We start from the raw sequence: 230686 nt of genomic DNA on the forward strand, positions 1-230686 counted from the left end.
GTGGTATGTATATCCCTTACTGGACATATGATTGCGAGACCGACAGTAACTATACAGGACAAAGAGGTGATTACTACTATGTAACGGAAACTGTCATGGTAAATGAGAATGGCAAAATGGTTGAGAAACGACAGCAGGTACGTAAAATCCGGTGGAGCTATGCATCTGGGCAGGTTCATAATTCTTTTGATGATGTACTTGTAGAAGGTACTACTTCGTTACCAGAAGATTATCTTCGGGCACTTGAACCCTGGGCATTGGATCAACTGGTTCCGTTTGATGAACGTTTTTTGAGTGGATTCCGGACAGAAACATACCATGTAGATGTAAAACAAGGATTTGAGGAAGCCAAGCAGATTATGGATGGACCTATCCGTGCTACAGTATGTCAGGATATTGGGGGTGATGAACAACAAATTACATCACTAAGTCCTAAATACAAACAAATTACGTTCAAACATGTTTTATTGCCTATCTGGTTAAGTGCCTATCGATACAACGGCAAAGTGTACCGATTCATGATCAATGGCAGTACAGGTGAGGTACAAGGCGAACGTCCTTACAGTGCCTGGAAAATATTCCTTGCCATTGTATTTGGCCTGGCAATTATCATTCTATTGGTTGTATTGTTTGGAGGAAAACAACAGTAATTTTTTCAAACATTATTATATATGTCCCCTCAGGTCTGCATAAAAGTCTGAGGGGATACTCCTCATTACCACCTATCTATTTAATTGAATAAATTTTTCATGAGATCTAAATCGTTTTTTTATCTATCCTCCCTCCTTAGCATTTTTCTTTGCATATCCTGTCATCAGAAAAGTGATGAGGAATTACTCCGGTTAGAACGCACTAAACTGAAAGAGAAACTAGAAAGCCAATCTGTATTATTCTACAAACTTTTTAAGATAGTTCTTCGTACTCAAACAGCCGAGAACGCTAAACAAATCCCTGGCTCAGAACATTTACAGAAAATCAATTCACGTATTATTCAAGCAATTGATACTACCAAAAGTGATACTACCTATATCTCACTGGAAGATATGGTACTGGCCTACAAAGAATATAATGACTTAAAAGATTTTGCTCTTACTACAGATGAAGATATGTATCCTACATTACTGGAAACATTCTTCAAAATGCATACAGGTGAAACACCTGCTTTGAGCCATACCAATATATCATACGCAGAACTTTTCGGGTGGGACAATAATATGGAACATACTTTTTTAAGTACAACCAATACGTCTGCACGTCGCACAGAACTTGCCTTGTATGAAGGTTCACGGGTAGATACAGAGCATGAAAAGGATATGGAAAGACGTTGTCTATACAAAATGCAGAAAGGCCTTTTGTTTATAACCGAAGATTTTCCGTATCTCAGCGAACACGAATTAACCAGTAATCATGAATGGCTGGAGAAAGATGGCCAATCCTATCAATATAGCTTCTTTCAGAATCTGATACCTACCGGAACAAATAAAGATACGTATCACTACGCACATGGGATTAATCTGATATGTCGAGGACTAAGTAGAATCAAAATGGATCGTGAGGATAAAAAAAAACTGGCATTACAAGACTTTGAAGCATTTTTATCTGATGCTAATGCTATTGGACTAAATGATGAACTGGTTTGGCTGGTTGCCACCTATGTAGCACTGGAAAGAGAAGACAATCAAACTGCACTTGCTAACCTTAAGAAACTGGAGAAGAGTACTATCTTCAGCAATGAGGATAAGGCCATCCTTCATTCAGGGATTGAGTACCTGGAAGCCAAAGAAGACAACAAAGCATCGAACCTCATTACAGATAAAGTCTTTATGGGAAAAATAGCCATACAATACTTTATTACCCAAATGAAGAAAGTTGACTGGAAGAAATACACAGGCGCCCGTCCAGAAGTAGCTACCTTGATGCGATACAATGAACAGATACAACAGCAACTGGAGAAGGTAAAGACTACAGCAACACTGGATAACCTTAAAAAAGAAGGAGGAGGACTATTAGACAAGGCCAAAAAGGTTATCCAGTAATCTATCACCATTTCTTAATGGACTGGGCTTCTTTCAAAAGCGTTTGTTTGGCATTTTCAGGAGTAATCTCCTGAAAATTGCCTTTCCCTAATGAAGCCAATCGTTGTAACTGCTCAATCACGTGTTCATTTTTGGTTTGTCCAAATAAGAATACAGTCAAGACAATTCCTCTATTCAGATTTTCCTGAATAATAGCTTCGGTAGCCTTATCCAAACCAAATTCACCATCCGAAGCCAGAATAATCCGGTTATTACCATTTTTGATAAAGTATTCATTAGCCAGTTGATAGGCTAGACTTACTCCTCGGCGAATATTGGTCCCACCCTCTGACTTCAGTTTATCCAGTTTTGACTCAATCTTTTTACGTTCAGTAGCTGAAACTGTATTTAACTCAATTCGGGCATCACCTGAATAGCTTACAATAGCTACTTTATCCTCTGGCCGGGTAAGGGTTAATAAATAGGAAAATGCTTCTTTTAATAAAGGCAGTTTTTCGTGACTATTCATAGAACCAGAGACATCCAGTAAAAATACCAGATGGTTGTCGGCGTATCCTTCCAATGTCTCATCAGCTGTTTTTTTATCTGGTTCTGGTTTTATAGATATGGCAGGTTTATCGTCCAGTTTATTGGTTTTGGGATAAAAAACTTTGTATTGATGAGGTTCCTCTACCTGATGTAACAACACTGTTGTGGAAACATCCAGTTTAATAGATTTATTCTGGATATAATAATCAGGAATTTCAGCTTCTTTCTGTACACCTTTTCCATCAGCAAGTTCGATAAAATCATTGTAAGAACGAATAAGCCCTAAACCATAACGATTGTATTTGTTAATGATATCATTATTGTAGTAATAATAGGCCTTCGAATAGGGTTTGTAGTTATTCTCCCGCCATTCGCTGGTCAAAAAACTATGACAACGAGACACAATAGCCTCCAGATTTCTTACCACTCTCTCATAACGCCAGTAGGGATCTAATCCATTACTTGACCCAAAACGATATAATCCCTGCAGATTTTCATCCTGATGAGTTTTGTAGTTCTCAATAAGTGTTTCCAGTTCCTGTACATAGAATGATATCTTGCTGGTTTCTTCATTATCCAGATCATCCAGAATAAGCTTGCACCAATGGATAGCAGGCTGAAACTTATCGGCCATTGCGACAATTCTATGATTGGTATTGGTAGGTTTATAGTGTGTAAGATATACTTGCTGCACAGTAGCATACAAATTGTCCTTTGCCTGATCGTACTGATTAAATAACTTCTCCAATAACCCCAACTGCCGATAAGCCCAGACAATATTTGTTCTCTGTAAATAAACCTTTTCCTGGACAAAATGCCAGATCGAATCCCGACTAAGCTGAATACGGTCAATTGTTTCTTTCAGCACCAATAATCTTTGATTCAGCACTCTGCGATCCGTTTCAGATAAAGCAGAATGACCCGTCATACATTTTTGATAGATCTCGGCAGGAATCACTTCATAGGAGGAAGACTTATTCCAGTGATCCTCATTCTGAAACGAAAGAAATTTGGATTTCTCTTCGCTATAATAGTTTAGCTGCAGATTAAAATTCATTAGCTCCTCATAAATAGGCCAAAGAGCATGAATCGTCTCATTAGTATATTGTACATAGCCATTTAAAGCATCTACAGCCTGATTACGGGATGATATTTTGGATTGGGCCTGTGACATAAAATGAGTCAATAAAAAGAACAATACCAGAATAATGTGTTTTGTGATTGTCTGCTTTATAGCAAACCTATTTTCGAAATGATATTTCATTATAACTGATCAACTTTCAACAGAAAGTCTTCTATTTTTCTGATTGGTGTCCAGGAAAACAAAAGGTGAACACAGTCTTTCCAGAAAGAAGCCTTACAGGTAACTACTAGTGTTTCACTACTACAATCAACCAGCAATAAATAGGCAGGGCCACTCACACCTAATGACTTACCTGTAGATTCACATGAGCTAATAGCCTTATGTGCACCCTACCCCATTTTTGTCGGTTGTCGGTAGTGGCTCTCCAGGTAGAAGATGGCTGGGTTGATGCCAAAGGTATGTTTCTGGGAGCTGCGTATGTAGTAGGACCTATGTATAAACTAGTAGGTAAAAAAGATCTGGGCACTATAGAGTTTCCTCCTATTGAGACGTCTTTACTCTCAGGAGACATTGCATTTCGTCAACATAGTGTGGACATACCAACGGACCTAACTGGCCAACATTCGTTTCTTTTGCAGAACGCTACCTAAAAGCCAATAGTAAACTGAAACAAAAATAACGTCTCTTATTTAGGGGAGGCAGTTTTTATCTGTTTCCCTTTTGTATTCTCCTGTTGAGAAGCTTTTATAAATTGTGCTACCTCCAAAAATGGAGCTACCCAAATCTGTGACTGATTTTGCTGAAGAAAGAGTACTAATTTCCGATGAGCTTCAAGGGATACATTGAGACTATGTTCTCCTCCTACTCCATGAAATAAGAATACCAATAACGTCTTGGTTTCCATTGCTTTCTTTACAAGAGCAATTAATTCTTCACCTGATTGCCCATTGATGCCTATAGCTCCTACATTTGAAAGATTAATTTGTCCAAGAGATAAGAACTCAGTTGTTACTCCTCGAGCTGCTACAAAATCATCTTTCATCTGATCCAGATACGCTACATCGCCAATCTTGGTATCACCACATGGATAAGCAAATGTCCGTTGTGTTTTCCCATCCAAAGTTTGCAATAAAACATTCATCATTCGGATTTCATCTACCATACGTTTAACAGAATAAGCGCCCATATTCGATTCAGGTTTTACCCACTCTCTTCCAGGTATTTGTCCAATACAAGGATGAAACAATGTATGATTAGCCATTTCATGTCCAGTGGCAGCCGCTTTACGCCAATCTGCGATTCGTTGTCGAAAACCAGAAAAATAGCCGGATAAATAAAATGTACCTTTCAATTTTGCAGAGTCCAAAGCAGGAATTACGTTATCGAGATGAACATTCAATGCATCATCATAAGTAAGTACAACAGCACATGATTTTCCATTCCACATAGCTTTTTGCTGTGCAGCAACTAGCATTCCTTGTAGAGTAAAAAAGCAGAGAAAGGCAATTCTTTTCATACAAAACAGATGGCAGAGTTTCCTGGGTAAGAATTAGTATAACAGTAAAGACGTATTATTTGAAAGAAAAATACAAATAAAGTATTTATAAACAAACAAAGCCCTTCATACAGGGCTTCGTTGAGGTATTTTATTTAAAAAAATATCAGGCTGTCACCAAAATTTCTTCCAGTGACTCGTAGTTAGCCTTGATGATTGTATCAATATGGTCATTTGTTAATGCAGTTGACACAAACAAGCTCTCAAACTGAGATGGAGCCAGATACACACCACGCTTTAACATAGCCTGGAAGTATTTGGCAAATAGTTGCAGGTCAGACTGCTTAGCAGATTCAAAATCATATACAGGTTTATCTGTGAAGAAAACCGTAAACATAGATCCTACATGATTAATTGTGTAATTAACCCCTAACTTTTGCATATTGGATTGCATTCCTACCACAATCTTATTTCCGATTTCTTCCAGACGTGTATATACTTCCGGATGGTTGTTCAGATAGTGTAACATTGCCAGTCCGGCAGACATGGCAACCGGATTTCCAGATAAGGTACCTGCCTGATATACAGGGCCAGCAGGAGACACGAAATCCATAATTTCCCGACGTCCACCATACGCACCAACAGGCATTCCACCTCCAATAATCTTACCCATGGTAATCAAATCAGCCTGAACATTAAATCTTTCTTGTACTCCGCCCTTTGCTAGTCGAAATCCTGTCATGACCTCGTCAAAAATCAACACAATCCCTTCCCGTGTACAAATCTGACGCAAACCTTCTAAAAATCCTTTATTAGGCAATACAAGACCCATATTTCCAGCCACAGGTTCTACAATGATAGCAGCTATGTTTTGTTTATTCTCTGTAACAAGTCTCTCTACTGATTCAAGATCATTGAAAGGGGCAGTCAATGTATCATTGGCGATTCCTTGTGTTACACCAGGGCTATCCGGCACACCCATTGTGGCAGCCCCACTACCGGCAGCAATCAGAAAGCTATCGCCATGTCCATGATAACAGCCCTCAAACTTGATCATTTTATCACGACCGGTATAGCCTCTGGCTAATCGAATAGCAGACATAGTTGCTTCTGTGCCAGAGTTCACCATCCGAACCTTCTCCAGGGTAGGCACCATAGAGATAATCAGTTCTGCCATCTCCACTTCTTTTCGGGTAGGAGCACCAAACGATAGTGAATTTTGTACAGCATCCGCAACTGCTTTCTGAATAATTTCATGGGCATGTCCCAGTACCATAGGTCCCCATGAGTTAATCAGTTCAATGTATGCATTATCATCTTCATCATATAGATAAGCGCCTTTAGCAGATTTAATAAAAAGAGGATTACCTCCCACTGCCCGAAATGCCCGCACTGGAGAGTTAACTCCTCCAGGAATAACCTTCTTGGCATGTTCAAATAGCTGTTGGCTCTGAGATATATTCATATATAAAAGCTGTTAATCGTTGTAATTACAAATTGTGATAAATTTCTGCACAAATATCTGACACAATCCCCAATAAATCACCTTTTTTGTAACAATTAACAGTATAGTTCTCTCAACGATCCTCCACAGAAACACAACTATTCCCGCTCTACTCAAGTCCTGTTTTATCAGGGTTCCAGAAAGGTTTTGCTTTTATTTGTTCAGAATTCCAATTTAACTCTTTTTTGAAATATTGATTTAACTGCACACAGCTTCGACTATCACCACCCACATAGACCATACTGGAACCTGAGATCTGTCTGGCAGTAGCATCAATGGATTGTACTAGTCTCTGTCCAGGGTTTGCAGCTAATTGTAGAAATTGAAATGGTTTTGAGCCATCAATATCTGGGAAAATATCTTTTTCATTTTCAGCATACACAAAGCCATAAATCTTTTTGGAAACAGACAGATTTCTATAGATTTCATACAAATGTCCCAAAGCAGAAGTATCACCCACCAATACGTATGAGTCGGCAGACTGATCTACAATAAACTTACCTTTGTGCCATCCAAAGTAAATAGTATCTCCAACAGCACAATCCTGAGCCCATTTACTCCCAGGTCCGTTTGAATGTGTACAGACCGCGATATCTATCGTCTCAGCTCTGCGATCAAAATACCAGACAGAGTAGCTTCTGATTTTATCTTTTAGATTCACAGACATACCCATACCACAAAAAATTCGCAGAAAATATCCTGGTACATATTCTGTTGATTTCAAACCACTACTATGAATACGGATATGAAAAGTATTGTCAGCTATTTTTGACTTGTGTACAATAACAGCTTTGTTTAAAAGTTTACTTGCCAGATTATCAATAAGACCCATCTTATTTAGTTTTGTAATGGTAATATAAAAGTGTACTACTTCTCGACTAATGTATAGCTGGTAATTATACAGACGAACAGACATCACTTTTACTTTACGCTATAAAAAGAAAAGTGAGCCTTGTGTAAGGCTCACTTTCGAAAATAAGATATTCTCTATCACATAAATACTAATTGCAATCACCCTCTGGTGTACAGGAAGGTCCTTCAATTACTTCAATAGGTGCAGGATGTATATTTCTCCACTCTGTAAAGGATTTTCCCAACACATCTGAAAACACATCTGAAGGTTGTGCACCAGAAACAGCATATTTGCGATTGAAGACAAAGAATGGTACACCTCTCACACCAATAGTTTGTGCCTCCCGAATATCCTTCTCCACCTCATACCCAAAATCATCACTAGCTAGCACTTGCCGGATATCGTTTTCCTGCAATCCAATCTCTTGTCCTAACAACACCAGTGTCTCGTGATCGCTAAAATCTTTCCCTTCTGTAAAATAAGCTTTAAATAAACGTTCTTCAGCTTCATCTCCAAGATTATGTTTTTTTGCCAGTTGTATCATTCGATGGGCATCAAATGAATTGGCAACAACAGCATTATCAAAGTTATAGGTAAGACCTGCTTCTTTTGCCATCTGCGTTACCTGCCGATGCATTTGTACAGACTGCTCATAAGAAATACCTTTACGTTCTGATAAGTATTCATATAAATTTTTGCCATGTCCTGCTTCAATAGAAGGATCTAGCTGAAAGCTATGCCACTCCACTTCAACCGCTCCAGCGTCAGAAAACTGTTGTAGCGCCTTTTCAAACTTTCTTTTACCTATATAACAAAATGGACACATAATATCTGACCATATCTCTACTTTCATTTTCTCAGTGGTATTCATCTGCATTTTTATTTAAGAATAATGATTGATACATAAATAAACAGTATATAGAGTGTAATATGTTCCCTGAAGTACTTATTAATCCCCACTACTTGCCCTACCGACAATTAAACTCAGAAAATTATTTAGAATATCTACTGTAACATGCAACCATTCCAATAGGTAATGTGTCATGCTTTTGGAATTAAAAATATGTTTATGAAAATGATTTTAGTGATTGTGGGTGCAATAATATTATTTAGCCAATGTATGAGGGATGGGCTTACACCAAAATCAGTGTCTCTTAATCAGGCAACTATTTTACAAGCCAAACAATCTGCCATTCTACGGACAAATATTGCTGCATCCAATGGACTGAATATTCGTGTAGATTCGATTCAGGATAGTCGCTGTCCCAAGGAAGTAGCGTGTATATGGGCAGGAAATGCACAAGTATTTTTTACAACAAGTAAAGGACAGGCAGTCAAATCTGGCACTTTGTGTATTGGTGCTTGTGGTCAGCTTAAAACAGCTGACACTACTCAGATTGAATTATCTGGTATGCATTATGATATAATTCTTCAGCGTGTAGATCCATATCCCACTCAAACAGAGAATCAACCTGCGAAAACGGCTAGGCTGTTTGTCAGAGCTCGTTAATAAACAAAAGAGGCTTGTTTGACAACAAGCCTCTTTTGTTTATTCTAAAGGATTAGTAAGTATAAGACTCCCGCTTTCAAATTTTGTAATAGGTATATATTGATTATCGTTTGCATTCCGATAATCATAGCCTGCAAAGATGGCCCCCTTTATAGGTGCTTTACTTTTCAGTCCATTATGAAAGTTAGTACCAAACTCTTTTAATATTCTCCCAAAATAAAGCATCATATCATATCCCTGATAGGCATATACGGAAGGAATAAGATTTCTGGCCTGAATGTATGCCTGCTTAAAAGCTATTGCAGCCTCACTACGGTAGTCCAGATACTCTGGATTAATAAAATGAAACTGTAACCGTTCAAATTGATCATAACTAAGCATTGAATAGGACAACCAGTTTGACTGGGTAATGACAGGAATTTTTGTTTCTTTTTTTTCCAGCGAACTAACCAGGTTAATTGCAACATTCTGATCAGAAGAGGTAATAAAAATATGTCCGGGATCTGTAGCCCCTTCAAGAGCCAGAATCATTTTAGGTATATCAGCAGCAGAACCTATTTTACGAAAAGTAGATATTTTCCCACCACTTTCTGTAAACTTCTGTCTATATACATGAGCTAACAATGAATCGCGGGAAGTATTGCCATAAAATATAACAGCTGTAGGAGTAGTAAACTGCTTTCTGGCAAATTGAGCTGCATGTCTAGCCTGACTTTCTACAGAAGCCTGATATAGATAAGCAGCAGATGTATTCTGAACAATCTGACTGTTTGTTGTAATAGGGTTGATCTGTCCTATCTTAGTTTGGTTTGCAAAAGAGACAGCAACTTTGATAGCAGCTCCATTAATAGGTCCTATAATCAGATCATTGGACTGAAATTCAGACTGATTAGCAAGAGTTAACATTTTATCACCATCTGCCCCAACATCATAGGCAAACAAGTTTATCTGGATATCTTCTTTAGCCAGTTGCTGTTGAGCTAGCCGGATACCATTATACATATCTACAGCTATCGGACTCACACGACCATTTTTTTCTACAAGCAGTTTATTGTAGTCAAATGGCAGAATAACAGCCACATTATATGCCTGCTTAATCTCAACCTGTTTGGCAGGTAGATTACTGACTTTTTTTAGATTAAATTGTGAATCCAGCTTTTTAGCTAATGCTTTTTCTTCTTCATTTGTACTAAGCCATAATTTATCTGTCAGCACTTCAGCGATGATACGATCATTTGAGTTCTTCTGTTGAAGGTCTTTTAGTACTGATATATTCTTTTCGCTTTGTAAGTAATATCGTTTCAGACTTTCTGCATCTTTTTTTACTCCATCGTTTTTAATCTTATTGGTATTGACAAGAGCCATACCATAGTCTTTTTTGATAAAAAAGATATTTGCCAATAAATAGCTTGCCTGATCCATATCAGGCCATGAAGGATACTTTTGCTGCAACTGCTCCAGAGTCAAACGCGCTTCATCTGCTTTGTTCGCTTTAAATGATGCCAGCGCACTGAAATAATGTGCATAGGCTGTAAATGGATTGTCAGGTAGTTCACGCATCAGAGGACGAAAAATCTCCTGTGACAGATCATATTTCCCTTGTTTAATCAACTCCTTGCCAGATTCATACTTACGACGGTAGTCGGCTACCGCTTGTGCCTTAACTGTTGAAGCAGTAATCAGACATACAAAGAAGAATATAAAGAAATGAAAACAAATAGCTTGTGAATGTGTGATAGATCGCATTATAAGTTTGTTTAAACAAAAGGACAGCCCCTATTAAACGAAAAAACTTCCTGAAAGTTGGCTTTCAGGAAGTAAATATACAAGACGAAGTCTGTTTACAAAAAGTGTTTTCAGAGTTAATAAGACACCTTATTTTTTGGTTTTCTTTTTAGCATCTGTATTAGGTCCCTTTTTTGAATCAGCATCCTTGCGGACTTCTTCTGCTTTACGCATAGCTTCCTCTAAACGCGCCTGAAAACCTGTCTTCTTCTTATCTTTATTTTTAATGCGGTTCTCTTCCAGCTTTCTGCGGATTTCTCCTTCATCCACGAACTTACGGATGGTAAGCTGTTGGGCAATTGTAACTAGGTTAGAAATCAAGTAATAGAAGTTCAGACCTGCTGGTGAGGAATTCAATACAAACATAATTACTACAGGCATCACATACTGAACAGTTTTATATGGTCCAGGCATTGCAGCAGAAGAAGTCATCTGGCTATTGTAATAGGTAAATGCCAGAGAAGATGCTGTCATCATTACTGCAAACAAACTTATATGTGAATAGGCAGTAAACGGTATATTGAACGGAAGTTGAATAATAGAATCGTATGTTGACAGGTCATTTGCCCACAAAAATGCCTTTTGACGAAACTCAATCAGATTCGGAAACAAACTAAACAAGGCAAACAAAATAGGCATCTGTAATAATACAGGCACACAACCACTCAATGGATTTACACCTACCTGATTGTATAACTTCATTTGTTCTTGCTGCACCTTCTGCATATCGTCTCCATGCTTGGCTTTTATTTCCTCGATCTCTGGTTGCAACACACGCGTTTTTGCAATAGACATATAGGAACGATATACCAATGGGAATAAGATTGTTTTCACAACCAGTACCAATGCAATAATCAATAATCCATAATTAGTGATAAAGCTTTCCAGAAGATGAAAAACAGGTAAAATCACAAAACGGCTTACGATTCGTATTACAGGCCAGCCCAGATAAACATTTTCGCGGAAACCGTCTGTTACATTCTTGACAATTTCATAGTCATTAGGGCCAAAATAGTAATCAAAGTGACCTTTTCCACTTTTAAGATCAGCCAGTGAAAGTTGCAGATTACTTTCTAATACTTTGATATTATCATTGGAGACAACTGTGGGCACAGAACTTTTTAACTGTCCAGATGAAAAAGGAGTCCCTCTGGCAATCAATGCCGTAAGAAAGAATCGTTGTTTTAGCGAAACCCAGCGAATAGGTTCTTCAACAGCTTTTTCATCCACACTGACAGAGTTGTCACCGATATCGTTAAACTCTTCTTCTACAGTATAATAATTAATAGCAGAGGCCATCTGGCTTGTCTGAGTATCTTTTTCAAACTTCTTCAAATGTTCCAGCCACACCAATTGTACAGGCGCATTTTTTAAAACGCCATCTAATCCATTTACTTTCAGATCATATCCAATCTGGTATCCAGAACCTCTGATTGTGTAAATCTGCTCAACATATTGATTATCGGCTAAAGCTAAACGGAAAGAAACACGTATGGAATCTCCATCCTGTTTTACTACACCGCCAGCATCTGTAGAAGTAAAGTATAGATCTGAAAGATTGATATCCCCAGTCTTTCCAGGTAAACGCAATGCCCGTGAGCTTGACTTTTCATCAATCAGAACCAGAGGTTTCTGATCATATGTCTTATAGTTCTTTAATAAAACCTCTTTTATTTTACCGCCCTTGGTATTGAGGGTAATTTTTACATCTTTATTTTCAACAACGATATCTTTTGCTTCTCCAAAACCTGCAGCTGCAAAATCTCCATACAGTCTTTTAGCTGTAGCTGAATCTGTTATAGTTTCAGAAACAGAAGGTGCAACTTTGGGGGCAGGAGTAGCCTGCGTAGTTTTGGGCGGCTCCGGTCGCGGCTGCTGCGATTCATATATGGTATACCCTATTAAAAGCAGGAAAATCAGCAGAAATCCGATCAGATTATTACGATCCATCAAAAAGCGATTAAATAATTATGGTTAAGGATTAAATCATTCACTGATGCATAAATTATTTGTACATCAGCTTATTAGTAAGAGGTTAAAACATAACAATATGGAAAAGACGAAAAGAGTCCTTTCCATATTGTAGCGTTTATCCTATTAATTGGCTGCAAGTTACAACTTTATCTCACTACTAAGCGCTTAGCACTAGCATATTCTACAGCAGCCTTCACAAAATGAACAAATAATGGCTGAGGATTCATTACTGTACTTTTCAATTCAGGGTGAAACTGTACACCCACAAACCAAGGATGATCTTTGATTTCAACAATTTCAACTAATCCTGTATCCGGATTAATACCAGTAGCTGTCATGCCAGCCTTCTCATAAGCTTCCAGGTATTGGTTATTGAATTCATACCGGTGACGGTGGCGTTCTGAGATCTTACTCTTACCATATACTTGCGCAGCACGTGAACCTTTCTTCAGATCACATGGATAAGCACCGAGTCTCATGGTACCACCTTTAATAGTGACCTTTTTCTGATCCTCCATCATATTGATCACCGGATGTGAAGTATTCTGGTTCCATTCAGTTGAGGCTGCTCCATCCAGCTTCAGGACATTACGGGCAAACTCTACAACTGCACACTGCATACCCAGACAGATTCCAAAGAATGGAACCTGGTTTTCCCGAACATAGCGAATAGCGGCTATTTTTCCTTCGATACCTCTTTCACCAAATCCAGGGGCTACCAATACCCCATCCAAATCCTCAAATAAGTTTTCTACGTTTTCCGGCAACAGTGTTTCTGAATGTATCCACCGGATATTTACTTTGCATTCATTTTGAGCTCCGGCATGAATGAAGGCTTCTGCAATGGATTTATAGGCATCACGCAGTTCTACATATTTTCCAACCAAGCCTATGGTTACTTCTTCTGATGGATTTTTGAGACGCCCCAAAAACTCTTTCCAGCCTTCCATATCAGGCTCTTTATCATGTGAAAGCTTCAACTTTACCAACACTCTTTCATCCAGTTTCTCCTTTTTCATCATTAGCGGCACATCATAAATAGTATCCGCATCCTGAGCTTCAATTACCGAATTAATATGCACATTACAGAATAACGCTATTTTTTTACGGATATCCTGAGGAATAGGGTGTTCTGAACGACAAACCAATATGTCTGGCTGCACACCAGTTTCCAATAGGTCTTTTACTGAATGTTGAGTAGGCTTTGTTTTTAATTCACCTGCAGATTTCAGATAAGGAATCAACGTTAAGTGAATAACAATCGCATTATTTGGACCCACATCCCACTTGAACTGACGTACTGCTTCAATGAATGGCAATGATTCAATATCACCCACACAACCACCTATTTCAGTAATAACAATGTCATATTCTCCAGTATCACCTAATGCCCGGATACTCCGTTTGATCTCATCTGTAATATGAGGAATAACCTGAACAGTCTTTCCAAGGTATGCACCTTGCCGTTCTTTAGTGATTACACTATTATAGATGCGTCCGGTAGTAACGTTATTGGCCTGAGATGTAGGAGTATTCAAAAAACGTTCGTAATGCCCCAAATCCAAATCTGTTTCTGCCCCATCATCTGTGACATAACATTCCCCATGTTCATAGGGGTTTAATGTGCCTGGATCAATATTAAGATAAGGATCGAATTTTTGAATGGTTACCGAGAAACCTCTGGCTTGCAGAAGCTTAGCCAATGATGATGCAATAATTCCTTTGCCTAAAGAAGATGTTACGCCTCCCGTAACGAAAATGTATTTTGCAGATGCCATAAGTTGTTATTCTCTGAAAGACTTATGGGATACAAAGGTAGGGAAAATTTTTGGGAGTTAAACAGATAAAAATAACGAACTCTCAAAAAGTGAAAGATTTACCAAACTTTATCAGAATAATCATAAAAGAAGCTGGTAAAAGCCGATTACTACATATATTCTTGAAATGAACTACCTATACATACGATAAATATATCCCACAAGACAGAATATATCTTTTAAATAAAAAGCAGACAGAGGGAATAAGCAACAAAAAATAATATTTGTCCATACAAAGCATTTATTTTGCACTTCTAAAAAATACTGCTTACAAAACCTTTATGACAGATAGTATTCAGCGTGCCTACGAAATTTTAAAAACAGGTGGAGTTGTTCTTTCTCCTACTGATACAGTATGGAGTATTCTTTGTGATGCCCGTAATGACGCGGCTGTTAAACGAGTCCATGAATTAAAAAAGAGAGAAACACCTAAACCTCTGGTGGCTATGATTTCACAGATAGGCTGGCTCCCTGAATATATGAATAAAGTACCAGATATAGCCTGGGATCTGGTTGAATTTTCAGAACGTCCGTTAACTGTAGTTTACTCCAATGGAAAAAATGTATCTTCAGATGTGTTGGCATCAGATCGGAGTATCGCTATTCGCTTAGTCAAAGACAATGACTTTCTTGGAAAGCTTATCGGAAAATTTAACCGTGCCATTGTTGCAACTTCGGCAAACCGCCCTAATCAGTTTATTCCCAGAACTCTAGATGATGTAGATCCTGAAATTGTCAAAGGTGTAGACTATGTTGTTCCAATGGAACAAAGCACTAAAAATGATTATCAGTTAGCTAATATACTCCGGCTGGAAGTAAATGGTGAAATTAAGTTTATCCGGAAATAATAAGGGTTCAGGTATGATACCTGAACCCTTATTATTACTTTCCACTTATTTTTATTGAATTCATAACCTCTTTCGCAATAGGTTGCCAGTGTTCTCTTACCTGCACAGGGCAATTAAAGGCCATAACATTCACCTTATTACGAATTGTTGTGTACACAATATAAGAATATTGGCGTGTAATCCCCTTATTAGCTGAATTAGGATCTTCATCACGCAATTCTGCGGTGTATTCTAAAACGATGAAGTCCCTTTCATTAATCTGGACAACTCCTTCCTGAATAAAATCGACTTTAGTAAAGTTAGACCGGATTCCCGATTTAAAAAAGTCTTTCAGCATTGCCAGATCCTGTTGCCTTCCAGGTGTAGTTGTTTGATTAAAAGAGAAATCAGCTACCCGGTCAGCACTTGAAAAACTAGCAGTTGGCTTTCTTGATACAAAATATTTGGCTGCTATTTCATCATCTGTCATTGGATGAAAATCTTCAGGCAGCGAAACCGTAATTTGGTCAGTTAACTTTGTCTTCTTTAATTTAGGAATACCCTGAAAGCCTACTCCCCAAACTGTTAAAACGAATAAAAAAATCTTAAGTTGAAATCCCATAGCATTTTAAAATAGTAATGAACACAAAATAAGTGCAAAATCTGATCCCATATCAGTTTTTAAGTTCTAATTGGGAAATGTTTTTTTAAAACCTGAACCATCCTCAAAACTCATAAGGTTAATCAATGATTTTGCCATAGTTGAAGGTTTCATAAACAAATTTTGCAAATCTAAAAAACGCTTTCTACTTTTGTAACCCTGCAAGTCAATTACCCTCAACAAGTAATTGGTTTATACAGAAGACGGGAGAGAATAGGCTCGAAGAACGTCTGGCAACCTACCCACAATGGCAAGGTGCTAAATCCTACCTAAGCTGATTAGGAAATATAAATCAAAAAATCATGCTTCTTAAAAGATTATTTTCACGCCATTTGTGCATGACTGTGTTATCGCAACATTGTCTTCCAGTATCTTTTCGTGTATTGAGTTTCTTTCCTTTCCGAATGCGCTACAGTTTGCTTTCAATGCAAAAAAGCAACGAAATCGTATTACTCTACTAGTTTCATATACTTTAAGGAGATTTATTTTGGAATTGCTTTTAAAAAAGCCTTATTTACAAGAATCCAAATTTCAATCTTATTTAAAAACCTCAAACACACCTAGTTATGTCTCAATTACGTTTCGAAACCTTACAACTGCATGCCGGTCAGGAAGTTGATCCAACTACACAATCACGTGCAGTACCTCTTTACCAAACCACTTCTTACCAATTCAAAGATTCAACCCATGGTGCAAATCTGTTTGCCTTAAAAGAGTTTGGCAACATTTATACACGCATCATGAACCCTACACAGGATGTTTTTGAGAAGCGAATTGCAGCATTAGAGGGCGGAGTGGCAGCATTGGCTGTAGCGTCAGGACATGCAGCGCAATTTATTGCATTAAATAACATTCTCAATGTTGGCGACAACTTTGTCACTTCTCCATTTTTGTATGGAGGAAGCTGGAATCAATTTAAAGTTTCTTTTAAAAGGCTTGGCGTAGAAGCTCGCTTTGCGAAAGACAATGAACCAGCCAGCTTCGAACAATTAATCGATGAAAAAACTAAGGCTATTTATCTGGAAACGATTGGAAATCCTGGTTTGAATGTAGCAGACTTCGATGCCATTGCAGCCTTAGCCAAAAAGTATGATCTACCTGTAATTGTTGACAATACATTTGGTATTGGCGGTTATCTTTTCCGTCCATTGGAACATGGAGCCCATGTTGTTGTAGAATCAGCGACCAAATGGATTGGAGGACACGGTACCAGTATTGGCGGGGTAATTATTGATGGAGGTAATTACAATTGGGGTAATGGAAAATATCCGCAGTTTACAGAACCATCAGAAGGTTATCATGGATTAAAGTTCTGGGATATTTTCGGAGAAGGTAATCCTATTGGACTTCCTAATATCGCCTTCATTATCCGTTGCCGGGTAGAAGGTTTACGGGATTGGGGTCCGGCCATTAGTCCGTTTAACTCATTCTTATTCCTGCAAGGATTAGAAACTCTTTCTTTACGTGCAGATCGTCATGTGGAGAATGCACTGAAACTGGCTCAATGGCTGGAAGCACATGATCAGGTAGAAAGTGTAAACTATCCTGGTCTGCCAAGCAGCCCACATTATACACTGGCTCAGAAATATCTGAAACGTGGAGCAGGAGCCATTCTGACGTTCAACATCAAAGGAGGCAAAGATGAAGCTGAGAAGTTTGTTAACAGCTTAAAGCTAACTAGCCATTTGGCCAATGTAGGAGATGCCAAGACGCTTATTATCCATCCAGCCTCAACTACTCATTCTCAATTGAATGAAACAGAACAACGCAGTGCTGGTGTAGAGCCTACATTACTGCGGGTGTCAGTAGGCTTGGAACATATTGAAGATATTAAAGCCGATTTTGAACAGGCATTTGTTAAAATTCACGAAGATAGCGCAGTATTAAATTAATATAAAAGGGTTTCATGGCTAAAATAACTAGCCATGAAACCAATCTTTTCATCCCTAATTATGAATTGAATTTGAATCTTTTACAATTCAGTTACGAACAAGAATTTACATTAGAGTCTGGAGAAACTTTAGCACGGTTCAATCTGGTGTATGGAACATCCGGCACACTAAATGAAACAAAAGATAATGTAGTCTGGGTTTGTCATGCATTGACAGGAAATGCAAGTGCAGATGACTGGTGGTCAGGAATGATTGGAGAAGGTAAATTCTACAATCCTGATGAGCATTTTATTATATGTGCTAACATCCTTGGTTCACATTATGGATCAACAGGGCCATTTTCATGGAATAACAAAACCGATGATCGGTACTATCACGACTTTCCGTTTGTGACTATCCGGGATATGGTCAATGCCATGGAACTACTTCGTATTCACTTAGGCATTACAAAGATCCACACCTGTATTGGCGGCTCACTTGGTGGGCAACAAGCTATGGAATGGGCAATTCTGCAGCCTACTCTCATTGACAACCTGATTCTGATAGCCACCAATGCCTACCATTCGGCATGGGGAATAGCTTTCAATGAGTCACAACGTATGGCAATCGAAACAGATCCAACCTGGAAAGAAAAACGTCCAGATGCAGGTATCCAGGGAATGAAAACAGCCAGATCTATTGCCTTACTGTCTTATCGCCATTACGAAACATACACTCAGAAACAAACGTCACCTGATAAAAACAAACAGGATGATTTTCCTGCATCGTCTTATCAACGATACCAGGGTGAGAAATTGGCAAAACGATTTAATGCATTCAGCTATTGGGTATTGTCCAAAGCAATGGATTCACACAATGTAGGTCGTGGACGTGGAGGAGTAGAAGCTGCACTACGGGTGATCCGATCCAAAACACTTGTCATAGGTATATCTACAGATATTTTATTTCCTGTATCAGAACAGAAATACCTGGCACAGACTATACCGAATGCACAATACACAGAGATAGACTCCATTTATGGACATGATGGTTTTTTAGTAGAGTTTGAGATTTTGAGTCAGATACTAAAAAAATTTTATATCTCCTCTGACATTCCGAAAGATATACCAGTAGAAAAAGAGTGAGATTTTTATTCATATAGACATATAAGTAAGACGTTACATGAGCAAGAAATTACGCATCGGTTTATTTGGCTTTGGCGTGGTAGGCCAAGGCCTTTACGACATTTTTACACATACAACAGATTTTAATGCCGAGATTGTCAAAATCTGTGTAAAAAACCCTCACAAATCCCGTCCATTACCCGCAGATCGATTTACATTCGATCCGGATGATATCCTGGGCGACCCAACTATCAATCTGGTTGTTGAAATGATCAATAACACAGAAGATGCGTATATCATTGCCAAAACAGCCCTTCAGAATGGAAAAACCGTTGTTTCTGCCAGCAAAAAAATGATTGCAGAAAATCTGGAAGAACTGGTTGCCTTACAAAATCAATACAACACACCAATTCTTTACGAAGCAGCAGTGTGTGGTAGTATTCCTATTATTCGAAACCTGGAAGAGTATTATGATAACGAGCTCCTCTACTCTGTAAGTGGTATTGTCAACGGTACTTCCAATTATATTCTCTCAAAAATATTTCAGGAAAATTTGAGTTACGAAACAGCCCTTCGTCAGGCTCAGGAAGCAGGTTTTGCAGAAACTGACCCTACTGCAGATGTAGGTGGTTTCGATGCACTGAATAAACTTTGTCTGCTGGTTACACACTCCTATGGAATTTTTGTAAAACCAGAAGAACTATTTAACTATGGCATACAATCATTGTCTAAACATGACATTCAGTTTGCAAAAGAAAAGGGATTAAAAATCAAGCTGGTAGCTCAGACCCGCAAATTGACAGATGATACCATTACTGCATTTGTTATGCCTCAATTCATTGCACCTAATGATTATCTGTACAATGTAGAAAATGAATACAATGGTGTAGCTGTAGAAGCTGCATTTGCAGACAAACAATTTTTTATGGGCAAAGGAGCTGGAGGGCATCCTACAGGTTCCGCTGTTCTTTCTGATATTTCAGCCTGTCGCTATGATTATCAGTATGAGTACAAGAAACATCAACATACCCGGATACATTATACCAATGATGTTATCCTGGAAGTATATGTGCGTTACTATCAGGAGGCTGTGCTGGATGTTATTCCTTTTTTACAAATTCATGAAAAATACAGCAGTCATAATTTCCATTATATCATTGGTGACATTAATCTTTCTGACCTTATACTAATTAAGAGCGACTTAGCTACTCAAGATCTGTTTATTGCTAATACGGGCAAAAAAACAACAGCTTCCAAGCCTTTGACAGCTCCAATATTTGTCAGTGACCAAAAATATATTTAGAAATCCACCCTATCAGAAAAAACTCTCAACTTTTTTATAAATAGTTGAGAGTTTTTTGTTTACAAAGACTTCCATTCCTTCATTAAAGACAAAGAAATTACCAATTCTGAGCTTTCACTTTTCAGTGTTCTTCGGCATACCCCACATTTGCCTAACCACTTCTATTAGTAAACAGGATTTATAAAATATCTCTTCATGTTTTTACAGGTAAACCTGGTTAAGGTTGTCCTATACATAGACAAATAAGAGGCTAAATAAGCTATGCAGGAAAGTTACGAACTATGGCCTTCGCATCATATATAAGAGAGAATCCTTTCATAAAAGCATTTGCCAAGACATACACCCAAAGTATGGCAACTATATTTATGTTGCATAGGGTCTTTCCGGTCATATACCCACGTCTTACTCCAAACGAGGATCTTAAAATCTCACCTGACTATCTTATTCAAGTAATAGAGCTTCTGTCAAAAAGGGGATATACATTCATTTCAGTAGATGAGTTATATGAAGCATTAACTTCTTCACGAAAATATAAGAAGCTTATTGTATTTACATTAGACGATGGATATAAGGACAATCTTACTCATGCCCTTCCTGTTTTCGAGTCCTTTAACATACCGTTTATCGTGTATATTACCAATTGCTTTCCTGATCAAACAGCAAACTTATGGTGGTATACTCTGGAAGAAATTGTACAGACTAATACATCTGTTCATCTATCCAATGATTTACAGTTTGCCTGCTACACTCCGGAAGAGAAATGGGAGACGTTTACAAAGATTCGGGAGCTTATTCTGGAGAATAAAATAGATTGCAAAAAATTAGATCCATTCTCCCAATTCACCTCTACACAAACACTGTGTATGAATTGGGAAGAAGTACAACAATTGGGTAAGCATCCTTTGGTTACCATTGGTGCACATACTCTCAACCATCCTGTATTAAAAAATCTTTCTCTGACAGAGGCTACCTATGAGATATCTGCATCCAGAGATGCACTGGAAGGAGCAATACATAAAAAGATAGATCATTTTGCTTATCCATTTGGGGAATTTCAGCAAGCAGGTCACAGAGAATTCAGTTTAGTACAGGAACTTGGTTTTAAGACAGCAGTTACCACCCGATCCGGTCACATATTTCCTCAACACCAATATCATCTTACAGCCTTGCCACGCATCTATTTGTATGAAAATGGCTTAAAGCTAGATGAGCTTATGTTCAACAATGTATTCTGGTCTAATAAATTTAAACAAGTTGTTACGATATGAATATCCTGCATGTTTCCTATTCTGACTATGAAGGTGGAGCTGATAAAGCGGCATTGAGAATATGTAAAGCCCAACGTAGCATTGGTATAAATGCACAGATGCTGGTTATCAAGAAAGTAACGGACCTTCCTTTCGTTCATTCAGCTATACCTAAATGGAGGCTGGCAGAGTTTAAGATCAAAGACAGATTAGCCCAAACATTGTTAAGAATGCAGCCTGGCACTAATCCCATGCTGCACTCACTTAATTTGTTCCCTGGTTTTATTCACCACACCATTAATAAATCCAAGGCCGATATTGTGAATCTGCACTGGATTGCCAAAGAGATGATTAGTGTCTCAGAAATTGGTAAAATTCAAAAGCCTATTGTCTGGACACTTCACGATTCCTGGGCATTTTGTGGAACGGAACACCATCCTAATGGATTAGAAGATAATGAATTTGCCAAAGGATATGCAAACACCAACTATTTTCTGGATTTCAACAGATGGAACCTGGCTCGCAAGCTACAAGCCTGGAAAAAAATTCATTTCCAAATTGTTACTCCCAGTCAATGGGAAGCTTCTCTGGCTCATAGAAGTAGTATTTTCAGCAAGGAAAACATCGAAGTTATAGCCAACCCATTAAACACAGATGTATTTCATCCTTTCAACTCATTGGAAGCCCGCCTCTCTCTTGGTATTCCGTTAACTAAAAAAGTCATTCTTTTTGGTTCTTTACGTTCCGTAGAAGATAGAAATAAAGGCTATGATCTTTTACAGGAAGCATTTGCTATTTTTAAAGAGAAGTATGGAGTTCATAATTGTCTGGCAGTTATTTTTGGTATGAATGAAGATGAAGAAACGATCCATCTTGATTGTCCAAGACAATATGTGGGTAGGATAACTTCTGAACAACAGATGGCATTACTATATTCCGCTGCCGATGTTATGGTAGTTCCGTCCAGAATGGAGAATCTGCCACAAACAGCTACAGAACCTATTGCATGTGGCACTCCTGTAGTTGGTTTTCAGGTAGGAGGTATGCCAGATATTATTTCACATAAAACAAATGGATATCTGGCACAACCCTACAAGTCTGAAGATCTGGCAGATGGTATAAACTGGGTACTCTCTAATTCTCTCGCCTATAATCTATCTGAAAATGCACGTAAAATTGCATTACAATCTCTTTCTGAAACCAGGATAGCGTCTCAATATGAAGAGATCTATCGAAAGATTATGGTTTCCAGCACACAATTCTCAGAACGAATATTTGTGTAGCAACTTTATATTCTATCACAGGTAATTGATTAATCTCCTCCCCAGCGTTTTCTGAATCGATCTTTTAACTGTTCTCTCTCTTCGTCACTCATGTTCATCCACTTTTCGCGAAGATGAGGAGGTCCACCTTTAGGGCCAAAGTGAAATCCGCCAAATAGAATACGACAGAGAATCAGTAATCCCATAGCTTGCCAGTAGGTAATAGTATGTACTTGAAGTATTTCAGGAAGAATGGCATTCCATAAAGACATAACCACCCAACTGATAACAAAGATAAATACCGGAATAAGCAAAAATAGAAATTTCTTCTTTCCCCCTCTGAATTGGCTCTTTTGCATAGTATTAATATAATTAGTAATTCAAAAATTCGCTGTATAACATTTCTAACTTCTTACGCAGATGTTTTACTGCATATCCTTTACGGGAAATGATCGTCTTTAAATTCTCGCCTGTCTTATCTGCAATCTCCTGCAGAGTCATATCTTCCAGTTCATTCCACACAAAAACCTGACGTTGTTTTTCAGGCAGTTCCTCCAAAGAAACAAATAATTCTTTCCAGAAAGCATCCCGAATGTATTCTGTTTCCGGATTTGTATCATTGGCAAGCAAAATCTCCATAATAGAAAAATTGCCTTCTTCATCCTCATACCCCATATCTTCCAATGCATCGGGAGTTTTTTTACGGTGTTTATCGATGATTTTATTTCTGGCAACCTGAAACAGCCATCCGCTCATATGTTCAATTTCATCAATATTTACTGCATTACTAAGCTGATACCAAACATCCTGCAAAATATCCTCAGCATCCTCATCAGACTTTACCTTTCCTCGAATAAAGCCAAAAAGACGCTTACTATAGTCTTTAACAGTCTGGACTATTTTTTGTCTGGGTTTATCAACCATTGGTATGCTTAGGATATCTTCCATTTGTAGAGGAAGACGCAGATCACAACTGGATTACTTTAACAAAGTATACATTTTTTTTCTCGTGAAATTTTGCATTTTATTGGCAAAAGAAAAATAGTATCTTTTCAAATTATAACCATACTCTCCATGGCACAAGCACACTTTCAATCTATTAATCCATATACACAGACCATAATTGCAGAATATCCCATTCAGGATAAACATGCTCTTGACAAAAAAATCAGCCAGGCTGAACTAACGTATAAAAGCTGGAGAAAAAGCACGTTTGCTCAACGTAGTGAATTATTACTTAAAGTAGCCGAGATTCTAAAAAGAGATACAGAAAAATATGCCCGGATTATTACAGACGAAATGGGGAAACATATACGAGAAGCCCGTGCAGAAGTACTAAAATGTGCTACTGCCTGTAGTTATTATGCACAGGAAGCCGAAACGCTGCTGGCTGACCAAATAGTGAATACACCATTCAAAAGTAAAGTTGTATTCGACTCTATTGGCTGTGTCTTTACCATTATGCCCTGGAACTTTCCATTCTGGCAGGTATTCCGGCAAGCTACAGCCTCATTATCTGCAGGCAATGTACTTATGCTTAAACATGCCCCTAATGTAAGTGGATGTTCTCTGGCTATGGAATCAATATTTTTGGAAGCAGGATTTCCTGAAGGAGCTTTTCAGTCGTTGATCATGAGTGTAGAAGATATTGAATATGTGGTTCAGCATCCTATTGTTCAGGCTATCACTCTTACAGGAAGTGAACGTGCAGGTGTAAGTGTAGGAGCCCTGGCAGGCAAACATATCAAAAAGAGTGTTCTGGAATTAGGTGGGTCTGATCCAGTATTGGTGTTGGATGATGCAGATCTGAACAAAGCAGCCCAAATCGCTGTTCAATCCCGAATGCAGAATGCAGGGCAAAGCTGTATTGCAGCCAAACGATTTTTAGTGACACCTAAAACTGCGGAACTATTCACAGGCAAAGTGTATGATCTTATTCAAAACATCAAGCAGGGAAATCCACTGGACGATTCGATTCAAATGGGTCCTATGGCCCGCCTTGATCTGGCAGAAGGTCTGGAAAAGCAGCTGAAAGATTCTATGGAAAGTGGAGCTATACTACAACTGGGCGGGCATCGTAATGGAGCTAACTTCTCTCCCACTCTGCTTACAGAAACAGACACACAAATGCCCGTTTTCCAGGAAGAAACATTCGGACCACTGGCATCTGTTTTTATAGCCAAAGATGAGACACATATGATTGAACTTGCCAACCAGAGCCGATATGGTTTGGGGGCTACTCTATTTTCGGAAGATCGCGAACGGGCAGAACGTATCGCACGAGAAATAGAGTCTGGTAGCGTATTTATTAATAGCCTGGTTCGTTCCGATGCTCAATTGCCATTTGGTGGAGTTAAGAAATCGGGATATGGCAGAGAGTTAGCGGGCTTTGGGATTCGGGAACTTGTCAATGTTAAAACACTGGTAATAGAGTAATACCTGTGGACAATGTAAGTAGTATTACCGGATGTAGCTCAGGCGGATACATTGTAGAAGAATTGTTAGTCAGAGATTGATATCCTGGAAAAGGTGCTTATAGCATTAACAATTGAAAAATAGTTTCTACCTTTGCGGCTCAATTGAGAATACGATCTCCCAAAGTAAATCTCCTATTCAGAATCTGATCTTTCACTCATTTATCCTTCATACATGCAACTTATCGATGGAAAAAAGATTGGCGAAGAAATTCGTCAGGAAATTGCAGCAGAAGTACTCAAAATAAAAGCCCAAAACGGAAAAATCCCTTATCTGGTAGCAGTTTTGGTAGGTAATGATGGTGGTAGCGAAACCTATGTAAGTCACAAAGTAAAAGCTTGTGAAGAAGTAGGCTTCCGGTCAGCAGTATATCGCTATCCGGAAACTATTTCAGAAGATGAACTTCTGAATGTAGTAGAGTCAATTAACAATGACCCTGAAGTAGATGGATTGATTGTGCAATTACCTCTTCCCAAACATATCTCAGCAGATAAGGTTACTGAAAAGATATTACCAGAAAAAGATGTAGACGGTTTTCACCCAGCCAATATTGGTAGAATGGTAAAAGGATGGGATTGTTATTTACCTGCAACACCTAATGGCATTGTGGAACTGATCCGTCGTAGTGGCATCCAGACAGCAGGTAAACATTGTGTAGTCATTGGTCGTAGTCAGATCGTAGGTCTTCCTATGAGCATTTTGATGCAACGTAGTCAGGAACCAGGCAACTGTACAGTAACAATCTGCCATAGCCGGACTCAAAATATGACAGAAATCACACGTCAGGCCGATATTCTGATTGCAGCGATTGGTAAGCCAGGATTTGTGACCGCCGATATGGTGAAAGAAGGAGCTGTTGTTATTGATGTGGGAACTACACGTGTACCTGATGCAACGAAAAAATCAGGATTTGCTCTAAAGGGTGATGTAAAGTTTGATGAAGTTGCGCCAAAATGCAGCTACATTACGCCAGTTCCAGGAGGTGTAGGCCCTATGACTATTGTCAGCCTGTTACAAAACACACTAAAAGCATCAAAAAAAGAAATCTATAAATAATACTGATAGCCTCCTGCTTAGCTTATCAAAGATACAAAGTAGGAGGCATTCTTTACATAATGCTTATCCGGCACTAAAACTGTGAAAGAATTGTTCAACATAAAGAATTCCGACTTTACATTACTGGTATGATCACTCCTTCTCCCCTATCTATCTCCTTGCAATCTGACATCCAAGAATCAAAGCTACCCTTGATGGAAGCATTTTATACTATTCAGGGAGAAGGATTTCATCAGGGAAGAGCGGCCTATTTTATCCGATTGGGAGGTTGTGATGTGGGTTGTGTATGGTGTGATGTCAAAGAAAGCTGGGATGCGTCTCTACATCCACAAATTTCTATTGAAGAAATTGTATCCCAAGCACTTACGTTTCCAGGTAGATTAACCGTTATCACAGGAGGCGAACCTTTGATGTACAATCTGGATCATCTTACAGAATCTCTTAGAAAAGCAGGCTTTCAAACCAATATTGAAACTTCTGGTGCTTATCCCGTATCCGGGCATTGGGATTGGATTTGTTTTTCGCCCAAAAAGTTCAAACCTGCTCACCCTAGTATCTTTACCAAAGCTCATGAATTAAAAGTCATTGTGTATAACAAGTCCGACTTTAAATTTGCAGAAGAATATGCCTCTAAGGTAAATTCTTCTTGTCAGCTTTTTTTGCAACCTGAATGGAGCAAGTCTGCTCAGATGCTACCTCTTATCATTGAATATATCAAGACTAATCCTCAATGGCGTATTTCCTTACAAACACATAAGTATATGGATATACCTTAATACTATTTTACTTCTGAAATTAGTTATATCACTCTTCTATTCTCCCTCTCTAAAGAAACAGGTACAAAAGTTGCTTTAGTAGACACCAAATTGCTTACATAAACATGCTGATTCTTACTAACCTAAGAAAAGTTTGTAAATTAATTTGTGTAAATAGCATCTCTGTTGTAGTATTTCCGTTGAATACTATTTACTATATTCTTATTCTGAAATTTGCGTTTATTTAGTGTCTACGTTATTCAGATCTGTTAATCCATTTATCCGCTATGAAAGTACCTCACTGGAGAATTATCTTACCTTTACTCGTCTTCATACAGATTTTATTTTCACATACATCTGCCCAAACCGTTAACCCAAAAGCCAGGCTTTTGTATGAACAATCTCAACAATATATACTGGAAAGAAAGTTTGATCAGGCTGTATCTGTACTGGAAAAAGCCATTGAGCGTGAGCCTAATTATCCGGAAGCTCATTTTCGTTTGGGTAATGTTTATGAACTAAAATCGCAGGTGGAAGCAACAGAAAACTATGCAGATCTGAGTCGTCAACATTATGAAAAAGCCATAGAACTAAAACCAGGTAATCCCTCTTTTATGAGTGCCTATAGTATATTGGGAGATTACTATTTACGCAAAGCAGATTATACCAAAGCCAAGGACTATTACCAGAAGTTTCTGGATCTAAAACCACCAAAGCAGTTTCAGGTAACTATGGCTATGCAGCAAATTGCGAATTGTAACTTTGCAGCAGAAGCCATGCAACATCCATTGGCATACAAAGCTAATGCGATGACCAAAGAGCTAAATAAGTTTGCACTCCAATACTTTCCTGTACTTACCGCTGATCAACAAACGGTATTTTTTACAGCGCGCAAGGGATTGGATGCCCGAAGTGACGAAAATATTTATGTAGCCTACAGAAAAGGAAATGAATGGACCGAGCCAGCTCCTCTGTCAGATCGGATCAATACAGTAGAAAATGAGGGGACATGTACTATTTCTGCGGATGGTCGCACACTGGTATTTACCAATTGCGATGGGAGACAAAGCTTTGGGAGCTGTGATTTGTATGTGTCTTATAAAATTGGTAACGAATGGACTGAACCTCTTAACCTAGGTAACAAAGTCAATTCACCCTTCTGGGAATCACAACCTTCACTCTCCGCAGATGGACGTACACTTTATTTTACATCTGACCGGCGTGGAGGATATGGTAAACGCGATATATGGGTAAGTAAACTTGGAGATGATGGGTTGTGGGGAGTGGCAAGTAATCTGGGAACCAATATCAATACGCCGGATGATGATCTCTCGCCTTTTATCCACGTAAATGCCAAAACGTTGTTTTTCTCATCCAAAGGCCATATTGGAATGGGTGGCTTTGATTTATTTTCGTCTGAACTGGAAGGAGGAAAATGGTCGTTTGCCAAAAACCTGGGCTATCCTATCAATAACCAGGATGACCAGGTATCTCTGTTTGTTTCAGCAGATGGAAAGAAAGGATATTTTGCTCATGAAGAACGACAAGGACGTAAGTATATCAGCAGCCAGCTTTACGAGTTTGACTTTCCGGAAGAAATTGCAGTAAAGCATAAGAGTAACTATCTGAAAGGCATCGTATACGATGCCAAAACAAAAAAAAGTCTGGAAGCTAAAATAGAACTTTTTAACCTGAATGATGGAGCATTGGAAGCAGTCATGAAATCAGATCGTAAAGAAGGATCTTATCTGACAGTACTTACAGAAGGAGCCTCATATGGATTGTATGTAGATAAAGAGGGTTATCTGTTTAAAAGTTTGTATTTCGATTATTCCGGAACTAAAAACAACGAACCGGTTGTCCTGGATATCTATCTGCAACCTATTGAAAAAGGAGCCAAAGATATTTTGAATAATCTTTTCTTTGAGACAGGCAAATGGGAGCTCGAAGGTAAGTCCAAAACGGAGTTGGATAAACTGATGGCTCTGATGAAAAATACAAAAGGATTGCGTATAGAAATATCAGGACATACAGATGATGTAGGTAAGGACAGTGATAATCTGGAACTCTCTCTGAAACGGGCCAAAAGTGTGTATGATTACCTGATCAATGCAGGAGTTGAGAAAAATCGACTTACCTATGTAGGATATGGAGAAACACAGTTTGCAGTCCCCAATAACTCGGAAAAAAACCGGCAACTAAATCGAAGAATCGAATTTAAGGTATTATAAAGAAAAGCCCCACTACAATTCAGTGGGGCTTTTTTATGTCAGGAATGTTTGGCAACGGGTGTGTCAACTTCTCCTTTTGTTATCGGATAATGTTTCATAACTTTGGTTACACCTCTAGTAATCTGTTTTTCCAGCCGTTTGGGGCTGTCAATCACTCCAGAAGCAGATCCTCGCCAGATCAATTCCTTCGTAGATGCCTCTATTACGTCTACAATCAAAGTTCCCTCTGTATAATTATATGATCTAAAATTGGAATTCCAGGCATAAGGCCAGTTTCCATGGCCCCAGGGATAATACCACCATCCCATACGATAACCACCCGGATACAACATAGGACTGCCATAATTATATGCCATATGCTTCTTCTCTGTATAGGTATGAAAAGAGATTAGTAAACCCGGGCTTTGATCCGGATTTACCCGCATCAGGCCTCGTTTTACCAGTTCAAGCTCCACATGTTCTTTTATATTCCGGTTAATAAGCTTACTGGTATACAATGGGTTGCTACCCACCTGAATGTCTTCTTTCATCCAGGCAAACGTTTTGAACTTTGAGAAGTCTACGTTTTTATCATAATCTGTAGCTACTTGTCCCAAGCTACAGGTAGTTGCCCATACAATACAAAGTGTATAGACCACTGACTTTATTATTGTTCTCATAGTTAAAGGATTGTGTATGAGAGTTAGATTTGTTTTTTTACAAAAGATTTTATCCGTTCAGCCTCCCTATGTGTAGCAGATATTACTGTATCTCTGGCTAACACCTGAGAGCTTTTCAGGAAAGCGTAACCCTCTTTCAGTAAACACTCGCCTTCCTTCTTTACCTCAGCGTCTTCTGAAATTAGCTTATAGTTGATGTTGTGAAGAGTCTTCCGTAAATGAAGATTGGTCTTAGCGTCTAATGCGGGCATTTGCTCCCACATTTCTATTTCATCATGTACCACCATCCACTCAGCGGCATGATACTTATTGGCAAAGACATCTTCATTTAATGTTCCTTTTCGGGCAGCAGCAGCCATTTGCAGAAGGTCTACAATTGCACTATCCAGCTTGTTACGAATCTCACTACCTTTACCTGAATCTTCTTTTTGAAGAGAAGTGACACCCTCACGGATATAAATAGACGCCTCCAGATTTTTGTGCGTTTTTAACAACTGTAGCGCCTTGCAAAATTGTACATCAGACCGATTGTCCAATATCTTATCTTCTGCAATCCCCACATAAGAGGTATCATACATGATATCAGAAACAGACTGTGAAGATACTTTATAGTCACGCCTTTTCCCTTGACATGACCACAGTAATGCAACTATCATCAAGCTTAGGAGCACAGCAGCAGGTATCATTCTACACAACATTTTCATATACAATACAGCGTTTATGAAGGTCTTTCTTCAGGAAGACTCTTTATGAATCTATGAACAGGTATGATCTGGATAGCACTATATTTCAGGCATGTTCTTTCAGAAACTTTCCTTCCAGATCAAAAAACAACGTGCGTTTATATTTCCCATTCTCAATCACTACTTTGTAATAATCAGGCTTTTTCGAAGAATGAATCATTTCTTTTTCACTAACAATCTTCCATCCTTTATAGTCTTTCTCCAGGGTATTTGTAATAACAGCAGGTAATTCTCCATTTTTCGTCTTTTCACTGAAGTAAAGTAATCTACCATCTTTACTATAAATGGAGTGTGTTACTGTGTGATTGCTTCTGGTATCAACCTGATAATAATCTGCAGATTGGCCAGCCCTGTAATCGGATGATCGTGTATCTACTACTTTCCAGTTTTTGGTATAGGTATCCAAAGGCTGTAATGTATTCTTTGTGATAACCTCATTGGGAAAGTCTTTCAAAAAAGCGTTAATTTCATCTGTTGGTGTTTCTCCGGAAGGGACTTTTTTTATTGTAATAGTTTCAGTGGTCAAAGAAACCTGAGCCTGCAAACTCACCCATGAGATTGCCAAAAGGATACTTGCAAATACTATCGTTTTCATCTTTGTAAAGGTTTGTAGTAATAATAGATAAATAGGAAAACTCATATTCAACAATAGCTGAAGTGATAGGAATCGTCTATTTTCCAACAACTTTCTATTGTTGAGAAACCCGAGACATTACAAAAAATACGAGTAGATTTGGGCTATCTTATTCAATAATTACAAAGGTGAAGTATCTTAGAAGGAGGTATAAACACATTTTTTGCCATCTTCGACAAACTTAGTCAGATGTACCGGAGGAGCAATGTCATGTGCGACAGCATAATCAGATTGCCAGTTAATTTGTACAATTCCTGAACCCTTTATAGAAGGGCTGGTACGCTGAGCAAATCCATTCATGTCATCATATACCCATAAATGCAACTTACTGTTAGTTGTACTATCATCTGAGAATACATATTCAAATTCCAGATATCCAGTCATATTCTGTTTCCGTATAGCAGCAGGCAGGTCTGTAACAGAAGTTGTTGCCTTATGTACAAGGAAAAGTTCTATTTCGTAAGGATTATCAAAATTCTCTACACTGGCTTGCAAAAACAGTGGATAATAATCTCCTTTCAGAAATCGTATTTGTTCATCATCATACAGATTAACATCAGCTTCTCCATTTTTACCTGTATAAGCCTTTTCTATCCCAGCCAGCTCTACTCCTTCTATAGGTTTATGATTAAAAGAATCCAGTACTTTTATATGCAAGGTTTGAGCATTTGACACCACTCCCTGTGACAATGCCAGAATCGAACTGACTATAACCAAAAGTCTCATACGTTCTTCCTTTATGTTACACAACAAAAGTAGAGGTAGCATATTAGAACCATCTTAAAACAAAATTAAATGTGTATTAAAAATGGCATTTCGTCTGTTCATAGAAGGACTTTCCTAAAAAATCACTAAACTCGCTTCCTAAAAATGTATTGTTATGGGATATACTATATCTATTTATAGACGAGAAGTAAAATCGAAACAACTGGCATACGAAGGAGAAGATTTCTTTGAGAATACAAACAACTTGCTTCCCTTCACATCTGATCAAAAAGAAACACTCGAAAAACGCCTGTTGAACTACGGGTATTTGCTACAAAATGAAAATGCTACAGGCAAACAATTTGAACATAAAAAGCTAAAAGGTGTTTTGGCTTTACTCACAGATCATGCACTCTACTTCGAAGCCGGTTTTACGGAACAAGGTGTATTTGAAATATCTATGACAGCCTCTGAGTTTACAGACACAGATGAGTTTGTCAAATATGATCCGCAAAATGAGGGGTGGGAAGAGTTTTAACCTGCTGGCTAGATTTGCAACAAATACTTTGAAAAATACTTCACAGGTACAAATTACTATTTCTACAAGAAATCTAAAGGAGATGATCAAGAACCAGTATTTTGTAAAACTGACCGGAGTTCCAGTCATTAACAAGGATGAACTAAATTCTGGTCAACAAAAAAGTTGACCATTATTCGAATAACTTTGAGAAATGATCGGTATTCTGGTCAAACACAAAAGTGATTCAAACTCTGGTCATTTTATAAATTGGTAATCACATGTCTCTCATTATTTTTTCTATCCGTTTGAACTATATTCGAATAGCTGAGAGAATGTATACTTACTCATTCTCATTAATTATCGACATCCCGTATTAAGGGTCTTCCATCGGCAATACGTTTTTCATAAGAAACATGGAATCTGCTCAGATCTGGTTTATATTTTCTCTTCCTTTTTAATTCATACTGATAGATTGTTTGCCCCAACTGGTAGAGAAACGGATGAGCAATTGTATCATATTCATATTTATTGTCATTCAATATCCCATCACTATTTACATATAAAGTAGCTGTCAGCATATACTCCACCTTATTTTTAAAATCTGCCACATAAGAAACATCCGTCATAAACCCATACGCCCACCCTACTTTATTAAAGACCCTCACCCCTTCTGGTAGTTGGTGATGCAGGCTATCCTGAAAAAAGAATTTAACATATGTATCATAATATTGTGAAGAATCATAGTTGGGATAGTTGGTCTCGCCCGGAAATTGAGACAAATATTGATATACAAAGGAATAATCCTCTTCTGTCAATTGGAACTTCTGTCTGGCCTTTACTGAAGTAGGAAACATAACAGATTGCAATATCTGCTGCAATGATTGCAAGGGTAGTTTATTTCGCATAGTAAAGTCAAAAGGCTCCTGTACCAGACTATCTTTGCTATCATAATATCCTTTACCAAGTTTTTCCACTCGCCGAAAGTCAAAAGCATCCCGGTTATAAGCAGCAGGCTGGCTATAAACCATTTCGCCCTTTTCAGTAATAAAACGAACTGGATTTGTATGTCGGTTTTCCTCTGGTGTCATTCGAACAAATCGATGCGTAATACGAGTATCCGGATAACCTTTGGCATGTAAAGACCGATTGATAGTTTCCTGTCCGACAAATTCATACATACGACTATAGGCATCATTATCACTTACCAGAAAGGCCTTTTTTATAAAATGAGCAATAGATGGATAACCGTTAAGAGAAGTAGGGTCTTTCCATTCTCTGGACTGATTACTATAGGCACTGTCGAACTGCATGGCAGTATTTTTTGTAACTCCAGCAACATTCAACTGGTTTATTTTTTCCAGTGATAGCAAAGCAAGAGGCAATTTGACTGTAGAAGCAGGATTAAAATAGAGTGTGCTATCTACCTGATACCTATAGTGTGTAAAGGAGGGAGCATTGTGTTTATCCCGATCTATACGGGTATAGATAATCTGCAACCGATACTCCTGAGGATGTTGAATAACTTGCTGAAAAATAGCATCTGTATTTTTAGTAAATAGCTTTTTCAGAAAGTTGTCTGTTTGTACCTGCCCTAAACAAACTGAGGCAATCAAATAAAATGGAAAAGTTATAAGAAAGTGGTATGTATAGTTTTTCATGGTTACTAATATACAAAACCACATCCAAAAATAAATTAACCTTGTATGAACTTAGAAATCAGTCCGAATTTCCATTTCAGCTATTCATTTCCTTTATTCTGAATTATTTCGTTTTTTCTAAAACACTACTGACATACTGCTGTCACTCCCCTGTTGTTTCTTTGTAATACACTAAACAACAAGACCATGTTACAGACATCTATTGAATTAGCAGAATCTTCTCTTGTCTCTTTAAGCAGAGACTATGCAAATTATAATGCATGGGCTAACAAGCAATTGATCAACTGGCTACAAGCCAAGCCTGCACAATTAATGGAAGTAGAAGTAGCATCCAGTTTTCCGAGTGTACATTTAACAGTATGGCATATCCTGCAAACGCAACAATGGTGGTTAGGTAATCTGAAACGTAGTCCTCTCGGTAATACAAGAGACACAACTTTTGACGGTACTACTCAAGACATGATGCAGACTCTGCTACAACAGTCTGAAGAGTTCTGTGCTTTTGTAGAGAATATGACAGAAGAAGATTTGTATGAAATGTATCCCTTTAATATTCCGTATGTAGGAGATTTTTCCAGATCCGGCTTTGAGATTGTCCAACATTGTATGAATCATAGCACCTATCATAGAGGCCAGTTGGTTACGATAGGACGTGAACTAGGCTTCACAGATGCGCCAATGACCGATTATATGTTTTATCTCTTAATGGCCTGACTAATAAAGAAAACGGTACAAGACGTATCTGTCTTGTACCGTTTTTATATAACAAATCGATAATCGATTAGTTTGACGCATATACCTGTTGCAGGTATGCTTTTACAGAAGTAGGTTTATGGCCTATCAATCTCTCAAGAGTGGCATCTGTATCAGCAAACTCTCCCTGAGCAATACCTTGATTAAACCCTGTCAATAAACCCACTACCTCGCCGGGAACTCCTGCTTTTGTCAATTCAGCTGTAAATACTTCTGCAGTTGGAGCGACATAAGTGATCTTCTTGCCTGTGATCTCTGTAAGAATATCTGCTACATCCTGAAAGGATACAGCTTCGGTATTCACAGCTTCATACTCCTTGTTTTCGTGTCCTGAAGTTGTTAACACAGCAACAGCTAGTTCAGCAAAATCCTCTCTTGTTACAAATGAAGACTTTCCTTCTCCTGCAGGCTGGAATATTACTCCGGTTTCCAATACTTTGTCACCGATAAACATAGGAATGATATCTGTATACAAAGCATGTTTTAGTATAGTATATGGTACTCCTGACGACTTTAACAATTTCTCTGTATATAAATGCGACTTGGCAATAAAGGTAATAGGAGAAGTTTCTGTTTCATTTTTACGGGCAAAGCTGGTATAAATTACATGTCCTACGCCTGCCTCTTTTGCTGCATTTACTACACTCTCATGTTGTTTTTCTCTGTTAACTATATCGTTACTTGATACAAAATATAGCTTGTCAATCCCTTTGAATGCAGTTACCAGTGAAGCATACTCATTGAAGTCACCAATACGTGCTTCAATACCTTTAGCTGTAAACTCTTTCGCTTTCTCAGCATCTCTTACCAATACAACGATAGAAGATAGAGGTAATTTTTTTGCCAGTAATTCTACAACCAGTTTACCTAAATGTCCAGTTGCTCCGGTTATTAATAATTTGCTCATTGTCATGTTTATTAATTTGTTTCGAAATAGTTGCACACCAAAATACAGTAACTTACTTTTGGTAACTCAAAGGTATATAGGTACGTTACATCAAACAAGAAGGCACCTGATAGTTAGACACTTACCTCCAGGTAACGATTATTGTAAATGAATGAGTTATGGAAGAAAGAAATCTTGAAAAATTTTCAGATCTGATGAACTGTCCCGTGCGGCATGTATTGGATCGGTTTGGGGACAAATGGTCAGTACTGATTCTGATCATGTTAGATGAGAAAGGAACATTGCGATTCAATGCCTTACACCATACTATTCCTGACATATCACAGAAGATGCTTACTGTGACATTGCGTACATTAGAAGCAGATGGCCTGATAACTCGCAAGATCTATCCTGAGATTCCGCCACGGGTTGAGTACCAGTTAACAGAGATGGGTAGTAGCCTGATCCCCTACATAGATGGACTAGCTAAATGGGCACTACATAATATGCCTCATATTCTACGTTCAAGGGATCAATACAACAACAAAGTGACATTGAATTAGTAATCTTGCGTATTCTATCTAATGCAACACTACAGAGAAGCTACCCTTCAGGATGCTGAGTCTATTGCTATACTCCATGCTACTAGCTGGAGAAATACCTATAGAGGCATGTTTAGTGATTCCTTTTTGGATACAGAAGTGTGGAAAGATAGAAAGAATGTATGGGAACAAAGATTTTTCTCACCTATATCCAATCAAAAAGTTATTGTAGCAGAAGAAAACGGTTCTCTTAGCGGATTTGTGTGTGCTTTTGGAGATGAAGATTCAGTATGGGGTACATTAATAGACAACCTCCATGTGTCACGTCAGAAACAGGGGCAAGGCATTGGTGCCCAATTGCTAAAACAGATTGTATTCTGGATGCAACACTCACATCTATCAGACTCATTTTATCTCTGGGTTCTGAATGATAATCATCCAGCCAGAAGATTCTATGAAAAGCTGGGAGCCACCAATCAGGAAGCAGTGTTACATGACAATCCAGATGGTGGACAATCTTTAGCACTCCGTTATGCCTGGCCTGACTATCGAATATTGCTTAACAAAATTTCATAATATCTAAAGAGAAAGGAATGAGTCCATTCGTGTGAAGTAGTATGTTCCATTCCTTTCTCAATTTTGATCTTATTGAATTCTTCCAGTCAGAGCGGAATAAATCAACCATACCCCAAACCCTGTCAGACATAGCCCTACGATTCGGTTCATCCAGTCTAATGTATGACTACTGAGATAATTACTAATTCTTCGGGCAAAGTACACTTTAAGAAGATCGGAAGAAAAAAGGATGGAAATAATACCAGCCAGAAATATATAGGCTTCTGCCGGGCTTTTTTCAATTTTGGCAGAGGCGACCGAAGCCATGCCAATCCAGAATAAAACTACTGCTGGATTCAGAGAGTTAAGTAAAAATCCTTTGGAAATAAATCGGAACGTTCCCACTCGCTGTGGTTGATTTGTGCCATTATCGGCTACTTCGAGACGAGATTTTTTCATAAAAGTAGCAATCCCAAACCCTATTGCGATAAGTCCGCCAACAGCAGCAATATTGGATTCAAATTGTTTGACCAATTGTGAAAGTCCCAACTGACAGACAAAAGCATACATCAAATCACTGAGAGCAATTCCGGCAGCCATTAAGGCTCCGGATCGAAACCCTTTCTGAATACCTGTTTGTAACAAAGAAAAAAACACAGGTCCTAAACTAAATGTTACAGACAGAATAAGGCCATATTTCATGCCCGTTAACAACGCATAAATCATTCCGCAAATCTTTTAAAATCAAACAAGCATTTCCATTGTCCTCTCTTACTAATAACAATCAGTAACAGATCAATTATTGGCAAAATTCTTCACAAAGGCCTCCCACTCTGCATACTGTTGCCTTTTCATTACACGCGGAAACTTGGTTTGACCACCGATCTTCCCTTTATGCTCCATCCATTGATAAAAAACCTCTGTAGGTACAACATCCACATATACATCTTTTAGTGCAGCAGCACGTTCTACCCGATAATCATCATTTAGTATTTTCAGTTTTTCATCTATCTTCTCACGTAATAATCGCGGGTCTGCCTCGTCATCCGTTCCTATAAACCAGTGATGTGCAAATAAAGTACCATGTGGTATACCTACAACTGTAAACTCACGAATATCTATTCCCTGTTCTTCAGCTACTTGCTGCACTGCCTTATTCATATTATCTACAGATAGATGCTCTCCACACAAACTCAGAAAATGTTTTGTCCGGCCAGTAATCACAATCTCACAAGCCTTCTTGTCTATAAACTTTATCACATCACCAATCAGATAACGCCACGCCCCAGCACAGGTCGACAGTAACAATGCATATTCCTTGCCCTCCTCTATCTGATCAATCATTAGTGTTTCCGGATTATCGACCATTTCTCCGTCCGGTCCAAAATTTTGTTCGTTGAATGGAACAAACTCATAAAACATTCCATTATTCAACACCATACGCATTGAATTACGCCCTGGTAACTGGTAAGCTATGAATCCCTCAGAAGCCAGATATGTTTCAATATAGATCAGAGGATGTGCCAGCAATTTTTCAAATCCTTTGCGATAGGGCTCAAAAGATACCCCACCATGTGTATACACAGCTAGATTAGGCCATATATCATGGATAGTTTTTAACTGATAGCGATCAATGATCTTCTCCATCAGAATCTGTATCCAGGCAGGTACACCTGCTATAAAGCCAATATTCCATTTAGGCGCCTGTTCTACAATCTCCTCCAGCTTTGTATTCCAATCTGCAATACTGGCAATTTCAAAACCAGGTTTGTAAAAATGTTGAAACCAGAAAGGTATTCTGCTGGCATTAATCCCACTCAAATCTCCTTCGAAATAGGTTCCATTGTAGTTGAGGTGAGTGCTACCTCCCAAAGCCAGCATACCCGTTTGAAACAGCTTGCCAGGAAGATCCGGATAGTCAGCAAGGGAAAGAATTTCACGGACACTGGTTTTGTGAATGGCCTTAATCATGGCCTTTGTAACCGGAATATGTTTGGAGGAGGATTCTGAGGTTCCGGAACTCAAAGCAAAATATTTTATTTTTCCAGGCCAGCATATATTCTTCTTACCTTGAAGGGTTTTATGCCACCACTGCTGAAATATCTTATTGTATGTAAAAACGGGTACGTTTTCCTTGTATTTCTTATAGAAGGCATGAGGGTCACGGTTATATGTAATCTCATGCAGAATCTCTTCAAAACCATATGTTTTCCCAAAAGCAGTCTTTTTTGCTTTATCCAATAACGCAGCCAACTCGTCCCGTTGCAATTCATAAGGCCTAACACGTTCCTGTTCAATCATTTTACGAAGTTTAATACCTCGCTTTAGTAAAGTCCCAATTATTGCCATGTGTGTTTTCCGTTAATTGAAATACTAATTATAATTCTGGCGTGCTAAAAATTATATCTTCTCACTAAAAACCTTGTAGTTTTGCAGTTATTATACCTGACATCTACTACACAACCATCTGTAAATGGCGAACAAAGTTAAACCGAAATCAACTGAAGTCAATACAAGTGTAATGCCTCCAACAGAAAACTGGCACCAAAACACTTAGTAAATACCTGTTCCCCAATAAACTAAATATCTATACCTGATAAATATCAGCAAAGTTTATTGGGCAAATCTATTTAATCGTTTTAATCATTCCTTTGGTTATGTCTATTCACGAAAATATCGCAGCTATTGAGAAACAACTCCAGCACACACACTGTCAACTGATTGCAGTGACCAAGACTAAACCTGTTGAAATGCTAAAAGAAGCATATGATGCAGGCTGCAAACAATTTGGCGAAAACAAGGTGCAGGAAATGCAGGAGAAACAACCTCTTTTACCTTCTGATATTCAATGGCATCTGATTGGACACCTTCAGACTAATAAAGTCAAATATATTGCGCCGTTTGTAGCACTCATACATTCTGTGGATAGCCTGAAGCTTCTGGAAGAAATAGATAAGCAGGCAGCCAAAAACAACCGTACAATTAAGTGTTTGTTACAACTATTTATAGCACAGGAAGAAACGAAATTCGGGCTTTCCTTTGAGGAAGCAGAAGAGCTGATCTCATCTGCAGCTATCGAAAATCTCAAACACATACAGATTGTAGGTCTGATGGGAATGGCAACATTTACGGAAGACCAGAATCAGATTCGTAACGAGTTTCGTAGTTTAAAGCAGTTTTTTGAGAAATTAAAAAATACATCTCTGCCGTCAAATGTCCAAATGCAGGAACTTTCTATGGGTATGAGTGGCGATTACGAAATAGCGATAGAGGAAGGAAGCACATTAATCCGGGTAGGAAGTGCCATTTTTGGAAGCCGATAAAGCAAGCCGACGAAGGCCATTTATAATCAACTATTCAGATATAGAAGCCTTCGTTTCTCCTTTTATTTTTTCAGCTAAGTTTGGTAAAGTAATTTTGAAAGTTGTTCCCTGACTAATTTCAGACTCTATAGCTATAACACCATTCAGTTTCTCAACAGCTTCTTTGACAATATATAATCCTAAACCAGAACCTTTGGTAGCATGATTAGCCCGATAGAATCGGTCAAATATCTTCTCTAAATGCTCGGAACTAATACCTTGTCCATTGTCGATTATCTCTATTACAGCCTTTTCAGGAGTTACATTTCCTCTAATCCTAATAGAAGGAGAGGATTGATTCAAGTTATGATAACGAATTGCATTTGAGATAAGATTGCTAAAGATCATATTCAGTCGTTTCGTATCACTGTAAAATACACCTGTCTGATTGACTTCTACTATTTTCTCAATCTTTATTGCTTCTTCCAGATGACTGAGATCGGTTAGTATATCCTCAATAAGTTTCGGGAAACTAACTTCTTCCAGTTGTAGGTCTGTATTATTATTTCGTGCATAATCAATAATATCTTGAATCAGTAAATCCATTCGTCGCAGTGTCTTTTCCTGAAGATCTATATAGTGTGGCAATTGGCTATCCACTGTGCTTTTGTCTTTTCGTATCAAATCAATCAAGCCTAACACAGAAGCAATAGGAGAACGCAAGTCATGCGAAACTCTGTACACCATGCCATCCATTTCAGCATTTAACTTCTGCAACTGTTCATTGGTAGATTCTACCATTTTATTTTTCTCCTTCAACTGCAGGTTTCCTGTTTCCAATTGAATGTTAGCTTGTTCCAGATCAGAGAAAGCAATAGAATATTGGCGGGATAATGTCAATGCCTGTGAAAACACAAATACGACCAGTCCAATATAAAAGAAATGTCCCGTCTGTATAATAAAGCTAGTATACAATATGTCATTTACTATCATCAGGAACAATACGACAAAGCCAAACAGGAAGTATGTGCTTCCTACCCGCTGATTTTTCCAGGCTTTGAAATAAACTGTAGCACCATATATAGCAATGAGAAAAATATATATCTGGAAAGGACGAACTCCATAACTAAATATATCGGGAGGAAACAAAAGAGTTAATCCGGCAAAAAGAAAACCAATCCAAACCACCCACCGGGTAACTACTCCCGAAACCTCTTTAGGAAACAGATAATGGGAATATAAAACAAATACCAAAGGAGAAAGATAAAGTGACAAAAACTCAAGATGAATAAGAGTATTCCAGCTTATATGAGCCCAGACATTAATTCCATATTCTCCTGTGGTTAGTATACGTATAGATAGAAGATTACAAACAATAAAAAAATAAAGGGGAGAAGGATTGCGACGTAAAAATATATAAAGAAACAAATGATAGAGACCGATTAACAAAAAGCTCCCAACCACGAAGTAATCCAAAGTCAGATTCTGTACACGTAAATGTTGAATATCCTTTGCCGGCCCAAGCTTAATTACATTCCAGAGCCCTCCCTTTCTATAATGGAAGTTCGATACAGGCACCAGAATTTCCAATGTATCACCTGTGGGCATAAAGGTTGCTTCAAATGGAGCAAATTCAGGAGTCATCTCAGCAAAAGACCGTCCTACTTGCCCCTCCTCTCCTACTTTTTGTCCATCCACATACATTTCCATCGCAGTAGAAGCAGTAAGTACTTTTAGGGCCAATAACTGTTTTTTATCAGGTAGGATAATTTTGAGCCGATACGTACAGTACCCATGCCCTTTTTTCCATTCACTACCAGCCACATTTGAATTCCAAACACCGGGGACAGATATATATGAAGTTACAGGTAGCTTGCGTGTATAAAAAGCCTCAGGGCTATACAGTCCATTCCAATACCACTCCCATTCTCCACTTAACTCAGTGATACCATTCTCTTGCCAGTCCCACTTACTTAAATCTAATACGCCTTTTGTTGCCTGCGGATATGCATTGGCAAACACACTTCTGGCAGGGAATAATAGCACACATATTCCCCAGAAAAAATACAATATGTTATGATTATAGCTCTTTGTCACGTAAAATTTTCGATTTCCAGCAAAACTACGATAACCCAATAGTAACGGATTTGTTTAACAAGCCTATGCGTAAAGTCTATACAACTACAGAGATTGACTAATTAGTAAATAATTGTACTCTCAATTATTTATATAAAAATATATGCTTGCGCATAAAACAGTCAAGGCATTTTTATCTATTAATGCAAATAACACAACTCCGAAAGATAACGCTAGTTCCTTACTCTATTTATATACAACCCATCCTAATTAGTAACCAAAACACTTTTTAAAGAACCTGATTTCTCTTATTTGTCTGTATTTCTTTTCAAATACGTGTCTTTGAATTTACTATGATGTTTTTACCTTTGTGACACGATACGTACATATGGCAAGCTATGACGGCATTGCCGGTTTTATTCATTCTACACATACTATTTTGACAATGGAAAAAATTAAAGTAGCCAACCCCGTCGTTGAACTGGACGGCGACGAAATGACCCGTATTATCTGGAAATTCATCAAAGACAAACTTATTCTTCCTTATCTGGATGTAGATATTAAATACTATGACTTGGGCGTTGAATACCGTGATGAGACAAATGACCAGGTTACTGTTGATGCTGCTGAAGCAATTAAGAAATATGGAGTAGGTATTAAGTGTGCTACCATTACCCCTGACGAAGCTCGTGTACAAGAATTCAATCTGAAACAAATGTGGAAGTCTCCAAACGGTACGATCCGTAACATTCTGGATGGTACTGTTTTCCGTGAGCCAATCGTTTGTACCAATGTACCTCGTCTGGTTACTAACTGGGATTCTCCTATTGTAGTGGGTCGTCACGCATTTGGCGATCAATACCGTGCTACTGACTTTGTGGTTCCAGGAAAAGGGAAACTGACTATTAAGTTTGAAGGTGAAGATGGTAAAGTGATTGAACATACCGTGTATGACTTCAAAGGCAATGGGGTAGCGCTGGCAATGTACAACACAGATGAATCAATCCGTGGTTTTGCTCGTTCCTGCTTTAACATGGGCTTACAAAAAGGATGGCCAGTATATTTATCTACTAAAAATACCATCCTGAAAAAATATGATGGTCGTTTCAAAGATATCTTCCAAGAGATCTTCGATGCAGAATTTGCTGACAAATTCAAAGCAGCAGGTATCGTATACGAACACCGTCTGATCGATGACATGGTAGCGTCTGCACTGAAGTGGAATGGCAAGTTTGTATGGGCTTGTAAAAACTATGATGGAGACGTACAATCTGACTCAGTAGCACAAGGTTTCGGATCTCTGGGTATGATGACATCTGTACTGATCACTCCTGATGGAAAGATTATGGAAGCAGAAGCTGCTCACGGAACGGTAACCCGTCACTATCGTGAACATCAGAAAGGTAATCCAACTTCTACAAACCCAGTCGCTTCTATCTTTGCATGGACTCGTGGTCTGGCTTTCCGTGGTAAACTGGATGGCAACCAGGATCTGATTGACTTCTGTACTGCCCTGGAAGATGTATGCGTAGAAACCATAGAAAGTGGCAAAATGACCAAAGATCTTGCCATCTCTGTTTTTGGAAATAAAGTAAATCATGGTGAACACTATCTGTATACAGAAGAATTTCTGGATTTACTGGATAAAAACCTTCAGGCAAAACGCAAAAAATAAGCCATATAATTATTCTTACAAAGAAGTACTATCCAAAACCCTGGTAAATAACCTTTACCAGGGTTTTTCTTTTTTAGGAAATGTTTTCCTTTTGAACATATACATATTAATCTAAGATATTATCTTTCAACCGACTAACCCTTCATTCATTATCTATTAAAGTCTATGCGAAATAATTCTTTTGGTGCAGCTTATCTCTTTGCTGTTACTATTCTTGTGTTGATTGTCTTTGCGGTTCTTAAATATCTCCAGATTCAGGCGGGAACACTGGTCGACTGGGTAATTGGCATTGTAGCCTTCTGGTGGCTTACAGGTATTACAACCATTCCCTGGAATATGCACTTTGCCGCTAAAGAAGTATTGGTGGATGCTCAGACATCTTCTGATAAAGGTATTGAGGTAAAGGCAGCAGACATAAGTTATGCTCAGCGTCTCTCCAAACGCTTTTTATGGGCTGCCATCTTTCTTCATATTATATCTGCGGTAGTGCTTTATTTACTAGCCTATTATGGTGTCACGGTAGTAGGTTATATGGCCTCTCTGGCAGCATTAGGACTTACCTTTGTGCGGCCATTGTCTCGTTTATATGACTATGTAGTACATCGCCTGCAATCTATCCGCCATGAAATACGTTATCCGAGAGACGATGTATATGAGCTTAGTGCCAAATTAAACGAAGTAGCCAGCAAAGTAACTGTACTGGAGGAAATGTTAAATCTTTCACATAGAGAGTCTTGGGCCAGCAAACACCAGGCTGAACTTGCTTATCTGACAAACAAGCTCTCTGAACTTGATAAAGAAACAGATCGGATCAAACAACAGAATGCCCGTGAACATGAACAACTGGCACGTCGCTCAGAACAGGAAATTGCCAAGCTTTCAGAGGATGCACAGTTCCTGAATCAGGTTAGGGAATTAATCCGGTTTGTAAAGGGAGCATAATTACTATATAGTGTTGCGGCTATACCTTATACCCAGTCGCAACACTTACCTGTTTTATTTATTTTCCGGTTATCTTCCACCAATCATTTATCATTCCTTTTACATCTATCTGAGTATAAACAAATACCTCCCGCTGAGTATTTTCTGGTGGTGTTAATCGTTTTTCTTCTCTGGCCAGGTCAGGTCGGGCTACAGCTATCATTAGTGCCAGATCCCAGAAAATACGTTCTTTATCTCCAGGAGCATTGCTTAGCCAGCGAGTCACCAGGTAATCCCAGATTCCACCCTTTCCTGAAAGCCGCTTTGAGATTTCCTCTAATGTAAACTTAAAATCATACAGAATATTAATTGGCATCAGATGCAAGTCAACTCCTTCTGTATTGAACAAAAAGTTAATAGCATTCAAGTCATTCCGAACATTAAACTCGTCTTTGTTCCAGATTTTTTTCGTAGCATCATAATGTCCTCCCAGATTGTAACAGATTACTTTGGACATAATATCCGGAGCCAGTTTCAATGCGGATGCCACATTGGTGGCTGCACCCAGACTAATAATTATCAGTTTTTCACCTGCAGGCATTTGTCGGGCAGTATGTATCATCAACTGAGTTGCCGGAGAATTTCGCCCTTCGTATTCTCCCCAGGGTTGTCCCATAATCATTTCCGATCCCAGTGGAGCCGGAATATCTATACGGCTCATTAATCTGAGCAGGTCCTCGTTCAGCTTCTGACTTTCCTGAACTGTATTAGCAGGAGACAACTGATTATGCCACTGCGCAGAACATAATCCTTTGATTTGAAAACGTGGTTCCAGTAATGCCCTTACAATCGCATACAAATCGTCAATCTCATTGGCTGTATCGGCATCAATAATTACTGTGAGTTTCTTATCTGCTAAGGATCTGGACCAGGAAGTTGCAGTAGTACCTGCAATGAGGAAGGTAAGTAGCTGAGTAAAGGTGCGGCGTTTCATACAAAGGAATGTTTTATGTAGTACAGTTGTATAGTAATCAATGACGAAGATATTATTTTGGTTGGTTCGATGTAAAAATTGCCTGTTTCACTGTTATAAAAAAGTAAAACAACAGCAAAATATTTAGCTTTAGAACCATGAAAAATTATCACCTGCAAACAGGCGTCATACTTTCTATCTTTATCGCGGCCCTAACATCGGTTCCTCGTATTATACGTATTGATCTGGATAATTATGACCATGTTGTATGGAGTTTTTTTTACAACTTTGTTTATTGTCTGTTCTGCTGGGTAATCTTACAGTTTTGTATTCAGCGTGGTTCAATACAAAACTCTTTGTTCAGAGGATTCTTAGGACTTCTGGTCTGTATAGGCTACTCAGTGCTTTATCATTTTCTCTCTGAACTGTATTTTCCTTCCTATGTAGTGATTCCTATCTTGAAGGGATTAAACTTTTATCAGCGCTTATTTATGATTATGTTCAGAGGGGCTGTAGTAGGTGGATTTATTTATTTCGTTGTATATTATTTGAATCTGTTGTTAGAAACACAAAAAGCCAGAATAGAAAATGAACAATTAAAGCAAGAAAACCTGCAGGCCCGCCTGCATTCTTTGCGACAACAAATCAGTCCGCATTTCTTATTTAACTCACTTAACACACTTAAAACAATAGCTAGTGAAAACACTGTAAAAGAATATATACTTCAACTATCGTATGTGTACAGGTATTTACTAAATTATAATGAAAACAATCTGGCTACTATTCAGGATGAGCTAAGCTTTTTGCAATCTTACAGCTATATACTCAAAGAGCGATTTGAAGATGCGTTGCAGCTGGAAATCACGATTTCAGACCAGATAAAGGAAAAATGCATTCCTCCACTATCATTACAGATACTACTTGAGAATGCCATAAAACATAATATTGTGTCTTTATCTCGTCCTTTACAAATTCGAATCTACAATGAAGGAGAAGATAGCCTTGTTGTAGAGAACAACCTTCAACCTAAGTTATCTGTAGAAGAAAGTACTGGTATAGGTCTTCAGAATATCAGCGACCGTTATAAACTATTAGCCAATCAGTCTATTGAAATCATACGGGCACCTAACCAGTTTAGTATTAAAATCCCTGTTTTATCCTGTTAAATAGCACCCATCGCTAAATGCTAACGATACTGATTATTGAAGATGAGATAAAGGCAGCACGTGAACTTCAGAAACTTCTGGAGGAATTACAGCCTGGCTGCCATATAATAGCTATTCTTCAGTCAGTAGAGGAAGCTATCCACTGGTTAAAGAATAATTCTGTCCCGGATCTGATCTTTTCTGATATACAGCTCGCAGACGGCCTTTGTTTCGATATTTTTAAAACTGTCCGACTACATTCTCCTATCATTTTTTGTACAGCGTTTGATGAATATGCCATACGTGCCTTTGAAACCAATAGCATTGATTATCTGCTGAAGCCTATCGACAAAGTAAAACTTGGGAAAAGCCTTGACAAATATGACAGTCTAAAACAGATTTATCGTGGGAATAAAGAATATGAAGCCAAGTTGGAAGCCTTATTTTCCCAACTCAAGAAACCATATAAAACATCTCTTCTGGTTCACTTTAAAGAGAAAATCATTCCTTTAAAAACAGAAGAGATTGCCTTTTTTCATTATACCAATGGTATTGTACATGTTCTTACACAACGTAATCAGCAACATGTTATAAACTATACACTGGATGAACTGGAAGCGATGGTAGATCCGCAGATGTTCTATCGGGCCAACCGACAGTTTATCATAAACCGCAATGCAATCTCAAATGCAGAACACTACTTTGCCCGTAAGCTTACTGTTAAACTTCACATTCCAACTCCGGAACCTATTGTGATAAGTAAGGCCAAAGCTTCTGATTTCCTGCATTGGCTTGAACACTCATAAGCTGGCTCTATTCCACTATGTTCGGTCAGTAAAACAAAACATTGAGGCACTCTCTACTAGTAGGGTAAATGGGTAATTACTCATTCTTATTTATTTAGGTCATTCTCAGGCTTTCAAGTTCTGTAAATAAAGGAATAACTGTACCTAATTACTAGAGACATTTACTGTTAATGGTCTTGTAAGAATAATACTAATACTCCTCTTCCCAAAAGAGTTCATTTTTCTTCTGCCCGTTTGATAATTCATTTTGCCTGCTTTACTTATCTATTCCCCAATAAGGGTAACTCTTCCTTTACTTTTGAAGTGTAATCAAAATCAAAACATATGAAAGCAATACACTTCCTTTCTTTTCTTTTTTTATCACTATGTACAGTTCTGTCCAACACAGCTTCAGTCCAAACAGCAAACGGTGATGCTATCATTGGCATCTATCAAAATCAGGATGGAGACCGAAAAATGGAAATCTATAAACAAGACAATCAATATTTCGGAAAACTAATCTGGTTAAAAACACAGGATGGCAAAGCAAAGGCTGGTGATGTAGTACTGAAAAATCTAAGCTACTCATCCAATCAATGGAAAGGGAAAGTATATGCCCCTGCACGCAATACTGATTTTCCGGCAACAATAGTAATGCCGGATGCCAATACATTACAAATTACAGCAAAAGCAGGTTTTATGAGCCGTTCTAAGGATTGGAAACGGGTTACATCTACCAACTAAGCTTTTCAGGTATGTCAATTCGAATCTTATGTATAAGTGCATTCTGCTGGTGTATGGGCATACAAGCCCATACACAACACCTATCATTCTCCTCATTGAATGATGTATGGCAGTATGCAGAGAAAAACAACATTTCCATTGTTTCTGCTCAATCTTCACAAGCTATGGCAGACAAGACCATGAGACAGTCGTATGGAAATCTTTTCCCTACAATTACTGCCAACGGAAGCTTTACAGATAACATTCGCATTCAGCCCACATTGATTCCAGCGAATTTATTTAATCAGGAAGCTCCTGCCGGGACGTTTATAGAAGCGACTTTTGGCAGACGTTATATATACAATACCAATCTTACTGCTCAATTGAATATTTTAAACACAGAAGACTGGTTTGCCATAGCATCTGCAAAATATTCACACGAAGCAGCTCGACTTGCAGTAAATAAAACCATACGAGAGGTATATGAACAAACAGCTGGTGCATACTACAATTATTTACTGTTAGAGGAAGTGACCAGATTGTCTAAACAAAATATCCTAATTGCAGATACCATTCTGACTAATGCAAGTCAAAAATTTACAGAGGGACAAGTCAGCGAAGTTTCTGTAAATTCCGCACAGATTAATCATGAAAAGGCACAGAAAACCTGGCAAATAGCAGTACAGAACAGACAAATTGCACTCAACACCCTCAAATCTTTATTAGGATTATCTGTAAATGATTCATTGAGTTTGTCAGAGGTATTTTCCAGTTCCTTACCAGAACCACTTACAATACAAAGTTCCTATCATCCGGAAGTTGAGTTGGCTCGCTCTCAGGTTTTATTGGCAAAAACGACCTGGCAAGCAGCCAAGGCATCTTTTGCACCTAAGCTTTCTGTAGTATATCAATGGAATAACCAAATTTCAGGTGACAACTTCTGGCAGTTTACTAATACAAACTCATTGCCACAGGAATACTGGGGGCTACGATTAAGCATTCCCATTCTGGCGGGTGCATCCCGACTCTATCAGGTCCAGAAATCCCGGATTGATTGGCAATACAAAGAAAAATATTACGAAGACATTCGAAAGCAGGCAGATATTCAGGATGACAATCTACGTTTGTCATTTGCCAATGCCTATGATGCATTAAAGAAGTCTGAAACCATTCTGGAACTTTATCACCAAAATGATCAGCATGCCAACCGACAACTGGCAGAAGGCACTATATCTCTTGATGACCGTCTGCGAACTTTCTCTGACTATCTAGTGGGTCAGAATGAATACCTGGAGAGCCTTTCTGACTATCTGGTCCAATACTATCGTGTTCAGATCCGAAATAAGGCTTTATAGATAACTCTCACTGAGACTATTCACATGAAAAAATCTGCTTATATATATTATTTGACATATGTTTTGTTTGCCGTATCTATAGGACTATTAGGATGTTCTGGCAAACGTACTAAAGAATGGGTCAATCCTACTATCGCACCTATAACAGAAGCAGTTTTTGCTACTGGTTATGTAGAACCTGTAAATTTCTTTACCCTTACAGCTTTTAATGAAGGCTATCTGAGAAAAAGTCTGGTCAAGGAAGGCGATCTGGTTGAAACAAATCAGCTCTTGTTTATCCAGGATCAAAAAAACAATACCATTCAGGAGCAGGCTGCACGTAATAATCTGCAGATAGCCCGACAAAATGCGTCCACCAACTCTCCAGTAGTAAAGGAGTTAGAAGCACAGTTACACTCTGCAGAAGAAAAATTGGTATTAGACAAACTACAACTGGATCGCATGCAAAAGCTGGTGGCTACCAACTCTGTTGCACGAGTAGAACTGGACAAAGCGCAGGTAAATTATGAGGGATCTCTTCACGCTGTAGAATCACTCAAAGCCAGTATAGCGGCAACCCAAAACAATCTTGAGCAAGCACTGATTAATAGCCAAAGTCAATTTCAAACAGTTAGCTCAACCAACGATTACTCCAGATTGCTTTCACCTGCTCACTACAAAGTCTATGAAGTCTTTAAGAAAGAAGGAGAACTTGTTCGTAAGGGGGAATCCATTGCCACACTGGGCGATCCTCAACAGATGGTCGTAACCTTGAATGTTGATGAGAATAGTATCAATAAAGTTAAAGAAAACCAGATCGTACTGATTGAACTCAACACTGAGAAAGGAAAAACCTTAACAGGAAAAGTCTCAAAAGTATATCCCTATTTCAACGCTGAACTCCAATCCTATAAAGTAGAAGCATTATTTGATACTCTGCCAGCATCAATTATTGCAGGCACTTTACTTCAGGCCAATATCATTGTAGATAAGAAAGACAAAGCATTGCTCATTCCAAGAGCCTGTCTGAGTCCTAATGGACAAGTAATTAAAAAGACTGAAAACAACAATGATACTATCTCTATCCAAACAGGTATTGTTTCCACTGAATGGGTTGAAATCATCCAGGGTATTCAACCAACGGACCAAGTATTAAAAGCCTATTGACTATGAAAACCAGTATAAATACCCAAATCGCTTTTACATACTTGGTCAGTCGCAAAAAGCAGACAGCTGTTGCAGCTTTAGGGGTAACCTTTGGCATTTCAATGTTCATTTTCATGAACTCACTGATTAGCGGTACAAATGATTATTTCGAGAAGGTAACCCTTAGCTCAACACCTCATATCCGGCTGTATAATGAGAATCAGTTAAGCTCCGATAAAATGTTATATAAATATCTGGGTACCCAAAGCATCAATCTGATTAGTAACCCTAAACTGGTTGATGCTGACAATCGCATCTATAACCCTAATTCAGTTATCCATGCCCTTAAGCAACACAAACAGATTACAGCTATTTCTCCTCAAGTCATTACCAACGTTATCTGCTCTAATGCCAGTATACAACGGAATGGAAATGTATCGGGGGTTAATATATTGGAACAGGACAAGATGTTTGACATTACCTCTACTATGATTACTGGTACTGTTCAGGAACTCAGTAGCAATCCGGATGGGATTATTATTGGTCGTGGGATGGCCAAAGATCTGAACCTGAAAAAAGGAGATAACATCACCCTTACAGCCTCCAATGGAGCTGTGAAACGCCTGATGGTAACAGGAATCTTTCAGACAACCATAAAAACTGTTGACAATACCCGATGTTATACTAATGTATCTGTAGTACAGCAACTGTTACAAAAAGACAGAAGCTACATCACAGATGTATATATTAATATAAAGGATTATACCAGTGCTCCTGCCGTTGGTAAACAGCTGGAAGCTTTAACAGGATATGATGCAGAAGACTGGCAAAGTGCTAACGAACAATCCATTGCTGCTCGTCTGATCCGGGATGTCATTGCCAACTCTGTAGTAGCCACCATTCTTATTGTAGCGGGGTTTGGCATTTACAATATTCTGAATATGACTATTTATGAAAAGATTAAAGAGATAGCTATTCTGAAAGCAACAGGGTTTGCGGGTACGCATGTCATTGCCATATTTATTCAACAAGCATTATTCATAGGTATTATCGGTGGAAGTGTGGGTGTATTTCTGGGTTGGGCAATTTCACTGACTGCCTCTAAATTTTATATAGGAATGGGCAATGTATCCTATTTACCTATTGCCTTTCATCTCCGATACTACGTTCAGGGATTTTTATTTGGCATAGGGACAGCTTTTTTTGCCGGTTATATACCAGCTCGCAAAGCCTCACAAGTTGATCCTGTATCTATTATCCGCGGCTAACTTTCCACTACTCTCCTATTCCTATCTATTCTATGCAAAACTCTCAGCCAACTTATACGTCTGTTCCGCCATCAGGACAAACACACTTAGCGTTAAAAGCTGAATCCATTTCTAAATACTTTTATACACCTGAGAAGTTCCAAGTACTTCGTCAAGTAAGTTTTGAGGTATATACAGGTGAGTTTGTATCTATTATCGGAAAATCAGGTAGCGGTAAATCTACCTTGTTATATATACTCTCCACTATGGATACCGACTACGAAGGTCTGCTAACGTTAAACGGAGAAAAAGTAACAGGCAAATCACAAAACGCACTGGCAGCATTTCGGAATGAACATCTGGGATTTGTATTCCAGTTTCATTACCTGCTACCTGATTTTTCCTGCCTCAAAAATGTGATGATTCCGGCCTCTCGCCTTGGTAAATATTCAGAAGAAGAAATAGAACACAAAGCATACGAAAAACTGAAGATGCTGGGAGTGGCAGATCAGGCGTTAAAACCGGCCTCCCAAATATCTGGTGGACAGCAACAGCGGGTGGCTATTGCCAGGGCATTGATCAATGAGCCTACCATACTAATGGGGGATGAACCAACAGGCAACCTTGATAGCAGGAATACATCCATTGTATTTGATATGTTTATGCAGCTCAGCAAAGAATTTGGCAAAACCATCATCACAGTAACTCACGACAACGATTTTGCCAATAAGTCGGATCGGATCATTGAGATGATGGATGGGAAGATTATTCCCACACAACCTATTAAATAAATCTTATTACCCCTGATTGAAAACTATCACTACTTCTATGAAAGCAATTCTGGTAGTATTATTTCTGTTTATATCTTTATTAATTCAAGCTCAGGAACTGGAACTAGTGGATATACATTATTCCATTTCACCCATTCAAACAAATACTTCCCACGAATATATTCAACAAGGTAGTATCAAGTTGCGTTATCCAATTCTAGCAGGACAACGCAATCAGTTTCTTATAGGTCCAACGTATGATATCATGTGGATTGGGAATACAATTAATGATCATCAGGCCTTGCATGGATTATCTATGCAGGTAGCTTGGCAACGAAAAATACGATCAAACCTTTCGTTTTCCTGGTTATTTACACCAGGTATTTACTCTGACTTTAAGGATATCAGTGGAGAAGACTTTCGATTTAGCACTGCATTCCGAATGAAACATGCGATTTCCGAAAAAACAAGCGTAGGTTTCGGAATAGGATATGCCCGGCAATTTTTTGGGAATGTTCTTATGCCTTTTCTGGAAATTGATTGGAAAATTAATGATAGATGGAGCATATCAGGCTTATTCCCGATTAGACCTAAAATAGAATATCTTGTAACCAAAAGATTGACATTAGGCACCCAGATACAAGTCGATAATTCTTCCAGTCGCTTAAGCACTGAATACAATGAGAGCCAGATTGTACAGTTTAAACAATGGAATGCGCAGTTATATGCTGATTGGAAACTATACAAAAATCTGTATTTTTCCCTGATAGCTGGGTATGTTTTCCGGCGAAAAGTCCAGGTATTTACTAAGGATACAAAAGTTCCCTGGACGTTATTTACCATTCCTATCGGAGGCGAACGCACGGCCATACGTACTATTGCAGATAATGGGTATTTGCTTCAGGCAGGTTTATCAATCAAACTAAAACGCTGACAGAATGATTATCCGACATGTTTTGGCAGGGTAGTAGGGCATATTATTCATCTTTCTGAATATCCTTTTCTATTGCAATTTTGCATTCTATACAAATAGTATAATCAAGCAGCCGTTCTTAGTACGTAACATTTCTGTGGCTTTAGCTTCAGAAGCTCAAATCTTATAAAAAATCTTTTCAAAACCTTGTTAACCAGATAGGATAGAGTGCTATTAATAAATAGAATCTAATATCCTGAAAAGATGACCTGCCATCGACTTCTCCTGTTAGTACTGCTTCTCTTATGCCAATATAGTACGGTCCTTTCACAAAGTTTTTATGAAATTACCTGGACAAGTGATCAGGTCGCCTACAATGCATTGCTGGTATTCTATAGCAGTGACAACGCTTATATTCGGGTTCGCTACCAGGCGAATGAAGCATATAATGTTGCGGAATACCCCTGCAAAGGAGAATACCGATACACATCCACAGGCAGTCAGTATTATCTGATTAATGGTGAAAACGCCCGGATTGTATATACAACCAGCAAAACGAATCAGATAGGTTATACTGCTGATAACTTCTACTTTACGAATGTCAATGCAAAGGGAGAATTTGAAGACTTTTATACACTAGATGATGCACAACTACAAAAGCTTGCCACACAAGAACGTGTCAATCCAGCGAAATGTACCTGGAAGAAATTAGATCCTGCCTTGTTTACCTCTACATACTTATACAACTATTTCGACACATCTGAGCCTCAATACAAGCAATTCCTTGCTTTGGCACGTCACAAAACACCTATTGCAACTGTCAATTGCAAGTTGCATCTTATTATTGTTGCTAATACACTGGATAATAGTATTGGAAAAGGTTGCAGCGTAGATAAAGACAAGTTGGATAATGAATTCACAAATATTGCCAGCGCATTGGGTATGCCTATCCAGAAATACATTATCTATGGTCAGAACTTTAAGAAAGACAATGTAATGCAGACGCTCCAGCAGTTAAATCCATCCTCCAATGATGTAGTAATATTCTTCTATCGGGGACACGGATTCCGGTGGTCTAACCAACAAAGCGACTGGCCACTGATGTCTATGCGTTATTCTACACTCCAACCTTTTGAAAGTATTGCACTCGATGAAGTATATCAGACAATTGTATCCAAAGGAGCACGATTAAATCTGATATTGGGAGACCTATGTAATTCAGATGGTAGTAGTCTGCCTTCTAATCTAGCCTCCAATATGTTTCAGGCAGAGCCTCATCCCAATATTGAAAAGCTACATAGATTGTTTGTAAAGTCAAGAGGAAACCTACTGTCTGCAGCCGCACAGAAAGGTGAAGTATCCTGGACCAACAACTATGATGGAGGTTTTTATACATCCAGCTTCCTGGAATCGTTTTATGAAGGTATCAGTGAAATATCAGGTAATGCAGACTGGCAAAAAATAATAGATAGTACCATCAATAAGGCTCGTTACAAGTCATCCTATGGATGTACCTATAATGGAAAGGGTTGTTCTACCCAGAATGGAATCCGCTATGTTGCTATAAATTATATTCCATGATACGATCTTTGAGCTTTCTGTTCTTCACTTCTGTAGTGATCGTTTCATGCTCCCGGCCTGTCTATCAGGAGGAATTCTCAATTGTGAATAAAACAAATACTGTCACATTATTTGAGATAGACCCATTCCCTGTTGAACTGAACAAACAAAGTACTTCCGAAAGATATATTGAAAACTATAGAATAAAGGAGAGCATTGAAGTAGCAGATTCATCTCGACACACACTGCTTAAAGCAATGGTCGCACCGGACAACTACATACCCGACAACAGTCGTGGATGTGAGTTCTTCCCCAGGTTCGCCATTAAGTTTGGCGAAAAAATGGTCACTCTGATAAGTACCAAACCCTGTCCCAAAATTGAATATCACATAACAGGCAAAGATCAAATAAAGATAGTAGACCTTATTGAGAACAGTACTATTGAAAAGAGCCTCATCTACCATATAGGAAACTGAGGTCCCAAAAGAGGAATAAGTAAATTATTCTTTGGGTGTTATGGGTCGAATCACTTTACAGGGGTTGCCGGCAGCAAATACATCAGATGGAATATCTTTAGTTACTACGCTACCTGCACCGATAACTACCCGGTCTCCAATGGTGACACCAGGACAAATTACAGCGCTCCCTCCTACCCAAACATCTTCTCCAATGGTAATAGGTTTAGCATACTCTACTCCAGAAGACCTTTCTTTGTGATCAATAGGATGGGTTGCCGTATAGATCTGTACATTAGGTCCGAACATGGTTCTACTACCTATTTTCACATAGGTTACATCCAGTACCACACAGTTAAAATTGAAAAACACTTTCTCACCCACAATCATGTAACTACCGTAATCACAATAAAAAGGGGGCTGTAACCATAAGTCAGGCCCTGCGTTAGGAATCAACTCTTTTAAAATCCGCATTCTTTCTTCTGTCTGATCTTCCCGGCTATCGTTTAATTCCTTAATAAGTAATCTGGTTCGAAGACGCTCTTCGACTAATTCCTGGTCAAGCGGATTGTATAACTCTCCAGCGAGCATTTTCTCTTTCTCTGTTTTCATTGCAGATGAAGGAATTTAAAGGGTAATACAAAATGAAAGTTAAAAATCTGATCCGGTATCTATAAGAAGTTATACCAGATCAGGAAGTATTTACCTGAAAAATGTATTGTATTATCAGATCCCTGCCAGACCAATCTTTACAGTCTACACATTGGGATCAATCAGTAAGTAGGCAAATTCACATACCTCCAGTAACTCGGAAGAAGAGCGAGCCGAACGTGTTTTTTTCTTTAATCCTTCAATAGAATCCCGATGGCTCTGAGACATTTTCCACTTTAAAACTTTATCCAAGGCCAACAGAATATATTCCTTTACCTTTTCGAGTTGTACTTCGGCATCAGGCGAATTGGCAGGGCCCCGTTTGCCTTTTTCTTTATTGATAAGATTAGCCATTACACTGGCATAAGCCCCATTTTTAGTAGTTGGCTTTCCTCCATATACTTGTAGAAGAAAACTTTCATATATAGCGGCTAATGATAATGAATCAGACATACTAGTAAGTATTAAAACCTAAATTGCTATTGTTATACAACCACAAAGGTAGTTCAATTTACATTCTGCATTATCAGCTTATAACGACATATTTATTTGATTCGTTTAACTCCTCTTCTTTAGTGATAAAGTAATAACCGAAGCAGAGAGAGGAATGGCCTGATTGTAGTGAAGCACTTTGTTAATCCTATACCCATCCTGAAGGGCATTTTGTAATTCGATATGATATACTCCAATGTGTGCAGCCTGCCCGGCTACAAGATATTCAATTTTTATTTCGGAAGCCTGAATAGTAATAATTCGCTCAGTCATTTAGAAAAGATAGTGATAAAAAAATCATAGGTAAAAGTATGAATCTGAACAAAGACAGGCAAAGCTACTAAAGATGTTGTATTTTACTGTCTCAAAACACTATTTTCTGTAGTATGAATATAATTTTGAGAGCAGAAATGAAATAAATCAAAAAAGATTGATAGGTTAATTTTGCTAATATATTTTTTTCTTTACTTTTGCACTCCACTTGAGCCGAAGTGGCGGAATTGGTAGACGCACACGTTTCAGGGGCGTGCGAGGGTAACCTTGTACGAGTTCGACTCTCGTCTTCGGCACAAAAAGCACTGATTCTCTGCGGATTAGTGCTTTTTTTATAACATTTTCTTTTGTTCATTAAACTAGGTTCTTTCAGACAGATCAGTATACAGAGAGAGTAATATCCCTATTACGTGAACGGAAGTAGTAAGCCTACTTTAAGTCTAATTCCACAGTACAAAGATGAAAGTTTGCGGAAAATGCACCATTGAGTTGTCAGAATCTGAGGAAGGCCCATTCTGCGATCCATGTACATTCTCCTCGTGGTTTGAACAATTACCAATTGAGCTTCAAACACAAGTTGATTCAATGATCTTTGCCAACGATAATAAGCTACTTGCCATTAAATTGATGAAAGACTCTTTACAAATTGGGCTACATAATTCTGCCGACCTCCTTAGATGGAGATTTAACACATTGAAAGAATCAAGTAGAGACAAGTTTACTTGTAATCCTGCTACCTTTTGGGATGGATTCTATTCATTGTAATCTAACTATTCCTAGCAATTATCTATGTCAGAAATAAGAGTTTGCGAGAAATGCACCATTGAGTTGTCAGAATTTGAGGAAGGCTCATTATGCTATGCATGTAAATTTCCAACCTGGTTTGAGCAATTATCCAGTGAGCAACAAGCCGAAGTTGACTCACTAATCTTCACCAGACAGCTATTGAAAGCCGTTAGATTTCTAAAAGACACTTTACAAATTGGATTGCGCGATTCCGCATATCTTTTCGAGTGGAGAGTTTCAAAGTTGGCAGAATCAAGCAGAGACAAATTTAAAGTTGATTTGGATACCTACTTTAAGGGAACCTCATTTGATCCATACTTTGAGGGTTGATACTGTCCTCCAACAATCATCTATTCCAAAAGTGGAAGACGCTCCATTACACTAAACCTATAAACACCTCTAGTAAACAATTATCGAGTGCAATCAATAAAAAGCACTCGTGAGTAAACTATTTGTACTTAGAATGAAACACATAAAGAATATCCTCAAGTTTATTTTCTACATGTTCTTATGTCTGCTCATACCAGTTACATGTGCGAGGTTCTTCGGATTAGATAAAATAGATCACCGAGAAACACATAACCGAGAAACACATAACCGAGAAACACCAGTCCTTGCTATTATTAAAGATAGTGCCCGTGTAGTAGTTATAAGCAATAGAATTGCCATCAAAAAATTCCCACACCTGACCGAAGATAACATATGGATACAGCCTGGTGAAACCATTGAAGTGCAAGGCTATGATCCCGAATCGAAGTTCTATCCCATCCTCTACAGGGGACAACAACGATTTATATTTTATTCAATGCTACAACAGGCAGAAGCCAAGGCATTAAAGTAAGGTTTTACACTTTTCATACACCATAGATATACGCATTTATCTGAAAGCCTTTACTCAAAATGAAAACAGTATTACAAATCTTATTTTTCTTATCATTTTGTTGTTATGGCTTTTCTCAAGAAAATAAAGCTGCTTTTGATTGCTCTAAAATCGAAGTAATCAAAGATGCTTCTGGGGAAGCACTACATTGCACTCCCATTCAGGAACCCGTAGTATTTCATAAGCATATAAAAAAGGAAGAAACTCTTTATCGTTTGTATTTGAGAATGCACGACGTTGAAGAAGCATATACAGCTGGACAAACAGGGATAATTTTACTACTTACCCAGAATAAATCTATTGTAAAGTCTAATGTAGAAGTATTTATTAGTACTCCATCAGGTAAAACTTATTCAAACGCTTTAATAAGATTGAACGCTAGTGATATAGCAAAATTGAAAGCGAATGGTATAACAGGTTTTTCACTAACCCAATACGGATCTGTCATACCCATCAAAAAGGGATTAGACGGAACAAAATATATGGAAATGCTTAACTGTTTACTGAGCAAAAAATAACCAATACAGCATCAATCTTTAAGTAACATCTTTGTAATACTATTTAACTATACCACCGCACAAATCTATTTATGAAAACTTTTTACAAAGCTTGTTTTAAAGCTTTATTTCTGATTACTCTTTTCAGTATCATCTCCTGTAAAAAGGATGATCCAGAAGCGCACAAAGAACCAGATGTATATGTGGCAGGTGTAGAAGCCACAAATAAGGGAGGTTTTGCCAAATACTGGAAAAATGGAGTAGGTACATTTTTATCAGATACATCATCTCAAGACTATGGTTCTGAAGCCAATTCTATTTTTGTCTCTGGCAAAGATATTTATGTAGCCGGACGTAAATTTACTAAAGAGGGTAATATGGCTGTTTACTGGAAAAATGGACAGGAAGTTATTCTTTCTGAAAAAAATGCCATAGCCAGTTCTATCTATGTTTCTGGTAAGGATGTCTATGTAGCAGGGAATGAAAGTACTTTTCCTGTCTATTGGAAAAATGGCCAACGTATGACTTTATATAAAGATAAAGAGATTCAGGGGATTGCTAGTTCAATTTATGTTTCAGGCAATGATGTATATGTATCTGGAGTAGAATATACCTCATTGGGTGCTGTTCCAAAATATTGGAAGAATGGACAGGCTGTGACCTTACAGCGGGGACAAGAGAGCCGTTCCGGGGGACGGACTATATTTGTAGTAGGTAACGATGCCTATGTGGCAGGGTCTACAATAGAATACCAGGGCGAAACAAAGGCGCTTCGATACTGGAAAAATGGAGTTGCAACTGAACTAAATGACATTGGCTCTATGGATGAGACCAATTGTATATTTGTATCTAACAATGACGTTTATGTAGGTGGGTTTTATTATGATTTTAATAAATGGCGAGGGTTTGGTTGTTATTGGAAGAACGGAAATCGAATTGATGTTTCTGAGAATAAAACGTCAAATACAGTTACCTCTATTTTTGTCTATAAAGGAGAAGTATATACTTGTGGTATTATAATAGATGGTATTGAAAGAGCTGCTTACTGGAATAACAAGAAAGAAATTATTTTATCTTCTGTGCCTAAGAATTCTAGTGCTCGCTCCATTTTTGTAACTAATTAAACAAGTGTCCTTTAAATAAAGAAGCTACTTAATTGTCTTTTACATACCAATAAATACCATACAATTCTTATGAAAGTCAGAAACCGTAAATCAAAAAACAAACCCCAACCCATCACAGTAGAACGCAATCCAGACTCTGTATATGCTCACATCCGGAAAGCTCTTACTAATAGCTCATACCGAAGGGAAAAAGACAAGGTAGAAGAGTTTTCTCTTGATTGATATTCTCTTCATTGTAATTTATCAATGGCCACTGGGCTTATAGGAAGATAAATTCCCCAATAAATAAGCTTTAGCAAACTGTGGCTTAAACTTATAATTCACATTTGTAGTAGTGAAAGATGCAAAGTATTGATAACGGAAGAACCATTTTCCAGGAATCTTTTGGCAAAGTAGAAATTATCATTCCATACAAGAAAAACTGGTTTACCATACTATTCCTGATAGTCTGGCTGGGAATATGGGTAAGTGCAGAGCTTGCTGCAGTTGCATGGGTTATCAATGGTGAACGTGATCTGACACTAGTATTCAGTCTTTGCTGGCTAGCAGGGTGGACTATTGGGGGCTTATCTGCAATAAGAACACTGGTATGGATGGGTATAGGCAAAGAGATCATAACCTTAGAACAAGGAGTAATCACCATTCGTAGGAAAGGACTATTATTGGCTAAAGCTAAAGCTTATTATCTTAATGAAGCCAAACATTTCCAGGTTCTGCATCCTGATACAGAACCTGATAACAAATTGGGAAGGTTGCAAAATCCTTTTGAGGCATATAATGCAGGTATGATCCGCTTTGATTATGGAATGGAAACAGTCAAGTTTGCAGAGAATATTCATGAAGCAGAGGCAGAATATATTTTAGCCAAACTAAAAGACAAAAAACTGCTTACTGATAAAAACTTCACGTACGAATACTGAATCCAGGTAGCCTTTCTTTATAGGCTTATCTCATACAAGTTTTATTATGTCAGAAGTAAATAGCGAAAAAGAGAATGTAATGCGGTTGTTACTCTCCGGTCAGGAGAAGAATATTGAACTGGGATTGACACTAGTTGACTCGCTGCAAGTTGATCTTACAGATTTGAGGCAAGATATGGACATCTTGTTTGATTGGTATTCAATGTATAAGGACCTCTCTTTTAGTGAAAAAATACTGGCAACCGCCTCTATAACAGGAATAATAAGTCGTTCAATTGGTAAGCCTCCATCCCAAATTCAATACCTGGTAAATGCAGAATATATACACTTCATGGATGTTCAACTAAATCAATTCCCAAAAGAGATTAGTAGTATTTCTGCCCTGAAATCTTTAGAATTATGTAATGCCCAATTGATTTCAGTACCCCCAGAAATTGGAAACCTACCCAACCTCTATCACCTACGTTTACCATATAATTTATTGACAGAATTACCTGTAGAAATTGGTAAGCTCACAAAATTGATGACCTTAGATTTGGAACAGAATCAATTCACTGAAATATCAACTGCTATTAATAAGCTTTCAGAACTATTAACATTGAATTTATCCCGTAATCAATTGACAAGGTTGCCCATCGGGATTAGCAATCTTACTAAACTAAACGACTTATTTTTAGACAATAATCAATTCAGTGAGTTATCGTATGAAATCAGTAGTCTTTCTGAATTACGTTGCCTCAGTTTATCAGGAAATAGATTCACTATATTTCCTGTGGAGCTACTAAGTCTATCTCAACTAGAAGGTCTTAATATATCAAATAACCAGTTAACAGAATTTCCTATGCAAATATCAAGTCTTTCTAAACTCGAAAGACTTGATATCTCAAATAACCAGTTGACAAAACTACCTTGTGAAATTGGGAATCTTACCAGTCTGATACAATTACATTTAGTCAATACCCAATTGACGGAATTACCCGCTGAAATTGGCAATCTTTTTGACCTGAACTATCTATATTTAGACAATAACAAACTTCGCTCACTTCCACCTGAAATTGCCAAACTAAGTTGTTTGTCAACTTTATCATTAGAGAATAATCAAATCTCATTTAAAGAGAGAGATAATATCGAATCCTGGCTGCCTAACTGTGAGATTAAATTTTAGTAAAATACTATGTCAGAAGCTAATAGCGAAAGAGAGAATGTAATGCGGCTGCTACAATCCGGCCAAATAGAGAGTATTGAATTAGGATTACAAATCAGCAAGTCACTAAAGATTAATTTGAGCGATGTTAAACAGGATATGGAAATCTTGTTTAAGTGGATTGGGAAGTACAAGAATATTTCTTTTAAAGAAAAGCTTTTCAAGTCCCTTACAATCAAAAATATTGACGCCTCGAATAACAGATTAACGGATGTTCCATCTCAGATCAAGTACCTGACCAATTTGGAAACATTAAATTTGAATACCAATAGTATTGCATCCCTGCCTCAGGAACTATATACACTCACCAAACTGAATGATCTCAACTTAGGTAGTAATCATTTGACTTCCATTGATCCAGCAATTGGAAATCTGCATAACCTCATTCGTTTAACTCTTGAGGATAATTACTTAGAAATATTACCACCAGAGATTGGTAATTTGACACAACTTACTGAACTTTATCTCAGTACCAATAAATTCACTCATATCCCCCATCAAATCGGAAACCTCACTCAACTTGACTTCCTGGATCTGACTGTTAATGAGCTTCAATCAATACCTCCTGAAATTGGCAAACTGACCAACTTAGCTAATCTACATTTAGGAACTAATCAAATAAAATCTATACCTATAGAAATATTCAATCTGACTAATCTTATTGAATTTTCTATTGATCATAATCCAATAGGTGAACTACCTCCTGAGATCAGCAATCTGACCAAACTAATAGGTTTAGTTCTGCGAAATAGTGAGTTAACCTCACTTCCTTCACAAATTGGAAAAATGAAAAAACTTGGAGTTCTATCTTTAGAGAGCAATCAACTTACACACTTACCTTCAGAAATTAGCAATCTTACAAATCTTAGACACTTGTATATAAAGAATAACAGAATCATAGCTGAAGAAAGAAAGAAGATCAAATCCTGGTTACCCAATTGTGAGATTAATTTTGAGTAAACACCATGTCAGAAATAAATAGTGAAAAAGAGAATGTAATGCGGTTGTTACTCTCCGGTCAGTTGGAGAGCATCGAACTAGGATTAGCACTGGCAGATTCACTACAGATTGATATAACAGAGTTCAAAAACGATATTGACATTATCTTTGACTGGTTTAATATCGGAGATCGTTTTATTGACAAGTTTGACCCTACTATTTCCTGGGCGGATAGATATACCTCTAAAAGTGAGTTTCCTTTTCATAAGAAACTTAGGACAGTAACCCTAACAAAAGAAATTTACTTAAAAAAACGTAATCTAGCATCTATTCCTGCCCAAATTAAGTATCTGGTAAATCTGGAAGCGATGGACCTACATAACAATCAACTCACAGAACTACCTATTGAGATCACAACACTACACAATCTTAGAAAATTACGCCTATACAGGAATCATTTTTCAGTATTTCCTGCTGAAATCTGCAAAATGATTCAGCTTACTGAGTTAAATCTGGGGTATAACCAAATAGACTCAATACCAGCGGAAATTGCTAATATGACCAATTTGGTGTCTTTAGATCTCAATAATAACCAAATAAAGTCAATACCAACAGAGATTGCCAACCTCACTAGTTTGAAAGGCTTATATCTACGCAATAATAAGTTAACTAACTGGCCATCTCAGATCAATACAATGACTCTGCTTCAAGCAATAGATTTAAGTGAAAATCCACTACAAAGTATACCTGCTGAAATTGGAAATTTCACGGAGCTTGAAGTATTACAACTCACTTCTATCAATCTCACATCTTTACCTACTGAAATAGAAAAATTAACCAAACTTACTTATGTAGCATTGTCAAGAAATCAATTTCAATCATTGCCAACCGAACTTTTGGTATCGAATAAAGACATTCATCATCTGGATTTAAGTCATAACCAACTCAAATCTGTTCCAGATCACCTCTTTGACCTTACCAAACTGCAAACTCTCTATTTAAACGACAATCAACTGGAATCTATCTCCGAAAAAATTGGCAATCTGACCATGCTTGAAGAACTTCTCCTGAAGAATAACCAACTACAATCTTTACCCTCTCAAATAACTAGCTTGACCAAGTTAGAACTGCTTTCAGTAAATGGTAATCCCTTTTCTAAGGAAGAATATAAATGGATCAATGAGTGGGGTTCTAATAACATAGGAGATTTCTATTAAAGCAACAAAGTATGTCAGCAATAAAAAGCGAAAAAGAGAATGTAATGCGGCTGCTTTACTCCAGCCAAATGGAGAGTGTCGAATTAGGATTAGCACTGGCCGATTCACTACAGATTGATATAACAGAGTTCAAGAATGACATTGAACTGCTTTATAATTTGGTAGCAAAGGACGAAACAAATTTGGCCGGAAAACTATTAAAAATTAACACATTAACAAATCTTGACTTATCAGGTAAAAATCTAGGTACAATACCTAACCAACTTAAACATATTACAAATTTAGAGATAGTACAATTAGAGGGTAATAATATTCAAGTCCTTCCACCAAATCTAAGCAGTCTGCATAATATTGTATTTCTAGGTCTAGGAGAAAATAAACTTACTATTTTACCAGCAGAAATTGGAAGCTTAACTACACTTGGCGGTTTAAATCTCGAAAACAATCAGTTATCCACATTACCTCCAGAAATAGGTAATCTAACAGAGTTAAAACAATTAGATCTAAATAATAATGAAATTAAAACTCTCCCCCAGGAGATTCAACGACTTACCAAATTGTCTTATTTAGACCTATCACATAATAAGCTAGAAGACTTATCTACACCAGTTACAAACTTGAGATCTCTTACTTCTTTAGATTTAGAGTATAACTCATTAACTTTTTTACCTTCCTCCATAGAAAATTTATCTGAATTAAGGAAATTAAGTCTACACAATAACAAAATCACATACTTGTTACCTCAAATTGGAAAACTCACAGAACTTGAATTTCTCTCTTTAGATCACAATCATCTAGTTTCACTACCTGAAGAAATCAAAAACTGTAAGAAGTTACGTCAATTAAGGGTAAAATTTAATCCCTTGCCCATAGAAGAACAAGAGAAGATCCGCTCTTGGCTACCAAACTGCAGTATTTTATTTTAATAAAATATTCCAATCAAAAAGAGTAGATTTGCAGTATAAACTATACTACTGCCAGCTTAAAGAGTAAAGTAAAAGTAAAAATCCAAGTAGTTAAAGCAGATTATCTAATCCACCAACAAGTAGGCGAAAACAAAGGCGACATGCATCAAAACATTGACAATGAGCCTAAAAAAAAATGAAGATAGTTATATAAGGGCACATCTACCCATTTTGAAAAGGGGCGCAATAGTAGGTCTTATTCCTGGCAAAAACAAAGAGAAAATCATATATATCACTATTTTATTTGTTACTTCACTGAAACACAGAAAGAAACATTCCTACAGACTTTAGAAAAGAATAGTACTCCTTAAATCCCCCTTATTTCCATAATTATTGCATTTTTCAAACATTTGCGATAAGTTTGAATCCTGTTAAAAAAACAGGCACAAAAACGAACCACAAATATGACCCCGATTATGAGCCTAGACTTTTTCACGGAGGCTGTCTCGCTACGTTAAGCAACATCAAGGATGAAAGAGATTAAACTATACAAATCTCCTCTAAAAGTATTTAAGCTTGTTTTACCATGCTTAAGTATTGTTCTTTTTGGGATTTGCCTTATTACTTTTACGGATGGCCCTACTTGGCCAGGTTGGTTGTCTGTTTGTTTTTTCGGCATAGGGTGTTTGGCTGGATCATTTCATTTATTGGATAGAAGACCCCAAATCATTATTAATGCGGAAGGCATTTGTGACCAAACTAACAAAAAGGGCCTTATTAGCTGGATAAGAATTAAGGATGCATATCTAACCAATATTCAAGGTCAAACAAATATTCGTTTAGTATTGGATGAACCCTTTACCTATTCCCCCAGAACCGGGAAGCCGTATAAAGATTTGAAAAACAATACAAAAGAGATGGGTTTGCAAGAGTTACCTATTAGGCTAAGATTCATAAAAGTTGATGAATTAAGACTAATGGAGTTCATTGTTGCTATGGCAAAAGCAGAAAGTGGTAAAAGAGAAGAACTATTAAAGACGTTGCTTAACACGACTCACTAACGTCAACCGGTCTTGCCTCACCACACTGCTTAATTCAAATTTTAATATGGAACACTTGTTTGAAAAATTATCTGTTAAACAACAAGCAAAATTTGATTCAATGGTCTTCAATGGAAGAAGGTTAGAGGCTGTGAAAATAATAAAGAATTCTTTAGACATCATCCTACCTGACTCTACTGATGTACTTTACTGGAGATTTGATATACTTAAAGGATTCAGGAGAGAGGGCTTTAAAGAACGTTATTTTCTTACTACATTTGTGACAAGGACTCAGAAGTGGCGGAATTGGAAGACGCCCTCCTGGAGGAGGTGAGAGCAAAACAAACAGTCTCTCATGCAGGTTCAAGCCCTGCCTTCTGTACCTAACCGTATTATAAAAGCCCAACATAACAGTTGGGCTTTTTCGTTATAAACCAACATCAATCTGTATCTTTTTAAGCTTTTACGATTCTTCATATCTACCATGATGAAAACTACTTTAATATGTTCCTCCCCACTCTTATCGCTAAATGATATGATAGCTGGCCATAGGATTGTCCTTGAGGCTCCTATGATGTTCAAGTGGAAGGGTTTGTCATCATCGAGCCATCTATAATTATTTTGTGCTACTACTTTTTACAGCAAAGATCTGCAATATCGTGTCATGAAACATATTTTATTAACACTCCAAAGGTATAGTACAAATAAGCTAGCTTTAATTATAGTGCACGGCTAGGATCAATGCTATTTTACTCTTCCTTTTTATAGTAAATTTTAGGACAGACTTGATCAGTTTACTTTAGCATCCTGTTTTATCAACTTAGCCTATTCTTTTCTCGAAAAGAATAGAAATATTACAATTATCTCTTAAATTTGAACTTAGCCAACAATAGCTTGCCCTATTTCCCAATGCAGTATTTAGTTCATTACAAATACATGGTACTTTTCAAAGAAAAGGCCATATTGAAAATCAGGAGACATGAGAAGGTTCTATCTAGTGTTTTTGGCAAGCATACCCTTAATTACCTGTCTGGGACAAACACCTGCAATAGACAGTCTGATAAGGATTTTTCCAACTATCAAATCCCAGGAGTACAAAGAATATTTCAGTAACTTTGACAAGCAAGTATCTGAACTTCCATTAAACAAGGCGCTTTCTACTATTTCTTTAGTAAAGAAAACTCCTCCTCATAAGCAATCCCTTCTCCTGGAATACTTCTTTAATATCTCTTTATATCGTACCTACACAAAACATAAAAAATATATCCTCGCAGACAGTCTGCTTCAGCAAAATCTGATCTATACCCGACAACAAAATTTACCTATCTGGGAGGCAGAAACATTCTATGAGCTTGGATACCTTTATACAGAATTGTATAAATACCCGGAAGCAGTTCACTATTTAGAGCAATCTGTCAGGTTATTTCTGCAGGAAGGATGGCAACAGCGAGCATCCACCATACTCTATGACATGGGTTCTACCTGTTATAATTTAAATGAAACACAAGGCTGTGCTGATTATATTAAACGAGCTTTACAGATTGGAAAAGATTCGCTCTTCCATGTTTATCAAGCCAGTGGAAATAACACATTGGGGTTATTAAAATCCAGGGATAAACAATACAATGAAGCTATTTCTTTTTATAGAAAGGCATTAAAGATTGCAATGTACGCTAAAGATTCTGCCTGGATTGGTATAACACAAGGAAGCATAGGCCAATGTCTGGTAATCCTGAATAAACCCGATGAAGCCTTACCTTATTTGCAAAATGCATTGAGAATTAGTAAAAAATATGACGATCAACCCTCTACTACCCGATCGTATACTGAGTTGGGAAACACTTACAGAAAGAAACAGAATCTATTACTGGCCCGGTTTTACTATCATCAGGGAATAGAATTTGCAAAAAAAACAGGAAATAATCAGGTTTTGAGAGATCTGTATTATAATCTCGCTTATACTTATAAAGAAAATAATCAGCCAGATAGTGCCTTTATTTACCTTGAATTATATAACAGGATTAGCGAATGGGTGTCTCAACAAAACCAGCAAATCGAAATAGCAAAAGCTCAGTCATCCTTTGATCTGCAGAAGAAACAACAACAAGTAAATAAGCTTCTTGATACGCAACAACGCAACAAACAGATTACTATATTTATATTCATCGTATTGATTTTAGTGGTAATTATATTGATTACTCTTTTGCGGGTTAGGCAAAAGGTAAAAATCAACAAGCTGTTAACCTCACAGAAAGAAACGCTACAAGAGAAAACAAATCTTTTGGAAATACAACAACAACAAATTGAGCAACAACGCGATTTGTTGTCTTTACAAAATAAACAGTTACAGGAAAGTCAACAGATTATCTCTTGTCAGAACAAAGAGATTCAACAGAAGAATCAAAATCTGGAAGAACAAATCCGAATCCGGACTCAAAAACTACAAGAAAACAACCGACAACTTAAAGATTTTGCGTTTATCACTGCTCATAACCTACGCACACCTGTTGTCCAGATATTAGGACTAGGACAGTTACTCAGTATGCCCGACAATGAAACAGAAGAAGAAGAACTTTACTTAAATAAAATAATAGAAGTAACTGGTAAACTGGATCTGATTGTTAAAGAAATGAATGACATTCTCACCAATGAATTACCTGACAATTTAAAGGACTAGTCATACACAAAATTCACCTGATCATTGTAGCGGCGCTTTTTGTAATCCCACCATACTTTACACAAGTATATGTACTCAAGTTAAGTAAAAAGCTTGACATGGTTTAAAGACTCTATTCTTTAAGTCAAATCCACTATAAGATTACTTTCAAATAAAATATTTCAATCAAAAAGAATATATTTGCAGTATAAACTATACTATTACCAACCTAAAGAATAAAAATAAAAAAAGTAGAGTAAAAATAAACTGAAAGATAAACATCCAGTTCATAAGAGAATATTATTTGATACATCAGGAAGTAAGTACAAACTTAGTAGACAGGTATTAAATCACTGGTAATTAGCCTAAAAATTGGCTTATAAAAAACGCTCCACAATGAAAATTCCTTTAAAGATTCTATTTTGGGCTTTAGGCGTTTTTATTGGATTACTCATTTTAATACTACTTTATCTAGAGAAGTCTAATAAACCCCAAATAGTTATCAATACTCCCAATCAATCCAAATTCACCATTCAGGATAGTATACTATTTGATTTGAGTATTGATAAGATTGTAATAGATACAGTAAAGGCGCAATTTTGGCATAGATCAAAAGCCGAAATGGTTCCTGATACCTTGATTGGAAATAAGCTTACTGTTTACTTCAGTATTTCTAATCCTTATGATAAAGCATATGATGTTACAGTAGCTGAAGTATACGGAATAACCTCCTGCGCTATTAATGATTTTACTTCCGTTTATGGTGGGATACCTCACTATGATCGACTAGGCATACCTTACTTTCCTAGCTCAAAGGTTTTAGACTCTCAAGGAAAAGAATCATGGAAATGGAAATATTCTCAAGGACATCTGGTACCATTTGAAGCAAAACAAACCAGGAGCTTCCATTTTTCTTTTAAACCAATAGCCAGAGAAGTAGAAACTGTTGAAATCTATCAGATAGCAACTTGGAACATACGAAATGCAACAGGAACTACTAACTTCATATGGTTCACTATTGATATGAAAAAAGGTAAAGTAATAAAGAAATATCTGCTCGAGTATGATAGAAATGATGAAACAAAACCATGTCAATTAATTAATCAACCTTGATATCTTATTGGGGTGGATTCTCAAATAGTCTATTCCTTAATGACAGCACACCATCCTGCAATAATCATTTATGACAGAAATAAGAATTTGCAAAAAATGCGCCAGTATGTTGAGAGAGCATGAAGCTGACTCTTTGTGTGATACCTGCAAGTTTCCCTACTGGTTTAAGCAGTTGCCTACTGAGCTTCAAACACAAATTGACTCGATGATTTTTGCCAATGATAATAAGCTATTCGCCATTAAATTGATGAAGGATTATTTGAAAATCAGATTATATGATTCTAACGACCTGTTGAGATGGAGATTTGAGCTATTAAAAGAGTCCAGTATCGACAAGTTCACCTGTGATCCGGATACATTCTGGGATGGATTCTACACATTGTAAGCTACCTATTCCTAACAATCATCTATTCCAAAAGTGGAAGACGCTCCATTATACTCAACCTATAAACACCTCTATTAGAGTAAACCATTATCGAGAGCAATCAATAAAAAGCACTCGTGAGTAAACTATTTGTACTTAGAATGAAACACATAAAGAATATCCTCAAGTTTATTTTCTACATGTTCTTATGTCTGCTTATACCAGTTACATGTATGAGGTTCTTCGGACTAGATAAAATAGATCACAGAGAAACACATAACCGAGAAACACCAGTCCTTGCTATTATTAAAGATAGTGCCCGTGTAGTAGTTGTAAACAATAGAATTGCCATCAAAAAATTCCCGCACCTGACCGAAGATAACATATGGATACAGCCTGGTGAAACCATTGAAGTGCAAGGCTATGATCCCGAATCGAAGTTCTATCCCATCCTCTACAGGGGACAACAACGATTTATATTTTATTCAATGCTGCAACAAGCAGAAGCCAAGGCATTAAAGTAAGGCTTCACACCTTTTTATATAAGATACTATGACTTTTCACCCTCCCACCAAACCATTGGTTCTATACCTAGCCATTAGCTGCATTATCTTAAGCTTTACCTCCTTCAAATCCAAAACGGAGCCTGATGTGTATGTGGTTGGCAGAGAGGGAAGTAGTGCTGTGTATTGGAAAAACGGAATAAAAACAATCTTAGCAACAGTATCAGTTGATGCAATACCCACTAATATCTATGTTGCAGGAAAAGATGTTTATGTAACCGGAGCCACATGGAATATTACAGGTTACGGGACTGCAAAATATTGGAAAAATGGACAGGAAGTAGCTCTTTCTGATGGGCAAACGATGGCTATTGCTCGTGATATATTTGTCTCTGGAAAAGATGTCTATGTAGTTGGATCTGAGTGGAACGGAAACAATAACGTAGCTAAATATTGGAAGAATGGGAAAAGTATTAACCTTACAAACAGTATGGAAGATGCTTCAGGAATGTGTCTCTATGTAGAAGGAAAAGATATATATGCAGGAGGTCATGAAGCCAACACATTTAAAGAGAAGAAATCTGTAGCAATAGGTAAATATTGGAAAAATAGCAAAGCAACAAGTATCTCTACGAATGATACCTGTGAGTCTATGATCATTGATATTTATGTATCACATGGAGATATCTATACAACAGGTTATGCTACTCAAGGAAAGAAACAAGTGGCCAAATACTGGAAAAATGGACAGGCTGTTAATCTTACAGATGGCACTTATGACGCTATAGGGCTCTCAATACTGGTACACAACAAAGATGTCTATGTTTGTGGGCAAGAAAGTGGAATTGCTAAATACTGGAAAAATGGCAAACCCGTTACAATTACAGATGTTAAATCTTCCTCTAGCGCCTCCTCGCTATTTATTGAGGGAGAAGATGTATATGTAGCTGGAGTAGAATATAGTGGTCCTAAACAAGTAGCCAAATACTGGAAGAATGGAGTGGAAACACAACTCACTGATGAAAAATCGAATATTAGGGTGTCTTCAACCTTGATTGTCAAATAACGCACTTAAACAAGTATCCTCATAATAAAAAGCCCACTTGCTTGTCTTTGGCATACCAATAAATACCATACAACTCTTATGAAAGTCAAAAACCGTAAATCAAAAAACAAACTCCAACCCATTACTGTAGAACGCAATCCGGATTCTGTATATGCTCACATCCGGAAAGCTCTTACTAATAGCTCATACCGAAGGGAAAAAGACAAGGTAGAAGAGTTTTCTCTTGATTGATAAAGTGAAAGGCTACCTTATCCAGGTAGCCTTTCTTTATAGGTTTATCTCATACAAGTTTTATTATGTCAGAAGTAAAAAGCGAAAAAGAGAATGTAATGCGGCTGTTACTCTCCGGCCAGTTAGAGAATATTGAACTGGGCTTAACGCTGGCCGATTCTCTACAAGTTGATATAACAGAGTTCAAAAACGATATTGAGTTTTTGCACGAATGGTCATCAGATATATCCCTAAAAAGCAAAGACTTATCATTTCAGGAGAAAGCAGTAGAAATATACAGCAAAGATCTGGTATATCTCCCCCATAAAAACCTAACAACTATTCCATCTCAAATTCAGTATTTCAAAAACGTAACTAAGTTCGACTTATCAAATAACAACCTTACAAGACTATCATTTGAAATAACAATGTTGGCTAAACTGGAAATCATTTCTTTAGGCAACAATCAACTAGAATTATTTCCTGTAGAGATTACTAAACTTTCTAACCTACAATTACTGGTATTAACGAGAAATAAAATTAAGTCATTACCTTTTGAAATAACAAACTTAGAAAAATTAGAATCGTTAGTATTAATCAATAACCCTATCTCAGATTCCGAAATGGAGAAGATCAAATCCTGGTTACCTAACTGTGAGATTAAATTTTAGTAAGTACCATGTCAGAAGTAAAAAGCGAAAAAGAGAATGTAATGCGGTTGCTACAATCCGGCCAAATGGAGAGTATTGAATTAGGCTTAGCACTGGCTAATTCGCTACAGATTGATATAACAGAATTCAAGAATGATATTGAGATTGCATTTGGTTTAATTTCTGAAAGTCAAAATATTCCGATCAGTGAGAAAATATGGAAGATACAAGAAAGTAAGGAAGTAGATTTATCAAAACGAAACTTAACCGATCTTCCATCTCAGATCAAATATTTTACAGACCTTACTACATTATATATAGCGAACAATACATTAACTCGCTTTTCAACTGAAATTGGGTCTTTGGTCAAATTAGACTATCTGTATGCCCCAAACAATCAATTAAAGTCTCTTCCATTTGAAATCGAAAACCTTATAAACTTGAGTTATCTTAATGTAACAAATAATCAGCTCACATTCATTCCTGACCAGATTTCTAAATGTGTTAACTTGACAGAGCTAAAATTAGACAACAATCAATTATGCTCGCTTCCTGATAAATTGTCCCATTTATCTAAGCTAGAAATTCTATCTTTAGGCGAAAACCTATTTCATTTATTCCCACTAGAGATAGCTAAAATTACAGGCCTAGAAGTATTAAATTTCCAGAATAATCGTTTAACAACAATTCCTGAAGAACTTTATAACCTTACCCAATTACATACACTCTCCCTAGATGCCAATCAGCTTGCTTCCATTTCTGGAAAAATCAGCAAATTGACTCAATTAGTAAGATTAAGTCTAGATGAAAATCTGTTACGCTTTATTCCTGATGAAATTGGCGAGTTGAAACTACTTGAGGTATTATTCTTAGATTCAAATCAGCTTAGTTCTATTCCTGGTCAAATTGGTAATCTTCGTTATCTGGCACACCTTTATATTTCAGATAACCAATTACAAGAGCTTCCCATAGAGCTCTTCCAATGTACAGAATTATACAGGTTCCATATAAATAACAATCAACTGAGTTTCATCCAGCCTGAAATAGAAAATTTTGAAAAGTTGCAAGAGCTACAATTAGCAGGAAACAATCTTACTTCTCTCCCACCTGAAATTGCAAAGCTGACTAGGTTAAACCTATTATCATTGAAGAATAACCCAATCCCAGATTCGGAGAAAGAAAAGATTAAATCCTGGCTACCTAATTGTAAGATTATTTTTGAGTAAATACTATGTCAGAAGTAAAAAGCGAAAAAGAGAATGTAATGCGGTTGCTACAATCCGGCCAAATGGAGAGTATTGAATTAGGATTAGCACTGGCTGATTCACTACAGATTGATATAACAGAGTTCGCAAAGGAGATTGATGAAATATATGATTGGATTGCCAGGATTAATACATGGAATAGGACTCCACTCCCTACAATCGAAAAAATAGATAAGCTCTTATCTGAAATATTTCTATCTCATTCGGGTGAGCATGTTTTCACAAACTTTGTAAAAATATCTCATATGCCTAAAGGAATTAAGTATATGACCAATCTGACCTCTATAAATCTTTCCTATAACCAGATTGTGGAACTACCTGCTGAAATTGGCTTCCTTACCAATCTGCGAGAGTTATATCTGGATTATAATTTAATAGAAGCTCTTCCCGACACAATCGGAAATTGCTACAATCTGGACGAATTACATTTAGAAGGAAACCACTTGCATACATTACCTGTAACAGTTGGTAACCTGACTCAATTAGAAACTTTAAATCTTGGTAAAAATCAGCTGCAATCTATTCCAGCCACAATAGGAGATTGCATACAATTATTTCATCTAAATTTAGCAGACAACAAACTTAGTTCTTTGCCAATAGGAATTAACAAGTTAAAGAACTTGTATTATTTATCGGCAGAAGGAAATCCTCTGGGTTCTTTATCTCCAGAGATTGGGGAACTAACAGGACTTATGAAGTTATACTTAGCAGAGACACAACTAGATAAACTACCAGTAGAGTTTTTCAATTTGCGTGGTTTAGATGTTCTGGATCTTGGAGGTAATCAATTAACTTCATTATCTCCAGAAATTAGTAAGCTAGGCTATCTCACTTCATTAGGCTTAAGAAAGAATCCAATTTCAGACACCGAAAGAGAAAAGATCAAGTCTTGGCTACCCCATCGTGAGATTAATTTTTAGTAAATACCATGTCAGAAATAAATAGCGAAAAAGAGAATGTAATGAGACTGCGTCTTTCAGGACAGTAAGAAAGCATACAATTGGGATTAGTTATTGCAGAAGCTTTGCAACTTGATAGGGAGATTAAGCAAGATATTGATATAGCCTTAAATTGGTTCATACATCAAATGCAGTCTTCCATATAGAGAAAGCTACACGCTATACATAAAGTAAAAAATGTAAACTTGTCGGGTCAAAACTTGACATCTATACCTTCTCAGATTCAATACATGATAGATATGCAATCCCTGGATTTATCAGACAATTAACTAGCTCGACTACCTCCTAAAATCACGAATTGTGTTAACCTTACAATTTTGAATTTGATAGAAAATCCGATCTGCATTGCCGAATTGCGAAATTATATTTGAATAATACCTCCAGCAAAACAATGAATTTGTATAATACCTGTTAAGCCAAAAGAAAAGCCACCGGATTATGGTGGCTCAATATTTGGTTATAAAGTAAGTATTTATGCTGTATAATCGACATTGGGATTAAACTCACCTACACCTTTTGGATTTGCACCATATTCATTAGTACCATATGTACCATCGGCAAATAAAAGAAATAAGCCATAGAAAGGTATAAGTATGAAAAAACCTGAGTTGCCCAGATCGTGACATCTTTTAACAGATTGAGCAAGGAGTATCCAAATGGCAGGAATAAGCAGAATTAAAACTATTCCACCTACAGCTTCACTAAAACCTCCAATAAGTGCACAACCAAGCAAGAATAAAATTCGAGTAAGTCCATACTCAAGCCTTCTGATACGACCTTCAAATGAGAAAATATTTTGAAACATAGTGTTTGAGTTTATAGTAGTTTTGTAGAATTATCTGTATATACTATAAACGTTGTGACTGTAACACAGCCATTGAGGGCTCATTATGTAAGAAAAAATCTACCAATGAAGTTATCTCGTAATTTATTTTCCTTTGAAACATCTGCAATCCCACTTTTAATAGCTACGTCTGTTTATATTTTCCTATTGACTACCTATCATACCTCTACTCGAATAGATTCTTCTATGAATACTGTGGAGAAATAAGGTAGAATCTAATTTTGCTATTCAATATCTAATTCGTTAGATCAAAAGGAAACTTACAATGGAGAAATACAACAATCCACTTGTGACAGGTATTATTATTGTAGAGTGTACAAATATTGATCTTGAAGAACTACCTAATAGAATCCATCTATCTGCAAAACCTGGCTTATTTTGCACGAAATTATTCTAAAAACAAAAAAATTATTTCAATTAAAATCAAGCCATAAACAACAAACAAGTTACTAAATAAAGAACTCAGCATTTATTGTTTTTGTCCTATGTTTCATTCTAGTCATTTTATTATTTGTTATGGACTTTATTTCCAATACTCTGTATGCAGGCTTACGAACCGGAAATTTTGTTGAATCCGGTATTAGTGATAGTAACTTTAAACCCTATGCGAAAGTAATTTCCTCGAAACCAAGTCAGATAGAAACGCTACCTGATTATCAACTGGAAACTTATTCTGAGCATGAAGAGAAAAAACATATCTGGCGGAATAAACAGGAAATACAGGGAATACCTTTGAACAGGCAAATTCTGGAGTCAACAAATTTTAAGATTTTAAATGAGAACTATGTAAACAGCCTGAGGGAAGAGTGTCAGGGATTTGGTATTATCAGTGAAGTTTGGGACAAACTATCCACGTCTCAAAACAGCCTTGTCACAATTTTTAAAATAGAATTTACATTAGATGGGACACACTATCCATCAAGATATGTATCATTAAAAGAACCCGTCTCTGTAATGACTAATAACCGATACAAAGACCTGTTTGGTGGATGGGATGCACAAACATTTATGAATAACACATTTGATGTTGGAGAAATTCATGTGCTTCAAAACCTATATCTCCACTTAACAAAAGAAGAACTTGAGACACACAGGTTAGAAGAAGAAAATTTTTATCTTCAGCCTATATAAATAGGTTGGATAATGCATGATAATGAAAGTTGATGCCGCCATTCTATTAAAGAATAAAATATTAGTGGTGAAATTTATCACAACCTGAACAAAACCTGAATTTCACATCTGATAGATCATAACTAATCAGACCACATACCAAACATTGAATTCCTTCTGTTTTCCTGTCAGGAGCTACTATAAACTGATAAGATAGAGATGTTTGTTGGCATATCTTTTCATAAATGATCTTTTCTGTTTCCATGACTTCAGTTTGTTGAATAATTTTCCAAAACTGCTTGTGGCTTGTAAATACTGAACTGGTCAACTACAAATAGCACCCTTGCCAGAATAGGTAGACTAATCTGGCATTAGAGAAAATACCATTTGGTAGTTGGATCAATATAGTTGATAGCTAGCTGGAGGATCGGAATGGGACCGATTTGTGCAAGGTCATTCTACAATAATTGTACCTCACGAATCTGCAAGCTACTTCATACAAATGTAGATATAAAAGTATCTTGGTAATAGCCATTAGTATTAGTATCTGAAGCTGATTATAGTTCAGTAAGTAAAGTATAACCGTGTAGTTTTAATATAGGCAGCAGTAGAAAAATTTCCCCAAAATTTTATAAGACTAGTCTCATACTACTCAGATTGGCGTGTAGTAATAATTATACATGCAATACTTTTCTATCGGACTCGATTCATACCATACGTATCTCAAAATGAACCAGGTTTAACCTCATAAACCAGGCAACTTTGAGTCAATCTTCATGTGAAGGCAAACAAGCAATAAAGCTCAGGCATCGTTTTTGTATTTTTACTACTTATTAATTAAATGTTTGGAAAAAATTCTTTGTTACCCCAGGCAGGCATGTTACTCTGTAGCATGCCTGCCTTATTATTGAACTGTTATCTTAAAGTTCGCATCTGTTATATCTCTGTTAAGACTTATTTCCTGTGTTTCTCATTCCCCTCTCTTTGCTTAAATTTAAAACCTTATCTATCATCATATAAGCTGACGCAAACATACTGCCATGCAGTTTGTCTGCATTCCCTCACGATCACTTTGTAATTTTAGCGGCAGGCATGTTACCTTGTAACATGCCTGCTTTTATTTTGGTAAAAGGGTAGCAACTTTGTGTAAACTTTTGAATTTTACAATGGTTGAAAACAATTCACTAAACGTATATGTCAGAAGCAAGCAATGAAAGAACGAATGTGATGCGATTACTACAATCGGGACAACTGGAAAATATTGAACTAGGACTGACTCTAGCAGAATCGCTTCTAATTGATATTGAAGAATTTAAAAATGCCATTGAGCTTCTATTTGAGTGGCTTGCGCCAGAAAGAAGGTTTATGCCTCCAAGAGACTTCTCTTTCACAGAAAAACTTCACAAAGTTACTACCGCAACAGAAGTTTATCTGGACAAGTGTGACCTCACCTTTATTCCAGTGCAGATTAAGTATATGACAAAGCTGGAAACACTAAAAATATTTAACAACCACATTACTGCCTTACCTATTGAAATTACCTCATTAAAAAACCTTATTGAACTGTATCTGGATAATAATGAGTTAACCACCTTCCCTCCCGAAATCTGCAAGATGACTCAACTGATTGATATAAGTCTGAGCTATAACCAAATAGATTCACTTCCTATAGAAATTTCAAATCTAGCCAATTTAAGAAGATTACATTTAGAGAGTAACAAACTAACATCCTGGCCTTCACAAATCAATAATTTGATTCAATTGCAGGGATTAAACTTAGCAGCAAACCGATTGAGGTTTATTCCTCCTGAAATTGGAGAGTTGATTCAGTTGCAACACTTATCTCTTGATAATAACCGACTCAAATCCATCCCGTTGGAAATTGGAAACTGTATACAATTGGAATATTTGTCTTTATCTTCTAATCGTATTAGCGGCATACCATCCACGATTGGGAATCTTACAAACCTGGATAGTCTCAATATCAGTCGAAATCCATTAAAATCTCTTCCAAATGAGATTGGGGAGCTAAAAAATCTAAGTGCATTACAAATAGAGGAAACAAAACTACAACAACTCCCTGAAACAATTGGAAGCCTCTTAGAACTACAAGACCTAGGTATACAACTGGCCCAGTTAAAGACACTTCCTTCTGAAATAGGTAACCTCATGAATCTTAAACGATTGGATCTAAACTATAATCTTTTACAAGAATTGCCAGACGAAATCAGTAGACTGAAAAACCTGGAATTATTAAGTTTACTGGATAACCCTATCACAGATTCAGAGAAAGAAAAGATTAACTCATGGTTATCCGGTTGTGATATTAGATTTGAATAACGGCATTGAACAGATTATCATTCGTTTTATATTAATGAGATACACAATGAACAATTTGTTAAAGTTTCTCTCCCAAAATGGAGTATTTATAAGTTCAATTTTATACTTTTAATTCCGATCTGTCCCCAACCAGCAAATTACAATTCGTATTTATCCTCCTTCTAGTATACTTTTTTGGAGATAACATTTCATTCCATATTCACGTTAAAAAATACTCTTCACTGGTTCTTTCCTATTGTCTGCAATTAGTGATCTGATTTTTCATCTTTTACCTTTTCCCAAACACTTATATAAAAGCGTATATTCAACAGTTGATATGGCAAACAAGCTTTATTTTTTTCTCATTTACATGGGGATGATCATGTATAGTTGTACAGACAATACATCAACAAAACATACTACCACTGCAGAACCTAAACCAGATTTCGCTACTATACAATTGCCACAAACCTGGAAGCAGGTCCCTGATACGGGAATGGTAGCAGATTCTGCCCTGGTTAGTCATTTCCATTTGCAACCTGATACAGCTGGCTCAGATCCGGAATGGAAAATCATCGGCAAGATAGATAATCCAAAGTGGTATGGGTTATTATACACATATCACGATATTGATGCTTCAGAGCTACGTCTGGCTACTTATTCGCTTTCAGATAGTTTATTAAGTGATATTGCTCTGATTCAGGACAAGGTAGTAGGTATTCTCACAATGGGTACTTTTTCCGCCATTATAGATCAGAAATATGCCATTAGTATTAATGAACGAGTAAAAAGTATGGCATCTGAAACAGACTCAACTATTATTTCAGATGAACAAACTGAGAAAAAATTTCAGGTCGTAGACAATGGTTTGATAAAACTTATTACCAATACATCTGCGAATAACGTTACAGAAGCCGCCACGCATCCGGAAGAGGAACAAGAAGGGGCTTTTTATAAGGAATACCACTATGAGTCAACAGGCACGTCGGATGTATTTATTTACACAATTATGGGGCAGGAAAAAGAGAAACACTACTATTTTGAGAATAAGGAAGGAGCACAACGCAACCTTGATTTTATTGGAGCAACAAAAAACAAACCTGACAATTATGAATTCAAATTAGACGGAAAGAAAGTGTCTGCCCAATTTGAAGAATATACTCAGGATGGAGAACTTTCTATTCCTCAACGCATTGTGTTTGCTTATGCTTCAGGTCAAAAGCAAGTATTTACACTGACCCAATAGATTATTGGGTCAGTCAATCAATAATTTATATTTTACTCTCCCGTTCTGCATGATGTGTTTTTTCATGCTGTACTATACTTTTGTATTGCATCCGGTAAAGCTGAGCATAGTAGCCATCCAGCAACAACAATTCTTCATGCGTCCCCTGCTCTTTTATCTCACCTCTATCTAATACAATAATCTTATCGGCATTCTGAATGGTACTCAATCTGTGTGCAATTACAATAGAGGTACGACCCTGCATCAGTGTCTGAATGGCATCTCCTATCATCTCCTCAGTCTCACTATCTACAGAAGAGGTTGCTTCATCCAAAACAATAATTTTAGGATCATATACCAATGCTCTTACAAAAGAGATTAACTGACGCTGCCCTACAGAAAGAGTAGCACCTCGTTCCATTACATTATATTGATATCCTCCAGGTAGTTTCTCGATAAAAGAATGAGCACCCACCAGTTTTGCAGCATTCATAACCTGCTCCAACGAAATAGCAGGGTTTCCCAAGGTGATATTATTCAGAATGGAATCTGAAAATAAAAATACATCCTGAAGCACCACACTAATCTGACTGCGTAATGCATTTAATTCATATTCTTTAAGATCTATTTCATCTACCAGTATTCTGCCACTATTGATATCATAAAATCGGCTCAAAAGGTTAATTACTGATGATTTTCCAGCCCCAGTAGCACCTACCAATGCAACCGTTTGTCCTTTCTTTACCTCAAATGAAATACCTTTCAGCACATAATTCTCCTCATTGTAGGCAAACCAGACATTATCAAATGCTACATTTCCCTGAATGGAATCTGGAGTAATCTTACCCAGATTAGGAATGTATTCTTCGCTATCCAATAATTTCACAATACGCTCTGTACTCACAATACCCATCTGTAATGTATTGAATCGATCTGCGATCATACGTAAAGGGCGAAAAAACATTGAGATATACATGATGAAAGCAATCAATGTACCCAATGTTATATGTTCAGCCAACACACCTTTCGCACCATACCATACCAATAATCCGGTACAGCCGGCAGCAATTACCTCTGCAACAGGAAAATAAACAGAATAATACAATACCGATTTAAGGTTTGCCCGACGGTGCTCCCTGTTTATTTCTTCAAACTTCTTATACTCAGTTGCTTCGCTGTTAAAGATCTGCACAATACTCATCCCTGTAATATGTTCCTGAACAAATGAATTGAGATTGGCTACAGCTGTACGCACTTCATTAAACGATTCTTTGATTTTTTCCTTGAACACATAGGTTCCCAGAAACATAAAAGGCAATATAGACAAACTTACCAGAGTCAAACGCCATTCGGTATAAAACATAATAGCCAGAATACCCACTATCTGTAGTAAGTCTCCAGCAATAGCGGCAATACCCTCACTGAAAACATCTGCCAATGTTTCTATGTCAGATATAGTACGGGTTACCAATCTACCGATAGGTGTGTTATCGTAGAATTTAAGTCGTAGATCCAATAGATGCCGATATAACTTAATACGTATATCCCGGATAATATTCTGCCCCAGCCAACCCGAAAGATACGTATTACAATATTGAATAATGGCCTGGCTAAATAGTATAGCAACCATAATCAATACCATTTTAGTGAGTCCCTGATAATCCATTCGTAATATATAATGGTCTATTGTATATTGAATTAAAAGGGGCATGACAGGGCCTATAACAGCCAATAACATAATTAAAATAACCAGTATGACAAAGTATCCCATATATGGCTTCATAAAGCCATATAAACGACGCAGAATCACCATGTCAAAAATTTTACCGCTTTTCTCTTCTAGCTGCATTAGTAAAAAATATTAGTATTGATCAAACACATATGTTTACTCTAACCGATTAATCTATATTCTGTTTTTTTTCAATTCAAAAGGATACTCTACTCTTGTCAGAAAAAGGCCTTCTGGAGGAACCGCCCGCCCAGCCTTTTGACGATCCTGCCCTTGTATAACTTTTTCAAAATCATCTATGTTCATCTTTCCTTCACCCACTTCCAGCAATGTTCCAACAATAGCCCGAACCATACCTCTTAAAAAACGATTAGCAGATATATGAAATACCAGGCAATCATTTTCGTATATCCAGAATGCCTTTGTAATAGTACAGCGAAAGTTATTTACATCTGTCTTGACTTTACTGAAACATTCAAAATCTGTATAGTGCAGTAAAAGCTGTGCCGCTTCATTCATTTGGGCTATATCAGGAGTACCTCTGTAGCGGTAACACATTTTTGGTAGAAAAGGGTTCTTTTGGTGAGAAATCCTATATTCATAACTTCTACTAAAAGCATCAAAACGTGCATGGGCAGTTGGTTCAACCTGATAAATATCTATAACAGAGATATCAGCTGGTAGCAATGCATTCAAAGAATGAACAATAGAGCCTTTCAGAAGATCTGCTTTAGAGTCTATATGTACAAGTTGCTGTGTTGCATGCACACCTGCATCAGTTCGACCGCTTCCCAAGGTTTCTACAGGTTCCTTCAACAAAATACTTAAAGCTTTGTTTAACTCGGACTGTACCGTATTGGCATTTGCCTGTACCTGCCAGCCATGGTAATTTGTCCCATTATAAGCTACTTCCAGAAAATATCTTTTCACTCCGACTCTTAAAGTTTCAGTTTAAACAAACAACAAAACTACACACCAAATGGCTAATTGCGAAATCCACAAATTTGAAAGTAGAAATTTACTTATATACCTAAAAAATCTAAAACACAGGCTTTTTACTCATTTGTATATTTACTACATATATAATATATGATTTATGGGCGATCAAATGCATGTTTTGTCCGAAACTGAACAAAGTGGTCTCAAAATCGGACGTAATCAAAAAAAGCCACAAAATTCCCAACAGACAATACATTGAAAATCAATCAGATAAATCTTAAATTATTTTATGGCACGAATATAGAAACCTTTTTCATCAGAAGAAATTCAGAAAAACTTTCCAGGAAAAGACAAGTTAATTTATAAGCCACTCAACCTATATTTAGAGCCGTTTATATAAAAGACTTTCACATTCCTGTAAATCAAAAAAAATGATGCAACTTTTGTCTCGCTCATGCATCTTATAGTCATTAATACTTATTTTGCGAGCAATACATCACTTATTAGATAATAATAAGTGTGCACTACAACTATAACATTTATCTACAACTAACAATGAAAACTATGAAAACCTTTCTAAAAAGAGGAAAAGGTATCCTCGTTGGCTTAACGCTGACAACTGTAATTACAGTAAGTGGTTACGCTCAAACTATGGCAAGTGGAAATAAATCAGAAACACTTGTTGCACCCAAAGCACTTGAAGCTGTAGTGTATCAAATTCCAGAGACAACCAAATTCAAAGTACATTTCCTTAACAATTCTGGCAGAAAGGTCACTGTACAGCTACGTGATGCTCAAAATCAGTTGGTATATTCAGAAGTGGTTTCCGGAAAGAATTATATACGCAAGTTTGATCTGGATAACCTGAGTGACGGGGCTTACCGTTTTGAAATATCAAATGGCAATCAGTATATCGTAAAAGAGGTTGCTTTACAGACAGTTAGTGCACGTAGTGTACAGGTAGAATAATTTCCACAAAACTCTTCCAATGATTAATTGGAAGAGTTTTTTACTATATATAGATACTAATTTAAACGCATTGACAGTTATTCTTTATATAAGCAATCAACTGTATAAATAAAAATATGGGGAAGACTTTAGATCCTAACAAACTGAAAGCCAAAACCTAAAAGCAAATTATCCCAAAAACTTTTTTAATTCCAACTTTGCTTATGGAAAACTTAACTAAACTAGATAAGATTGACTACAGACTACTTAATCTATTACAAAACAACGCAAAAGTTACGAATGCCTATTTGTCTCAACAAATTGGATTATCACAGGCTGCTATCTTTGAAAGAGTAAAACGGTTGGAAAACGATGGCTATATTAAAAATTACTATGCACAAATTGATGGACCGAAAGCGGGTTTAGGAGCCACTTTTTTTGTGCAGATCTCTCTAACGAATAATAGTCGTAAGTCTATGGATTCGTTCTTACAGAAAATTGATGAATTGGATGAAGTAATAGAATGTCATAATATTACAGGATCCTCTAACTTCTTGTTAAAGATTGTAACGAAAGACTTACATTCATTCCAGGATCTGGTAATGGGAGAAATGAGCAAGCTGGAAGAAATTGGCAGCCTAGAATCTATGATTGTTCTTTCTGTGATGAAAGACAGCAAGACAGTCCCTATTCCTCTTAATTAACTTATAATTATACAATAGGTCTGGATTTTATATAACAAGTATAAAATCCAGACCTATTGTATTTATTTATCTGCATCTATCGACTTAGGAGCATTTCTATCTGCATAAAAATATCCCTCATCAAACGTTTTTCCTGAATATGCTTCTCCTTTCAGGATACTTATGACCATCCATACCACTAAAAAAGGAGATAGCAGATAGGCAGTCCCTATCACCCATGAAGGAATATCCATATATGGACTTACCGTATATAAAATAAGATATACAGTAACACACACTATCGAAAATTTGTAGTTCTGACGCATGGTCTTTTGATTATTTACTTAAGTTATTTACTTACACTTAACCAACTTCTCTATCTGCTCTTGTTGTAAATACTATTTAAAATATCTATGCCTGCCAGAGGTTGAGTAAATTTATAAATTCTTGTTGGATTAACTGTGTCTTGTCATTAGCGTACCACGCATGTACTTTCTCATACATTTGCTCCTGAGTCATAGTGTCTGGGTTATATTTAAAATCCATAACAAACTTTTGGACTTCTACCGGACGCGGTCCCCAAGTACCTAGCTCTTCCAGCGTATCTTTTTTCAAAGCAATAAGTTTAGGAATTGAACGACTTGTTCCGGTCAGATAAGCATCCATAATAAGGGGGTTTTGATCCCGAAGTACGATTCGTAAGGAAATATTGGGGTTTATGGAAGCCATCTTTGCAATAGCAGGAATATTTTGCGCAGCATCCCCACACCATGCTTCAGTTAAAACAACCCAGATCATAGGTGTTGTATAATTTTGCAACTTAGCTACAAGTTCAGGCTTTAAAACAATTGTCTTATCCCACTTACGCATCCGTTGTCGGTTTAATTCTGTATATTTTACCAATCCTTCTGATTGATTGGAACCAGTTGTTTTATGCTCCGATAACAATGTATCAATGAGATCTTTGTATTGTTCATACGACATGGCATGATCAATATCCTGTTGAAAAATCACCTGTTGCATATTTCTTGTTATAACTACATTGTCCCAATCAAACTTTTATTCTACTCACAAAAGTTCCATAATCCTATAAAGCAACATCAACAATGCTTCTTAAGAAAGAAGACCACTCAAACAGCATTATGCTACAGAAATCTGGAATAGTAATACATGAAGGGTGGAAAAAGGGGAACGTTTTTTGTCTGCCATAAATTCTTCCTCTATTTTTGTAAAATCGGGGTTACCAAATCCCCTCTATGCCATTAACCATTGAACTATGTCAGACGAAAATATAATTGCACGCATCCGGCAAGGTGATGAATCAAAATTGATGGCTATTTATCGAGCATACCGAAACGATTTCATTTTTTGGGCAATGCGCCATTTCTCCTGTAATGAAGAAATTGCCAAAGATGTTTTTCAGGTTGCGATAACTATCTTTTATGAGAACATTATGTCGGGCAAACTTTCCAAGCTGAGCAGCTCTGTTAAAACCTATCTTTTCGCTATTGGAAAAAACAAATTGCATGAGAATCAGGTAGCCAGAGAACGGGACTTGAAAATTCAGCAGTTTGAACAAGATAAAATAAAAGATGGTTTTCAGTTAGAGAATATGGAAGGCGAGACGTCAGAAGAGAAAGAAGGAATGTACAAAATGCTGGAAAAAGCTTTAGTAGAATTGGGAGAGCCGTGTCGTTCTGTATTGGAGATGTATTACTATCAGGATTTAAGTATTGAGGAGCTTGCCACTAAAATGGATTACAAAAGTACAGATTCTGCCAAGACACAAAAGTACAAGTGTTTAACCCGATTAAAGAAAATCTTTCAGGAGTCTGTTCCTGGCATTAAAAATACATAGGATCTCAGAATGCATACAAGTAACGCTTTACCTACTATATAGATTTAGAATACACCTCTTAAAGAAGTTATTTAAAATAAACTATTTTTCTCAGCTATCCGAGTAGTCCAAACATTTTGGAATAAAAATTGCAAACACTATACATTATGGAAAATACAGAATTAATCGAACGGTACTTTGAAGGCAAGCTAAGTCCTCACGAGAGAAAGGAATTCGAAACTCGGGTAGCTCAGGAAACTTCCTTTTCAGAAGAGGTTGCTTTACAAAGAACAATACGCGAAGGTTTACGAGCTGTAGGACGTGGACGAATGTTATCCAAACTGGAAGAAGTTGAAAGCAACATGTCAGCGTATCATCCTCCTACCCAAGTCATCCGATTTGATGAGCGTACACGTCAACGTTTTTACTGGGCAGCAGCAGCAGCTATTGTGTTATTAATACCTGTCTACCTGCTGTTAAAAGCTAATGTATCTCATGATGCACTTTTTGCACGTTATTTCACTCCATATGAAAATACGGCAACGCAATCTGCCAACCAAGACCCTTTAAACCATGCGCTACAGCTATATCGTGCCAAAAACTATGCGCAGGCATTAGGTATACTGGAAACATTAGAAGATAAAGGAAATGCATCTGACTCAGCCTTATTTTACAAAGCTAATGTACATATGCAGCTGGAACAGCCCGCCGAGGCCATTACAACTCTAAAACAGATCTCTTCTGCATCTACATTTTATGATGAAGCACAGTGGTATCTTGCATTAGCCTACTTCCAGAATAAGGAAACGAACAAAGCAAAGGAAATAGTAACAAGCATTACACAAACACCTGCACATCCTTATCATCAACAAGCGCAGGAGCTATACAAAGAGTTGAAATAATTTACTATAACAGGTTCCGGATCGATATACTCTCGTTTTATACCAATCCGGAACTTATCATAAAACTCCTATCTTCTTATTGACATTTCTGATTTGCTCAAGCGCTCCCATTAAAATCAAACGATCACCACTATGTAGCTGAGCAGTCGGAGCAGGATTAAGTATGTAATCTCCAGCTGTTGTTTTTACTCCCAATACGGTAGCACCTGTAGTACGCCAGGCATCCAACTCAACTAAACTGACATTTTTATCCACCATCAGTTCAGCAATCTGAAAGCTATCACTCATCTGCGTGCTTAGTAAATCGATAAATTCTTTCACATCTGGCATTAGGGTAAGCATAGCCATATGAGCCCCTCCTATTGTGTCAGGCATAATTACATTGTTAGCACCTGCAATCTTCAGTTTGCGAACACTCGTATAATCTGAAGCACGACTAATAATGGTAATCTTTTTATTAAGATCACGTGCGGTCAATACCACAAATACGTTATCTGCATCATTAGGCATAGCACAAATCAACGAACGGGCACGATCTATCCCAGCTTCCAGCAATATTTCATCTTTGGTAGCATCTGCTATCATTCTGTGTGTTAAAGGATAATCTGCATTCTCGAATTTCTCTGCATTCATCTCTATAACTACAAATGGAATTTTATTTCTGTATAAAACAGAAGCAGCCTCTCTTCCATTACGTCCAAATCCACAGACAATTACATGATCTTTAATTTCATTAATAGCTTCTTTCATTTTAAAGGCTTTGTAAGACTGAATAAACTCACCATCAAATACAAAACGACTCACTACTGTGATAAAATAGGTAAAAATGCTGATGTTAAACAATATCAGAAAAATAGTAAAGACCCTTCCTGTAGATGATAAGGGATGTACCTCTGTAAATCCAACTGTTGACACGGTAATAGATGTCATATAAAGAGCATCTAACCATGAATAATTTTCTATCACCACATATCCAACTACACCTGACAGTATAGACCCGGCAAAAAGCAGTAATGGAATATAAATCTTAGAGATAACGTACAAATAAGAACGCATGTAAATTGGGTAACAGAGTACAAGTCACAACTTACAAAATTTTGTAATCACTAATAGCTTATAAACTAAGAAGCAGCTTTACAAACACATCATTTGTAAAGCTGCTTCTTAGTTTATGAGTCTTATATTTTCTTAAAACTTAAGATTTACAGAAAGCAGGAAATTGGTCCCTGCTTGTGGATAATAATAATTTTCGGTAGTAAATTTACCTTCTGATATATAGCTGAATGTATATCCATTGGATTCATACAGGTAATTGAAAAGATTATTGGCCAAGAGATTGACACCAATTTCTTTTACAAACTTTGGCTTAATTGTATAGTTGACCCGAATATCATTTACAAAAAAGCTATTTAGTTTACGATTGTTATTTGAAGTATTATCCAGATACTGCTTTCCTACGTATTTCGACAACCAACTTACTTCCAAACCAGCCAGAGGTTTATAGGATAAAGTCCCAGCAGCAATAATATTTGGTGAGAATGAAATGTCTGTTTCTTTATACTCCTTTATCTCCTGTATCTGTGTATCGTAATTATCAATATACTCATGGTAGTTACGAATTTTGTTTTTACTAAACGTCGTATTAGCACCTAAAGTCCACTTTGACGAAAGTTTCACATTGCCTTCTACTTCTATACCCATACGATAACTTCGGGCAATATTGGTTCGGGTATATGCTCCTACATCGTTAATTTGCCCGGTAAGTACCAGCTGATTTTTATAATACATCAGGTAATAATTGACAGAGAGAAGATATCTTTTATTTTGTTTTCGAAATCCTACCTCCAGATTCCGTAAGCGTTCAAGCTTTGGTCGACTTTTAGACGTAGACTGGACAAAATCATCCCGGGTAGGTTCCCGATGTCCGATACTATAGGAAGCATAAGCACTGTTTTCGTCAGATGGATGATAGGTAATACCTATTTTGGGATTGAAGAAGCTATAAAAAGCAAATTGTTCTATATTACGTAAATTTTGATCAAGTCCAAGAAATGAGTAAGTGATATACCGATTTTGTAAATCCAGAAAGGCATTCAACTTGTCTGAGAAATCGTAATTCCCCTTTGCATAAAAATTGATATCTCCTTTACTGGCATCATCGTTATAATATCGTTGTCTGATTTCACTCGTACTGGCAAATCTTGCCCATATTACTTCACCATAATGTTTGCCTTTATAATTATTAGCTCCCCCACCTAAGGTTGCCGAGAATCGTTTTAATGAATTATAACTTACAGACCACACCAAACCATAAAAATCATTATCCAACCAACGTCGCCGAATTAAATCCGTTGCTGTAATTACAGAATCTCCAATAGTAATAGAAGGAAGATTATACGAACTCAAACTCTCACCTGGTTTATATTCTTCATAGTAGCCTTCTCCATGTGTATAATGTAGTGCCAGGTTAGCATTCCATTTACGATTAAACTCATGTGTCAGGAATAGCTGATAATGATCTTGTTGGTAATTATCGGTCTGATTATCATATGTATAAGCATTGTATGTACGATCCGTATTCAGAAGGTATTCTGGTACACCATTCCATGCCTGATAGGTCACTTCTTTACCAGAAAAGACATTAAACTTAATCATAGTGCTTCCTGCATAATACCCGCCAGATAAAAAGAACGATTTCAGATTGCTGGACGCTCTGTCTACATAGCCATCAGAACTAATTTTTGATAAGCGTCCATCAAAAGCCCATTTTCCATTTATCAAGCCTGTACCTACCCGGGCAGTATGTTTCCAGGTATTAAAAGATCCATAGGCATTGTTGATTTCGGCATAAGGTTTCTGGTTCAGTTGATTAGTCTGCACATTAACAGTTGCCCCAAAAGAAGCAGCACCATTTGTGGATGTACCAACACCCCGTTGAATCTGAATATTGTCAACAGACGACGCAAAATCGGGCATATTTACCCAATACACTCCATGTGATTCTGCATCATTCATAGGAATACCATTGACAGTGACATTAATACGTGTAGGATCACTTCCCCGAATGCGAATACCTGTATATCCTACACCTGCCCCTGCATCAGAACTAACAACAACAGAAGGTGTCTGGTTTAATAGAAATGGAAGGTCTTGTCCAAGATTCTGTTTGGCAAGCGTCTCTTTGTCGACAGAGGTAAAGGTAGTGCCTGATTTCTGCGAAGCTCTTGTTGCAGCTACTACAATTTCGTCTGCTACATATTCCATCTTTTTCAAATCGATATCTAGTGCCAGATCTGATGTTAAGTCGATTTCTCTGCTTAATTTTTCATATCCAATAAAACTGACGATTACCACATACTTTCCAGAAGGGAGATTCCGTAAATAATATCTGCCATCAGCCATTGAAAGAGACCCTTTAAAAGTATTTTGCAGACTTACTGTAGCTCCTGACAATGGTTGTCCTCCGGAGGTTATTCTACCAGAAATGGTGTATTGTGCCCACGACAAAGATGATAACATCATTGCCATGAAAAGAAGAGTAAATTTCTTCATGAATGATTTTTTGCAGAATAAAACATAAGGTATGCCAGGGGCTGACAAGCCTTCTTTTGTCTTTTCCTTCGCCGGTACTAACCGAATCAGGTTCAAGGGTATGATCTCAGCCCGTAATGTTAAGGCACCCCTAAGACCAATTATTTTCTTACATTATAATTGTATCCTCTTAGTATAATAAGTTCTCTAAAAGATAAAGAGAACACTGCAAAGATATAAAATTTATATATGTGTTTGACTAATCTAACAAAAAACTTACCTGTAGCCTAGTTGATGTTAGTGTACAGATTAATTCCAAACTATCTATAATACATATACAACAAACTGATAATCAAAATCATACAAAACACACAGATTTCAAAAAATGGGATAGAATTACTCTGCAAACCTTATTCTCTGGGTAGTAAACACTCCTCATTATGCTAATGCACAAACATTTATACTTAAAAACATAAAAATGATTTTCAAATACATAAATGAAAAATAGCAATAATTGTAACTCTAAAATTTGCACTATTTTCTATCACTTCTTCACAAATACAGCAACTACTAATTTTAACATCTCGTTGTCTTTTTTTATTCTATTCTTACCTCTATCTATATATCGTTTCTTTAAAAAGAATCTATTACATTGTTCATTATCTGCCCTCTATGATTATTAAATAGTCAATAAAGACATTATTTTTGTTTGATCATTTATAAATTAGTTATACTACATATAAAAATTCCTTCTTAAAGATCATGGAAAAGATATCTTATTACAAGGCTCCCCACGTAGAAGTGGTGTACAATCCAACACATCAAACTGTTGAGTATAAATGGATAGGTTTCGTTAACGATGCAAAAGCCAAAGAAGGTATGCAAAAAATAACAGAAGCGATCATTAAATACAAAGCGCCTTTTCTGATAGCTGATCTGATCGAGTTTAAAGGTGGTCTACCTGAAACAGCTCAGTATGTCAACGACATTTGGAGTGAAGATCTTAAGAAAGCTGGTTTACAGAAGATCGCATTAAACCTGCCTGAAAGCATCTTTGGAGAGATCACGAATAAGAAAGCATTGGGAGAAAAATTTGTTTCTCTACATACTGTAGAAAAATTCGCAGCATCTTTTGAGCAAGCATATCAATGGTTTAAAAGCAAATAAAAGAGAGAATCCCACTACACATAAACAGTGGGATTCTTTTTAACTTAGTTATTGAAATATTTGATAATCAACTGACATTTCTCACAGTCCTGAATGTCAGCAAATACAGGTGCGTCTTCAAACAAAAACTCTTTGTATTCAACAACATCAAGTGGTTGATAACCAAAGCGATTCACATACACATGTTGAGAGATTGGTCCTGTTGCTTCTCCAATTGCACCTTTAAAGTTTTTTGACTGTGCAAGCTTTTCAGCTTCCAGAGTAAGTTCATCAATAATTCCCTTTCCAGCAAACTCTTTCCGTACTCCACCCATAAACAAATGGTATAATTCTCCCTGCGCTACAACATTCTGGCTTTTAAATTTATTAGTCAGCTCTTCCAGTAGTCCAAAAATCGGGAAGAACTTTTCTGAGATTGTCTCAATCCCTTCTGGAAGTTCAGTAATAAAATCTTCACACACCAAACACCCAATAACTTCTCCAGATATACTATCCTTTGCCACAATAGACAAACCATCTGTTACAGCTTTATTTACAAATAACTTTGCAAAATGATCAAATTCCTTTTTGGAAATACCAAGTAATTTGGTCATAGGTTCACCATAAGTAAAAGTAGAAGAGATGCAGTCCACAGCCCCCTCCACATCATCTTTAGTGAGTACACTGTAAGTAATTGTTTCCTGTGCAGTTGCAGATGAATAAACAGCGTTTAGCATAAATTAAAAAAGGGTTTTGAGATGATAGGATGAATTATAACTAGGTTTAATTATTTTGCTTTTGCATGTATTTATACTCGATATTTACCCTCGCAGCAGTAGTATCTTCTGCTACTACTTGCCTTACCATTAATGTGTTATACACTTCCTTCGCTATCATCTGAATACGGGTAACTGTTTCAAGTATATCTTCTTCAGATGTACGAGGATTAATGGTACACATACGCATCACCAGCTTTCCATTAAGTCTTGTAGTTGGGGTTAAGGCAAACTTATCATCTGCAACAGCCAGAGCTATAGCCTCATTTAGTTCTTCAATCATTTTCTCATCAAGAGAAGCAGGGGCATATCGAAAAGTCACAATACCAAGCCTGGCATCACTCATAACCTGCCATCCGTCTCGTTCTTCCCATAAATTCTGAACATACTTCGCCAGTTTGATACCACGATCAATAGCAGAGCTAAAGTTTTCCAGACCAAATATTTTGATAGACATCCATAGTTTGAGTGCTCTGTCACATCGGGTAAGCTGAAGGCCTTTTCCATAAAAATTAACATCATTCATGGATTCTTCCAGATTTCGCATATAATCGGCAGTCATATCAAAAGTTTCTGCCAGCCATCTATCTTCTTTTACTAACAAACAACCCACTTCATAAGGCTGGAAAAACCATTTGTGAGGGTCTACAGTAAGTGAGTGAGCATACTGTATACCATTCAGCATTTCTTTTGCTTCTTTACTTAAAGAAGCTGCAGCGCCGTAGGCACCATCAACATGCAACCACATATCTTCCTGCTCACAGATAGCATATATTTCCATTAATGAATCTATTGCTCCGGTATTGGTTGTGCCAGCATTGGCAATGATACAGAATGGATGTAGTCCGGCTGCTTTATCTGTTTCTATCTGTTGTCTCAGATATTCTACATCCATACAATAATCCGCTCCAACCGGAATCTTTCGAATCTGATCAGCCGAAAATCCCAGGATATAGGCAGCCCGTTCATTAGACCAATGCGCCTGATTTGAGAAATATAGTACGGCATTCTCAATCTTATCATTCAGTTTAATTTTTCTGGCAACAGTAAGTCCACTAAGATTTGCGATAGATCCTCCTCCTACCATAATACCTCCTGCTCTCTCGGGAAAGCCAATTATCTCCTTAAGCCAATCAATTACAATGATTTCTATTTGAGTGGGCCCTGAAGACAGCATCCATGCCCCAGTGGTAATATTGAATCCTGTAGTCAACAAATCAGCCATAACACTTACAAAATTGCTGGGACCTGGTACCCATCCAAAAAGGCGTGGATGGTTCATATGCATAATATGGCTAAAAATATCCCATATCGCTTGTTCGAATACATCTTCCCACTTTGCTCCTTTTTGAGGTGCAGGTTCCCGCAATAAGGCCTCCATTTGCTGACGGCCTACCATGTTTACAACAGGTTTGTCTTTAAGAACTACAGAATGTTCGATAATGGTATCAATAACCTTATACCCAAATCTGCGCATCTCTTCCTGAGATAGCTGTAATTGTGCATAGTCAGATAATTGCAAACTGTTTTTAGACTCAAACATAATGTGGAGATAATCAGAAATAAGTAATGATTAATTGGGTTTATGATTAATTGGGTGTGGTTATAATCAAGGATATTAAGACTAACAGTGCATTAGAATCACTTTTCTAAAGATTATCTACTTAGCATAAACCGTTCTCATCCAATAGTATATGATACACAAATACTTAGGCGTTTATTAAAATACAATTAAAAAATAAAAACAATACAAAAACACTTTTATGTTTTGCTCTAACAATTGCATACCACAATATGTATATTTTTTTCATAATATACTAAAAAAGAATAGTATAAAATATATTTTTCATAAAAAAAGATACATATTTTTAATATATACATAAAAGTTATATTAAATTTACAAATAACGTATTCTTACTCACGTAGATAGCTAAGAGGCCTTATAAGAAAAAGACAATTATTAATATTAATTAGCGGATTTACTGTTGTAGGTTGGATAGGTCGTACTAAAATCTATAGCCAAAGGGAATTGTGTGCTAGCTGGAAGTTAAAAGGATTTGGATTGATGTATTTTGATTTGTTTTCAACAAATTAAGAGGTAAATAATAATTAATCGTTCAGATGATTATCAGATTTAGTGTAGATAATCTTTCAGCAAATAAATAAGTATCTGAACACTGTAATTTCCGAGGAGTGCACCCTATGTGCAAGTAGGATCTAGAAAACATTGAGATTTGATTCAAGAATAAACTATTCCATTTTTTCTAAAGTTACTCTTTTCTTACACAAATGCCAAAACTATACAGAGGGATTTATTACTATATACACATTTTACAGATATGTATCCATAATAACTATCTTTGTTTAAAAGATATCTGTTTCATTTTCACATAGTTTGTACTGCATTTATCTGAAAGGAAGAACTTGCTTGCTTTCAGATTTATTCTACTGAATCAAATTTATTGTGGATTTAATACAACAATCTCCTGAAACTTTATAGATGCAATACCTTGAGGATTATGAGTCGCAAGGTACTACATTTACTTTATCTATAGTTAACTTACAGAATTTATCCATTTTGTAGCCAATTCCATACTGGTAAAATGTTTTACCAATTCATTCTCTTCTACCTTTTCTCTTGTTTGAGTTGAGAAATTTTTTACTGACATCTGAGCAAATGCGTTCTCAGACAATACAAAGGCCATTTTTTTTAACCCATTCTGTATTAACTCAGGCATAACAGAGGCAGCATATTCAGTATCTTCCCGGCGTACAATAGAAAGCTGCGATGTATCTGAAATAATTGCTCTTACATTTTTCTCTCTGGATATGTCAACAGTTTTGTCAATAGCACTTCTAAAATTCTCACTACTTATAAACCCTAACCATGTTTGTATAAGCGTCGCACTGGCAGCATCATAATCAATATTCACAAATTTCTCTTCCAGAATTTTCATATTTACTTATGCAGTTTTAATAATAAATAGTTACAGGCTAAAATACAAAAATGAAAAAGCGACGTTCTTTCTTCAAAGGAATTTTCTAAATTTCCTTACAATGAAAGCCTTTTTATGTTTTAACTATTTTTATTTCTCTAAGGTTTTACCTATATAGAAAATATGACCTTGCCGGAAACAAAAATTGCGCAATAATTAACTAATTATTGCGCAATTTATTGATGAATCGACTATTTATTTATTAAAAAAATCAGAATTAGAGATAGAAACCAGGTACTTATTTGCCTTCTTTTCAAAAAGATCTGTTAAAACAACTTCCAGAGGCTCTGCCATAATCACAGAAATAACATCTTCATTCTTATACCGGATACTCCAAAAATCATAATAACTGTCATGTATTTCTATGCTACAATAGTTATCAAAGTACAGATTTAAATCTTTTTTAGTAGCAATAAAGCCAACCTCCTGCAATAAGGCTAACCATTGACCAACAGCATAATGTTTTTCGACCCGATCACTTTCATGAACACCCAGTATATCATCAACTTCTCTACTAAAAAATAGTTTCAATGCATTCTTTTCCTCGTCGGTCAGTTGTAATTCATCAATTGCCTCAAATATTAAGCTAAATAAATGGAGACAATTTTTAAATCGCTGATAGTAGTTGGGTTCATAATGATCTACATTAGGCTCTGACAACACAATAGCTCGTACAGATATATCCCTTAAATTTTGAAATACCTTAATTCTATCCCTATTGGATTTAATATGATGCAAAGCAAAAGATGCATTCACAACAATATTATCCCCTAATCCGGATAATAACACAGACCAGTCCTGTAAAGACATATTCTCAGAAAATTCATTTTTCAGAATATAATTAACTTCAAAAGGGACTTCTTTCGCAATTTCTTCAAAGTTTTGTTTTGCGGCTTCCAATGCTTCGGCAAAGGGTTCTATGGCAACAATAGTTACTTTCTGCAGCTGGCGTAGAGGTTCATGTCCCAATCGCCGCACGATTTCCCTGGCTTGATACCCTGTTCCCGCGCCAATATCAACCAACACAGCCTCTTTCCAGCCCCTAAGTCGCTCGCAGATAAGAGTGTTTGCTAGCTGTTGGGTCATGCTAATCATTGGGAACTTTTTAATCAGAAGCTCAAATAATTGAATCTGTGGTATTTCAAACTTTTTAGTATAGATATGTTCATATTTCTCCGCGTTATCTTTGGTGAACTGTTTCATGGCTCTTGCAAATACAAAATCCAGCATTGTATTCTCTGCATCGATATTTTTCCAGCTTTCCTGCTCTATCTGATGGATAGGCTCCACAATCTCTTCATATACATAGTGAGGAAAACAACGTGCTAACCGGGTTAGTTTCTCTGTATTTGCTGTCAGAAATTTGTTCGTGAACATAGGTTATTCGTAAATTAGTTGTGGGTAATGATGATATATCAAAAATATCAAAAATGTTATTTCCCACAAGTAATCTCCTTACCGCCTGTAAAATATAGTTTATAAGCCTCAGATTATTTATTCACCTCAATAATACATTCTTTTTTAAGCGTATGTAATGATTCAATTTACAGGTTTGAAGCAACATCTGCTTCATACAACTCTTTATAAAAAAGTCTCAATCTCTTCACTTTAGTACTAACTCTTCTATATACTTCAATGCATGTATGAAGCGGTCTTCCATATTTCCTGACAGTAGAACGAAAGGCAATCTACGAGATTGTAATTCTTCTCGGAAGCGAGCATGCATCTCTTCTCTATCATTTGGACGATCTCTTATCCCATCAGGAATCCAAGGCAGATCAATATCCATAAACAGATACAAGTCTGCATAACAACCAGGAATAGTTTGTACTATCCATTCAGGACATTTGCTATAATATGCCTCACTATATACTTTGGTTTCCAATATATCTGTATCACAGATTAAAAGCTCTTGTGTTTGAGATAGATAATATTGTTCGAGTTTAATTTGTCCTTTGGCTATAGGCGTTACATCACGATATGTGAGTAAACGATTATGTCTTTCCTGATAGATCCGTGCGTATTCGGGAGTCCATACCGTATGAAAATGTGAAGCTAGCTGTTCAGCGAGTGTTGTCTTTCCTGTGGATTCTGAACCAAACAGGGTAATTTTTATTTTTGGATGATGTGATCTGGAAAATTGCATGTAATTAACATTCATACATAAAAAAATAACAACCCTTTTAAAAAGAGTTGTTATCTCATAAGTTTATAGTGTGACAATATTTTTAACTGACTTTTATCAGGAAAAGATCCTGCTTGCCATCTTTCTTTGCCTTTTTATCTACAACAGGTTGAAAACCTCTGATTTCCTGCCCCCCTCTGCTAAACTTCACAAAATAGCCTATGACTTTTTTCTTTACTACTAATTTATTGCCATCCAGCTTAATGTCTTTAGGATTATTTGATTGCACACGCCATCCATATCCCATCCATTCTTTAGCTATCAATGTAATATTATCCCATTCAAACAACCATGCAGTTTCCCGCCCACCTCTCTCTGAAGTCTTCCACTGATACTCTCCTGCATATTCAGCTGGTAATCTTTCATCTTTTTCAAGACCGGATTTTGGCAACTTATCAATATCCAGTCCGGTAAAATCAGAAGAGGGCAATACTATTGTTTCCTGCTTTCCATCTAATTTTGTAACAGTTGTTTTTGATTCATCCCCGGATACAGAGGCCTCCCTTGTATCGTTGGATTTAGTTTCAGGTTCTTTCTTTGGTTTCTTTTCCTTTTTCTCTTTTTTTTCAGGCTCTGTAGTTGCTATTGGCTCTGCAGGCCCTTCTTTTCCTGTTTCTGGTTTTGTTACAGGTTCTACAGTTGTACTTTTAGGGTCCATTGTTGTGTTTTTTACAACAGGGGCAGCAACAGATTCATCTGCATCCATCACATCAATGTATCCACTGGAATATACAATACTTGATACTTCACTGGTAGGTATAGAAAAGGTAGCCCCATTAGGTGAGGAAAACTTTTTGTATTGAATCTCATTTTTAGAGATCTCCACTACAAGAGCATCAATTACTGATTTATCTTTTTTCTGAATTTTATCCGGAGCCTTCTGTGCAATAGCCCAATGACTGATAAATAGTAATAAAACAAAAAGAAGGTTTTTCATTTTTGAATTGTTTTGTTTGTAGGCTAAAATCAAATTCCATACCATTTCACAAAATGCATCCAAAAATGAATTCAGGTGAAAATCGAGTTTATTGATTTTAGAGTGTTTGTTTGGTATAATGAATGTATGTTAATCAGTACAAATTTGCTCTGTAATACAGAAAGATACTACTTTAAATAATTCTTTTTCAGTGATTCATATTTTTTACGGTAATCTTTATTATCCCGCAAATTTTTTAAATATCGTTCCTCATCCTGCTTTACCTGATCTTTATTCATTTTACCAGTCTTAAAGGAAGTCTCTAACCAAGCCAGTGCATTTTCCCATTGATTCTGCTTTGCATAGGTACAAGCCATACCATATTGTGCCTGGGCATAGGGATTCTCTATTTTCAACGCATTTTCAAATTGCTTTAAGGCTTCTGTAGCATTACTCAGATTAAGATACACAAAACCCAGCTCAGAATAAAAATGTGCGTCTGCTGATTCAGGATATTTTTTCATAAAAGCCTGCATATCCTGTAATGCTTCATTGTATTTATTCTGATGAGCATATACGATTCCTCTTGTAAAGATAGCATCTTTCGCTACAGCCTGAGTGTCTGCTTTAATTACAGTATTCAGATCAGACAACGCTTCATTCATCTTGTCCATAGCCAGGTACGAAACGGCTCTATCTCTATAAGCCAGATAATTTTTACTATTCCGTTTAATGGCATCCTCAAAATCACTGATTGCTTTTTTATGATCCCCCTGCTGTTGATAGATCAACCCGCGATAACGATAAGCATCTGCATAATTATCTGCATAATCCAGTCCTTTTTTCACATCTTCCAGTCCTGCGTTGCTTTCACCTGACAGATACCGAACATAACCCAGCATACTATATAATTCTGCCAATTGTGTTTTAAATGATAACACGTTTGCTTTAGCTTCATTCTTTTTGTCTTTCTGGGCTTGAGATAACAAAGGTAGGGTCAAATTAATGGCTTTTGTTAAATCTGCTTTTGCCTCTGTGTATTTTCTACTATGAGTGTAAGCAAAGCCTCTTCCCTTTAGTCCATCTATATAGGTGGGTTCCAGTTCAACTGCTGTACTAAAGTCTTCTAGTGCATCTGCAGAGTTACCTAGTTGAATACGCGCCATACCACGGGCATAATAGGCTTCTTTGTAGCGTTCATTCACCTGTAAAGCCTGAGTATACTGCTCAATTGCCTTTTTATAGTTCCCTTGCTTTTCCCATAGCTGTCCCTGCATAAACCATGCAGCAGCATATTTAGGTCGGATAGCTACTGCATTACCTAATGACTTCTGTGCTTTTAACCAGTCATTTTGTTTCATGGCAAGGATACCCTCATCATAAAACTTGATAGCCTTAGCCTGAATATTTACAACCAATGCGGATTCCAAACCCAGAGCTTCTGCTTTATTAAAATCAGCTGCAGCTTCTTTAAGCTTGCTCACTTCCATCCATAACATTCCCCTCTGATAATATGCCTTTGCAAATTCAGGCTCTACCCGAATTGATTTCTCAAGATTTTCTTTTGCTGCTGTAAAATCTTTTATTTTAATCAATACCAATGCTTTCTGATAAGGATATAAACCTCTTTTAGGTGCTAATGCAATAGCTTTGTCATAATCTTCGAGAGCACCTTTAATATTATTAACCTTCTCTTTTAATTCTGCTTTTTTGGCATGGTAAGCAGGATTGAGAGGGTCAATAGCTTTGGTAATAATATCATAATCAGCAATAGCCGATACTACATCATTGCGACGTGTTTCATTCAAATCAGCCCGAGCCAGACGAGCCTCCAGATAATTCTGATCAAGGGCAATAGCTTCATTAAAATCTTCGATAGCTTTTTCCGCAGCCTTCTTCTCATTTGCCTGTAAATAGCTCTTGCCTCTTAATAAATATAACTCCGGATAGTTATTGATTGCTTTTTGTTTCTTCTTCTGTTTTATCAGATCGTCTGTCTGTTCTATTACATCTTTGTATTTCTTTGCATCAAACTGAGTCTTTAATCCAGATATTTCCTGTACAAAATTGGATAACCGTTTAATCTCCGGATCTAGTGTGCTTAACATTTCGGGCTTTGCATTCAGAGCCTTTCGGTAATATTCTATAGAGGATTCATAATCCCGGAAATTTTTTGCAATGTCACCTTTCTTTTTTAACTCATCGTATGAGAAATAAGTAGCAATAATCCGGTTTACTTCATTTATACGAATCTTGGGATAAGTTCGAAAAGGATATACTTCTGCTGCGGCCAGATAGGCATCTTTAGCTGCCAGGTAATCTTCTGTTGAGAAAGCCAGATCGGCCCGTTGGATTGCCTGAAGGTACTCACTTTCCCGTTCTTTCTTATCAGCTTCTTCTCGTTCACGCATGTATTTGGAAACGGCCTCTTCTATGTCCTTCTGAGAAGCTACCCCACCAGTATTCCCACTAGCTCCGGTTTCTTCAGAAGGTCCGGCTAACAAGGCTACATCATTTTCATGCCCTTCCAAAGGAGAATTGGGATCATAAAAGCTGATTCCCACAATTTTTGCTTTCCATCGGGTACCTACTTTCTCTGCACGAATCTGAGCTATCCTTTTGGTAGGAGAATAACCAACTCCTGACTTTTTATATTTGCTGCCAAAATGACTTTCAAAATAGACTTTTACATAAATAAAGTCCTTCTTCTTCACATTGGAAACTTTAATATCTGAAAATGTGATAGATGCATCTATGGTTTTTTCGTAAAAAACATCCAGTGTATTCAGATACTTCTCCGCACTTAAATCCTTCGTATTACCTAATTTATGAGCAGGGTCTATATCATCTTCAAGGACTACATCTTTATTATAGAATATTTGATTCTTGGAAGAGGAATAACTATTTGCAATTACATCTTTTAACTCATTAGGGGGAAGATCTGCAAATGTCACAAAGTTTAACAAATCCTGTAATTCCACAATGGCGTTCTTTGCCTGGTAACTAATCTCTGCACCTTCCTTTACGGTAAGTTCCTGAGCGAACCCAGCTATACCCAAAAGGGAAAGGATACTGTATGATAAGAGAAACTGGCGTATTTTGTACATGACTTTTCAGGTTGGGAATGTGTGTAAGCTCATAAAATCATCTCTAAAATCTACCGATATGAGGTTTGGAACTGGCACATCTCATCTGGTAAATTCAACTTTTCATGTGCATATTTTTGTTTGGCGTCTATAGTAACAGGTAGCAATCTACTAAATAACCATCCGGAGTTACGTGTTTGCCTGCTAAAGCGATTAACAGTAAATATCCACCCATCTATCTGTAAGAAATGATAGGTAATTTTATTTACTTGTTTGATAGCAAGCTGATTATGTTGAGCCTCATATAAGAACACCGAAAGTACTTCATCCTGATAGTGATTTGGCAGATAATTTCGGATGTTTTTCTTATCTGTAGTCAGCAAATCTATATTCATAAAGTCAGTTGCATGACTCAGGGGATTCAGTCCGGTAGTAGTATCTTTCCGGATAGGAAGCCGCAGAAAATCTGCAATGGCACTTACTACAATCCATTTTGACATCCCATTCTTCTCACGCTGAATTTTCAGAATCAGTGTAATCGTACTTGGCTTTCCCTTATAAGAAGCCGCACAGTTTACTTCAGCATACCAATTGGCGTCAAAGAAATTCAAATAGACAGGGTCCTCTGTATTACTTACCTGGCCAATAAATTGAAGGATCTCCGCTTTCTTCCAACTTGTATCGGAAGCATTGAAAAGACCTTTAATCATTTGTTCACGCTTAAACTGTGCAGTGGTGTCCTTCTTTTTGACATATTGCTTAATCAAGGTATTTTCCTTGTTGTTAAAACGTTCTATAAATTCATCTATTTGTTTAACCTGATAGGCAAAATTAGCAGTGACTTCGTCTTGAAATATTTGCGAGAAAACAGGATGAAAAGCAAAAAAGGCCAGCAACCAAACGATAACTTTCATTGAAAGAAATATTAATTTACTACTATGATTATAGTGTAATGATGATGTAGATTTGCTTCATATTAATTAGTGTAAATTAAAGGTGAGAAGTAATCGCATTTTTCAATTAGTTTGTAATAAACTTAGTATACAGGTAGTTAGTGTAAAGGTTTTGACATCTGTACACTAACCTGTGCATCAACTTTTACAGTTTACGTGTTTCTTCTATACCTACATCTGCCAGAAACACATCCCATAATTTCTTTGTTTCTCCATCTACAGCCTTTTCATATAATTTCAAGATCACAGTCACATTTCGTTGTGTCACATCACCGTATACCACTTTCCCATCTACTAACCCTTTAAATGTCTGCACAAATGATACAACTCCGTAGTAGTTTCCATCAGGTCCTTTGCGAAAATCGGTCGCATAGCTGATATCAGCATAGGAGACTTCTACTTCCTGATAATCTGCACCTACCAGTTTCAAACGACGCAGGTAATCTCTGATTTTATATTTATTCTTGATACCTGTATTCACGTTGGATACTTCTACTCTGGCATCCTCATTTACAAATAAAGTTACCGCAAGTCCAATGGTAGAGTTAGCCTTTTCTGCAGGAGTCTTTGGATCAACGATAGTTGCCAGATAAGTACCTAGTTCATCTACTTTGATAAGTGCCTTATTCCGGAATTTCTCAAATTCTTCAGGTCCACCAGGAAAAGCTACAGCATCGTCTGACGTATTGGAAGTATTTGTATTACCCGTATTGGCATTGGCATCTGTTTTTAATGTATTATCAACTCCTGTGATCTGGTCAGTCTGCGTTTTAGTAGCTTTCAGGCTTGCAGCAGCAGCAGCAGGATCTGCTATCAGCTCATGACGTCCATCTTTGTACAAAATAACAGCAATTTTGCTTTTAGCTAATTTTTGTTCTTTCGGTTTCTTATCATCTGCTTTCTTAAATTTCACCTCTTTGTCATTCAGTGACAGTTCAATTACAGCAATAACCTGATTGTCTAGCGTAATAATCAAATCATTCTGTTTATTGGCAGGCGTATGCATAAATCCGGCAGCTTGTGCATTATCTCCATTCAATGGATATACTACATAATTGCCAGTACTACTGAATGCCATTAGAACATCTCCAGCATCCATAGAATAGGCAGGACCAGGATTTTGAGGAATCTTATATTTTATTTTCTGGGGATTAATCTCAATGATTTTGCAATCCACCTTCTTTCCATTATTCTGGTAAACAATATCCTGAGCCACAGTTGGCAATACAGATACAAGCAAACTTGCAAATACAAGACTGTATTTGCGCAAAGTGGTAAACATATTTAAGTTCATTTGGTTTGGATAAAGATTCTGCATATAAGATTTAAATACCAACCCTTATGGTATCACCTTTCGGGTGTTTTACCAGAAAACTAAAGATAAAGTTGCAATAGGTAGAAAGAACCTATCAATTTAGATACCAAACTCCGTATTTCTTTTATTAATCAGCTTCACCGAGGATTTGTAAACGAAATGATGTCTTTTTTTACATACGTTTCAGGCTGAAAGTTGGCGATTTTCCAGTAGAAAAACAATTTTACAGGCTGACTAATAGCAGATTAAAGCCAATACATAAATTTATTAATTACTTAAAATCTTACATAGACCGATTCACTATAAGACACCCTATAAAACAAAAAGGCTGGAGAGTATCTCCAGCCTTCTACTTTTAATCGAGCTTTATTTTTATTCGTTTCCGTAAGAAACAGAAGGAATGGCTTTATCTATTTCCCAACGTCCTGTACCTTCTTCACCAATTACCTCAAACAGTTCAAGACAACGGCGAGCTACATATTCCTCTTCACGTTGCTCCTTATGGAACCAGTTTAGGAACTCCACAGTCACATGATCTTTCTCTTTATAACATTTATCTGCAATATTATTGATAGCCTGAGTGGTTTTTACTTCCAATTCCAATGCAGATTCGAATACTTCTCTAAAAGATTCAAATTCCTGAGGAATACCATCTACACTTGGAGATACGGCTGTTCCGCCCATATCACTCACATATTTGAAGAAACGCAACATATGCTCACGCTCATCTTCAGCCTGTTTGTAGAAATGGTCTGCACTGTAGTCGAAACCATTCCGATCACACCAGGAAGCCATCGCCAAATATACAGAAGAGTTGTAAGCTTCCATTTTGATCTGATTGTTTAGCAACGCTTCTACTTCCGTGCCAAGCAAACTTCTTAAACGCATTAAGTCTTTCATATATGTCTATTTTTTAGTCGATTCGAAATATTTTTTTTCGATATCCCAAAGTTCCGTCGTTCTATGCGAACCTCCAAATAATGAGGTGCTTTTTTGAGAAATTTATAAATAATCTGAATAGAAACAAAAAACGCACCCTGTTACACAGAATGCGTTTTTAAAAAAGTTTATATAACTACTCAGAAATAGAATGCCTTAAGCATATACAGGAATACTATATATTCTTTCCTGAATGATACTATTCAATTCAAACATAACAAATGCCCCGGCAAGCAACTCACGGAAGTTGATAATCTCTCTCAACGTCAATACATAACAATGTTCACACGCACATAAGGATATGATTTCTACATCGGTGGTCCGGGAGGTATCTGTAGCCATTTCAGCCAAGTTAATGCTAAAAACAGCGTTTTTTAACCGTTGCAGACAGCGTATATCAAAACGAGCAATCTTGTTTGCAAACTCAACCAACAAAGACTTTTCAACATCTGACTGATAAATACAACCTGACTTTGTACGAAAAACTTCCTGATAAGATTCAGTAATGGCGGGGGCAACTTTTTTACACATTCGACTCATTAATGATTAAGTGCTGTAAAGTTATGTCTTATTTAGACTTAATCCAAACAAAAATCAGTAATAAATTACATGATATAAATCAGTTTTTCTAAAAGGGCGAATTCAGCTAAAAAAACAGATATCCATTGGCTATTATGGGAGAATATGTAATTTTCACCACACAATTAGAATCTCAATCTATTTTCATATATGTCATTTATTTTACCTGTACGGGGTATTATGCCTCAATTTGGACAAGAATGTTTCATAGCGCCCAATGCGACAGTTGTTGGAGAAGTAACTATGAGAGACTATTGCAGCATCTGGTTTAACGCTGTTGTAAGAGGGGATGTTAACTCTATTACCATTGGACATCATACCAACATTCAGGATGGGGCTGTGATCCATTGTACCTACCAGAAACATAAAACTGTTATTGGTAACTATGTTTCTATCGCACACAATGCTATTGTTCATGGCTGTACTATTGAAGATGAAGTACTGGTTGGTATGGGAGCCGTTGTGATGGATGGAGCCATTATCAAGAAAAATGCCATCGTAGCTGCAGGAGCTATTGTATTACAAAATACAGTGATTGAAGAAGGTTGTATTTATGGTGGAAATCCAGCGAAGTTTATTAAAAAAGTAAGTCCGGAACAGGCAGAGGTTTTCCTTCGTACAGCCAATAACTATGTTATGTATAAGGATTGGTTTAAAGAATAAGAGATTATCTTAAGAGCAGATATTGATACCTTTAGTTATCCTATCAAATAAAGTATTTCATATAATCATCAGGATTCTTTACTATGAAATTGTATATGCTGTGATTATTTACTCTATATACAGTTCAATTAAAGCTCTTGTGCTAAAATAGGAAGAAAGAAAAAGTTGAATGGAATTAAGTTCAAGCCCAAATGGACACATCCTTCAACGTAAAAAGTTTTTACATAAAAGTCGAGTGAACCTTTTCTTTTCAACCAACCTGTTTTGAACTCAGCACACAAAATTTCCTGTACTGAGTTCAAAACTATTTACAGCTATTACGCCACAAAACCACACAAAGCATATTCTGCCTCCATTTTTTTCAAAAAAATATCAAGTTAACTAACTAATAAACAACATCTTAGCTCATCATTAGCACTTATCTCAAAAAAAAGTCAATTTTTTTTATGGAAAAAGGCTACTGCCTACACCTATAGATCAGCAGCGCGTTGCAATAGTTTGTTCATTCACTTTAACCATCCATTGATCATGGAAAAAGCAAACACTATTGCCCTTTCACTCAATGATATCATATTTGAGAACCGTAACAAAAGTTATGGTGCCTATCAGTTACGTTCTATTTATGAACGCTATCTGCAACGTGCTACGTTTCTTGGAGTAGTAGCCTTCTCAATTGTACTGGCAATTTTATGGAACATGTTTAAACAGTCTAATGAAGATTTTATTGACCCTAAATTGACTGCACCGGTAACACTTACTACAATAGTAGAACCTCCACCTATTGAAGTACCAATAGAAATACCTCCTCCCCCATCAACTCAGCAACAAGTTGCAACAGTGGATTTGCGGGAGATGAAGGTAACATCACCAGAAGATGCGACACCAAATGAGAATATAACACACATAGAGGATATTGGGGAAAAGGAAATTTCTAATGAAAATCATGAAGGTCCAATCTCTACAGATCTTATGCTTGTTGATCCCAATGAGAATACGAATACTGGTGTTGGAGAATTGATAGATAATCCTGATAACAAAATTTTTACAGCAGTTGAACAAATGCCTGAGTTTCCAGGTGGAAGAGAAGAAATGAACAAATTTCTTTCTAAAAACCTTCGCTTCCCAGCTTCTGCACAACAAAAAGGAGTTTCAGGGGTTGTGTACATAAGCTTTGTAGTGAGTAATACGGGCGCTGTGTCAGATATTAAAGTATTGAAAGGCATTGATGAAGCTTGTGATAAAGAAGCAGTACGTGTAGTAGAGAAAATGCCAAACTGGAAGCCTGGCCGTCAGAATGGTCGCAATGTAACAGTACGTTACTCATTGCCATTACGTTTTGCAATCACTCAATAAGAGAAAACATTGTTCATTCTATAAGAATCTTCCAATGTAAAGTGAAGAGGAGTTTATTGGTTACGTGCAAAAGCCCGCTGGTTCTACCTACGGGCTTTTGTTTTGATAAGAATAACTCTAGCTTTGTCAGTATCAATAACTTTTTTGTACTTCATTTTCTTACCATATCATGAAATTCGCAACCAAAGCTATTCACGCTGGGGTGGAGCCCGATCCAACCACAGGCGCTATCATGACTCCTATTTATCAGACATCCACCTATGTGCAGGAAGCACCTGGCAAACACAAAGGTTATGAATATGCCCGCACACAGAATCCTACCCGTAATGCGTTACAGGCAGCACTGGCAGCACTGGAAAATGGCAAACACGGATTATGTTACGCCTCCGGCCTGGCATCCATAGATGCCATCTTAAAGCTTTTTAAGCCAGGTGATGAAATCATTGCCACTAATGACTTATATGGAGGCACTTACAGAATCTTTACAAAGATTTACAGCAACTTTGGCCTGAAGTTTCATTTTGTGCCTATGCAGGACATGGCCTCTGTTGAAAAATACATCAACGCAAATACCAAGATGCTCTGGCTGGAAACTCCTACCAATCCGCTCATGCGTCTTATTGACATACAGGCAGCTGGTACCTTGGCAAAGAAACACAATGTCCTGTTAGCTGTTGACAATACTTTTGCCACTCCTTATCTTCAACTGCCATTGGAAATGGGAGCTGATATTGTGATGCACTCAGTAACCAAATACCTGGGTGGGCACTCTGATACGGTAATGGGAGCGTTGATTGTCAATGATGATGAACTGGCTCAGCGACTAGCCTTTATCCAGAACGCGAGCGGAGCAGTACCAGGTCCTCAGGATTGTTTTCTGGTATTACGTGGATTAAAAACGCTACATGTACGGATGCAACGTCATTGTGAAAACGGACGGGCTATAGCTGAATATCTTGCCAAACATACGAAGGTAGATACAGTTAACTATCCTGGATTTTCTACCCATCCTGCTAAGAACCAGATGCGTGATTTTGGGGGAATGGTTTCTTTTACATTAAAAGGAGATGATTGGGATGAAGCTTTACGGGTTATGTCCAGCTTCCATGTGTTCTCATTAGGCGAGTCATTAGGAGGTGTAGAAAGCCTTGTTACCCATCCTGCTTCTATGACACATGCCAGCATTCCCAAAGAAGAACGCCTGCAATCCGGATTAAAAGATACGCTTATCCGGTTAAGTGTTGGAATTGAAGATATAGAGGACCTTATTGCTGATTTACAACAGGCAATCGGGTGACGTGGTCAGATCCTTTCTGTAGCTTCTTACTACAGAAAGGATCTCCCTTTATATAGAACCAGTAAATCTAAGCTGATTTGATAGAATACATAGTTCTGCCTGTACGCATATGCATATAAAAATATGTCTGCATCAGGGTCTGAAAGTCTTCCAGACAACGAATTATTAATACAAGATTATTTCTCTCCCGCAGGTAGGTTAACTTACATTTCTCTAATGGAAATATAATCTCTCCAGGTTCTTTAAAATGGAAGATAACACTCTTCCAGGGTCCGACAGACATATCGATCTGTGATATCAAAAATTCATCCTGCGCAACGGGTGCTTCCTCTACTACCTCTTCAAACATTTTTTTGACACGTTCGTAAGATACCTGAAATAAATCAGGAAGATTTTCTTTCATCCATGCTTCACATTGAATACGAAGCCAGTGAGAATATAACTCTTTCATAGGGAGTTATGTTAAAGTTTAGAGAATGTATAGACTTTCAAAACAGTGGTTACGAAAGATAGCAACTTGATATATCAAATTTAGTATTTTTTCGACAAAAAATATAAATTCTTCGACTAAAAAATTACGCGTGTAACAAGCCCCTTTCGTCAGAATGAAAAATTATAATTTTCAGTAAACCACACATCTTTCCTAAGAAATCTTAACTTGCCAGCATGATTGCCAAAAAGCCTTATCTAATGTTCTCAGTGGCATTTTTACTATGGATTGGTAAGGATGAATCTATTTACAGTCTACAAAAAAGCATGCAATTATCAAATTTTCATCAGCAATTATTTGACAATTATTCCAGGTATTATGAATCAAGGGTCAAATATCGACGCTTCAAACATCAGGATCTGGTTGTATTACTTGACAAGTTTAAAAAAAATAACATCTTAAGTAATAGTATTACAGGGAAATCCTATCAAAAACGGGATATTTACCTTCTTAAAGCTGGTACTGGAAAGACCAAGATACTGCTCTGGTCGCAGATGCATGGCGATGAAGCAACAGCCACTATGGCCTTGCTGGACATATTTAATTTCCTGACAGCCAATGACGAATTGAATACCTTCCGGGAAAAAATTTTGTCAGAAACTACAGTATACTTTGTTCCTATGTTAAATCCCGATGGGGCTGAACCATTTGAACGTCGTACAGCGCAATGCATTGATATGAACAGAGATGCTTTGCAATTGCAAACTCCCGAAGCCAAACTACTGAAGCAACTCCAACACGATCTCAAACCGGATTTTGGTTTCAATCTGCATGATCAGAATACGCATTATACAGCAGGTGCCACCCGTAATCCAGCAACCATTACATTCTTAGCACCGCCTATAGATGCTCAAAATACAATAAATGATGTTCGTAAAAGAGCCATTCAATTAATTGTTCAGCTGAATCAGCATATACAAACCTTTATTCCTAATCAGGTAGGGCGCTGGTCAGATGAATATGAGCCTCGTGCATTTGGTGAGAATATGCAAAAATGGGGAACCAGCACTATTTTAGTAGAATCAGGAGGCTACCCGAATGATCCTGAAAAACAGTTTATTCGTAAACTAAACTTTATAGTATTACTGGATGCATTTTATCAGATAGCCACTCAAAGCTATCAGAATGAGAAACTGGAGCCATATGCAAGTATTCCTCCCAATGAAAAAAGGCTATTCGACCTATTAATCAAGAATGTGAAGGTAAAGGATAGTGTAGTAGACATTGGTATTATTCATAATGAAACTACAGTAGGTTCTTCATTTTATTATAGCGGTCAAATTTATGATTGGGGAGATCTGTCTGTATTTTATGGGTATGAAGAGTTAAATGGGCAAAAGCTTCAGGTAAAGGAAGGAAAACTGTATCCTCAAAAACTATCAGTGATAGACGATGTAGCCAGATTGCCTATAGCTGAATTATTACAGCAAGGGTATCTGGCAGTACAAGTTGATCAGATTACACCTGAACAACGGACTACACATACATTGCCTATACATATTATTTCTGCTAAAGAGGATTTTAACTCCAAAATAGGAGAAGGCAAAGAAGCAAACTTTTTCCTAACAGAAAACGGAAAGATTCGTTATGCAGTCGTTAATGGATTTTTACATAAAGTTGAGCCCTGACTTCCAGTATTGAAGCTACACTCAGGATTATTATTCATTCTTTTATTCAATAGTTTAGAAAATGGCATTAAATTACGTCTGGATCGCCTTTTTTCTTATTGCATTTCTTGTTGCACTCTTTAAGCTTATTTTTCTGGGCGATACCCAGATCTTTAAGCTTATCATTGATGGCACATTTGATACAGCCAAAATTGCCATTATGGATATTGCACTCCCTTTGGCTGGCATTATGACGTTTTTTTTGGGAATTCTGAATATAGGTGAGAAAGCGGGAGCCATTCAGTTTCTATCACGTATTATTGGGCCTTTCTTTAATCGTCTTTTTCCGGAAGTACCCAAAGATCATCCAGCCAGCGGACACATGATGATCAATTTCTCAGCTAATATGCTGGGACTGGATAACGCTGCGACTCCCTTTGGATTACGTTCGATGAAAAGCCTTCAGGAACTAAATCCAGAAAAAGAAGTAGCCTCCAATGCTCAGATTATGTTTCTGGTACTACATACGGCAGGTCCGGTACTGATCCCTCTCAGTATTATGGCTCAACGTACATTATTAGGTGCGGCCAACCCTTCCGATGTTTTTATTCCCTGTCTGATTGGTACCTATATCACCACACTTATAGGTATGATTGTAGTTGCTCTCTGGCAAAAGATCAATCTGTTACATCCTGTGATGCTGGCATGGATAGTTGGATTTACAGGAATTATAGCACTATTACTCTGGTATCTGTCAGGTTTGGATAAAACCCAACTGGAGGTGTTTTCACAGGTAGCAGGTCCATTGCTCCTGTTTGTGATTATGGTGGCCTTTATTCTGGGTGGCATACGTAAAAAGATAAATGTATTCGATGCCTTTATCGAAGGAGCCAAAAACGGATTTGAAGATTCCTTAAAGATCCTACCTTATCTTATAGGTATGTTGGTAGCAATCAGCATATTCCGCAATTCCGGCTCGCTGGCATACGTTGTTGATGGTATAGGCCATTTGCTTGCGATGACGGGTGTCAATACAGACTTTGTACCTGCCTTACCTGTTGCTATTATGAAACCCTTTAGTGGCAGTGGCGCACGCGGCCTGATGATAGATGTGATGAAAACCTACGGAGCAGACTCTTTTCCTGGACGGGTAGCCTGTATCTTCAACGGCTCAGCAGATACCACGTTTTATATTATTGCCTTGTATTTTGGGTCTGTAGGTATCAAAAAAGTACGCTATGCAATTGTAGCTGGTATTATCGCAGATATTGTGGGTGTCATTGCCGGTATATTTCTGGGGTATCTGTTCTTTCACTAACAATCAGCATGAATCAACCCGAATATAAGGCAATGATTTTCTTTGGAGAAGTCGTATTGCATGTGCATAGTTTGTTGCATACTATTTTTTGTAAAGTCAAAACAAATTCACTGATCCGTGGACAGATTGCCTGTTGAACATAGCAGTTTTGCGCGTAAGAATAACTCCAATCATTTTTTAATTTACGTATAACTGACAGCAGATTTTATTTTTGACCAGAACTTTGATCATGTTGGCTATTGCGTATAGTTCACCGCACTATCATTAGGCTGCAGTAGATAATGCACAGGTCAATAATGTTGAACAGGGAAATCAGAACAGATAATACCAGAGCCTAAGACGTATTCTGAGGCAAAAATTGTATTTTCTTTATAGTACACGCTTTGTTTTTTAGCTTTTTCCTTATTTTACTAAACTAAAAAATGAGCTAAAAAAAAGCCGGTTTTTTAGCTCATTTTTTAGCTAACCTTTTATTTACCCATTTTCAACAAACAACATAACAGCTTATAAAACAAAAACTTACCCCAAGACACCCTACTTAGTTTTTAGCTTACTTTTTGGATCTTTTTAGCTTTTTTTAGTTTTTTTTGTTTTTTAGTTCATGTGTTCCCTCCCTATAGGGAGGGAACACATGAACTAAAAAACGTATCAGGGTAAATTAACAAGATGACAAGTAACTGCCTTCTTCTCTGCATTGACACATGTATATCAATATAGCTATACGTTGTTTTATCATGTTTTCACCTTTAATTTATAGAACAGGTAGTTTACCTCATTGATAAATGACCTGGTCGTAGAAACGTTGCTGTAAGGAAGTAAGATGCCTTCTAAAAACAAAGCCTACACTCTTTAGGAAGTGCAGGTTTTGTTACTTCTTTGATAACAAGATAAATTTACCTTTTTGAAGATATGATAAATCTATAATCTGTAAATCATTTTCCTGCTTTGGTAAACTTCCGGATTGTTTCTACCTCCTGTTGCTGATAGGGTGTGCCATCCGGACGGAATATATCATGAAACCATAGTTTTGGCTCTTCCCCACTAGGTAATGGTTCATCCCATGCATAGATAGTATTCGTTTTTCCTTTTACCAGTCCCCAGTTAATAGCCCCTACCTTGTATTTGTCAAATATAGGCAGACATCCTTCGAAAGTGCTTTTATGTTTACGAGCCATGTATTCTGTACAAATCAACGGTCTTTTGTAGGTAGCTTGTAAGTCTTTGATTTGCGCCTCAAGTTTTTCAGGCGTCACATAATTATGGAAAGTAATAATATCCGAGCTATTCAGCATTATTTCATTACTCATCGGATGATCATGCCACCAGCCTGCTGTCAGTGGTTGAGAAGGATTGACAGCTCTGGCCCATTCAAATGATTTTTTCAACAATGGCACTACCGCATCCAGATAACCAGAATTGGAGGGTTCATTAAACAAATCCCATACCAACACACGTGAATCATTGGCAAATGCGCCTATAATTCCTTTTGTGTAATCTTCCAGTTTACCCCAGGTGCGAGAGTCAAACAACATTTGTGTGCCAGGGCAACGCAACCATCCGGAATTGTGAACGCCGGTTTTAGGTTCAGGTTGTTTGCCAGCTTTTGGGTTGTCATTCCAGCAGGAGTCAAACAAGACAAACATAATTTTGATATGATGCTTATCTGCAATCGTCAGAAACTCATTGATGCGTTTCAGAAAACCTTCTTTATCTGTATCATAGGGGATGTTATGTAAAAATACCCTCATGATATTCATGCCTAAACTTTCTGCCAAGGCAAGTTCCCTATCAATTGTCTGTGGATCAAAGGTATCAGCCTGCCACATCTCCAGTTCATTAACCGCTGTAGATGGAATAAAATTGGCTCCAACTAAAAATGGCTGTTTAGCATACCAAGCATTGGCTTTCTCAATAGTCCAGCGACCTGCTTGTACGGGTTGACTGGTCCGGGGTTGCCTGGGTGACTTTGTTTGTGCTACCCCAACAAAAACGGATGCATTCAAACACAGCAAAAAAAGTAATACTATCTTTTTCATAAAACTGAATAGAGGGAAAACGTATAATTGAGATTAGGTGTACTTATTCATTATCAAGGCACTACAGGAAAGGCAACGATACGTACTTTGGTACATCCATAAGGAATCAATGTAATCTTTTCTGTCTGGTTTTCTACTTTTCCTTTGTAAATCCCAGACCGTTCCGTTACAGGCGAAGGGGCTACATCATTGACAATCTTCCAGTCTGGAATCTTTTTGGCATCTACAGTAATTTCAATAGGTGCATTAGTCAGATTCCAGATAAACTGATCCGATACAGGCTTCACCTTTTTTATTGATACAGACTGAAAAGGTTCGGCAACAGTCTTTGCCACTATTCCATAGTTCCAGTCACCTACAGGAAAGACATTAAAATAATCGCCTTCTTCTTTCTGACTTTCTTTCTCCCATCGTTCACCCAGCTTTAATGCATAGACCAATGGTCCATGTTCCAAAGCCCGCGTGTTACGTCCCCAGGTTGAGAACTGAGCCTGCATAGGTAACTCCAGGGTTAGTTTATCCTTGTCTTTCCATGTATGGTTAATAGTTATTACCTGTCCTCCTTTTTCTGTACGTAGTTTTTGTCCATTCAACAAGATAGTTGCTTCCTTACACCAGGAAGGAATGCGTAGTTGCAAAGGAAAGCTAACTTCTTTCTTTGTAGAGAATGCAAATTGAATAGACTCTTCAAAAGGAAAGGTTGTTGTTTCAGTAATGGTAACTTCCTGTTGAGTCTTCCCTACTTTAGCGACAATCTGATTAGGACCATATTCCAATGCAGCCAACCCTTTATCAGGAGTACCATACCACATATGGGCAACAAACTTTGTCCACCCCTGATGCATATTTGCCAGACAACAGGTATAACCACTACGCATACCGTAGACATTGTTCATTTCCCGATCAAAGGGTAAGGAAAAGTTAAATACTCCACGTTTTACCTGTACCTGATTGGCAATCTGAAAGTATTGCTTGGCATTGTAGTCATCCGTTGTCTGAGTAGGCAGCGCATTGAATGTCATCCGTTCCAATGCATCCATATAGTGGATATCTCCCGTAATTCCGATAATCTCTTCCAGTGAAAACATTGATTCTACAATAGCACAAAGTTCTGTTCCCTGGACCGGATCATTTCCATGTAAATCTTCATCAGCCGAAAAAATACCCATAGGTAAACCATGTAAGGTCATCAGGTCATGAAAACCTGTGCTTAAACCTGACAGATATTTTTTATCGCCGGTACGCTGGTAAGTTATAGCGGGCGACTTTATGGCCATTCCCACATTGACACCATGACGACTCATCCAGTTTTCATTATCCTGATAAGCAGCAGCGCGGATGACCCAATCCCGGTTTGTCAGCCAGGTATTCCACTCAAATGACTGCGACTCAATCAGTGCAGCCAACTCCAGTAGCGAGGCTTCTTTCGTAATACCATACAGCCATTGGGCAATCATGGCATTGTCAATGCCTCGGGAAGCAGACCAGTCAGTCCATTTTCCAATAGGGCATTTTTTGAGTGACTGCAACTGGTAGTTAAAGAAACGACTCATAAACGGAATCACCCGTTTGTCCTGTGTAGCAGTATAATACTGTTTCAATACTTTCAGCATCACCATTTTAGGCCACCAGTCTTCCCCTAACTGACAGGAGTCAACAGTTATGGCAGCTCCTTTCTCCCGCTCTGCTTTCGTGATAGGACCAAAATATCCGGAAGGGCGTTGATGAGTTAGCGTCCATTCAATGTATCGGTTCACTTTATTCTTTAAAACCGGATCATTGAGTAGATAGGCAAGTGGCACTGCCCCATCCAGCCAGTAAGGAGTTTCTTCCCAGCCATCTCCTTTTCCTCCCAGCCAACCATTGTCATCTTTGATCTTTCCATATACTTCATCCAGATGTCCGGTTGTTCCATCCCGCATAATCTGAAGCTGATGCAGAAGCCACCCTTTGGGTTTGACAGCTCCAAGAGGTAATTCTGTATAGGCAGGAGATTGTATGGTTTGTGCTTTCAGAGAAGACGAATGACCGAAAAAAACAAATACTATTGATAGAAAAAACAGAGAAATAGTGTAACGTAGATAGATATTCATGAATGAACGGGTAGTAAATCCTGATTAAATTCAACCCAATAAACCAAAAATACTATATTTATCCTATGAAAAATTTCATCAGTCCAAAGAAAGACATGAGTTATTGATACCTATCCTGGAGGAGTTTGGGAGAAACAATCAGGTTACAGCATCCAGAACTATTCCATCTGTCTGTAAGTTTTAATTATATAAATCTCTGATTTACTCTTGTTGACTGTTGGTTTATACCTAAGGTTTTTACTTTCTTTGGGGTATTAATTCATAAGTATTCCTTTAGACAAAGACAGTTATCTTATTCTGAAAATATATGCGACACCTCCTGAAAGTTCATCCATCGGACAATGTCATTGTAGCACTGACTGACTTATCCAAAGGGCAAACGCTGACATACGAAGGCGAGACCTACATCTTGCAAGATAACATACAGCAAAAGCACAAGTTTGTCACTGAGGATCTGAATACCGGAGATCCTGTCATTATGTATGGTGTATTGGTAGGCAAAGCCATGCATCCGATTCCAAAAGGAGGGTTAATCCATACACAAAACCTCAAACATGCTGCTGCAGATTACTCTGGAAAGCAGAAAGACTATACATGGACTCCTCCGGATGTTTCCAAATGGAAGGACAGAACATTTATGGGATATCTTCGTTCAGATGGACGGGTAGGCACTGCTAATTACTGGTTATTTGTGCCTACTGTATTCTGTGAAAACCGGAACCTGGAAGTAATAAAAGAGGCGTTGAATAAGGAGTTGGGTTATGGTCAGAGTGAAAAATACAAGAATTACACCCGTCAACTAATATCCATGTATGAATCAGGACAGTCGCCAGATACTATGTTATCAGCTGACTTGTCTTTGCAGGAAGAAATGTTTCATACCAAACGCCTGTTTCCAAATATCGACGGCATCAAATTTCTGACACACCAGGGTGGCTGTGGAGGTACACGACAGGATTCGGCTGTATTGAGTAAGTTATTGGCTTCTTATGCAGATCATCCAAATGTAGCGGGAGTTACAGTATTAAGTCTGGGTTGTCAGCACTTGCAGATGGATGACTTCAAACAGGAAATATTTCAGCGTAACTCCAAATTTGATAAACCTCTGTTAATGTTTGAACAACAAAAGAGCCAATCGGAAGAAAGTCTGATTTCAGAAGCGATCAAGCAAACTTTTGTACACTTGGTTAAAGCCAATACACAACAACGCCAGCCGGCTCCTTTAAGCAAAATGGTATTGGGTGTAAAATGTGGTGGTTCTGATGGTTTTTCGGGTATATCAGCCAACCCCGCAGTTGGTTATGCAGCTGACTTGCTGGTAGGTTTGGGTGGCACTGTATTACTGGCTGAGTTTCCAGAGCTCTGTGGTGTAGAGCAGGAGCTTGCCGACAGATGCATCAACAATGAGATTGCGGCTAAGTTTGTTCACCTGATGAAATCCTATAATGCACAGGCTGAATCTGTAGGCTCTGGCTTCCATGCCAACCCTTCACCTGGCAACATTCGGGATGGACTGATTACAGATGCTATCAAGTCAGCAGGCGCAGCAAAAAAAGGAGGCACTGCTCCTATTGTAGATGTGCTCGACTATACAGAACCAGCTACCAAGCAGGGTCTGAATCTGGTATGCACTCCTGGTAATGATGTAGAAGCAACTACAGGAAAAACGGCATCAGGCTCTACCCTGATTTTATTTACGACAGGTCTGGGTACACCAACAGGTAATCCGGTATGTCCTGTTATTAAGGTAGCCACAAACAGTGATCTGGCTCGTCGTATGGCTGATATTATTGATATTGATACTGGCGATATTATTACAGGACAAACGACCATTGAACAAAAAGGGGAAGAGATTCTGGAATATTGTATTCGTGCAGCCAGCGGTCTGGAAAAGATTAAATCTGTTGAACTGGGACAAGATGACTTCATTCCATGGAAACGTGGGGTAAGTCTGTAAACGTAAAAAATTGACACTCTTTTATAATTAATACAACCTATTACTCATTCTGTTTTTATTCGTTTCATGTTTTCTCTTACTCATAAAACAGCTGTCATCACAGGCGGAGGCAGTGGCATTGGGCAGGCAATAGCCCGCTTATTTGCTAAACAAGGTGCCGAAGTTATTATTCTGGATCTGAATGAAACAGGTGCCAGCCAAACTGTAACTGATATTCTCAGAGAAGGTGGCAAAGCTGTATTTTACCGTTGTGATGTATCAGATCAGTCTGAAGTAAAGAAAGTGCTTGATCTGGCATCCAAAGTAGATATTCTGGTTAACAGTGCCGGCGTCTCTCATGTCGGAAAGCTTGAAAACACTTCTGAAGCAGATTTTGACCGCATTTTCAGGGTAAATGTAAAGGGCGTCTATAATTGTATGTCTGTAGCTGTTGAAAAAATGAAAAAACAGGGAGGCGGCGTTATTCTAAACCTGGCATCAGTTGCTTCTTCAGTAGGTATACCGGATCGGTTTGCCTATTCAATGAGTAAAGGAGCTGTATTAACAATGACTCTCTCTGTAGCAAGAGATTATATTGATCAGAAGATACGTTGTAACTGCATTTCACCAGGGCGAGTACACACACCGTTTGTGGATGACTTCCTGAAAAAGAACTATGCAGGGCAGGAAAAGGAGATGTTCGAAAAACTGGCAAAGACTCAACCTATAGGACGGATGGGTACACCAGAAGAGATGGCAACTCTGGCATTGTATCTCTGTTCAGATGAAGCTGGATTTGTAACAGGTGCAGATTATTCCATAGATGGCGGATTTGTTTCGCTTAAATAAAGAACTGGTTTAAACTGCTTTTATATTTACATAAGTCATTCCAAATTTTGGATGGGAATCTGTTTTATAAAATCAGCGGTTATGCTTCCGAAAAGTATAAGCGCTGATTAGTTTTTCAGAAATCTCTCTTCCTGAGTTTACTCAGATTCCTTTTCATCACTCTACTTGTGGCATCCTACTTTTTTGCTTGTCCAAAAAAGTAGGCAAAAAAAGACTCTTTTCTCCGATCCTTCCCCCACAAGGCCAAAGGCCAACCTCGCGGAGAAAAGATTGCCAACGCACCTACACTACCTTTCGCGATCAAAGGAATCTACCCTCTCTTTGTGGCTTGAGTTATTAATACTGCTTTTTCTAAAATTTGGGCTGAATCAGCTTTCTGCTATTAGGGTTATTTCATTCCAGATCATCCAGAAATTGCTGGTAAGCTCCTTTTAATTCTCTGTTTGCATTTCGGTTGCCAGCAGCTTCACTTACTTCGATTCCTTTCTTAAAGGTGTTCTCAGCCTCTTCATTGCGTCCCAGATCTGCATATAATTTAGCGGCATGGTAGTAGGTGCCTACATAATCCGGATGCTCTGTCAGGAGCTTTTCATAATACGTCAGAGCCTTCTGCACATCAGATTTCAGGTATTCAGTTGCTATGGCATATAAAGTAAAAGGATCATTGGGATCTTCCTTCAAAAAATCAAATAGTTGCTCAAGTCTGTTCATTGTATAAATAAAATTAATCTTCTGCTTGCTCTTCTGTCTCAAAGGTAAAGCTTCTTTGAATGGCAAAACAAATTCCTGCTTCAGTTTGTATTCCACTCACAACCAACTACTTTCCAATTCAACATACAAATATCACACTCTGTAACACATTTTTGTATTTTTCGGTTGATCTTTATGACTCTTCACATGAAGATTCTTTTATATTTGCACTGTTACGTTACAGAACAATGAATGGTATTCAGGAATCGTTCTGTAGGTATTTCAATTTTTACTAAATAACCATTTTTATTGCTTATGAAAATCTTAGTCTGTATTACTCATGTTCCCGACACGACAACTAAAATTGCCTTTACTGATAATAATACCAAATTAAATAAGGCTGGAGTGCAGTTTATTACAGGTCCCTATGATGATTATGCATTATCCCGTGCCATTGAATTGAAGGAAGCTCAAGGAGGAACTGTAACAGTTCTGAATGTTGGAGAAGCGGATACAGAACCGACCATTCGCAAGGCACTGGCAGTAGGAGCTGATGACGCTATCCGCATCAATGCAGAGCCAACAGATGCTTATTTTGTTGCAGAACAGATTGCCAATATCGCCCGTCAAAATAGCTACGATCTGATTCTGATGGGTAGAGAATCCATCGACTTCAATGGTGGTCAGGTTCATGGTATTGTGGGCGAGATGCTGGGTATTCCATCTGTTTCACCTGTTATGAAACTGGATATTGAAGGTACAACAGCCAAGATGGCACGTGAGATTGAAGGTGGAAAAGAATATGTGGAGGTATCTCTCCCACTGGTAGCTGGCTGCCAGGAGCCTATTGCGGAATGGAAAATACCTAATATGCGTGGTATTATGTCGGCCCGCACAAAACCTCTTCAGGTGATAGAGCCATCCTCTAAAGATACACTTACTCAAGTTGCCGAGTTTCAGTTGCCTGCCCCTAAAGGTGCGGTTAAAATGATCCCTGCAGAAAATGCAGAACAACTAATTTCTTTACTAAAAAATGAAGCGAAAGTGATATAAGGCCCGACTTTTGCTTTACCCCAACTATGCAAATAATTTTAAATTAACACGTAAATTTTATCTAAACTACACTATGAAAAAGTTAATCATTCTTGCATCATTTGTTATTCTTGCTTTTACTCAGCAATCATTTTCTCAGGCTCCTGTTGTTCCGAAATATGAATACATGCAGGTAACAACGATTGAGTCACTGGTTGCCGGAGGTATGGGTCGTTCACGGATGATTTCCACAGATCCAAATGGAAAACTACAGGAACTTCCATTAGAAAATTTCTTTAGCCTGGGTGGTATCAATTTTTCGAATGTTCGAAACAATGACAAAGTTATCACAGACAAGATCAATGAGTTAGCAGATCAGGGATGGGAAGTGGCGCAGGTATCTACCGGAGCGACAGATGATTCCGGAAAAGGGATCTTCATTACGCGTTATCTGATGAGAAGGCCGAAGAAGTAAAACAAGATTTCAAAACAAGAATGTTACAATTCTATTAAACGCCAGGTAGCACAAAAGCTATTCTGGCATTCTCAAGTTGAATCTATTATTAAAATTCTGATATGTCTGTTCTTGTTTTTATAGAAACTGCTGAAGGCGCAGTTAAAAAATCAGCCTTGGAAGCCACAGGATATGCGGCAGAAATAGCAAAAAAAACAGGTACCACTACCACTGCTATTGTCATTGGAGCAATCGATGCAGGTGAACTGGATAGTGTAGGAAAGTCAGGTGCCAATAAAATTCTGCATGCTACAGATGATCGCCTGAATGTCCCAAGCAGTCAGTCATATGCTACTACTATAGCACAGGCCGCTGAGAAAGAAAATGCGGAAGTTGTAGTTCTGGCTAAATCAGCCTTAACAGATGCTATTGGAGCAAGACTGGCAGCTAAGTTAAAGGCAGGTCTTGCATCTAACGTTACAGAACTACCAGACCTAAGCAATGGGTTTAAAGTGAAACGCAGCATTTACACCGGAAAGGCTTTTGCAGTAACCGAAATGAAATCTGCCAAAAAGATTCTGACCATTAAGAAAAATGTGTTTACCCCAGAAGAAACAGGTAGTGTAGCTCCTATTGAAGCATTTACCCCTACTTTATCTGAAGCAGAGTTTGCTATTAAAGTCACAGGCGAAGAGAAAGCTTCAGGAGAAATATCTCTGACTGAAGCTGATATCGTTGTATCCGGAGGTCGTGGTCTGAAGGGTCCGGAAAACTGGGGGATCATTGAAGAGCTGGCTCATGCATTACATGCAGCAACCGGATGTTCTAAACCTGTATCAGATTTAGGATGGAGACCGCACCACGAACACGTAGGACAAACTGGGATCAAGGTAAGCCCGAATCTGTATATCGCTGTAGGTATTTCCGGAGCTATTCAGCACCTGGCAGGTGTCAATTCCTCTAAAGTGATTGTGGTAATTAACAAAGATCCGGAAGCACCATTCTTCAAAGCTGCGGATTATGGCATTGTGGGGGATGCATTTGATGTCCTTCCCCGCCTGACTAAGGCAGTGCAGGCAGCCAAATAAATCTGCTTTTATTTAGTAAACCTCTGACATTTTGCTCATTCATGGAATGAGAGTAAACTTGTCAGAGGTTTTTTTATTTCAGAAAAGAGCTATACATTTCTGATTCAACACATAAAATTATGGGAATGATCTGGTGATTAATTTTTGTTATCCATAAAATATTATAAAATTGCAACCGGAAATCCGATATCTGACTATTGCTATAAATTAACGTACGAACGTGGATAAAATTAAATTAGAAATATTAGGACTATCTTCCAGTCAATCACAGTCAGGATCTTTTGCATTGGTGTTAGGTGAAGAACGTGGCAACCGTCGCTTACCAATTATTATTGGCATGTTTGAGGCTCAGGCTATTGCTATTGAAATTGAGAAAATTGTTCCCAACCGGCCTATGACGCATGATTTGTTTAAGTCATTTGCACAATCCTTTAAATTTTCTATTCTGGAGATTGTGATATCTGACTTGCGCGAAGGAGTATTCTATGCAAAGATTGTGTGTACAGATGGAGTGAAGATGATAGATATTGATGCTCGGCCATCAGATGCCATTGCTATTGGGCTAAGATTTGGAGTGCCTATCTATACTTTTGAACCCATTTTATCGGAAGCAGGCATTGTACTTACAGAGCCGGAAGAAGATGAAACATTGGTAAGTAAGGATGAGGAGACAAAAAAGAATCCTGTAAAAAAATCGGGTACCTCTGAACAACTGAAAGATATTTCCAGCGATCAACTCAAAACTATGCTGGATGAGGCACTGGAAAAAGAAGATTATGAACGTGCAGCCAAAATCCGTGATGAATTGAATAAAAGAAACTAATATAAAAATAAAAACCCTTTTCCTGAGAAGAGGGTTTTTATTTTTATAGCTCACTTACAACCTTTACTGACAGGTGATAGAGCGAAATTCTGGCTCTTTCTTTCCAAAAAGTTCCCAGTTGCCATAAGCCTCAAAACATCCCTTTGTAGGTACTTCCCAGCTTTGCTTTCCAAGTTTCTTCCACTTGTTTACATCTTTGTACTCTGCTTCCATAGTAATTTTATAACTACCGGCAGGCACTGTAACTGATTTGTTACTTCCGGTTCCGATACCTCCACTCTCCAGTTTCTGATCCGCATTATCTTTATCCTTAAAAGATACAGTATACTGCACATCCCAGCCTATACCTCCCTGAGTTCCTGTATTATTTGTTAGTGACACAACAGCTTCGGGGACCAGAGTACGGGTACATGCTTCTATAGTATATTGTGTTGTATATCCCATACGGGCTACCTGATTGTCTTTCAGGAAGCGTACCGTGTACTGGATTGGAACACCTGGATTCTGAATCGTATATAAGCTATTTTTATCATTTATATATCCTGCCAGTTCACCATAACTTCGTGCACTCACAGATCTTGAATTTATAGCAGCATTTTTCCCCACACTTGTCAGTATAATGGTAGCATTGGCTAGAATATTTTTCACTTTGGTCTCTGTATCCCCACTTACACTCGTTACACCAGTTGCATATTGTAAGGCAACCTCTACATCTTCGGGAGTAACAGACAATGATGTTTCCATACGAAACAGAATTATACGTCCATATGTCACGGTCTGAATATAGGCAGGGGGAGCCTCATTACTAACTACTGCTTTGATTTTAGAAACAGTTTCATCAATAGTTGCAATGTCACTATCCTGACCAAATACAACCGCAGGCGAATTGGGTTCTGGCATTGAAGCGGTATAAAAGCCTTGTTTTACCACCATCATGGCAACTTTTTTTGCTGAAGATGATGGATAATTAAATTGTGAAGCAATCGTACTGTTTGCCCAGGTTGTATTCATATTCAGATCCATTGCTACTTGCTGAGCAGAATAGGAAGGTGCTGTCTTATACGAAGTATAGTTTGGATTTACATATCCTTCCTGATAGGCATTTGCATTCCACCAGTTCAAGGCATTCGTGACAGCGTTTTGTATAGCTGTATCTGAAGGATTCTCCACTGTTACAGAGCCATTGTCCCCTATGCCTGGCAGATCTATCTTGATATTCACAGGATTCCGGGCAATTTTTATTGTATCCGGATCGCCATCTAGTAGAGAAGCATTTCCTTTGACCAATGCCCCAGGCCAGATATTTCCATGTAGAGGCCGAAGTATGGTGATAGCTTCTTTATTAGTCTGCAAAGTGTAAATAGTCTTTCCACATGTAGTAATATATCCCCCAGATTGGCTGGATGACCCATTTTCAGAACCTGTTTCCACACGTTTATCAGGCTCATTTCCTATATTCTGAACATTGAGCAATTTAGCCGGATCATAGTCCAGAGAGTTAATCAACGAACTCACATTCTGAGTAAAAGGATCTGTTTCTTCTTTTTTGCAGCTACTCACAAAATAGACAATTACAAGTAGAAAGCCAGAAATCAGTTTTCGGGATTGTAACAAGTTTGAATACATACTTATGCTGTTATATAAATAAATTGGCTATACTATATGGTGTAATACCCATTCAACAAGTTATATCATAAAAAATAATGCCTGTCAAGCAGATATATCTTTACAGGCATCACATATAAAATACGCTTGACGAAAAGGCATTATCTGATATAAACAGACAAGGCAGTAAAAGAGAAAAGCTCTATTCCGGATTAGAATAGAGCTTTTCTCTTTTATGGTTAACAGTAGTTATGCTATTTTCTCCGCTTGTTTCTGATTAAAGCCTGTCTTGATAAGGTAATAGATAGGGATACCAACCAATACAATACCCAACCCTATCAAGGTGTATTGGTAGTTATAATACAATGCGCTGATACAAAAACCACCCGCTAGTAAGATATACAGAGCAGGCAATACAGGATATCCCCATGCTTTATATGGACGTAATGCATTAGGTTGTTTGGCACGTAGTATAAAAACTCCCAAAATAGTGAGAATATAAAAGAGTACGGTAGCAAACATAACATAATCCAGCAGGCTGTTATAACTTCCACTCAGTGTGAGTGCACAAGCCCATATTCCCTGAAAAACCAATGCATTGGCAGGTACACCATTGCGGTTGAGACGAGCAGCCTGTTTGAAGAAAAGCTTATCAATAGCCATAGCATAATACACACGTCCTCCAGCCAGAATCAATCCATTGATACAACCAAAGGTGGAAACCATGACCATAGCAGCAATAAAGAATACACCTTTCTCACCTACAATCTTTTCCATTAATACAGTAGCAACACGATCTGCAGGGGCATTTTGTATTTCAGTCAGCGAAAGACTACTCACATACGTAATATTGATAAAAATGTAAATCAGACTCACTGAAGCCGTGCCAATGGCCAAAGCCAGAGGAACATTACGTTGCGGATTTTTTACTTCCCCGGCAGTAAAGGTTATATTATTCCAGGCATCTGATGAAAACAAAGAACCTACCATAGCAGAAAAAAAGATTCCCACCAAAGCCAGCATAGGTAGACTTTGTCCATCCGCTCTGTTAAAATCCCATATGCTCTGTGTTACTTCGGACTTGGTAAAGGCAATGTATATACCCAACAAAATGATAGCTACCAGTGATCCTATCTTGGCAAACGTAAACAGATTCTGTATCAAGGCCCCTGTTTTAATACTTCTAAAATTTGAGAATGTCAGCAGAACTATACAAAAAATAGCCAATACCTGTTGTGTTGATATTTTCAAAAAAGCAGAGTCAACGATATAATTTTCTGCCGATATCATCGGCAAGAATACACCTGTAAACTTGGCAAAAGCTACTGCTACAGCCGCAATGGTTCCAGTCTGAATGACTGCAAAAAAAGTCCACCCATACATAAAAGCAACCAATGGATTAAAGGCTTCTTTCAGATACACATACTGCCCTCCAGCCTGAGGCATCATACCAGCCAGCTCGCCATAACTAAGTGCACCAGCAAATGTCATAAATCCGGTAACGATCCAGGCAAGTATCAGCAAACCAGGCGATTGTAAATCGCGAGTCATATCTGCTGCAACAATAAAGATTCCTGACCCGATCATAGAGCCCATAATGAGCATAACCGAATCAAGTAGAGTAAGTGATTTCTGTGGTTTTTCAGACATATGTTTGGTAAGATGAAGGATGTTTTTCTAACTAATTGAATGCAAGTTAATCGAAGGCTTTTTTGCCGGAAATGTGTTTTCTAAAGAAAAAGATGCCTGGATTCTTTTCCCAAATTGCAAAACTAGGGACTATATTCCAAATTATAGGCTTCAATAGTACCCATAAGGTAACACTTCCATAAATAACACTTCACCAGGGTTTGGGTAGCAAAGAAGGATTTAGTAAGTTTGAGAAAACAAACCTAACCAATAAAATATGAAGAAGTCTATCCATCCTCCCCTACAGGTCCGCGTCATCTTTTGTCGAATTAACCTGTTTCATTCATAGAAATACACTATTTTTAGGCACCAGCCTTTCATGTGTTAAACACCCTTTAATTTATCCTTATCTTTCCCTTATTAGTCACATTCTTCGTAAATGATTTATCTTAGAGGAGTCTTTGGACTAGCTTTTTTGATTGCCGTTGCGTATATGTTTTCATCCAATCGCAAGGCCATTGACTGGAAACTAGTCGGAACTGGTATTTTACTACAATTGATTTTTGGATTACTGGTCATAAAAGTAGATGTTGTGGCAGATGGATTTGACTGGATTAGCCGGGGATTCGTTCGCTTTCTGGACTTCTCTGCAGAAGGAGCCAAGTTCCTGTTTGGAGATCTGACTAAAGACTTTGCGGCCAATGATCCTAAAGCCACTCACCATTTAGGCTATTTATTCGCATTCAGGGCATTGCCCACTATCATTTTCTTCTCAGCTGTCACTTCTGGCTTATATTATCTGGGTATATTACAAAAGGTAGTATATGGAATTGCCTGGGTCATGTCGCGCACTATGCGTCTTTCCGGAGCTGAAAGTTTCTCTGCTGCCGGCAACATATTTCTGGGTCAAACAGAAGCTCCTTTGCTGGTACGTCCTTTTGTTCCTACTATGACACGTTCAGAACTACTCTGTCTGATGATAGGCGGAATGGCCAATATTGCAGGGAGTGTCATGGGAGCCTATGTTAACTTTCTGGGAGGAGATAGCCCCGAATCCAAAGCAGAATTTGCGGCCCATCTCCTGAGTGCTTCTATTATGAGTGCACCTGCTGGTATTTTAATCTCTAAAATATTGCTTCCAGAAACTGAAAGCATAGATCAAAAGCTTGTTGTACACAAAGAGCAATTGGGTGTTAATATTATTGATGCCATGTCTATTGGAGCCGCGGATGGACTAAAACTTGCACTCAATGTAGGTGGCATGCTAATAGCCTTCATTGCAGTTGTCTACATGGTCAATGCTGGCTTATCCAGTATAGGCGATATTACAGGTCTGAATGCTTGGGTGAAAGCTTCAACGGAAGGTACATTCAAAGAGTTTTCGCTGGAATATATTTTTGGTCAGGTCTTCCGGCTTTTTGCCTTTGTGATGGGTATAGAATGGAAGGATACCTTACTGGTAGGCAGTTTGCTTGGACAGAAAACGGTAATCAACGAATTTGTAGCCTATCTTAATCTGGCAGAAATGCAACGTACAGGAGTAATCTCACGCCGTTCTGTAACGATTTCTACCTATGCATTGTGTTCGTTTGCCAACTTCAGTTCTATCGCTATCCAGGTAGGTGGAATTGGCAATATGGCTCCTAATCAACAAGGAAATCTTTCCAAATTAGGAATGACTGCACTATTGGGTGGCACATTAACAACCATGATGACAGCAACCATTGCAGGCACTCTGATTGAAGAGTAAGAGTTACCAACCTATAATTCAATTACCCAGCAAGTCTGATATCATTTTCCATTCCAACATGGATCTTTATATTTGTGTAAAGAAATATCAGGACTTGCTATCAACTTACAACAAAGCAACAATTAACCACTTAATTAGTTAGTCTCATGGAAATATTCACGGGCATAGACATCGGCGGAAGTAGTGTTAAATTTGGATTGGTAGAAAGTGATGGAAAATTATTAGAGAAAAAGAAAGTACCAGTTAAAGAATTACGTGCTTCAGGTGTTCTGTCTGAAAATATATTAGCATCGATCCAAGAGTGGATCAAAGATCATCCTCAGGTCAAAGAAATAGGCATTGGCGTCCCCGGAATGATTTCCCGGGATCGGCGTAGCCTGGTAGAACTGGCCAATATGCCTGAATTAAATGGCCTTCCTATTGTTGAACTACTGGAAAAAGCGAATCCTGGTATTGCATTCTATCTGGAAAATGATGCCAACGCAGCCGCACTGGGTGAGTATTATTTTTCAGGCCAGCAACTTCCCGAAAACTTCCTGCTGGTTACTCTTGGCACAGGAGTAGGTAGCGGGCTGATCATAGATCATAAGATATTCAAAGGTGCGGATGGTAATGGACTGGAGCTTGGTCATATTGTAGCAGGGAATGGAAAAAGTATAGAGCAGAATATTGGTAAAGTTGGATTTTATGCCAAGGCAGCTGAACTGCTTAAAGAACATAAAGGCAAATCAGTGCTGCGCGATGTAGCCAAGATAGATGATGATATCTTGCTGGAAGCAGCCCGTGATGATGATCCTGTTGCCCTAAAAGCATTTGCCTATTATGGAAAATATGTAGGAGAAGCATTGGCTACTGCAGCGTATATTCTGGATGTCAAAACCTTCATTATTGGGGGGGGTGTAGCCAAAGGCTATCCATTCATGCAGGAGCATGTATTGAAGTCCATGCAAAAATTTCTAACTCCTTACTATCTTGATAAACTGGATATCAGGCTGGCTGTATTACGCAATAATGCAGGTATTTTAGGTGCTGCGGCCTTGTGTTTTAAGTAGAAGAAACTTATCAGCTATATAAAAACGCATTCTGACTACTATTCGGAATGCGTTTTTATTTTGTATTCCCTCCTTTGCCAATTTCCTTCCTCTACTTATCTTCGATCAGGATTTTACTGAATAAAACATTCTTGTCTTATCAATACCTTCGCAAACAAAGTTGTCTGGATTACAGGAGCTTCCTCTGGAATAGGAGAAGCATTAGCCTATGCACTGGCTCAGGAAGGGGCCAGACTGATATTATCTGCCCGTCGAAAAACTGAATTGGATCGTGTAGCTCAACAAACTCAGTTACCAGCAGCAGATATTCTTATACTGCCATTGGATGTAGAACAAAGTGACACCTTTGATAAAGCTACACAGACTGTTATTCAAACATTCGGAAGAATTGATGTACTGATACTCAATGCAGGTATCAGCCAACGTTCCTTTATAAAGGACACCCCTTTAGCAGTAGACAGGCGTATTATGGAAATTAACTATTTTGGTATAGTAGGACTTGCCAAAACCGTATTACCAACATTTGTCAAACAGCAAAGTGGTCAGTTCATTGTTACAAGTAGTGTAGTAGGGTATATAGGAACACCTATGCGCTCTTCCTATGCAGCCTCCAAACATGCTTTGCATGGCTTCTTTGATTCTCTACGAGCTGAACACTGGAAAGACAAGATCAAAGTTACTATTGTATGTCCTGGATATATTAAAACGGCAATCTCCCTACATGCGATTGATGAAAAAGGGGAGCAATACAACAAAATGGATACAAACCAGGAGAAAGGTATGCAGCCAGCTGTCTGTGCCAGGCATATCCTAAAGGCTGTCAAAAAGAATAAGGAAGAGGTCTATATAGGAGGCAAAGAAATCTTTGGGATCTATATGAAGCGATTTTTTCCACTGTTACTATCAAGAGTGATTCGCAATTACAATATCAAAACCGTTAACTCATAGAAAATTCAGTTGTAGTTCACTTGATCTGATTAGTCTATATTCCATATTTCTCTGGTCAGATCATAGATTTCCACAGGCTGTTCCTGATTCATTGCCAGATGGCATTTATACCCATCTGCTATCTGAATCTCCTGCAGAAGCCACTCCTCTCCTTCCAGATAAGTGCGATCGCTTTGAATCTGAAAGCTTTGTAGAGGAATATACATTCCTTTGCCATTGGCTTTCAATACTGCTTCTTTTTGTGTCCAATATGTATAAAATGCAGTTTGTGGATCTTCTGCATTTTCTATTTCCTGCCACTCAATCACACTCATCTGGCTTTTGAAATCCTCAGGCCTTACTGCAATCATTCGTTCCAGATCAATGCCTACTCTTCCTGACTGGGTATAGGCAATGACAACAAACCCTTCTGAATGAGCAATATTAAAATCTATATCTGAATCTGGTATAAAAGGTCTGCGAAAATCAGTATACCTGATTTGTGAAAGTATAGACTCAGACATCCCTCGTTTTCTTAATATTTTGTATAATAATACTTTACCTGCAAGTGACAAGCAAGCATCTTCCTTCTTTCGATAATTTTTTATCTGTATCTGCATAGCTTCAGACAAATAGGGTAACCAGTAAAAGAAGATATCCTCTGATATAGTGGGGAAAAGACACCTTGCATAAAAAACGGAAGTCATATATATTCTACATTAATTCATATCAAATGTATTTTTTCTTTACACAAATATGAAAACCGACAATTCGTTAAAACATTGATTATCAAAAGAAAACATTTTCCTTCTATAAGAAATATTATATAAACATATATATACTAAATATACTAGTATTCTATTACATCATTCTGTATATAAATTATTTATTATCCACCTGTTTACTTTTCTCTAAATTTCCCCATCTATACTTGCCTTTACTTAGCTCTACAAGCCATTTTTACTTCCAAAGTTCTGGAAAGTGGCTTATCCGATAAAGATATCTATTTTTATTCACACTCTCTGGTTACTATTCACACTATCAAGAGAATATAACCAAAATCCTATTTTTATATGCAAGACATACCAGCCGTTAAAAGCAATGATATCATTGCTCGTACTCATTCTGTGCACACACCAGATCAACCTACAGTTGCTAACGGAAAATCATCCCACCCGACTTGTATACTCATCGGCGAAGGAGCTTTACTTGCTCAATGCGCACGGCTACTTGTAGAAAATGAATTCTGTATTCTTCAGATTATTACGGAAGATAAGCAAGTCCATAATTTTGCCAAAGACCTCAATATTCCTGTTTTAGCTACAATCCACAATTTAGCTGAATATATGGAAAACAATTCGGTAGATTATCTATTCAGTATTATCAATCACCACATCATACCCGAACGCATATTATCTCAAGTAAAAAAACTGTCGATCAATTATCATGATGGTCCGCTCCCCAGCTATGCTGGTTTAAATGCAACCTATTGGGCATTGGTAAATGGTGAGAAAAGACATGGTATCACCTGGCATGTAATAGAACCTGGTATTGATACAGGTGATATATTGAAGCAGCACATCGTTGAAATTAATCCGGATGACACTTCCTTTACATTGAATATCAAATGTTTTGAAGGAGCATTTCAGGCTTTTTCAGAGTTGGTAAGTGATATTGTATACAATCAACTTACCTTTATTAAACAAGATCCACAACAAAGATCCTATTACGGGACCAGTCAGCGTCCGCTACATAGTGGTGTAATTTCGTGGCAACAAACAGCAGTTCAGATCGAAACCCTGTGTCAGGCATCTGATTTCGGATTTTATACCAACCCACTGGGATTACCCAAAATACTTATAGGGAATACAATGGTTCTTGTTCGCAGAGGCCATAGTGAAGAAACGAAATCAATCAATACACCTGGTACCATCATTGCCATTTCTGATGATAGCCTGACGTTTGCCACTACCACCAACAATATTACACTATCACAGTTTTCTACTATTGATGGTTTACCGCTCACTATTTCACAACTAAAAGAACAATATAATCTGAAGGAAAATAATTTACTTTCAGAAGCATCTCCAAAAAACATTCAACGAATTCAGGAGATTGACTCCCGAATTGCCCGTTATCAGAATTATTGGGTAAAAAAACTATCTGTTTTACAACCCACTATCTTACCATTTGTTTCAAGGCTTCCATTGAGCCCCCAATCGGATACACCTCCCCATATCACCGTTCCATTATCTGATTTCACAAAAGAATTTCTCTATACCTATAAGGAGAACTCTCAGAGTATTAATTTTCTTATATCGACTTATCTGGTATATCTGGCTCGTGTAACAGGAACGACACATCTTCAAATTGGTTTTGTGACTTCACACTTGCAGGAGAAACTACATGAACTACCTGATTTTTTTGCAACAAATGTTCCTTTACAAGTAGATATTGATCTACAGAAAGATTTCGAAGCAGTATATACTGTCATTGAAAAAGAATTAAAACAGGTACAAAAAGCAGAAACATACAATCGGGACATTACAGCCCGTTATCCAGTATTACGCAACAAAAACGAGGTCAAAGAGAATCCATTGTTTCCGATTGTTCTTGTAAAATCACAAAAACACCCTACACACTATACACAACTGGGAAGAGATCTAACCATATGGATTGTAGAAGAAGATAACTCCATTCATCTGCTTGGCAATCCGTTTAGATTAGACACTCCAACTATGGAGCAAATGGGCAATCAGCTTGCAACTTTCCTTCAGGAATTAATCAGAAATCTACACGAACCTGTCCATAAGCATGCTCTTTTATCTGTTCCCGAACGTCACCGAATTCTGGTTGAATGGAATAATACAGCCAAAGGGTATCAGACTGATATTTGTATGCATCAGCTTGTGGAAAAACAAGCTGCACTTACACCAAATGCAATTGCTGTTCTTTTTGAAGATACGCATCTGACCTATGCTCAGTTAAATGAGAAAGCAAATCAGCTAGCTCATTTACTTTTACTACATGGGGCAGCTCCAGAAGTCCTGGTAGGTATCTGCATGGAAAAATCATTGGAAATGGTTATTGGAGTATTAGGCATTCAGAAGGCTGGTGCTGCCTACGTGCCACTGGAACCTAGTGCTCCCAAAGACAGATTAGGAATTGTACTAAATGACTTACAGTTAACCTTACTCATCACACAGGAAGCACTAAAATCTAAGTTTGATTCGTATGAATTTACTACTATCGCGGTAGATGGAGAAGGAGCCAAATTAAAGCAACAACGTACCAGCAATCCTACTAGCTTTGTTACACCTGATAATCTGGCTTACATTATTTATACATCTGGATCTACAGGTATTCCCAAAGGGGTAATGGTGCGGCACCGGCCTGCTATTAACCTGATTGAATGGGTAAACAATACTTTTCAGATGGGAGCAACCGATAGAGTCCTGTTTGTTAACTCTCTTGGTTTTGACTTATCCGTATACGATATTTTTGGCATGCTGGCAGCAGGAGGTTCGGTTCGTATTGCGTCCAAGACCGAATTACAAAATCCACAACAACTATTGGAAATCCTTTATCAGGAGCCCATTACACTCTGGAACTCTGCTCCTGCTACGCTAAGCCAGTTGCTGCCATTCAGTAACATAGTGCAACAACCAGCAACAACCTCATTACGGTTAGCCTTTCTAAGTGGTGACTGGATACCACTGGCTATGCCTGGCTGGATCACACAACATTTTACCGATACACAGGTAGTAAGTCTGGGAGGAGCTACAGAAGCAACCGTATGGTCCAACTATTTCTTAATTCCCCGTCAGCTGGATGAACAATGGGTAAGTATTCCGTATGGCTATCCCATACAGAATGCCAAGTATCACATTCTCGATTCAAATTTACAACCTGTACCTTCAGGAGTAGCAGAAGAACTTTACATTGGGGGACAGTGTCTGGCAGATGGCTATTTTAAACGTCCCGAACTAAATCAGGAAAAATTTATTCAGGACCCATTCAGTAATGATCCTAATGCCCGGCTTTACAAAACAGGTGACTTAGCACGTTATATGCCAGATGGCAATATCGAGTTTCTGGGACGAAAAGATCATCAGGTTAAGATACGTGGCTATCGGATTGAGTTAGGTGAAATTGAAGCAGTTCTCACGGATCACCCCAACATACAGGAAATTTTGACAATTGCTCAACCAGATGCTTCTGGTAATAAACGCTTAATAGCATACATAGTTCTCAAATCGGCTCAGGGAACTACGTCCGCAGACCTCAGAGGATTCCTAAAGGATAAGTTGCCAGAATATATGGTACCTTCCCTGTTTGTATTTCTGGATGCGATGCCTCTAAACCCAAGTGGCAAAATAGATCGCAAAGCACTACCTGCCCCTTCGGAACAGGAAGATACACAGGGCGAATATGTTGCGCCTCGCTCTCCTGCCGAGTATTTGGTAGAAGAGTTATGGAAAAAGATTTTACAACGATCCCGTGTTAGCATTTATGACAATTTCTTCGAGATCGGTGGACATTCCTTACTTGGTGTCCAATTTATATCCCAATTAAGTCAAAAGACGGGGCGCACTGTTCCATTGTCCCTATTATTTTCCAATCCTACAATCGCTTCCTTTGCCCGCTTCCTGGAAGAAAAATCCAATGAATCGGTATGGAATCCCTTAGTTGCCATACAACCCACTGGTTCTAAAACTCCATTGTATTGTATTCACCCTGTAACCGGAGGTGTTGAATATGTGAATAAGCTTGCCGCACACCTGGATGCAGATCAGCCTGTATTTGGCATTCAGGCTATAGGAATGAATGGAACAGATGTGCCTTTAGAATGTGCGTATGAGATGGCAGACCATTACCTGAAGTTAATACTGGAGCAACAGCCAGAAGGACCTTATCAATTGGCAGGATATTCTATTGGTGGCCTGATAGCTTATGAAATAGCGGTTAGACTACGCAAAATGGGTAAAGAAGTACCAACATTGATTCTGTTTGATACATATCCCGCTCGCAAGCAACGAATATCAAAATACAAACACGTAGGGTTGAAGTATATATTCAAAAGCTGGAAAAACCAGTTGTTTTCACCTCATATTCCATTCAAACAGAAATGGAGTGTTGTAAAAGACGTGCGTCAGATGCATCTGGATTTTCTGAATATGGTGGCAGTCCATTTCAATCTGCCAGCCCGTACTCCCAAACAAGAACTTGATGAAAATATTGGAGACGAATACCTAATACGGGAAGAAGTACTCCGGGCTTCATGGCAAGCAGGAAGAAATTACCAACATGAAGAATATGATGGCAATGTAGTATTTATACGTGCCAAGAACAACGTGGCCAGGTATCTCTCCAATTCAGACTTTGGCTGGAAAAAACATGTTACTTCAAATCTTAGTATTTATGAGATTGACGGCAATCATTTTTCTCTGTTCAAAAATGAAAACACCCTTATACAGATAGGAACTATTGTCCAGTCTGAACTAGATAAGTCTGTTTTAACCCATGCACCTCAGGGAATGTTAGTCTGAAAAAATAAGATACTGGCTATACCATTTGGATTATAGCCAGTATTTATTCCCATTCTATTATAGTTTACCCAAACTCTTATTTATGCATACAAAAATTCTTGCTTCCCCAAACCAGCCTCCCTCTCCTGTACAGGCGGATATTTCTTCCATATCTTCTACACGTATTCCCTTAATAGACATCCTGAGAGGATATGCCCTATTTGGTATCTTTCTTGTCAGAATGGTTGAAGTATACTCAGGCTGGACTACAGGTAAGGCCTCTACCCTACCGACAGCACATACTGATATGCTACTGCATCAACTGGTTGCATTCTTTGCCATTGGAAAATTCAGAGCCTTATTCTCCCTGTTGTTTGGCTTAAGCTTCTACCTTCAGTTACAAAATTTTGAACAAAAAGGTCTCTCCTTTACGCAGAATTTCCTAAAACGTCTGGGTGTACTCTTTCTGTTTGGGTTAGCACATACGTATCTGCTCTGGTCAGGCGATATATTGCGTTGGTATGCCTTTGCCGGATTAATTCTGATTCCGCTCTATAAACTACCTACACGTGCTCTCTTCTTTGTGGGAGCCGTTCTGGTAGTAGTTCCTAATATTGCAGAAGATTTATATCATCAATTGTCTGTTCATACAACATCCGCCAAACCAGATGAGGCATTGGCTGTATATACCTTAACAAGCACACATTCCTATTGGGAAATGCTCAAAGCCAACTTTATCATTGTTAATGCAGAATGGATGAACTTTGTGGCTAATTTATGTCATGTATTAGTCATTACAGGTTACTTTTTGTTAGGAGTATGGGTAGGCCGATTACAGTTGTTTATCCCTGGTCAGTGGAAAAAACAATACCTGGAACATAAGAAGGAAATTTTTAAGCTAGCAATTGTTCTATTCAGTGCTACAATTATAGCAGGTATTATCACTGTAGGAGCATTAGTATATTCGGGTGTATCTATCAAGTCGCTTTTTGCTCAGGATGGACTTTTCAGAGTTATTCTATTCCATAGCAAAACGCCATTCATTGTACTGTCACATATTGTGGGTGTATATGTTCTTTTACAAATCCCTTTTCTGCAAAAACAACTGTCTGTGTTAGCCTATGCAGGACGTATGACACTGACAAACTATATTATGCAGTCTATGTTTGGAATACTCATCTTTTATGGAATTGGTTTAGGTTTGTGGGGAACAGTAGGTCCAACGTATTGCATTCCTCTGACACTAGGGTTGTTCCTGCTTCAGGTGTGGGGGAGTAAACTTTATCTGTCCTATTTTAAATCAGGGCCACTAGAATATATATGGAGGATTCTTCTACGATAAATCCATGCTTGTAATAGTATAGGTTGCAAGATTTTTTATAAATAATACTGTTGTATGCATAAGTAGATGCAATCTGAAAGTTTGAACCGAATTCAACATAAATAATTTATGTTGAATTCGGTTCAACTATTTTTTATGTGGTGAATTCCACTCAAACAAAAAACTTGCGGTTTGTTTCGCTCAAAATAAATTGTTGCGGTTTATTCAACGCATTGGCAAATTTGCGGTAAACTCTAAGTGAAAAATTATTTTGACACCAGTATGTCAACCGCTCCATAAATCGACATCGTGTGCATAATTATGCTCAGCAGAAAGTTTTGAACCAAACTACATTTAATACAAAAATTCTGCATAACTCTGCCCACGTATTCTTATTTCCCGGAAAGTATATCACACAGAGAAATAAAACATTTTACTACAAATACTTATACCTGAAATAGTACCCCACTACATGAATTGATATACATTTCGAGGAAGATCTGTTTCATTAACTAAAAAGCCTGACTATCTATGTCAGGCTTTTTACAATATAACTCAATGTTTAGCATTCAGCTCAAGCCTCCTGAAGCTCTTCCTGTTGTTTTTCTTCTGGGATAATCACCTGTTTCAAATCACTCATAACTTCAGAGTAGATAATAGCCGGGACATCACCAAAAGCGATAAGACGTTCGTCTTTCTCATTGCTTGGCTCGTCGTATGTATAATTACCTATCGCAACAGCACCCATTTTCACAAAATACAGTCGACTTAAATAGGCAGAATCTTCATAATATCCACCTACGTAAATGCCATCAGTTTCTATAAACACCTCAATAGCAGATTCAGGGAAGGCTTTATAATATCCAGATACATAGCCTCCATCTACAACAGAACCTCTTGCCCAACCCAGCTTCTCCATTTGACCTCCAAAAGCATAGCTGGAAATCTTCTTCTTGTCAAACTCATTTGAGATTTTCACATTCTGATCTTTGTCTTCTACCCGTACAATCGCCCGATCAAGTTGCGGGAAGATAGGTTCCATACCATAGTCAAACAATTTGGTTTTCCATGCTTGCAGATCATCCTCTGAAAGCGATAATGGATGCACCATCCCTAGCTGTACTCCGTCTTCAAGCATCACCTCTTCATCATCCAGATTGATCAGAGAGGTATCTTCCATTACCATAAATGGATACAATAGATTCCCTTGAGCATCATACGCGCCCCACAATAATCGAACTGCATAGACAAACATAATCGGATTTCCAGTGAAAAATCCCTGCCAGGTTTCCACATCCCACTTTCGCTGAATCACCAGGTATTGCTCCATCCGGCCAGATTGCGATTTGACAATGTCACGAACCTCCTTACTGATCTCCTTAAATTCGTCTTGTATCTCTTTAGCAGTTCCCTTAGGTAGTGATTTGAACTTACGATTGTCTTCATCAAAGAAAGCCAGTTTGAAATCCGTATCAATAAAGGCCCGATATTCCTGGTCTTTTGCCACAAAAGATTTAAACAAGCCTTCAAATCCAAAATCAGGAATGATACTATCTGCCAATTCATAAAAGCTAATATTCAACTCCTCTGCTGCAATCTTAAAGGCATCCATAGCAGCAGCACCTACATTCCGGTTTTTGCTCTTGTACTTACGTGACAGAAACTCTACAGCCCGAAGTGCTTTGTTGGAGCCAATCAATGCCAGAGCCTGCACAGTATACTCTCCCATCTTTCCTCTGTTTGCCTCAACCAGTTGATTTACCTGTGCTTTCAACTTATCTACCAGATCATCGTTTCCTAGTAATCCAGCTAACGCCAGTAAATATTTTTGCTTTGAGTCAGACCCTTTCTGGATAAATAATTCATATAGTTTTTTTGCAAAGTCACCACTTTTTTCACGATCTAGTTGTAATAGCAAAGGTTTAGCTTCTATGTCAGGACGAATATCTTTCGAACGCCCCATACGATATAACAGAAAACGTATCGTGTTTTCATCTAGCTGGTCACCTGATTTGTAATACAAGGCAGGCAGATCTTTTTCCAGCAACCAGTCTTCAACAGGTTTCTCAATCTTACCCCGTTTTTTGGTTGCAGCAACCATCTCTTTTATTGTTTCTTCTGAAGCACCTTCAAATAGCTTCTCGCCTAATGCCTGCAACATCACATCCCGAGCATCATCATTTTTTTCAGCATTCAGGGCATTACTCAATATAGATTTAGCCGTATCAGTTCCAATTAGAGACAAAATCAACGCTCCCGCCTGACGTACATCCCCTTTTTTATCAGCCAGCAATTGTTCTGCTTTCGCAATAGAAGAATCTCCCAATTTACTCAAAGTCACAGCTACAATCTCACGCAGTCGCTTGGATTTGTGTCTGGTCAAAGCCCATACTTTTTCCTCATGACGTTTATAGTCATATTTAGACAGTATTCCCAGAAGGGTTCGGAAATAATCACTGTCTACCTTTCCTGGATCAGCGTAAATACCTTCTATCAAAATATCTACAGCATCACCCTGCAGATGTTTTTCAAGCGTTGTTAGAAACTCACTTTTGACACTGGTATTATCTTTTAAGTATTCTACAGCAGCAGTCTTGGCATTTACTGGATCTTTTTCCAGCAGATAGTCTATGATATAGACACTATACGGAATGTACTTCCAGTATTCATTGGGATTAGCAGGAGGTATACGCTTACTACCTTCACTATAATACCAGTAACCTGTAGGTATAGGATCAGGATTGGCCTCCTTCTTCTGGGTAATCAGATAAGTAAAACCAGCCTCCAGACGTTTTGGCTCATATTCATCAGGTAAATGTTTAGCTAGAGCTTCAAATGCTTCATAGGTAGAAGCAGCCCCAATTCCCCCTGCATGTAATGCTTTTTTGATAGCAGGCTCATACTTTTGAGCATTGTGTTGTAGTAATAGCTCAATATTACTTACACTGATATATGTCTGTGAATAGTATCCATTATATACTTCCAGAAAATTCTCTATCCGATCCTCAACTGTTTGCTCACGATGTTTTAGAAGGAATCCCAACAAAGTATTCAGACTGCTATCATTATTTGATTTAACCCATCCCAGGATCTGACTCTCTTTCTCAGGTAAAAAGGACAATACATACTCTCCTACACCGGTAAGCTCACCTTCTCTGTCCATCAATACATATTTTAACTCACTAATTGTATCTTCTAAAATACACAGATCGTTCAATCCATTCTGCTTAAGCTCATTAACAATCAATGGAAAATAGTTTCTTTGTGGATATTCTCTGATCACCTCCTCTACCCAATCCATGAAACGACGTCCGAAATAGTAATCAGGGTTAGGCTTGCCTTTTTGCCAGTTTTGATCATGCTGCACAATAAGCTTGATAATATTTTTATCCATCTCTGTCCAGGCGTCAGGCAAATTGAGCAGGTTCACTGCACTTGAGAAATACCATGCATGGTGATTGTTTAGCTGTGGCATAGTAGAAGTGCCACCACTCACATAATCCAGAATCTCCTGAGCTAGTTGCGGAAGGTCACTGTACCATTTGGAATACTGTTCCATCTGTTCAAGAAACTGCTCGGGAGTAATTTTCTGATAAGACATAAAAATGAAGATTAGGTAAAATATAATTTGAATATAAGTGTTTGTGAATAAGGGAAATAACTAATTCTGAAAGCTAACTAATACCTTACTGGCAAAAATAAGTAGTAGTCCTGTTCATATTGGCAGTTCAAAAGTAGCTACAAATATCCAACAAACAAATATTTTAATAACTATTTTAAATAAAAATTATTATTAAAAATAAAAATATAATTAACAATTCAAGATGTAGTCTTTATACGTAAAATATAGTAGGTAGATACCTTAAAATATATCCCAAACAAAAAGCCGCTTGGTCGGCGGCTTTTTGTTTGGGATATATGTGTTCACCTATATTATAACTTCAGAAAGTTTTCCAGCATACTGGCGCCTACCTTACTACTAATCTCTGCATGAAACTGTGCAGCATAGAAGTTGTCTTTATGCAACATAGCAGAATATTCAAGGCCATAGTCTGTTTTAGCAACTGTATACTCACATAAAGGAGCATAGTAGCTATGGTTATAATATACATAGGAATGCTCCTTTAATCCAGTACAAAGTGGATTTTGAAACTGATAAATGTCATTCCAGCCAGTTTGTGGTACTTTAATGCCATTTACGGGAGGAAAACGTTTTACGTCGACATCAAAGATACCCAAACATTCTGTATCATTTTCTTCTGAGTACCGGCACATCAGTTGCATTCCCACACAGGTTCCCAATACAGGTTGAGTAAGTGAAGGAATAACTTTATCTAATCCCTTGGCTTTTAAATAAGTCATAGTAGAACTAGCCTCTCCTACTCCTGGAAAGATAACCTTGTCAACTTTTCGCAGTGTTTCTTCATTATCTGTATAGATAGGCTCAACCCCTAAGCGGCGCAAAGCATAAATGACAGACTGGACGTTTCCTGCGTTATATTTAATAATAGCTACTTCCATAAAATCAATAATTAGGCAAGCCATACACTGTTGCCTGATGAACAATACACAAAAATAGCATCATTCCTGCAGGCGAACAAATGATTTTCTGCCAGAGCGTATTATTGATGCATCAGATTTTCTTCAGCAATCGCTTCAATAAGCAATCGTTCAACCTCACTCACTGAGTTATACAGTTGCTCATACGACTCTATTACAAAATACTGATCCTGAAAACGTTCTTTAATATAAGGTGTTTGAAGGATTGTTTTCACATCATAAGGAATTCTCTGGGGAGTAGTATCATTCAGAGAATAATGAGTCTCCCCTTTAGATGATAAAATACCAGCCCCATAAATCCGTAGCTCACCATTTTCCCGAATCAGCCCAAATTCTACCGTATACCAATACAACCGGGAAATAAGTTCGATAGCATACGAATTATCTATAAACCGAAGAGCTATTCGACTCAGATCAGCCAGAAAATTGCACAAATGGGGATTGGTTAATAATGGAACATGCCCGAATACATCATGAAACATATCTGGCTCTTCCAAATAATCCAGTTGATCCATACGCCGTAGCCAGGTACTGGAAGGAAAACGTTGGTTTTCCAGTAACTCAAAAAACTCTTTATTGGGAATCAGACCTGTGACTACATGCAATTTCCAGCCTGTATAACTGGATAATACTGTATTTACCTGTTCAAATTCAGGTATCTGATTAGCTGTAAAGCCAATACGTTTGATACCTTCCAGGTATTCGTCTGTTGCCATACCGGGTAATTGAGCAATCTGTCGCTCAAATAATATACGCCAAACTCCAAAATCTTCGGAGGTATACTTTTCATATTCCTGTTTCATCGTTGATAGAATTTAATTGTTTGTCGATGCTGACCATTTTTCACAGATAGGTACGGTTCGCTCTTATCCAGGCACTCAATGCCATAGATTACTCATTCATTCTACTAATTTTTGATTCAGACGAGTACTTCCAGCTTCTGCGTTTATAACGTATAACAGCCCGGTACTATTAATACGTTTTCCGGAATAAAAATATTCACAGAAATAATAGAATTTTTTCACACATTTCCAGCTAGCATGAAAATAAAAAAGCCTGACCCCTTTTCCGGATCAGGCTTCTGTATATTTGTGTGAAAATCGTCAAGTTTTACACAAACAACCCTACTCTCCGAAAAAGGTCTTCCCGGTAGCCGTAGTAATAATAATATTGGTTGCTTGTACGAATCATAATGACAAAGGTAATAGAATCGTTTGGTATCTTCCAACAAATCTGAGCTTAAAATTTTTGCCTCAGGCAGTGATAGGTATACCTTTGATGCCCTGCACAAAATCTGTAATATCCGTTTTCAAATCATTGCTTTGTTCCAGCACTTTGATAAATGCACTTCCAATGATAGCCCCATTCGCATACTGACAGGCTTTTGTAAAGGAACTGTGATTGGAAATACCAAATCCGATCAGAGTAGGATTAGCTAACTTCATTTGTTGCACCCGTTTAAAATAAACTTCCTGTTCTTCTGCAATACCCGACTTGGCCCCGGTAATGCTGGCCGATGACACCATATAAATAAAGCCTTTGGATACTTCATCAATCTGACGGATACGACTTTCAGACGTCTGGGGCGTAATGAGAAATATATTCAGAAGATTATTTTTCTCAAATACACTTTTATAGGAATCCAGATATTCATACATAGGCAGATCTGGCAGGATAAGGCCGTCTACACCTATTTCCTTACACTTTTCACAAAATCTCTCCACCCCATATTGTACGACAGGATTCAGATATCCCATCAGTAAAATAGGCACTTGTGTATACTGACGAATACCTTCCAGTTGCTCAAACAATTTTTTCAATGACATGCCATTCTCCAGTGACTTATCATTACTAGCCTGAATCGTAGGGCCATCCGCTACAGGATCAGAGTAAGGCATTCCGATTTCAATGATATCAGCTCCTGCATCAGCAAGTGTCTGAAGAATCAAACGAGTATCTTCCAGTTGTGGAAAGCCTGCTGTAAAATAGACATTCAGGATGTCATTTTTCTTCTGCTCAAATAGCTGTATAATACGATTAGTCATGGTATGTAAAAGTAGAATGAACAAAATAATACTGGCACTGAACACAAACGACCAGACGACAGAAGCGGAAGTATCCTGAACGCTTTTCAAAATTACAGGATAAAAAGCAGTTTTCCATAAAAGCGAGTATTTTTGCGACAGTTAAGTTTTTCACCTTAAAGAGATATCATTTTGCCTGTACTGGAGTCTATCACTCGTTTGGTTCAGATCTGCGCCCGGAAAGCAGTTACAGAATTTATTATTTCGCCTGGTTCCCGATCAGCTCCATTAACTATATCATTGGCCCGCCATCCGGATATGCAGACACGTGTCGTTCCTGATGAACGATCAGCCGCCTTTCTGGCACTTGGTATGGCCTTGAAAAGCCGCCAGACTGTAGGACTGGTATGCACTTCGGGAACAGCCGTACTAAACTATGGGCCTGCTATCGCAGAGGCCTATTACCAACAGGTACCACTGCTCATACTTACAGCAGATCGTCCTTCGGAGTGGCTGGAGCAACAGGATGGACAAACGCTGAACCAGCGGGAAGTATTTGGCAAACATGTAAAAGCCAGCTACGAACTTCCTGCAGACTTTTCGCATCCGGATGCTACATGGTTTATCGAACGTACTGTCAATGAAGCTATCAATCTAAGTCAATCGTATCCACAAGGACCTGTACATATCAATGTGCCTATTCGGGAGCCATTTTATCCCAAAGCAGATGAGCAGATTACATTTCCGGAGCAGGTGAAGATAGTTCGATCCTGGAATACAACTCAAGTATTATCACCAGAACAATGGGTAGAAATACGAGAGATATGGGAAGATAGTCCACGCAAGCTGATAGTAGCAGGTCAATCTCTTTATCAACCTGAACTGATTCATGTACTGAAACAGATCCAGCAGGAGCTGCAAATACCTGTTGTAGGTGATATCCTATCTAATCTGCATGAAATCCCGGAAACCATTCGGCTGGCAGATGCGATCCTGATGCAGAAAGATGAACCATTGCGTAAGGAATTAGCCCCAGACCTGTTAATCACTTTTGGCAATTCTGTTATTTCTAAGAACCTGAAATTATTTCTGCGTCAGGCCAATCCTCGGGTACACTGGCATATCCAGCCTGCAGGAAAAGTAGCAGATCCGTTTCAAACTCTTACAGATACTATTGCTACACAGCCACTCCACTTCTTTAGGAAATTATTTGAAGATATTGATTATCAATCTTTCCTCAATGAAGATGAGGTAGAGAACAATGACGACTACTTTCAGTTATGGCAACAACAGGAACAACAAGCCAGGCTACGCCTGAAAAATACCTTTACAGATGCTCCATTCTCAGAGTTTGAAGCTGTATATGAGATCATGAGTGCATTGCCGGAAAGTAGTCTGCTGCATGTAGCTAACAGTATGCCCATCCGATATGCAAACTTTGTCGGAATTAATCACTGGCAGTCGATAGAGTTCTTTGCAAACAGAGGTACCAGTGGTATTGATGGTTGTACAGGAACGGCTCTTGGCTCTGCCTGGGTCACTCATCAGCTTGTTACTCTCATTATAGGTGACATGGCATTTTTATATGATCGTAATAGTTTGTGGCACAATCGTATTCCACCCAATCTGCGCATTATTGTATTGAACAATCACGGTGGAGGCATTTTCCGCCTCATTGATGGTCCATCTACACAGCCTGAACTTGAAGATTACTTTGAAACCCATCAGCATCAGACTGCTGAAAATACAGCCAAAGACTTTGGAATCCCTTATTTCCGTTGTCATACTATGAACGAGCTGAAAGAGATAGTATCAGATTTTTTTGCAATGGATGGAACAGCCAAGCTACTAGAGATTGAAACTGATAGGAAACTAAATGAGACAGTCTGGAAAAAATTTAAAAAGGGATAATTAAACTCCCTACATGGTTTACCTAAAAGGCATCAATCCTCTTCTTTATACTACTGGTACGAAAGTTTATATAACATAGCTTAACTACTCTAACTGTTGAAAAGCAGTTAGAGTAGTTAAGACAAGCTATCAAACATTCTATCCGGTTTATGAGAAAGAAAATTGTTTTTTGTATGTCAGTTATCGGACTGATTTTCGTAACATTCTCCTTTAACTTGCAGGCACAGAATAGACAAATTAAAGTATCAGGTGTCCGCTCTGAGAAAGGAAAGATCATTGTAAGTATCTTTAAGAATGCAGAATCGTATGAATCAGAGAAACCATTTAAGCGCCTTGTATTTGATAAAAAAGAACTGACCAATGGATCGATGATGGTCTCTGTGCCACTTGAATCTGGCGTTTATGGAATGGCGATGGTGGATGATGAAAACAACAATGGAGAGATTGATAAAAATTTTGTAGGAATACCTCAGGAAGGATTTGGCTTTTCGAACTTCTTTCTGACAAAAATGAAAAAGCCTGCTTTTGATGAATTCAAAGTAAACCTCTCTTCCACAAATACTGGAGTGGAAATGAAGGTCAAATATTTATAAACACTGGAAGAATTTTAGTAAGGAATTATGAACCTGTTCGTTGATAACTATACAAAGAACAGGTTCATCCCATATAATACTTCTATTGATTATTTCAGTTATTGATTATTCCTGTACAACTACTTTATAATGTTGTACAGTTCCTCCTTCCTGGGTAACTTTCAAGTAATACAAACCTGCAGCCAAGCCTTTTATATTTATCATTTTTGTTCCCTCTCCTGCTTCAGACAATGGCACAGAGAGTTTTTGTCCCTGAAACGTATACATCTCAACAGAATAGCTGGTCGTTATACCAGATCGTAGAGATATAGAAACACTTTCACGAGCCGGATTAGGATAGACTGTGAAAGTACGGCTTTCAGTTTCTGTATTTAGATTTGATTCATTACCTATACGGGCAGATTTAGTATCACAATCTTCTGTACATTCTGTAGCATCCACATTTAAACTTCCAATACCCTTCCATTCTGTTGCATTCTGTCTCAGACGAGCCTTTGTGGTAATTGTTCCCTGATAATAAAACTCTCCACTCAATCCGGAATCGGCATCCTGAGCATTAGCTCCAATGCCCAACTGAAATCCTGTACTCAGATCTTTTGGCGCATGAGATACCTGTAATGTCCCTTCAATGCTTCCTTTTCCTTTCAAATAACTTTCACGAGCTGATAGTGTCCAGTATGTCCAGTCAATATGTGTACGTTCTGCCACCTTTCGAGCCTCCGGTGTATTTGTTTTATAGGTTCGCTGTGAAGAAGACCACTCTGACCAGTCTTGTGGTTTGACTAATTTCAGGTATACATCAAACTGTACGGAACGATCTTCCTGGCTAACAATAGTACCTACCTACTACTTCTGCATAATCACCATGATCTGTTAACTGAGCCGGCGATTCCCAAACAAAACCCAGTGGATTTTCATTGATACCTCTGTCAAAGTGAATGGCCCACGGACAGCTTAAACAACCCGGACGAACAATCTTCCATGGATAGAGCCAGTAAAATTTCACAGGCAGAACAATTAATGAGTATCGTTCATAAGCACCCATATCCACCTTACTATTCTGGATGCGGGCATCACCGGCAAAATCAGTAGTAATACCTGCCAGATTAGGCACTGCATTAGTACCTGCATTGATAACAGGAGATCCGTTGTTTACCCGCAATCCATCATCTGTAGTACCAGGAATATTATCGGCACCATCTACATCTGCTGCATTGATAAATGAAGGAGATGCATCTTTATTATTGCCACCATCTGTACCTACACTGGCAATCCATCCGCCTCCGCTACCTCCGGAACCTTGTACCAGACTATATGATACAGTATTTACATTTCCATCATTATATACCTGCTGCCCACTGGAAACGGCAGTATTACCATATAAAATTGAATTCTCAATTCGGGAAGTCAGAATCTCTATACCTGAAGAAATATATCCGTCGTTAGATAAAGCCCCTCCTCTATTCGCTGAATTTCCATAAAAAGTAGCATTGGTAAACTCTGTACGTATTTCTGGAGAAAACCCTGAAGGTGGACTGATTACCCGTGTAAAGTTAGCCACAGCCCCACCATCGTTCTGAGCGTGATTGCCAGCAAATACACAATTAATATATTTTACTCTCAAAATCCCTGCATCATTCAAATGTACTGCAGCACCTCCCCACGCCATTGCATTGCCTTGCGCAACATTATTATAAAAACCACAAGCAATAAATACCGGCTTAGAAGCTCCCAATGTGGTTGTCTGAGGATCATTGGTAGACATATATACAGCACCACCACCGCCTCCTTCATACGCTCCGGTAGGATTACCAGTAGCAGAATTTCCAATAAATATACAACGTCGAAAACCAGCCTTTGTAGTAGCCATATTGACAGCACCTCCGGAACCTGGCCGGGTTGTCCCATCTTCAGAAATTACAATGGCTTGATTGTTAACAAACTTACAGGTATCTATCCGTGTACTGTCACCAGTAAGTGCCAATGCGCCTCCTCTTCGATATGCCTGATTCCCGGTAAACTCACACTGACTGATTACTGCCCAATACTTTCCTTTCTGAAACGAACCCAGAAAGATAGCCCCACCAGCAAAGTTTGCTTTGTTTTGTACAAATTTACATTCCCGTATCTGAGATTCCATAGTCACGAAGACAGTGCCGGGTGTTGTATAAAAGCCTGCACCTTCAGATTCTGCATAGTTCCCCTGAAATGTACAATGAAAAATAGTAGGACTGCTGGCATTTTGTGGTGCGCTGATTTTATTATACCACCCTGCCCCATCCAGATTAGGGGAATTGGCATTGGGAGGTGATGCTATATAAGCTTGTCCCGCAGTAATGATAAACCCATCCAGTAATGTAGTTGCTGCTACATTGGCAGTATATACCACATGATATGCATTATTGCCAACAATATCTGTCCAACTTTCTGCAATAGCATTCGCATCCAGATTTATATCATTGTTATCAATATCTCCACTAAGAATAGTCCGGTTTAGTGTCCAGTTACGTTCAACAAGAGATACTTCAGTTCCAATAAAACCGCCATATAACTTCACTCCGTTAGGCAATGAAAATGTAACTTCCCGTATATTACTTCCACCACTGGCATCAAAGTCTATTTGTACAGATGGTTTATATACGCCTGCTGCTACCCAGATTTCATCTCCACTCACAGCAGTGGCAAGTGCACTTTGGAGGCTGGTGTAGGCATTTGCCCAACTGCTACCATTGTTAGCTCCAACAGCGGTAGATTTCACATAAATAGTTGCTCCCTGCGCAACAAAGATTACCATCCAACACAGGAGTAATGCACCTGCTTTTTTCCAGAGGTTGTTTTTGTAGTTTTCCATAGTCTAGTAACAAAGATTCAATTTTATAATTTAAACATCTGAATCTTAGTATGTTGGGTGTATATGTAGTAAACAGAAAGAAAAAAGATACTTGGTATTATACAATTTACCGAACAAGATCTATCTCAACCTTGTAAGCCTTGTGATTATCAATGGCAGGATATTTTTAGAATAAAAGGCAAGCTCTGAGATATTTACTTACACTCATAAATTATTAACAAATTCATAATCAAATGATTACCCTAAAACAATCAAAAAAAACAAGAAAAACATCGTACACGACATAAAAATTACTTTACTTTGTATCGTGAACGATATAAAATCAAACGATATACAAAGTCATGAAAACAATTTATGAAACCAAAGCCACTGCTACAGGTGGTAGAAACGGGAAAGTTTCAACAGAAGACGGAATACTAAATCTGGAAGTGCGGATGCCTAATTCGATGGGAGGTAATGGAGGCAACTATACCAATCCAGAACAATTATTTGCGGCCGGCTATGCTGCCTGTTTCGATAGTGCGTTACAATTTGTTGCTCGTAGCCAGAAATTACGGATTGAAAGTCAGGTGACAGCTACCGTGGGCCTTCAGTCATCTGAGACAGAAGGCATAACTCTTGTAGCAGCATTGGAAGCAGATATTCAGGGTGTAGACAGAGAAGTAGCACAACAATTATTGGAAAAAGCACATGCTACCTGTCCTTACTCAAGAGCTATCCATCATAATGTGAATGTTTCTGTAACACTAAAATAAACAAGCTATGAAAGCCTATCCACACCCAACCTTAGACTATCAAACCAGCACTGTACAGACGGTATTTCGAATATTGCTAGGACTTAATCTCGCATTCGCAGGAATTGGACACCTTACCTGGGCACGGGTTGAATTTCTGGCTCAAGTACCAACCTGGCTGCCAATGAATGGAGATTTAGTAGTGATTTTGTCAGGAATTGTAGAGGTTGCATTAGGTCTTGCATTGATCTTTCTGGGTAAATACCGTACGCTAGTAGGTTGGATAGTTGCTTTATTTTTTGTTCTTGTATTTCCGGGAAATATATCTCAATATGTAAATAAAATAGATGCTTTTGGATTGAATTCGGACAAAGCCCGACTAATACGCCTGTTCTTCCAGCCAATTCTGGTAATCTGGGCGTTGTGGTCTACAGGTGCATGGAGCAGTTGGAGAAAAAGCAACCAATCCACTAACTAAAAAATTATATGAGCAATACGTCATTCTATCAGTTGTCTGCCCGCAGTTTACAGGGTAAGGACATATCCATGGATACCTATAAAGGAAAAACTGTCCTGGTAGTAAATACAGCCAGTCAATGTGGTCTTACGCCACAGTTTGAAGGACTTGAAAAACTATACGAGAAATACAAAGACCGGGGTCTTGTCATTCTGGGTTTTCCATGTAATCAATTTGGCAATCAGGAACCTGGAGATGAGAAGTCGATTGCAGAGGGTTGTGTTATCAACTATGGTGTCACATTTCAGATGTTTCATAAAATAGAGGTAAATGGAACAGATGCTCATCCAGTCTTTAAATACCTGAAAAAAGAACTTCCTGGACTTTTGGGAGGACGTATTAAATGGAACTTCACCAAGTTTTTAATAGATAAAAATGGGAAGCCAGTCAAACGATTTGCCCCTATTACCAAACCTGAAGCTATTGAAAAATACCTGGAAAAGATTTTTCAGTAAATTTGTCTGTATTTGGAACCCAGCTCTCTAATCACAGAGAGCTGGTCAGATATCTAATATTTGCTAAAAGTATGATAGAAGAGCACTTAAAACTTGAAAATCAACTCTGCTTTCCTGTATATGCAGCTTCACGGCTGATTACAAGAGAGTATCAACCATTTCTGGATGAACTAGGAATAACATATCCTCAATACCTGGTTCTGCTGGTTTTATGGGAGAATGATAAAATTACAGTTAATGAAATCCGGCAAAAGCTGATTCTAAATACCAATACAGTGACTCCTCTTTTGCAACGTATGGAAGGCATGGAATTGATACAACGCACACGCTCAGAGGAAGATGAAAGGAAAGTAATTGTTGCACTTACAGAAAAAGGCAAAGCCCTACAACAACAAGCTAGCACTATTCCTGGAAGACTGATTGCCTGTTTAAGCTCTGAAGAATTAAATCTGCAGGAGTTGGTTGATTTAAGAGACAAACTACATCATCTTCTGGATTTCCTTCTTAACAAGAATCAATCTGTGGATTAGATTAAACCAGCGTTATTTGTATTCTAATTCATATGTGAGCAATATTTATTCTCTACAGGTGTGTTGCTTATAACTCATAAGCAACATCACTCAAGTGAGTATGTTTAAAATTGTCATCGTATTTAAGGCCAAAACCTAGCATACGATCAAATGCTGCGTGCGCTACAAGTAATGCTCCAGATGCAATCAGTATATCATTATGTAAAAAATAACCTACCAAACTCAAACTGATTGCAATGCCTTTGTGATGAAACAAATTGTAAGTCAATGCACCAATACGTGTATTGATTATATACCCCAACATTCCAAGATCAGGAGCGAAAAACAATAGAAACCAAACCCAGGCAGACAAACCAAGATTATAGATTGAAAGGAAATAGACAGCAGCTATAAACATAGCGATTTCTTCAAGTTTGATAGTAAGTTTCATGATGAGTATCTGTTAGTTGACTGATTATTGATATGACAAAGCTAACAGACTCGTTTCAGAAAAATCGTTAACAAAAGATAAGAAATCGTTTTCTGAAAATCTTTAGGTATAACAAGGTCCTTTTATCCGAACAAAATTCCCATTAAGACAAAACTCACTGGAAGGAGTATCTCCCTTTGGTATCTACATTCACTTTGGGCAATGTTTTCTTGTTCTCAAACCATTCATAACCAGGTTTCAGATTTTTCCAGAATGCCAGTAAGGAAGGGTCATCCAGAGCAGCAGCCTGAAGAGAATCCCAGGATGAATCATCGAGTTTTGAAGGAAAGATATGCACAGGTACTAGTCCCTGTCCAGCATTTTTAGCTTCTACAAACGCAATATAGATCTCTTTAATCATAGGATCGGTCATTGCCATACATCCAATGCTGACACAGTTACCATGAATAAAAATATCATCACCCGGATGTTTTTTGTCTGATAAGATTCGATCTGAAGCATTAGGGTAGTTAATTCCTAGTGACAAATGAAAATTGCTCACAGGATTCCATCTATTGATAACATAAAATCCTTCGGGCACCTGATAATCTCCCAGTTTGCGTTTAGGTCCCAGTTCACCAGACGCAGAGCATATTTTATAAGTTTTGAGTAGCTGAAAAGTTTTATTTACTCCCTTTTCTTTAGCCCATAACTCCAGTTGCTTTTCTTTTTTAAAGACTCTCAGAAAAATCTCCGATTGATTTATTGTCAATCCTTTATCTGAAAACAATTTCTGTGTCACTATTTCTTTTTCCTCATAGGCATCTTTTACCCGCTCAAACTCAAGTTGAGTAGTTTTAAAACTTTTAGCAGGGATAGCACTACATAGAAGCAATGTAGTAGCAATAACTAACACTCCTCCCAATGTAAAAAGAACCCAAACGTTTGATCTGGTTTTCATAGCAATTGTAGTATGTATTTTTCTCTTAATCCTTATTTTGCATTAAATGTGAGTCCCTGCCATTGATCTGTGCGAAACGGAGAAGCAGGTAACCCTTCTGCATTGTAGAGATTACATCCTTCCGGATTATCAGCCCATGCATAGCGTACTGCTGTCGGCTTAGGAACCATTTCAGACCATACAACTACAGTATTGCTATCAATTCGTGCATTTGCCCAATAAAACTTTTTATCATATCCAGCTATGGCAAATCCTTTCAGTGTACCATTCTTGGATTTAAGTCCACCTGAGGCATTGTCAAAAAGAATATGAATTTTATTGTTTTCGATAGTCATGGACTTATACAAAGGCCCAAATGCATTTACTACCGTCGAATCTTTGTAGGCTACCTTACGAGCTGCAAGAAACAAACGCTTTCCTACATCCAGCTTATTTCGGGGATGAATATCGTTTGCATCCCCTATATCAATGCTCACCACCATACCAGTGTTGGGTTCGTTTAATGCAAAGGTTTGTGCTTCTCGCAGTTCTGCCCAGTCACTTTCACCAGGCTGAGGAGCAGCAGCCTTATAATTGGCTAGTTGTACAAATAAGAAGGCAAAGTCATCTTTTTGCTTCCAGGCAGCACGCCAGTCCCGTATCAATGCAGGAAAAAGATTTCTATACTGATACGCTCGTGTTGCATTGGATTCACCCTGATACCAAATTACACCTTTGATAGTATAAGGAATGACAGGCTCAATCATTCCATTAAATAGCACTCCTGGTGAGTTCTGATCCCGCAATTCGGTTGGATATTTGGGCATACGACTTACATCTACTGCAGTCTTATATTTCCATTCTCCAGCCAGAGAAACTGAATAATAAGGTGACAATATCTTCAAATCAGCCGAATTACCCCATATACCTCCATTACCATGTGTATCATTCACCCGAACGACAATTACATTTCGGCCTGCTTTAACCAACTTGCCAGGTATCGTGTATTTTCTAACCTGATTGGCTTCTTTCGTCTCCCCAATTTTTTCTCCATTAAACCAGGTGATATCTTCATTATCTATTTTCCCCAGACATAACGTCAACGTATTTCCAGCTTCTGATCGGGGAATTTCTATTTCTTTCCGGAACCAGGTTACACCATCATATCCACCCAAACCAGCCGTTTCCCAATAACATGGAAGCTTCATAGGCTTCCATGTTTCTTCATCTTTTATCTTTTTCTCATACCAGGGTCTTTTACCTGTATACCCTCTATCTATTTTAGGTACAGTTTTCTTCCATGCTTCCAGACGGGTAGTATAGGCAGTAGACAATTCGGTCAGGTTGACAGTACACTTATCAAGTTTTTCTGCAGCGTCTTTAAACTCAGGAAACTGTTTCAGTGTGGTTGTACTCACCCATGCTTCAGCAGGGGTTCCGCTCCACTCTGCCTGAATAATTCCAACAGGGACATTATAGGTTTTAAATACATCCCGGGCAAAAAAATAAGCTGCCGCTGAAAATTTACCTGCTGTTTTTGGAGAACAGGCACGCCATCCTTCTGATTCAAAATCCGTCTCTGCCTGTGCAGAGATAGTGTTTTTTACATCTACAAAACGAATATCGGGATAGTTGGCATTCGCAATTTCAATCTGGTGATTTGTTACTTTATCTTCTAGTTTCCACTCCATGTTTGATTGTCCGGATGCCAGCCAGACATCCCCAATCATTATATTACGGATCTTAAGTGTATTCTTCCCAAAGATCTCCATTTCGTAGGGACCACCAGCAGGCAACGGAGGTAATGAAATCACCCATTCGCTGTTTTCATCCGGCAATGCTGCATAGATACGATTCATGAATACAACCGTCACCCGCTCTACCCGTAATGCAGTACCAAATATATTTACCCTGGTATCTCTCTGAATAATCATATTATCACCCACCAATTTAGGCAGATGAACTTCTGCAGATAGCCGGAAACTATTCAGCAGAAATAATACAACGAATACTGAGGCGGTAAAACATTTATTCATAGAGTTATGGTATATGGTTTGTGTCTGATTAGTAGCCAGATAGATAGAAATGTAAACGTTAGTAGTATGTTGTCGGATCTGATCAGTTCCTAAAAACGACATAAGAACGCAGGCAGGTTTCCTGCAAAAAAATACTACTTTCGCACTATGAACTCAGATGACTTCTTTGTAAATAATACAAATCCGCGTTTTACACAATCTACTTTTGGGTGCCTGGATGTAATGGGAGGAACAGCAGAATATGCCGGATCACTGGTATTATTCACGCCAGTACAAACGTGTATTTCTATCATACTTGCATTGCGCAATGATACAACGATTCGCCTTTATAAGCAATCAACAACAACATTTCCTGACTTTCAGATTGATATATCTGCATTACTACACCAAGATCGTACGATCAATCAATCTATTCTTCACGAAATTACTGCTAGTCACTATACAACAGGTATAGTATCAGCCTGTATAGTACTGTTTTCTATTAAACAGAATATGGCTCTGACAGGATTGGATGTATATATACAATCTCCTTCAGATCAAACAGAAACGGAACCTAAGGAGGGTCTTGCCATAAGTATATTGAAAGCACTGGCAGAGGCTAATCAAGTTGTAATTATGGAGAATGAACTTCCAATACTTGCTCACAATGCATTGCAGTTGCTTAGTCTCCATCATTTGCCATTGGTTAACACACTAGCCAGCTACTATATAAAACCAGGACACATTTTGCCAATATTATGTCAGCCTGACCATGTATCTTCTACTTTCATTATTCCAGAAGGTCTTGGCTTTGCAGCTATCAATCTGGGCCCTAAATCAAACAAACAATTGACTTTGCAAGAGCAGGTCTATACTGCCGCATCTATAGGCTATACCATGATCTCGCTCTATGATGGGACCTATCCACACGAATTAGATACAGCCAGAAAGACTGGCAATCGAGAAAATCTGCTATACAATGGCTATCTGGCAAATATTACCCCCACTGAGTTTGACAATCGTTATAAATGGCTACCCAAGCACGTATATGGCAGCACATTCCTGGAGAAGTCAGGTATCCTGGTTGATTCAGCTTTATCTGTCTTTCCAGACATTTCCTATCCTGTGTTTCAGGCTACAGTACATCCTATTTACGAAAACATACGAGCTCAATATTTTTCTCTCCTCTTACAACATATGCCAGAAGCTGACGATGTAGAACGAAGACAAAAGTCGTTACAACAATTAGGTAACTGGATGTTTCAATCTCATACAAGTTATGCGGCCTTAGGGCTAAGCAACTCCATTGCAGACAGATTGATACAATGGGTACAGCAACATTTGGGGAAGGGCGTTTTTGGGGCTCGCCTAACACATAGTAACACAGAGAATAGTGTTTGTATCTTATGGGAAGGACAACAGGGGTATGATACCATTCAAGCCATCTATCAAGTGATTAGTCAGGAAGCACAATCTCCTATATCTTTACGCTTCAACCGCTAACAATACAAATATAAAATACTCACTATCAACCCATTTACTCTCCACACATCACAATTCTCTCCTATTACTTGAGTAGTTTTCGGATATTATACCAAAACTACTCACTATGACTACAACTACTGAAACCCTTCCCCAAACGCTCACCGTTGAGTCGGCTGCAAACCGGCTTCAGGTGGTAGATTCCTTGAGAGGATTTGCACTACTAGGTATTTTAATTGCACATATTGTTAGCTGGTTTGATGGAGGCCCTTTGCCTGGATCTATCTATCAGAAGGCATTTGAAAATATTCCAGTCTGGCAACAAATCCTAAATGGCATTACTCAATTTATCAGTGAAGTATTGGTCAGGGGAAAATTCTTTTCCTTCTTCTCTTTTCTGTTTGGCTTAAGCTTTGCACTCCAGTTATTCAGTTTTGAGAAGAAATCAGGTAACTTTTTAGGACGCTATGCCTGGAGACTAGTTATCCTTGGCCTGATTGGTCTGGCGCACAGCTTACATTGGAGAGGAGACATTCTGAGTATTTATGCACCGCTGGGATTTTTATTGCTCCTTTTCAGAAAACTACCTGACAAAATCATACTCACCATTGCCATTTTGCTAGTTATCAATATACCTACACGCCTTACAGCTATTTACCAGCAATATTTGCCTCAACTCTCTAAAGCACAACAGGAACAACAAAATAAGCAATCTGAGAAGGACACAGAACAATACTACCAGATTATGATGCATGGCAGTTATGTAGACAACCTAAAAGCCAATTTCAAAGCATTAGAAATGAAGAAAAACTTCCAGATTGAAAGTGGCCGCATCTATATTACATTTGGATTTTTTCTGTTGGGGTTATATGCAGGTAGAAAAAAAATATTTGAACAATTTCCTGTAAACAAACTATTTTTCAAGAAGATCTTGCAATACAGCGGGTTTATAGCATTGGGCTTGTTGATAGCAGGTATCTGTCTGGGTGTTATGTACAATAATAACCCACAACCTCCTCCAGCTATTCTATTTATCTTTATGACCATTTATGATTCTTTCAATGCATTACTAACCCTATTTTATATTGCAGGCATTACTCTTTTATTTGCAAAGCCAGTCTGGAATTCCAGGCTTCTACATTTTGCGCCAGTAGGTAAAATGGCACTTACCAGTTATGTTTCTCAAACAGTCATAGGCCTTTTGCTTTTTTACGGATATTGTGGATTGGGTTTGGTTGGAATAATTCCTCCCTGGATCTGCTTTTTACTATCGGCACCTATCTTTCTACTACAGATGCAGTTTAGCAAATGGTGGCTATCCCGATTCAAGTATGGACCACTGGAATGGATATGGCGTTCTGCAACCTATCTGAGATGGCAACCAATACGTTTATAATGCATTAAAGTGAATAGTCAAGGTATTTCTACAATAGTATATTATTAAGAAGTGGATATATCATTGTAGAAATATCTTCATTAACAAACTATACTATACTAATTGTATATTTTTCTTAATCAAACTTTTACACAAAAACTCTTACAGGTCTTACATTGAAAGTTTTATCAGATAAGTATACATCAAATAGCAAACGCCCCTATACTGTTTAAGTGATATAGATACTTACCATGTGTTATTCCCGAACTCATCTACATATCTATATAAAGTTTTTCAGAAGACTATACCCAACATATAGCTTTGATTGATTATTTTCTTCGTTTTCTGCATGTTATAATTACACTAGGAATAGTCAAAGTATGAAGTGTTTCTTTGTATAACCTTTTACATAGGCAAAAGGTATCCGATACTTTTCAAAGTGCTTATCCTCAGAAAAACCCAGGGTACATGTTCTAAAAAGGTAAAGACATGGCTATTACTTACGCTTTTTAGGCCAGGCTACTTGTTTACAAATTGAGTTTTCTCGGGCAATTTCCCTTATTTTACAAGTATAAGAAGCTATCAGGCATTGTTCCTTTGAGTCAATATAGGGTATAGCAAAGCTCATTACAATTGCCTAAGTTAAAATGTAATTACTCTCTTGTCATTCAGCTTATACTATATGCCATTTCTATTTAATATCATTAGTGGACGAAAATTAAAAGAATATCAAAAATTTCGGGAAGAAGCCAAAGAACTAAGAGCAGCAACTCAAGATGCCACGCTTTTGATTCAAAATATTGGCCAGGGGAAACTGGATACGACTCAGATATCAGATATAAACAATCCATTGATCTCCTCATTGCTGGAAATGCAGGAACAAATGAAACGGATTGCAGAAGAGGACCGTCAACGTAGCTGGGCCAATGAAGGACATACCCGATTTGCGGAAATACTTCATTCACATTCTACTGATCTTGAACAGATTTTTAGTCTGTTAATCAAAGAACTGGTCAGATACATTGGTGCTAATCAGGGTGGTTTATTTGTAACTAATGAGGAAAATCCACAGGAGATCTTTCTCGAAATGTTGTCCTGTTATGCCTATGATCGTAAAAAATACCTTGATAAAAAAATAGAAGTAGGCGAAGGTCTGGTAGGCCAGTGTTATATTGAAGCAGATAGTATTCTTCTGACTGATATTCCAGAGGATTATGTAAATATTACTTCCGGATTAGGGAAAGCCAATCCAACCTGTTTGTTGTTGGTACCTCTTAAGGTTAATGAAAAGGTATATGGTGTATTGGAACTAGCTTCTTTTCATGTATTTGAGCCTTATCAGATCAGCTTTATTGAGAAGTTGGGAGAAAGTATTGCCTCTACATTCTCTACATTAAAAATTAACAGCACAACCAAGCATCTACTGGAACTGGCACAACAACAAGCCGAAACATTACGGTCACAGGAAGAGGAGATGCGACAGAACATGGAAGAGCTTTCGGCCACACAGGAAGAACTGACTCGCCAGTTGCATGAAAGTGATATCTTAAAAGAGGAATTACAAAATCGGGAACAAGTGTTTGGTCATACAACTGTTTTATCTGAATCAGATCAACATGGAACTATTCTTCTTGTCAATGATAAATTGTGTAAAGTCTCCAAATATAGTCGAGAGGAATTAATAGGAAAACCTCATAATATCTTCCGTCATCCAGATATGCCGAAAGAATTATTCAAAATTATGTGGCAGACAATTAAACAAGGGAAGATATTCAGAGGCATTATCAAAAATAGAGCAAAAGATGGCACTCATTACTGGGTCGATGCCACCATCTCCCCTATACTTGACGACAATGGCAAGCCCATAAAATATGTCAGTGCCCGCTATGTAATTCCGGATGATAGATTAGCAGAGGTACTTTATGCCGAATGTCTGCAATCACTAAATCTCTCGGCGTCTAAAGCATCTGACACAGTATCTGCTTAATCCTATTTTAAATACCAAAGTCGTCAAAGGTTGGACATTTAAGTTGTGAATCTTTGACGACTTCTTTTTTAGCAGTTAGTGGTCAGCTAAAATCTTTTTATTTTCACCGGACAGGCAAATCAAAGACTTTCGATAACTATGAAGTTGTTTAGGATAAGTTTTAAACCAGCACAACGAGCAGATTTTGTAGCATGCCTTAATTTCAATCCCCAGGTTGGTGTTATCACTAACCTGAACGATGGGAAGAAGGCGCAGCACATGTATTTTTAGTTCTTATACAACTTGTATTTAATCTGCCTTTGAAGATTATCCTAAACAACTTCTATGCATAGAATCTTTTTGCGGTGAATTCCACTCAAACAAAAAACTTACGGTTTGTTTCGCTCAAAATAAATTCGTGCGGTTAACTCAACGCATCGGCAATTTTGCGGTTTATTCCAGGTAAAAAATTTTCTAACCTGACCAACGTAGCGTCATTCTTTACATAGCAGTTTGCATATAACGAAACGCATGCTCCACTCATACTACAAACTAAACTCGAACACATACTACTGATCTTACAAAATATATCCTACCTTCCAAATAAAAGAGTGTGGAGACAGTATATTAGAAAATATCCATAGCCATTTGCAGTGACTCATTCATAGCCTCAAACCTCGTCCGTACTGACTGCATAAAGGCTTCGTTTTCAATCAGGTTGTATACCTCGCTCTCTCCTGTAATATCCATTGCATTAATTTTATAGGTTTGTTCAAGCAATCCCTGCTCTATTTTCACAATATACTTTCCATTCCAGCTAAAAAGCGTAACATGGCAATCTTCTTTGGGTATCTGAGCTATAACTTTCATATTTTCCATGTATTCAGTAAAACACAAATGTCAGACAGAGGCACACGAAGCTTTTCTGTCTGACATGGCAAATATACTAAATAGGTGATTCTAGTTTGACTGTTTCGTTGGTTCCGACTTTGTAGCTATTACTTTATGTGTTTGTATATGGCCCAACACCCATTCACCTACCTGACCTCCCTGTACTAGTCCCACTTCAATGGCAGACCGATAATGGATACCACCATATAAACGGCTGATAGCAGCTTCCTCACAAGCCTGACGAAACGATTTAAACGAACGAGGGGGAATCCCATATTGAACTTCTGTAGAATCTACATAAGAGATATTATCTCCATATAGATGAGTAAGTACTGTAGCAGAAGCAGTCGAAATCACACTATGTCCGCTGGTATATTCAGGAAATGGAGGCGTTTGCAGAAAAGGAGTCCAATCTTTATCAATCAACTGATTGATAGCTGTTTCAGGACGCACTCTCACGCTACGGTATTTTTCATCCCAGCAACTTATAAAGCCATCAAACAACGCAATAGATACTAATGCGTAAGTCTCAGCTGTTTTCATAATATCCGCTTTGTACTGACGCGAAATAATATTGGAGATACTCATCCAATGCCCTCCTGGAGACATTTTTTTGGTTGCAAAATTTACGTGTCCGGCTACATTGAGTTTAAAGGGATTGCAATCCCAGAAATTCGCAATCCATTTCTGCTCTTCTGTCATATGTGTGGTTACATCATACACATCCTGGGCTTCTTTAAAAAAGGCGCTGTTTTTATCTGTGTTGTATGCAGGAGGTGGCACAGGTTTAAACTGAGAGGCAGAATCGAGTGTCAATGTCCGTATCTTAAACCACTGAGGTTCTACACCATCCATGTATCCCGGAGGAGTAGGGACCCAGGTACCAGGCTGATTGGTAATGGTATGACGAAATCCGCGTGTTTGCTTATAATTGTCTTTTGAGGAGTAACGTATCACATGCGCAGCTACACTATCACCAAAAGCAATAGATCTGTCAAAGACATCATCAGAGATTCCCATGTCTTTGTAGTCTTCATACAATTTATTTTCAAACTCGTCATACATCTCTACAGAAAATGTAAGCGTACGGGCCACCTTCATAAATGCATGTACAGATGCCAGCGGAAAACAATAGATTTGTGCAGCTTCTGGCTTTGGTCCTGCAGTAAAGCCTTTTAATTGACCAGCTAGTGACTGATACTCCGAGTTAAGGGGTACCAAAGCCTCATAAGCGGCTACGCTGGAATACATATAAATACGACTGGCAACTGTTGGGGAGAATATATCATGGGTGATGACCTGAGTCAGCTTGCTAACTGCATTGTTCAATGGGTCTGGAGCAAGAATCTTTTTCTGATTATCGGCTGATGTTGTCTTCTTACAGCTACATACTAACATTAGTAACAGAACAACAGATACAATACTGCCAGTTTTTAAAATGGCTCTCATAAAATATTTCGGTAGTTAGGTAGGAACACGAAATTACAAAAATAATCTGTAGCCATAAGGATAATGACAAAAATCAACCTTAAAAAGAATATATTTTTTCTATCTTTTTCCATATTCAGAAAAATGAGACTTATATCAATACTTCTGAATAAGGTATACACCTAAAACAATTAGCATAGCACCAAGCAGTCGGTAAATGTTGACAGGATGAATAGTAAAACCCAGATAACCAAAATGATCAAACCATAACGTGGCCAGTAGTTGACCCGCAATGACAAGGCTCACAAAATTTGCAGCTCCAATCCGTGGAGCAATCATAATAGCAGCAGTCACATACAAAGCACCTAGTACCCCTCCCATCCATTTCCACCAGACTATATTTCTCAACACGTCAAAAGAGGGTATAGAATTACGGGAATTAGCCACCAGATAGATAGCCAGAACAATGGTACCAACCGAAAAAGAAATAAGTGCTGAAAAAATAGGATTGGTCACAGTATTACGTAACTGAGAATTAACACCTAATTGAGTAGAAACTCCTACTCCAGCCATAAGAGCAAAAAAAAGATATAACCACTGCATAAATGAATAAAACTAATTATAGGTAAAGGAAAAGCTATCTAAATACACAAAAATGGGTAAATTCATAGTATATCATTGCTGTATAGCAGGTACTTTCAGATACGATTCAGTGATTTTTATACACTTACCTACTCCTGTCACAAGCATAGAGGAGGAAAATTAGATAAAATGGCACGTTTTAAAAATAAAAAATGTTATTCTGATAAAATATGACCATACATCACAACGTCTTCCTAGTAAACAAGGAAGTACTTTACTGAACATAGAGATGAACGATAGTCTGTCATTGTTGCCCGCAACACAAGACATAAAAAACCAGACGCTTAAACTAGCATTCCAGCACGAAAAACAAAGATTGTTGGCATTTATTCGCAAGCGTGTTCCGGAAAAAACAGATGCGGAAGATATTTTGCAGGATGTATTTTATCAGTTGGCAGAAACGTTTAATGTGCTGGAGCCAATAGAACAAATCAGTGCCTGGTTATTTCGGGTAGCCCGTAATAAAATAATTGATCGGTACAGAAAGAAAAAACCAGAATCACTGGAACAATACCTGAACCATGGAGAGGATGAAGAAAGCTGGAATCTCTCAAAGCTTCTTTTTGATCCTCAGGATGGTCCTGAAAATACCTACACCCGTACCCGCATGTGGGACACACTGGCAGAAGCGCTGGAAGAGCTTCCAGATGAGCAAAAAGAAGTTTTTGTATGGCATGAACTGGAAGGCAAGAGCTTTAAAGAAATTTCAGAAACAACAGGTGTTACAGTCAATACACTTCTTTCCAGAAAGAGATATGCAGTTTTGCATTTACGTAAGCGTCTGGAAACGTTGTATGACGAAATAGTAGGAAATTAAACATAATACAATTCAGATCAGACTCACCTGTCTTGTTCAGTAAAAGGTGACTTGCGGATTGATAATATTTTAATTTTATAATCATGAGAAGACACTGGATCTTGTATGCTCTAAAGGTGGCCTTTTTCATTTCAGTAGGTTTCTTTCTATTTGGATGGGTTATCATGAAATTGTGGAATCTGACAGTTCCTTCACTTTTTTCTGGCCCAATGATCACTTTCAGTCAGGCATTAGGAATTTTTGTTATCTCTCGTTTGTTATTATGTGGAGTGCGTCCTTTATGGAAGGGTAAATCGAACAAAAGAGGATACTGGCGCCGTAAAATGGAAAAACATTTGTCGTCCATGACACCAGAAGAAAAGGAAAAACTCAGACAAGCCTATGCACGCAGGTGTGGTCAATGGCAGGAAGAAGAGAAACAGAAGGAAGAAAATAGAAAAGAAGTAGTTAACCAATAAGAAATATTTTCATAGTTGATAAATTCCCTATAGTTTGAGTGTAGTGTTTGGAAATAAAAAGCCTTAACTGTTTCAGTTAAGGCTTTTTTTATAACTTCACTTCTAACAAAGATATCCTGTATTATTGTACAATCTGGCTGCTCAATCTCATTAATTCTATCTCGCCAAGCTTAGCATTATAAATAGCGTCAATCAGTCGGCTACCTGCAGCTACGGCATTACGTTGTACATCCCGAACTTCAAGTGAAGTAGTTACCCCTGTTTTGTATCGCTCCAGTGCAATAGTGACGTTTTGTTTTGCTACTTCCACGTTTTGCCGCTCTAATTCAATCAAACGTAAACTATTGGAATAATTAACATAAGCTACCTGTAAATCTGCCAGGACTTGTGTTTTAAGATCTTCATATTGAAATTCTGCATTTTGCTGAGTAATTCTGGCATTCTGGGCTTGACGATTTAAATTATTTCCATTAAAAATAGGAATAGTAGCTGTAGCTCCATAATTCACATACATGCTTCTGGTTAGGTTGGGCACTACGGATGCCCTACTGTTCTGGTAATTTCCAGTTATACCTGTAAATACATTGACTAAAGGTAAGCGTTGAGCTCTGACAAGCTTTGCATCCAGATAAGCTATATTTTTGTTACGTTGTGCCAGCAGAAGACTTGGATTCTGTCTTTCTACAGCTGAACGTAATTCAACAATATTCAAATTCGTATTAACCAGCATTGTGTCTGTAGCCACAATAGTAACATCTGCCGGACGAACTAATAGTTGATTTAAGGTTATCTTCGCATTCGCAACCAATTGCTCCTGTGTAATCAATGCAGATTGATCTGTATTGTAGTCAACCTGTGCGGATAAGTACTCTTGTCGGGAACCGCTTCCTACTTCATAACGATTCTTAGCCAAACGTAATCTTTCCTGGGAAATTTTAAGAGCATCTTCCAGAACAACCCGACGTTGTTCCTGCTGAATAATATTGAAGTAAGCATTGGTTACTGACGCTACAGTATTTTCGATGGTTATCTCTGTATTCTCACGTCCTGCTTCTCTTAACTCTTCCAAACGTTTGTATGTAGTAGCCAACGCGCCTCCCAAGATTGTCCAGTTTACATTGATTCCACCTGTTAATCCCAGGTTGTTTAATCCACTGAATTCCTGAATAACAGTATAGGCACTATCCCCTCTGGCTGTCTGTGCAGTCCGGTATTGTTCTTGTTTATAGAAACCATTATAAGTATTACTAGTCTGCAAAGTTCCATTTACAACAGGCAAATAACCAGCATTTCCAATAGTGTAATCATTCTCAGCAATTCGTTGCTGATTTCGTATTACTTTGATGGAATAATTATTTTGCAAAGCAATGTCTACAGCTTGTTGCAATGTCAATGCGTCCTGTGCAATAGCTAATGAAGGAAAAACACATATCGCCAGGATGATATATAAACCAAGAGAATTCTTCACTTTTGAAATAACACTAAAATGAGTCAAAAATTGTATAGTTTGAATGGAAAGGGGGCATCTTCTATTTATCTTATAGAGGCATATTTCCTTCCTCATCACTCAGCAGGCACAACGTGTTCGTGTTCTTCCTCTTCTGAATGTACTGTTTGCTTACGTGAAAAATAAGAATAAATAGCAGGAATTACATACAATGTTAACATTAATGAAAACATTATACCGCCCACAATTACAATTCCCAAAGGAATACGACTTTTCGAAGCAGCTCCTAATGACAATGCAATGGGTAATGCACCAAATGCAGTTACCAGACTCGTCATCAGAATCGGCCGTAACCGCATCGCCGCAGCCTCTACCGCTGCTTCCATTCTCGGCAAACCTTCTTTTCTTTTTTCATTTGCAAATTCTACAATCAAGATACCGTTTTTGGTTACCAGACCTATCAACATGATAATACCGATCTGTGAAAATATATTCAGTGTCTGATTAAAGATCCAGAGTGATAGTAATGCTCCTGCAAAAGCTAGAGGAACGGTCACCATGATAATAAAAGGATCTGTAAAGCTTTCAAACTGAGCAGCCAGAATTAGATAGATCAATATTAAAGCCAGGATCAAGGCAAAACTGGTATTAGATGTACTTTCTGCAAAATCCCGTGAAGGCCCTGATAAATCTGTGCTAAAACTATCATCCAAGGTTCTCTCGGCAATAGCCTGCATTGCTTTAATACCATCTCCCAGTGTTTTACCAGGAGCTAGAGACGCAGAAACAGTAGCAGATTTAAACCGATTAAAGTGAAATATCTGTGGAGGATTAGAAGTTTCTTCCATCTGCACCAGGTTATCCAGTTGAATCAGATCACCCCGATTACTCCGCACATAAAATGACTTCAAATCCAATGGGGCATCCCGATCAGCTCGTTCTACCTGTCCGATTACCTGATATTGTTTACCATTCATCAGAAAATACCCAAATCTCCTGTTACTAAGCGCCAGTTGTAACGTATTGGATACATCTAATACAGATACACCCAGCTCTGTTGCTTTCAACCGATCAATAGTAACATATAACTCCGGACGGTTGAATTTAAGGTTTGCATCCGAAATCTGAAATGTAGGATCTTTCTGTACTTCCTCCATAAATTTAGGCAACCGTTCCTTCATTTTTTCAAAGTTCAGGTTCTGGATTACAAACTGAACAGGCAAAGAGGTTCCTCCAAATCCTATTTGTATGGTTTGCTCTTGTGTTGGGAATGCCCTTGCCTGATTAAACCGTCGCATATTTTGATTGAGGTAATCAACAACTTCCTGCTGTGTACGTCCATTAGGACCTCGATCCTGTGGATCTTTTAACAATACTGTTACAAAGCCATTATTAACCGGAGCACTTGAGCCACGACTAGGTGCGGTAATCCCAAAGACCATCTTCTCTTCCGGAATAGAGTCCATCACAAATTGAGATATATCGGTAATAAAGCGTTCTGTACTTTCATAACTTGCACCTTCGGGCAAGGTAACAGAAATCCGGGTTAAGCTTCTGTCCTCAAGAGGAGCTAATTCTGATTGAAGGTTAGATCCAATGAAATAAATAGCGACAAGACAAATACCAATAATAATGAAAGCCCACCAGCGAACCTGCATAAACTTTTCCAGTGAAGCACGGTAAGATTGATCCATCCACTGAAAGAAAGGCTCTGTTTTACGATAAAACCAGGTAGGTTTGCTATGGTCGCTTGCCAGACGCACACTCAATACAGGTGTAAGTGACAAAGAAACAAAGGCAGAAATCAAAACAGCTGCAGCTACCACGATACCAAACTCACGGAATAAACTCCCTACAAACCCTTGAAGGAATATGATAGGTAAGAACACTACAGCCAACGTTATACTGGTAGAAATAACAGCAAAAAATATTTCTTCAGATCCTTCTTTAGCTGCCTGATACCGATTTTTTCCCTGTTCCAGTTTTTTAAAGATATTTTCAGTCACTACAATCCCATCGTCCACTACTAAACCCGTCGCCAGGACAATTCCCAACAAGGTTAACACGTTGATAGAAAAGCCGAAAATATACATAATGAAGAATGTTCCTATCAGCGAAACAGGAATATCAATCAATGGTCGGATCGCAATAAGCCAGTCTCTGAAGAAAAAGTAAATGACAATCACCACCAGCACAAAAGAAATGATCAGCGTTTCTTCTACTTCTTCAATTGCTTTCTGAACAAATCGTGACTTATCAACTCCTATATCAATAATCATATCAGGAGGCAATTCTTTCTTTATCTCATCCAGACGCTTATAAATCTCACCAGCAATTTCAATATAATTAGCTCCCGGTTGTGGAATCACAACCATGGATATATTGGTAGCATTATTCCGCATCGCTCCTGTTTCTTCATTCTCAGATCCTAATTCTGCAGTTCCAATATCTTTAAAGCGAATTACCTGATTGGCAGTCTGTTGTATAATCAGATTATTAAATTCATCCTCAGTAGTAAGACGTCCATAACTTTTTACAGTTAATTCTGTTTGGTTTCCGTATACTTTTCCACCAGGTAATTCCACATTTTCCCGATTTAAAGCAGCTTGTACATCCTGTATTGTTAATCGATAAGCAGCCAACTTTACCGGATTTATCCAGAGCCGCATGGAATATCTTTTTAGTCCGAACGCATTTACCTGACTTACACCTTTTACTGTTTGAAGTCGTTCCTGAAGAATGTTCTCTACATAATCAGAAAGCTGATTTACATTTCGGGTTGTACTTTGAACAGGAATAAACATGATTGGATCACCATTGGCATCAGCCTTGGCAACCACTGGAGGTGCATCAATATCCTGAGGAAGGTTTCGTGTAGCCTGAGATACTTTATCACGCACATCATTGGCTGCTTGTTCCAGATCAACATCCAGGGTAAATTCAACTGTAATCTGGCTCGACCCCAATGAACTCGTAGATGAAATATTTCGAATACCCTGAATACCATTAATAGACTTTTCGAGAGGCTCTGTAATCTGAGACTCTATAATGTCTGGATTAGCACCTGTATAGGATGTACTTACAGTAATAACAGGTGGGTCAATGGCAGGATATTCACGAATACCCAGATAGGTATAGCCAATGCCCCCAAAAACTATGATGAGCACCGACATAACGACTGCCAGTACTGGACGTTTTAAACTAAGTGAGGGTAAACTCATAGTCTACTACTAAATTAAAGAATGCGGAAAGTACCTTAATAAAATTTTTCAGTGAGTCAACACATACCCAAAGGCATTTGTACCAGTATCTCAGCGTTTGCAGTCCAAGACGGCTCAATTACTCTTCAATCTTTGTAAATTTAAGGTTCTGCTCAGGTTTCACAAACAACAAACCCGTTGTAATCACTGTATCGCCAGCAGTTAGACCCTGAGTCACCTGTACATTACTCTCGTCCCGCAATCCAGTCACTACATCTTGAAAAACAGCTTTGCCATTTTTAGAGATAACTACTTTTTTGCCACGAGTCTGAGGAATGATTGCCTGTGTAGGAATCACTACAGCGGTTATATTCTCTACATCCAGATTAACTTTTGCAAAAGCCCCCGGATGTAGCTTGGCAGAGGGATTACTCACTAACGCCCTGATTTTTAGGCTGCGTGTAGCCTGATCAATATCTGGTTCTATCGCATAAATTTTTCCGGAAAAGTTTTCACCAAACCCATCTACAGCAAAAGCAACCTTATCCCCTTCTGCAATAGAAACAGCATATTTTTCAGGAACAAAGAAATCTATTTTTAATGGATTAATCTGCTGTAGCTTAGTGATTAAAGTCGAAGGAGTAATATAGGCACCCAAACTAACATTTCTCAAACCAATAACTCCACGAAATGGAGCCCGGACTTCTGTCTTTTCAATTTGAGCCTTTATCAGGTCTATATCTGACAAAATGGTATTTAATGTAGTAGTTGTTAAATCATAGTCCTGCTGACTGATATTATCAGCATTTAACAACTTTTTACTGCGTTCTACAATCTTTTCCTGATTTTCTTTCTGTACCTGAAGCTTTCTCAGTTGTGCTTTTAAATCAGCATCATACAGTTTTACCAGCAGCGTACCAGCTGCTACTTCCCGACCTTCATTAATATTTAGGGAAATAATTCTTCCTGAGACTTCCGGGTGTATTTCGATTTGTTCAGCAGGCATCAATGTACCACTGGCTACCAGATTATTGGTAAGGCTTTTAGATTTAGCAACAAATCCCTGTATGGCAATTTCCTGAGGCTGACCAGAAGTATTCCCTGCAACAGCATGAGATTTTGTAAATATCTTATTATAGTATATAACACCCCCCAATGCTAACACAACAAGTGTAACAGGAATCCAAAATTTCATAATGCGTTAATAAACAAATGCGGAAATTAGAGAAATATAAATTTTAAAAGTGGTTTGGCTGGCCAAGAAGCAGACATTCAACTGTTTGTCAAGATGCAATTATTTATTAAAAACAGTGAATAGAACTACAAAATAAGCGTATTTCTATCGAACAGTGGTAGAATGGTATTACCAATGGTTTAAATCAATGATAAACGGAATGCCGGATTATATATAGAGTAATTCATTACACAATACACAAAAAAATAAAAGCATTTCTACCTAGAAGAAATGCTTTTAGTGAATTTTTAGCAAGCCGATTACCTAACTAAAATATTATTTTTTGGTTTTGCTACCAGCTTTCTTCTTGGTAGAAGAAACTGTTTTAGGCTTATTTTTCAAAGGATCTTCGGCTTTGGATGGTACTAATGTTTTAATATCGGCATTATGAAGTTCTTCCAAAGGAATTTCAGCATCCCGTTGAGATACAATTTGTCCAAACTGGTCTGATTCTTTTTGCATACTGGCCCGAAGACTACCTACCATTGGATATATATGGTCTTTTACAGCTACTTTCATTTCTTCCCACACCATATTATGCCAGTCTTTATCAGCCATAGGACGATAAGGATATTTAGGAGCTGTAGTTATTGTGTTGAAAGTAAGACGCCCTTGATGCACGAAGTCTGTGAACTCATAGATATAATATCCTTCATGCACGAAAATGCGAACCATAAAATAAATCTTACCTTTTACATAATCATTGCCTGCAGCAATTTTACTCTGAAAAGGTATTTTTGAGGTTCCGGTGAAGCGTCCATATCGTTTATTGGCTTCTTCAAAGAAATTAATGTCTGTTTTAGTTTGCTCATTAAACCAGTTCCAGGCGCGTGCATACAATTCTTCCTGAGGAACATTTGTCATTCGTACAGTATCTGAAAAAGTATATTTCGGATACTGCAGTATCTTCTGCATGGTAACGGATGACTGGCCAAATGAAAGGATAGAGGTGTAAAGAATAAAGCCAAAGGCCAATAAAATTTTTTTCATAGCGAAGGAGTTGCTTCTCCAAGAGCATTTAAAGGTTGTATGGAAATTGAGTGTTCAATAGAAAACTAACTTATTTCACCCTTGCCTCACTTTGATCTTGTATTCAAAGCTCTTAATATCTTACAATGTATAAAATAAGTAATGATTTATTGGGTACAATCATTTATTCACTTCGTAAGAGAATTGTAAGCGCTTTTTGGGTAAATTTTATAACAAAAATGCATAGTATCTCTTTTCTGCTCCTGAGTATGATTACAAACATACAACTAAAAGACTTTACATAAATAGTAAAAACAACGTAAAAACTTACATAGACTTATTTTTATCGAATTATTTTGCTGAGTTACCTTCTCTCCAATCAGCGTCTACAAATGGACGCAAAGTAATGCCCAAATCTTTTTTTGACTTCTTCGAGAAGAATACACTAAACATTGGCTCGGCTTTGCACAAAAATGATTTACTTGCATCGAACTTTTGCGCATTTAATTTGCGTTCAGCGTTTACTGTCTTGTCCCCACTAGATGGTAAACCGAAACCATCCGACTACTATGAATTCAATTTGGGATTTTTTCCAGGTACTACTCGATTCAAAAGAAATTATTAATTATGGAGGTCTTGTACTGGTTACATTGATCATCTTTGCTGAAAATGGCCTTTTCTTCGCCTTTTTTCTGCCTGGCGATTATCTCTTATTTCTGACAGGCCTTTTCTGTTCTACGAAAGCCATTGATTTTCCTATCTATATTGTGGTTATATGTATTGTCATCGCAGCCATAATAGGTAGTTATGTCGGCTTCTTTTTTGGAAGAGCCTTAGGCAAAGGATTGGAAACCCGGCCAGATTCTCTTTTCTTCAAACGTAAAAATCTGGATAAGTCCAGGCAATTCTTTGCCAGACATGGTGGCAGAGCCCTTATAATAGCCCGTTTCATGCCTGTTCTTCGTACCTTCTCCCCTATTATTGCAGGTACGATTCAAATGCCGATTCAGTCTTTTTCACTTTATAACATCATTGGTGGTACTGTGTGGGGAACAACCCTTCCACTGGCAGGATACTTTCTGGGTCAGTCATTCCCTCAAATCATCAATTATGTTCACTACATCATTATTTTCTTTCTTGCTATTACCACCTTTGCGGTTATCCGTACCTGGTTTTCAGTCAGAAAAGATACCAGTGGACAATAGTGCAGCATAGAAAGACCCACTGAGCCTTGGAGTGTAAAGGGTATTTTTCTATCTTTAGGTTTCTCCCCAACCAAAACCATTCAAAACCTATGATGAAACATTTCCTTTACACATCTGTAAGGTCTATTCTCTGCCTTTTCTTTTTCCTAACGCTTCTTTCAGCAACTGCACAAAGTGAGAAATCACGTGCATTGACACTGGATGAATACAAGAAGGCTAAAACCTTTGAGATAAAGGACCTCGAAAGCGATACCTATGTAAAGTTTGAGAATGCCTATGTGCTGGATCGGTTTGAGATGAAGCCCCCCTATGTATTTAAATACAGTGATGGCATTGAACGCCGTGTATACCTCTACCGCCTGCTGGATAATAAATCCAAACAATCACTTGGTATGGTAGCCATCTATTACACACCTGGAAATGGTAAAAAATTCAATATCTGCATACCGTCCCCAGAATCAGATAAAAATGTATGGGCTCTTTATATTGATGATTTAAAAGAGTATAACAAAGCAGAATCAGCATTCGGATCAGCGTTTGCTTATGTTATGTCACGCGAAATGAGCACACTGGCAACAGGTAGCAGTGGTGCATCTACAACTGGTAATAAGACAGACTATGATGTTTGTTTCCCTGCCAATGCACTGGTAACGTTAGCCAATGGCCAAACCAAACAAATCTCTGAGATAAAAGTAGGTGAGGCTATCGCTTCCTATAATAAAGAGGCTAACAAACTGGAGACTGCCATTGTACAGGAGATTCAGATCCATGAAGGAAAAGGTTATCCGGTTCAGACGTTGTTTGCAGCCAATGAAATTGTTACAGCGTCGACTCAACAACAGGTTTCTCAGATTACTAAAATTCAGGCAACTCCAAATCATCCTGTATTGACTCAGGATGGTCGCAAAGCCATGAATGAGATCCAATCAGGTGATAGTATCTATGTATTTGACTCTGCAACTGGTGAATTTATTACGTTTAAAGTATATACACCTTTTACACATTCTGAAGAAACTGCAACCAAAGTATATAACCTGGTAACAGATAAAGGCAACTATCTCATTAATGGAGCTACTGTTCTGGACAAATAATTACTTAACGAACTCACTACAAACTAATTAGTCCCATGCACAGTACATGGGATTTTCTTTTTTGAGAAATCCGGTCTATTCCAGGTATCGTATATATGAGCGAACACTTCTTATAAAATATGTGTTATTGAATATGATGATAACAACATCTTTTCTTATGCAAAGACCTTTGATATTCACCCTTTTCGCAGGGATTTGCCTGCTGTCCTGTGCACAGAGTCAGCAGAAGAAAGTTCCTCAAATGCAATCTAAACCTGTTCAAATGACAACCAACGTAGCTAAAACAGATACAGTCACCTTTGGTACCGGATGTTTCTGGTGTACCGAAGCCATTTTTCAACAAGTAGATGGTGTTCTTTCTGTAGCTTCCGGATATTCCGGAGGACAAGTAGAGAACCCAACCTATAAACAAGTATGTACAGGTTCCACTGGTCATGCTGAGGTAATTCAGGTTACTTATGACCCTGCAAAGGTTTCTTATCCGGAATTACTGGAAGTTTTCTGGAGTACTCATGACCCAACCACTCTTAACAGACAGGGAGCCGATGTAGGTACACAATACCGATCTGCGATTTTCTATCACAACGCTGAACAAAAACAGCTTGCTGAGAAATATAAAAAAGAATTGGATGCCTCTAAAGCGTTTGACGATCCAATTGTAACTGAGATTACTCCATTCTCTAAGTTTTATAAAGCAGAGGATTATCATCAGAATTATTACAATCAGAATGGTGAACAGCCTTATTGCAGAATGGTAATCCGTCCGAAAATAGAAAAATTCAAGAAGGTGTTTAGTCAAAAACTAAAACATTCATAGATGATATATTGATCAGAAAGCACCACAGATCCCTGTGGTGCTTTTTTATTGGCAATATTCCTGATTAGAATCCGACTATTTCTCAATTATGACCTAAACTCCAATCATCAGCCAAAATGAACTAAATTCAGGTCAACAAAGAAAGTGACCATTATTCGAATATTTTTTCAGAATGATCGGCATTCTGGTCAAACACAAAAATGATTCGAGTAATGGTCAAACCTAATTTTTATCAGAGCATCTCTTGTGTTGATTTTTTATTCTTGCATGAACACAATTCGAATCATGTTCACATAGGATTTCTTATAGCACTGTCTACCATCACAAATTAAAAACTAACCAGAAAGGCAGTGAGGTTGGCTCTTTCTTCCAGTTTGAGCTTTTTACGAAGGCGGTAGCGGGCAATGCGTAAACTGTCTTGAGAAATACCCAGTATAGTAGAGATATCTGTAGAACTAAGATTTAGCCGTAACAATGCACACAATCTCTTATCATGTGCACTCAGATCAGTACAAACAGATTGTAGGTTCTGAAAGAAATCAGGGTGTACCTGTTCAAAAAAACGTTTAAAGTCTTCCCAATCCTGATCCAGTTTAAAGCTATAATCAATTGAGGCTATCAGTTCTTTGATTTGTCGGGTTTTATCCTTTTCGCTCCTTCGGATTTCGTTCAGCTTTACTTTTAGCTCTTCCAGAAACTTGTTTTTCTGAACAATCTGTAATGCGTGCGTAGTCAGCTCACGGGATCGGGTTTCTAGTTCCTGTTGTAACTGAAGTTCTTTCAGTCGCTTATTCTCTAGCTCTGTTTTCAGATTTTGTTCATTCAGCTGAGTATTCTCACGTTCAGTTTCCAGTACACGTTGTGTCTGTTCAAGGAGTTCTCTGTCTTTTCGGGTTTTAAGTCGCTGATACCGAAAAAAGATAATTCCAAATGAAAGCAGCAATATTGTTCCTGTTACCAGCAACATAATCCATAATTGTCCAATACGTCTCTCTCCTTCCAGTAACTGAATAGTAGCGTCTTTCACAACTAATGCCTTTTCTTTAGCCTCTGTCTGATACAAGGTTTGCATTCGTGCCATTTGCAGAACAGACTCCTCATCATAAATTCGTTGATACAAGGTATAGGAAGAGTCCAGATAAGCATGTGCTTTCTTATAATCACCTATAAATGCGTAGGTTTTGGAAAGATCTCTCAGAGCTGATCGCAGGCGATCTTTTTGATTCATCTTACGAGCCAATTGGTACGCCTGCAAGGTGTATATTAATGCATCCGAATAGTTACCTTGTTTTCGGTACGTATCTCCTATGTTATTGAGATTGTTAATAATAGTAACCTGATCGTTTACCTCCCGATTAAAAGTCAAAGCTTTATTGAAGTATTCATACGCTTTAGGGTAGTTTTCCATGTCTTCGAATATACTACCCAAGTTCTCTGTAATCTTCCCTAGTCCTGCCTTATCATTCAGCACCTCATAAATCTTAAAAGCTTTCTCCTGATAAATCAAGGCTTGTGGATAATCTTTCTGCTTTTCATACAGATGACCTATGTACCCAAATGTTTCCGCCTTCCCTTTTTTATCTGACAATTGTTCATATATCTTCAAGGCTTCCTGATGACATTGCAAAGCCACATCTATTTTTAAACCATAGTAATAAGCCATCCCCAGATGATTATAGCTTTCCGCCACACCTATTTTATCACCAACTTTCTTGTAAGAAGCAATGGCATTGAGCAAGTAGGAAACCGATTGCTGAAACCCACCCTGATTGTAAAAGAACAAACCTAGATTTTCATTGGCGACAGCAATACCTTTGGCAAAGCCTTTTCTCTCTGAAAGTAATAAGGCTTGCTTGGCGTAAACAAATGCGGTATCCGGATTGGAATTCAGATATTTCTCAGCTGTAGTGTTCAGAAAATCAATATAGAGCGTATCATTTTCAGGAAGAGAAATGGCATACCCTTCCTGAATGATGGTTCCCTGAATTAGTAAAAGGAATATACAAATAAATAGCGGTCGCATCGGCACGGAGTTCGGTCAATGCAAATATCCATATATCTGATTATACTAATGTTACTGCAATATTAAGATTGGTAACAACAGAAAAATTGTACAGAAAATCAGCTTATCGGTTGAGGGCGTTTGCCAGTATCTCACAGCGTTCGTCTGTTAGTTTGGGCAAATCCACTTCTATTTCCAGTTGGGTTTTTACATTATCCAACTCTGAACGGTACGTTTGCTTTAGTTCCTTTCGTTTAATAGCTTCCAGAAACCGACGAACATCATCACGGGTTTCCAGTTGCAAACCAGGAACTACCGCATTGGAGCCATCTTCGTTTTTGGCAACCATTGTGAAATAGGAAGTGTTGGTATGCCGTATTACTCCGGTACTTATATTCTCAGCAGTGACCCGAATCCCAACTACAAGAGAAGTTCGCCCCACATGATTAACCGAAGCCTGCAAATGCACCAGATTGCCTACTTCAACAGGTTGCAAAAAGTCAACACCATCTACAGACACTGTAACGCAATACCTACCTGCATGTTTGGCAGCACAGGCATAGGCTACCTTATCCATCAGTGATAAGAGAATACCTCCATGTATTTTTCCACCAAAATTGGCGTAGGAAGGAATCATTAACTCTGTGAGAGTAGTACGTGAGGTACTTACGGGTTTATAAACTTCATCCATTGAGTAAGACAGGGAATAGTATTATTTCTGCCATAATACTAAGAAACTGTTTCAAGAAAAGAAAGAAAAGCAGTTTACAGAGATAGAAAACCGTATCTCCGCATGTAAGAAATACAGTCTTCTACTTTAAGTAGTATAACATACTATTACATATTTCGCCGATACTGTCCTCCTACTTCATAGAGAGCATGTGTTATCTGCCCCAACGAACAAAATTTACATACCTCCATCAATGACTCAAATATATTCTTATTTTGGACAGCTACTTTCTGTAATTCTATCAGCATTTGCTCCGATTTTTCCTGATGCGCTGTCTCAAATCTTGATTTCGAATCAATAGCAAAGTCCTTCTCTTCCTGAGAACTACGAAATACCTCAGCAGGCAACAGCGTAGGTGAACCCTGAGGGTCCAGAAAAGTATTGACACCTATGACGGGTAGCTTTCCATTGTGCTTTTGGGTTTCATAGTATAACGATTCTTCCTGGATCTGAGAACGCTGATACATAGTTTCCATAGCACCCAGCACTCCACCCCGTTCGTTTATACGATTAAATTCCTGATATACTGCTTGCTCCACCAAATCTGTAAGTTCTTCTATGATAAAAGATCCCTGCAATGGGTTCTCGTTTTTTGCCAGTCCCCATTCTTTATTAATAATTAACTGAATCGCCATGGCTCTACGTACAGATTCTTCTGTAGGGGTAGTAATAGCTTCATCATAGGCATTGGTATGGAGAGAGTTGCAGTTGTCATAAATGGCACACAATGCTTGCAGAGTAGTCCGAATATCGTTAAAGGCGATTTCCTGTGCATGCAAGCTTCTTCCGGAAGTTTGAATATGATATTTGAGTCGTTGCGAACGGGAATTTCCTTTGTATTTAAACTTCATAGCCTTTGCCCATATCCGGCGAGCTACTCGTCCCAGCACTGTATATTCAGGGTCCATACCATTGGAAAAGAAGAAAGACAGATTAGGAGCAAAATCATCAATATGCATCCCTCTGCTCAGATAATATTCTACAAACGTAAACCCATTGGACAGCGTAAAGGCAAGTTGAGAAATTGGATTGGCACCTGCTTCTGCGATATGATACCCAGATATAGACACTGAATAAAAATTCTGAATCTGTTTTTCAATAAAGTACTGTTGAATGTCGCCCATCATTCGAAGAGCAAACTCTGTTGAGAAGATACAGGTATTCTGTGCCTGATCTTCCTTAAGAATATCAGCCTGAACAGTTCCCCGTACTTTTTTCAGTGTATCGGCTTTGATTATTTCATAGATATCCTGTGATAACACCTCGTCACCTGTTACTCCCAACAACATCAGTCCTAATCCATCATTTCCTTCTGGCAATTTACCATTGTAAGCAGGCATAAACTGATACAATACTTCGGGAATCCATAATCCTCTCCACTCCTTCCATGTCTCCGGATACAACAACTGTTGTACTGCCGGACTTTCTTCTGTGAGTTGTTGAATGTATACATCGCGATAATCTTCCTTGTTCATAGCTACAACGATCCCAACTTTTCCATCAGCAGTAAACGAAAGATCAAGTGTTGTATCAAAACCAAACCTTTCTAGGTATTCTTCAGAAGATATCTCTTCTGCTTCGGCAGCTTGCTCTAAAGAATCTTCATCATCCGGAAATGTCTGCACTTCCAGTGATTTGAAGAATCTTCTGGCGATGATAGTCAGAATCTTCTGGTTGGTTTCCTGCTCCAGATTATGTTTTCGGATGTATAACTCACATTGCTGGTCAATGGCTGCATTCAGAAAAAATCCCAGTAACATCGGTGCTGGTCCATTAATTGTCATCGAAACGGAAGTAGCCGGATCGCAAAGATTAAAACCCGAATACAGTTTCTTGGCATCATCCAGTGTACACACACTCACACCGGACATGCCTACTTTACCATAGATATCCGGACGATGATCCGGATTTTCGCCATATAATGTAACAGAATCAAAGGCGGTAGAAAGGCGTTTGGCAGGCATGCCTTTGGAAAGGTAGTGGAACCGCCGATTAGTGCGTTCAGGGCCACCTTCTCCTGCAAACATTCGTGTAGGATCTTCTCCTTCACGTTTCAACGGAAAAACACCTGCTGTAAACGGAAACTCTCCTGGTACATTTTCTGTCAGCATCCAACGTAACAGATCGCCCCAATCTTCATAACGAGGTAAACTAATCTTAGGAATTCTCAGATGAGACAAAGTCTCTGTATATAAATCCTGTTCAAATACTTTATCCCGCACCTTGTATTGGTATTTGTCAGCCTTATATTGTTGGACCCTCTCTTTCCAGCCGTTGAGTAATTGTCTGCATTCATGATGCAGTTGCTGATCCAACTTCTGATACCAGTTTATGAGTGACTTTAGTTCTTCTGCTTCTCCTTCCTGATAGGCAGCGACCATACTATCTTCTGATTCTTTTCTTACTGAAGATTTTCCTCTTAGCAAATCGATAGTCCCTTTCAGTTGATAGAGTTGGCGGGCAATATGGGTTTGTTCCTGAATAAACTGATCATATTCCAAACTCTTCTCTACAATCTCAGCCAGATACCGAACCTTTTCGGGAGGAATAATGCTGCTTCGGGATTGGCTTATCCGTTCAGGATGTAAACTCATCAGTGCAGATAGCTTTCCACCTTCAAAGCTTCCAGCCTTCTCATGCAAAAGAGAAATAATTTTCTGATAGAGTGTATGGGTTCCGCTATCATTAAACTGTGAGGCAATAGTACCATAAATAGGCAGTGTGTCATCTTCTGCATCCCAAGTGTTCCGGTTACGTTTGTATTGTTTTCTCACTTCCCGCAAAGCATCCAGAGATCCTCTCTTGTCGAATTTGTTGATAGCAATTACATCTGCAAAGTCCAGCATATCAATCTTTTCCAATTGTGTGGCAGCCCCATAATCACTTGTCATCAGGTATAAGGACACATCTGAATGGTCTACAATCTCTGTATCAGACTGTCCGATTCCGGAAGTTTCTACAATGATCAGATCAAATGTTGCAATCTTGCAGATATCAATGGCATCCTGTACATATCGGCTTAATGCCAGATTGGATTGCCGGGTCGCCAGCGACCGCATATAGACCCGTGGATTAAAGATAGCATTCATGCGGATACGATCTCCCAGCAAAGCGCCTCCGGTTTTTCGTTTGGATGGATCAACGGAGATGATAGCAATAGTCTTATCCGGAAAGTCAAGCAGATATCGTCTCACCAGTTCATCTACCATAGATGACTTACCAGCTCCTCCTGTACCTGTAATGCCTAGTACTGGTACTTTCCTCACCTTTCCAAGTGATTCCTGTAGTCGCGCTCTGATGTATCCTTCAAAATCGGGATAGTTTTCAGCTATAGTAATTAAACGTGGTATAGCAATCCTGCTCAGATTTGATACAACATCAATCACTTCTGGCTCAATAACATCATCAGAGCCAGTCAATATATGGTCTTGAAAAAGTGCATTTATATTTATTCGACTAAGCAGTGAAGCAGTGATAGTATGAGCATTGACTCGATCCTTTAATGCCGCTTCACTCACATCAAAATCACACTTCTCAAGCAAATCATTAATCATACCCTGCAACCCCATCGTCCGGCCATCATCGGGAGAATAAATACGGGTAATTCCATATTGATGTAGTTCAATTGCTTCGAGAGGAAGAATAGTACCTCCTCCTCCGCCAAAGATCCGGATATGTCCGGCACCCTTCTCCTGCAAAAGATCATACATATATTTAAAAAACTCAATATGTCCTCCCTGATAGCTGGTAATAGCAATCCCCTGCACATCTTCCTGAATAGCACATTCTACAATTTCCGCTACACTCCGGTTATGCCCCAGATGGATAATCTCCGCGCCAGAACTTTGCAGAATACGACGCATAATGTTAATAGCAGCATCATGTCCGTCAAACAGAGAAGCAGCTGTAACAATACGAATATGATTTTCAGGTTTATAGATTGTTGCCATTGCGGTAAAAAGTGTTTACACAAATATAGATTTTTCAAAGACAGATTTAGACTTAAACACTGAAAAGATAAAAAGAGGTATACATCATCTGAATCTTGTATCTAACTCTTTGGGTATTTCATAGCAATTATGCACATTGAGACAAACCACTTTGTAGGATATGTCAACACTAGTCATTGTCCGGCATGGACAGTCACAATGGAATCTGGAAAATCGCTTTACAGGAGATGTCGATATAGATCTGACAGCTTTAGGTGAGCAAGAAGCTCATACAGCAGGCAGGGTATTGAAAGGTATGTATTTTGATGCTTGTTTTACTTCTATCCTAAAACGTGCTATCCGAACACTGGACATTATTTTGCAGGAGACTGGACAGACAAATCTGCCAATTATACAAGATGCAGCGTTGAATGAGCGAATGTATGGAGATCTGCAAGGTTTAAACAAAGCAGAAATGGTGCAAAAATTTGGCGCAGAAAAAGTAGATCAATGGCGGCGAAGTTATGATATAGCCCCGCCCAATGGAGAAAGCCTTAAAGATACAGCCAATCGGGTAATCCCTTTCTTTCAAAGACATATTGCCCCTCTGTTAGCAGAAAATAAAACTATACTGATTGTAGCCCACGGAAATAGTCTACGGGCATTGATGATGTATCTGCAACATATCACACCTGAAAATATTGCTCACACAGAAATCCAAACCGGAGTACCCAAACAATATATATTAGATAATGAGTTAGAGGTAGTTTCAGTAACAGATCTGCATGAATGAATCATCTCGTTCATGCAGATCTGTTACTGGTTATTCTTTTGACTGAGGAGAAATCATCAGTGGCGTTTTGCCATCTGTTACAATAACTTTGGTATTAGGTGAAGCAGATAATTGTTTAAAAGCCTCTATACTTTTATATTCAATCAACTGTGGAGTCAGTCCTTCATTAATAATTTTCTGAGCATCTGAAATACCTTTTGCTTCGATTACTTTTCTTTCAGCTTCCTTTTTTTCTTTTTGCAATACAAAATCCATTTGTTGGGCAGATTGCTCAGCTTCCAGTTTCTGTTCAATAGATTCAGCAAGCCCTCTAGGCAATACAATACTTTTTAGCAATACATTCTCTATAATGATACCTCTGGGCTCTAATATCTTGTGCATCTCAGCAGTTATTTCTTTCTCAATCTCTTCCCGTTGGCCAGTATACATATCCTTTGCATAGAACCTGGCACATACATCTGCTGCAGAAGATCTAAAAACACTTATGAGCAATACATCTTCATATTTCTCGCCTATGGTGGTCAATACTTTGGGAGCTGCTTCCGGAAGTATACGATATAATACCGCCATTTCTGCTGTAATATTAAGTCCCTCTTTGGAAGGCACATTCTCCAGAGCTAAAGGCAGATTGATAGTACGAACAGGAACTTTGATAATAGTAGAGGTAAAAGGGTTAAAGCCATGTACTCCTGAATATTTTACCTGATTATCCAGCTTTCCAAGTTTTCTTTTTACACCAACCTCACCTTGGCGAATAGTAACACAGCTAGTCAGAGCTGCCACTGACAATATGGAAATCAATATGAGTCCTTTTTTCATTTCTATAACGTTAAGTAGAGTGATTAAATATGCCATATTAACGTTACAGATCGCTATAAATCCATTAAAACCTGATTAAATTTCAGGCATAATAATTAAAAGCAGATTAAAATTTAACTGTCTTGATAGTATTATCTATTGAAAAGGAAAATCAGTCCTCGTAAAATATAAAGCTGGCACTTTATAACCAGCTTTATCTACTAACTAATCACACCAGATCCTCCCCTTATTCATTTTCTTCCCCAGAAATAATCTTCCTGAGAAGGGTCTGCAGAGAATACCTGTGCCTGAATAATTTTCCCATTTTCAACTGTATATACATCTGTATTCTGTATATCCAGCCAGGCACCTTCTGGCCGTATAGCAGTAAAGTGTAGCTGGCATATCACCTGATTTCCATTTATTCCAAGTACTTTATAGTCTTTCAATTGAAAAGTACCCTGCGAAATTTTATGCATTTGACCAGACATGGTAAATACTTCGTCTGCTGTCTTTTTCTTTCCCGATAATGTATTGTTACCAGGCTGATCCCATGAGATATTTTCATCCAGTAACCGATGGGTAATCTCACGATTTTTGGTACTTACACCATGCAAAAACTCTTTCACAATTTGTACTTCTTTCGTATCTGTACCTTGCTGAGCCCATACAGGCAGTCCTGACAGAATAAGTACTGCGACAAAATAGATTCGTTTCATATGTGTATAATGATTAAATAGTGATCAAGCAGATATATAAATGAACTTAGGCCATAGAAAGCTGTTTCAAACCCTGACTTTGCAGATAAGCCATGGCAGCAACCCATAACGCAACAGCCCCAATCAATGCATAGCCTAGCAGACTAAGATGAAAAAGCTGGAATACTATCACTAGTACACTGATCAAAACCCAGGAAATATCCAGTACAATGATGAGGTTTACCCAAGCCGGACGCATTGGATTCTTTAAAGCTTCAAACAAGACTAGAGCTGCAAAACACAACAGAAATAGACCAGTACCTTCAACTGCAATGATAGCAGAGGTACCGAATAAGTCGGCTACTAAAGGAGCAAAAACAAGCAGGATCAGACCTGTAGCGCCAGAACTTATAGCATTTACGAGCATTACTTTTTTTAAGAATTTCATATGTTTTTCTGTTTAAAGTTGATGAACAAAAGTAGATTTGTTGGATTACTTCAAATTGACATTTTGCGACAAAATGAAAATACTGGCTCTGCACTTACACAGTTTTATGGAATATGCCCAACTTAGGGGTGTGTCCAGACGGGAGATACTTTCTGTAATGACTACTCCACCAGATAACTTTCTTCAGGAGGCAACCACAGTAAGCAGTGAGGATTTTTTTGCTGCGATCAACTTTATTAGCACCAGTCTAAAAGATGACCTGTTAGGGATACGTTTAGGAAACTTTCTGAATATGAACTCTCTGGGGCTAATCTATCAGATCTCCCTGCAAACCGCTACCATTGAAGAGGCGCTGTTTTATCTAAATAACTATATTGGCAACACCATTCCGGTTGTGCAGCCAGAGATTCAGTTTATAGAAGATCGTGTTATAATCAATTTGTCTATAAACGTAGATAAATCTGAAGCTAGTACTATAGTACTGGAAAGCTTGCTGACAATTATATCCCGCGAACTAGACATGATGACAGCGCAGCCACTGGACTTTCTGTTATTCTCACCTGCCTGTTCTCCTGAGTATCCGTCCGAATGGCAACAGGGTAAAAGTTTTGCTATCTCATTTAAGGCTGCTCTTTTAAAAGCTTCACTACAGGACATAAGCCGATTACATCTGGATGCATTAATTCCTGAATACCTGAAACTGATTGAGACAATGAAGCCGGAACCGACTTTTTCGAGCAAAGTAAAAATTGCATCGCTGAATATGGCTAAACCAGAATTACCTGCTCTGGAAAAAATAGCCGATGTGTTCAATCTCACTCCCAGAACATTACAACGTCGGTTAAGTACTGAACAAACAACCTTCAGACAGATCATAGACGATCTGAAAAAACAAATTTCGTATATGTTGCTTCAGCATAATCGCTTTTCCGTTGCAGATGTATCTTACGTTTTAGGATATTCGGAACCAGCTGCCTTTATTCATTCATTCAAAAAATGGTATGGTAATTCACCAGAAAAGGTTCGAACAGGTCTGGCTGTATCAGCCTAATCTTTCTCAGAAAAGATAGTATTTTTGCTGGCGATCCATTTGTCAATCTATGCGAAGCCGGTACCATACAATAGTTCTAGTAACCATTCTCTTATTCCTGTTACAATCCTGCTCATCAGAGCATAAACCCCATGCCTCATTTTATTACTGGAAAAGCACCTTCAGACTATCTAAAACAGACAGCAGCTATCTATCCCAGCTTCGCGTAAAGCAACTCAATGTAAAGTTTTTTGATGTGGACTGGAATTTTGAAGCAGGCAAGGCTCTACCTGTAGCAGAGATCCGGTTCACAGAACAAGTTCCAAATGAATTATCTATTATTCCGACTATTTTCATTACCAACCGCACTATGGTCCAGATTCCTGTCAGTCAGGTTTCGGACTTGGCCACTAAGATTACGACAAAGATTCGTTCTATAGCCGATAGCAATCATCTTTCCATAAAAGAGATTCAGTTAGACTGTGATTGGTCTGAGAAATCCCGTGAGAAGTTTTTTTTACTGGCATCGTTGGTAAAGAAAAATATTTCCAGACAATCCATACAACTCTCTGCTACCATTCGACTCCATCAACTAAAGTACATAGGCCGTGCAGGCATTCCACCAGTAGATAAGGGTATATTGATGTTTTACAACATGGGTTCTCTGGATGGCAGAGGAACAGACAATTCCATTCTGGATCTGACCATAGCTCGCCAGTATCTGCGCAGACTCAAAGATTATCCCTTACCTCTGGATATAGCTTTACCTATCTACCAGTGGGTAGTTTTGCAACGTGAAGGTCAGGTAATAAACCTCCTCACCAATGTGTCAGTAGAGGCATTGCATGATACACTTCATTTTGAACCGATTACACAAAAAAAATTCCGGGTCAGAGAAAGCCATTATTTTCATTCCCTGTATCTTTATCGCGGAGATGAATTACGTCTGGAAGAGATCTCTTTATCTCAGTTGCAAGAGTCAGCTGATCTGTTAAACCCCATTGTCAATCAATCTGAACCACACATATTATTTTATTATCTCGATGAAAAAAACCTTACCCGCTATGCGCCTGAAGACCTTCAAAAAGTGGTCAATCACTTTCGTTAGTCTATTTTTGTGTATGTATCCCTATCAAGACCTGGAAAGCTGTGCAGATGGCGATTGGGATGGATGGACGCTATCCCGATTCTTTAACCCAGAACTTACCAATCAACCATTCTTTGAACCTTTGTATTTCTCCTTTGATCGTCTGTACGATGATTCATGGGAAGAAAGTCCAGCTTTTCGCAGAAGCGAAAACCTGGCTGAATGGACTACATTTACAGAAAACAAAGCCAAAACAAATGATATTGAAAATCTGGTATATAAAGCTTCCAGGAAAGAAATTCAGGCTATAAAAACCTATTTATCAAATCCTGCTACTCCTTTGAGTGCTACACTTCAAAACAACTCAATGGTGAAATACCTTATTCAGAAGAAAGATGCAGCAACAGTAGACTATCTCATTTTTGCCAAAACCTGTGAGCCCTTTGCCCTTGAAGGAGATGACTGGACAGTGGAAACCAAGCAGGTAAACCCCCAAATAATTAAACTAATCTCTAAAGCCGAACAAACCTATCAGACAGAACAAAACCCGTTTCTGAAACTACGTTATGCTTATCAGGGAATACGGTTGGCACATTATGTCCGTTCGTATGCCAAAGCCATCAGTTTGTATGACAAACTGGTAGCACCATTAAACACAGAGAGTCCGATCAAATATTGGGCATTGGGACATAAGGCGGGTGCAATACGCCGTTCGGGTCAGAATAATGCACTGGCAGCCTATCTATTCTCCGTTGTATTTGACAAATCAGAAAGTAAACGCATCAACTCCTACTACAGCTTCTCTATTACCAATGATGCAGACTGGCAAAAAGTATTGTCTATGTGTAAAAGCAATCATGAGAAAGCTACACTGCATTTTCTGCGTGCTATCCAGCCTGATAATCTAAAACTCGAAGAGATGAAAAATATCTACATTCTGGACCCAACATCTGAATACCTGGATATTTTGCTGGTGCGGGAAATCAATAAATATGAAGTGAAGAAGAGTATGAAGAGTGAAGATCTGAATACATTTGAGAAAGGGTCTGCTGGATTAAAAGCCTTTATCTTTAAAGTGGTAAGCGAAGGCAAGAACAAGAATAAAGCACTATGGACACTGGCTCTGGGCTATACAGATTATCTGGCAGGTAATGTGGCAGAAGCGCGTAAAACATTTGCACAACTCCCTGCCAGCAGTCAGACGAAAGAAGTAAAACAACAGATAGAAACTTTTGAACTGATGATTCAGTTAGCTGAGCTCCAAAAGATTGATGCAGCCAGTGAAGAACGTCTCTATCAGGCTATCAAGAAAACAAAGTCTGAGCCTTTGCAAAGCCTTATGGTTGGTGTATTTGCCAGACTGTATAAAAAACAAGGAGAGTCAGCTAAAGAATTTCTTTCAACTAATGATATCTATAGCTTACGCACATCACCCAATGCTCAGTTGATTGAACAGTTGATAGCATTCACAGATAAGGCAAGTAAAACAACATACGAAAAAGAATTGCTGGCAAAAATTGATAAGACAACCCCAAAAGATGTATTGCTTGAAATGAAGGCTACCTTTCTATTAAGAGCAGACAAACTGGATGAAGCCGAACAAATCTTTAGCAAGCTCACCTATAAGTATGAAGATATTGAAGGCATTCCTACTCAGGATCAGCTTAAAGATTGCCATGAATGTGTAGAAGGTTCATCTGAACACTTTTCCAAATTGGAATTGATCCAACAAATCAAAGCCTTAAAAAAACAGGCGGCAGATACAGACAAGGCAAAAGCACTGGATGCCACCTATAAGCTGGGAGCTATTTACTATAATACAACCTATTTTGGATTTGCCTGGAGGGCTATGGATTATTACCGTCCTTATGGATTTTCATCTGTTTCAGCAGATGACTATACAGATTGTAGTCGGGCATTAGAATACTACACCAAAGCAGCAGAATTGGCAAAACAAGCTGGTAATAAGGAAATTGCAGCTAAAAGTTTATTTATGGCGGCTAAATGTGAGCAGAATAATTATTATTTGCTTAAAGCACCAAAAAACGATAGCTATTATGAAGGGCTCCCTCCCAGCTATGCCCCTGCTGATCGTAAATACTTTACACAACTCAAACAACAGTATGCCACTACTCAGTTTTATAGCAAGGCACGTCAGGAATGTTTTTATCTAAATCAGTTTACACGCTAACTAATAAAAAAGTCTCCTGAGCTCAGGAGACTTTTTTATTTCTTTAAATTTTTTCTTTTTTTATCAAAGATGGACGTTTATGCTTCCAACGTGCATGTGACCATAACCATTGATCCGAATACAACTGAATATCTCTTTCTACTTTCCGTACATAGTCTTCAATCAATTGTTCAGGTGTGGTCTCTGACAAATCTTCCGAGATTACTTCAAACCATGTTTCATAGTATCCTCTTTTTACGCGCCGCATCCCTGTATATAGTACAGGATAATTGGTTCGTTTGGCAATTCCTGCTACCCCAGTAAAAAAAGGCGTATCCTGATGTAAAAATGTAGTCCAGTAGGCTTGTTCCGGAAAAGGTGTCTGGTCTGCTACCATCGCAATAATACGAGTGATATTTTTTCGCTTTACCAGTTCTCTTGCCACCTTTTTCATCTCCACCGGATAAGGCCCAAACCGGCTACGAATTTTCAACATCAACTGATCAAAAGAAGCAGTAGTAAGTTCCTTGTATATGGCATCCACATCAAAACCTAACGTTGCGCCATTACCAGCCAGGAGCCATTCCCAATTACCCAGATGTGATGTCATGACCACAATAGATTGCCCTTTCTTCAAATAATTGGTAGCAACCTCCTGATTGATTATCCGGATTCTTTTTTGCAACTCCTTTTTTGAGATACTGAGCAACTTCAAGGATTCGACAGCAATATCTGCCAGATTTCTATAAAAATCCTTAGCAATCTGTTTTCGTTCTTTCTCGGTTTTATCAGGAAAAGAAAGACGTAGGTTCTTCTCTACCACATCTCTCCGGTATCGAATTACATAATAAGCCAGAAACCGGATTATATCTGCCACACCATACAAAATCCACAGAGGAAGCTTTGCAAATAACTCCAGTAAATACATGAAAGAAAATGTTTCGCAATAGAATTAAGTAAACGGCAGCAAAGGTAGTAAATATACAATAGCCTTGGTGCAAAAATTGGCTATCAGTCTGGGTAAGGTATCAATACATTTAATTATAACCAATAGCTTTTGTTTCACACAAATACCATACTCACTACACCAACCACAGAGATAAGTTTACAAATCTGACTCAAATAGCCAAAATCACTTCTGGTATCAGCCCGTACCAGTTGCCAAACGAACCATAACATAGGCAAAAGAATAAACAGACTGAAATACCAGATCAGGCGATCAGGTAGAAATGGAGCAAAAGAATATAAAGTGATCAGAAAGGTCAGTATCAGAAAATACAGAAAGAGTTTGGTACGACGTATTCCCCAGACAATAGGTAACGTACGACAACCAAAAGTAGCATCTCCCCGTACATCTTCCATGTCCTTAATAATCTCACGAATTAGTGTGATAAAAAATGCAAAGACAGAATAGGTATATACATACAATCTGTTTTGAGGATTATAAAGGACAACCACCCATAATGTGGCAGCAGTCAACAAAGCCACTATAAAATTACCAATAAAAGGCAGTCTTTTTAACTGATTAGAATAGAGCCATAATAAAAAAGCAGCAATAAAATTAACCAAGCCAATACGCAATCCAATCAGCGTACCAATCCCTATTCCCAGAAAGTTCAAAAACGAATGAGCAAAGATAGCCTGTCGCCGACTCATAATCCTACCCACCACTACTCTGCGGGGTTTATTGATAGTATCAATCTTTATATCATAATAATCATTGATAATGTATCCGGCAGCGGCAATACATAGTGTGGAGAACGCTAGACCCAACAAGTGTACATCCATAAGATGATTCCACCACTCGCCCTTTGGACCTACCAGACAAACACGAACCAAATATTGCGTTAGTGCAACAATCATCAGATTAGGAAATCGGATAAGTCGCAATAACGCTCTCAGAATAATCTGTCGGCTTCTTCGTTTTTTACGTAGCTGTACCACAAAAGTCTGGTTGGATTGATGCATACGAAGGTAAGAGGGATTCATTCTAATTACAAACCCCTTCAAATAATGTTAGTTCCATTAGTAGTTTATAAATAAAAGAGCCTGTGTATAAATATACACAGGCTCTTTTATTTGGTATAGAAACATTTAGCAAAGTTCCTTGTACATAACAAAATCGTTCATCCAGAAATCTCCGATTGGAGTATTTTCTTCCCTAGCCTGTTGATACCCACATCGTTCATAAAAACGAACGGCAGGATTATAACGGTTGACATTCATTTCCAACATACGGGCTCCCCGGTTTTTTACTTCTTTCTCAAGATGCCCCACTAATGCACGGCCATATTTTTGTCCTTGAAAGTCCGGATGAATATGCAATTTATGCACTTTATATACACTTTCTTTGTCTTCTCGTAAACTATAGGAAGCATATCCAACAGCTGTATCGGCAACATATAATATCAGAAAGATATGTCCCTGATCCTGTATCTGTTTTTCTACAGCTGTGGCAGTATAAATTTCTTCATACATATAGTCAATTTGTGCTTTAGAAAGTATTTCCCGATAAGTAGGCTCCCAGGTAGCTTTAGCTATAGATAAAACATCTGATATCTCACTTTGGGTAACCTCTTTGATAAGCACACTTGTATCTGTAAGCATATACATCAATTATTCCAGGGATGAACATATTATATTGACAGGTATTAATATACTTCACTATCTATTCGTAACCTGTACTACTCTTGTATTTCTACTCCGTTCTTGTATTTCTACTCCGTCTTTCAATTACAAGATATTATTTTTTTTGTAATAAATAGTTCTAAAATGATAATCTTTTAATCAAATATAGTCTAATTTTAGTATCAGAGCCATCAATTTAAAACCAATTACTCAGAAAAAGTACTGATTTTCAATACAATACCCTTTCTGCACTTTACGACTGGACTTAAGGAAATTTTGGATATTTTGAGAAATCCGGTTTACGTTTCTCCAGAAAAGCTTGTTTTCCTTCCTTTGCCTCATCGGATAGATAATATAGTAATGTCGCATTGCCTGCCAGTTCCTGAATACCTGCCTGACCATCCAGTTCAGCATTGAACGAAGCTTTTAACATGCGCAATGCAATGGGTGATTTTTCCAGAATCTTCTCACACCATTCAACCGTTGTTTCTTCCAGTTTTTCCAAAGGAACTACTTTATTTACCAGACCCATATCCAGTGCTTCCTGTGCATTGTACTGGTCACACAGGAACCAGATTTCGCGTGCCTTTTTCTGTCCGACAATACGTGCCAGATAAGAAGCACCAAAACCACCATCAAAGCTTCCTACTTTAGGACCAGTCTGGCCAAAACGTGCATTTTCAGCAGCAATTGACAAGTCACATACTACGTGTAGAACATGTCCACCTCCAATAGCATATCCTGCAACCATAGCAATGACAGGCTTAGGAATAGAACGAATTAGCTTTTGCAGATCCAGCACATTTAACCGGGCAACACCATCTTTGCCTACATAACCTCCATGTCCGCGAACACTCTGATCACCACCACTGCAGAAAGCATCCGGTCCTTCTCCTGTCAATATAATTACTCCGATCCGATCATCGTAACGGGAATGCGTCATCGCATCAATCATTTCGATTACAGTCAGCGGTGTAAATGCGTTCCGTTTGTGGGGACGGTTAATGGTTATCTTTCCAATGCCATTATAATACTCAAACTTGATTTCCTCGTAATCCTTAATTTTTTCCCACGCAAATGTTGAAGCCATTATCCAAAGAGTTTAGGTTTAAAAGATCGTATTCGAATGCAATATGAAATACCAGACTAGTAAGTTCAACAAGCGGGCAAAATTAATGGCAGACAAGTGCATTTGCAAATAAGTTTGCTAAGGATTATCCTGATATGAGTCTTGGCATTTAGCAGAATCTGTGAATAAAGCTGGGTAAAAACAACTACATTTTTACCAGATCTATAGAATATCCGAAAAGCAAAAGCGACTTTTTGACATATTCAGGTACGATTTTTCCACACAACGTGGCCAATTTGACATAGATATACTTCATGGTATACATTTCACAGCCATTAAAACTGGTCGGTATATAATTTGTAGCTCCTATTATACAAAACTTGTAATGTATTTTGTTTCATACATAAAAACAGGCAACTATGAAAAATGATTTGAAAGAGTATGTTAACCAGATTAACTGGTTAAATACAATTACCGGAGGAGTTAGCATGACTGCTATTCAGGTTGCGCATGATGCTGAGAAATTAGTAATCAGTTTATCTGCACCTGGAGTAGACCCTGAGTCTTTTCATATATTTGTAAATAATGATAAATTGACTATTCACTCCTTCCTGCCGGAAATGTTCGATAAATTTATTGAAGAACAAGAAGAGGAAGAAGAGCCTGTTCCTATGTTTCAACGAATCTTTGATATACCAAACTTCGTAGATAGCAGTCACATTCAGGCTGTATATAGTCATGGTCAGTTGCAGGTGCTTCTTCCATTTAAGGATAGAGATGAAGCTCCCCGGCGTATTGATATAGATATTTTATAATCCCTACAATTTAAAGATATACATGACGTTTTAGATATACTTATTAGTGTCTGTTTGCGTCAAGCACTTTAATTGTATAAAGAAAATGGAAGCGACCTATCGCTTCTTTTTTTTTTGTACCTTCGTCCTCCCGTTTTATATATGTTCATGGGTTTTGTGTTTATCGAATGCCTGTCATTATCTCAAAGAATAGTATAGCAGCAAACCCCGAACCTCAATTGATTAAAAGAATTTGTGTCGTCATCTGATAACGAAATAAACGAGTCAGCTTCGCTTTCTTTAGGACTTTTTCCTGAAGTAGTTACCCTGTTTGTGGATGTGATTGTACCACTTCCACTGCCCAACCTGCTTACCTATAGAGTTCCGGCCATCATGAATGATATGATACAGGTTGGAGCACGGGTAATTGTACAACTAGGCACCCGCCGTATCCTGACAGCTATTGTCGCACGTGTGCACCAGGACCCTCCAAAGAAATATATTGCCAAGCCTTTGCTTGAACTTCTGGATGAAGCTCCCATGGTCACTACCTATCAGCTGGAGTTATTCCGATGGGTAGCAGATTACTATATGTGCCATATCGGAGAAGTAATGAATGCGGCATTGCCTTCCGGATTAAAGATCAATAGTGAATCCAAATTACAATATAATCCGGAATTTGATATCAATACACCTCTTACAGAAACAGAAGGAAAGTTGCTGGAAGCCGTTCAGGAGAAGAACTCTTTATCTACAGATGAAGCAGCCCGGCTTCTGGGTCAGAAAGATATCTATCCGATTATCAAATCCTTGAGTAAAAAAGGAGCAGTACTGGTATATGAAGAGGTAAAGGAAAAGTATACTCCCAAAATCGTTAAGAAGATCCGCTTGACACGTGATTATGAAGATTGGGAACCCTTAAAGGATCTGATTGATGAACTGGAAGATCGCAAGCAGTACAAACAGGTTGGTGTATTGATGAAATATCTGGCCCGTGTACCTGTGATGCAAAATCGCACAGCCAATGCAGACGGACTGGAAAAATCTGTCCTTGTCAAGGATGACATCTCCGAATCTGCACTAAAAACATTGTTAAAGAAAAATGTTTTTGAAGAATTTGAGATAATCATTTCCCGTTTTGCAGATGTACCCTATTCGGGAGATGATGTCCAGCTTTCTGACTCCCAGCAGCTAGCAACAGAAAAAATCATGTCGTACTTTAAGACAAAAGATACGGTATTGCTGCATGGAATTACAGGAAGTGGAAAAACAGCTGTATATATTAACCTGATTCAGAAAGTGCTGGCGTCAGGCTCTCAGGTCTTATACCTTTTACCAGAAATTGCTTTAACCACTCAGATTGTATCCCGTTTGCGGAAAGTATTTGGGGATCAGATGGGCATTTACCATTCCAAATTCTCTGACAATGAACGTGTTGAAGTATGGAGAGGAGTACTATCCGGTAAATTTAATTTTGTCATTGGAGTTCGGTCTGCGATATTCCTGCCATTTGATAATTTGGGACTTATTGTGGTAGACGAAGAACATGAAAGCTCCTATAAACAATACGACCCAGCTCCAAGATACAATGCACGGGATCTGGCTCTGGTCGTAGCCAGACTTCAGCAGGCCAAAGTGTTAATGGGCTCAGCGACTCCGTCGTTTGAATCGTTTTACAATGCCAAACAAGGCAGATATGGCTATGTAAAACTTACTCAGCGTTTTCGGGAAGCTCAGCTTCCTGAAATCTCTCTGGTCAACATTCGAATAGAACGTAAGCAGAAAAAGCTGAAGCACAACTTTTCAGATACACTATTAACATCTTTAAAAGATAACCTTACCAAAGGCGAACAAAGCATCCTGTTCCAGAACCGTCGTGGATATGCCCCCTATGTAATGTGTGAAGATTGTGGATGGATACCTCATTGCCACCAATGCAATGTCAGTCTCACTTATCATCAGCATACTCAGGAGATGCGTTGCCACTATTGTGGGTTTACAGAGCAAATGTCTCATCAATGTCCAGTGTGTGGATCTACCCGTATTAAAACAATGGGTTATGGTACTGAAAAGATAGAGGATGAACTAAAGTTGTTGATACCTCAGGCTCGAACTGCCCGTATGGATCTGGATACGACACGTCAGAAAAATGCAATTCAGAATATTGTACAGGCTTTTGAAGCAGGCGAGACAGATATCCTCATTGGTACACAAATGCTCAGTAAAGGACTTGACTTTGATAAAGTTAGCTTTGTAGGCATATTTGATGCCGACCACATCATTCATTTTCCAGACTTCCGTGCTCATGAACGGGCATTTCAGCTTCTAACTCAGGTGGCAGGTCGTGCTGGTCGCCGGAATACGCAGGGCCGTGTACTGATTCAAACAGGGAATCCGGAACTGTTTGTTATTGAGAAAATTCTGCAGAATGACTATGAAGGACTATACGAAAAAGAAATACCTGAACGACAAAAGTTTAACTACCCTCCATTTACTCGTCTGATTCGTCTGATTATCAAACATGAAGATGAAATTATGGCAGAAGAAGCTGCTCAGGCGTTGGCAAATGGATTACGGGAGAAGATGGGCAGTCGTGTACTTGGACCAGAACCACCTTTGGTTAACAGGATACGAAATCAATTTCTGAAAGATATTCTGATCAAGCTTGAGAAGGATAATATAAACCTGCGTCTGATTAAAGAACAGATCCGAGAGGAGATTCAAAAGATTCTGACTACCAAACAATTTAAACAAGCCTCTATTGTAATTGATGTAGATCCCATGTAGTTATTTCTATTTATTGATGGATATACTGAACTACTAAATCAATCCTATTTTGACAATCAGGGAGATATGAAAAACGCATTTACTGAGCTAAAGAAAAACAATGCAGATGAATGTATAGTAAAAATGCAGTCTGACTCAAAATCGGCAATGAGCATGGAATTGATCAAAGTAGAAAAGAAAACACTGGATACTTGACTTTTTCCTCCTCCTGGTGATTACAAAAAAGTAGACAAAGGAGCATTTACCCAACAACAAATTTAGGACATGATCAAAGGTCAGTAATACAAAACCAACATGAATGGGAAAACATACTTCATTCGTGCTGGTTTTCATTTTTCCCAACTTATTTCTACTCCAGTAAACAAAACCTCTTGTTTTTGTCCTTTTGTATCATCAATCGCAGTGAAACAAATCACGGGTTTGCTCATATCTGCGGGTGATACAAATCATTCATCCTGCATTTCTTCTTTCCTACCTTGCAGAAAATCAGCAACAGTTAGTATTTTTCAGATGTACTCAACATCTGCAACTCAAAATCAGAGCCATGCAAACATCACTTCAGTATACAACTGCCGAAGAAGCAGTTAAATATATCCAGTCTGGCAATCGTGTATTTGTACACAGTGTTGCGCTTACACCCCATGTCCTACTTGACGCCATGACAGCGCAGGCATCACGACTGGAAAATGTAGAATTGCTTCACATTCATACCGAAGGTGTATTGCCTTACATGAAGCAGGACTTAAAGAATGTATTTCATTCCAATGCTATGTTTGTAGGAGCCAATCACCGGAAATTCCTCGCAGAAGGGTACGGAGACTATATCCCTATCTTTTTGTCAGACATCCATTTGTTATTTTACCGCAATATACTCCCCTTGGATGTAGCGATGATTATGGTATCTCCCCCAGATGAGCATGGTTATTGTTCATTGGGATGTTCTGTAGATGTGAGCCTGGCAGCAGTTCGGACAGCCCGGTATGTTATTGCAGAAATCAATCCGTCTGTGCCTCGTACACATGGTGATGGATTTATTCATGTAAGTCAGATCCATGCCGCAGTAGAAGTGAACTATCCAATCTATGAGGTAAAGCCCGAACCCTTATCTGACCTGGAGATTGCGATAGGCAGAAACGTAGCAGGTCTGGTAGAAGATGGAGCTACAATACAAATGGGTATTGGAGGAATTCCCAATGCTGTACTGGCAGAATTAAAACATCACAAACATCTGGGAATTCATACAGAAATGTTTTCAGATGGACTCATAGACCTGTTTGAAAGTGGAGCTATTGATAATTCACTTAAGAAAGTGATGCCAGGCAAGATTGTATCCTGCTTTGCTATGGGAACCCGCAGATTATACGACTTTATCGATAATAATCCGGCAGTAGCCATGAAAGAAACTTCCTATACCAATGATACCAGTACCATCAGACGCAACCCAAAGGTGACAGCCATCAACAGTGCCATAGAAGTAGATCTAACTGGCCAGATTTGTGCCGATACTATTGGTACATATCAATACTCTGGAGTAGGTGGACAGATGGACTTTATGCGGGGTGCAGCCCTATCAGAAGGAGGTAAACCCATTATTGCACTTGCTTCCACTACCAGTAAAGGAGAAAGCAAAATTGTGTCAGAACTAAAATCGGGAGCAGCAGTTACTACCACTCGTGCTCATGCCCGCTTTATTGTAACAGAATACGGAGTAGCTGATTTATTTGGAAAAACCTTGAAACAACGTGCCAAGGAACTCATTGCGATTTCTCATCCAAGTCAAAGGGAAAATCTTGAACGAGCAGCCTTTGAACGGTTCCATGGGCATTACCAATAAGTCCGAGACAACATATAGGGAAAGACATCAAGGTATGTTTATTGGCACACTTTTACTATAACTGTCAATGTCAATTCAAATATAGGGCTTGTATCTGTATAGAAAAAGATACAAGCCCTACTATGTCCATCAGAATTTATTCATCAAAAAAGATTAATAAAATATACCACAGTAACAAAACAAAAACACACCCTATAAAGCAATTCAATATAATCATCAAAATAAAATAAAAATAACCCTCTAATTGATAAGAAAATATACTATCTGGCACCCTCATAACTAAGCAAAATAAAATCAGATATAAAGCCCCGCGCATTCCACTTTTATTTGTTATTTTTGCCTTCATTTTTTAGTACACTTGTTTCGGATTGCACTCACTATCAATCCATACAAAATTCACAATACTCACCTTAACAGTATATAAAGTGACATTAATTACTTCGATTTCAGGAATCCGAGGAACTATTGGAGGAAAGAGTGGAGGCTCACTAACCCCATCAGATGTGCTTAAATACACAGCTGCTTATGGAACCTGGATCAAAACACAAGCATCCACTTCCAATACCTTTAAAGTGGTAATTGGACGGGATGCCAGACTTTCCGGCGAAATGATTTCCCGTATTGTATCATCCACATTGCAGGGATTAGGTATTGATATAGTAGATGTTGGCTTGTCAACAACACCTACTGTAGAGATGGCGGTGGTTATGGAGAAAGCAAATGGAGGCATTATTATTACAGCCAGTCATAATCCAATTCAATGGAACGCCCTTAAATTGTTAAATGAACAGGGAGAGTTCCTGTCAGCTTCTGATGGACAAACAATTATAAAACTTGCAGAAGAAAATGACTTTACCTATGCAGAGGTAAAAAAACTGGGAAAGTATACAACAGACAATACATATCTGCAGAAACATATTGAAGCGATTCTAGCCTTGCCACTTGTCAACCGTGCTGCTATAGCACAACGTGGATTTAATGTAGTGATAGATGCTGTGAACTCTTCAGGCGGTATTGCAGTTCCCATGTTACTGGATGCATTAGGAGTAAAGAAACGCACACTAATCAATTGTGACCCTTCCGGAATATTTGCCCATAATCCGGAGCCTCTTCCCGAACACCTTATCCAGATTGCAGCCGAACTTGAAAAAGGTCGCTATGATTTAGGTATAGTGGTAGATCCGGATGTAGACAGACTGGCTCTTATCTGTGAAGACGGAAGCATGTTTGGAGAGGAGTATACATTGGTTGCTGTAGCTGACTATATACTAAAACATCATCCGGGAGGGAATACGGTTTCAAACCTGTCATCAACCCGTGCGCTTAGGGATGTGACAGAACGATATGGTGGTCAACACTTTGCCGCTGCAGTAGGTGAGGTAAACGTGGTAACTGCCATGAAAGAATGTCAGTCTATTATTGGTGGAGAAGGTAATGGAGGGGTGATTTATCCGGCCTTGCATCATGGACGGGATGGCCTGGTAGGTATTGCACTGTTTCTGAGCCATCTAGCAGAGTTTGGGTATTCTATTTCCAGGCTACGTTCTACGTATCCGGATTATCATATATCTAAAAATAAGATTGAACTTACTCCTGATATCGATGTAGATGAGATCCTGGAGATGATCAAACAGAAATATGCAAAAAATCCTATCAATACAATAGATGGTGTGAAGATAGAATTTGGTAAAGAATGGGTACATTTGCGTAAATCCAATACGGAACCTATCATTCGTATTTATTCAGAGTCGGATTCTCAGTCTACAGCTGATTACCTGGCCAACAAGATTATTAGTGACATACGGGAACTGGTAGGCCAGCAGATCAGAACCTAAGTTGCTGTCAATTCAACTACGAGCAAAACCATACAAAGAAAATAATACAAATTCAGATTGACAATGAGAGTTTATTTAGATAATGCGGCAACTACTCCTTTGGATAAAGAAGTACTGGAAACTATGTTGCCATTTATGACTGAGTTTTATGGTAATCCTTCTTCTATTCATACGCACGGAAGAGAAGTACGCTCAGCCATTGAAAAATCGCGCAAAACGATTGCTCAGTTACTTAATACCTCTCCTGCTGAAATTGTCTTTACATCAGGTGGTACTGAAGCTGACAATACAGCCATTCGCTGCAGTATTGAAGCCCTGGGGATCAAGCATGCTATTTCCTCTCCCATAGAGCATCATGCGGTACTGCATACGCTGGAAAGTCTGCACAAAGCTGGCCGTATACAGTTACACATGGTAGAAGTAGACAAGAAAGGTTATATCAATCTGAATCACCTGGAAGAATTGCTCAAACAATATCCTAAATCACTGGTATCACTGATGCATGCCAATAATGAAATCGGCAATGTCACAGATATACAACTGGCAGGTGAACTGTGTCGGCAGCATGGCGCTATCTTCCATTCGGATACAGTGCAGACAATGGGTCATTTCCGCCATGATTTGCAAAAGCTTCCGGTGGACTTTATTGTTGGTGCAGCTCATAAGTTTCATGGACCCAAAGGTGTTGGCTTTCTGTATATTAATGCACAGAATAGAATACAACCTTTTATACATGGAGGTTCTCAGGAACGTAACATGCGGGGTGGAACCGAAAATGTATATGGTATCATAGGACTTGCCAAAGCACTGGAGATTGCCTACCGGGATATGGATGAACATCAGCAACATATCCAACGACTGAAATCGCGCATGATTGCCAAACTGCAAACAGAAATTGAAGGTATTGCTTTCAATGGTGATCCTATCCAATCGGATAAAAGCCTCTATACCGTTCTGAATGTAAGCTTGCCTATAGCAGAAGTTGGCGAAATGTTGCTTTTCAATCTGGATATCAATAAAATATCTGCGTCTGGTGGTAGTGCTTGCACCAGCGGAAGCGAAATCGGATCACACGTTCTACGGTCTATACACGCTAATCCGGAACGTGCTTCTGTGCGTTTTTCATTCAGCAAGTTCAATACCGAACAGGAAATCGATTTTGCGGTTCAGACACTGGCAGAAATGTATAAGAAGGAGAAAGTTGCCTGATCTGAAAGTATCATACAACACATAAAACGAACACCTCTGTAGACTTCACTGCAGAGGTGTTCGTTTTATATACTTCCACAAAATAAATATCTGATTACAAGTAAGTTACCTAGAATAGAATATCTTTGTATAACACTAGATATTTATTCAGATGGCACACTCTTCTGTTTCGCCTAATGTTCCTACCTCTCTACATAGAGGTACTCAAACTATACTGAAAGCAGGTGTGGTAGCAGGTATCCTCGATCTTACAACTGCAATGATTGTCAACTATTTGTTAGCTGGAACAACTCCGGTACGGCTATTACTTTTTATCGCCAGCGGAATATTTGGTAAAGAAGCGTTTTCAGGAGGTATTCCTATGGCTCTTTTAGGGCTGTTCCTTCACTTCTTTATTGCTATGGCTTTTGCGTTTTTTTACTTTCTACTCTATCCTAGAATACAAACCCTGGCAAAGCACAAAATAGTAGCAGGTTTATTATATGGTGTTTTTGCCTGGATTGTTATGAATCAGATTGTCATCCCACTTAGTAATACACCAAAGTTTCCTTTCAATCCTGTAAAGGCAGCTATTGGTATGTTGGTTCTGATGTGTATGATTGGGCTGCCTATTTCGATTATTGTACACAAATACTTCAGACGTTCCTAGGCTTTTCCTAAAATACTCTATAGTCACCTGAATGATAAAGATGCTTTTGATTCTATTCTGAAAAAATTTTGTAGTAGGCATAATTGTGTGCATAAAAACATTTTGAACAGAATTACACGCATGAAACATTTTGCGGTGAATTCCGATCAAACACCAATGTTGCGGTGAATTCTATGCAAAAATTTTTTTGCGGTTTATTCGTGGCAAAAATTATTTTCTCACGAAGATCAGAAAGCAACTCTTCCTATTGCTCTTTGCATAGAATTATGCACAAGCCTTACTTATGCAATAAACTATGCTCACAAGACTATAATATGTTGAATTTAGTTCAAAAATCAGAGGAGATACTATGGAGCCGGGCAACTCTATCTTTTGAGCCACAAAAAAACTGCCCAACCTTTCGGATGGGCAATCTCACTCGCATTCAGATTAAAAAATAACTTTCTTAGTTTACATCTTTGCCTTGTTCCAATGTAGCAATCATCTTCTCTACATTGGATTTGCTATTAGAGTCAGGTGCTTTGGGTAAAGCAGTTTTAGCTAGTTTCAATGCATTTTTATATTCTCCTACAGCAGAGTAACCTCTTATCAGTCCAACACTGGTGGTAAAATCGGTAGGGTATTTTTTTGCATTCAGCTGAAATACTTCCAGTGCCTCTTTACTACGTTTCATAGCTACCAGCTGACGGGCGTACTGATGCAATTCCTGCATATTGCCCATTGGCATGGCTTCTTTCATCAACGCTGTAGCTTCTGCTGTTTTGCCTAGCTTTTCTAATACCTGAGCTTTTGTACTTAAAGTCGTAAAATTTTTCTGTCCCAGAAATGGAGCATTTACAGCGACATCAGCCCACTTTAATGCTTCTTCCAGATTGGTATTGTTTTGCACACAGAAAGCAGCAGCCTGTGCCCATGGTTCCCAGTTAAAACCAACATCTGAACGTAGTTCTTTGCGGAACGATGTAAGTTGAGTATTTACCAGATCAACCTCAACTTTAAATGGAACCTTTAATTTTTCCCAAAGCAGAGCAATAACAGCTGAGTTGTCTGTCTGGTCCATAAACTCGTATTTTAACCGCTCCACACTTTCATTAAGGGTTGTTGTTTTTACGTCCACACGTAGTGCATCTTCTGCAGGATCGTAGAAGTAGCTTCCCCAGGAAGTTGAGTTTTTGGAGAAAATAACGGTGGCTCCGCCTTCCTGCAAAGCCATAAATAATCCATAGGTTCCGGCAGGCAGGTTTTTGCCTTCTACTTTTACATCTGTGCTAAATGAGATGGTTGTATTCTCATTGGCACCGGCTCTCCAGGGAGCAGATTTGCTGGTACCAAATCCCAGATCCTGAAAGCCATAGTGAGCAACTGAGGTTCCCCAGATCTTTCCTTCCCGGCCTTTTACGCCTGGACGATCATAGGTAATGGTGACATCTGTAATACCAATTTTTTCAGAAACGGAAGCTTTCTTATTTCCTCCGCCAGGTGGTGTAGTAAGTTGTGCCCATACAGGCTGCATAGCCCCCAGTATCAACAGGGACAATGTCCATCTTAAAAAAGTACGCATAGGTTTAGGGATGTTTTCAGACTAAAAGTAAGTTACTGACAAATAAAGCACTAGTACTTTATGACAAAAGGCATTTTACCACCATAAGCGACTTTACTGGTATAATACAATCTTTCTACCCATGTAATTGACCTAACTATTCCATTCAATAAAAATCCTATTCATGCTTCATTTTATTGAAGAACCAGGATATTCCAGAAAAGGAGAAACATGAGTCATCCCGAATATTGAGGAACGATATCGCATCATTTAGAAAAAGCGAAACAAAGGAGTTACAGGAAGACGTTGTGCTAACTTCAATCGTGTGTAGTAGTGTAGGTGCGTTGGCAATCTTTTCTCCGCGAGGTTGGCCTTTGGCCTTGTGGGGTGAAGGATCGGAGAAAAGTGCCCTTTTTTGCACACGCACAAATCTGGCTCACCAAATTCTCATTTGGTGTCCTGTTTTTTGGGCAAGCCAAAAATGAAGAAGCCGCAAGTAGAATAATGTGAGGGACAATAAACCAACTCAACTAAAGATTTTGCTTAAAAGTTAATCAGAGCCTATACTCTTTTCAAAAACATAGGCTCTGATTTTGTAAAACAAACTCTCATCCAAAATTTAGGATGACTCATGTTTCATGTAGAGTCTTATCCTGAATATTTTACCTCTTAAAATCCATCCGCTTTAATCTGCTTTTCAGTTACAGGACCATACTTTTCAGCAATCTTTTTGATTTCTTCTGCTTTGCCAACCAACACAAACTGAAGCTTATCTTTTGGAAAATACTTTGCCACGATCTCTTTGGCTTTGGCAGTTGTCAACTGATCTACATTAGCCTGGAAGCTATTGATAAAAGACTCGTTGAAACCGTACCAAAACATTTCAGTAAGCAAGCCGGCCAGTTGTCCTGCTGTTTCGTAATCAGGCAAATATTGCCCTTTCACATAGTTTTTGGCAGATTGTAAGGTAGTTTCATCAATACCTGTAGTATGCAGACGATTAAGCACTTCCAGCGCCTTATCAATAGCAGGCTCTGTGGTTTTATTAGCAGTGAAGGTTGAAATGTAAAAAGTACCTGCATTTTTCAAAGGCAAAAACCGACTGCTTGCCCCATAGGTCAAACCGGAGTTAACACGTAATTCATCATTAAGCCAGGAGGTAAATCGTCCGCCAAAAACGGTATTTACCACTTCGATAGCCACATAGTCCGGGTTATCTCTCTTTATACCAACGCCCCCAATATAAAATGTCGTCTCTCGTGCATCCTCTTTGTTAATGAGCAAAACATTATTTCCGGTTGGTGCAGTTACGACACTGGCAGCCAGATTTTTCTGAGCAGAAGTTCCTTTTTTCCAGTCTGCAAACAGTTTGGAGATCTGAGCTTTCATATCCTTCGCCTTAAAATCTCCTACTATGGCAATAGCAGATCCGTTAGGAATATAATTGGCCTGGTAGAATTTTTGTACATCTGCTACCTGAAGTTGACCAACTGTGGATACTTTGCCTGTAACCGGATTAGCATATACATGATCTTTATACAGGAATGCAGACCAGTAAGATCCCATCACCGAACGAGGACTTTCCTTGGCTCTTTCCAGATTAGTCAGCATTCGTTTCTTCTCTTTTTCAAACTCTGCCGCATCAAACGTTGGATTTACCAGTACTTCTTTGATTAATGGTAAAACCTTTGTCTGATCTTTGGCTGCGAATCCAGCAGAAAGAGAAGCATATTCTTTGGTTGCCTGTGTAGCCAGTGTCGCCCCAACAAAATCCAGTTCTTCTTCCAGCTTAGTCTTTGTATAATTTTTTGTTCCATGTTTTAGTGCTGTGGCAGTCAGAGAGGCAAGTCCGGCTTGTGAGCCATCATAGATAGCCCCAGCAGGAACGATAGCGGCGACATTAATGACAGGTACTTCATGTTGTTCCATCAGGTACACCGTCAACCCATTGGATAAAACAAATTTCTCGTACCCAGGTAATTTATACTCGGCAGCTTTTGTCTGGGCAAAACTACAGAATGACTGACAGACAAAGGCAAGAGCAAATACTATATATAAAGTGGTTCTTTTCATGGGATTAGTCTTCTACGTTTGCTTTTAAAACACCTACAGTTCTATTGGATTTCTTGAAATACTCATTGGCTACCCGTTTGATATCATCTAGTGTTACCTTGTTGTACTCAGCAGGAGCCTCAAACATCTTTTTGTAATCACCAAAGAACAATTCATAAGTGCCCAGGTTGTTAGACTTCCCATTGATAGTTTCGATTTGTCCATAGAACTCCATTAGTTTCTGATTCTTTATTTTCTGAAGTTCTTTCTCTGTAATACCATCTTTTTTAATCTTTTCTATTTCTTCGTAAATGGTACTTTCAATGTCTGCTTCTTTTGCATCCTTTGCAGCCACTACATATATCTGAAACAACGTCGGGTCAAAGCTTTCACTATAGTCAGTAAATACATTGGATACCAGCTGTTTTTTATCTACCAGGGTGCTGTATAATCGGGAAGAATTGCCTTTGGAAAGAACAGAGCTCAAAATACTAAGTGCATAAAAGTCTTTATGGCGTGCTTCAGGTGTATGATACCCAATGAGCATATAAGGAGTCGCTACTTGCTTTTGTACAGTCACCCGACGTTCCCCTGTCTGAGGAGGTTCTACCAGATGGACCGGATCTGCTGCTTTCTGAGCCGGAATAGGTTCCATGTATTTCTGTGCCAATCGTTTTACTTCATCCGTTTTTACATTTCCGGAAATTACCACTACACAGTTATTGGGTGCATAATAGGTTTTGAAATAATATTCCAGGTCTTCTTTTGTCCAGTTTTTGATGTCTTCTTCATATCCGATTACAGGCCAGTGATACGGATGCTCCTGAAAAGCAGTGGCATTCACAGCTTCACCCAACATACGCCATGGAGAGTTTTCCAAACCTGTGCTACGTTCAGACAACACTACTCCGCGTTCACTCTCCACCATTTTAGGATCGATGGTGAGACTGGCAATACGATCTGCTTCCAGATCAAATATCTTTTCGAGGGCAGAAGACGGAAACCAATCTGTATATACAGTTACATTTTCGGTAGTATAGGCATTGTTAGCCCCTCCATTAAACTCCATGGTGCGATCAAACTCTTTTGGGCCATATTTTTTAGAACCGTTGAACATCATATGTTCAAAAAAATGGGATAAGCCTGTAATACCAGGATGCTCATTGCGGGCACCCACCCGATAGAGCAGGTACATATTGGCATTGGGAATAGAATTATCCTCAACAACCAGAAATTTCATTCCATTGGTAAGTGTAAACGTTTTGACATCGTCTGCTTTGTTTTGTGCCAGCACACTCAGGCAACAGAGCAATGCCGGAACAAGAAAGAATTGCTTCATAAATGAATTGGTTATAGTGTGCCGGTAAAATACAAAAAGAGAATTTTTCTGAAAATACTTTTGTGTTCGATGGTGACAATTCCCTACAAATAAAAAGCAGAACATTTCTGTTCTGCCTGCACAAACTCACGATACCCTACTCTCTTAATTGATCCTCTTTACATTAAAATAGCCTGATATAGGAAACAACTCCCCATCTGCATTATATAAGCTTCCGGAAAAAGTACCAGCAATCGTTTTGCCTGCGCCATTTCCAAACTCGGAGATGGTACTTGTAAAAGGGGCACAATGACAGGTTCCCTCATCGTCACACCATTCCAGTTGGTACACTAGTGTAGGGCTAGCTGTATAGGAAACAATATCAGCTGCATCCTGGCAATTGTGTGAATGTGATCCTGTACCTATCAGAGACCGGTAAAAAGTAAAATTAGGAATCCCGGTAGAAGACGCACCCTGCCATACTACATACTCATTCTGAACTACCACATAAGCCACCTGATTAGCATCTCCTGATTGTTTATATTTGTATTCTGTACCATTGAAATTAACCACAACAACACCCTCTTCAGCAATGGTAATGTTTGACACCAGCAAAACCTTACTGAATAGCTGTGCAGGTTGTCCATCCTGGTATCGTTCCATCTCTACCGAAACAGCGACCGGATTTTTGGATGGAGTTTCAGAAGGCGCTGTATAAGTAGCGGTCCAGCCGTTAGGGGTTAATGTACCCTCACCGGCTAACGTCCATTTTACCTGCTTGAATAGCGAAGTTCGTTTTTCGATAGGTGTTAAGAGTTCCAATGCATCGTCATTACTCTTAGGGCTAATTGGCACCAATGGAGTCAGTTCATCATCTGGATTCGTGCTGGCGATAAAACCGGATACTTTCAGTTGTACAGATCCTTTTGGCTTTATATAGGCAGAGGCAGGATCTAAGGATACATCGATAAACTTGCCTAAGCCCCAGTCACTAAAGTGTGTGATATCTCCGATAATGGTTTTAGTAGTTGTATTTACATTGCTTTTCAATAAAGCTTGCCATGAACCATCGGCTGCCTGAGTCACAATCCATAATACATTGGCATCTGTACCTGCAAGCAAGTCGCTGGTATACTTAAATGTCACTTTTACAGGCTGGTTAAACTGTTGGCCATCGGGCGTAAACCGATAGGCAATCCCTCCAATACCCAAAGGAGCATTGTTTGTAATAGGTTGTACAGATATAGTAGTATTGGCAGCCAATGCACCTGCCGGAATATCTAGTTTTACTAATCCATCAGCAGACGTAATTGATCCTCCGGCAGCACCAATACTGGCAGTCGTTGCGGTTCCTGTGGGTTCTCCTACTTCGGTCTTAGTAGCTACCGGTTCCGGGTCACTAGTTTTACAGGCATTCCATAACAACAAGCTACTCATTAACAATACATAAAAAACACGTTTCATAACTGATCAGGAAATAGTGTAGTGAATAAAAAAGATTTTGAAGCATACTAAAACTCATCTCTCTACTTACTGTAGAAAGGATTAGTACCTATGTAAAGTAAATCCGGATAAGTTGCCGGATTCTTATCTGCAACACCTGTAAATGCCTTATGAATAATCCGGCCATCCAGATAGGTTAGAATAATGGTAAAATTCTGAATCCGGTACGTTCCTTTTCCTGGTGCATCCTGTGGATTTTTTGTAGGGTTGCGACAATCACTCACCCAGATACCTCTGTCATCAAAGGTTCCATCTTTGGAAAAATAGATTACCTGACGACATCCTGCCTGCGAATAATAGGGATCTTTGGTCCAGTTTGGAATGTAACTCCATCGACCTTGTAAGGTCAGTCCATCTACAGAAGCACATTTGTAAAAATTATAGGCATACCCCACTTTCTTTAGTTGGGTAAGATTGACCTGTTCAACCTGTATGTTTTCATATTTTGATCGGAACGCTCCTTTTCCATTTTGAAGAGAAAATTTTCCCCAGGATTCTTTGTCTTTACCTGTTTGGCTCCTGTTCTTATCAAAGCTTTGCAAACCAGCAGATGGCATTTCAGGGTAATAATCTCCATCGGAATAAATTACATAGAACTTTACATTTGCTGAAGCTGTAGCGATATTTTCATGATCACTTCCATCCAAAGGATTTATCTGAACGTTCATCCATACCGTTGCTTTTTGTCCTGTGGGAATGGGTTTTGTACCAGAAGAAGAAACAGGTGTAGCTGTACTCTTACCATCACCACCTTGCAGAGTTACAGAACTGATAAAGTTCTGGATAGTAGCCAGATATTGTTCTCCATTAGTCAATACAACAATGCTGATACATTTGCCATATCCTGTAAATGTTGTCAGCATAGCCAATGCGTTAGTTTTATTAAAAACAAACTCTGCTCCCCCGCTTTTCATCTGCCATCCATTTGCATTCCGGATAGGATTAATCTGAGGACTTCCAACAGAATTATACTGTGAGACAATCAGTTGTTGCCATTCACTGGAAAAATCCTGGTTGCTACTGCCTTTACTAGCTATGCCAGCATATAAAGCCAATGTACACCATGTCTTTGCTTTCTGGTCGGTTATTGTGTAGGTGACTACATCTTTTTTCTGTTCCTTCTTCCACCCCTGAGGAGGTATATAGGTAGTCAGATCAAACGTTTCCTGTTGAGCATAGGTATATACTAACCAAAAGAAACAAATTGATAACGATACTACTTTTTTCATAGCTAAGGAAGTGTGGTAAAGTAATCTATTCACTCTTGCCATAAGCAGTAAACCCACTAGGATAAGCATGATCCTGTAACCATAAAATGCGAGCACCTTTTATACAGGAGAAATACGCATCATAAGTCCTGGGCTTTGCTTCAAGATCCGAGAAGTAGATTTGCCAGTTAGTAGGAACTTTAAACTGCCCATTTGATTTTGCACCCTGAAACTTGATACTTCCTACGAAGCCACTCGCAGAACTAATCTGCCATTGGTAGGAGTTACCAGAGAAAACAAATACCTGAGCAGAAGAATGTGTATCCATACCAGCACTAGCTCCTGTATAGACATTTACATATTGTGTCATGCCCGAAAAATTGTTTGTCCACTTACCCATAAGGTCAGATGTTGCCACCCCAAACCGGTTATAACCTGCCATTTTTTGCAGGGGCTCCCATATAGACATACTGACTGTGTTATCAATGATATCATTATCCACTCCAAACGCCTGAACAAATGTATTTTTATCAGGTGCAACCACTTCTATCCATCCACTTTCTCCACGTTTAAAAAGAACTACATATACAACTTTTCCGGTTGCAGGATCTGACACATTGCCAGACATAAACATAGGACGCAGATAATCCAGATTTCCGTTAGTAAGCTTAAAGTTTTTCAGATTGCTATATCGTGGTGCCACCAGAATATTCCAGGCATTGTTGGCAATTATCTTAACATCAGAACTGGAGACATCAATCCGGTTGGTAGGATAGTGTAACAGCACCTTTAGATTTCCTTTTGCCACCTGCACCCAGTCAGCCTGCTCTGTTGCTACCCAGCCATCATCAAAGTTGGTAGTAGTGAATTTATAACTACTTTTTACAGGTGTTGCTCTGGGTGTAGTGGTAGAAGATGCTGCTGGCTTGGTACCGGCATTGGAAGCAGTGCTCTTTTTCAGACTAACTGTCTCCACAAATCTTTCGATAACAGGCATGTAATCCTGGCTGTTTGTCATAGCCGTGATGCTTACCACACGACTGTTATCACTCATGGTTGTCAGCAATACAGCTGCATCACTATTATTAAACACAAATGTCCCGGACCCACCTTTTATCTTCCATCCTGCAGCATCTTGTGTAGTACTCGTTTGCGGGGCTTTGGTGATCTGATAGGGTTTGGCAACCAACTCATTCCATTCACTTATAAAATCCTGATCGATAGCACCCTTGCTGGCAGTACTTCGGTAGACAGAAATTCTGCACCATGTTTTCTTTGCATTATCGACATTCGAATAGCCGATTACATTCTCCTTGAATTCTTTCTTCCATCCTTTGGGAGGTGTATAGGTAATCAGATCAAACGTTTCTTGCTGAGAAAAAGCAGATACGGAAATAAAAATGCACAAAAGGAATACTATATATTTCATAAGAGTTGCTCAGGCTGATGGTTGAATAAACCTTTTTGTAAAGTATGTGATGCACCCACTCTTAGTTGGCAGAAGCTAAGCGGGCTGCTGTTTTAGCAGTTGGGGCAAAACGAGCTTCTGTATCTTTCCAGCTTAGCTTGATAGGCGCTTCTGATTTATCCTGACAGGCACAATGTTCTAATGCAATGGTTTCCATAGACCGTTCACCTTTTTTGATTCGAAAATCAAATGCTTCAGTGTTTGCAAATGGCAGTTCCAATGTGATTTCATTGAGGCTTTCACTTATCACAAATGCCAGAGGCAAAGGAGTATTTTCGGTAGTAGTACCTCCTTCTGTGCATCCACCGCTCACTTCCTGATTTTTATAGCCATCAAAATTACTTCCGGATGCAAACACAGTAAGTACTTTCCGGTCTTTGTCCCAACCGTATATAGCAAAGAATCTATTGGTAGCACTTGAGGCATCAACGCTATATGGAATATTGATTTCCGGACTTCCTATTACCTTATTGGAAACACCAAATTGTCCAGGGTTACAGGGGCAGGTGTACGAACAGGACCCACCCGCTTTATAGGTTGCCTTCGAATCTTTGGCAAATGGATGTGAAGGGATTACATCTGGACTCTCAATAGGCTTGGGGGTTTCACCAGGGGCAGTTCGGTAACGGTGTACATCCGCACGAAGGTGAAGCACAACATCCACTGTACGGGTATAATACTTTCCGGTTTCGCTCCAGGTAAATGGAATATACCATTCCGTAAGAGGTACACTGTTGCTTTTCTGATCATATGCTTTCACGATTACCTCTCCGGCAGCCCCATTTCCACTTACAGGAATGGTACAGGTAATCTTATCCGGCTTCCACTCATTTACAGTCACCTTTGTTCCATTGACTGTAACTTCCCGTTTGGCATCTCCGGGGTCAGTACCAAAAATGCCATAAATTGTCAGCTTGCTTGCCAGTTCGTCTATTTCCATATAGGCAATACTAGGCTTCAGACTAGCATGTGTGTCTGGTCCAACTGTAGAGGCATGATGTAATATAGCCGTTTCCCCTTCAACAGTTGAGATAGCAAACCCTTTTTGTATCATATTAGTCATCACAGCGTCTATATCAAACGGACGCTGAGAAGGGGTTTCTTTTGGAATACCGAGATTCGGGTTATTACTCGTGTAATCAGCTCCCAACAAGCGATCAAACAAAAACTTGGCAGACCGATAAGCATCTTTATCCAGTACCCGTTTGCTCCAGCCAATATAGGTAGCCTTTTTTTCCTGTGCTTTATTTATAAATGCTCCAGCCCACACATCGCCACCCTCGTCCAACATATAGCTGTTACAGGCATCGAGGTAAATAAGTGCATTTTTACCAAAGCTCATGTATGTATTTACAAAGTCCTGAGTAATTACATAGTGTGCTTCTTTGATAGGATTTCCTCGTGTAGGCTCATTGTATTTAGCGACCATATATCCCAGTCGTTTTTTATCCAGATCATCCTTGTATTTAGCTTCGTTTGCTACTGTACAGGAATCTGTAGTCCAAAACCCAATCAATGCATCCGGAAAGTCTTCTCCATCTATCGAAAGCTTATCTTTTGGCTTGATACGCCCTCCATGTGTGCTTAGGTAAAACACTGCTGTTTCCGCTCCGACACCTTTCAGATTATCAATACTAGCCCGTTCCTTTTTGATCTGATATCCAGTTTTGGGAATGGCAAATATCCGTTCTAGTTCAGGAGGAATATCAATAAAAGCAGATCCCATTCCACTGAAAAGGAGTACCTTTTTTGTATCAGGCAATTCCGTTTCTCTGGCACTACTGGCAGGCGCTGTAATTTGTTCGTTCTCAAAAGCAATCCGCCCACTCCTGTCTTCAAAAGGAGCTTGAGGCCTGTTGTCGACAAACATCACAAAACGACCATCTGTGAAGATAGCCCATGCATTCTGTGACTCATCATCATAACCCGATGCAATAAACTCCGGACGGGTTTTAAGCCAGGCCATCAGTTGTTGCCTGGCTTGTGCAGTATCCTCATTCTGTAAGGAGGTATACTTTGCTGTACATTCTGCCAATAAAGTCATTCTTTGCTCTGGAGTAATCTCCTGTCCTGTATAGTTACCAGGTCCTAACTCATTGGTTTTACAAGAGTTGTTGATTAGCAAACAAAGCAATAAGACTATAGAAGAGAAGAGAGCTTTCATGTAGTGTTTGGATAAAAAAATACTCGTCTGTACAATGAATCTGAGCCTGCAATGGGTGTAAAAACGTTCTCAGGAATAAAACAGGATAAATCTGTTTAATTCTATCAGAGAAGCTAGCTATTTCAACTCTCCAAGCCATTGCTGAGCAAAATCGCGGGCAGCCATGGTAGGTTCTTTTCCTGCACGATAAAACAGCTTCCACAAATCACTTTTCTTTTCATACACAGGATTAACAAACTTCTTCTGATTGTACTTGTTAGCTTTTACTTCAGCTGCAAAATCTACAGAGTTAGCTGTTTCGATTACATTTTTCAGACGCAGGCGAACCATATTAGTATACTTATTATTTTCGTAGTCCTCCTGAGCCTTCTGAATACGAGCTTCTTCTTTTTTGATGTAGTCATCACCAGAACTGGTATTACCCTGTGCAGCCGCAGTGGCTTTTTGCGGATTCTTCAGATACTCCTGCATTTCTGCCCAGTCTTCTTTACTCATCTGGTTTTTCATCATATCCATCATTTCCGGATGTTCTTTTAATATCTTAGCCATCTGCTGCTGACTTTCATTCATTTTCTTAGTACTGGCAGCCATATCTCCTTTCTGCTTTGCGCTCTGTTTTTTCATCTCTTCCAGACGAGCTACATCCCCGGCAGCCTTGGGATCATAAAATCCTTTTTCTTTCAGATAGGCCTGCCATTCGCCTTTAAATTGCTCTGACTGAACGTATGTTTTTACTATGGCACCCAGAGATTTTACAGCAGCAGCCTGAGACCCTGCTGGAAGTGATTTTGCTTTCTTTACGAAATTATATAAAGAATATTCGCTCCACGATGGCAGTGTGAATCCGGTTTTGGCACCGTACATGGTCACTTTTTCAACTTGCGTCTGAGTAAGATTGAGGTCACTTAGTGTATCTGTAGCTTTCCAGGCTACCAACACCATCAGGCTAAGGGAAAGAATAGTTTTCATTGATCCGTTGAGAGTAAGGGTTGAAGGATTCTGTCAGTAAGGCACTATTTCCAAGCAAACTTACCGGGATTCAACAGTCGGATCAATAGAATAAAAGTTAGGTATAGTGTTAGTAGTTACCTTTTGATAAAAAGCAGACTAATACAAAATTCGGGATTAAATAAAGGTCATTTCTGAAAGAATCTTTTCCCCTTTATTGCCCACTTGAAAGGATCTTACGCCACACCAGGTCGTGATAGGCATAGCGGAAAGATCTTTTCAGTGGGCAAGGAGGATGTTTTTTCTTTATATAAGAGACATCATTTCTAAAAAGATATAGGATAGGATTAAGGTACGCAGGTGTGCTCCTACATTGTCCGAATCTTCAGGACATTCCTCTATTCACTCCGTAAACTTTTTGTTGGGTTCATAAGAGCAGCTTTGAGACTTTGAAAGCTTATTGTAAATAATGTAATGACAATGGATGCTATGCCCGCCAGTCCAAAAATCCACCAGGCTATATCAACCTTGTACACAAAATCCTGCAACCACTGATGGGTAGCATACCAGGCTATCGGAGAGGCTACTAGTAACGCTATGCCGATCAGTAGCAGGAAGTCTCTGGAAAGTAGAAGGAGAATAGTATATACACTGGCTCCGAGTATTTTCCGTATACCAATTTCTTTCATCCGTTGCTCTGTAGTGAACATAACTAGTCCAAGCAGGCCAACACAGGAAATCAGGATGGTAATGGCTGTTGCGGTGTTGACCAGTTGAGAGGTTCTCTGCTCTTTTTCATAAAACTGTGCAATGGCATCATCCAGAAAAACATAGCTAAATTTGTTGCTAGGATAGACTTCTTTCCATGCCTTTTCTATTTCGTCAATGGTCGTTTTCACTTCCTGCAGGTCTTTGCTCTTTAGCTTAATGGCTATATTTCGGGCTCCGGGAGAGGTAGTGATAAATGTAGGCGCAATCTTCTCGTGCATACTTTGTTGATGAAAGTCGGCCACTACGCCTACAATAGGATAATACTTATCACGCCATACTAACTGCCTGCCAATTGCATCCATCGGATGTTTAAAGCCTAGTGCTTTCACAAATGTAGCATTGATAACAAACTCACTGGCAGTATCACTTTTCAGATGGCTGCGTCCAGCCAGCAGCTTCATTTCATAAAAGGGAATATACTCTTCATTGCCCATCTTATAGGCTGCATCGAGCTGTATTTCTGTCTTGCCTTTGTATACTACCCGGTCTAGCCCATAGTTGATTCCCATAGGTTCCAGTACTTCGAGTATGGCTTTTTTTACACCAGACACTTGCTGAACCTTGTTATACAAAACTTCCAGATTATTACCACGGGGACCTCTGGGAGAGGTAAGGGTTATTACTGCATCTGATTTAAATCCCATATCTTTGTTTCGCATAAAGCTAAGTTGCCGCTCTACCATCAGTGTACCAATAATAAATATCAGGGATACCGTAAACTGAAATACAATTAACCCTTTACGTAAGTAGCCCTTTTGCCCCCCTTTCAGTGCGGTTTGTCCCTTCAATGTTAGAGCGGGTAGATAAGATGACAGTACCCAGGAGGGGTAAAATCCTGCTAGTAAAGCGGTTGTTACTGTGAGAAGTAACAGGAATAGCAATGTATGTGAGTCCAGTATCTGAAATGTCACCTCATCTGGAACAAAGTTCTGAAATGCAATCAGTACAGGTTTGGTTAATAACAATGCAAGAATAATAGCTACCAGTGTAGTCAGCAAAGACTCCATTAAAAACTGAAAGATCAGATTGCGACGATTGCTTCCCAGCACCTTCCGGATTCCTACTTCCTTGGCCCATTGTGCGGATTGTGCGGTAGCCATATTGATAAAGTTGATCATGGCAATCACCAGAATAAACCCTGCGATTCCCATAAGGCCATAGAGGGTAGGCAGGTGAGCTTTTCGGGAATAGTTATCGCCATACTCTGCATTGAAGTGCAGGTCTGATAAGGGTTGTAAGCCTGGCACTATCTTCAGGTCTTTCTGAAAATGCGCTTTGGAAAATTGTTGAAACTGGGGTTCCAACTGGGCTGGTGTGGTTCCCTGAGGTAGTTTTACAAACGCTTGTGAGGCTGACCAGATATCATCCCATTGTTCAAGATTGATGTTACCTTTCAGCCTACTGGCATTGATAGTTGCCAGAGATATAAAATCCGTGAAGGTAAAATCAGTCTGCTGGTCCCAGTCTTTTACAATACCTGCTACATTGGTTCGGACAGAATCATGGTAAATCACCTCTCTACCTATCATGGCTTCCAGTGGAATATCACCAAAATATTTGTGAGCTTTTCGTTCGGATAAAACTACTTTGAAAGGTTCGTTTAAGGCAGTCTTCGGATTACCAATCAGCCAGGTATAGTGAAAGATATCAAAGTAAGAAGGCTCTGTCAGTATGATTTCAGCCTTATCCACTCCCCACTGGCGTCTTTCCAAACGTTTGGGTTCTTCTTTTCCATCAGGAATCAGCACATCGGTTTCTGTATTGTGAAAGGCAGCTATTGTCTCTATACCCGATATTTCTTTGCGCATAGCAGCTGGAACGGCATTAGGCAGAAATCCAAAGGGTTGATCTTCTGCATTAGGACCAAAGTGTCCTTTACCAATTAGCCGGTATATCCGTTCCTTATCCGGATGGAAGGTATCATAACTCAGTTCAAAATGTGTGATTAGATAGATCACCATACAGGCTGTAAGCCCCAGCGTAAGACCAAACAGGTTAATAGCAGTGCTTGTTCTGTGCCGTGTCAGATGGCGAAAAGCAGTTTTCAGGTAGTTGCGTAGCATATCCGGAGAGTATATAGGTGTGGAATGATGTGTATGTTTACGCCTTGAGCGTTTGAAAGCAAACGGATGAATAAATCCCATTACATCCAGCCAGTAGTTCCATTGAGCCTTTCGCTTTCCTTTGGTCTGTACCTGGTAGGCAAACTCCTCCTGCAGATCGCCTTGTATTTCTTCCAGCAAATCCGGATCACAAAACTGTTCAAGTAATTTATCTGCCCATTGTGAAGGACTAGGTTTGGTAGAGTTATGCATGGATGTATAATCGGTTGAGTTACTAGCTTGTAGTATATAGATGCCAGTCGGTTGATATTTGTTCTACTTTTGCTGATCAAATGTTTTGCCAATTTTTAAAAAGTGCTTTTCCAGCGAATCAGCTCATATTTCAGAAGGATTGGTGAATTTGTGGGTGTTCATTTTAGGACAATATTGTTCAGCATCGGACGCCAGGGTAAGAGACTATTTTCCTGTCCTATCGATTTCTTAAAAGACAGATTCAAATTCTGTTCAAACATGTCTAACAAAAGTTGAGACAGGTTTATCAATTGGAAATAAAAAATGATCTGTATTCGGATCATTTTTGCTTTTGACCGGAATACCGATCATGTTGAAAAAATATTCGAATAATGGTCAATTTCTTCTTTGACCGTTATTCCGTTCATTGACTCTGGTGACTGAAACTACAGTCATGTTTGAATAGTATTCAAACTCCGGTTATCTTTTACAAATATTGGTATTCAGGTTATATCTGATGAGTATCAGATTTTTGATAGTAGAAGCATATTGTGTCTACCTATTCTGCTTGCTGGTGGAAAATAACTGTCTACCTAGCCAGATGCCACAGTAGATAAGCCCTGCAAATGCTGCCAAAGTAGTAGCCATAGGTATTGCCAAACTCTTATATAGCACATTAAAAGTAAACTCCTGATCTTCTCTTTGGGTATGCCAGAGAATGAAGAAAAAATATAGTGTATGATACGCCAGCAGGGCGGTGAGTAGAAGTAAAAACCCTGCCACTATTTTACTACGTTTGCTCAGATAAGCCAGACCTAACAGACAATATCGGCCTAGAACAAATACTATCCAGAGTAGTACAATGAAGTGAAAGTAACCGATTACAAAATAGGTATCATGCAACTGAATGTCAATTACATTTCCCTCGTCTAGTGAGAAACGAACATCAAAAGAAGCGAAAACAATACTTGTAGCAATTCCTAACAAAATACCATTCCATAAAAGCTCTTTTCCTAACTTTGTTTTTAGCAGCATGAATATCAATACATTGATAAAGGTTATACGACTTCTTCGCAATGAAATGTACAATTCTTGTTAATATACACTCTACTTTTATACTGGGTATCTTTCTCACTTTGTTAGCATGTCAATCTGCATCAACAGATAAGAATAAAGATAGTAGGGCTGGTACATTGACTACTAATGAAAAAGCCAGTGTTTTTACGTTGGATCATTCCTACCAGTTTAATGACTTCAAAGTCGATTTATACAAAGGAAAGCTGGCAGATCCTGATTTTAGAAACAATCCTTTCGCCAGTGATACAGCATATGTACAATTTATTTCAGAAAGCTGTAAGAAAAATGCTATCAACTTTAGTGGTCATTATACAATCATCCACCGTTCGTGTGGCGCTGAGTGTGAACATATCTTCATTGTAGATAGAAAAACAGGAAGGATTTTCACTGATATACATCCCAATGATGGCCGATATGGATATGCTTATCAACCAGATAGCAAACTACTGATTGCCAATTCCAATCTTTTTATAGATAATACTTTTCATAAATATTTGGATTACTGGTGTAAACCTGAGTTTTATCAGTGGGAAAAAACTGATTTTGTTCTATTGAAATAGATACATTGGACATATCTCTGTAAGAAGATCAGAAGAGTAACTCTACTGTGTTAAAGAGTACTTCGTAAATAAAGCAGTGCCACCTCCAGCTGTAGGACTACAAGCATAGATTCCAGCCTTTACAATAGCCTCAGCCTTGTGCAGATAGGCAATACGGATTTGCTCAAATGCAGAACCCTGATAGCAGGCATAGACCTCTATATTCTGTCCTTTACGAATGATCTTGTATTCTATTTCCTGTATACCTGCTGCTACCCGTTGTGTAGACCAGTCTGAGTAGCCAAGGTTAGTCACTACCACCCCCAAATGTAAAAACTCAGGTGTTTCGTATTCACAGGATGTTTTGATCCAGTTATCCTCATCTATACGAATACATAAGCCTGCCTGATCAAACCGGTGTTTGGGAGTGAGGCGTACCTGGGTATACAACTCAAAATCTCTCTCTGTTTCTGTGTAGTAAAAGTGGGCATTGTCATTCCGGAAACCATAGTGTGTACGTTGCCAGAAGTCTGAGCCTGCATCAGGGGCGAGAAAAAATCCATCATCCTGAAAGTGCCATACGGCAGGTTCGTTCATCCATTGATAAGAAGCAAGTGATTCCTGAATAGTCATAGTAAGTGAGTTGGATCAAAGGTTATGGCAAATATATTCTCTAAAAATTACTTGACTTAAAAATAGTACAAAAGAAATAAGAGGATACTTTGCGGTGTAAAGTTATACAACTATAAATAAAAAGAAGCTGCGATGATAAAAACAAAAAAGTTACTAAAATTGGTAACCGAAAGACAAAAAGTAAGAAAATACTGAACTTTCACTCTGTGAAATAAATTTTTCTTTGGAATATTGAAAAATCTCTCAGATTATGTGATAGCAGATATTTTTGTATTAAAGATATTTTTGCGCAAAATAGGATAATTGCTATAAGAAAGAATAGAATCAAACTATACACTACTAAAGTAGACAGATTTTTAATTGCCAATGGTTAAGAAAAGAATAAAAAGAGGACTACGCATTACCCGCTATGTTATTTATAAAGAAACACTAGTAGATTATCGGGAACATATATGGTCGTTTATCGGGGCATTTGTAGGAATCTCCTGTATTGCCTTCTTACAAAGTAAAATGTTTCCCTACACAGATACTGTTTTTCTGATTGGCTCTTTTGGAGCTTCCAGTGTATTGATTTACGGTGCTATACAAAGTCCATTGGCACAACCCCGGAACCTGATCGGGGGACATGTACTTTCGGCTATAGTGGGCGTTTCTGTCTATCAGCTATTGCCTGATATCCTTTGGTTAACAGCACCACTGGCAGTTTCTTTGTCTATTGTATTGATGCAAGTGACCAAAACACTGCATCCACCCGGAGGTGCTACCGGACTGATTGCTGTGATCGGATCGGAAAAAATAAAACAACTAGGGTATTGGTATGTGATTTCTCCTGTGCTTACAGGCTGTCTGATTCTTCTGGTTGTGGCGCTTATTTTTAATAATATGACTGCCAACCGAACATATCCAACCAACCGAAAATTTACCCGTTTTTTGAAAAAAAGCTGGCCTAAACTGAAGAGGTATAAGTTGAAACGGCAACGCTACTCATTACCCTCCGAATCGCACTAGTTACTTTTTTCGCTGTAGATACTCTTTGTAGTGAAACATCTGAAATAATTGTTGGGTAAAACGTACTTGTAAGGTCAGATAGTGATCTGAGTGTGGTTCCGGATCATTGGTAAGACTGATGCCATCCAGCAGGTCTGTAGTCGTAAAATGGTAAACTGCCTCCAAGCCCAGACTTGACTGATCTGTCAGTCGCCAGCTTGCTCCAATACCTATAGGGAATGCAAAAGCAATAGGACTTCTGGCAGTTGCCTGCATAGGTTTGAGCCACTCCTGAGTTGAAGCATCTGCATTCACTTTTGTGCGATAATACAACACGCCGAATCCGGCAAGGAAGTAAGCATCCAGACTACGATTATATTGTTCTCCTACGGTTTTTGATGTGGTATTAATCTGAAGTGAGATAGCAGATCCAAACAAATGAGAATGAAATGCTAAATCTCCCCATGTCCCCGGCTTCGCCTTGGCTTGTAATGACTGATAGCTATTGTCCCAGCGAACAGAAATGTAGTTCGTAAACCGGTAGGACAGTCCTGCACTTAGGCCAATATTGAGATAATGATGTTGTAGGTCACTATCCTTTAGTCTGCATATATCACCAGCATAGCCTGCCAGTCCTATTCCTGCCACCAGAGAGAGTCGATTCTGGTAAGGATGTGCATAGGGTTTCAAAAATGAATTTGAGTGTTCATTAGGGGTTTTAGCTTTAGTTCGGCTACCCGTCTGGCTATACGCAGGTAAAAGACAATACACTATAAGGCAAAAGGCAAGCAATAGCCTACCCCTTGTCTGATGGAAACACTCTTCTTTTAGCAATGAAAAACCCCTATAATCCATTGCTAATTGGTTTCCTCTAAACTGATAAAGACAATGATCAGAGTTGTGATAAAATTTCATCCAGTTCTTTTTGTGTGACAGACGTAAACTCCATAGGTACCTGTAACGATGATTGAAGAGAAATGTTTTGTCTGCCAAGCCAAAGCGTTTCTCCTGTTTTAGCCAGGGCTATTAGTGTTGCTTCTTCATCCAGTGGTAGATGGCTGACCGGGATGAACACACCATTGATCTGTGTAGTTGAAACTACTGAGTGAATATTGGATGGAATCACAAAGAGACGTACCTGTGACAAAGCAGGCCCTTCACCCGAAATCTGCAAGGAAATCTGTACAGTAGAAGATGCCTCTGAGTAGACATAGGCTGGACTCAGCCAGGTGTCCAGCTGATTACTGGTAATGGTATAGTACTCTGGTGTGGAACCTGCCAATGCCCCCAGTTCTGCCCAAGTAGTTTGAGCGTCTTCTTTGTAAAAACGCATTTTAGTATGATCCGTTTTGGTACGTTTGGTTGGAATCTTGAGTGTGAAGTTTTTTCCTTCCATCATTTGAAGTGTGTCTCCATTGTACAGAATCGTAAGCATCACCTGACCGCCTGTCTCAAGTAATTCGGTAGTAGATACAGTAGATTTCCCAAATAGTAGGATTTCCTTTTTGCTGGTTAATAGTTTTACATGAGCATCTACTACACAATTACAGGGTATGTCAGAACCTTTTCCGGTAACACATAACTTGGGTAGAATAAGTATTACATCATCAGGTAGGATAACAGTATCTGTTTCTGAAACATCTGATTTTGCACTATCTACAGGTAAAGGAGTATCAGGAAGAAATACCTGGCCCGGAGGTAGTAGAACAGATGGATCTGTAGGAGATACCATGGCCACATAGTTATTGCAGGCCATAACAAAAATGATCAGGAGGATGGCTACCCCACCTATAAAGAAAGAATTTTTCATAAGACAAAATTCAGTTTGGATATATGTATACCCAGACGAAGCTTGTCATAAAAACGCTGGCGGTGAGATGAAAATAACTAGAGGTCTTTTTAATAGGTAAGATATGGGCAATAAAAAAACCCATATTCAGCGAATATGAGCTTAGTTCTGATTTTAACCTTAAACCTAACCTTTATGAATATTTTATAGCAAGTATCGCGCCAGTTTTGTCTATGTATCTGGATACTAAGTTCTTAAAAAATACCATTCAAAGGGTGTGAAAAAAGGTTGAAAACATACATGTGATTGATAATCAGATTATTTAAGAAATTTATCTTTTCTTAATCAGACTTTTACAACTTCCCGTTCACCTTGTGCCTGCATTGCGACTGGAATAGCTTCCAGAATTTCGGTTTTTAGGGCATCAATCATGCGTTTTTTTACATAATTCCTATGAGTTGCCAAACTTACTTCCCGTACAGGTGCAGGGCTCTCAAAGCGTCTTACACGCACAATTTGATCCGGATTTAGGTCTTGTAGGGAAAGTTCTGGCAAAATTGTGATGCCATCGTTGAGTTCAACCATCTTTTTGAGTGTTTCGATACTACCTACCTCATATTCAAAAGTAGTGCTGTCCTGGTAGCGATGTTTAAGTTCACACAGATTCATAATCTGAGAACGGATACAGTGTCCTTCTTCCAGTAGCCAGAGTTGGCGTACATCAATATCCCGAGCCAGAACGTAATTTTTTTTCATTAACTCGTTCGATTTTGACAGATATACTACAAATTCCTCATAAAACAGATGTTGGGTGAAGAGATTGTTGTCAGGAAGAGGGGTTACCAGTAGCCCTACATCAATCTGATTGCTTTTCAGTTTCTCAATTAACACCTCTGTTGTAAACTCAGCGATCTTAAGTTTTACCTGCGGGTATCGCTCTACAAATTTTTGCAGAAACAAAGGGAGCAGATAAGGTGCAAGTGTAGGAATAACTCCCAGACGCAATTCTCCGGAAATTTCATTTCGTTTGTCCTGTATAATTTCTTTGATCTTCTCCGCTTCCTTTAGTACTGTACGTGCCTGTTCGATAATTTCCATTCCTACTTCTGTAGGTACTACAGGTTGCTTGCTTCGGTCAAAGATTTTTACGTTCAGTTCTTCTTCCAACTTCTGGATCTGCATACTGAGTGTAGGCTGCGTAACACAGCAATGTTCTGCTGCTAACGAAAAATGTCGATAGGAGTCTACTGCTACAATGTATTCTAACTGTATGGTTGTCATGTATTCTTTGCAATAATTATTCTTTTGTGATTACTATTCTTTCTTTTCATGAGGTGTTTAGTCCTTCTATGTTTCCCTATCCTCTGAAAAGAACACTTCCTACTCTGTCCTCTTGGAAGAATCTCTCCTTTTGTCCTTCTGAAAGGATCTCGTGACAAATAGAGTTGCGTTCGTTTTTGGAGAGAAAAAATATACTCCAATCGGAAAGGTCGCCGGTCTTGTCAAGAGATCCTTTCAGGAGGACAATGGAAGGGTACTTCGAGAGTAACTCTACTACAAATATATAGATTATACTTATTGGTTGTTAAATAATATTGATTGTATCTATTATAATATCTATAGTGTTGCTATAAAGATTAAGATGTAAGAAGCTACACTATTTGTGTGTCAAAATTATACAGTAACGAGTTATTATAGAGTGTATTGAAGTGTTGTTAACTGATTACTGGGATTATGATAAATATAATTTTGCAAAGAGTGATTATAATCATTTTTCTTTGAGACAGAAATCATTCCGTTTGAAAAATACAATCACCATTTTTAGCCTCGAATAAAGAATAGGATAACAGCCTAAAAAAACACGTTCTAGCCTGTATAATAGCTGTCATCATTTTTTTCTATGAAATGATAAATAAAATCGATTTTTATTATCTGTCAATTTTATCCAATTTTGAATCGCTGATTTAAATAATACTTGTTTAACCTTTATATAATTTTTTCGACCATGCAAAACCGTATGTTATCTATCGGAGAGAAATTTCCTGAGTTCAAAAAAACAGCAGTAGTTTCTCTTGAAAAAGGTAATGAATTCTATGAAATTACAAGCCAGGATCATATCAACGCTGGCAAATGGCTGGTAATGTTCTGGTGGCCAAAAGATTTTACATTCGTATGTCCTACTGAGATTGCTGAATTCAACAAGAAAAACCAGGACTTCAAAGATCGTGATGCGATCCTGATTGGTGCTTCTACTGACTCTGAATTTGTGCACTTGGCATGGAGACAAAATCACGATGATCTGCGTGGTTTGAAATTCCCTATGCTGGCTGATACTTCTAAGTCACTGGCTGAAGAACTAGGTATCCTGGAAGCGAATGAGAAAATTGCTTATCGTGTAACATACATCGTAGATCCTCAAGGAATCGTACGTTGGGTAAGTGCTAACGACCTTTCTGTAGGACGTAACGTAGGTGAAGTAATCCGTGTGTTGGATGCATTGCAAACAGATGAACTTTGCCCTTGCAACTGGCAAAAAGGTGAAGCTACGTTGACTGCTTAATCTTACTCAAAATTCCTGGGGTTCGTAGTTCTGAGTGTTCTTAACTGCGGACCTCATTTCTTATCCTTTACTTTATACATTGACCTTTCGTTATAATTATGGATACTTTGCAACACGAAACCTTAAGTAGTCTGCTGGAAGAATTAAAAGTTGCCGATTATCAGCCAACAGCTGAAGTGGATAAACTGGCAGAAGTAGATCACCGGTATTTGCGTGATCTGCGTATCAATGTAACCAATGCCTTGAAGTATGACAATCTAAGCAAGAAAGAAAGTTATTTGCTGGCATTGGCTGTGGCTATCAATGAGAAACATGCTGCTTTGAAAACAACATTCGAAGCACTGGCTAAAGGAGAAGGTGCTACAGATGCTGAGCTAGCGGAAACAATCGCTTGTGTTTCTTTGCTGAACGTAAACAATGTGTTTTACCGTTTCCGTCACTTTACCAAAAAAGAATATTACGAACAAACACCGGCAGGGATCAAAATGTCTATCATGATGAATCCTGTGCTGGGCAAAGAATTCTTTGAATTGATGAGTTTGGGAGTATCTGCGTTGAATGGTTGTGAGATGTGTGTAAATGCGCACGAAGAATCTATTCTGAAAGTAGGTGGTTCACAAGCCCGTATTTATGATGCTGTTCGTTTGACAGCCGTTATGAAAGGACTTACTGCTATTTTTTAATAAATCATTGTAATACTTTTGATGTGAAAGCCTGGCTGCTTCTGGTGGTCGGGCTTCTTTTTTTTCACAGATGAGCACAAATAAAAAACGTCCGCGTTTCACAACGGGGACGTTTTTTATATATACTTTCTTATATTATTTTTTTCCTTTACCTGGTGCTTTAGGTGCAGCAGGTTTTTTAGCTGTTTCTTTTTTTGCTTTTGTAGCAGTTGCTGCTGCATCCTGTACTACTGCGGCTTTTTTAGGAGCTGCTGCTTTCTTCGGAGCTTCAGCCTTTTTTGGGGCTTCCTCTTTCTTAGGAGCTGCCGCTTTTTTTACAGGAGCTGTTTCTGTTTGTGTTGCTTTCGAAATATCATCAATCAGCTTTTGAGTGATTTGTTTAGAATATTTCTCCTGATTGGACTTCAGAAAGTCTACAGTTTCAGTTGCAACTTCATACAAACCCACAGGGTTTCCATCTGCACGATAGCTGTGAATCAGATATTTAATTTTGTCTGTAATAGAAGTAAACTCAGGATTGTTGAGTTTGGAGATTTTCTCGTATGCAGCGTCTAGGGCTTTGTCGAGTTTGGAAGCATCTGTACTCATGTTCAGAATAATTTAAGGTGGAAGGTTGAGAAAGTTATATACTGCGTACTACTAATCTTTTGACAGATAATGTTTTTTCCCTTGCGGTTAACGTAAAATTACAAAAACAACAAACACACAAAAAAATATTTTTTTGTATTTTTCTCACATCATGGCATTTATTGGTGAAAAACTTGAAGTTTTGTCTGAAACAATAGAAGAATGAGGGAGACAAGTACACTAAAAATACATAGCTGTGCTGATTTGTTTACTTTTTTGTTGTTATTTTATAGATACATACTGTCATGTTATTTCACTGACACAGAATTAATCTTTCTAGTCGAAAAATTATTGTAAAAAATATGTGCCAGTCATACTTGAGAGTATTCAGGATGTCCTTGCCATACTAAAGTAGGAGAATTATGTGGTATATGCAACTCATACGCGCAAGCTGCATTTTTTTTATTTGTTTTTCTACATCGAATGTATGGGCTGTAGAGACATTTCAGAGAGATACTGTTTACACCTCAAAAATAAAAACTTTCCGGGATATCTGGACTGAAACCAGTTTCTGTATTGATACATCCAATCAGCCTCTTTTCTGGAATCCTCCGTTGTCGGTTTATCACAAAGATTCTGCTTATTATGCAAATTTCCTTCCCAGCGAAAATGCATTTGTCAATCACTACCTGCGATTTATTCTACATAATGATGAGGCTGACACTGTAAAGCTGTATTTCTATGCAGATACACAGGAAAGTGTGTGGCTAAAAGAAGAAGATCTGATTGCACATACCGTACGGGAATTGCCTGTAGAAGACTATAAAGGGCGCATATATAGTGGCACTCAAACATTCTTACTGACTTTGTTGCCAGAGCAGACACTGGCATACACAGTTAAAATAATTCCACTAAAGACCCGGCATTCTGCTATTTCTCCAGCTCTGATCCGGCCAGAGTATGTCGCAGAACTTTTTCTAGGCGAATACAAATATGGAATTGCGGATCTGCTGCAATTCACCATCTTCTGGGGTATGCTTCTGATGATGTTGCTGTATATCTTTTTCAAATATCTTCAGGTGCGTTCCATAGAGTATCTGTACTATTCAGGTTATATTTTGTTCTTCCTGTTTTATTTTCTGTATAGAGGCAATGCATTGAATCTTGCACCTGTGCAGCGTATGCCATTCTTTGTATACTACTGGGGAAGTATCACACAGTTTATCGCCAACTGCTTTTATTTCGCCTTCTTCCGGCGCTTTCTAACTGTCTCTCAGGTGTTGCCTCGGCTGGATAAAATTCTACGTTGGGCTACAGCTGTTCTGATTGCCTACATCTGTATAGATTTTGTTTTATTCCTTTTTCCAAAGACCTACTTCTTCCGCTGGTTTTTATGGGATATCATCCGGGCATCACTGATCATTCTTTCTGTCGTAGCCTTGTTTATTATTGTACAACTGCGCAATCGGTTGATGTGGTATATCTTTACAGGTAGTCTGGCAATGGCTTTCTGGGGATTGCTGGCAATGGTATTGTCGTATTATCCGGGTACAATAGAAAACCTGCCTATGCCATTCAGGTCACCTTTATTTTACTTTCAATTAGGTATTACTATTGAGCTACTCTGTTTTGCCTTAGGACTTGGGTATAAAAACAAACGGGATGAGATTGAGAGAGCAGAAGCACAGGAGGCTTTGAAAATAGAACAGACACAGAAAGAATTTGAGAAATACAAAGCGGCGGTAGAAGCGAGAGAGGCGGAGCGTAAACGAATTGCATCTGAAATGCATGATGACATCGGGTCGGGACTCACCTCTATTTTATTTCTGAGTAATGCTATGCATCAGAATGTACAGAACGGGCAATCGGCGCTTACAGAAAAAATTTCTCTTATGGCTTCCGGACTGGTAGATCAGATGAGCAATATTATCTGGTCTATGAATAAGGAGTATGATACCCTGCAAGACCTGATTGCTTATACCAGAAGTCATATAAGTGAATTACTGGAAAATGCAGAAGTCAACTATGTGTTTCATGTACAGGAATCTTTACCTGAAATCTCGTTGAATGGAGTGCAGCGCCGGAATATTTATCTGGTTATCAAAGAAGCGGTACACAATGCCATTAAACATGCAGAGGCTTCACAGGTAGTGGTGGATTTTCGTTATGATGACTCGTTAAAAATTACGATTCAGGATGATGGCAAAGGTTTTGTGAAAGGTGAGACCCGGAAGTATGGAAATGGCATGAAAAATATGCAGCAACGGATGAAAGACATTGAAGGTGGTATTACATGGGATACCGAAGCAGAAACAGGGACCAGAGTCTGTCTTGAAATACTTTTATCCATTCCATTCAGTCGGTAAATGAACCTCTTCTATAACTTTTGTACTATTGTCTTATCACCAATCAGCCAATACATTTGTTAGTATGGAAACCATTCGAATTAGTGTTGTAGAAGATATTTCTGAGATCAGAGAAGGTATTCGGTTTGTCATTAATCAGACACCCGGTTTTGAATGTGTCTCTGTCTATGAGAATGCAGAAGATGCGGCGGCGGCATTGCCAGCCCTACGTCCGGATATTGTTGTGATGGACATCAACCTTCCGGGAATGAGTGGAATAGATTGTATCCGAAAAGTAAGAGCAGTAACTTCACATATACAGTTTATGATGTTTACTGTATTTGAAGAGGGCGAACAGGTTTTTGAGGCACTCTCTGCCGGAGCTTCAGGGTATCTGCTAAAGAAAACACCTCCTCATAAGATTATAGAGGCTTTACAGGAACTACATGAGGGCGGATCGCCCATGAGTGCCTCCATTGCCCGTAAGATCGTTAATTCCTTCCAGAAAACACCTCCCTTAGAGGAAAGCCAGAAACTATCTGCACGTGAGAAAGAAATCCTGGATCATCTTGCCAAAGGACTTTTGTACAAGGAGATAGCCAGTAAACTTTCCATCAGTACCGGAACTGTACGCCAACACATCCATAATATCTACGAAAAGCTGCATGTACAAAACCGCACCGAAGCAATCAACAAAGTTTTCGGCAGGTAAGGGCGTTATTTTAAGGAAATCACTCAGAAAATACCCTCCTATCCTTCTGAAAGAAACACTTATCCTCTTTTTTCCTAATAGGTTGTCTAAAACATTGAAGAACGAAGAATTATCGGATAAGATAAAACATGTGGCCTCCCTATAAATATCGGATTATAGCAAACATGATTTGCGGGAAACTGGTCGCACACATGCCTTATTTTGTCCCATATCTTATCTGGAAATGAAGGTTTTAAAAGGAGAGTGCAGGTTCGATTAGAAAGACGCTGGTTCGAACGTCCGTTCGGACCTAATTTGAAAGCGACGTCCGTTGCGTTGGGGCAAATTGAGCCATGTTCAGATTTGTGATAGTACCCAAACAAGGTTTTACCCACCAACGCAGCGTCCTATCACTGCTGTCAAGGTAAGAAAAAACACATTTAAAATGTAGGTCTGCTTCTTCCCCAAGTTGGTGTTATGCACCAACTTGAACTGAGGGAAAGTGGTCGTTGGTGATAACACCAACGACGGAAATAAGGGTCTTTGCCTTAAGTTGACAGCATTGAACGTCCGCTGCTCTCAAAATGGGCACAAATGGACATTTGTGCCAGAAATTTTCTTTATTTCTAGAAAAGTTATGGAACAAGATAAGGCACGTGGGTGCGCCCTTACCTTTTCCGTGATTCAGACAAATGGGGTTGTTGATTACTTATACAAATGCTGGTCCTGTATATAATCAATGCCATTTTTCTCTAAATAAGCAATGCCCCACTTGCTCAAAAACTCATACATAGGAGACATACTTATCCCTTGTTCTGTCAGAAAATATTCCACTCGTAAGGGCTTCTCAGAAAGAATACGTCGGCCTATCATATTGTCTTTCTCTAATTCCTTTAGTTGCTGTGTCAATACTTTCTCAGCCACTCCCGGCAGGTTATCCCGTAACTCACTAAAACTTCTCTTCTCAAAATGAAAGAGATTAAATAGAATCAGAATCTTCCATTTGCCACTGATGAAGCGGAGAGATACATCAACCGGACAGGTATATACTTTATCGTGCAAGGTGATCATGTTGTATCAATGTTTGATTAAATACAGGCTTACCTTTTGGTAAGGTATTGACTGCTAGAACAAAGATAGATAAGTTTACCAGCAATTAATTACTTACTTTTTTGTCATCACACCCGGATCTGCTATGCCTGTACCTGAAACAAAATCTACTCCCACACTCTATGAATGGGCGGGAGGAATGGAAGTATTTGAAAAACTGATGGATGCTTTTTACACTCAGGTACTTCAGGACCCACTGCTTGAACCTGTATTCCGGCATATGTCACCCAATCACAGGCGGCATGTAGCACACTTTATTGCTGAAGTCATGGGAGGCCCCAAACTGTATAGCAGTGAGGAAGGAAGCCATTTTAAGATGATTCAAAAACACCTGTCCAAGCATCTGACCGAACAACACCGTAAACGCTGGGTTGAGCTTTTGCTCACCACCGCTGATACCCTGCAACTTCCCGATAACCCGGAGTTTCGTTCAGCTTTTGTCGCTTATATTGAGTGGGGCACACGTATCGCTGTGATTAACTCCAATCTGGAAGAAATCCCTATGGCTCCTGATGAACCTATGCCACGCTGGGGCTGGGGAGAACCCGGCGGACCATACATTCCAGGATAATTTCTGAGTTTTATAACAGGTGTAAGTGTATGAGCTTGTCTTGATTCATGAGAATAAAGAGGGAAATTTCTTTCAGAAGATCTCAGAATGCTTTTTTCCGAAATTGACAACTTTGAGCACATGTCACAAAGAGAGAAAAGGAGACTTCAATCGTGAGTGGCAGTGTAGGTGCGTAGGCAATCTTTTCTCCGCGAGGTTAGCATTTGGCCTTGGGGGCAGAAGGATCGGGAAAAAGTGTCTTTTTCTTTTGCTACTTTGCTTTTGGACAAGCAAAAGAAAAGTAGGGGCAGGAAGAGTGACGTATAGAAACAATAAACAACCTTAGGCAGGAACAAGCATATATCAAAAAGATAAAGATTCATCAAATAAAATCTATATATTTTGTTCCGATTCATACAATTTCAGAACAACCTAACTCCCGTATATTGCACCACAATACCTCAACCTGTTAGCATGTATGCGCTATACCGAATACACTCCTTGCGAAGCCTTAAAGCCTTTTATAAAGACCTATTATCTGTTTGAG

General features: G+C 38.4%; 198 protein-coding genes, 2 tRNA genes and 2 riboswitches (2 of these 202 only partly in view). Of the genes, 109 read left to right on the forward strand and 91 right to left on the reverse strand.

Annotated features, from left to right (window positions below):
- Together QNI15_RS00460 and QNI15_RS00465 are read left to right on the forward strand one after the other, a co-directional pair.
- Positions 1–650, forward strand: the 3' portion of a protein-coding gene (locus QNI15_RS00460; protein ID WP_313999530.1) for a hypothetical protein. 460 nt of this gene lie to the left of the window's left edge; the window shows 650 of its 1110 coding nt (coding positions 461–1110); the start codon falls outside the window, past its left edge; its stop codon occupies positions 648–650.
- A gap of 99 nt (positions 651–749) precedes the next feature.
- The gene (locus QNI15_RS00465) at positions 750–2036 is read left to right on the forward strand and encodes a hypothetical protein (RefSeq protein ID WP_314029982.1); all 1287 of its coding nucleotides are present in this window, start codon (positions 750–752) and stop codon (positions 2034–2036) included.
- A gap of 4 nt (positions 2037–2040) precedes the next feature.
- Here the strand turns inward: QNI15_RS00465 and QNI15_RS00470 are convergent, their stop codons facing one another.
- A complete protein-coding gene (locus tag QNI15_RS00470; protein ID WP_314029984.1) occupies positions 2041–3828 on the reverse strand; it encodes a vWA domain-containing protein in 1788 nt (595 codons plus the stop codon).
- 200 nt (positions 3829–4028) lie between these two features.
- Between QNI15_RS00470 and QNI15_RS00475 the strand changes: the two genes are divergently transcribed.
- Positions 4029–4298: a hypothetical protein gene (locus QNI15_RS00475; protein WP_314029986.1), complete on the forward strand. Its 270-nt coding sequence runs from the start codon at positions 4029–4031 to the stop codon at positions 4296–4298.
- A gap of 35 nt (positions 4299–4333) precedes the next feature.
- Here the strand turns inward: QNI15_RS00475 and QNI15_RS00480 are convergent, their stop codons facing one another.
- The 4 genes from QNI15_RS00480 to QNI15_RS00495 all read right to left on the reverse strand — a co-directional run bounded on the left by QNI15_RS00480 (position 4334) and on the right by QNI15_RS00495 (position 8353).
- A complete protein-coding gene (locus QNI15_RS00480) occupies positions 4334–5164 on the reverse strand; it encodes a polysaccharide deacetylase family protein (RefSeq protein ID WP_314029988.1) in 831 nt (276 codons plus the stop codon).
- Positions 5165–5309: 145 nt separating this feature from the next.
- On the reverse strand, positions 5310–6608 hold the full coding sequence (gene hemL, locus QNI15_RS00485; RefSeq protein ID WP_314029989.1) for a glutamate-1-semialdehyde 2,1-aminomutase: 1299 nt from the start codon (positions 6606–6608) through the stop codon (positions 5310–5312).
- Between the two features lie 148 nt (positions 6609–6756).
- Entirely contained in the window at positions 6757–7563 is an 807-nt protein-coding gene (locus tag QNI15_RS00490; protein ID WP_313999544.1) for a siderophore-interacting protein, read from the reverse strand.
- An 85-nt stretch (positions 7564–7648) separates the two neighbouring features.
- A complete protein-coding gene (locus QNI15_RS00495; RefSeq protein ID WP_314029991.1) occupies positions 7649–8353 on the reverse strand; it encodes a DsbA family oxidoreductase in 705 nt (234 codons plus the stop codon).
- 216 nt (positions 8354–8569) lie between these two features.
- Here QNI15_RS00495 and QNI15_RS00500 point away from each other — a divergent pair, with 216 nt between their 5' ends.
- Complete coding sequence (locus tag QNI15_RS00500) at positions 8570–9010, forward strand: hypothetical protein (RefSeq protein ID WP_313999548.1); 441 nt, start codon at positions 8570–8572, stop codon at positions 9008–9010.
- 39 nt (positions 9011–9049) lie between these two features.
- On the opposite strand, the gene QNI15_RS00505 is transcribed toward QNI15_RS00500, so the two are convergent.
- The 3 genes from QNI15_RS00505 to QNI15_RS00515 all read right to left on the reverse strand — a co-directional run bounded on the left by QNI15_RS00505 (position 9050) and on the right by QNI15_RS00515 (position 14547).
- Positions 9050–10756, reverse strand: coding sequence for an ABC transporter substrate-binding protein (locus QNI15_RS00505; RefSeq protein ID WP_313999551.1), 1707 nt, complete (start codon positions 10754–10756; stop codon positions 9050–9052).
- Between the two features lie 129 nt (positions 10757–10885).
- Positions 10886–12745 carry a membrane protein insertase YidC gene (gene yidC, locus QNI15_RS00510; protein WP_313999553.1) on the reverse strand — a complete coding sequence of 620 codons (1860 nt, stop codon included), beginning with the start codon at positions 12743–12745 and terminating at the stop codon, positions 10886–10888.
- Positions 12746–12915: 170 nt separating this feature from the next.
- Positions 12916–14547: a CTP synthase gene (locus QNI15_RS00515; protein ID WP_313999555.1), complete on the reverse strand. Its 1632-nt coding sequence runs from the start codon at positions 14545–14547 to the stop codon at positions 12916–12918.
- Positions 14548–14867: 320 nt separating this feature from the next.
- Here QNI15_RS00515 and QNI15_RS00520 point away from each other — a divergent pair, with 320 nt between their 5' ends.
- Positions 14868–15434, forward strand: coding sequence for an L-threonylcarbamoyladenylate synthase (locus QNI15_RS00520; RefSeq protein WP_313999556.1), 567 nt, complete (start codon positions 14868–14870; stop codon positions 15432–15434).
- Positions 15435–15468: 34 nt separating this feature from the next.
- Here QNI15_RS00520 and QNI15_RS00525 read toward each other — a convergent pair whose 3' ends face one another.
- Positions 15469–16035 (reverse strand): hypothetical protein, encoded by a 567-nt coding sequence (locus QNI15_RS00525; protein WP_313999557.1) that lies wholly within the window; start codon positions 16033–16035, stop codon positions 15469–15471.
- A gap of 228 nt (positions 16036–16263) precedes the next feature.
- A riboswitch (SAM riboswitch) is annotated at positions 16264–16368 on the forward strand.
- A gap of 272 nt (positions 16369–16640) precedes the next feature.
- On the opposite strand from QNI15_RS00525, the gene QNI15_RS00530 reads away from it, so the two are divergent.
- The 5 genes from QNI15_RS00530 (at position 16641) to QNI15_RS00550 (ending at position 22902) form a co-directional block, all read left to right on the forward strand.
- Positions 16641–17966: an O-acetylhomoserine aminocarboxypropyltransferase/cysteine synthase family protein gene (locus QNI15_RS00530; protein ID WP_313999559.1), complete on the forward strand. Its 1326-nt coding sequence runs from the start codon at positions 16641–16643 to the stop codon at positions 17964–17966.
- Between the two features lie 14 nt (positions 17967–17980).
- Positions 17981–19090 carry a homoserine O-acetyltransferase family protein gene (locus tag QNI15_RS00535; RefSeq protein WP_313999561.1) on the forward strand — a complete coding sequence of 370 codons (1110 nt, stop codon included), beginning with the start codon at positions 17981–17983 and terminating at the stop codon, positions 19088–19090.
- 37 nt (positions 19091–19127) lie between these two features.
- Positions 19128–20372 (forward strand): homoserine dehydrogenase, encoded by a 1245-nt coding sequence (locus tag QNI15_RS00540; RefSeq protein ID WP_313974764.1) that lies wholly within the window; start codon positions 19128–19130, stop codon positions 20370–20372.
- A 350-nt stretch (positions 20373–20722) separates the two neighbouring features.
- Positions 20723–21640, forward strand: a complete 918-nt coding sequence (locus tag QNI15_RS00545) for a polysaccharide deacetylase family protein (protein WP_313999563.1) — start codon at positions 20723–20725, stop codon at positions 21638–21640.
- A complete protein-coding gene (locus tag QNI15_RS00550; protein ID WP_314029992.1) occupies positions 21637–22902 on the forward strand; it encodes a glycosyltransferase in 1266 nt (421 codons plus the stop codon). Before QNI15_RS00545 ends, QNI15_RS00550 begins: the two co-directional genes overlap by 4 nt.
- Positions 22903–22931: 29 nt before the next feature.
- Here the strand turns inward: QNI15_RS00550 and QNI15_RS00555 are convergent, their stop codons facing one another.
- Both QNI15_RS00555 and QNI15_RS00560 read right to left on the reverse strand, forming a co-directional pair.
- Positions 22932–23240 carry a hypothetical protein gene (locus QNI15_RS00555; protein WP_313974769.1) on the reverse strand — a complete coding sequence of 103 codons (309 nt, stop codon included), beginning with the start codon at positions 23238–23240 and terminating at the stop codon, positions 22932–22934.
- A gap of 13 nt (positions 23241–23253) precedes the next feature.
- Positions 23254–23829 (reverse strand): RNA polymerase sigma factor, encoded by a 576-nt coding sequence (locus QNI15_RS00560; protein WP_313974771.1) that lies wholly within the window; start codon positions 23827–23829, stop codon positions 23254–23256.
- 126 nt (positions 23830–23955) lie between these two features.
- Here QNI15_RS00560 and QNI15_RS00565 point away from each other — a divergent pair, with 126 nt between their 5' ends.
- The 4 genes from QNI15_RS00565 (at position 23956) to QNI15_RS00580 (ending at position 29398) form a co-directional block, all read left to right on the forward strand.
- Positions 23956–25317, forward strand: coding sequence for an NAD-dependent succinate-semialdehyde dehydrogenase (locus QNI15_RS00565; RefSeq protein WP_314029994.1), 1362 nt, complete (start codon positions 23956–23958; stop codon positions 25315–25317).
- A 213-nt stretch (positions 25318–25530) separates the two neighbouring features.
- Positions 25531–26412 (forward strand): bifunctional 5,10-methylenetetrahydrofolate dehydrogenase/5,10-methenyltetrahydrofolate cyclohydrolase, encoded by an 882-nt coding sequence (locus QNI15_RS00570; protein ID WP_313999579.1) that lies wholly within the window; start codon positions 25531–25533, stop codon positions 26410–26412.
- A 194-nt stretch (positions 26413–26606) separates the two neighbouring features.
- Complete coding sequence (locus tag QNI15_RS00575; protein WP_314029996.1) at positions 26607–27188, forward strand: 7-carboxy-7-deazaguanine synthase QueE; 582 nt, start codon at positions 26607–26609, stop codon at positions 27186–27188.
- Positions 27189–27454: 266 nt separating this feature from the next.
- A complete protein-coding gene (locus QNI15_RS00580; protein ID WP_314029998.1) occupies positions 27455–29398 on the forward strand; it encodes an OmpA family protein in 1944 nt (647 codons plus the stop codon).
- A gap of 38 nt (positions 29399–29436) precedes the next feature.
- Here QNI15_RS00580 and QNI15_RS00585 read toward each other — a convergent pair whose 3' ends face one another.
- The 4 genes from QNI15_RS00585 to QNI15_RS00600 all read right to left on the reverse strand — a co-directional run bounded on the left by QNI15_RS00585 (position 29437) and on the right by QNI15_RS00600 (position 32160).
- Positions 29437–30057: a DUF4136 domain-containing protein gene (locus QNI15_RS00585; RefSeq protein WP_314030000.1), complete on the reverse strand. Its 621-nt coding sequence runs from the start codon at positions 30055–30057 to the stop codon at positions 29437–29439.
- Between the two features lie 23 nt (positions 30058–30080).
- Positions 30081–30635, reverse strand: coding sequence for a hypothetical protein (locus QNI15_RS00590; RefSeq protein ID WP_314030002.1), 555 nt, complete (start codon positions 30633–30635; stop codon positions 30081–30083).
- A 211-nt stretch (positions 30636–30846) separates the two neighbouring features.
- Positions 30847–31395, reverse strand: coding sequence for a hypothetical protein (locus QNI15_RS00595; RefSeq protein WP_313999588.1), 549 nt, complete (start codon positions 31393–31395; stop codon positions 30847–30849).
- Between the two features lie 177 nt (positions 31396–31572).
- Complete coding sequence (locus QNI15_RS00600; RefSeq protein ID WP_314030004.1) at positions 31573–32160, reverse strand: hypothetical protein; 588 nt, start codon at positions 32158–32160, stop codon at positions 31573–31575.
- Positions 32161–32314: 154 nt separating this feature from the next.
- Between QNI15_RS00600 and QNI15_RS00605 the strand changes: the two genes are divergently transcribed.
- Positions 32315–32677 (forward strand): hypothetical protein, encoded by a 363-nt coding sequence (locus tag QNI15_RS00605; protein ID WP_314030006.1) that lies wholly within the window; start codon positions 32315–32317, stop codon positions 32675–32677.
- Between the two features lie 335 nt (positions 32678–33012).
- On the opposite strand, the gene QNI15_RS00610 is transcribed toward QNI15_RS00605, so the two are convergent.
- Positions 33013–34317: a serine hydrolase gene (locus QNI15_RS00610; protein ID WP_314030007.1), complete on the reverse strand. Its 1305-nt coding sequence runs from the start codon at positions 34315–34317 to the stop codon at positions 33013–33015.
- Positions 34318–34503: 186 nt separating this feature from the next.
- Here QNI15_RS00610 and QNI15_RS00615 point away from each other — a divergent pair, with 186 nt between their 5' ends.
- A complete protein-coding gene (locus QNI15_RS00615; protein WP_313999595.1) occupies positions 34504–35031 on the forward strand; it encodes a DinB family protein in 528 nt (175 codons plus the stop codon).
- Between the two features lie 67 nt (positions 35032–35098).
- Here the strand turns inward: QNI15_RS00615 and QNI15_RS00620 are convergent, their stop codons facing one another.
- Positions 35099–35977 carry an SDR family oxidoreductase gene (locus QNI15_RS00620; protein ID WP_313999597.1) on the reverse strand — a complete coding sequence of 293 codons (879 nt, stop codon included), beginning with the start codon at positions 35975–35977 and terminating at the stop codon, positions 35099–35101.
- A gap of 158 nt (positions 35978–36135) precedes the next feature.
- Between QNI15_RS00620 and QNI15_RS00625 the strand changes: the two genes are divergently transcribed.
- Positions 36136–36519, forward strand: a complete 384-nt coding sequence (locus tag QNI15_RS00625) for a winged helix-turn-helix transcriptional regulator (RefSeq protein WP_313974796.1) — start codon at positions 36136–36138, stop codon at positions 36517–36519.
- A 21-nt stretch (positions 36520–36540) separates the two neighbouring features.
- A complete protein-coding gene (locus QNI15_RS00630; RefSeq protein WP_314030009.1) occupies positions 36541–37074 on the forward strand; it encodes a GNAT family N-acetyltransferase in 534 nt (177 codons plus the stop codon).
- 69 nt (positions 37075–37143) lie between these two features.
- Here the strand turns inward: QNI15_RS00630 and QNI15_RS00635 are convergent, their stop codons facing one another.
- Together QNI15_RS00635 and QNI15_RS00640 are read right to left on the reverse strand one after the other, a co-directional pair.
- On the reverse strand, positions 37144–37779 hold the full coding sequence (locus QNI15_RS00635; protein WP_313974800.1) for a LysE family translocator: 636 nt from the start codon (positions 37777–37779) through the stop codon (positions 37144–37146).
- Positions 37780–37848: 69 nt separating this feature from the next.
- Positions 37849–39402: a GH3 family domain-containing protein gene (locus tag QNI15_RS00640; protein WP_313999603.1), complete on the reverse strand. Its 1554-nt coding sequence runs from the start codon at positions 39400–39402 to the stop codon at positions 37849–37851.
- A gap of 308 nt (positions 39403–39710) precedes the next feature.
- On the opposite strand from QNI15_RS00640, the gene QNI15_RS00645 reads away from it, so the two are divergent.
- Positions 39711–40376 carry a YggS family pyridoxal phosphate-dependent enzyme gene (locus QNI15_RS00645; protein ID WP_314030011.1) on the forward strand — a complete coding sequence of 222 codons (666 nt, stop codon included), beginning with the start codon at positions 39711–39713 and terminating at the stop codon, positions 40374–40376.
- Positions 40377–40406: 30 nt separating this feature from the next.
- Here QNI15_RS00645 and QNI15_RS00650 read toward each other — a convergent pair whose 3' ends face one another.
- The gene (locus QNI15_RS00650; protein WP_314030013.1) at positions 40407–42401 is read right to left on the reverse strand and encodes a sensor histidine kinase; all 1995 of its coding nucleotides are present in this window, start codon (positions 42399–42401) and stop codon (positions 40407–40409) included.
- Between the two features lie 475 nt (positions 42402–42876).
- On the opposite strand from QNI15_RS00650, the gene QNI15_RS00655 reads away from it, so the two are divergent.
- Together QNI15_RS00655 and QNI15_RS00660 are read left to right on the forward strand one after the other, a co-directional pair.
- Positions 42877–44106 carry an NADP-dependent isocitrate dehydrogenase gene (locus tag QNI15_RS00655; protein ID WP_313975770.1) on the forward strand — a complete coding sequence of 410 codons (1230 nt, stop codon included), beginning with the start codon at positions 42877–42879 and terminating at the stop codon, positions 44104–44106.
- A gap of 165 nt (positions 44107–44271) precedes the next feature.
- Entirely contained in the window at positions 44272–45048 is a 777-nt protein-coding gene (locus QNI15_RS00660; RefSeq protein WP_313999609.1) for a hypothetical protein, read from the forward strand.
- A gap of 58 nt (positions 45049–45106) precedes the next feature.
- Here QNI15_RS00660 and QNI15_RS00665 read toward each other — a convergent pair whose 3' ends face one another.
- Positions 45107–46021: a nucleoside hydrolase gene (locus QNI15_RS00665; protein WP_313999611.1), complete on the reverse strand. Its 915-nt coding sequence runs from the start codon at positions 46019–46021 to the stop codon at positions 45107–45109.
- A gap of 137 nt (positions 46022–46158) precedes the next feature.
- Here QNI15_RS00665 and QNI15_RS00670 point away from each other — a divergent pair, with 137 nt between their 5' ends.
- The 10 genes from QNI15_RS00670 to QNI15_RS00715 all read left to right on the forward strand — a co-directional run bounded on the left by QNI15_RS00670 (position 46159) and on the right by QNI15_RS00715 (position 56099).
- Positions 46159–47166, forward strand: a complete 1008-nt coding sequence (locus QNI15_RS00670) for a sensor histidine kinase (RefSeq protein ID WP_314030015.1) — start codon at positions 46159–46161, stop codon at positions 47164–47166.
- A 17-nt stretch (positions 47167–47183) separates the two neighbouring features.
- Positions 47184–47951: a LytR/AlgR family response regulator transcription factor gene (locus QNI15_RS00675; RefSeq protein WP_314030017.1), complete on the forward strand. Its 768-nt coding sequence runs from the start codon at positions 47184–47186 to the stop codon at positions 47949–47951.
- Positions 47952–48275: 324 nt separating this feature from the next.
- On the forward strand, positions 48276–48674 hold the full coding sequence (locus tag QNI15_RS00680; protein ID WP_313999617.1) for a DUF2147 domain-containing protein: 399 nt from the start codon (positions 48276–48278) through the stop codon (positions 48672–48674).
- An 11-nt stretch (positions 48675–48685) separates the two neighbouring features.
- The gene (locus QNI15_RS00685; protein ID WP_313999619.1) at positions 48686–50008 is read left to right on the forward strand and encodes a TolC family protein; all 1323 of its coding nucleotides are present in this window, start codon (positions 48686–48688) and stop codon (positions 50006–50008) included.
- A 24-nt stretch (positions 50009–50032) separates the two neighbouring features.
- Entirely contained in the window at positions 50033–51154 is a 1122-nt protein-coding gene (locus QNI15_RS00690) for an efflux RND transporter periplasmic adaptor subunit (RefSeq protein WP_314030019.1), read from the forward strand.
- Between the two features lie 2 nt (positions 51155–51156).
- Complete coding sequence (locus QNI15_RS00695; protein WP_314030020.1) at positions 51157–52401, forward strand: ABC transporter permease; 1245 nt, start codon at positions 51157–51159, stop codon at positions 52399–52401.
- Between the two features lie 32 nt (positions 52402–52433).
- The gene (locus QNI15_RS00700; protein WP_314030022.1) at positions 52434–53171 is read left to right on the forward strand and encodes an ABC transporter ATP-binding protein; all 738 of its coding nucleotides are present in this window, start codon (positions 52434–52436) and stop codon (positions 53169–53171) included.
- 37 nt (positions 53172–53208) lie between these two features.
- Positions 53209–54084 carry a DUF6268 family outer membrane beta-barrel protein gene (locus tag QNI15_RS00705; protein WP_314030024.1) on the forward strand — a complete coding sequence of 292 codons (876 nt, stop codon included), beginning with the start codon at positions 53209–53211 and terminating at the stop codon, positions 54082–54084.
- Between the two features lie 243 nt (positions 54085–54327).
- Entirely contained in the window at positions 54328–55644 is a 1317-nt protein-coding gene (locus QNI15_RS00710) for a caspase family protein (RefSeq protein ID WP_314030026.1), read from the forward strand.
- Positions 55641–56099 (forward strand): hypothetical protein, encoded by a 459-nt coding sequence (locus tag QNI15_RS00715; protein WP_314030027.1) that lies wholly within the window; start codon positions 55641–55643, stop codon positions 56097–56099. The genes QNI15_RS00710 and QNI15_RS00715 overlap by 4 nt, the downstream gene beginning before the upstream one ends.
- 24 nt (positions 56100–56123) lie before the next feature.
- Here the strand turns inward: QNI15_RS00715 and QNI15_RS00720 are convergent, their stop codons facing one another.
- The 3 genes from QNI15_RS00720 to QNI15_RS00730 all read right to left on the reverse strand — a co-directional run bounded on the left by QNI15_RS00720 (position 56124) and on the right by QNI15_RS00730 (position 57494).
- On the reverse strand, positions 56124–56690 hold the full coding sequence (locus QNI15_RS00720) for a sugar O-acetyltransferase (protein WP_313999631.1): 567 nt from the start codon (positions 56688–56690) through the stop codon (positions 56124–56126).
- A 144-nt stretch (positions 56691–56834) separates the two neighbouring features.
- On the reverse strand, positions 56835–57182 hold the full coding sequence (locus QNI15_RS00725) for a hypothetical protein (RefSeq protein ID WP_313974817.1): 348 nt from the start codon (positions 57180–57182) through the stop codon (positions 56835–56837).
- A gap of 105 nt (positions 57183–57287) precedes the next feature.
- Positions 57288–57494, reverse strand: a complete 207-nt coding sequence (locus tag QNI15_RS00730) for a hypothetical protein (protein WP_314030029.1) — start codon at positions 57492–57494, stop codon at positions 57288–57290.
- Between the two features lie 212 nt (positions 57495–57706).
- Between QNI15_RS00730 and QNI15_RS00735 the strand changes: the two genes are divergently transcribed.
- The 21 genes from QNI15_RS00735 to QNI15_RS00835 all read left to right on the forward strand — a co-directional run bounded on the left by QNI15_RS00735 (position 57707) and on the right by QNI15_RS00835 (position 75753).
- Positions 57707–57790, forward strand: a tRNA-Leu gene (locus tag QNI15_RS00735).
- Positions 57791–58782: 992 nt separating this feature from the next.
- Positions 58783–59121, forward strand: coding sequence for a hypothetical protein (locus tag QNI15_RS00740; protein WP_314030031.1), 339 nt, complete (start codon positions 58783–58785; stop codon positions 59119–59121).
- A 59-nt stretch (positions 59122–59180) separates the two neighbouring features.
- Positions 59181–59678: a hypothetical protein gene (locus tag QNI15_RS00745; protein ID WP_314030033.1), complete on the forward strand. Its 498-nt coding sequence runs from the start codon at positions 59181–59183 to the stop codon at positions 59676–59678.
- A gap of 71 nt (positions 59679–59749) precedes the next feature.
- Positions 59750–60781, forward strand: coding sequence for a hypothetical protein (locus tag QNI15_RS00750; RefSeq protein WP_313999639.1), 1032 nt, complete (start codon positions 59750–59752; stop codon positions 60779–60781).
- 69 nt (positions 60782–60850) lie between these two features.
- Positions 60851–61003: a hypothetical protein gene (locus QNI15_RS00755; RefSeq protein ID WP_313999641.1), complete on the forward strand. Its 153-nt coding sequence runs from the start codon at positions 60851–60853 to the stop codon at positions 61001–61003.
- Between the two features lie 119 nt (positions 61004–61122).
- Entirely contained in the window at positions 61123–61701 is a 579-nt protein-coding gene (locus QNI15_RS00760) for a hypothetical protein (protein ID WP_313999643.1), read from the forward strand.
- Positions 61702–61747: 46 nt separating this feature from the next.
- Positions 61748–62866, forward strand: coding sequence for a leucine-rich repeat domain-containing protein (locus QNI15_RS00765; RefSeq protein WP_314030035.1), 1119 nt, complete (start codon positions 61748–61750; stop codon positions 62864–62866).
- Positions 62867–62875: 9 nt separating this feature from the next.
- The gene (locus QNI15_RS00770) at positions 62876–63865 is read left to right on the forward strand and encodes a leucine-rich repeat domain-containing protein (RefSeq protein ID WP_314030037.1); all 990 of its coding nucleotides are present in this window, start codon (positions 62876–62878) and stop codon (positions 63863–63865) included.
- A gap of 5 nt (positions 63866–63870) precedes the next feature.
- The gene (locus tag QNI15_RS00775) at positions 63871–65061 is read left to right on the forward strand and encodes a leucine-rich repeat domain-containing protein (protein ID WP_314030039.1); all 1191 of its coding nucleotides are present in this window, start codon (positions 63871–63873) and stop codon (positions 65059–65061) included.
- An 11-nt stretch (positions 65062–65072) separates the two neighbouring features.
- Entirely contained in the window at positions 65073–65987 is a 915-nt protein-coding gene (locus QNI15_RS00780; protein ID WP_314030040.1) for a leucine-rich repeat domain-containing protein, read from the forward strand.
- A gap of 509 nt (positions 65988–66496) precedes the next feature.
- A complete protein-coding gene (locus QNI15_RS00785) occupies positions 66497–67027 on the forward strand; it encodes an STM3941 family protein (RefSeq protein ID WP_314030041.1) in 531 nt (176 codons plus the stop codon).
- Between the two features lie 271 nt (positions 67028–67298).
- Positions 67299–67388: transfer RNA gene (locus tag QNI15_RS00790), tRNA-OTHER, on the forward strand.
- A 597-nt stretch (positions 67389–67985) separates the two neighbouring features.
- Positions 67986–69683 carry a tetratricopeptide repeat protein gene (locus tag QNI15_RS00795; protein WP_313999655.1) on the forward strand — a complete coding sequence of 566 codons (1698 nt, stop codon included), beginning with the start codon at positions 67986–67988 and terminating at the stop codon, positions 69681–69683.
- A 375-nt stretch (positions 69684–70058) separates the two neighbouring features.
- A complete protein-coding gene (locus QNI15_RS00800) occupies positions 70059–70775 on the forward strand; it encodes a hypothetical protein (RefSeq protein WP_313999657.1) in 717 nt (238 codons plus the stop codon).
- A 106-nt stretch (positions 70776–70881) separates the two neighbouring features.
- The gene (locus QNI15_RS00805) at positions 70882–71160 is read left to right on the forward strand and encodes a hypothetical protein (RefSeq protein ID WP_314030042.1); all 279 of its coding nucleotides are present in this window, start codon (positions 70882–70884) and stop codon (positions 71158–71160) included.
- A 212-nt stretch (positions 71161–71372) separates the two neighbouring features.
- The gene (locus QNI15_RS00810; protein WP_314030043.1) at positions 71373–71663 is read left to right on the forward strand and encodes a hypothetical protein; all 291 of its coding nucleotides are present in this window, start codon (positions 71373–71375) and stop codon (positions 71661–71663) included.
- A 28-nt stretch (positions 71664–71691) separates the two neighbouring features.
- Entirely contained in the window at positions 71692–72708 is a 1017-nt protein-coding gene (locus tag QNI15_RS00815; protein WP_313999663.1) for a hypothetical protein, read from the forward strand.
- A 78-nt stretch (positions 72709–72786) separates the two neighbouring features.
- On the forward strand, positions 72787–72939 hold the full coding sequence (locus QNI15_RS00820; protein ID WP_313999665.1) for a hypothetical protein: 153 nt from the start codon (positions 72787–72789) through the stop codon (positions 72937–72939).
- A 65-nt stretch (positions 72940–73004) separates the two neighbouring features.
- Entirely contained in the window at positions 73005–73589 is a 585-nt protein-coding gene (locus tag QNI15_RS00825; RefSeq protein WP_314030044.1) for a leucine-rich repeat domain-containing protein, read from the forward strand.
- A gap of 8 nt (positions 73590–73597) precedes the next feature.
- Positions 73598–74794: a leucine-rich repeat domain-containing protein gene (locus QNI15_RS00830; RefSeq protein ID WP_314030046.1), complete on the forward strand. Its 1197-nt coding sequence runs from the start codon at positions 73598–73600 to the stop codon at positions 74792–74794.
- Between the two features lie 5 nt (positions 74795–74799).
- Complete coding sequence (locus QNI15_RS00835) at positions 74800–75753, forward strand: leucine-rich repeat domain-containing protein (protein ID WP_314030047.1); 954 nt, start codon at positions 74800–74802, stop codon at positions 75751–75753.
- Positions 75754–76264: 511 nt separating this feature from the next.
- Here the strand turns inward: QNI15_RS00835 and QNI15_RS00840 are convergent.
- Positions 76265–76597 carry a DUF805 domain-containing protein gene (locus QNI15_RS00840; RefSeq protein ID WP_314030049.1) on the reverse strand — a complete coding sequence of 111 codons (333 nt, stop codon included), beginning with the start codon at positions 76595–76597 and terminating at the stop codon, positions 76265–76267.
- 555 nt (positions 76598–77152) lie between these two features.
- On the opposite strand from QNI15_RS00840, the gene QNI15_RS00845 reads away from it, so the two are divergent.
- From QNI15_RS00845 to QNI15_RS00855, 3 genes are all read left to right on the forward strand, one after another.
- The gene (locus QNI15_RS00845; RefSeq protein ID WP_314030050.1) at positions 77153–77767 is read left to right on the forward strand and encodes a hypothetical protein; all 615 of its coding nucleotides are present in this window, start codon (positions 77153–77155) and stop codon (positions 77765–77767) included.
- A 1173-nt stretch (positions 77768–78940) separates the two neighbouring features.
- Positions 78941–80086 (forward strand): leucine-rich repeat domain-containing protein, encoded by a 1146-nt coding sequence (locus tag QNI15_RS00850; protein WP_314030052.1) that lies wholly within the window; start codon positions 78941–78943, stop codon positions 80084–80086.
- A 316-nt stretch (positions 80087–80402) separates the two neighbouring features.
- Entirely contained in the window at positions 80403–81311 is a 909-nt protein-coding gene (locus QNI15_RS00855; protein WP_314030053.1) for a hypothetical protein, read from the forward strand.
- 25 nt (positions 81312–81336) lie between these two features.
- On the opposite strand, the gene QNI15_RS00860 is transcribed toward QNI15_RS00855, so the two are convergent.
- Positions 81337–83139 (reverse strand): ABC transporter ATP-binding protein, encoded by a 1803-nt coding sequence (locus QNI15_RS00860; RefSeq protein ID WP_314003764.1) that lies wholly within the window; start codon positions 83137–83139, stop codon positions 81337–81339.
- 54 nt (positions 83140–83193) lie between these two features.
- The gene (gene truA, locus QNI15_RS00865) at positions 83194–83949 is read right to left on the reverse strand and encodes a tRNA pseudouridine(38-40) synthase TruA (RefSeq protein WP_314030055.1); all 756 of its coding nucleotides are present in this window, start codon (positions 83947–83949) and stop codon (positions 83194–83196) included.
- A 573-nt stretch (positions 83950–84522) separates the two neighbouring features.
- On the opposite strand from truA, the gene QNI15_RS00870 reads away from it, so the two are divergent.
- Both QNI15_RS00870 and QNI15_RS00875 read left to right on the forward strand, forming a co-directional pair.
- Complete coding sequence (locus QNI15_RS00870) at positions 84523–84927, forward strand: DUF3244 domain-containing protein (RefSeq protein ID WP_314003766.1); 405 nt, start codon at positions 84523–84525, stop codon at positions 84925–84927.
- A gap of 203 nt (positions 84928–85130) precedes the next feature.
- Positions 85131–85610, forward strand: a complete 480-nt coding sequence (locus QNI15_RS00875; RefSeq protein WP_313974851.1) for an Lrp/AsnC family transcriptional regulator — start codon at positions 85131–85133, stop codon at positions 85608–85610.
- Between the two features lie 62 nt (positions 85611–85672).
- Here QNI15_RS00875 and QNI15_RS00880 read toward each other — a convergent pair whose 3' ends face one another.
- Together QNI15_RS00880 and QNI15_RS00885 are read right to left on the reverse strand one after the other, a co-directional pair.
- Positions 85673–85915 (reverse strand): hypothetical protein, encoded by a 243-nt coding sequence (locus tag QNI15_RS00880; RefSeq protein ID WP_314003768.1) that lies wholly within the window; start codon positions 85913–85915, stop codon positions 85673–85675.
- An 85-nt stretch (positions 85916–86000) separates the two neighbouring features.
- Positions 86001–86612, reverse strand: coding sequence for a thioredoxin family protein (locus QNI15_RS00885; RefSeq protein WP_314030056.1), 612 nt, complete (start codon positions 86610–86612; stop codon positions 86001–86003).
- Positions 86613–86865: 253 nt separating this feature from the next.
- On the opposite strand from QNI15_RS00885, the gene QNI15_RS00890 reads away from it, so the two are divergent.
- Positions 86866–87447, forward strand: a complete 582-nt coding sequence (locus tag QNI15_RS00890; RefSeq protein ID WP_314003770.1) for an RNA polymerase sigma factor — start codon at positions 86866–86868, stop codon at positions 87445–87447.
- 146 nt (positions 87448–87593) lie between these two features.
- Positions 87594–88328 (forward strand): tetratricopeptide repeat protein, encoded by a 735-nt coding sequence (locus QNI15_RS00895; protein ID WP_314003772.1) that lies wholly within the window; start codon positions 87594–87596, stop codon positions 88326–88328.
- A 57-nt stretch (positions 88329–88385) separates the two neighbouring features.
- Here QNI15_RS00895 and QNI15_RS00900 read toward each other — a convergent pair whose 3' ends face one another.
- Positions 88386–89384: a potassium channel family protein gene (locus QNI15_RS00900; protein WP_314003774.1), complete on the reverse strand. Its 999-nt coding sequence runs from the start codon at positions 89382–89384 to the stop codon at positions 88386–88388.
- A 132-nt stretch (positions 89385–89516) separates the two neighbouring features.
- Positions 89517–91880, reverse strand: a complete 2364-nt coding sequence (locus QNI15_RS00905; RefSeq protein WP_314030058.1) for a TonB-dependent receptor — start codon at positions 91878–91880, stop codon at positions 89517–89519.
- Between the two features lie 46 nt (positions 91881–91926).
- Positions 91927–92022, reverse strand: a riboswitch (TPP riboswitch).
- A gap of 599 nt (positions 92023–92621) precedes the next feature.
- Between QNI15_RS00905 and QNI15_RS00910 the strand changes: the two genes are divergently transcribed.
- Positions 92622–93026 carry a hypothetical protein gene (locus QNI15_RS00910; RefSeq protein WP_314003778.1) on the forward strand — a complete coding sequence of 135 codons (405 nt, stop codon included), beginning with the start codon at positions 92622–92624 and terminating at the stop codon, positions 93024–93026.
- Between the two features lie 44 nt (positions 93027–93070).
- On the opposite strand, the gene QNI15_RS00915 is transcribed toward QNI15_RS00910, so the two are convergent.
- From QNI15_RS00915 to QNI15_RS00965, 11 genes are all read right to left on the reverse strand, one after another.
- Positions 93071–93742, reverse strand: coding sequence for a hypothetical protein (locus QNI15_RS00915; RefSeq protein WP_314003780.1), 672 nt, complete (start codon positions 93740–93742; stop codon positions 93071–93073).
- A 46-nt stretch (positions 93743–93788) separates the two neighbouring features.
- Positions 93789–95324: a pyridoxal phosphate-dependent decarboxylase family protein gene (locus QNI15_RS00920; protein ID WP_314003782.1), complete on the reverse strand. Its 1536-nt coding sequence runs from the start codon at positions 95322–95324 to the stop codon at positions 93789–93791.
- A 1012-nt stretch (positions 95325–96336) separates the two neighbouring features.
- Complete coding sequence (locus tag QNI15_RS00925; RefSeq protein WP_313974871.1) at positions 96337–96738, reverse strand: hypothetical protein; 402 nt, start codon at positions 96736–96738, stop codon at positions 96337–96339.
- Between the two features lie 234 nt (positions 96739–96972).
- Positions 96973–98154 (reverse strand): GRAS family protein, encoded by a 1182-nt coding sequence (locus QNI15_RS00930; protein WP_314030061.1) that lies wholly within the window; start codon positions 98152–98154, stop codon positions 96973–96975.
- A 226-nt stretch (positions 98155–98380) separates the two neighbouring features.
- A complete protein-coding gene (locus QNI15_RS00935; protein ID WP_314030062.1) occupies positions 98381–98938 on the reverse strand; it encodes an ATP-binding protein in 558 nt (185 codons plus the stop codon).
- 67 nt (positions 98939–99005) lie between these two features.
- Entirely contained in the window at positions 99006–99899 is an 894-nt protein-coding gene (locus tag QNI15_RS00940; RefSeq protein WP_313974877.1) for a hypothetical protein, read from the reverse strand.
- Positions 99900–100066: 167 nt separating this feature from the next.
- Positions 100067–102985 (reverse strand): tetratricopeptide repeat protein, encoded by a 2919-nt coding sequence (locus tag QNI15_RS00945; RefSeq protein WP_314030064.1) that lies wholly within the window; start codon positions 102983–102985, stop codon positions 100067–100069.
- Between the two features lie 50 nt (positions 102986–103035).
- Positions 103036–103878 (reverse strand): hypothetical protein, encoded by an 843-nt coding sequence (locus tag QNI15_RS00950; protein WP_313974880.1) that lies wholly within the window; start codon positions 103876–103878, stop codon positions 103036–103038.
- 184 nt (positions 103879–104062) lie between these two features.
- Positions 104063–105199: a hypothetical protein gene (locus QNI15_RS00955; protein ID WP_314030066.1), complete on the reverse strand. Its 1137-nt coding sequence runs from the start codon at positions 105197–105199 to the stop codon at positions 104063–104065.
- A gap of 405 nt (positions 105200–105604) precedes the next feature.
- A complete protein-coding gene (locus tag QNI15_RS00960) occupies positions 105605–106132 on the reverse strand; it encodes a ferritin (RefSeq protein WP_313974883.1) in 528 nt (175 codons plus the stop codon).
- A 195-nt stretch (positions 106133–106327) separates the two neighbouring features.
- Positions 106328–106702 carry a hypothetical protein gene (locus tag QNI15_RS00965; RefSeq protein ID WP_313974885.1) on the reverse strand — a complete coding sequence of 125 codons (375 nt, stop codon included), beginning with the start codon at positions 106700–106702 and terminating at the stop codon, positions 106328–106330.
- Between the two features lie 198 nt (positions 106703–106900).
- Between QNI15_RS00965 and QNI15_RS00970 the strand changes: the two genes are divergently transcribed.
- The 3 genes from QNI15_RS00970 (at position 106901) to QNI15_RS00980 (ending at position 110063) form a co-directional block, all read left to right on the forward strand.
- The gene (locus QNI15_RS00970) at positions 106901–107413 is read left to right on the forward strand and encodes a gamma carbonic anhydrase family protein (RefSeq protein ID WP_314030068.1); all 513 of its coding nucleotides are present in this window, start codon (positions 106901–106903) and stop codon (positions 107411–107413) included.
- Between the two features lie 528 nt (positions 107414–107941).
- Entirely contained in the window at positions 107942–108766 is an 825-nt protein-coding gene (locus tag QNI15_RS00975; protein WP_314003798.1) for an energy transducer TonB, read from the forward strand.
- A gap of 169 nt (positions 108767–108935) precedes the next feature.
- Positions 108936–110063 (forward strand): trans-sulfuration enzyme family protein, encoded by a 1128-nt coding sequence (locus tag QNI15_RS00980; RefSeq protein WP_314030070.1) that lies wholly within the window; start codon positions 108936–108938, stop codon positions 110061–110063.
- 67 nt (positions 110064–110130) lie between these two features.
- Here QNI15_RS00980 and QNI15_RS00985 read toward each other — a convergent pair whose 3' ends face one another.
- Positions 110131–110514: a hypothetical protein gene (locus QNI15_RS00985; protein ID WP_313974891.1), complete on the reverse strand. Its 384-nt coding sequence runs from the start codon at positions 110512–110514 to the stop codon at positions 110131–110133.
- A 305-nt stretch (positions 110515–110819) separates the two neighbouring features.
- Here QNI15_RS00985 and QNI15_RS00990 point away from each other — a divergent pair, with 305 nt between their 5' ends.
- Both QNI15_RS00990 and QNI15_RS00995 read left to right on the forward strand, forming a co-directional pair.
- Complete coding sequence (locus QNI15_RS00990; protein ID WP_314030072.1) at positions 110820–112181, forward strand: M14 family zinc carboxypeptidase; 1362 nt, start codon at positions 110820–110822, stop codon at positions 112179–112181.
- A gap of 61 nt (positions 112182–112242) precedes the next feature.
- Positions 112243–113478 carry a nucleoside recognition domain-containing protein gene (locus QNI15_RS00995; protein ID WP_313974894.1) on the forward strand — a complete coding sequence of 412 codons (1236 nt, stop codon included), beginning with the start codon at positions 112243–112245 and terminating at the stop codon, positions 113476–113478.
- Between the two features lie 932 nt (positions 113479–114410).
- Here the strand turns inward: QNI15_RS00995 and QNI15_RS01000 are convergent.
- Positions 114411–115514, reverse strand: coding sequence for a glycoside hydrolase family 2 TIM barrel-domain containing protein (locus QNI15_RS01000; RefSeq protein ID WP_314030074.1), 1104 nt, complete (start codon positions 115512–115514; stop codon positions 114411–114413).
- Positions 115515–115567: 53 nt separating this feature from the next.
- Positions 115568–117607 carry a beta-L-arabinofuranosidase domain-containing protein gene (locus tag QNI15_RS01005; RefSeq protein WP_314030075.1) on the reverse strand — a complete coding sequence of 680 codons (2040 nt, stop codon included), beginning with the start codon at positions 117605–117607 and terminating at the stop codon, positions 115568–115570.
- Positions 117608–117914: 307 nt separating this feature from the next.
- Between QNI15_RS01005 and QNI15_RS01010 the strand changes: the two genes are divergently transcribed.
- On the forward strand, positions 117915–119564 hold the full coding sequence (locus QNI15_RS01010; protein WP_314030076.1) for a UxaA family hydrolase: 1650 nt from the start codon (positions 117915–117917) through the stop codon (positions 119562–119564).
- 66 nt (positions 119565–119630) lie between these two features.
- The gene (locus QNI15_RS01015; protein WP_314003810.1) at positions 119631–120392 is read left to right on the forward strand and encodes an SDR family NAD(P)-dependent oxidoreductase; all 762 of its coding nucleotides are present in this window, start codon (positions 119631–119633) and stop codon (positions 120390–120392) included.
- A gap of 393 nt (positions 120393–120785) precedes the next feature.
- Here QNI15_RS01015 and QNI15_RS01020 read toward each other — a convergent pair whose 3' ends face one another.
- Positions 120786–121103, reverse strand: coding sequence for a tetratricopeptide repeat protein (locus tag QNI15_RS01020; RefSeq protein WP_313974904.1), 318 nt, complete (start codon positions 121101–121103; stop codon positions 120786–120788).
- Between the two features lie 294 nt (positions 121104–121397).
- Here QNI15_RS01020 and QNI15_RS01025 point away from each other — a divergent pair, with 294 nt between their 5' ends.
- The 4 genes from QNI15_RS01025 (at position 121398) to QNI15_RS01040 (ending at position 124479) form a co-directional block, all read left to right on the forward strand.
- Positions 121398–122135, forward strand: a complete 738-nt coding sequence (locus tag QNI15_RS01025) for an electron transfer flavoprotein subunit beta/FixA family protein (protein WP_313974906.1) — start codon at positions 121398–121400, stop codon at positions 122133–122135.
- A 73-nt stretch (positions 122136–122208) separates the two neighbouring features.
- Positions 122209–122589, forward strand: coding sequence for a hypothetical protein (locus tag QNI15_RS01030; protein ID WP_313974908.1), 381 nt, complete (start codon positions 122209–122211; stop codon positions 122587–122589).
- 101 nt (positions 122590–122690) lie between these two features.
- A complete protein-coding gene (locus QNI15_RS01035) occupies positions 122691–123656 on the forward strand; it encodes an electron transfer flavoprotein subunit alpha/FixB family protein (RefSeq protein WP_313974910.1) in 966 nt (321 codons plus the stop codon).
- A gap of 220 nt (positions 123657–123876) precedes the next feature.
- On the forward strand, positions 123877–124479 hold the full coding sequence (locus tag QNI15_RS01040) for a bifunctional nuclease family protein (protein ID WP_313974912.1): 603 nt from the start codon (positions 123877–123879) through the stop codon (positions 124477–124479).
- A 63-nt stretch (positions 124480–124542) separates the two neighbouring features.
- Here the strand turns inward: QNI15_RS01040 and QNI15_RS01045 are convergent, their stop codons facing one another.
- Positions 124543–126105, reverse strand: coding sequence for a thiol-activated cytolysin family protein (locus tag QNI15_RS01045; RefSeq protein WP_314030077.1), 1563 nt, complete (start codon positions 126103–126105; stop codon positions 124543–124545).
- 228 nt (positions 126106–126333) lie between these two features.
- Entirely contained in the window at positions 126334–127734 is a 1401-nt protein-coding gene (locus tag QNI15_RS01050) for an APC family permease (protein WP_314030079.1), read from the reverse strand.
- Positions 127735–128152: 418 nt separating this feature from the next.
- On the opposite strand from QNI15_RS01050, the gene QNI15_RS01055 reads away from it, so the two are divergent.
- The 3 genes from QNI15_RS01055 (at position 128153) to QNI15_RS01065 (ending at position 131463) form a co-directional block, all read left to right on the forward strand.
- Positions 128153–129463 (forward strand): NupC/NupG family nucleoside CNT transporter, encoded by a 1311-nt coding sequence (locus QNI15_RS01055; protein WP_313974918.1) that lies wholly within the window; start codon positions 128153–128155, stop codon positions 129461–129463.
- Between the two features lie 146 nt (positions 129464–129609).
- Positions 129610–130515: an ROK family protein gene (locus QNI15_RS01060; protein WP_314030081.1), complete on the forward strand. Its 906-nt coding sequence runs from the start codon at positions 129610–129612 to the stop codon at positions 130513–130515.
- Positions 130516–130653: 138 nt separating this feature from the next.
- Positions 130654–131463, forward strand: coding sequence for an SDR family oxidoreductase (locus QNI15_RS01065; RefSeq protein WP_314030382.1), 810 nt, complete (start codon positions 130654–130656; stop codon positions 131461–131463).
- A 29-nt stretch (positions 131464–131492) separates the two neighbouring features.
- On the opposite strand, the gene QNI15_RS01070 is transcribed toward QNI15_RS01065, so the two are convergent.
- The gene (locus tag QNI15_RS01070) at positions 131493–132149 is read right to left on the reverse strand and encodes a 4'-phosphopantetheinyl transferase family protein (protein ID WP_390902150.1); all 657 of its coding nucleotides are present in this window, start codon (positions 132147–132149) and stop codon (positions 131493–131495) included.
- 366 nt (positions 132150–132515) lie between these two features.
- Here QNI15_RS01070 and QNI15_RS01075 point away from each other — a divergent pair, with 366 nt between their 5' ends.
- On the forward strand, positions 132516–136991 hold the full coding sequence (locus QNI15_RS01075) for an amino acid adenylation domain-containing protein (protein WP_314030084.1): 4476 nt from the start codon (positions 132516–132518) through the stop codon (positions 136989–136991).
- 82 nt (positions 136992–137073) lie between these two features.
- A complete protein-coding gene (locus QNI15_RS01080; RefSeq protein WP_314030086.1) occupies positions 137074–138312 on the forward strand; it encodes a DUF418 domain-containing protein in 1239 nt (412 codons plus the stop codon).
- Between the two features lie 553 nt (positions 138313–138865).
- Here the strand turns inward: QNI15_RS01080 and QNI15_RS01085 are convergent.
- The 4 genes from QNI15_RS01085 to trpA form a co-directional block, all read right to left on the reverse strand.
- Entirely contained in the window at positions 138866–141892 is a 3027-nt protein-coding gene (locus QNI15_RS01085; RefSeq protein WP_314030088.1) for a DUF4132 domain-containing protein, read from the reverse strand.
- Between the two features lie 332 nt (positions 141893–142224).
- Positions 142225–142812, reverse strand: a complete 588-nt coding sequence (hisH, locus tag QNI15_RS01090; RefSeq protein WP_314003832.1) for an imidazole glycerol phosphate synthase subunit HisH — start codon at positions 142810–142812, stop codon at positions 142225–142227.
- Between the two features lie 101 nt (positions 142813–142913).
- A complete protein-coding gene (locus tag QNI15_RS01095; RefSeq protein WP_314030090.1) occupies positions 142914–143654 on the reverse strand; it encodes a phenylalanine 4-monooxygenase in 741 nt (246 codons plus the stop codon).
- 450 nt (positions 143655–144104) lie between these two features.
- Positions 144105–144896 carry a tryptophan synthase subunit alpha gene (gene trpA / locus QNI15_RS01100; RefSeq protein WP_314030092.1) on the reverse strand — a complete coding sequence of 264 codons (792 nt, stop codon included), beginning with the start codon at positions 144894–144896 and terminating at the stop codon, positions 144105–144107.
- Positions 144897–145067: 171 nt separating this feature from the next.
- Between trpA and menD the strand changes: the two genes are divergently transcribed.
- Positions 145068–146786 (forward strand): 2-succinyl-5-enolpyruvyl-6-hydroxy-3-cyclohexene-1-carboxylic-acid synthase, encoded by a 1719-nt coding sequence (menD, locus tag QNI15_RS01105; protein ID WP_314030094.1) that lies wholly within the window; start codon positions 145068–145070, stop codon positions 146784–146786.
- A gap of 173 nt (positions 146787–146959) precedes the next feature.
- Positions 146960–147379 carry a DUF2141 domain-containing protein gene (locus QNI15_RS01110; protein WP_314030096.1) on the forward strand — a complete coding sequence of 140 codons (420 nt, stop codon included), beginning with the start codon at positions 146960–146962 and terminating at the stop codon, positions 147377–147379.
- A gap of 105 nt (positions 147380–147484) precedes the next feature.
- On the opposite strand, the gene QNI15_RS01115 is transcribed toward QNI15_RS01110, so the two are convergent.
- Together QNI15_RS01115 and QNI15_RS01120 are read right to left on the reverse strand one after the other, a co-directional pair.
- Positions 147485–148087 (reverse strand): T9SS type A sorting domain-containing protein, encoded by a 603-nt coding sequence (locus QNI15_RS01115; RefSeq protein ID WP_314030097.1) that lies wholly within the window; start codon positions 148085–148087, stop codon positions 147485–147487.
- Positions 148088–148205: 118 nt separating this feature from the next.
- On the reverse strand, positions 148206–150230 hold the full coding sequence (locus tag QNI15_RS01120) for a choice-of-anchor Q domain-containing protein (RefSeq protein ID WP_314030098.1): 2025 nt from the start codon (positions 150228–150230) through the stop codon (positions 148206–148208).
- Positions 150231–150571: 341 nt separating this feature from the next.
- Here QNI15_RS01120 and QNI15_RS01125 point away from each other — a divergent pair, with 341 nt between their 5' ends.
- The 4 genes from QNI15_RS01125 to QNI15_RS01140 all read left to right on the forward strand — a co-directional run bounded on the left by QNI15_RS01125 (position 150572) and on the right by QNI15_RS01140 (position 152466).
- Entirely contained in the window at positions 150572–150985 is a 414-nt protein-coding gene (locus tag QNI15_RS01125; RefSeq protein WP_314003845.1) for an organic hydroperoxide resistance protein, read from the forward strand.
- Positions 150986–150992: 7 nt separating this feature from the next.
- Complete coding sequence (locus QNI15_RS01130; protein WP_314030100.1) at positions 150993–151442, forward strand: DoxX family protein; 450 nt, start codon at positions 150993–150995, stop codon at positions 151440–151442.
- An 8-nt stretch (positions 151443–151450) separates the two neighbouring features.
- Entirely contained in the window at positions 151451–151936 is a 486-nt protein-coding gene (locus QNI15_RS01135; RefSeq protein ID WP_314030102.1) for a glutathione peroxidase, read from the forward strand.
- 71 nt (positions 151937–152007) lie between these two features.
- Positions 152008–152466: a MarR family winged helix-turn-helix transcriptional regulator gene (locus tag QNI15_RS01140; protein WP_314030104.1), complete on the forward strand. Its 459-nt coding sequence runs from the start codon at positions 152008–152010 to the stop codon at positions 152464–152466.
- A gap of 67 nt (positions 152467–152533) precedes the next feature.
- Here the strand turns inward: QNI15_RS01140 and QNI15_RS01145 are convergent, their stop codons facing one another.
- The 3 genes from QNI15_RS01145 to QNI15_RS01155 all read right to left on the reverse strand — a co-directional run bounded on the left by QNI15_RS01145 (position 152534) and on the right by QNI15_RS01155 (position 155953).
- Positions 152534–152896, reverse strand: a complete 363-nt coding sequence (locus QNI15_RS01145; protein ID WP_314030106.1) for a DUF4260 domain-containing protein — start codon at positions 152894–152896, stop codon at positions 152534–152536.
- A 154-nt stretch (positions 152897–153050) separates the two neighbouring features.
- The gene (locus QNI15_RS01150; RefSeq protein ID WP_314030108.1) at positions 153051–153836 is read right to left on the reverse strand and encodes a L,D-transpeptidase family protein; all 786 of its coding nucleotides are present in this window, start codon (positions 153834–153836) and stop codon (positions 153051–153053) included.
- Positions 153837–153868: 32 nt separating this feature from the next.
- Entirely contained in the window at positions 153869–155953 is a 2085-nt protein-coding gene (locus tag QNI15_RS01155; protein WP_314003850.1) for a sialate O-acetylesterase, read from the reverse strand.
- 45 nt (positions 155954–155998) lie between these two features.
- On the opposite strand from QNI15_RS01155, the gene QNI15_RS01160 reads away from it, so the two are divergent.
- The 3 genes from QNI15_RS01160 (at position 155999) to QNI15_RS01170 (ending at position 160674) form a co-directional block, all read left to right on the forward strand.
- The gene (locus QNI15_RS01160) at positions 155999–157333 is read left to right on the forward strand and encodes a hypothetical protein (protein ID WP_314003852.1); all 1335 of its coding nucleotides are present in this window, start codon (positions 155999–156001) and stop codon (positions 157331–157333) included.
- A gap of 106 nt (positions 157334–157439) precedes the next feature.
- Positions 157440–158708, forward strand: coding sequence for a DUF418 domain-containing protein (locus tag QNI15_RS01165; protein ID WP_314003854.1), 1269 nt, complete (start codon positions 157440–157442; stop codon positions 158706–158708).
- Positions 158709–159369: 661 nt separating this feature from the next.
- Positions 159370–160674, forward strand: a complete 1305-nt coding sequence (locus tag QNI15_RS01170; RefSeq protein ID WP_314003856.1) for a PAS domain-containing protein — start codon at positions 159370–159372, stop codon at positions 160672–160674.
- A gap of 606 nt (positions 160675–161280) precedes the next feature.
- Here the strand turns inward: QNI15_RS01170 and QNI15_RS01175 are convergent.
- The 3 genes from QNI15_RS01175 to QNI15_RS01185 all read right to left on the reverse strand — a co-directional run bounded on the left by QNI15_RS01175 (position 161281) and on the right by QNI15_RS01185 (position 163575).
- Positions 161281–161523 carry a hypothetical protein gene (locus QNI15_RS01175; protein WP_314030110.1) on the reverse strand — a complete coding sequence of 81 codons (243 nt, stop codon included), beginning with the start codon at positions 161521–161523 and terminating at the stop codon, positions 161281–161283.
- 90 nt (positions 161524–161613) lie between these two features.
- Positions 161614–162993, reverse strand: coding sequence for a vanadium-dependent haloperoxidase (locus tag QNI15_RS01180; RefSeq protein ID WP_314030112.1), 1380 nt, complete (start codon positions 162991–162993; stop codon positions 161614–161616).
- Positions 162994–163128: 135 nt separating this feature from the next.
- Positions 163129–163575 carry a DMT family transporter gene (locus QNI15_RS01185; RefSeq protein WP_313974959.1) on the reverse strand — a complete coding sequence of 149 codons (447 nt, stop codon included), beginning with the start codon at positions 163573–163575 and terminating at the stop codon, positions 163129–163131.
- A 268-nt stretch (positions 163576–163843) separates the two neighbouring features.
- Between QNI15_RS01185 and QNI15_RS01190 the strand changes: the two genes are divergently transcribed.
- Both QNI15_RS01190 and QNI15_RS01195 read left to right on the forward strand, forming a co-directional pair.
- Complete coding sequence (locus QNI15_RS01190; protein ID WP_313974962.1) at positions 163844–164431, forward strand: RNA polymerase sigma factor; 588 nt, start codon at positions 163844–163846, stop codon at positions 164429–164431.
- Between the two features lie 83 nt (positions 164432–164514).
- Complete coding sequence (locus QNI15_RS01195; RefSeq protein ID WP_314030115.1) at positions 164515–164889, forward strand: hypothetical protein; 375 nt, start codon at positions 164515–164517, stop codon at positions 164887–164889.
- A gap of 121 nt (positions 164890–165010) precedes the next feature.
- Here the strand turns inward: QNI15_RS01195 and QNI15_RS01200 are convergent, their stop codons facing one another.
- The 4 genes from QNI15_RS01200 to QNI15_RS01215 all read right to left on the reverse strand — a co-directional run bounded on the left by QNI15_RS01200 (position 165011) and on the right by QNI15_RS01215 (position 171760).
- Entirely contained in the window at positions 165011–166357 is a 1347-nt protein-coding gene (locus tag QNI15_RS01200; RefSeq protein ID WP_314030116.1) for a TolC family protein, read from the reverse strand.
- 95 nt (positions 166358–166452) lie between these two features.
- Positions 166453–169557, reverse strand: a complete 3105-nt coding sequence (locus QNI15_RS01205) for an efflux RND transporter permease subunit (RefSeq protein ID WP_314030118.1) — start codon at positions 169555–169557, stop codon at positions 166453–166455.
- A gap of 118 nt (positions 169558–169675) precedes the next feature.
- Positions 169676–170731 (reverse strand): efflux RND transporter periplasmic adaptor subunit, encoded by a 1056-nt coding sequence (locus tag QNI15_RS01210; RefSeq protein ID WP_314030120.1) that lies wholly within the window; start codon positions 170729–170731, stop codon positions 169676–169678.
- A 315-nt stretch (positions 170732–171046) separates the two neighbouring features.
- Positions 171047–171760 carry a DUF4468 domain-containing protein gene (locus QNI15_RS01215; protein ID WP_314030122.1) on the reverse strand — a complete coding sequence of 238 codons (714 nt, stop codon included), beginning with the start codon at positions 171758–171760 and terminating at the stop codon, positions 171047–171049.
- A gap of 548 nt (positions 171761–172308) precedes the next feature.
- Between QNI15_RS01215 and QNI15_RS01220 the strand changes: the two genes are divergently transcribed.
- The 3 genes from QNI15_RS01220 to msrA all read left to right on the forward strand — a co-directional run bounded on the left by QNI15_RS01220 (position 172309) and on the right by msrA (position 174852).
- Positions 172309–172944 (forward strand): DedA family protein, encoded by a 636-nt coding sequence (locus QNI15_RS01220; RefSeq protein WP_314030124.1) that lies wholly within the window; start codon positions 172309–172311, stop codon positions 172942–172944.
- Between the two features lie 89 nt (positions 172945–173033).
- Positions 173034–174035 carry a Hint domain-containing protein gene (locus QNI15_RS01225; RefSeq protein ID WP_314030126.1) on the forward strand — a complete coding sequence of 334 codons (1002 nt, stop codon included), beginning with the start codon at positions 173034–173036 and terminating at the stop codon, positions 174033–174035.
- Positions 174036–174192: 157 nt separating this feature from the next.
- A complete protein-coding gene (msrA, locus tag QNI15_RS01230) occupies positions 174193–174852 on the forward strand; it encodes a peptide-methionine (S)-S-oxide reductase MsrA (RefSeq protein WP_390902151.1) in 660 nt (219 codons plus the stop codon).
- A 328-nt stretch (positions 174853–175180) separates the two neighbouring features.
- Here the strand turns inward: msrA and QNI15_RS01235 are convergent, their stop codons facing one another.
- The 3 genes from QNI15_RS01235 to QNI15_RS01245 all read right to left on the reverse strand — a co-directional run bounded on the left by QNI15_RS01235 (position 175181) and on the right by QNI15_RS01245 (position 181534).
- Complete coding sequence (locus tag QNI15_RS01235; RefSeq protein WP_314030128.1) at positions 175181–176875, reverse strand: tetratricopeptide repeat protein; 1695 nt, start codon at positions 176873–176875, stop codon at positions 175181–175183.
- 103 nt (positions 176876–176978) lie between these two features.
- Positions 176979–177545 carry an acyl-CoA thioesterase gene (locus QNI15_RS01240; protein WP_313974980.1) on the reverse strand — a complete coding sequence of 189 codons (567 nt, stop codon included), beginning with the start codon at positions 177543–177545 and terminating at the stop codon, positions 176979–176981.
- Between the two features lie 146 nt (positions 177546–177691).
- Complete coding sequence (locus QNI15_RS01245; RefSeq protein WP_314030130.1) at positions 177692–181534, reverse strand: methylmalonyl-CoA mutase family protein; 3843 nt, start codon at positions 181532–181534, stop codon at positions 177692–177694.
- A gap of 160 nt (positions 181535–181694) precedes the next feature.
- Between QNI15_RS01245 and QNI15_RS01250 the strand changes: the two genes are divergently transcribed.
- Positions 181695–182306, forward strand: a complete 612-nt coding sequence (locus QNI15_RS01250) for a 2,3-bisphosphoglycerate-dependent phosphoglycerate mutase (RefSeq protein WP_313974986.1) — start codon at positions 181695–181697, stop codon at positions 182304–182306.
- A gap of 30 nt (positions 182307–182336) precedes the next feature.
- Here the strand turns inward: QNI15_RS01250 and QNI15_RS01255 are convergent, their stop codons facing one another.
- From QNI15_RS01255 to QNI15_RS01265, 3 genes are all read right to left on the reverse strand, one after another.
- Positions 182337–183125, reverse strand: a complete 789-nt coding sequence (locus QNI15_RS01255; protein WP_313974988.1) for a prohibitin family protein — start codon at positions 183123–183125, stop codon at positions 182337–182339.
- 230 nt (positions 183126–183355) lie between these two features.
- Positions 183356–183823 (reverse strand): nuclear transport factor 2 family protein, encoded by a 468-nt coding sequence (locus tag QNI15_RS01260; RefSeq protein ID WP_313974990.1) that lies wholly within the window; start codon positions 183821–183823, stop codon positions 183356–183358.
- A 46-nt stretch (positions 183824–183869) separates the two neighbouring features.
- Positions 183870–184250, reverse strand: coding sequence for a hypothetical protein (locus tag QNI15_RS01265; protein WP_313974992.1), 381 nt, complete (start codon positions 184248–184250; stop codon positions 183870–183872).
- Positions 184251–184323: 73 nt separating this feature from the next.
- Between QNI15_RS01265 and QNI15_RS01270 the strand changes: the two genes are divergently transcribed.
- The 3 genes from QNI15_RS01270 to QNI15_RS01280 are packed head-to-tail and all read left to right on the forward strand — an operon-like array spanning position 184324 to position 188558.
- A complete protein-coding gene (locus tag QNI15_RS01270; protein WP_314030132.1) occupies positions 184324–185301 on the forward strand; it encodes a helix-turn-helix transcriptional regulator in 978 nt (325 codons plus the stop codon).
- A 49-nt stretch (positions 185302–185350) separates the two neighbouring features.
- Positions 185351–186388 (forward strand): hypothetical protein, encoded by a 1038-nt coding sequence (locus QNI15_RS01275; RefSeq protein WP_314004984.1) that lies wholly within the window; start codon positions 185351–185353, stop codon positions 186386–186388.
- A gap of 13 nt (positions 186389–186401) precedes the next feature.
- A complete protein-coding gene (locus QNI15_RS01280; RefSeq protein ID WP_314030134.1) occupies positions 186402–188558 on the forward strand; it encodes a hypothetical protein in 2157 nt (718 codons plus the stop codon).
- A 43-nt stretch (positions 188559–188601) separates the two neighbouring features.
- Here QNI15_RS01280 and QNI15_RS01285 read toward each other — a convergent pair whose 3' ends face one another.
- From QNI15_RS01285 to menB, 4 genes are all read right to left on the reverse strand, one after another.
- Positions 188602–189465 carry a lysophospholipid acyltransferase family protein gene (locus tag QNI15_RS01285; protein ID WP_314004988.1) on the reverse strand — a complete coding sequence of 288 codons (864 nt, stop codon included), beginning with the start codon at positions 189463–189465 and terminating at the stop codon, positions 188602–188604.
- A gap of 134 nt (positions 189466–189599) precedes the next feature.
- Positions 189600–190526, reverse strand: a complete 927-nt coding sequence (locus QNI15_RS01290) for a geranylgeranylglycerol-phosphate geranylgeranyltransferase (RefSeq protein ID WP_314030136.1) — start codon at positions 190524–190526, stop codon at positions 189600–189602.
- Positions 190527–190631: 105 nt separating this feature from the next.
- Complete coding sequence (locus QNI15_RS01295; RefSeq protein ID WP_314004992.1) at positions 190632–191144, reverse strand: GNAT family N-acetyltransferase; 513 nt, start codon at positions 191142–191144, stop codon at positions 190632–190634.
- A 286-nt stretch (positions 191145–191430) separates the two neighbouring features.
- Positions 191431–192255: a 1,4-dihydroxy-2-naphthoyl-CoA synthase gene (menB, locus tag QNI15_RS01300; RefSeq protein WP_313975006.1), complete on the reverse strand. Its 825-nt coding sequence runs from the start codon at positions 192253–192255 to the stop codon at positions 191431–191433.
- Between the two features lie 398 nt (positions 192256–192653).
- On the opposite strand from menB, the gene QNI15_RS01305 reads away from it, so the two are divergent.
- The 7 genes from QNI15_RS01305 (at position 192654) to QNI15_RS01335 (ending at position 201342) form a co-directional block, all read left to right on the forward strand.
- Positions 192654–193049: an Hsp20/alpha crystallin family protein gene (locus QNI15_RS01305; protein ID WP_314004994.1), complete on the forward strand. Its 396-nt coding sequence runs from the start codon at positions 192654–192656 to the stop codon at positions 193047–193049.
- Positions 193050–193283: 234 nt separating this feature from the next.
- Positions 193284–195815, forward strand: coding sequence for a replication restart helicase PriA (priA, locus tag QNI15_RS01310; protein WP_314030138.1), 2532 nt, complete (start codon positions 193284–193286; stop codon positions 195813–195815).
- A gap of 66 nt (positions 195816–195881) precedes the next feature.
- Positions 195882–196010 carry a hypothetical protein gene (locus QNI15_RS01315; protein WP_314004998.1) on the forward strand — a complete coding sequence of 43 codons (129 nt, stop codon included), beginning with the start codon at positions 195882–195884 and terminating at the stop codon, positions 196008–196010.
- A 349-nt stretch (positions 196011–196359) separates the two neighbouring features.
- Complete coding sequence (locus QNI15_RS01320; protein WP_314030140.1) at positions 196360–197649, forward strand: acetyl-CoA hydrolase/transferase family protein; 1290 nt, start codon at positions 196360–196362, stop codon at positions 197647–197649.
- A gap of 425 nt (positions 197650–198074) precedes the next feature.
- A complete protein-coding gene (gene glmM / locus QNI15_RS01325) occupies positions 198075–199484 on the forward strand; it encodes a phosphoglucosamine mutase (protein ID WP_314005002.1) in 1410 nt (469 codons plus the stop codon).
- Positions 199485–199547: 63 nt separating this feature from the next.
- The gene (locus QNI15_RS01330; protein WP_313975018.1) at positions 199548–200693 is read left to right on the forward strand and encodes a cysteine desulfurase family protein; all 1146 of its coding nucleotides are present in this window, start codon (positions 199548–199550) and stop codon (positions 200691–200693) included.
- Between the two features lie 151 nt (positions 200694–200844).
- Positions 200845–201342: a DUF1440 domain-containing protein gene (locus QNI15_RS01335; protein WP_314030142.1), complete on the forward strand. Its 498-nt coding sequence runs from the start codon at positions 200845–200847 to the stop codon at positions 201340–201342.
- A gap of 445 nt (positions 201343–201787) precedes the next feature.
- On the opposite strand, the gene QNI15_RS01340 is transcribed toward QNI15_RS01335, so the two are convergent.
- From QNI15_RS01340 to QNI15_RS01385, 10 genes are all read right to left on the reverse strand, one after another.
- Positions 201788–202903 carry a DUF2911 domain-containing protein gene (locus QNI15_RS01340; RefSeq protein WP_314030144.1) on the reverse strand — a complete coding sequence of 372 codons (1116 nt, stop codon included), beginning with the start codon at positions 202901–202903 and terminating at the stop codon, positions 201788–201790.
- A 648-nt stretch (positions 202904–203551) separates the two neighbouring features.
- Positions 203552–204955, reverse strand: coding sequence for a M16 family metallopeptidase (locus QNI15_RS01345; protein WP_314005009.1), 1404 nt, complete (start codon positions 204953–204955; stop codon positions 203552–203554).
- A 4-nt stretch (positions 204956–204959) separates the two neighbouring features.
- A complete protein-coding gene (locus QNI15_RS01350) occupies positions 204960–206273 on the reverse strand; it encodes a M16 family metallopeptidase (RefSeq protein ID WP_314030146.1) in 1314 nt (437 codons plus the stop codon).
- Between the two features lie 144 nt (positions 206274–206417).
- The gene (locus QNI15_RS01355; RefSeq protein ID WP_314030147.1) at positions 206418–207716 is read right to left on the reverse strand and encodes a hypothetical protein; all 1299 of its coding nucleotides are present in this window, start codon (positions 207714–207716) and stop codon (positions 206418–206420) included.
- A 62-nt stretch (positions 207717–207778) separates the two neighbouring features.
- Entirely contained in the window at positions 207779–208984 is a 1206-nt protein-coding gene (locus tag QNI15_RS01360) for a hypothetical protein (protein ID WP_314030149.1), read from the reverse strand.
- A 25-nt stretch (positions 208985–209009) separates the two neighbouring features.
- A complete protein-coding gene (locus QNI15_RS01365; RefSeq protein WP_314030151.1) occupies positions 209010–210392 on the reverse strand; it encodes a hypothetical protein in 1383 nt (460 codons plus the stop codon).
- 61 nt (positions 210393–210453) lie between these two features.
- A complete protein-coding gene (locus QNI15_RS01370) occupies positions 210454–212595 on the reverse strand; it encodes an IPT/TIG domain-containing protein (RefSeq protein ID WP_314030153.1) in 2142 nt (713 codons plus the stop codon).
- Positions 212596–212712: 117 nt separating this feature from the next.
- The gene (locus QNI15_RS01375) at positions 212713–213564 is read right to left on the reverse strand and encodes a hypothetical protein (RefSeq protein WP_314030155.1); all 852 of its coding nucleotides are present in this window, start codon (positions 213562–213564) and stop codon (positions 212713–212715) included.
- A 377-nt stretch (positions 213565–213941) separates the two neighbouring features.
- Positions 213942–216629 carry a permease prefix domain 2-containing transporter gene (locus QNI15_RS01380; RefSeq protein ID WP_314030157.1) on the reverse strand — a complete coding sequence of 896 codons (2688 nt, stop codon included), beginning with the start codon at positions 216627–216629 and terminating at the stop codon, positions 213942–213944.
- Positions 216630–217163: 534 nt separating this feature from the next.
- Positions 217164–217643 carry a hypothetical protein gene (locus tag QNI15_RS01385; RefSeq protein WP_314030159.1) on the reverse strand — a complete coding sequence of 160 codons (480 nt, stop codon included), beginning with the start codon at positions 217641–217643 and terminating at the stop codon, positions 217164–217166.
- A 101-nt stretch (positions 217644–217744) separates the two neighbouring features.
- Between QNI15_RS01385 and QNI15_RS01390 the strand changes: the two genes are divergently transcribed.
- The gene (locus tag QNI15_RS01390) at positions 217745–218245 is read left to right on the forward strand and encodes a hypothetical protein (RefSeq protein WP_314030161.1); all 501 of its coding nucleotides are present in this window, start codon (positions 217745–217747) and stop codon (positions 218243–218245) included.
- A gap of 42 nt (positions 218246–218287) precedes the next feature.
- Here the strand turns inward: QNI15_RS01390 and QNI15_RS01395 are convergent, their stop codons facing one another.
- The gene (locus tag QNI15_RS01395; RefSeq protein ID WP_314030163.1) at positions 218288–218857 is read right to left on the reverse strand and encodes a DUF1349 domain-containing protein; all 570 of its coding nucleotides are present in this window, start codon (positions 218855–218857) and stop codon (positions 218288–218290) included.
- A 366-nt stretch (positions 218858–219223) separates the two neighbouring features.
- Between QNI15_RS01395 and QNI15_RS01400 the strand changes: the two genes are divergently transcribed.
- Positions 219224–219865, forward strand: a complete 642-nt coding sequence (locus QNI15_RS01400; protein ID WP_314030165.1) for an HPP family protein — start codon at positions 219224–219226, stop codon at positions 219863–219865.
- On the opposite strand, the gene QNI15_RS01405 is transcribed toward QNI15_RS01400, so the two are convergent.
- The 3 genes from QNI15_RS01405 to QNI15_RS01415 all read right to left on the reverse strand — a co-directional run bounded on the left by QNI15_RS01405 (position 219866) and on the right by QNI15_RS01415 (position 222914).
- A complete protein-coding gene (locus QNI15_RS01405) occupies positions 219866–220534 on the reverse strand; it encodes a hypothetical protein (RefSeq protein WP_314030167.1) in 669 nt (222 codons plus the stop codon).
- 202 nt (positions 220535–220736) lie between these two features.
- Positions 220737–221654, reverse strand: a complete 918-nt coding sequence (locus QNI15_RS01410) for a hypothetical protein (protein WP_314030169.1) — start codon at positions 221652–221654, stop codon at positions 220737–220739.
- Positions 221655–221978: 324 nt separating this feature from the next.
- Positions 221979–222914 carry a hydrogen peroxide-inducible genes activator gene (locus QNI15_RS01415; protein ID WP_313975051.1) on the reverse strand — a complete coding sequence of 312 codons (936 nt, stop codon included), beginning with the start codon at positions 222912–222914 and terminating at the stop codon, positions 221979–221981.
- Between the two features lie 724 nt (positions 222915–223638).
- Here QNI15_RS01415 and QNI15_RS01420 point away from each other — a divergent pair.
- Together QNI15_RS01420 and QNI15_RS01425 are read left to right on the forward strand one after the other, a co-directional pair.
- Positions 223639–224193 carry a peroxiredoxin gene (locus tag QNI15_RS01420; RefSeq protein WP_313975053.1) on the forward strand — a complete coding sequence of 185 codons (555 nt, stop codon included), beginning with the start codon at positions 223639–223641 and terminating at the stop codon, positions 224191–224193.
- A 98-nt stretch (positions 224194–224291) separates the two neighbouring features.
- A complete protein-coding gene (locus QNI15_RS01425) occupies positions 224292–224876 on the forward strand; it encodes a carboxymuconolactone decarboxylase family protein (RefSeq protein ID WP_313975055.1) in 585 nt (194 codons plus the stop codon).
- A 135-nt stretch (positions 224877–225011) separates the two neighbouring features.
- Here the strand turns inward: QNI15_RS01425 and QNI15_RS01430 are convergent, their stop codons facing one another.
- Positions 225012–225464, reverse strand: a complete 453-nt coding sequence (locus QNI15_RS01430) for a hypothetical protein (protein ID WP_313993352.1) — start codon at positions 225462–225464, stop codon at positions 225012–225014.
- A gap of 410 nt (positions 225465–225874) precedes the next feature.
- Here QNI15_RS01430 and QNI15_RS01435 point away from each other — a divergent pair, with 410 nt between their 5' ends.
- Together QNI15_RS01435 and QNI15_RS01440 are read left to right on the forward strand one after the other, a co-directional pair.
- Positions 225875–227809: a sensor histidine kinase gene (locus QNI15_RS01435; RefSeq protein ID WP_314030171.1), complete on the forward strand. Its 1935-nt coding sequence runs from the start codon at positions 225875–225877 to the stop codon at positions 227807–227809.
- 64 nt (positions 227810–227873) lie between these two features.
- Positions 227874–228500: a response regulator transcription factor gene (locus tag QNI15_RS01440; RefSeq protein WP_314030173.1), complete on the forward strand. Its 627-nt coding sequence runs from the start codon at positions 227874–227876 to the stop codon at positions 228498–228500.
- A gap of 684 nt (positions 228501–229184) precedes the next feature.
- Here the strand turns inward: QNI15_RS01440 and QNI15_RS01445 are convergent.
- Positions 229185–229550 (reverse strand): winged helix-turn-helix transcriptional regulator, encoded by a 366-nt coding sequence (locus QNI15_RS01445; RefSeq protein ID WP_313975062.1) that lies wholly within the window; start codon positions 229548–229550, stop codon positions 229185–229187.
- Between the two features lie 124 nt (positions 229551–229674).
- On the opposite strand from QNI15_RS01445, the gene QNI15_RS01450 reads away from it, so the two are divergent.
- A complete protein-coding gene (locus QNI15_RS01450; RefSeq protein ID WP_314030175.1) occupies positions 229675–230160 on the forward strand; it encodes a group II truncated hemoglobin in 486 nt (161 codons plus the stop codon).
- A gap of 457 nt (positions 230161–230617) precedes the next feature.
- Positions 230618–230686 carry the beginning of a helix-turn-helix domain-containing protein gene (locus tag QNI15_RS01455; protein WP_314030177.1) on the forward strand. It continues 747 nt past the right edge of the window, so 69 of the gene's 816 nt are visible here — the first part of the coding sequence; it begins with the start codon at positions 230618–230620; the stop codon falls past the right edge of the window.

This window comes from Xanthocytophaga flava, from assembly GCF_030068545.1.
In the GTDB taxonomy this organism is placed as follows: Bacteria; Bacteroidota; Bacteroidia; order Cytophagales; family 172606-1; genus Xanthocytophaga; species Xanthocytophaga flava.

Bases quoted from the DNA above. Each gene is read 5' to 3' on its own strand.
- QNI15_RS01375 (WP_314030155.1), bottom strand. From the start codon at position 213,564: ATGAAAACTATTCTTTCCCTTAGCCTGATGGTGTTGGTAGCCTGGAAA.
- QNI15_RS00925 (WP_313974871.1), bottom strand. From the start codon at position 96,738: ATGAAAATTCTGGAAGAGAAATTTGTGAATATTGATTATGATGCTGCC.
- QNI15_RS00625 (WP_313974796.1), top strand. From the start codon at position 36,136: ATGGAAGAAAGAAATCTTGAAAAATTTTCAGATCTGATGAACTGTCCC.
- QNI15_RS01410 (WP_314030169.1), bottom strand. From the start codon at position 221,654: ATGAAAAATTCTTTCTTTATAGGTGGGGTAGCCATCCTCCTGATCATT.
- QNI15_RS00915 (WP_314003780.1), bottom strand. From the start codon at position 93,742: ATGCTAAACGCTGTTTATTCATCTGCAACTGCACAGGAAACAATTACT.
- QNI15_RS00520 (WP_313999556.1), top strand. From the start codon at position 14,868: ATGACAGATAGTATTCAGCGTGCCTACGAAATTTTAAAAACAGGTGGA.
- QNI15_RS00750 (WP_313999639.1), top strand. From the start codon at position 59,750: ATGAAAACTTTTTACAAAGCTTGTTTTAAAGCTTTATTTCTGATTACT.
- QNI15_RS01400 (WP_314030165.1), top strand. From the start codon at position 219,224: ATGGTTAAGAAAAGAATAAAAAGAGGACTACGCATTACCCGCTATGTT.
- QNI15_RS00545 (WP_313999563.1), top strand. From the start codon at position 20,723: ATGGCAACTATATTTATGTTGCATAGGGTCTTTCCGGTCATATACCCA.
- QNI15_RS00955 (WP_314030066.1), bottom strand. From the start codon at position 105,199: ATGTTTACCACTTTGCGCAAATACAGTCTTGTATTTGCAAGTTTGCTT.
- QNI15_RS00995 (WP_313974894.1), top strand. From the start codon at position 112,243: ATGGCATTAAATTACGTCTGGATCGCCTTTTTTCTTATTGCATTTCTT.
- QNI15_RS01205 (WP_314030118.1), bottom strand. From the start codon at position 169,557: ATGAGTTTACCCTCACTTAGTTTAAAACGTCCAGTACTGGCAGTCGTT.
- QNI15_RS00935 (WP_314030062.1), bottom strand. From the start codon at position 98,938: ATGAATGTTAATTACATGCAATTTTCCAGATCACATCATCCAAAAATA.
- QNI15_RS00635 (WP_313974800.1), bottom strand. From the start codon at position 37,779: ATGATTTATGCGTTGTTAACGGGCATGAAATATGGCCTTATTCTGTCT.
- QNI15_RS00820 (WP_313999665.1), top strand. From the start codon at position 72,787: ATGAAAGTCAAAAACCGTAAATCAAAAAACAAACTCCAACCCATTACT.
- QNI15_RS00630 (WP_314030009.1), top strand. From the start codon at position 36,541: ATGCAACACTACAGAGAAGCTACCCTTCAGGATGCTGAGTCTATTGCT.
- QNI15_RS01270 (WP_314030132.1), top strand. From the start codon at position 184,324: ATGAAAATACTGGCTCTGCACTTACACAGTTTTATGGAATATGCCCAA.
- QNI15_RS00960 (WP_313974883.1), bottom strand. From the start codon at position 106,132: ATGAAAGACTTAATGCGTTTAAGAAGTTTGCTTGGCACGGAAGTAGAA.
- QNI15_RS00550 (WP_314029992.1), top strand. From the start codon at position 21,637: ATGAATATCCTGCATGTTTCCTATTCTGACTATGAAGGTGGAGCTGAT.
- QNI15_RS01190 (WP_313974962.1), top strand. From the start codon at position 163,844: ATGAACGATAGTCTGTCATTGTTGCCCGCAACACAAGACATAAAAAAC.
- QNI15_RS01415 (WP_313975051.1), bottom strand. From the start codon at position 222,914: ATGACAACCATACAGTTAGAATACATTGTAGCAGTAGACTCCTATCGA.
- QNI15_RS00530 (WP_313999559.1), top strand. From the start codon at position 16,641: ATGTCTCAATTACGTTTCGAAACCTTACAACTGCATGCCGGTCAGGAA.
- QNI15_RS01255 (WP_313974988.1), bottom strand. From the start codon at position 183,125: ATGAAAAAAGGACTCATATTGATTTCCATATTGTCAGTGGCAGCTCTG.
- QNI15_RS01130 (WP_314030100.1), top strand. From the start codon at position 150,993: ATGAAAGCCTATCCACACCCAACCTTAGACTATCAAACCAGCACTGTA.
- QNI15_RS00845 (WP_314030050.1), top strand. From the start codon at position 77,153: ATGGACTTTATTTCCAATACTCTGTATGCAGGCTTACGAACCGGAAAT.
- QNI15_RS00680 (WP_313999617.1), top strand. From the start codon at position 48,276: ATGAAAGCAATACACTTCCTTTCTTTTCTTTTTTTATCACTATGTACA.
- QNI15_RS00610 (WP_314030007.1), bottom strand. From the start codon at position 34,317: ATGAAAAACTATACATACCACTTTCTTATAACTTTTCCATTTTATTTG.
- QNI15_RS00500 (WP_313999548.1), top strand. From the start codon at position 8,570: ATGAAAATGATTTTAGTGATTGTGGGTGCAATAATATTATTTAGCCAA.
- QNI15_RS01295 (WP_314004992.1), bottom strand. From the start codon at position 191,144: ATGCTTACAGATACAAGTGTGCTTATCAAAGAGGTTACCCAAAGTGAG.
- QNI15_RS01160 (WP_314003852.1), top strand. From the start codon at position 155,999: ATGAACTCAGATGACTTCTTTGTAAATAATACAAATCCGCGTTTTACA.
- QNI15_RS01085 (WP_314030088.1), bottom strand. From the start codon at position 141,892: ATGTCTTATCAGAAAATTACTCCCGAGCAGTTTCTTGAACAGATGGAA.
- QNI15_RS00505 (WP_313999551.1), bottom strand. From the start codon at position 10,756: ATGCGATCTATCACACATTCACAAGCTATTTGTTTTCATTTCTTTATA.
- QNI15_RS00785 (WP_314030041.1), top strand. From the start codon at position 66,497: ATGAAAGAGATTAAACTATACAAATCTCCTCTAAAAGTATTTAAGCTT.
- QNI15_RS00620 (WP_313999597.1), bottom strand. From the start codon at position 35,977: ATGAGCAAATTATTAATAACCGGAGCAACTGGACATTTAGGTAAACTG.
- QNI15_RS00800 (WP_313999657.1), top strand. From the start codon at position 70,059: ATGAAAATTCCTTTAAAGATTCTATTTTGGGCTTTAGGCGTTTTTATT.
- QNI15_RS01355 (WP_314030147.1), bottom strand. From the start codon at position 207,716: ATGAAACGTGTTTTTTATGTATTGTTAATGAGTAGCTTGTTGTTATGG.
- QNI15_RS00850 (WP_314030052.1), top strand. From the start codon at position 78,941: ATGTCAGAAGCAAGCAATGAAAGAACGAATGTGATGCGATTACTACAA.
- QNI15_RS01000 (WP_314030074.1), bottom strand. From the start codon at position 115,514: ATGAAAAAGATAGTATTACTTTTTTTGCTGTGTTTGAATGCATCCGTT.
- QNI15_RS00810 (WP_314030043.1), top strand. From the start codon at position 71,373: ATGAGGTTCTTCGGACTAGATAAAATAGATCACAGAGAAACACATAAC.
- QNI15_RS00880 (WP_314003768.1), bottom strand. From the start codon at position 85,915: ATGCGTCAGAACTACAAATTTTCGATAGTGTGTGTTACTGTATATCTT.
- QNI15_RS00465 (WP_314029982.1), top strand. From the start codon at position 750: ATGAGATCTAAATCGTTTTTTTATCTATCCTCCCTCCTTAGCATTTTT.
- QNI15_RS00985 (WP_313974891.1), bottom strand. From the start codon at position 110,514: ATGAAAGAGTTATATTCTCACTGGCTTCGTATTCAATGTGAAGCATGG.
- QNI15_RS00930 (WP_314030061.1), bottom strand. From the start codon at position 98,154: ATGTTCACGAACAAATTTCTGACAGCAAATACAGAGAAACTAACCCGG.
- QNI15_RS01430 (WP_313993352.1), bottom strand. From the start codon at position 225,464: ATGAGTACAGATGCTTCCAAACTCGACAAAGCCCTAGACGCTGCATAC.
- QNI15_RS00675 (WP_314030017.1), top strand. From the start codon at position 47,184: ATGCTAACGATACTGATTATTGAAGATGAGATAAAGGCAGCACGTGAA.
- QNI15_RS00780 (WP_314030040.1), top strand. From the start codon at position 65,073: ATGTCAGCAATAAAAAGCGAAAAAGAGAATGTAATGCGGCTGCTTTAC.
- QNI15_RS00690 (WP_314030019.1), top strand. From the start codon at position 50,033: ATGAAAAAATCTGCTTATATATATTATTTGACATATGTTTTGTTTGCC.
- QNI15_RS00770 (WP_314030037.1), top strand. From the start codon at position 62,876: ATGTCAGAAGCTAATAGCGAAAGAGAGAATGTAATGCGGCTGCTACAA.
- QNI15_RS00535 (WP_313999561.1), top strand. From the start codon at position 17,981: ATGGCTAAAATAACTAGCCATGAAACCAATCTTTTCATCCCTAATTAT.
- QNI15_RS01215 (WP_314030122.1), bottom strand. From the start codon at position 171,760: ATGAAAAAAATTTTATTGGCCTTTGGCTTTATTCTTTACACCTCTATC.
- QNI15_RS01265 (WP_313974992.1), bottom strand. From the start codon at position 184,250: ATGAAATTCTTAAAAAAAGTAATGCTCGTAAATGCTATAAGTTCTGGC.
- QNI15_RS01185 (WP_313974959.1), bottom strand. From the start codon at position 163,575: ATGCAGTGGTTATATCTTTTTTTTGCTCTTATGGCTGGAGTAGGAGTT.
- QNI15_RS00580 (WP_314029998.1), top strand. From the start codon at position 27,455: ATGAAAGTACCTCACTGGAGAATTATCTTACCTTTACTCGTCTTCATA.
- QNI15_RS01145 (WP_314030106.1), bottom strand. From the start codon at position 152,896: ATGAAACTTACTATCAAACTTGAAGAAATCGCTATGTTTATAGCTGCT.
- QNI15_RS00905 (WP_314030058.1), bottom strand. From the start codon at position 91,880: ATGAAGAAATTTACTCTTCTTTTCATGGCAATGATGTTATCATCTTTG.
- QNI15_RS00515 (WP_313999555.1), bottom strand. From the start codon at position 14,547: ATGGCATCTGCAAAATACATTTTCGTTACGGGAGGCGTAACATCTTCT.
- QNI15_RS00665 (WP_313999611.1), bottom strand. From the start codon at position 46,021: ATGAAACGCCGCACCTTTACTCAGCTACTTACCTTCCTCATTGCAGGT.
- QNI15_RS00670 (WP_314030015.1), top strand. From the start codon at position 46,159: ATGAAAAATTATCACCTGCAAACAGGCGTCATACTTTCTATCTTTATC.
- QNI15_RS01275 (WP_314004984.1), top strand. From the start codon at position 185,351: ATGCGAAGCCGGTACCATACAATAGTTCTAGTAACCATTCTCTTATTC.
- QNI15_RS00475 (WP_314029986.1), top strand. From the start codon at position 4,029: ATGTGCACCCTACCCCATTTTTGTCGGTTGTCGGTAGTGGCTCTCCAG.
- QNI15_RS00715 (WP_314030027.1), top strand. From the start codon at position 55,641: ATGATACGATCTTTGAGCTTTCTGTTCTTCACTTCTGTAGTGATCGTT.
- yidC (WP_313999553.1), bottom strand. From the start codon at position 12,745: ATGGATCGTAATAATCTGATCGGATTTCTGCTGATTTTCCTGCTTTTA.
- QNI15_RS01245 (WP_314030130.1), bottom strand. From the start codon at position 181,534: ATGGCAACAATCTATAAACCTGAAAATCATATTCGTATTGTTACAGCT.
- QNI15_RS00490 (WP_313999544.1), bottom strand. From the start codon at position 7,563: ATGTCTGTTCGTCTGTATAATTACCAGCTATACATTAGTCGAGAAGTA.
- QNI15_RS00640 (WP_313999603.1), bottom strand. From the start codon at position 39,402: ATGGCAATAATTGGGACTTTACTAAAGCGAGGTATTAAACTTCGTAAA.
- QNI15_RS01450 (WP_314030175.1), top strand. From the start codon at position 229,675: ATGCCTGTACCTGAAACAAAATCTACTCCCACACTCTATGAATGGGCG.
- QNI15_RS00940 (WP_313974877.1), bottom strand. From the start codon at position 99,899: ATGAAAAACCTTCTTTTTGTTTTATTACTATTTATCAGTCATTGGGCT.
- QNI15_RS00895 (WP_314003772.1), top strand. From the start codon at position 87,594: ATGGAAAATACAGAATTAATCGAACGGTACTTTGAAGGCAAGCTAAGT.
- QNI15_RS00775 (WP_314030039.1), top strand. From the start codon at position 63,871: ATGTCAGAAATAAATAGTGAAAAAGAGAATGTAATGCGGTTGTTACTC.
- QNI15_RS01320 (WP_314030140.1), top strand. From the start codon at position 196,360: ATGCAAACATCACTTCAGTATACAACTGCCGAAGAAGCAGTTAAATAT.
- QNI15_RS01030 (WP_313974908.1), top strand. From the start codon at position 122,209: ATGAAAAAGTTAATCATTCTTGCATCATTTGTTATTCTTGCTTTTACT.
- QNI15_RS00740 (WP_314030031.1), top strand. From the start codon at position 58,783: ATGTTCTTATGTCTGCTCATACCAGTTACATGTGCGAGGTTCTTCGGA.
- QNI15_RS00605 (WP_314030006.1), top strand. From the start codon at position 32,315: ATGGGATATACTATATCTATTTATAGACGAGAAGTAAAATCGAAACAA.
- QNI15_RS00835 (WP_314030047.1), top strand. From the start codon at position 74,800: ATGTCAGAAGTAAAAAGCGAAAAAGAGAATGTAATGCGGTTGCTACAA.
- QNI15_RS00495 (WP_314029991.1), bottom strand. From the start codon at position 8,353: ATGAAAGTAGAGATATGGTCAGATATTATGTGTCCATTTTGTTATATA.
- QNI15_RS01020 (WP_313974904.1), bottom strand. From the start codon at position 121,103: ATGAACAGACTTGAGCAACTATTTGATTTTTTGAAGGAAGATCCCAAT.
- QNI15_RS01285 (WP_314004988.1), bottom strand. From the start codon at position 189,465: ATGTATTTACTGGAGTTATTTGCAAAGCTTCCTCTGTGGATTTTGTAT.
- QNI15_RS01315 (WP_314004998.1), top strand. From the start codon at position 195,882: ATGAAAAACGCATTTACTGAGCTAAAGAAAAACAATGCAGATGAATGT.
- QNI15_RS01210 (WP_314030120.1), bottom strand. From the start codon at position 170,731: ATGAAATTTTGGATTCCTGTTACACTTGTTGTGTTAGCATTGGGGGGT.
- QNI15_RS01125 (WP_314003845.1), top strand. From the start codon at position 150,572: ATGAAAACAATTTATGAAACCAAAGCCACTGCTACAGGTGGTAGAAAC.
- QNI15_RS00700 (WP_314030022.1), top strand. From the start codon at position 52,434: ATGCAAAACTCTCAGCCAACTTATACGTCTGTTCCGCCATCAGGACAA.
- QNI15_RS01280 (WP_314030134.1), top strand. From the start codon at position 186,402: ATGTATCCCTATCAAGACCTGGAAAGCTGTGCAGATGGCGATTGGGAT.
- QNI15_RS01360 (WP_314030149.1), bottom strand. From the start codon at position 208,984: ATGAAAAAAGTAGTATCGTTATCAATTTGTTTCTTTTGGTTAGTATAT.
- QNI15_RS01120 (WP_314030098.1), bottom strand. From the start codon at position 150,230: ATGGAAAACTACAAAAACAACCTCTGGAAAAAAGCAGGTGCATTACTC.
- QNI15_RS00720 (WP_313999631.1), bottom strand. From the start codon at position 56,690: ATGAAAACAGAGAAAGAGAAAATGCTCGCTGGAGAGTTATACAATCCG.
- QNI15_RS00965 (WP_313974885.1), bottom strand. From the start codon at position 106,702: ATGTGTAAAAAAGTTGCCCCCGCCATTACTGAATCTTATCAGGAAGTT.
- QNI15_RS01235 (WP_314030128.1), bottom strand. From the start codon at position 176,875: ATGCGACCGCTATTTATTTGTATATTCCTTTTACTAATTCAGGGAACC.
- QNI15_RS00660 (WP_313999609.1), top strand. From the start codon at position 44,272: ATGCGAAATAATTCTTTTGGTGCAGCTTATCTCTTTGCTGTTACTATT.
- QNI15_RS00685 (WP_313999619.1), top strand. From the start codon at position 48,686: ATGTCAATTCGAATCTTATGTATAAGTGCATTCTGCTGGTGTATGGGC.
- QNI15_RS01080 (WP_314030086.1), top strand. From the start codon at position 137,074: ATGCATACAAAAATTCTTGCTTCCCCAAACCAGCCTCCCTCTCCTGTA.
- QNI15_RS00565 (WP_314029994.1), top strand. From the start codon at position 23,956: ATGGCACAAGCACACTTTCAATCTATTAATCCATATACACAGACCATA.
- QNI15_RS00655 (WP_313975770.1), top strand. From the start codon at position 42,877: ATGGAAAAAATTAAAGTAGCCAACCCCGTCGTTGAACTGGACGGCGAC.
- QNI15_RS00480 (WP_314029988.1), bottom strand. From the start codon at position 5,164: ATGAAAAGAATTGCCTTTCTCTGCTTTTTTACTCTACAAGGAATGCTA.
- QNI15_RS01170 (WP_314003856.1), top strand. From the start codon at position 159,370: ATGCCATTTCTATTTAATATCATTAGTGGACGAAAATTAAAAGAATAT.
- QNI15_RS01050 (WP_314030079.1), bottom strand. From the start codon at position 127,734: ATGTCTGAAAAACCACAGAAATCACTTACTCTACTTGATTCGGTTATG.
- QNI15_RS01220 (WP_314030124.1), top strand. From the start codon at position 172,309: ATGAATTCAATTTGGGATTTTTTCCAGGTACTACTCGATTCAAAAGAA.
- QNI15_RS01150 (WP_314030108.1), bottom strand. From the start codon at position 153,836: ATGAAAACCAGATCAAACGTTTGGGTTCTTTTTACATTGGGAGGAGTG.
- QNI15_RS00755 (WP_313999641.1), top strand. From the start codon at position 60,851: ATGAAAGTCAGAAACCGTAAATCAAAAAACAAACCCCAACCCATCACA.
- QNI15_RS00570 (WP_313999579.1), top strand. From the start codon at position 25,531: ATGCAACTTATCGATGGAAAAAAGATTGGCGAAGAAATTCGTCAGGAA.
- QNI15_RS01440 (WP_314030173.1), top strand. From the start codon at position 227,874: ATGGAAACCATTCGAATTAGTGTTGTAGAAGATATTTCTGAGATCAGA.
- QNI15_RS00560 (WP_313974771.1), bottom strand. From the start codon at position 23,829: ATGGAAGATATCCTAAGCATACCAATGGTTGATAAACCCAGACAAAAA.
- QNI15_RS01195 (WP_314030115.1), top strand. From the start codon at position 164,515: ATGAGAAGACACTGGATCTTGTATGCTCTAAAGGTGGCCTTTTTCATT.
- QNI15_RS01305 (WP_314004994.1), top strand. From the start codon at position 192,654: ATGAAAAATGATTTGAAAGAGTATGTTAACCAGATTAACTGGTTAAAT.
- QNI15_RS01070 (WP_390902150.1), bottom strand. From the start codon at position 132,149: ATGACTTCCGTTTTTTATGCAAGGTGTCTTTTCCCCACTATATCAGAG.
- QNI15_RS01365 (WP_314030151.1), bottom strand. From the start codon at position 210,392: ATGAAATATATAGTATTCCTTTTGTGCATTTTTATTTCCGTATCTGCT.
- QNI15_RS00795 (WP_313999655.1), top strand. From the start codon at position 67,986: ATGAGAAGGTTCTATCTAGTGTTTTTGGCAAGCATACCCTTAATTACC.
- QNI15_RS01225 (WP_314030126.1), top strand. From the start codon at position 173,034: ATGATGAAACATTTCCTTTACACATCTGTAAGGTCTATTCTCTGCCTT.
- QNI15_RS01260 (WP_313974990.1), bottom strand. From the start codon at position 183,823: ATGAAACGAATCTATTTTGTCGCAGTACTTATTCTGTCAGGACTGCCT.
- QNI15_RS01180 (WP_314030112.1), bottom strand. From the start codon at position 162,993: ATGAGAGCCATTTTAAAAACTGGCAGTATTGTATCTGTTGTTCTGTTA.
- QNI15_RS00825 (WP_314030044.1), top strand. From the start codon at position 73,005: ATGTCAGAAGTAAAAAGCGAAAAAGAGAATGTAATGCGGCTGTTACTC.
- QNI15_RS00710 (WP_314030026.1), top strand. From the start codon at position 54,328: ATGACCTGCCATCGACTTCTCCTGTTAGTACTGCTTCTCTTATGCCAA.
- QNI15_RS00830 (WP_314030046.1), top strand. From the start codon at position 73,598: ATGTCAGAAGTAAAAAGCGAAAAAGAGAATGTAATGCGGTTGCTACAA.
- QNI15_RS00870 (WP_314003766.1), top strand. From the start codon at position 84,523: ATGAAAACCTTTCTAAAAAGAGGAAAAGGTATCCTCGTTGGCTTAACG.
- QNI15_RS01165 (WP_314003854.1), top strand. From the start codon at position 157,440: ATGACTACAACTACTGAAACCCTTCCCCAAACGCTCACCGTTGAGTCG.
- trpA (WP_314030092.1), bottom strand. From the start codon at position 144,896: ATGACTAATCGTATTATACAGCTATTTGAGCAGAAGAAAAATGACATC.
- QNI15_RS01370 (WP_314030153.1), bottom strand. From the start codon at position 212,595: ATGAAAGCTCTCTTCTCTTCTATAGTCTTATTGCTTTGTTTGCTAATC.
- QNI15_RS01140 (WP_314030104.1), top strand. From the start codon at position 152,008: ATGATAGAAGAGCACTTAAAACTTGAAAATCAACTCTGCTTTCCTGTA.
- QNI15_RS00745 (WP_314030033.1), top strand. From the start codon at position 59,181: ATGAAAACAGTATTACAAATCTTATTTTTCTTATCATTTTGTTGTTAT.
- msrA (WP_390902151.1), top strand. From the start codon at position 174,193: ATGCAAAGACCTTTGATATTCACCCTTTTCGCAGGGATTTGCCTGCTG.
- QNI15_RS01340 (WP_314030144.1), bottom strand. From the start codon at position 202,903: ATGCGTACTTTTTTAAGATGGACATTGTCCCTGTTGATACTGGGGGCT.
- QNI15_RS00950 (WP_313974880.1), bottom strand. From the start codon at position 103,878: ATGAAAGTTATCGTTTGGTTGCTGGCCTTTTTTGCTTTTCATCCTGTT.
- QNI15_RS00725 (WP_313974817.1), bottom strand. From the start codon at position 57,182: ATGTCTGATTCATTATCATTAGCCGCTATATATGAAAGTTTTCTTCTA.
- QNI15_RS00695 (WP_314030020.1), top strand. From the start codon at position 51,157: ATGAAAACCAGTATAAATACCCAAATCGCTTTTACATACTTGGTCAGT.
- QNI15_RS00980 (WP_314030070.1), top strand. From the start codon at position 108,936: ATGAAATTCGCAACCAAAGCTATTCACGCTGGGGTGGAGCCCGATCCA.
- QNI15_RS00990 (WP_314030072.1), top strand. From the start codon at position 110,820: ATGCAATTATCAAATTTTCATCAGCAATTATTTGACAATTATTCCAGG.
- QNI15_RS00840 (WP_314030049.1), bottom strand. From the start codon at position 76,597: ATGTTTCAAAATATTTTCTCATTTGAAGGTCGTATCAGAAGGCTTGAG.
- QNI15_RS01055 (WP_313974918.1), top strand. From the start codon at position 128,153: ATGATTTATCTTAGAGGAGTCTTTGGACTAGCTTTTTTGATTGCCGTT.
- QNI15_RS01445 (WP_313975062.1), bottom strand. From the start codon at position 229,550: ATGATCACCTTGCACGATAAAGTATATACCTGTCCGGTTGATGTATCT.
- QNI15_RS00595 (WP_313999588.1), bottom strand. From the start codon at position 31,395: ATGAAAACGATAGTATTTGCAAGTATCCTTTTGGCAATCTCATGGGTG.
- QNI15_RS00470 (WP_314029984.1), bottom strand. From the start codon at position 3,828: ATGAAATATCATTTCGAAAATAGGTTTGCTATAAAGCAGACAATCACA.
- QNI15_RS01345 (WP_314005009.1), bottom strand. From the start codon at position 204,955: ATGAAAAGAACCACTTTATATATAGTATTTGCTCTTGCCTTTGTCTGT.
- QNI15_RS00885 (WP_314030056.1), bottom strand. From the start codon at position 86,612: ATGCAACAGGTGATTTTTCAACAGGATATTGATCATGCCATGTCGTAT.
- QNI15_RS01395 (WP_314030163.1), bottom strand. From the start codon at position 218,857: ATGACTATTCAGGAATCACTTGCTTCTTATCAATGGATGAACGAACCT.
- QNI15_RS00540 (WP_313974764.1), top strand. From the start codon at position 19,128: ATGAGCAAGAAATTACGCATCGGTTTATTTGGCTTTGGCGTGGTAGGC.
- QNI15_RS01025 (WP_313974906.1), top strand. From the start codon at position 121,398: ATGAAAATCTTAGTCTGTATTACTCATGTTCCCGACACGACAACTAAA.
- QNI15_RS01420 (WP_313975053.1), top strand. From the start codon at position 223,639: ATGCAAAACCGTATGTTATCTATCGGAGAGAAATTTCCTGAGTTCAAA.
- QNI15_RS01155 (WP_314003850.1), bottom strand. From the start codon at position 155,953: ATGTCGTTTTTAGGAACTGATCAGATCCGACAACATACTACTAACGTT.
- QNI15_RS01240 (WP_313974980.1), bottom strand. From the start codon at position 177,545: ATGGATGAAGTTTATAAACCCGTAAGTACCTCACGTACTACTCTCACA.
- QNI15_RS00600 (WP_314030004.1), bottom strand. From the start codon at position 32,160: ATGAGACTTTTGGTTATAGTCAGTTCGATTCTGGCATTGTCACAGGGA.
- QNI15_RS00815 (WP_313999663.1), top strand. From the start codon at position 71,692: ATGACTTTTCACCCTCCCACCAAACCATTGGTTCTATACCTAGCCATT.
- QNI15_RS01350 (WP_314030146.1), bottom strand. From the start codon at position 206,273: ATGAAGCAATTCTTTCTTGTTCCGGCATTGCTCTGTTGCCTGAGTGTG.
- QNI15_RS00585 (WP_314030000.1), bottom strand. From the start codon at position 30,057: ATGAGAACAATAATAAAGTCAGTGGTCTATACACTTTGTATTGTATGG.
- QNI15_RS00890 (WP_314003770.1), top strand. From the start codon at position 86,866: ATGTCAGACGAAAATATAATTGCACGCATCCGGCAAGGTGATGAATCA.
- QNI15_RS00615 (WP_313999595.1), top strand. From the start codon at position 34,504: ATGTTACAGACATCTATTGAATTAGCAGAATCTTCTCTTGTCTCTTTA.
- QNI15_RS01045 (WP_314030077.1), bottom strand. From the start codon at position 126,105: ATGTATTCAAACTTGTTACAATCCCGAAAACTGATTTCTGGCTTTCTA.
- QNI15_RS01110 (WP_314030096.1), top strand. From the start codon at position 146,960: ATGTCAGTTATCGGACTGATTTTCGTAACATTCTCCTTTAACTTGCAG.
- hemL (WP_314029989.1), bottom strand. From the start codon at position 6,608: ATGAATATATCTCAGAGCCAACAGCTATTTGAACATGCCAAGAAGGTT.
- QNI15_RS00705 (WP_314030024.1), top strand. From the start codon at position 53,209: ATGAAAGCAATTCTGGTAGTATTATTTCTGTTTATATCTTTATTAATT.
- QNI15_RS01330 (WP_313975018.1), top strand. From the start codon at position 199,548: ATGAGAGTTTATTTAGATAATGCGGCAACTACTCCTTTGGATAAAGAA.
- QNI15_RS01425 (WP_313975055.1), top strand. From the start codon at position 224,292: ATGGATACTTTGCAACACGAAACCTTAAGTAGTCTGCTGGAAGAATTA.
- QNI15_RS00920 (WP_314003782.1), bottom strand. From the start codon at position 95,324: ATGTTTGAGTCTAAAAACAGTTTGCAATTATCTGACTATGCACAATTA.
- QNI15_RS00555 (WP_313974769.1), bottom strand. From the start codon at position 23,240: ATGCAAAAGAGCCAATTCAGAGGGGGAAAGAAGAAATTTCTATTTTTG.
- QNI15_RS00575 (WP_314029996.1), top strand. From the start codon at position 26,607: ATGGAAGCATTTTATACTATTCAGGGAGAAGGATTTCATCAGGGAAGA.
- QNI15_RS01380 (WP_314030157.1), bottom strand. From the start codon at position 216,629: ATGCATAACTCTACCAAACCTAGTCCTTCACAATGGGCAGATAAATTA.
- QNI15_RS01035 (WP_313974910.1), top strand. From the start codon at position 122,691: ATGTCTGTTCTTGTTTTTATAGAAACTGCTGAAGGCGCAGTTAAAAAA.
- QNI15_RS00590 (WP_314030002.1), bottom strand. From the start codon at position 30,635: ATGTATGATACCTCTTATGTGGGGATTGCAGAAGATAAGATATTGGAC.
- QNI15_RS00765 (WP_314030035.1), top strand. From the start codon at position 61,748: ATGTCAGAAGTAAATAGCGAAAAAGAGAATGTAATGCGGTTGTTACTC.
- menB (WP_313975006.1), bottom strand. From the start codon at position 192,255: ATGGCTTCAACATTTGCGTGGGAAAAAATTAAGGATTACGAGGAAATC.
- QNI15_RS00525 (WP_313999557.1), bottom strand. From the start codon at position 16,035: ATGGGATTTCAACTTAAGATTTTTTTATTCGTTTTAACAGTTTGGGGA.
- QNI15_RS01060 (WP_314030081.1), top strand. From the start codon at position 129,610: ATGGAAATATTCACGGGCATAGACATCGGCGGAAGTAGTGTTAAATTT.
- QNI15_RS01175 (WP_314030110.1), bottom strand. From the start codon at position 161,523: ATGAAAGTTATAGCTCAGATACCCAAAGAAGATTGCCATGTTACGCTT.
- QNI15_RS00760 (WP_313999643.1), top strand. From the start codon at position 61,123: ATGCAAAGTATTGATAACGGAAGAACCATTTTCCAGGAATCTTTTGGC.
- QNI15_RS00805 (WP_314030042.1), top strand. From the start codon at position 70,882: ATGTTGAGAGAGCATGAAGCTGACTCTTTGTGTGATACCTGCAAGTTT.
- QNI15_RS00970 (WP_314030068.1), top strand. From the start codon at position 106,901: ATGTCATTTATTTTACCTGTACGGGGTATTATGCCTCAATTTGGACAA.
- QNI15_RS01005 (WP_314030075.1), bottom strand. From the start codon at position 117,607: ATGAATATCTATCTACGTTACACTATTTCTCTGTTTTTTCTATCAATA.
- QNI15_RS00730 (WP_314030029.1), bottom strand. From the start codon at position 57,494: ATGACTGAGCGAATTATTACTATTCAGGCTTCCGAAATAAAAATTGAA.
- QNI15_RS01250 (WP_313974986.1), top strand. From the start codon at position 181,695: ATGTCAACACTAGTCATTGTCCGGCATGGACAGTCACAATGGAATCTG.
- QNI15_RS01010 (WP_314030076.1), top strand. From the start codon at position 117,915: ATGCGACACCTCCTGAAAGTTCATCCATCGGACAATGTCATTGTAGCA.
- QNI15_RS01095 (WP_314030090.1), bottom strand. From the start codon at position 143,654: ATGAAACAGGAATATGAAAAGTATACCTCCGAAGATTTTGGAGTTTGG.
- QNI15_RS00860 (WP_314003764.1), bottom strand. From the start codon at position 83,139: ATGCAGCTAGAAGAGAAAAGCGGTAAAATTTTTGACATGGTGATTCTG.
- QNI15_RS00875 (WP_313974851.1), top strand. From the start codon at position 85,131: ATGGAAAACTTAACTAAACTAGATAAGATTGACTACAGACTACTTAAT.
- QNI15_RS01015 (WP_314003810.1), top strand. From the start codon at position 119,631: ATGTTTTCTCTTACTCATAAAACAGCTGTCATCACAGGCGGAGGCAGT.
- QNI15_RS00975 (WP_314003798.1), top strand. From the start codon at position 107,942: ATGGAAAAAGCAAACACTATTGCCCTTTCACTCAATGATATCATATTT.
- QNI15_RS00900 (WP_314003774.1), bottom strand. From the start codon at position 89,384: ATGCGTTCTTATTTGTACGTTATCTCTAAGATTTATATTCCATTACTG.
- QNI15_RS00910 (WP_314003778.1), top strand. From the start codon at position 92,622: ATGGAAAAGATATCTTATTACAAGGCTCCCCACGTAGAAGTGGTGTAC.
- QNI15_RS01385 (WP_314030159.1), bottom strand. From the start codon at position 217,643: ATGCTGCTAAAAACAAAGTTAGGAAAAGAGCTTTTATGGAATGGTATT.
- QNI15_RS00855 (WP_314030053.1), top strand. From the start codon at position 80,403: ATGGCAAACAAGCTTTATTTTTTTCTCATTTACATGGGGATGATCATG.
- QNI15_RS01290 (WP_314030136.1), bottom strand. From the start codon at position 190,526: ATGAATCCCTCTTACCTTCGTATGCATCAATCCAACCAGACTTTTGTG.
- QNI15_RS01335 (WP_314030142.1), top strand. From the start codon at position 200,845: ATGGCACACTCTTCTGTTTCGCCTAATGTTCCTACCTCTCTACATAGA.
- QNI15_RS01075 (WP_314030084.1), top strand. From the start codon at position 132,516: ATGCAAGACATACCAGCCGTTAAAAGCAATGATATCATTGCTCGTACT.
- QNI15_RS01435 (WP_314030171.1), top strand. From the start codon at position 225,875: ATGCAACTCATACGCGCAAGCTGCATTTTTTTTATTTGTTTTTCTACA.
- QNI15_RS00645 (WP_314030011.1), top strand. From the start codon at position 39,711: ATGTCTATTCACGAAAATATCGCAGCTATTGAGAAACAACTCCAGCAC.
- QNI15_RS00945 (WP_314030064.1), bottom strand. From the start codon at position 102,985: ATGTACAAAATACGCCAGTTTCTCTTATCATACAGTATCCTTTCCCTT.
- hisH (WP_314003832.1), bottom strand. From the start codon at position 142,812: ATGGAAGTAGCTATTATTAAATATAACGCAGGAAACGTCCAGTCTGTC.
- QNI15_RS01135 (WP_314030102.1), top strand. From the start codon at position 151,451: ATGAGCAATACGTCATTCTATCAGTTGTCTGCCCGCAGTTTACAGGGT.